The sequence below is a fragment of the Streptomyces sp. NBC_00503 genome (assembly GCF_036346895.1).
GTDB lineage: Bacteria > Actinomycetota > Actinomycetes > Streptomycetales > Streptomycetaceae > Streptomyces.
The window spans coordinates 5,891,243-6,121,928 of the sequence record NZ_CP107855.1 but is presented as its reverse complement, the minus strand read 5'-3'; the positions used below and the strand labels follow the sequence as shown (position 1 = coordinate 6,121,928).

179 protein-coding genes, 1 pseudogene and 1 riboswitch (2 of these 181 cut by a window edge) are annotated in these 230,686 nt (G+C 71.9%); of the genes and pseudogenes, 68 read left to right on the top strand and 112 right to left on the bottom strand.

The window, feature by feature from the left end; all coding sequences use genetic code 11:
- The 8 genes from lat to OG490_RS28145 form a co-directional block, all read right to left on the bottom strand.
- Nucleotides 1-286, bottom strand: partial view of an L-lysine 6-transaminase gene (lat, locus tag OG490_RS28180; RefSeq protein ID WP_330299063.1) — the beginning only. 1,100 nt of this gene lie to the left of the window's left edge; 286 of the gene's 1,386 nt are visible here — the first part of the coding sequence; it begins with the start codon at nt 284-286; the stop codon falls past the left edge of the window.
- Nucleotides 287-381: 95 nt separating this feature from the next.
- A complete protein-coding gene (locus OG490_RS28175; RefSeq protein ID WP_330299062.1) occupies nt 382-1,155 on the bottom strand; it encodes a thioesterase domain-containing protein in 774 nt (257 codons plus the stop codon).
- 58 nt (nt 1,156-1,213) lie between these two features.
- The gene (locus OG490_RS28170; RefSeq protein WP_330299061.1) at nt 1,214-4,237 is read right to left on the bottom strand and encodes an AMP-binding protein; all 3,024 of its coding nucleotides are present in this window, start codon (nt 4,235-4,237) and stop codon (nt 1,214-1,216) included.
- A gap of 10 nt (nt 4,238-4,247) precedes the next feature.
- Nucleotides 4,248-5,267 (bottom strand): TauD/TfdA family dioxygenase, encoded by a 1,020-nt coding sequence (locus tag OG490_RS28165; RefSeq protein WP_330299060.1) that lies wholly within the window; start codon nt 5,265-5,267, stop codon nt 4,248-4,250.
- Nucleotides 5,268-5,293: 26 nt separating this feature from the next.
- Nucleotides 5,294-6,685 (bottom strand): hypothetical protein, encoded by a 1,392-nt coding sequence (locus tag OG490_RS28160; RefSeq protein ID WP_330299059.1) that lies wholly within the window; start codon nt 6,683-6,685, stop codon nt 5,294-5,296.
- Between the two features lie 37 nt (nt 6,686-6,722).
- Entirely contained in the window at nt 6,723-8,045 is a 1,323-nt protein-coding gene (locus tag OG490_RS28155; protein ID WP_330299058.1) for a hypothetical protein, read from the bottom strand.
- Complete coding sequence (sbnA, locus tag OG490_RS28150) at nt 8,035-8,991, bottom strand: 2,3-diaminopropionate biosynthesis protein SbnA (protein WP_330299057.1); 957 nt, start codon at nt 8,989-8,991, stop codon at nt 8,035-8,037. Before sbnA ends, OG490_RS28155 begins: the two co-directional genes overlap by 11 nt.
- Nucleotides 8,992-9,004: 13 nt before the next feature.
- On the bottom strand, nt 9,005-10,096 hold the full coding sequence (locus tag OG490_RS28145; RefSeq protein WP_330299056.1) for an ornithine cyclodeaminase family protein: 1,092 nt from the start codon (nt 10,094-10,096) through the stop codon (nt 9,005-9,007).
- Nucleotides 10,097-10,343: 247 nt separating this feature from the next.
- Here OG490_RS28145 and OG490_RS28140 point away from each other — a divergent pair, with 247 nt between their 5' ends.
- Complete coding sequence (locus OG490_RS28140) at nt 10,344-11,051, top strand: 4'-phosphopantetheinyl transferase family protein (RefSeq protein WP_330301100.1); 708 nt, start codon at nt 10,344-10,346, stop codon at nt 11,049-11,051.
- Nucleotides 11,052-11,160: 109 nt separating this feature from the next.
- Here the strand turns inward: OG490_RS28140 and OG490_RS28135 are convergent, their stop codons facing one another.
- Together OG490_RS28135 and OG490_RS28130 are read right to left on the bottom strand one after the other, a co-directional pair.
- Nucleotides 11,161-11,307 (bottom strand): hypothetical protein, encoded by a 147-nt coding sequence (locus OG490_RS28135; RefSeq protein WP_330299055.1) that lies wholly within the window; start codon nt 11,305-11,307, stop codon nt 11,161-11,163.
- On the bottom strand, nt 11,304-11,588 hold the full coding sequence (locus OG490_RS28130) for a hypothetical protein (protein WP_330299054.1): 285 nt from the start codon (nt 11,586-11,588) through the stop codon (nt 11,304-11,306). The genes OG490_RS28135 and OG490_RS28130 overlap by 4 nt, the downstream gene beginning before the upstream one ends.
- Before the next feature lie 17 nt (nt 11,589-11,605).
- On the opposite strand from OG490_RS28130, the gene OG490_RS28125 reads away from it, so the two are divergent.
- Nucleotides 11,606-11,884 (top strand): hypothetical protein, encoded by a 279-nt coding sequence (locus tag OG490_RS28125; protein ID WP_330299053.1) that lies wholly within the window; start codon nt 11,606-11,608, stop codon nt 11,882-11,884.
- On the opposite strand, the gene OG490_RS28120 is transcribed toward OG490_RS28125, so the two are convergent.
- Nucleotides 11,866-12,225, bottom strand: a complete 360-nt coding sequence (locus OG490_RS28120) for a hypothetical protein (protein WP_330299052.1) — start codon at nt 12,223-12,225, stop codon at nt 11,866-11,868. The two genes, OG490_RS28125 and OG490_RS28120, sit on opposite strands and share 19 nt — an antisense overlap.
- Before the next feature lie 903 nt (nt 12,226-13,128).
- Here OG490_RS28120 and OG490_RS28115 point away from each other — a divergent pair.
- Complete coding sequence (locus OG490_RS28115; RefSeq protein WP_330299051.1) at nt 13,129-13,455, top strand: hypothetical protein; 327 nt, start codon at nt 13,129-13,131, stop codon at nt 13,453-13,455.
- On the top strand, nt 13,455-14,201 hold the full coding sequence (locus tag OG490_RS28110) for a nucleotidyl transferase AbiEii/AbiGii toxin family protein (RefSeq protein WP_330299050.1): 747 nt from the start codon (nt 13,455-13,457) through the stop codon (nt 14,199-14,201). Before OG490_RS28115 ends, OG490_RS28110 begins: the two co-directional genes overlap by 1 nt.
- 176 nt (nt 14,202-14,377) lie before the next feature.
- Here OG490_RS28110 and OG490_RS28105 read toward each other — a convergent pair.
- Nucleotides 14,378-15,280: pseudogene (locus tag OG490_RS28105) on the bottom strand (nitrilase-related carbon-nitrogen hydrolase).
- 220 nt (nt 15,281-15,500) lie between these two features.
- Between OG490_RS28105 and OG490_RS28100 the strand changes: the two are divergent.
- Nucleotides 15,501-15,878, top strand: a complete 378-nt coding sequence (locus tag OG490_RS28100) for a hypothetical protein (RefSeq protein WP_330299049.1) — start codon at nt 15,501-15,503, stop codon at nt 15,876-15,878.
- Between the two features lie 652 nt (nt 15,879-16,530).
- Here OG490_RS28100 and OG490_RS28095 read toward each other — a convergent pair.
- From OG490_RS28095 to OG490_RS28070, 6 genes are all read right to left on the bottom strand, one after another.
- Nucleotides 16,531-17,544 carry a hemolysin family protein gene (locus tag OG490_RS28095; protein WP_330299048.1) on the bottom strand — a complete coding sequence of 338 codons (1,014 nt, stop codon included), beginning with the start codon at nt 17,542-17,544 and terminating at the stop codon, nt 16,531-16,533.
- Nucleotides 17,541-18,881 carry a hemolysin family protein gene (locus tag OG490_RS28090; RefSeq protein WP_330299047.1) on the bottom strand — a complete coding sequence of 447 codons (1,341 nt, stop codon included), beginning with the start codon at nt 18,879-18,881 and terminating at the stop codon, nt 17,541-17,543. The genes OG490_RS28095 and OG490_RS28090 overlap by 4 nt, the downstream gene beginning before the upstream one ends.
- Before the next feature lie 328 nt (nt 18,882-19,209).
- A complete protein-coding gene (locus tag OG490_RS28085) occupies nt 19,210-19,902 on the bottom strand; it encodes a Pr6Pr family membrane protein (RefSeq protein WP_330299046.1) in 693 nt (230 codons plus the stop codon).
- 192 nt (nt 19,903-20,094) lie between these two features.
- Nucleotides 20,095-21,492: a D-alanyl-D-alanine carboxypeptidase family protein gene (locus OG490_RS28080; RefSeq protein ID WP_330299045.1), complete on the bottom strand. Its 1,398-nt coding sequence runs from the start codon at nt 21,490-21,492 to the stop codon at nt 20,095-20,097.
- A 128-nt stretch (nt 21,493-21,620) separates the two neighbouring features.
- Complete coding sequence (locus OG490_RS28075) at nt 21,621-23,093, bottom strand: peptidoglycan D,D-transpeptidase FtsI family protein (RefSeq protein ID WP_330299044.1); 1,473 nt, start codon at nt 23,091-23,093, stop codon at nt 21,621-21,623.
- Entirely contained in the window at nt 23,090-23,392 is a 303-nt protein-coding gene (locus OG490_RS28070; protein WP_330299043.1) for a hypothetical protein, read from the bottom strand. The genes OG490_RS28075 and OG490_RS28070 overlap by 4 nt, the downstream gene beginning before the upstream one ends.
- A 184-nt stretch (nt 23,393-23,576) precedes the next feature.
- Between OG490_RS28070 and OG490_RS28065 the strand changes: the two genes are divergently transcribed.
- Nucleotides 23,577-24,509 carry a LysR family transcriptional regulator gene (locus OG490_RS28065; RefSeq protein ID WP_330299042.1) on the top strand — a complete coding sequence of 311 codons (933 nt, stop codon included), beginning with the start codon at nt 23,577-23,579 and terminating at the stop codon, nt 24,507-24,509.
- Nucleotides 24,506-25,378, top strand: coding sequence for a serine hydrolase (locus OG490_RS28060; protein ID WP_443065886.1), 873 nt, complete (start codon nt 24,506-24,508; stop codon nt 25,376-25,378). The genes OG490_RS28065 and OG490_RS28060 overlap by 4 nt, the downstream gene beginning before the upstream one ends.
- Nucleotides 25,379-25,435: 57 nt before the next feature.
- Here the strand turns inward: OG490_RS28060 and OG490_RS28055 are convergent, their stop codons facing one another.
- Nucleotides 25,436-26,287, bottom strand: coding sequence for a hypothetical protein (locus OG490_RS28055; RefSeq protein WP_330301098.1), 852 nt, complete (start codon nt 26,285-26,287; stop codon nt 25,436-25,438).
- A gap of 714 nt (nt 26,288-27,001) precedes the next feature.
- Between OG490_RS28055 and OG490_RS28050 the strand changes: the two genes are divergently transcribed.
- The 3 genes from OG490_RS28050 to OG490_RS28040 are packed head-to-tail and all read left to right on the top strand — an operon-like array spanning nt 27,002 to nt 29,831.
- Nucleotides 27,002-28,060, top strand: a complete 1,059-nt coding sequence (locus OG490_RS28050) for a transglutaminase domain-containing protein (RefSeq protein ID WP_330299041.1) — start codon at nt 27,002-27,004, stop codon at nt 28,058-28,060.
- Nucleotides 28,057-28,317 carry an acyl carrier protein gene (locus OG490_RS28045; RefSeq protein WP_330299040.1) on the top strand — a complete coding sequence of 87 codons (261 nt, stop codon included), beginning with the start codon at nt 28,057-28,059 and terminating at the stop codon, nt 28,315-28,317. The genes OG490_RS28050 and OG490_RS28045 overlap by 4 nt, the downstream gene beginning before the upstream one ends.
- 2 nt (nt 28,318-28,319) lie before the next feature.
- Complete coding sequence (locus OG490_RS28040; protein ID WP_330299039.1) at nt 28,320-29,831, top strand: class I adenylate-forming enzyme family protein; 1,512 nt, start codon at nt 28,320-28,322, stop codon at nt 29,829-29,831.
- A gap of 41 nt (nt 29,832-29,872) precedes the next feature.
- On the opposite strand, the gene OG490_RS28035 is transcribed toward OG490_RS28040, so the two are convergent.
- From OG490_RS28035 to OG490_RS28020, 4 genes are all read right to left on the bottom strand, one after another.
- Nucleotides 29,873-30,715, bottom strand: coding sequence for an IS5 family transposase (locus tag OG490_RS28035; protein ID WP_330299038.1), 843 nt, complete (start codon nt 30,713-30,715; stop codon nt 29,873-29,875).
- 121 nt (nt 30,716-30,836) lie between these two features.
- The gene (locus OG490_RS28030; RefSeq protein ID WP_330299037.1) at nt 30,837-32,237 is read right to left on the bottom strand and encodes a hypothetical protein; all 1,401 of its coding nucleotides are present in this window, start codon (nt 32,235-32,237) and stop codon (nt 30,837-30,839) included.
- Between the two features lie 480 nt (nt 32,238-32,717).
- Nucleotides 32,718-34,052, bottom strand: coding sequence for a class I SAM-dependent RNA methyltransferase (locus tag OG490_RS28025; protein WP_330299036.1), 1,335 nt, complete (start codon nt 34,050-34,052; stop codon nt 32,718-32,720).
- 148 nt (nt 34,053-34,200) lie between these two features.
- A complete protein-coding gene (locus tag OG490_RS28020; protein WP_330299035.1) occupies nt 34,201-36,249 on the bottom strand; it encodes an APC family permease in 2,049 nt (682 codons plus the stop codon).
- Nucleotides 36,250-36,468: 219 nt separating this feature from the next.
- Here OG490_RS28020 and OG490_RS28015 point away from each other — a divergent pair, with 219 nt between their 5' ends.
- Both OG490_RS28015 and OG490_RS28010 read left to right on the top strand, forming a co-directional pair.
- The gene (locus OG490_RS28015; RefSeq protein ID WP_330299034.1) at nt 36,469-37,137 is read left to right on the top strand and encodes a potassium channel family protein; all 669 of its coding nucleotides are present in this window, start codon (nt 36,469-36,471) and stop codon (nt 37,135-37,137) included.
- Nucleotides 37,134-37,796: a potassium channel family protein gene (locus OG490_RS28010; RefSeq protein WP_214953432.1), complete on the top strand. Its 663-nt coding sequence runs from the start codon at nt 37,134-37,136 to the stop codon at nt 37,794-37,796. The genes OG490_RS28015 and OG490_RS28010 overlap by 4 nt, the downstream gene beginning before the upstream one ends.
- Nucleotides 37,797-37,964: 168 nt before the next feature.
- Here OG490_RS28010 and OG490_RS28005 read toward each other — a convergent pair whose 3' ends face one another.
- The 7 genes from OG490_RS28005 to OG490_RS27975 all read right to left on the bottom strand — a co-directional run bounded on the left by OG490_RS28005 (nt 37,965) and on the right by OG490_RS27975 (nt 44,624).
- On the bottom strand, nt 37,965-38,714 hold the full coding sequence (locus OG490_RS28005) for a DUF3159 domain-containing protein (protein ID WP_330299033.1): 750 nt from the start codon (nt 38,712-38,714) through the stop codon (nt 37,965-37,967).
- 2 nt (nt 38,715-38,716) lie between these two features.
- Nucleotides 38,717-39,145, bottom strand: coding sequence for an OB-fold nucleic acid binding domain-containing protein (locus OG490_RS28000; RefSeq protein WP_112451269.1), 429 nt, complete (start codon nt 39,143-39,145; stop codon nt 38,717-38,719).
- Nucleotides 39,146-39,169: 24 nt separating this feature from the next.
- Nucleotides 39,170-39,856, bottom strand: coding sequence for a response regulator (locus OG490_RS27995; RefSeq protein ID WP_330299032.1), 687 nt, complete (start codon nt 39,854-39,856; stop codon nt 39,170-39,172).
- Entirely contained in the window at nt 39,853-42,495 is a 2,643-nt protein-coding gene (locus OG490_RS27990) for a sensor histidine kinase KdpD (RefSeq protein ID WP_330299031.1), read from the bottom strand. The genes OG490_RS27995 and OG490_RS27990 overlap by 4 nt, the downstream gene beginning before the upstream one ends.
- Nucleotides 42,496-42,713: 218 nt before the next feature.
- A complete protein-coding gene (locus OG490_RS27985; protein ID WP_330299030.1) occupies nt 42,714-43,496 on the bottom strand; it encodes a DUF3710 domain-containing protein in 783 nt (260 codons plus the stop codon).
- Nucleotide 43,497: 1 nt separating this feature from the next.
- The gene (dut, locus tag OG490_RS27980; RefSeq protein WP_330299029.1) at nt 43,498-44,040 is read right to left on the bottom strand and encodes a dUTP diphosphatase; all 543 of its coding nucleotides are present in this window, start codon (nt 44,038-44,040) and stop codon (nt 43,498-43,500) included.
- Nucleotides 44,040-44,624, bottom strand: a complete 585-nt coding sequence (locus tag OG490_RS27975) for a PaaI family thioesterase (RefSeq protein ID WP_330299028.1) — start codon at nt 44,622-44,624, stop codon at nt 44,040-44,042. Before OG490_RS27975 ends, dut begins: the two co-directional genes overlap by 1 nt.
- Nucleotides 44,625-44,682: 58 nt before the next feature.
- On the opposite strand from OG490_RS27975, the gene OG490_RS27970 reads away from it, so the two are divergent.
- Nucleotides 44,683-45,180, top strand: coding sequence for a DUF3093 domain-containing protein (locus tag OG490_RS27970; RefSeq protein ID WP_330299027.1), 498 nt, complete (start codon nt 44,683-44,685; stop codon nt 45,178-45,180).
- A 59-nt stretch (nt 45,181-45,239) separates the two neighbouring features.
- Here the strand turns inward: OG490_RS27970 and OG490_RS27965 are convergent, their stop codons facing one another.
- The 4 genes from OG490_RS27965 to OG490_RS27950 all read right to left on the bottom strand — a co-directional run bounded on the left by OG490_RS27965 (nt 45,240) and on the right by OG490_RS27950 (nt 48,754).
- Complete coding sequence (locus OG490_RS27965; RefSeq protein WP_330299026.1) at nt 45,240-46,157, bottom strand: hypothetical protein; 918 nt, start codon at nt 46,155-46,157, stop codon at nt 45,240-45,242.
- Nucleotides 46,158-46,169: 12 nt separating this feature from the next.
- A complete protein-coding gene (locus OG490_RS27960; RefSeq protein WP_112451146.1) occupies nt 46,170-46,466 on the bottom strand; it encodes a DUF4193 domain-containing protein in 297 nt (98 codons plus the stop codon).
- Between the two features lie 384 nt (nt 46,467-46,850).
- On the bottom strand, nt 46,851-48,095 hold the full coding sequence (locus OG490_RS27955) for a sensor histidine kinase (protein WP_330299025.1): 1,245 nt from the start codon (nt 48,093-48,095) through the stop codon (nt 46,851-46,853).
- A 5-nt stretch (nt 48,096-48,100) separates the two neighbouring features.
- Nucleotides 48,101-48,754: a response regulator transcription factor gene (locus OG490_RS27950; protein WP_030008767.1), complete on the bottom strand. Its 654-nt coding sequence runs from the start codon at nt 48,752-48,754 to the stop codon at nt 48,101-48,103.
- 291 nt (nt 48,755-49,045) lie between these two features.
- On the opposite strand from OG490_RS27950, the gene OG490_RS27945 reads away from it, so the two are divergent.
- A complete protein-coding gene (locus OG490_RS27945; RefSeq protein WP_330299024.1) occupies nt 49,046-49,219 on the top strand; it encodes a hypothetical protein in 174 nt (57 codons plus the stop codon).
- A gap of 116 nt (nt 49,220-49,335) precedes the next feature.
- Here OG490_RS27945 and OG490_RS27940 read toward each other — a convergent pair whose 3' ends face one another.
- Both OG490_RS27940 and OG490_RS27935 read right to left on the bottom strand, forming a co-directional pair.
- Complete coding sequence (locus OG490_RS27940; RefSeq protein ID WP_443065885.1) at nt 49,336-50,139, bottom strand: inositol monophosphatase family protein; 804 nt, start codon at nt 50,137-50,139, stop codon at nt 49,336-49,338.
- 92 nt (nt 50,140-50,231) lie between these two features.
- Entirely contained in the window at nt 50,232-51,431 is a 1,200-nt protein-coding gene (locus OG490_RS27935; protein WP_330299023.1) for a ferrochelatase, read from the bottom strand.
- Between the two features lie 178 nt (nt 51,432-51,609).
- On the opposite strand from OG490_RS27935, the gene OG490_RS27930 reads away from it, so the two are divergent.
- Together OG490_RS27930 and OG490_RS27925 are read left to right on the top strand one after the other, a co-directional pair.
- Complete coding sequence (locus tag OG490_RS27930) at nt 51,610-52,872, top strand: MFS transporter (RefSeq protein WP_330299022.1); 1,263 nt, start codon at nt 51,610-51,612, stop codon at nt 52,870-52,872.
- Nucleotides 52,817-54,151 carry a D-arabinono-1,4-lactone oxidase gene (locus OG490_RS27925; protein WP_330299021.1) on the top strand — a complete coding sequence of 445 codons (1,335 nt, stop codon included), beginning with the start codon at nt 52,817-52,819 and terminating at the stop codon, nt 54,149-54,151. Before OG490_RS27930 ends, OG490_RS27925 begins: the two co-directional genes overlap by 56 nt.
- 35 nt (nt 54,152-54,186) lie before the next feature.
- On the opposite strand, the gene OG490_RS27920 is transcribed toward OG490_RS27925, so the two are convergent.
- A complete protein-coding gene (locus OG490_RS27920; protein WP_330299020.1) occupies nt 54,187-55,005 on the bottom strand; it encodes a hypothetical protein in 819 nt (272 codons plus the stop codon).
- Nucleotides 55,006-55,543: 538 nt separating this feature from the next.
- Between OG490_RS27920 and sepH the strand changes: the two genes are divergently transcribed.
- Entirely contained in the window at nt 55,544-56,545 is a 1,002-nt protein-coding gene (gene sepH, locus OG490_RS27915; RefSeq protein ID WP_330299019.1) for a septation protein SepH, read from the top strand.
- 53 nt (nt 56,546-56,598) lie between these two features.
- Here sepH and OG490_RS27910 read toward each other — a convergent pair whose 3' ends face one another.
- On the bottom strand, nt 56,599-57,456 hold the full coding sequence (locus tag OG490_RS27910; RefSeq protein WP_330299018.1) for a sulfurtransferase: 858 nt from the start codon (nt 57,454-57,456) through the stop codon (nt 56,599-56,601).
- A 186-nt stretch (nt 57,457-57,642) separates the two neighbouring features.
- Between OG490_RS27910 and OG490_RS27905 the strand changes: the two genes are divergently transcribed.
- Nucleotides 57,643-58,428: a VOC family protein gene (locus OG490_RS27905; RefSeq protein ID WP_330301096.1), complete on the top strand. Its 786-nt coding sequence runs from the start codon at nt 57,643-57,645 to the stop codon at nt 58,426-58,428.
- A gap of 57 nt (nt 58,429-58,485) precedes the next feature.
- Here OG490_RS27905 and OG490_RS27900 read toward each other — a convergent pair whose 3' ends face one another.
- Complete coding sequence (locus tag OG490_RS27900) at nt 58,486-59,532, bottom strand: M4 family metallopeptidase (RefSeq protein ID WP_330299017.1); 1,047 nt, start codon at nt 59,530-59,532, stop codon at nt 58,486-58,488.
- A 246-nt stretch (nt 59,533-59,778) separates the two neighbouring features.
- On the opposite strand from OG490_RS27900, the gene OG490_RS27895 reads away from it, so the two are divergent.
- The 10 genes from OG490_RS27895 to OG490_RS27850 all read left to right on the top strand — a co-directional run bounded on the left by OG490_RS27895 (nt 59,779) and on the right by OG490_RS27850 (nt 75,173).
- Nucleotides 59,779-60,498 (top strand): RNA polymerase sigma factor, encoded by a 720-nt coding sequence (locus tag OG490_RS27895; protein ID WP_443065884.1) that lies wholly within the window; start codon nt 59,779-59,781, stop codon nt 60,496-60,498.
- On the top strand, nt 60,495-61,187 hold the full coding sequence (locus OG490_RS27890; protein WP_330299016.1) for a hypothetical protein: 693 nt from the start codon (nt 60,495-60,497) through the stop codon (nt 61,185-61,187). Before OG490_RS27895 ends, OG490_RS27890 begins: the two co-directional genes overlap by 4 nt.
- Before the next feature lie 138 nt (nt 61,188-61,325).
- On the top strand, nt 61,326-61,889 hold the full coding sequence (locus tag OG490_RS27885; RefSeq protein ID WP_330299015.1) for a hypothetical protein: 564 nt from the start codon (nt 61,326-61,328) through the stop codon (nt 61,887-61,889).
- Nucleotides 61,890-61,975: 86 nt separating this feature from the next.
- Complete coding sequence (locus OG490_RS27880; protein ID WP_330299014.1) at nt 61,976-64,321, top strand: bifunctional polysaccharide deacetylase/glycosyltransferase family 2 protein; 2,346 nt, start codon at nt 61,976-61,978, stop codon at nt 64,319-64,321.
- A 653-nt stretch (nt 64,322-64,974) separates the two neighbouring features.
- Nucleotides 64,975-66,606 carry a M4 family metallopeptidase gene (locus tag OG490_RS27875; RefSeq protein ID WP_330299013.1) on the top strand — a complete coding sequence of 544 codons (1,632 nt, stop codon included), beginning with the start codon at nt 64,975-64,977 and terminating at the stop codon, nt 66,604-66,606.
- A 206-nt stretch (nt 66,607-66,812) separates the two neighbouring features.
- Nucleotides 66,813-68,144 carry a DUF11 domain-containing protein gene (locus tag OG490_RS27870; protein WP_330299012.1) on the top strand — a complete coding sequence of 444 codons (1,332 nt, stop codon included), beginning with the start codon at nt 66,813-66,815 and terminating at the stop codon, nt 68,142-68,144.
- Nucleotides 68,145-68,164: 20 nt separating this feature from the next.
- Complete coding sequence (locus OG490_RS27865) at nt 68,165-70,279, top strand: lectin-like domain-containing protein (RefSeq protein ID WP_330299011.1); 2,115 nt, start codon at nt 68,165-68,167, stop codon at nt 70,277-70,279.
- A 91-nt stretch (nt 70,280-70,370) separates the two neighbouring features.
- Nucleotides 70,371-72,461: a DUF11 domain-containing protein gene (locus OG490_RS27860; protein ID WP_330299010.1), complete on the top strand. Its 2,091-nt coding sequence runs from the start codon at nt 70,371-70,373 to the stop codon at nt 72,459-72,461.
- Nucleotides 72,462-72,624: 163 nt separating this feature from the next.
- Nucleotides 72,625-73,068, top strand: coding sequence for a DUF7144 family membrane protein (locus tag OG490_RS27855; protein ID WP_330299009.1), 444 nt, complete (start codon nt 72,625-72,627; stop codon nt 73,066-73,068).
- 134 nt (nt 73,069-73,202) lie between these two features.
- Nucleotides 73,203-75,173 (top strand): CASTOR/POLLUX-related putative ion channel, encoded by a 1,971-nt coding sequence (locus OG490_RS27850; protein ID WP_330299008.1) that lies wholly within the window; start codon nt 73,203-73,205, stop codon nt 75,171-75,173.
- A 32-nt stretch (nt 75,174-75,205) separates the two neighbouring features.
- On the opposite strand, the gene OG490_RS27845 is transcribed toward OG490_RS27850, so the two are convergent.
- Nucleotides 75,206-77,173, bottom strand: a complete 1,968-nt coding sequence (locus tag OG490_RS27845; RefSeq protein ID WP_330299007.1) for a flavin monoamine oxidase family protein — start codon at nt 77,171-77,173, stop codon at nt 75,206-75,208.
- A gap of 161 nt (nt 77,174-77,334) precedes the next feature.
- Nucleotides 77,335-78,048, bottom strand: coding sequence for a TetR/AcrR family transcriptional regulator (locus tag OG490_RS27840; protein WP_330299006.1), 714 nt, complete (start codon nt 78,046-78,048; stop codon nt 77,335-77,337).
- Between the two features lie 107 nt (nt 78,049-78,155).
- Between OG490_RS27840 and OG490_RS27835 the strand changes: the two genes are divergently transcribed.
- The 4 genes from OG490_RS27835 (at nt 78,156) to OG490_RS27820 (ending at nt 89,595) form a co-directional block, all read left to right on the top strand.
- A complete protein-coding gene (locus tag OG490_RS27835; protein ID WP_330299005.1) occupies nt 78,156-79,844 on the top strand; it encodes an FAD-dependent monooxygenase in 1,689 nt (562 codons plus the stop codon).
- 168 nt (nt 79,845-80,012) lie between these two features.
- Nucleotides 80,013-83,726: an AAA domain-containing protein gene (locus tag OG490_RS27830; RefSeq protein WP_330299004.1), complete on the top strand. Its 3,714-nt coding sequence runs from the start codon at nt 80,013-80,015 to the stop codon at nt 83,724-83,726.
- Nucleotides 83,723-87,031, top strand: a complete 3,309-nt coding sequence (locus OG490_RS27825) for a phospholipase D-like domain-containing protein (protein WP_330299003.1) — start codon at nt 83,723-83,725, stop codon at nt 87,029-87,031. The genes OG490_RS27830 and OG490_RS27825 overlap by 4 nt, the downstream gene beginning before the upstream one ends.
- Complete coding sequence (locus OG490_RS27820; protein WP_330299002.1) at nt 87,028-89,595, top strand: ATP-binding protein; 2,568 nt, start codon at nt 87,028-87,030, stop codon at nt 89,593-89,595. The genes OG490_RS27825 and OG490_RS27820 overlap by 4 nt, the downstream gene beginning before the upstream one ends.
- 7 nt (nt 89,596-89,602) lie before the next feature.
- On the opposite strand, the gene OG490_RS27815 is transcribed toward OG490_RS27820, so the two are convergent.
- Nucleotides 89,603-90,820, bottom strand: coding sequence for a response regulator (locus OG490_RS27815; RefSeq protein ID WP_330299001.1), 1,218 nt, complete (start codon nt 90,818-90,820; stop codon nt 89,603-89,605).
- 242 nt (nt 90,821-91,062) lie between these two features.
- Here OG490_RS27815 and OG490_RS27810 point away from each other — a divergent pair, with 242 nt between their 5' ends.
- Together OG490_RS27810 and OG490_RS27805 are read left to right on the top strand one after the other, a co-directional pair.
- Nucleotides 91,063-92,364, top strand: a complete 1,302-nt coding sequence (locus OG490_RS27810; protein ID WP_330299000.1) for a S1 RNA-binding domain-containing protein — start codon at nt 91,063-91,065, stop codon at nt 92,362-92,364.
- Nucleotides 92,365-92,471: 107 nt separating this feature from the next.
- Nucleotides 92,472-92,885, top strand: a complete 414-nt coding sequence (locus OG490_RS27805; protein ID WP_330298999.1) for a RipA family octameric membrane protein — start codon at nt 92,472-92,474, stop codon at nt 92,883-92,885.
- A 40-nt stretch (nt 92,886-92,925) separates the two neighbouring features.
- Here OG490_RS27805 and OG490_RS27800 read toward each other — a convergent pair whose 3' ends face one another.
- The 9 genes from OG490_RS27800 to OG490_RS27760 all read right to left on the bottom strand — a co-directional run bounded on the left by OG490_RS27800 (nt 92,926) and on the right by OG490_RS27760 (nt 104,991).
- A complete protein-coding gene (locus OG490_RS27800) occupies nt 92,926-93,318 on the bottom strand; it encodes an Imm50 family immunity protein (protein ID WP_330298998.1) in 393 nt (130 codons plus the stop codon).
- A 1-nt stretch (nt 93,319) separates the two neighbouring features.
- Nucleotides 93,320-93,808 (bottom strand): Imm50 family immunity protein, encoded by a 489-nt coding sequence (locus OG490_RS27795; protein WP_330298997.1) that lies wholly within the window; start codon nt 93,806-93,808, stop codon nt 93,320-93,322.
- Entirely contained in the window at nt 93,795-98,468 is a 4,674-nt protein-coding gene (locus OG490_RS27790; protein ID WP_330298996.1) for a putative T7SS-secreted protein, read from the bottom strand. Before OG490_RS27790 ends, OG490_RS27795 begins: the two co-directional genes overlap by 14 nt.
- Nucleotides 98,468-99,034: a hypothetical protein gene (locus tag OG490_RS27785; protein WP_330298995.1), complete on the bottom strand. Its 567-nt coding sequence runs from the start codon at nt 99,032-99,034 to the stop codon at nt 98,468-98,470. The genes OG490_RS27790 and OG490_RS27785 overlap by 1 nt, the downstream gene beginning before the upstream one ends.
- Nucleotides 99,034-99,435 (bottom strand): SseB family protein, encoded by a 402-nt coding sequence (locus OG490_RS27780; protein ID WP_330298994.1) that lies wholly within the window; start codon nt 99,433-99,435, stop codon nt 99,034-99,036. The genes OG490_RS27785 and OG490_RS27780 overlap by 1 nt, the downstream gene beginning before the upstream one ends.
- A gap of 93 nt (nt 99,436-99,528) precedes the next feature.
- A complete protein-coding gene (locus OG490_RS27775) occupies nt 99,529-100,179 on the bottom strand; it encodes a thymidine kinase (RefSeq protein ID WP_330298993.1) in 651 nt (216 codons plus the stop codon).
- Between the two features lie 60 nt (nt 100,180-100,239).
- Nucleotides 100,240-101,445 (bottom strand): alkaline phosphatase family protein, encoded by a 1,206-nt coding sequence (locus tag OG490_RS27770; RefSeq protein ID WP_330298992.1) that lies wholly within the window; start codon nt 101,443-101,445, stop codon nt 100,240-100,242.
- Nucleotides 101,445-102,041, bottom strand: a complete 597-nt coding sequence (locus OG490_RS27765) for a DUF5998 family protein (RefSeq protein ID WP_330298991.1) — start codon at nt 102,039-102,041, stop codon at nt 101,445-101,447. Before OG490_RS27765 ends, OG490_RS27770 begins: the two co-directional genes overlap by 1 nt.
- A 112-nt stretch (nt 102,042-102,153) precedes the next feature.
- Nucleotides 102,154-104,991, bottom strand: a complete 2,838-nt coding sequence (locus OG490_RS27760; protein ID WP_330298990.1) for a bifunctional acetate--CoA ligase family protein/GNAT family N-acetyltransferase — start codon at nt 104,989-104,991, stop codon at nt 102,154-102,156.
- A gap of 184 nt (nt 104,992-105,175) precedes the next feature.
- Here OG490_RS27760 and OG490_RS27755 point away from each other — a divergent pair, with 184 nt between their 5' ends.
- Nucleotides 105,176-105,457, top strand: a complete 282-nt coding sequence (locus OG490_RS27755; protein ID WP_330298989.1) for an HPr family phosphocarrier protein — start codon at nt 105,176-105,178, stop codon at nt 105,455-105,457.
- Between the two features lie 192 nt (nt 105,458-105,649).
- Here OG490_RS27755 and OG490_RS27750 read toward each other — a convergent pair whose 3' ends face one another.
- The 4 genes from OG490_RS27750 to OG490_RS27735 all read right to left on the bottom strand — a co-directional run bounded on the left by OG490_RS27750 (nt 105,650) and on the right by OG490_RS27735 (nt 110,418).
- Nucleotides 105,650-106,315, bottom strand: a complete 666-nt coding sequence (locus tag OG490_RS27750; RefSeq protein WP_330298988.1) for a GntR family transcriptional regulator — start codon at nt 106,313-106,315, stop codon at nt 105,650-105,652.
- Nucleotides 106,316-106,492: 177 nt separating this feature from the next.
- Nucleotides 106,493-107,284, bottom strand: coding sequence for a M23 family metallopeptidase (locus OG490_RS27745; RefSeq protein ID WP_330298987.1), 792 nt, complete (start codon nt 107,282-107,284; stop codon nt 106,493-106,495).
- Between the two features lie 12 nt (nt 107,285-107,296).
- Nucleotides 107,297-107,456: riboswitch (cyclic di-AMP (ydaO/yuaA leader) on the bottom strand.
- 206 nt (nt 107,457-107,662) lie between these two features.
- Nucleotides 107,663-109,030 carry a M16 family metallopeptidase gene (locus tag OG490_RS27740; protein ID WP_330301094.1) on the bottom strand — a complete coding sequence of 456 codons (1,368 nt, stop codon included), beginning with the start codon at nt 109,028-109,030 and terminating at the stop codon, nt 107,663-107,665.
- A 32-nt stretch (nt 109,031-109,062) separates the two neighbouring features.
- The gene (locus OG490_RS27735) at nt 109,063-110,418 is read right to left on the bottom strand and encodes a M16 family metallopeptidase (RefSeq protein WP_330298986.1); all 1,356 of its coding nucleotides are present in this window, start codon (nt 110,416-110,418) and stop codon (nt 109,063-109,065) included.
- A gap of 233 nt (nt 110,419-110,651) precedes the next feature.
- Here OG490_RS27735 and OG490_RS27730 point away from each other — a divergent pair, with 233 nt between their 5' ends.
- Nucleotides 110,652-113,108, top strand: a complete 2,457-nt coding sequence (locus tag OG490_RS27730) for a DNA gyrase/topoisomerase IV subunit A (protein WP_330298985.1) — start codon at nt 110,652-110,654, stop codon at nt 113,106-113,108.
- A 106-nt stretch (nt 113,109-113,214) separates the two neighbouring features.
- A complete protein-coding gene (locus tag OG490_RS27725) occupies nt 113,215-115,311 on the top strand; it encodes a restriction endonuclease (RefSeq protein WP_330298984.1) in 2,097 nt (698 codons plus the stop codon).
- 16 nt (nt 115,312-115,327) lie between these two features.
- On the opposite strand, the gene OG490_RS27720 is transcribed toward OG490_RS27725, so the two are convergent.
- Nucleotides 115,328-116,455, bottom strand: a complete 1,128-nt coding sequence (locus OG490_RS27720) for a CobW family GTP-binding protein (protein ID WP_330298983.1) — start codon at nt 116,453-116,455, stop codon at nt 115,328-115,330.
- Between the two features lie 43 nt (nt 116,456-116,498).
- Nucleotides 116,499-117,659: a citrate synthase gene (locus OG490_RS27715; RefSeq protein ID WP_330298982.1), complete on the bottom strand. Its 1,161-nt coding sequence runs from the start codon at nt 117,657-117,659 to the stop codon at nt 116,499-116,501.
- A gap of 70 nt (nt 117,660-117,729) precedes the next feature.
- Between OG490_RS27715 and OG490_RS27710 the strand changes: the two genes are divergently transcribed.
- The gene (locus OG490_RS27710; protein WP_330298981.1) at nt 117,730-118,998 is read left to right on the top strand and encodes a citrate synthase; all 1,269 of its coding nucleotides are present in this window, start codon (nt 117,730-117,732) and stop codon (nt 118,996-118,998) included.
- Between the two features lie 51 nt (nt 118,999-119,049).
- On the opposite strand, the gene OG490_RS27705 is transcribed toward OG490_RS27710, so the two are convergent.
- The 6 genes from OG490_RS27705 to OG490_RS27680 form a co-directional block, all read right to left on the bottom strand.
- Nucleotides 119,050-120,654, bottom strand: coding sequence for a glycoside hydrolase family 13 protein (locus OG490_RS27705; RefSeq protein ID WP_330298980.1), 1,605 nt, complete (start codon nt 120,652-120,654; stop codon nt 119,050-119,052).
- A 66-nt stretch (nt 120,655-120,720) separates the two neighbouring features.
- Nucleotides 120,721-121,596: a carbohydrate ABC transporter permease gene (locus tag OG490_RS27700; protein ID WP_330298979.1), complete on the bottom strand. Its 876-nt coding sequence runs from the start codon at nt 121,594-121,596 to the stop codon at nt 120,721-120,723.
- A gap of 14 nt (nt 121,597-121,610) precedes the next feature.
- Nucleotides 121,611-122,519: a carbohydrate ABC transporter permease gene (locus tag OG490_RS27695; protein ID WP_330298978.1), complete on the bottom strand. Its 909-nt coding sequence runs from the start codon at nt 122,517-122,519 to the stop codon at nt 121,611-121,613.
- Between the two features lie 98 nt (nt 122,520-122,617).
- Nucleotides 122,618-124,018: an ABC transporter substrate-binding protein gene (locus OG490_RS27690; RefSeq protein ID WP_330298977.1), complete on the bottom strand. Its 1,401-nt coding sequence runs from the start codon at nt 124,016-124,018 to the stop codon at nt 122,618-122,620.
- 237 nt (nt 124,019-124,255) lie between these two features.
- Entirely contained in the window at nt 124,256-125,275 is a 1,020-nt protein-coding gene (locus OG490_RS27685) for a LacI family DNA-binding transcriptional regulator (RefSeq protein ID WP_330298976.1), read from the bottom strand.
- A 44-nt stretch (nt 125,276-125,319) separates the two neighbouring features.
- Nucleotides 125,320-128,985 (bottom strand): BTAD domain-containing putative transcriptional regulator, encoded by a 3,666-nt coding sequence (locus OG490_RS27680; protein ID WP_330298975.1) that lies wholly within the window; start codon nt 128,983-128,985, stop codon nt 125,320-125,322.
- Between the two features lie 131 nt (nt 128,986-129,116).
- Between OG490_RS27680 and OG490_RS27675 the strand changes: the two genes are divergently transcribed.
- From OG490_RS27675 to OG490_RS27665, 3 genes are all read left to right on the top strand, one after another.
- Nucleotides 129,117-129,767 (top strand): hemerythrin domain-containing protein, encoded by a 651-nt coding sequence (locus OG490_RS27675; protein ID WP_330298974.1) that lies wholly within the window; start codon nt 129,117-129,119, stop codon nt 129,765-129,767.
- A 71-nt stretch (nt 129,768-129,838) separates the two neighbouring features.
- Nucleotides 129,839-130,231 (top strand): DUF4267 domain-containing protein, encoded by a 393-nt coding sequence (locus tag OG490_RS27670; RefSeq protein ID WP_330298973.1) that lies wholly within the window; start codon nt 129,839-129,841, stop codon nt 130,229-130,231.
- A gap of 102 nt (nt 130,232-130,333) precedes the next feature.
- Nucleotides 130,334-130,828 carry a cupin domain-containing protein gene (locus OG490_RS27665; protein ID WP_330298972.1) on the top strand — a complete coding sequence of 165 codons (495 nt, stop codon included), beginning with the start codon at nt 130,334-130,336 and terminating at the stop codon, nt 130,826-130,828.
- A gap of 62 nt (nt 130,829-130,890) precedes the next feature.
- Here the strand turns inward: OG490_RS27665 and OG490_RS27660 are convergent, their stop codons facing one another.
- Complete coding sequence (locus OG490_RS27660) at nt 130,891-135,183, bottom strand: discoidin domain-containing protein (RefSeq protein WP_330298971.1); 4,293 nt, start codon at nt 135,181-135,183, stop codon at nt 130,891-130,893.
- Between the two features lie 230 nt (nt 135,184-135,413).
- Between OG490_RS27660 and OG490_RS27655 the strand changes: the two genes are divergently transcribed.
- Together OG490_RS27655 and OG490_RS27650 are read left to right on the top strand one after the other, a co-directional pair.
- Nucleotides 135,414-137,015 (top strand): sensor histidine kinase, encoded by a 1,602-nt coding sequence (locus OG490_RS27655; protein ID WP_330298970.1) that lies wholly within the window; start codon nt 135,414-135,416, stop codon nt 137,013-137,015.
- Complete coding sequence (locus tag OG490_RS27650; RefSeq protein ID WP_330298969.1) at nt 137,012-137,767, top strand: DUF7342 family protein; 756 nt, start codon at nt 137,012-137,014, stop codon at nt 137,765-137,767. Before OG490_RS27655 ends, OG490_RS27650 begins: the two co-directional genes overlap by 4 nt.
- Nucleotides 137,768-137,780: 13 nt before the next feature.
- Here OG490_RS27650 and OG490_RS27645 read toward each other — a convergent pair whose 3' ends face one another.
- The 3 genes from OG490_RS27645 to OG490_RS27635 all read right to left on the bottom strand — a co-directional run bounded on the left by OG490_RS27645 (nt 137,781) and on the right by OG490_RS27635 (nt 142,192).
- A complete protein-coding gene (locus tag OG490_RS27645) occupies nt 137,781-139,373 on the bottom strand; it encodes a solute symporter family protein (protein WP_330298968.1) in 1,593 nt (530 codons plus the stop codon).
- Nucleotides 139,370-139,918 (bottom strand): DUF485 domain-containing protein, encoded by a 549-nt coding sequence (locus tag OG490_RS27640; RefSeq protein ID WP_330298967.1) that lies wholly within the window; start codon nt 139,916-139,918, stop codon nt 139,370-139,372. The genes OG490_RS27645 and OG490_RS27640 overlap by 4 nt, the downstream gene beginning before the upstream one ends.
- 153 nt (nt 139,919-140,071) lie before the next feature.
- Nucleotides 140,072-142,192, bottom strand: coding sequence for a DNA gyrase/topoisomerase IV subunit B (locus OG490_RS27635; RefSeq protein ID WP_330298966.1), 2,121 nt, complete (start codon nt 142,190-142,192; stop codon nt 140,072-140,074).
- A gap of 446 nt (nt 142,193-142,638) precedes the next feature.
- Between OG490_RS27635 and OG490_RS27630 the strand changes: the two genes are divergently transcribed.
- The gene (locus OG490_RS27630; RefSeq protein ID WP_330298965.1) at nt 142,639-142,875 is read left to right on the top strand and encodes a DUF7455 domain-containing protein; all 237 of its coding nucleotides are present in this window, start codon (nt 142,639-142,641) and stop codon (nt 142,873-142,875) included.
- A gap of 179 nt (nt 142,876-143,054) precedes the next feature.
- Here OG490_RS27630 and OG490_RS27625 read toward each other — a convergent pair whose 3' ends face one another.
- The 8 genes from OG490_RS27625 to OG490_RS27590 all read right to left on the bottom strand — a co-directional run bounded on the left by OG490_RS27625 (nt 143,055) and on the right by OG490_RS27590 (nt 155,831).
- Entirely contained in the window at nt 143,055-144,014 is a 960-nt protein-coding gene (locus OG490_RS27625; RefSeq protein ID WP_330298964.1) for a S1 family peptidase, read from the bottom strand.
- A gap of 99 nt (nt 144,015-144,113) precedes the next feature.
- Nucleotides 144,114-145,685, bottom strand: a complete 1,572-nt coding sequence (locus OG490_RS27620; protein ID WP_330298963.1) for an RNA polymerase sigma factor — start codon at nt 145,683-145,685, stop codon at nt 144,114-144,116.
- A 447-nt stretch (nt 145,686-146,132) separates the two neighbouring features.
- Nucleotides 146,133-147,074 (bottom strand): FadR/GntR family transcriptional regulator, encoded by a 942-nt coding sequence (locus tag OG490_RS27615; RefSeq protein ID WP_330298962.1) that lies wholly within the window; start codon nt 147,072-147,074, stop codon nt 146,133-146,135.
- A 151-nt stretch (nt 147,075-147,225) separates the two neighbouring features.
- Complete coding sequence (locus OG490_RS27610) at nt 147,226-149,040, bottom strand: ABC transporter ATP-binding protein (RefSeq protein WP_330298961.1); 1,815 nt, start codon at nt 149,038-149,040, stop codon at nt 147,226-147,228.
- Between the two features lie 182 nt (nt 149,041-149,222).
- A complete protein-coding gene (locus OG490_RS27605; RefSeq protein ID WP_330298960.1) occupies nt 149,223-149,978 on the bottom strand; it encodes an NUDIX hydrolase in 756 nt (251 codons plus the stop codon).
- A gap of 93 nt (nt 149,979-150,071) precedes the next feature.
- Nucleotides 150,072-152,054 carry an amylo-alpha-1,6-glucosidase gene (locus tag OG490_RS27600; protein ID WP_330298959.1) on the bottom strand — a complete coding sequence of 661 codons (1,983 nt, stop codon included), beginning with the start codon at nt 152,052-152,054 and terminating at the stop codon, nt 150,072-150,074.
- Nucleotides 152,055-152,296: 242 nt separating this feature from the next.
- Nucleotides 152,297-153,574, bottom strand: a complete 1,278-nt coding sequence (locus OG490_RS27595; protein ID WP_330298958.1) for a DUF4192 domain-containing protein — start codon at nt 153,572-153,574, stop codon at nt 152,297-152,299.
- A 97-nt stretch (nt 153,575-153,671) separates the two neighbouring features.
- Entirely contained in the window at nt 153,672-155,831 is a 2,160-nt protein-coding gene (locus OG490_RS27590) for a RecQ family ATP-dependent DNA helicase (RefSeq protein ID WP_330298957.1), read from the bottom strand.
- A gap of 429 nt (nt 155,832-156,260) precedes the next feature.
- Here OG490_RS27590 and OG490_RS27585 point away from each other — a divergent pair, with 429 nt between their 5' ends.
- Nucleotides 156,261-156,890, top strand: a complete 630-nt coding sequence (locus OG490_RS27585) for a hypothetical protein (RefSeq protein ID WP_330298956.1) — start codon at nt 156,261-156,263, stop codon at nt 156,888-156,890.
- Between the two features lie 178 nt (nt 156,891-157,068).
- Here the strand turns inward: OG490_RS27585 and OG490_RS27580 are convergent, their stop codons facing one another.
- The 3 genes from OG490_RS27580 to OG490_RS27570 all read right to left on the bottom strand — a co-directional run bounded on the left by OG490_RS27580 (nt 157,069) and on the right by OG490_RS27570 (nt 159,287).
- Complete coding sequence (locus OG490_RS27580; RefSeq protein ID WP_330298955.1) at nt 157,069-157,734, bottom strand: hypothetical protein; 666 nt, start codon at nt 157,732-157,734, stop codon at nt 157,069-157,071.
- Between the two features lie 59 nt (nt 157,735-157,793).
- Nucleotides 157,794-158,504, bottom strand: a complete 711-nt coding sequence (locus OG490_RS27575) for a ribonuclease HII (RefSeq protein WP_330298954.1) — start codon at nt 158,502-158,504, stop codon at nt 157,794-157,796.
- A 180-nt stretch (nt 158,505-158,684) separates the two neighbouring features.
- Nucleotides 158,685-159,287: a TetR/AcrR family transcriptional regulator gene (locus OG490_RS27570; protein ID WP_330298953.1), complete on the bottom strand. Its 603-nt coding sequence runs from the start codon at nt 159,285-159,287 to the stop codon at nt 158,685-158,687.
- Between the two features lie 140 nt (nt 159,288-159,427).
- Here OG490_RS27570 and OG490_RS27565 point away from each other — a divergent pair, with 140 nt between their 5' ends.
- Nucleotides 159,428-160,981, top strand: coding sequence for an MFS transporter (locus OG490_RS27565; protein WP_330298952.1), 1,554 nt, complete (start codon nt 159,428-159,430; stop codon nt 160,979-160,981).
- 78 nt (nt 160,982-161,059) lie between these two features.
- On the opposite strand, the gene OG490_RS27560 is transcribed toward OG490_RS27565, so the two are convergent.
- From OG490_RS27560 to OG490_RS27540, 5 genes are all read right to left on the bottom strand, one after another.
- Entirely contained in the window at nt 161,060-162,796 is a 1,737-nt protein-coding gene (locus OG490_RS27560) for a DUF4153 domain-containing protein (protein ID WP_330298951.1), read from the bottom strand.
- A gap of 174 nt (nt 162,797-162,970) precedes the next feature.
- Nucleotides 162,971-163,885 carry an ADP-ribosylglycohydrolase family protein gene (locus OG490_RS27555; protein WP_330298950.1) on the bottom strand — a complete coding sequence of 305 codons (915 nt, stop codon included), beginning with the start codon at nt 163,883-163,885 and terminating at the stop codon, nt 162,971-162,973.
- Between the two features lie 11 nt (nt 163,886-163,896).
- Nucleotides 163,897-164,556: a histidine phosphatase family protein gene (locus OG490_RS27550; RefSeq protein WP_330298949.1), complete on the bottom strand. Its 660-nt coding sequence runs from the start codon at nt 164,554-164,556 to the stop codon at nt 163,897-163,899.
- Between the two features lie 88 nt (nt 164,557-164,644).
- Nucleotides 164,645-165,250, bottom strand: coding sequence for a YdbC family protein (locus OG490_RS27545; RefSeq protein ID WP_330298948.1), 606 nt, complete (start codon nt 165,248-165,250; stop codon nt 164,645-164,647).
- Between the two features lie 32 nt (nt 165,251-165,282).
- On the bottom strand, nt 165,283-166,107 hold the full coding sequence (locus OG490_RS27540; RefSeq protein ID WP_330298947.1) for an arylamine N-acetyltransferase family protein: 825 nt from the start codon (nt 166,105-166,107) through the stop codon (nt 165,283-165,285).
- 78 nt (nt 166,108-166,185) lie between these two features.
- On the opposite strand from OG490_RS27540, the gene OG490_RS27535 reads away from it, so the two are divergent.
- Nucleotides 166,186-167,145 (top strand): DUF1152 domain-containing protein, encoded by a 960-nt coding sequence (locus tag OG490_RS27535; protein ID WP_330298946.1) that lies wholly within the window; start codon nt 166,186-166,188, stop codon nt 167,143-167,145.
- Nucleotides 167,146-167,170: 25 nt separating this feature from the next.
- Here OG490_RS27535 and OG490_RS27530 read toward each other — a convergent pair whose 3' ends face one another.
- Nucleotides 167,171-167,656 (bottom strand): MarR family winged helix-turn-helix transcriptional regulator, encoded by a 486-nt coding sequence (locus tag OG490_RS27530; protein WP_330298945.1) that lies wholly within the window; start codon nt 167,654-167,656, stop codon nt 167,171-167,173.
- A gap of 110 nt (nt 167,657-167,766) precedes the next feature.
- On the opposite strand from OG490_RS27530, the gene OG490_RS27525 reads away from it, so the two are divergent.
- A complete protein-coding gene (locus OG490_RS27525) occupies nt 167,767-168,219 on the top strand; it encodes a MarR family winged helix-turn-helix transcriptional regulator (protein WP_330298944.1) in 453 nt (150 codons plus the stop codon).
- Nucleotides 168,220-168,227: 8 nt separating this feature from the next.
- Here the strand turns inward: OG490_RS27525 and OG490_RS27520 are convergent, their stop codons facing one another.
- Both OG490_RS27520 and nrdR read right to left on the bottom strand, forming a co-directional pair.
- Nucleotides 168,228-171,125 (bottom strand): vitamin B12-dependent ribonucleotide reductase, encoded by a 2,898-nt coding sequence (locus tag OG490_RS27520; protein ID WP_330298943.1) that lies wholly within the window; start codon nt 171,123-171,125, stop codon nt 168,228-168,230.
- 148 nt (nt 171,126-171,273) lie between these two features.
- Complete coding sequence (gene nrdR / locus OG490_RS27515; RefSeq protein ID WP_330298942.1) at nt 171,274-171,786, bottom strand: transcriptional regulator NrdR; 513 nt, start codon at nt 171,784-171,786, stop codon at nt 171,274-171,276.
- A 488-nt stretch (nt 171,787-172,274) separates the two neighbouring features.
- On the opposite strand from nrdR, the gene lexA reads away from it, so the two are divergent.
- Nucleotides 172,275-173,066 carry a transcriptional repressor LexA gene (gene lexA / locus OG490_RS27510; protein WP_328301175.1) on the top strand — a complete coding sequence of 264 codons (792 nt, stop codon included), beginning with the start codon at nt 172,275-172,277 and terminating at the stop codon, nt 173,064-173,066.
- Nucleotides 173,067-173,214: 148 nt separating this feature from the next.
- Here the strand turns inward: lexA and OG490_RS27505 are convergent, their stop codons facing one another.
- The 5 genes from OG490_RS27505 to OG490_RS27485 all read right to left on the bottom strand — a co-directional run bounded on the left by OG490_RS27505 (nt 173,215) and on the right by OG490_RS27485 (nt 183,462).
- Nucleotides 173,215-175,185 carry an ATP-dependent DNA helicase gene (locus tag OG490_RS27505; RefSeq protein WP_330298941.1) on the bottom strand — a complete coding sequence of 657 codons (1,971 nt, stop codon included), beginning with the start codon at nt 175,183-175,185 and terminating at the stop codon, nt 173,215-173,217.
- A gap of 52 nt (nt 175,186-175,237) precedes the next feature.
- A complete protein-coding gene (locus OG490_RS27500) occupies nt 175,238-177,202 on the bottom strand; it encodes an IucA/IucC family protein (protein WP_330298940.1) in 1,965 nt (654 codons plus the stop codon).
- Nucleotides 177,203-177,324: 122 nt separating this feature from the next.
- Nucleotides 177,325-177,981: a GNAT family N-acetyltransferase gene (locus OG490_RS27495; RefSeq protein WP_330298939.1), complete on the bottom strand. Its 657-nt coding sequence runs from the start codon at nt 177,979-177,981 to the stop codon at nt 177,325-177,327.
- 31 nt (nt 177,982-178,012) lie between these two features.
- Nucleotides 178,013-179,998, bottom strand: a complete 1,986-nt coding sequence (locus tag OG490_RS27490) for an IucA/IucC family protein (protein WP_443065984.1) — start codon at nt 179,996-179,998, stop codon at nt 178,013-178,015.
- A 2,192-nt stretch (nt 179,999-182,190) separates the two neighbouring features.
- Entirely contained in the window at nt 182,191-183,462 is a 1,272-nt protein-coding gene (locus tag OG490_RS27485; RefSeq protein WP_330301092.1) for a diaminobutyrate--2-oxoglutarate transaminase family protein, read from the bottom strand.
- 522 nt (nt 183,463-183,984) lie between these two features.
- Here OG490_RS27485 and OG490_RS27480 point away from each other — a divergent pair.
- Nucleotides 183,985-185,154, top strand: a complete 1,170-nt coding sequence (locus OG490_RS27480; RefSeq protein ID WP_330298938.1) for a trypsin-like serine peptidase — start codon at nt 183,985-183,987, stop codon at nt 185,152-185,154.
- Between the two features lie 117 nt (nt 185,155-185,271).
- Here OG490_RS27480 and hflX read toward each other — a convergent pair whose 3' ends face one another.
- From hflX to miaA, 6 genes are all read right to left on the bottom strand, one after another.
- Complete coding sequence (hflX, locus tag OG490_RS27475; RefSeq protein WP_330298937.1) at nt 185,272-186,795, bottom strand: GTPase HflX; 1,524 nt, start codon at nt 186,793-186,795, stop codon at nt 185,272-185,274.
- A gap of 174 nt (nt 186,796-186,969) precedes the next feature.
- Complete coding sequence (locus OG490_RS27470) at nt 186,970-188,421, bottom strand: M1 family metallopeptidase (RefSeq protein WP_330298936.1); 1,452 nt, start codon at nt 188,419-188,421, stop codon at nt 186,970-186,972.
- A 99-nt stretch (nt 188,422-188,520) separates the two neighbouring features.
- Nucleotides 188,521-190,677 (bottom strand): RelA/SpoT family protein, encoded by a 2,157-nt coding sequence (locus tag OG490_RS27465; RefSeq protein WP_330298935.1) that lies wholly within the window; start codon nt 190,675-190,677, stop codon nt 188,521-188,523.
- Between the two features lie 140 nt (nt 190,678-190,817).
- On the bottom strand, nt 190,818-191,714 hold the full coding sequence (gene dapF / locus OG490_RS27460) for a diaminopimelate epimerase (RefSeq protein ID WP_330298934.1): 897 nt from the start codon (nt 191,712-191,714) through the stop codon (nt 190,818-190,820).
- Nucleotides 191,715-191,738: 24 nt separating this feature from the next.
- Nucleotides 191,739-192,389 (bottom strand): hypothetical protein, encoded by a 651-nt coding sequence (locus tag OG490_RS27455; RefSeq protein ID WP_443065883.1) that lies wholly within the window; start codon nt 192,387-192,389, stop codon nt 191,739-191,741.
- Nucleotides 192,390-192,515: 126 nt separating this feature from the next.
- Entirely contained in the window at nt 192,516-193,454 is a 939-nt protein-coding gene (gene miaA / locus OG490_RS27450) for a tRNA (adenosine(37)-N6)-dimethylallyltransferase MiaA (RefSeq protein ID WP_330298932.1), read from the bottom strand.
- Between the two features lie 196 nt (nt 193,455-193,650).
- Here miaA and OG490_RS27445 point away from each other — a divergent pair, with 196 nt between their 5' ends.
- Together OG490_RS27445 and OG490_RS27440 are read left to right on the top strand one after the other, a co-directional pair.
- Entirely contained in the window at nt 193,651-193,872 is a 222-nt protein-coding gene (locus OG490_RS27445) for a hypothetical protein (protein WP_330298931.1), read from the top strand.
- A gap of 23 nt (nt 193,873-193,895) precedes the next feature.
- On the top strand, nt 193,896-194,141 hold the full coding sequence (locus OG490_RS27440; protein ID WP_330298930.1) for an antitoxin: 246 nt from the start codon (nt 193,896-193,898) through the stop codon (nt 194,139-194,141).
- Nucleotides 194,142-194,229: 88 nt separating this feature from the next.
- On the opposite strand, the gene OG490_RS27435 is transcribed toward OG490_RS27440, so the two are convergent.
- Complete coding sequence (locus OG490_RS27435; protein ID WP_330298929.1) at nt 194,230-194,937, bottom strand: class III extradiol dioxygenase subunit B-like domain-containing protein; 708 nt, start codon at nt 194,935-194,937, stop codon at nt 194,230-194,232.
- Between the two features lie 203 nt (nt 194,938-195,140).
- Complete coding sequence (gene miaB / locus OG490_RS27430; protein ID WP_330298928.1) at nt 195,141-196,661, bottom strand: tRNA (N6-isopentenyl adenosine(37)-C2)-methylthiotransferase MiaB; 1,521 nt, start codon at nt 196,659-196,661, stop codon at nt 195,141-195,143.
- A 115-nt stretch (nt 196,662-196,776) separates the two neighbouring features.
- Between miaB and OG490_RS27425 the strand changes: the two genes are divergently transcribed.
- On the top strand, nt 196,777-197,772 hold the full coding sequence (locus OG490_RS27425) for a TAXI family TRAP transporter solute-binding subunit (RefSeq protein WP_330298927.1): 996 nt from the start codon (nt 196,777-196,779) through the stop codon (nt 197,770-197,772).
- A 24-nt stretch (nt 197,773-197,796) separates the two neighbouring features.
- Here the strand turns inward: OG490_RS27425 and OG490_RS27420 are convergent, their stop codons facing one another.
- The 3 genes from OG490_RS27420 to OG490_RS27410 all read right to left on the bottom strand — a co-directional run bounded on the left by OG490_RS27420 (nt 197,797) and on the right by OG490_RS27410 (nt 204,281).
- Nucleotides 197,797-198,729: an ROK family protein gene (locus tag OG490_RS27420; protein WP_330301091.1), complete on the bottom strand. Its 933-nt coding sequence runs from the start codon at nt 198,727-198,729 to the stop codon at nt 197,797-197,799.
- A 93-nt stretch (nt 198,730-198,822) separates the two neighbouring features.
- A complete protein-coding gene (locus OG490_RS27415) occupies nt 198,823-199,935 on the bottom strand; it encodes a LacI family DNA-binding transcriptional regulator (protein ID WP_330298926.1) in 1,113 nt (370 codons plus the stop codon).
- Nucleotides 199,936-199,943: 8 nt separating this feature from the next.
- Nucleotides 199,944-204,281: an NEW3 domain-containing protein gene (locus OG490_RS27410; RefSeq protein WP_330298925.1), complete on the bottom strand. Its 4,338-nt coding sequence runs from the start codon at nt 204,279-204,281 to the stop codon at nt 199,944-199,946.
- 247 nt (nt 204,282-204,528) lie between these two features.
- On the opposite strand from OG490_RS27410, the gene OG490_RS27405 reads away from it, so the two are divergent.
- Both OG490_RS27405 and OG490_RS27400 read left to right on the top strand, forming a co-directional pair.
- Complete coding sequence (locus tag OG490_RS27405) at nt 204,529-205,815, top strand: glycoside hydrolase 5 family protein (RefSeq protein ID WP_330298924.1); 1,287 nt, start codon at nt 204,529-204,531, stop codon at nt 205,813-205,815.
- Nucleotides 205,816-205,846: 31 nt separating this feature from the next.
- The gene (locus tag OG490_RS27400; protein ID WP_330298923.1) at nt 205,847-207,976 is read left to right on the top strand and encodes an endo-beta-N-acetylglucosaminidase; all 2,130 of its coding nucleotides are present in this window, start codon (nt 205,847-205,849) and stop codon (nt 207,974-207,976) included.
- A gap of 33 nt (nt 207,977-208,009) precedes the next feature.
- On the opposite strand, the gene OG490_RS27395 is transcribed toward OG490_RS27400, so the two are convergent.
- Both OG490_RS27395 and OG490_RS27390 read right to left on the bottom strand, forming a co-directional pair.
- Nucleotides 208,010-209,428: a sensor histidine kinase gene (locus tag OG490_RS27395; RefSeq protein ID WP_330298922.1), complete on the bottom strand. Its 1,419-nt coding sequence runs from the start codon at nt 209,426-209,428 to the stop codon at nt 208,010-208,012.
- Nucleotides 209,429-209,440: 12 nt separating this feature from the next.
- A complete protein-coding gene (locus OG490_RS27390) occupies nt 209,441-210,187 on the bottom strand; it encodes a response regulator transcription factor (protein ID WP_330298921.1) in 747 nt (248 codons plus the stop codon).
- A 279-nt stretch (nt 210,188-210,466) separates the two neighbouring features.
- Between OG490_RS27390 and OG490_RS27385 the strand changes: the two genes are divergently transcribed.
- From OG490_RS27385 to OG490_RS27355, 8 genes are all read left to right on the top strand, one after another.
- Nucleotides 210,467-211,252, top strand: a complete 786-nt coding sequence (locus tag OG490_RS27385; RefSeq protein ID WP_330298920.1) for an amino acid ABC transporter ATP-binding protein — start codon at nt 210,467-210,469, stop codon at nt 211,250-211,252.
- A gap of 106 nt (nt 211,253-211,358) precedes the next feature.
- Complete coding sequence (locus OG490_RS27380; protein ID WP_330298919.1) at nt 211,359-212,213, top strand: glutamate ABC transporter substrate-binding protein; 855 nt, start codon at nt 211,359-211,361, stop codon at nt 212,211-212,213.
- A gap of 155 nt (nt 212,214-212,368) precedes the next feature.
- Nucleotides 212,369-213,043 carry an amino acid ABC transporter permease gene (locus OG490_RS27375; protein ID WP_330298918.1) on the top strand — a complete coding sequence of 225 codons (675 nt, stop codon included), beginning with the start codon at nt 212,369-212,371 and terminating at the stop codon, nt 213,041-213,043.
- On the top strand, nt 213,040-213,909 hold the full coding sequence (locus OG490_RS27370; RefSeq protein WP_330298917.1) for an amino acid ABC transporter permease: 870 nt from the start codon (nt 213,040-213,042) through the stop codon (nt 213,907-213,909). The genes OG490_RS27375 and OG490_RS27370 overlap by 4 nt, the downstream gene beginning before the upstream one ends.
- A 188-nt stretch (nt 213,910-214,097) precedes the next feature.
- Nucleotides 214,098-215,696, top strand: a complete 1,599-nt coding sequence (locus tag OG490_RS27365; RefSeq protein WP_330298916.1) for an FAD-dependent oxidoreductase — start codon at nt 214,098-214,100, stop codon at nt 215,694-215,696.
- A 32-nt stretch (nt 215,697-215,728) separates the two neighbouring features.
- Nucleotides 215,729-215,815: a putative leader peptide gene (locus OG490_RS39235; RefSeq protein WP_311318651.1), complete on the top strand. Its 87-nt coding sequence runs from the start codon at nt 215,729-215,731 to the stop codon at nt 215,813-215,815.
- A gap of 67 nt (nt 215,816-215,882) precedes the next feature.
- Nucleotides 215,883-216,443 (top strand): cysteine dioxygenase, encoded by a 561-nt coding sequence (locus OG490_RS27360; RefSeq protein WP_330298915.1) that lies wholly within the window; start codon nt 215,883-215,885, stop codon nt 216,441-216,443.
- The gene (locus tag OG490_RS27355) at nt 216,434-216,826 is read left to right on the top strand and encodes a rhodanese-like domain-containing protein (RefSeq protein WP_330301090.1); all 393 of its coding nucleotides are present in this window, start codon (nt 216,434-216,436) and stop codon (nt 216,824-216,826) included. The genes OG490_RS27360 and OG490_RS27355 overlap by 10 nt, the downstream gene beginning before the upstream one ends.
- Nucleotides 216,827-216,931: 105 nt before the next feature.
- Here the strand turns inward: OG490_RS27355 and OG490_RS27350 are convergent, their stop codons facing one another.
- From OG490_RS27350 to recA, 3 genes are all read right to left on the bottom strand, one after another.
- Nucleotides 216,932-219,463 (bottom strand): ABC transporter permease, encoded by a 2,532-nt coding sequence (locus tag OG490_RS27350; RefSeq protein WP_330298914.1) that lies wholly within the window; start codon nt 219,461-219,463, stop codon nt 216,932-216,934.
- 88 nt (nt 219,464-219,551) lie between these two features.
- Nucleotides 219,552-220,208: a recombination regulator RecX gene (gene recX / locus OG490_RS27345; protein ID WP_330298913.1), complete on the bottom strand. Its 657-nt coding sequence runs from the start codon at nt 220,206-220,208 to the stop codon at nt 219,552-219,554.
- 3 nt (nt 220,209-220,211) lie between these two features.
- Nucleotides 220,212-221,324, bottom strand: coding sequence for a recombinase RecA (gene recA / locus OG490_RS27340; RefSeq protein ID WP_330298912.1), 1,113 nt, complete (start codon nt 221,322-221,324; stop codon nt 220,212-220,214).
- Between the two features lie 184 nt (nt 221,325-221,508).
- Here recA and OG490_RS27335 point away from each other — a divergent pair, with 184 nt between their 5' ends.
- Nucleotides 221,509-222,075 carry a 2'-5' RNA ligase family protein gene (locus OG490_RS27335; protein ID WP_330298911.1) on the top strand — a complete coding sequence of 189 codons (567 nt, stop codon included), beginning with the start codon at nt 221,509-221,511 and terminating at the stop codon, nt 222,073-222,075.
- 47 nt (nt 222,076-222,122) lie between these two features.
- Nucleotides 222,123-222,881, top strand: coding sequence for a Clp protease N-terminal domain-containing protein (locus OG490_RS27330; RefSeq protein ID WP_330298910.1), 759 nt, complete (start codon nt 222,123-222,125; stop codon nt 222,879-222,881).
- On the opposite strand, the gene OG490_RS27325 is transcribed toward OG490_RS27330, so the two are convergent.
- Nucleotides 222,835-223,935: an AI-2E family transporter gene (locus OG490_RS27325; protein WP_330301089.1), complete on the bottom strand. Its 1,101-nt coding sequence runs from the start codon at nt 223,933-223,935 to the stop codon at nt 222,835-222,837. The genes OG490_RS27330 and OG490_RS27325 overlap by 47 nt on opposite strands.
- A 160-nt stretch (nt 223,936-224,095) precedes the next feature.
- Nucleotides 224,096-224,290: a DUF3046 domain-containing protein gene (locus OG490_RS27320; RefSeq protein ID WP_330298909.1), complete on the bottom strand. Its 195-nt coding sequence runs from the start codon at nt 224,288-224,290 to the stop codon at nt 224,096-224,098.
- Nucleotides 224,291-224,370: 80 nt separating this feature from the next.
- Between OG490_RS27320 and OG490_RS27315 the strand changes: the two genes are divergently transcribed.
- On the top strand, nt 224,371-225,354 hold the full coding sequence (locus OG490_RS27315; protein ID WP_330298908.1) for a hypothetical protein: 984 nt from the start codon (nt 224,371-224,373) through the stop codon (nt 225,352-225,354).
- Here the strand turns inward: OG490_RS27315 and OG490_RS27310 are convergent.
- Together OG490_RS27310 and OG490_RS27305 are read right to left on the bottom strand one after the other, a co-directional pair.
- Nucleotides 225,323-225,631: an AzlD domain-containing protein gene (locus tag OG490_RS27310; RefSeq protein ID WP_330298907.1), complete on the bottom strand. Its 309-nt coding sequence runs from the start codon at nt 225,629-225,631 to the stop codon at nt 225,323-225,325. The two genes, OG490_RS27315 and OG490_RS27310, sit on opposite strands and share 32 nt — an antisense overlap.
- The gene (locus tag OG490_RS27305) at nt 225,628-226,326 is read right to left on the bottom strand and encodes an AzlC family ABC transporter permease (RefSeq protein ID WP_330298906.1); all 699 of its coding nucleotides are present in this window, start codon (nt 226,324-226,326) and stop codon (nt 225,628-225,630) included. The genes OG490_RS27310 and OG490_RS27305 overlap by 4 nt, the downstream gene beginning before the upstream one ends.
- Before the next feature lie 66 nt (nt 226,327-226,392).
- On the opposite strand from OG490_RS27305, the gene OG490_RS27300 reads away from it, so the two are divergent.
- The gene (locus OG490_RS27300) at nt 226,393-227,199 is read left to right on the top strand and encodes a DUF4037 domain-containing protein (protein WP_330298905.1); all 807 of its coding nucleotides are present in this window, start codon (nt 226,393-226,395) and stop codon (nt 227,197-227,199) included.
- Here OG490_RS27300 and OG490_RS27295 read toward each other — a convergent pair.
- Nucleotides 227,196-228,071 (bottom strand): AraC family transcriptional regulator, encoded by an 876-nt coding sequence (locus tag OG490_RS27295; protein ID WP_330301088.1) that lies wholly within the window; start codon nt 228,069-228,071, stop codon nt 227,196-227,198. The two genes, OG490_RS27300 and OG490_RS27295, sit on opposite strands and share 4 nt — an antisense overlap.
- Before the next feature lie 113 nt (nt 228,072-228,184).
- Here OG490_RS27295 and OG490_RS27290 point away from each other — a divergent pair, with 113 nt between their 5' ends.
- Nucleotides 228,185-230,686 carry the 5' portion of a DEAD/DEAH box helicase gene (locus OG490_RS27290; protein WP_330298904.1) on the top strand. 2,115 nt of this gene lie beyond the right edge of the window, so the window shows 2,502 of its 4,617 coding nt (coding positions 1-2,502); the start codon lies at nt 228,185-228,187; its stop codon lies beyond the right edge, outside the window.

Below are 230,686 nucleotides of genomic sequence, written 5' to 3'. Positions count from 1 at the left end.
CCGGCTTGTTGACGGCGACGGCTGCCAACTGCTGCATGAAGTGCTCATCGTTCACCAGCTGCGGCGGGTTGAGTCCCAGCGGACTGGAGGCGAAGAAAGTGTAAAGGTCGAGGTACGACTCACCGGTGGCCGCGTCCACCAGCCAACAGCCGTGACTTCGTTCCAGGTCGAGGGGGAAGGAGAAACCGTCGGTCAGCATGTGACGGTCCAGAGTGGCGTGCACGTCCTGCGGGCGGACGGCCGCCCTGGCGGTCGTGCCTGCCACGGGTGCGGAGAGATCCAGCATCGAGCGTTCCTTTCGAAGACCGGCTCTGGGCGAAGTGGCCGGTTGGGACGGCAGCAGTCGGAAAAGCGCGGTGATTCGGGCGGCAGCCACCTCGGCTACGGCCCGCCCGGAGGCCCACCGGGCAGTGCGCCGCGCTGCCCGGTGAACAGTTCATCGAGCAGCGCTGCGAGTCCGGCAGCGTGGTGCGGTTCGGTCATCGACTGGTGCGTGCCGGGTGTCCAGCGCGTCCGGACGGCAAGGCCGAGGAGCGCGGACCAGCCCAGGTCACCGGGTGCGGTGCCCCAGCCCTGTTCCCCTGCAGCTCGGACCAGCGTGACCGGCGCGGTGCACGGACGCAGCGGCGGACCGCAGTGCAATGTGCGCACGTGCCGGGTGTGGAGCTCCACGTACGGCCTCAGGTCGTCGGCCGTGTACGGGATCCCGCCCTCCGGCGACAGGGCACGTGCGACGGCTTCGAGCACGCGGTCGGCGCGATCGCCTTCCGTCACGCCTTCGAGCAACTCGGGGGCCACCCCGAAGAGGCCCGCATACTCCTCGACCGTGGAACGCGGCCGGGCCTTGAGGACCTCGGGCGTCGCACTGTCCAGGAGCACCACGCCCCGGACGGGTCGACCGGCCCGTTCCGCGAGCTCGGCCATCGCTACGGCCACGGCGCCCCCGAAGGACCAGCCGACCAGGGTGGCGTCGTCCGCCATGGCCGCCTCGGCCGCTTCGGCCAGGTACGCCTCGGCCAGTTCGGTCACCGTGCACCCGTCGGCCGGTCCGGACCCGCTCGCTTCGAACGCCGCGACCGGGTAGTCGGCAGCGAGGTGCGGCAGCAGCCTGCGGAAGCCGCCGATGCTGCCGCTCGACGGGTGGATGAAGAGCACGGGGCTGCCCGCTCCGTCACGGAGTCGGACCAGGCTGCCCCGTGTCCGCAGTGATGACTCACCCACGGTGCGACGCATCGATGAGCCGGGCGATGGACGTCACGGTCGGCTGCCGCACCACCTGCTGGAGCGAGAGCTCCACATGGCCCTGGGAGCGCAGCCGGTTGACGAGGCGGGCCAGCAGGAGCGAGTGCCCGCCGACGCTGAAGAAGTCGTCGTCCGGCCGCGGCCATCCCTGGTCGAGCAATTCGCGCCAGGCTCCGGCGACGATGCGCTCTTCTGCGGTGTACTCCTCGGGCACGGCCTCCTCGTGCCGCTCGGCGCGGCGGAGCAGCGCCTTCCGGTCGGTCTTCCCGTTCACCAGGACGTCGAAGGCCGGTAGCACCGTGACGGACTTCGGAATCATCGGGCGCGGCAGGTGCCTCTGGAACACCTCCAGCACCAGGTCAGCCGAGGCCGTGCCGGTGACGAACGCCCGCAGGCACGGTTCGTCGCGGTCGTCCAGCACCACTGCTGCCTCGCGCACTCCCTCGGTACCGAGCGCCACGCGCTCCACTTCACCGACGTCGATGCGCCAGCCGTTGAGCTTGATCTGGTTGTCCCGGCGTCCGGACACCCGCAGCGTGCCGTCCCCATCGAGCACACCAAGGTCGCCCGTGCGGTAGACGGGGAACACCTGGCGGGCCAGGTCGAGGTGGCTGAACGGAGAAGTTCCGGCCGTCCCGGTCCGGTACCCCCGGGCCACCCCGGGGCCGCCGATCACGACCTCGCCGCGCACACCGTACGGCAGCGGGAGGCCTTGCTCGTCAACCACCGCGATGGCCGCGCCGGCTATGGCGGTGCCCACGTGCACGGTCCGGCCCGGGTGGACGCGTCCGGCAGTGGCGGTGGCCGTGGTCTCCGTCGGCCCGTACAGGTTCCAGATCTGGGCGCCCGGGAAGAGCGCGGTGATGCGCTGAACCAAAGTGGCGTCGAGCGGTTCGCCGCCGAGGAGGAAGTGGGCGATCTCCGGAAGCACCCGAGGCGCGCCCGACTCGAAGGCGCTCAACAGGGCAGACGCGTAACTGGGTACGCAGTTCAGTGCCACCTGGCCGTCGTACGTGCGCAGTTCGTCGCGTACGGCGTCCAGATCGAGCCGGTCGGCGGCGAGGAAGGTGACGCACCCGCCGCCGTAGAGCACGCCCAGTGTCTGCTTGAGTGACGCGTCGAACACCGGGCTGGAAAGCACCGGCAGCACGGTCCGCTGCGGGAGGAACTCCTCCGCGGACCAGCGCAGGTAGTTGGCCAGGCTGCTCCTGCTGATCTCCACGAGCTTCGGTACTCCGGTGGATCCCGACGTCCGCAGCAGGTAGGCAGGGTCAGCGGGGCCTGCCGTCGGCGCCTGGCTGTCGGGTCGGGAACCGGCCGGGCCGGGCCGGCCGTCCGCAGCAGCGGCTTCGGCCGTGACATCGGCGAGCGCCAGCACTCGGCACCCCTGAGGCACCTCGAACTCCGGCGCGCCCCCGCCTGTCAGCAGCACGCCGGCCTCCGCGTGACGCATCGCGTCGGCCAGACGGGCCACCGGCTCGTGAGGTGAGAGCGGCAGGAACGCCCCGCCCAGTGCGTCCACGGCGAGGAGCGCGGCCAGCAGGTCCGGCTCGGCTTCGGCGAGGACGGCGACCACGGCGCCCGGCTCCAGGGGGCCGACAGCCTCGGCCACGGCGGCGACACGTGCGCCGAGTTCCCGGTAGCTGGCCTGATCCACTCCTCTGCGGTACGCCGGGGCATCCGGGGCGTCCCGCACGTGCTGCCGGAAGCGCTCGGCGAGCGGCTGGGCCGCCGGGCGGCGGAGCCCGCGCGCCATCCCCTCCGCCATCTGCTCCTGAACCGATGCCGGCACCAGGGCGAGCCGGGACAGCTCGACGTCCGGCCGGGCGGCGAGGTCGGTGAGGAGCCCGCTCCAGGCGTGCAGCAGGGCGGTCAGGCGCATCCGCGGAGCAGCTGCGGTGGAGTCGATCTGGAGCGCGCCGCCGCCAGGGGCCAGGCGCAGCGAGCAGGTCAGGGCGTCACCGGCCGGGTGGAACCAGGACGCCTGGTACCAGCCGTCGGGGAGGGCGGGCTCTTCGGTGGCGTCGAAGACGAGGTGGGGCCGGCCGGATCCCTGCGCGAGCGCCGGGACGCCGAGCATGGAACGGGCCTCGGCCAGGCGCTGTGCCCAGCGGTGCAGGGCCGCGGCCCCGCTGCAGTGCGAATCCGTGACTCCGGCCGCCAGCGGAAACACCTGGCCGAACGGGCCGGAGACCTCACCCAGTCCGAGGAGTTCGCGCGTGTCCGCGGCCATGCCGAAGTCGTCCGGGTCGATGCCCAGGCGGTGCACGACGACGGTCAGCGCGAAGCAGGCGACGTCGGAGACGCTGCATCCGGCGTCCGCGGCGAGCTTCTCCATCGCCTGGTACGTCTGCCGGTCGAGCACGTACCGTTCGCTGGCTCGGTCGGTTGCGGACTCGTCGGTCCCGCCGGGAACGAGGTCCGTCACGCCGGGCCTGCCGGCGTTCTCTGCGGGGCACCGGGCGGCCCAGTACTGCTCCTCCTGGGCGAGTTCGCCGCGGCGGATCATCGACCGGTGCCGCTGAGCCACTGCCAGGTAGTCTGCGCGGGCGAGTGCCTGGGCAGGGCCGCCGGCCAGCGAGGTCGCGGTGTCGGCCATCAGCAGTCCGAGCGAGGCGGCGTCGGCGAAGCCGGTCGAGCAGGTGATCTTTACCTCGGGCCCGTCCCAGCCCCCGCTGATGCGGATCCGCAGGGTGCCTCCGGACAGTTCCCAGCCGTGGCCGTCGGCGATCTGCCGTCGGGTGACGTGGTGGGAGCGCTGGAGGGGGGTGCTCGTGTTCTGCGGCCACTCGTAGCGTGCGGTCAAGACCGGGTTGCCGGCCACAGCACGGTAGAGGGAGTCACGCAGGCCGGCCACCGTGGCGCCCGGCACGCGAACGTGAAGGGCGAGCTCGCGGTCGGCCGTGGCGAGCGCTGCCTGCTGGAAGGGGCCCAGTTCGTGCAGGGGGGCCTTGGCGGTGTCGTCCTGGGCGAGGACGCCGGGGAGTTCTGTCACGGTCGACGCCTCAGTTCTTTCGCAGGGAGAGGTAGGACTCGGCGGTCTTGAGGAGAATGCGGCGCGGACCGCTGAAGGGGCGGCGGCCGTGGGCGCTCAGCATGTTGTCCACGACGAGGGTGTCGCCGACCTCCCAGTCGAACTGGACCGAGTGGCGCTCCACCACATCGTTGACGACGCTGATCGTCTCGGCGTCGATCTCGGAGCCGTCCCCCCAGAACACGTTGTTCGGCCAGAGCTGCTCGTCAGAGTCGTCCGGAGACGTGGAGAGCGCTTCACGGATACCGCTGTCCATACGGGAGATGTGGAATCCGTGCGCATAGTTGAACCACACGTCTTCGCCGGTGTACGGGTGGCTGGCGATGGCCGGCCGGTTCTCGTACGTGCGCAGCTGGTCCCCGTCGATCCACTCGACGCGTCGGCCTTCGTCCGCGCAGAGCTTCTCGACGGCCTCGCGGTCTGCGGTCTCGTAGGAGCGCTGCCAGGTGCGGTTGTAGCCGTATCCCCGGGTGTAGAGGAGCCCGCGCTCGGCGAACTGACGGCGTATGTCGTCCGGAATGTCGCGGAGGATCGCGCGGTTGTTCGCGAGCGGCGTCTGGCCCCGGTCCGAGGGCGCGATGTCGCACTGGAAGAAGAGCAGCATCGGCCAGTCGTTGGAATAGCAGAATTCGCTGTGCAGGCGAATGTCCAGTTCTTCAGGGTATTCGCTCGCCGTGTACGTGTCCTTGCTCACCCGGCTGCGGATCGCGGCACCACCCTGGTACTCCACCGCTCGGCCGCCGAAGGCGTTCACCAGTCCGTCGAAGTCGGGGCGGACAGGGGAACGGAACAGCAGGGCGCCGTGACGGTGGAGGTCTTCCCGGAGCTCCTCCCGGTGTTCCCTGATCCATGCGTTGATGTCGGTCTCCGGGGCAGCCTCGAAGACGAGGGGCAGTTGCTCCTTGTTGTAGACGGTCCTGCGGACCGGTTCCGACGTCTCCACGGGATCGCCTGCGGGTGACACCAGACCGGCGAACTTACTTGAGATCACGGTTGCTCTCCGTTGTTCTTCGATGCTCATGGGCAGACGAAGGCGGTGTTCATCACGCCTCCGCGGGGGGTGTTGACAATGGCGGTGGAGAAGTCGGGGCTCTGCCGGACGAGGATTCCGGCCCCCTTCCCTCCCATGACCAGGGGGCTGAACACGGCTGCCGTCCGGATCACGGCGGACTCCTCCGCGCCGGGCAGCCGAACCAACTGCGGCAAGGGGTCCGGTGCATGGAATTCCTGAACCACGTGGTTTCCCTCGGCGACTCCTTCGGAGACGGCCGAGTGCCATTCGGATTCGGTGGCGTCGCGCCCGGCCACGACGCCGCGCGCGCCGAACTGGTCGGCGGGCTTGAGGACGAACCGTTCGCGTTCCTTGAGCACCAGATCGAGCAAGGGCGTCCGCTCCCCCTGCCAGGACACCGCGCCGTCGGTCAGCTCGCGGGTCCACGGCACTGTTCGGCGCACGAACGCGCCGTCGCGGGCGGTGAGCAGGTCCGCGTCCTCGCTGAGCCAGGCCAGCATCTTCTTGCTGGTGTAGACGCCGCCGGCCTCGGGCGCGAGGATCAACGTGGTGTCGTGTCGGACGGCCTCCCGCATCGCGGTGACATCCACCGGGTCCTCGTGGGCGTTGACGATCGTGAACATGCGCAGGGCCACGTCGATGGGGCTGCCCTGGAAGGTCAGCCCGCGTGCGTCGTGCTCCAGCTCGTCGGGGACCGCGAACCGGCAGGGCAGTCCGTGGCGGGCGAAATCGGTGATGACGTCGTCGAAGTACTCTTCTCCGCCGAATCCCGGTCCGCGCCGGTGTCCGAGGATGGCGACCGAGGGCTTGGACCGGCTGCGCGAACGCGCGGCACGTAGGACCACTTCCCTGCGCGGCCCGAAGTTGTCCATCGACGTCAGGCCCGTTCGGCGGGCGAGCGGGGCGAAGGTCGGCTCCTTCCAGTAGAAGCCGTCGATGGCGGCCAGGTGCTCGATGCCGGCGATGGCGCTGTCGAGGTTGCACTCGACGAACCAGGGGCGGCCGCCGCTGACCACGATGTCGGGCCGGGCCATGGAGAAGGCCCAGCGGTTCCACGAGTCGCGGTGGGTGAGCACGCTGCACGGCGGTCGCCGGTACCCGAGCCGCTCCACCAGGGTCGGGAAGTCGGGGGCGCGACGTTCACCGACCTCGGCGATGAGCCGTACGAGGCGGCGGGTCGCGGCCACCATGGCACCGGCCGCCTGCTGCGTGAGCAGGACCGGTCGCAGAGGGACGGGAGCGTTCGGATGCCGGTACGTCCCTTCCGTGCTGTCCGCGTCCATGCCCATGTGTCGGTCCAGGCGCTCGGCACGCTCGTGGCTCTCCCGCCGCGAGCGGCTCGTGGCGAGAAACGTGTCGTCGAGCGTGCGCGCGACGTCTGTCGCGATCAGATCCATCCGCTCCGTCCATCTGTAGGGGTCATCGTCGGGGAGTTCAATTCGCGGGGTGCATCAGGATGTTGATGGAGGCACCGAGGCCGGCGTTGACCACCCCGCCGGCGTCGTCGGGCGCGTGGCGGACCAGACAACCGGCGGGCTTGCCGTCGAAGAGGTTGAAGCCGTATACCGGCCGGACGGACACGTCCTGGCGACGGCGCAGCGAGGTGCGGTAATGGGGCACCACGACGGAGTCGGGACGCGCGTACTCCTGGACTACGTGACCGCCCTCGGCGAGAGCCCGGTCCACGGCCCGGTCCCAGTCCTGCTGGGTGCTCTCGCACCCCATGACCACCCCGTGGCCGCCGTAGTCCGCCACCGGCTTGAGGACGAACTCGTTCCGGCGCTCCCTCAACAGGCGGGGCAGGTCGGTCTCCTCACCGTGGTAGCGAGTCGGCTCGTCTGCCACCTCTCGGGTCCAGGGCAGATGCCGGTCGAGGAACGCACGGTCTTCGCTGCTCATCCAGGGGCGTCCGCATGACATCCACGCGAGGACCGTCTTGTTCTGGAGGAGGAACGCCGATTCGGGGGCCAAGAGATGCGCTCCCCTGCGCTGCGCCTCGAGAACCGGCTCCAGGTCGATGCCCAGCCGGTCCCAGTCGAGTTGCATGAAGTGGCTGAGGACCACGGTGTGGCGCAACCCGCCGTCAGGGCCCAGCAGCTGCTCAGGTTCCACGAAGTCCGCTGCCATCCCGCGGGAGCGCAGGTAGTCCACTTCCAGGTCGAAGAACCGGCGCCCCGGATAGTCGGGGTCGCGCATGCTGCCGAGCAGTGCCACCCCCGGCGGGCCGTCGGCGGACTCCGAGCCGGCTCGGGCATAGAGCGCGTGGCGAGCCGCGAAAGGCTCGGGAGCGTCGTACAGCGGGGCGCCCTGCGGCCCGCGGAAGGCGTCGCGGTGGCACTCCGTCATCGTCTGGATGTGTGGGGGTCCGCCGATCGCACCGCCGATGTTGCACTCCAGGACGCGCAGTACGCCACCGCTGACGACGGCGTCCGTGCGCGACATACAGGCCGCCCAGTCGCGCTCCCGAGGGCTGTCCGTCAGCAGTCGGTGCCGCTCCGGGGCAGCACCGAGCCGGTTCAGCAGGTCGTACGGAGTGGTGCCGTCCTCCCAGCAGGTGCGCTCCAGCAGCCGGGTGAACCTCGACACGACGCTGTAGTGGGAGTCATGTTCCTCGGTGGACACGACGACCGGGTGCAGAGCGATGTTTTCGTCACTGGTGTAAGGAAGGCCGCGGAGCGCGTCGGAGACCCGTTCCGCCTGCTCTTCGGGCTGGAAGTCCGGGCCGGACCACGGCTGGGACGCGATGTCAGGCAACATGGCCGGTCCAGGGGGGAGTCGGGTCATCGGAGTAGACGAGATCCATGTAGCGTTCGCCGCGGTCCGGCAGGATCGTCAGAACGCGTGAGCCGGAGGGCAGTGCGGGTCCCGCAGTGCGGATCGCGCTGACCACGGCGCCCGACGAGGCGCCGGCGAGGATGCCTTCGGTCCGCAGCAGCGCACGGCACCCGGCGACGGCGTCCTCCTCGCGCACGTGGACCACGGCGTCCGGATCGAACCGGGTGGCCAGTTCCGGCCGCATGCTGGAGCCGTGCCCCGGGAGGTGGCGCGGTGCCGGAGTCCCGCCAAAGACCACCGATCCGTAGGCGTCGGCCGCTATGACCTTGAGGTCGGGCCACTGCTCGCGGAGCCTGCGGGAGACGCCTTGGAGGGTCGCGGTCGTGCTCACTGCGATGACGAGTGCGTCCAGCGGCCCGGAGACCTGCTCGATGATCTCCCGTGCCGTGTGGGCGTAGTGCGCCTGCCAGCAGAGGTCGTTCGCGTACTGGTTGACCCACACGGCACTGGGGTCCTCGACGGTGAGTTCCCGGACGCGCGCCAGCCTGGTCTCCAGGAAGCCGCCCATCCGGTCCCGCGCCGACACCATTTCGATGCGCGCGCCGAGGCTTGAAAGGATTTTCAGATTGACGGAGGAGACGTTCGGGTCCAGAACGCAGGTGACGCGGAGGTCGTAGAGCGGGGCGAGAGCAGCCAGGGCAATTCCGAAATTCCCTGATGAGCTTTCCACGATGTGGCCGCCCGGCTTCAGCGTGCCGTCACCGAGCCAGCTTTCGATGACGTGGCGGGCGGCCCGGTCCTTCATGCTGCCGAGCGGGTTGAGGTATTCGAGCTTGGCGTATACCTCGTAATGCTCTTCGCGGAACATTCGCGCCAAATGCACAACAGGAGTGTTGCCGACCGCGTCGGCAATGGATGCGTGTATCACAAGTTCCCTACTCTTACCTGGCGAGATGGGTACCGGAACCCAGTTCCCGGGCAGTCGCGACCACGCGGTGCGCGAGGGCGACGTCCTGGACCGACATTCCAAACGGGTTCACGACGGTTACGCCCTCACCGGGAAGGCCGCCGGACGGGAACTCACCGTTCAGATAGGACCCCAGCTCTCCGTCCACGGCCTTCGCATCAGGACCGGGCGGCGTGTCGCCGTGCCAGTAGAGCGAGCCTTCCCGGTACATGCGGCCCAGCAGGCGGCGGGGGTCACTGCGGACCAGGTTCCAGTCGTCGACGACGAGGCGGGACGCCTGGAGCACCACTTCGGGGAGCAGGTCGTCGAGGGACACGTGGACGACGACGGCATCGGGCCGCAACCAGGCGTGCCGGATGTACCCTTCGGTCACCGTGGTGAGGGGAATGACCACGTCGGCGCCGCGGACTGCATGTTCGGCATCGACCATGACAGTGATCTTCACGCCGTGCGCGGCGGCGACGGCACCGTGGCGCTCCGCGAAGGCGGCGGCGTACGACGGGTCCCGGTCGTAGACCTGGACGGTACGCAGAGCCGCATGCCGGGACAGCAGGAGCCGCAGGTGCGTGTCGCTCTGGGTCCCGCAGCCGATGAGCCCCAGGACCTCGACCGGGCGGGGCGCGAGCGCCTCGATCGCGGCCACGGACACGGCAGCCGTGCGGGTCGCACTGATCAGAGCGGCATCCATCATCGCGTAGGGGTGTGCGGTTTCGGGATCGAAAAGAAGCGTGACGCCGTCGGCACGCGGTATTCCCCGCGCCGTGTTCCCGAGGGACGCATTGATGATTTTCGTTCCGATGGCCCGCTCTGGACCGTCGATGAATCCGGGCATGTTGAGATTCCGGGCACTGTGGCCATCTCGAGTGGTCCAGCCCATATAGGCCTCGTCCGGCACGGTGGTGTCACCCCGGCCGTGCGCCCGCAGCGTGTCGGCCGCGACGGAAACCACATCGATCTGCTCAAGCGCCTGCGCGACCTCGGCACGGGTCAGATAGAAGAGCGTAGGGGAACTGCTGGATCCGGAATTTTCCGAATGCCTTTCCCTGCCCTCGATGTGATGTTCCATCAGCTTGCCCCCGGATTCGTCTTGCCGACCATGCGATCAGCCTCTCCGGTGGAATGCCCTGCGTCCATGGCGTTCGCTGGCCACCAACGTGCGCCGCAACAACATGAGCACCGGCGCCCTCCAGCCTCGTCCCGGGGGTGGAGGGCGCGGTTCTTGCCGGAAGGAGCAGCGATGCCCGCGTTGTTGACCAGGACGTCGATCGCGGCCTCAATGGGTCGCTGACCTGCTCGTCTACCCTCATCGGGTGATGACGTACGTGAACCACCTCGGCAGCAGCGCACCGCAGACCGTCGGGCTGTCGGCGGGCGCGAGTGCGGCGGTATGGGCTCTGGACACGACCTTGGGCGTGGTCGGCGGGTACCCGGTCGCCGAGGCTCTGCCGATGCTCGACGCCGCCGAGCGGGACTGGGCCGAGCGGCTGTCCCGGGAGGGCGACCGGCACCGCTACGTGGCCTCTCACGTGGGCCTGCGCGTACTGCTCGGCGGCTACCTCGGGATGGCCCCGGCCCAGGTGGCGTTGGTCCGCGAGAACTGCCCCCGCTGTGACGGGCCGCACGGTCGGCCCGCCGTGGTCGGCGGCGCACCGCACTTCTCCCTCTCGCACAGCGGCGACGTGGCCTACCTCGCCTTCGCCGGGGTGCCGGTCGGGGTCGACGTGGAGAGGATTCCGGGCGCGGATGCGGTGGCTGACATCCTGCCCACCCTGCACCCGGTGGAGATCGCGGAGCTGACTGCGCTTGCGGAGCCGGACCGCCGGGAGGCGATGGCCCGGGTGTGGTCCCGCAAAGAGGCCTACCTCAAGGCCACCGGTACCGGCCTGGCGCTCGGCCTCGCGGAGCCGTACGTCAGCTCCGGACACACCCCGGCCGAGATCCCCGGCTGGACCCTGACCGACCTGCCGGCCCCACCCGATTACGTGGCAGCCTTCGCCCTGCCCACCACGACCGGGCGTTGACCTCCGCTACGGGCGGCGGTTCTCCCGCCACAGCGCGGCCGGCTCCTCGCGCTCGCTGCTGGTCACCGCGTCGGCACAGCGGCCGCCGCGTGCCCGGTCCATGGTGTCGTCAAGCGTGCGGTTCCCCCCGGGCCGAGGGCGCGACCACCGTGATCAGCAGGCCTCGGCGCGATGTCCAGTTGCCGTGCAGGACCGATGGGGTCCTGTCGGGGGCGGGCAGGCGGGCGTGGAACGTGTGCCGGTCGGCGTCGATCATGACGGCCCTGTCCCCGAAGCGGAGGCGCTCGCGCGTCCGTGCGTACGACGCCTTGAACACCGACTCCTTGATGCTGAACAGCAGCCGGGAACCACCGAGCGCTTCGCCACCACGACGGCGCGGTAGCCGGTGCAGTGGGTGATGCTCCCTCCGAGGCCCGCGGGCCGTACGGGGGCTCGGCGAGGGTCGGTGAGGAGAGGTCCCGGCGGACCTGTCCACCTCGAAGGACTCGACCACCTTGGTGCCCGGCGCGTCGAGGGCGTCGCGGTTGCTCGGCGCACCGCTGACCACACCGCGTATGACGTCCACACGAGCGAGTCGCGGCACGAAGCGGGCCCGATTGGGGGTGCCCGGCAAGGGTGATGTCGACCACGAGCTCCACGGGCTCGCCGCGGTCCACCTCGAGGGTGGCGCCGAGGGACGCCGAGCCACCGCGGGAGCGCAGCGTGCGTGCAAGCCGCCGATGAGTCCGCCGTGGCACGCCCACACCCGGCCGCTGCGGATCCCGTGCATGACGGCGGCGTACGAGAAGCCGGTCGCACCGACGTGTGTCTGCCCCTACTGGCCGGGCCAGTGATCGCCGTCCTTGAGGTTGACCACGGAACCGTGCACCGGATCGCCGTTGTAGCCGTTGCGGCTCGAAGTCACTGCCCGTCCCGGAACGGCGGTGTCCGTGTACACGTTGTGGGAGTCCGAGTCGGCGGTGATCCACCACGGCCGGCCCTCGGACAGCATGCTGTCCCATACGCCCTCGACGGTCGCGGTCATCCAGTCGAAACCGCCGAAGGTGCGGTAGGCGTCGAGCGAATATCCCGGGAACGAGGCATGGGACGGCTTGTGGCTGCAGTGGCCGCGGTACCAGCCCGGTCCCGTCGGCGCCGGCAGTCCGGCAGCCTGGTGGCCCGGGGCACCTTCCATTCCGATCGCGAACCACGTCCGGACGCGGTTGAAGCGCGCCAACGCGGGCCGGCGTCGAGGTCACAGGGGGAGGTCCGTGCGGCCGTAGCGGGGTAGAACATCGAGCCCGGGAGAGCGTACCCGCGAGGAAAGACCGGCTAACGCCCCCGCGGAGCCGGCGCCCGGCCATCCACCACATGCAGAAGCCGCCTCCCCCGACTGGGCACTCAGCCTGGTCCGGGAGGCGGCCCCCATTACTGACGCCCCGTCAAGGCGAAGGCCCAGCGAGCGTTAAACGAGCGTCACGGGCGTCATTTCAGCGTCAAGACATCGCCCACAGCACACATCATGCGCACTGACAAAACCACAGGTCAGACACCTTCCCGCACCGACTCCAGGATGGCCACGCACTCCACGTGGTGGGTCATCGAAATAAGATCTAGCAAAAACAGGTCAAAGGAAACCGCAGGTCAGCGGCTCGTGAGGCGCAAATCGGACAGGCCGCTGGTGTGCGTTACGTGCAGAGTGAGCGGTATGTGCGGCGCCCTGACGCTCTTTGCCCGCCTCTTGTCGCGGCAAAGCAGGGCCCGAGCAGGCCGGGAAGCCAGTCTGGCGCGGAGGGGCACCGCGGGCCCCATGAGGAACGTCCGGAGAACCATTCCAGCCTGGCTGCGGGGCCCCGGAGCCCGCCCGCAGGCTCTCGCCGAGCTCGCGCCTTCTCTCTGCGTATGGCTGCCTGGCGCATACCGCAAGCGTGGGGGTCTCGGTCGGCGGTACTCCCAGGAATCGCCCGGGCCTGGCACGGTTAGATGCCTGGAACACGGAGGCGGGCGTGCCACGCGCCCCGCCTCGGCCGACTCCCGGAAGCGCCGCCATCGCGGGTATGCGTACCGCGGGGCCCCGGTTTCGGGCATGCTGGTGAGCATGAGCAGCAGGTACGCACAGCTTCGGCCGTATACCCTGCCGGGCTCGCTCGGGGAGCTGAGCGGGCCGGCGGACGGCGTTGTGGTTCTGCCCCGGCACCTGGACTGGGGCCCCCACTACGAGTACGACCTGGCTGACGACGCCGACGTGGTGCTGATGTACGAGCGGGTGATCCGGGAGGCTCAGACGCCCGGTGACCTGCACGCCCACCTGAATGCCGACGTGCTGCGGAGCCACTGGCGGGCCTTGTTCCTGCCCGGCCCGGCGAGAGCAGCTTGGGAAGCCCACTTTCCCGAGCTCGCCAGTGCATCGGCGGCGGCCGCGTAGTGGAAGATCTGCACCATCGGCTCATCCGCATCGGCCTGGAAGCGCTCGCCGAGGACTTCGGCTACCGGCTCGCTGGCGGGTACGCCGTCCAGGCTCATCATCTCGTCAGCCGGGTCAGTGACGACGTCGACCTGTTCACCCCGATCGAACGCGCCGAGGGAGAGCTTCCTCAGGCGATCGCTCGCCTCGTCGAGGCGTACCGCACGGCTGGGTACCTGGTGCAGGTCACCCAGCAGGCGCAGGTGTACGCGCGCCTACACGTCACCGATCCGACCTCCGGCGCCCAGTCGAAGGTGGAACTGGTCGGCGATCTGCTGCACCACCCGCCGGTCGAATCGGACCTCGGCCCGGTCCTCCACCTCGACGACCTCGCCGCCGCCAAGACCGGGGCTCTGTTCGGCCGCGCCGAGGTCCGGGACGCCATCGACGTCAACGCGCTGCTGAAGGTCGGCTACACCAGAGCTCGGCTGCTCGAACTCGCTGCACAGAACGAGGCCGAACCCAGTCTCGACGAGTACGTGTCCGCCCTCGCCCGCGTCCAGCACCACACCGACAAACAGTTCGCCGCATACGGCCTCGGTGCCCCCGCCGCAGACGCCATCCGCGAGGAGTTCGCGGCCTGGCACGGCGAGCTCACCGATCGAATCAGCGCCGACGGCGCGGCAACTCGCTCGCCGCAGGGTGAGCCACCCACGGCCTCACCGACACGGGCCGAAAGTCCACTCCCTAAGAGGTCGCACAGATAGGTGAACCGGCAGCAGTCGCAGAGGTGCCCCTGCCCATCACGTAGGCGTGACGTTCTGTGATCGCCTGGCGGGCTGCGTTGATAGTGGCCAGTTGGATCTCCCGACTGGCGGCCGGCGAGGGGGTATCTGGCCGTCAGTGGTCATGCTGTGTAGCGCGGAGGGTGGCGCGTTCTGTGTCACCCTCGCTGCGATACCGGGAGTGGTCTCAGCTCGCAGGCTTCAGGGCTGGGTTGAGGGCGAGGCGGTTGTCGGTGTGGCGGTGGCCTTCGGGGCTGAAGGGCGGCACGGTGGCGGGGAGGCAGTCGGCGATGAGCAGGGTGTCGTGGTGGCGGTCTTCGGCGGTGGCGGCGACGAGGGGTTCGCCGTTGGGGGCCCAGACGCCTGAGTTGCCCTGGTACTGCCAGGCGCAGGCGGGGACCTGTTCCCAGCCGCGGCGGTTTGGCGTAGGCGATGAACAGGCGCCAGATGCTGGCCATGGCGGGGATGATGTGGCGGGTGGCGTCCTGGTAGGGGGCCTGGCTCATGGTGCCGTCGGCCAGGCGGAAGTGCCCGTCGGCGGCGGTGGGCCCGAAGATGATCCGGGCGCCATGGGCCAGGTACTGGTACAGGGGCGGGAACTCGCACTCGTAGTAGTTGAGTACGCCCACCGCGATGCCGTTCAGGTTGGCCACGGGCGGCAGGTCCTGCCCGAGGGAGTAGTTGCGCCGCTCTGCGGCCCCGTACAGGTGGGTCTTGCGGTAGTTCGTCGCCACCAGCCTGTCGGCTGCGATCAGGCTGACTGATCGAGTCGTAGAAGTCGCTTCCGTCGCGTTCGGGATAGGGCAGGACCACAGTCAGGTTGTTCTCCTTGGCTGCCTGCCTGCCAGCCGGGCGCGCTCGACCGAGGGGCCATCGCGGTGCTTGGCCAGTTGGCGGCACTGCTCGGGGTCGATGGCGTAGCCGGTGGTGTGCTTCTCCGGGAACACCACCACCTGGCAGCCGTAGTCCGCCGCCAGCGCGGTCACCTCGACCAGGCGCTCCAGGTTCTGCTCCACCGCCTGGCGGCTGCCGACCGGGCCCTGTCCCTGGTACAGGGCCACCCTCAGCCCTCCACCGAAAGCGGGCGCCGTGCGCGAAGCGGTGGAACAGGGTCTCCCCGCGACACCGCAAGCTCTGAGCAGCCCAGCGTCAGACCCACCGAGCAACCCACCCGGAAGACTTGACGACCCCAGATCTGGGCACCGTAAGTTCTTTGTAAGATCATTTACGACCACCCGGGGGCATTGCCCCATCCCTGCGAAATGCGAGGTCAAAGCCACCATGAAGAACATCAAGCACAAAATCGGGGCCCTGATAGTCAGCGGCTCCCTGAGCATCGCAACCATCGCCCTGACCGCACCGGCCGCTCACGCCAACACCGGCGACATTCTGGTCCAGCAGTACGACGCCGCAGGCCAGCTCGTCTCAACCCAGGACTACCTGGTTGCCAACCTCCTCGCCCCAAAGACGATCCACGACCCCATCACCAACAGCGCTGTGACAGACATCAAAATAACGAACCTCACGCTGCAGCCAATTACCGCCAAGCTCGAAAGCACCAACACTTCCACCACAATCACCCCGGGGAAGGACACTTGGCTACTCAGGAACACGACCCTGCAGGACCTCATCGACCTCATCAGCCCTCCAACCCTGTAGACACCGGATACCCCCTGGGCAACAAGGATCAGTAGGGCCTGCGAGCACATCTCCCCCAAAGAGCAACCTGGCTATGTCGATGACGAGTGACGTCGAATATCACTCACCACAACAGGCACCACATCAGCGACGAAGTCGGTTACAGCCACCCTCCAATCTGACTGGCCAGAGGGTGGCTGTTCCTTGTGACGTTCGCCAGCACCTGAAAAAGATGCCTCCGGCGGCCCTCCGGGGCCCACCCTTCGGAGAGTGTGTGGTCCGGGCGGTGATCTTGCGGGAGACGACGCGGACGGGCTGGGTCATGAGCAGGAGATCCCTTGGTGAAGGGCGGTCCAGGTGACCGCCGCTCCAGCAAGAACGATTCAGCACGCCACCGGACACCAATGATCCCCATGCGGCCTGACCGGGACGAACCGGCCGAGACAAGCACGAGCCGCCCTCAGCGATCGACCCCCACCCCGATCACAGGGGGGGGTGACTTCTCTGCCGGACATCATGCGTCTCATCCACGCACCCGACGAACACACCCAGATCAGCGACCTGATGTTCGGCGGGAAGTGCCTGCTCGACGCGGTCCTGAGACTCGCGAGGTGAAAGGCTCCTGCGCCACCATCACCATCGGCCCCGGCAGGACGTGTGACGCCGTCGTCGGTCAGGCGGTCTGGCCTACGAGCTCTTCGAGGACGTCTTCCATGGTGACGAATCCGATGACCGACCCGCCGGCGTCCGTGACGGCGGCGAGGTGGGTGCCGGCGTCGCGCATGGCGTTCATCGTGTCGTCCAGCGGGGTCCCTTGGCCGACCTCGGTGACGGTGCGCAGGGCGGAGGCGGGGAAGGGTGCCGTGCGATCGGTGACGCCGAGGACGTCCTTGATGTGGAGGAAGCCCATGGTCTCGTCCCCGGGTCCTGTCACGACCAGGCGGGAGAAGCCGTGGTCGGCCGCTGTGCGCTCCAGGGCACGCGGGGTGATGCCGTAGGGGACGGTGACGAACTCCTCGCGGCGGATCATGATCTCGCCGACGGGTCGCGTGCCGAGTGCGAGTGCGTCCCGCAGGCGTTCGCCGCCTTCGGGGGCGAGGAGGCCGGCTTCGCTGGAGTCCGTGACCAGGCGGGCCAGTTCCTCGTCGGTGAAGACCGATCCGACCTCGCCCTTCGGCTCTACCTTCAGCAGTCTCAGCAGCATGTTGGCGAAGGCGTCGATGCCGAAAACGAACGGCCTCAGTGCCTGGGTGACTGCGACCAGCGGCGGGCCGAGCAGCAGCGCGGTGGGCGCCGGGGCGGCGAGCGCGATGTTCTTCGGGACCATCTCGCCGATCAGCATGTGCAGGTAGGTCGCCGCGGCGAGGGCGATGATGAACGCGATGGGGTGGATCAGCGCGCTGGGGACGCCGATGGCTTCGAAGGGGGGTTCGAGCAGGTGGGCGATGGCCGGCTCGGCGACCGCGCCGAGGACCAGGGAGGAGACGGTGATGCCGAGTTGGGCGGTGGCCATCATGGCGGAGATGTGTTCCAGGGCCCACAGGGTCTTCTTGGCCCGCCGGTTGCCCTTGCGGGCGGCCGGTTCGATCTGGCTGCGGCGGACCGAGATCAGGGCGAATTCGGCGGCGACGAAGAAGGCGTTGGTGATCAGGGTGAGGGCGCCGATCAGCAATTGGACGGTGGTCATCGGTTCCCCTCCCGGGAGTCGGCCTCGTCGGCACGAGCGGCGGGCGCCGTGACCGTGACGCGGTTGGCGCGGTGGTGGTCCGTGTCGAGGACCGTGAGTTCCCAGCCGTCGACGGTGACGGTGTCACCCTCGACGGGGATGCGTTCCAGGCGTGTGGAGATCAAGCCTGCGAGCGTCTCGTAGGGGCCTGCGGGGACGGTGAAGCCGATGTGTTCCAGCTCGTCGAGGCGGACGCGTCCGTCGACCTCCCACATCGTGCGGCCGCCTTGATCCGGCCCTTCGATGAGGTCGGGGATTTCGATCGGGTCGTGCTCGTCGCGGACCTCGCCGACGACTTCTTCGATGACGTCCTCGACGGTCGCCACGCCGGCGGTGCCGCCGTACTCGTCGATGACCACGGCCATCGTGCGGGCCTTGCGCAGCCGGACGAGCAGCGTGTCCGCGGGGAGGGAGTGCGGCACCAGGAGCGCCGAGGTCATCAGCTCGGACACCGGGGTGGCCGTGCGCCGGTCCTCGTCGAGCGCGAGGACGTCGCGGATGTGGACGGTGCCGACCACGCGGTCCAGGGAGTCGCGGTAGACGGGGAACCGGGACAGGCCGGTGGCCAGCGTCAGGTTCGCGGCATCCGCCGCGGAGGCGTGGAGTTCCAGGGCCTGGACGTCGATCCGCGAGGTCATCACGTTCTCGGCGGTCAGCTCGGCCAGGTGCAGGGTACGGACGAACAGCTCGGCCGAGTCGGCCTCGATCGCGCCGGCGCGGGCCGAGTGACGGGCCAAGGCGATGAGTTCCTCCGGCGTGCGCGCGGAGGCCAGCTCCTCGGCCGGCTCCAGGCCGAAGCGGCGTACCAGGCGGTTCGCGGTGTTGTTCAGATGCCTGATCAGCGGCCCGAAGGCGGCCGTGAAGGCGCGCTGGGGACCGGCTACGACCTTCGCGACGGCCAGCGGGCGCGCGATCGCCCAGTTCTTCGGGACGAGCTCACCCACGACCATCAGGACCACGGTGGAAAGGGCGACGCCCAGCAGGGTCGCGGTGGTGGAGACGGCCCCGGCGGGCAGTCCGACCGCTTCCAGAGGACCTCGCAGGAGTGCGGATACGGAGGGCTCCGCGAGCATGCCGATCACCAGCGCGGCCACCGTGATGCCGAGCTGGGCACCGGACAGCTGGAACGTCAGCTGCTTGGCCGCCTTCAGGGCGCTTTCGGCGCCGCGCTCACCGGCCGCGGCAGAGCGTTCGAGCTCGCCGCGCTCGACGGTGGTGAGGGAGAACTCGGCGGCGACGAACACCGCACACGCCAGCGTCAGCGCCAGAGCGAGGAGGAGCAGCAGGACTTCCGTCACCGTGCCACCCCCGCCGTCGGCTGGATACTCCACGGGCAGGACATGGCACGGCATGGACTGGGAGGTTCACCCATTGCGGGTCTTGAACTCCATTCGCTTCTCGTCGGACTTCGGACGGTCCGGTCTACTGCTTGGCTACGTACAAGTATCCGCAATGGAATCGTAAAGAGACAGTAAATTGTCCACCTGTCCGGACAGCGGGGTTCCGCCCCGTGGGGGGCCTCGGCGCCGCCGCGGGCCGGGATCGACCATACGGGGCCGCCCGGCCCTCCGGGCCGAGCCACGGCGACGTAATGGTCAGCAAAGGCCCGAGGCCGGTCCCGTCCTCTCAGTCCGCTCGCTGTGCGGGAGAGACGGCCTCCTTGGTCTGCAGTCGCTTGTCCAGCCAGGCCGCGCCCGCGGCGAGGGCGACAAACAGCAGCCCGATCCAGACCCCGTTGATGATCACCTTCAGGTAGCCCAGCGCCTCCACGTTGGCGAACGGGTAGGGGTACCAGTCCGAGGAGAGCGGGCCGCGGATGATCGTGAAGAGCATGTAGGCGAGCGGGAAGAGGACCGTCAGCTTCACGATCCTCGGCGAGGTGAGGCCGCGCGGGCCGAACGCCAGCCATCCCACGACGGCCATGATCGGCACCACGAAGTGCTTCAGCCTGTCGGCGGCCAGCGCCCAGCTGTCCAACTCGAGCAGGTCGCCGAGTGCGACGTGGAAGACGATGCCGGTGACCGAGATCGCGACCAAGCCGGCCAGCCTGAAGACCCGGAACACCGTCGAGGGCCTGTTCGGGTTGATGGCGAGCAGCAAGCAGGTGACGCCCACGATCAGGTTCGACTGGACGGTGAAGAAGGCGAAGTCGTTCAGAGCACGCCCCAGGGGGCTGCCCCCGAATTTTTCATACGACTCACCGGTCGCGGCCACCACGGGCATGTGGTTCTGCCACGACAGCACCACCCCAATGATCACGCCGACGGCGACGCACGCCGCAGTCGCGGCAAACCAGGCACGGGCCCACTTCTTATCCATGATCGAACACGATCCCCTCCACGCCAGTACCACGGTTGGTACGCCCGACGGATTTCGCAGGCTGCGGCAACCGCCGATGATCCCTGACAAAAGCCCCGAATCCAAACACCTGTCCGTGCCGGCCGGCCACACGCGACGTGCCGCACCGAAAGCATCGCGGGCGTCGGACTGAGACTGCTTACGGCCGGGATGTCATCCCAGGCGCGTCAGCTTCGACATGAAGGACGGTTCGGGAAGGTCTTCCTGGAGAGCGACCGGGATCCCCATGGAGTCGGGCCCACTGCCCGCCGTGAGCGTGCCCACCTCGGTGCCGGCCTTGGCCCTGTGTGGAACGGTCCTGCCGCCGCCGGTGATCCGCAGCTCCGACTCCTGCCCCGGTACCCCGATGACTTCGAGGTCCTCGGTGGCGACGAGTGGGGTCAGGCCGCCAAGTCCGTCGTCGAGATGGCCGACGACCTGCCCCTTCCTGACGGCGACCGCGGATGTCAGCGCGTCGCGGACCGCCTCGATGACCTTCTTGCTGTTGTCCTTGACCAGGACGAGGCTGTTGGCGCCGTTGCGGTCCGGGCCCTCGACGCGCTGGTCCAGCATCGTGCCGAGGACCAACAACGTCTTGTCGCCAACGGTCTTGTACGCCGCCCACATCAGCGCGCCGCCTGCCGCCGTATTGGATCCGGTCTTGATGCCCTTGATGCTCAGATCGGCGAGCAGGAGATTGTCGTTGTTGTTGTAGATCGGCTCGGGCAGGCCGTCGATGGCGGCGTTCGGCATCGCGACGATCGGCCGGAAGGCGTCGAACTTCATCACCGCCTCGGCCAGCTTGAGCTGGTCGACGGCGGTGCTCACCGTCTTCGCGTCCAGACCGCTGGGATCGGTGTACGTGGTGTCCTTCATGCCGAGCGCCTTGGCGGCGTCGTTCATCTTCCGCACGAACCCGGTCTCGTCGGTGCTCCCAGCATCCCAGCGGGCAAGCAGCCGGGCGATGTTGTTGCCCGACGGGATCATCAGCATCTTGAGCATGTCCTGCTGGCTGAACTTCATGCCGGCCGTCAGGCCTTCGACACGCGACTCGTCCTCGGACATGCCGTCCTTCACGGCCTTGGCGTCGACCTCGATCATCGGCCCCGGCTCGTCCTTCTTGAGCGGATGCTCTTGGAGGAGCACGTACGCCGTCATCACCTTGGCGACACTCGCGATCGGCACAGGCTTCTGCTCTCCGAACGTGCCGAGGTTGCCTACGCCCTGCACATGGACGGCACCCTGGCCCTTCTCGGGCCACGGGATGCCGAACTGCCCGCCGAAGGTGTAGGAGGACATGGCAGCGCCGAGTTTGAGGGCCGGTGACGGCAGCGGCCGGACCGTCTGCACGGTGAGGAAGACCAGGAGCAGGAGGACAGGCGTCCAGATCTTGAACCGGCGCGCGCCGGGACGGGACGGGGACTCGGGCGTCTCGCCACTCTCATCGGCCGGGGCTTCGCCTCCAGGGCGCGGCGGCTGCTCAGCCGGGGCGTCGACAGGCTCGCTTTCGCTGCTGTCCTGCTGAGGATCGCCCTCCCGGGAGGGCGTGGGGCGGGGATCATGTTCGCTCACCGATGCCTCCTCCTCCGAAGGCCGCTTCTGTTCCGTTTCATCGGGGGACCCGACCGTCATTGATATCTCCTCCATTGCCGCAATGCCGTCGGCGCACGGCCGCCCCAGCGGCTGTACGCGCACGAGGTCTACTTCTTGAGCACCGCTTCCATGACCGCCTTCGCGATGGGAGCTCCCAGGCGGCCGCCCGCGATGTCGGAGCGGGAGATGTCCATGTCAGCCGGGTCGATGAAGACCGCCACGGCCACCGGGGAGGTGCCGTCGCTCTGTTTGGCGTAGGACACGAACCAGGCGTACGGACGCTCGTCGCGGACGTCGGTACCGTGCTGGGCGGTGCCGGGCTTGCCGCCGACCACGACACCGTCGATCTTCACCTTGCTGCCCGTACCGTCGCTCACCGTGTACTCCATCATTTCCTGCACCTTCCTCGCGGTGCCGGGCGAGACGGCCTGGTTCAGCTCCTCTGGCCGGGTCCTCTCGATCAACGACAGGTCGGGGCCGCGCAGTTCGTCCACCATGTACGGCTTCATCACCTTGCCGTCGTTGGCGAGCCCGGCGGTGACCATGGCCATCTGCAGCGGCGTGGTGGTCACGCTGCCCTGGCCCATACCGGTCAGGGCGGTCTGCGGCTTGTCCAGCTCGGCCGGATAGCCACTCGCGGCCGTGCGTACCGGGGTGAACTGCTCCTTGTTGAAGCCGAACTTCTCCGCCGTCTCGCGCATCCTGTCCTTGCCGGTCCGGTGCGCGGCGTCCAGGAAGATGTTGTTGCACGACCACTGCATGCCGGTCTTCATCGAGACCTTGTCGCACTGGGAGTTGGGGACCACATTGCCGATCTCCGTCGAGCTGAGCGGAAGCCGGTACGGAGCCGGGACGCCCGAGGGGGCATTGATGTCGGCGAGCACACCGTGTTCGAGAGCGGCCGCCGCCGTGAGGATCTTGAAGGTCGAGCCGGGCGGATAGCTTTCGCGGATCGCCCGGTTGCTCAGCGGCTTCGCCTCGTCCTGGTCCAGCCTCGTGAATTCCTCACCCTCCTCGCGCGAGTTGCCGGCGAAGACGGAGGGGTCGTAGGACGGCGTGCTGGCCATCGCGAGGATCTTGCCGGTGCCCGGGTCGAGGGCGACCACCGCGCCCTTGGCACCGAGGTCCGTCAGCCCCTTGTAGGCGGCCTGCTGCGCCTTCGGATCGATCGTGGTGATGACATCGCCGCCGCGCGCCTTCTTTCCGGTCAGCCTGTCTACAGGCCCCGTGGCGAGCCTGACGTCCTTGCCGCTGAGCACGTCCTTGTGCACACCTTCCAGGAAGGTCGCGCCCTGAGCCTGCGAGAAATAGCCGGTGATCGGCGCGTACATCGGGCCGTCCTTGAAGACCCGCTTGTACTTGAGGTCCGAGCCGGGGGTCTCCTCGGAGCCGGTGATGGCTTCACCGCCGACGATGATGTCGCCGCGCGGCTGGGCGAATGCCTCGATCAGAACCCGCCGGTTGTGCGGGTCCTCGGCCAGGGACTCACCCCGGACGGCCTGCACCCACGTCACCCGCACGAGCAGGGCCATCACCAACAACCCGCAGAAGACCGCCACATGCCCCAATGTCCTGTTCATCGCCCCCGTCCTCCGGAAGTGGTCGTGCCGGTGTCTCCGGTGCGGGCGGTCCGGGCGGCGAAGAAGTCGAGAAGGGTGTCGGTGGCGTCCAGGGAAGTGCTGGTGCGGCCGAAGCGCGCGGGCACGGTGACGGACGAGCCGGGCCGGTGCAGCAGGTGCGTCCGGGTTGCGCCGTCCACCAGCAGCTGCTCCTGGGTGTCGGCAGCGGCAGTCGGCTGGCCGCCTCGGCGGAAGCTGCCGACCGGAGTCGGCGAGGAGGGCGCGTCAGCGGCCCTGGTGCAGCCGGCGCTGAGGGCCAAGCCGGGTGCCAGAGCTCCGGAGGAAGGGGGCACGCGGCGTCGGCGAAGCAGGGAGGAGTGCAAGGGCATGCCATGACAAGAGCAGCCCAATCGGCCGTATGTCCAATTTTCATATCGACGTCCGATTGATTCATTTAAGATATCATTGCTGCTTGTGGACCTGATCCGGCACTTGGAGTGCTTTGTGACTGTTGCGGAAGAGTCACACTTCGGCCGTGCCGCAACGCGCCTGGGCATCGCCCAGCCACCCCTGTCCCAGCGCATCCAGCGCCTGGAGCGCGAGCTGGGCGTGCGCCTCTTCGAGCGCACCAGCCGCCACGTGACCATCACCAAGGCCGGAACGCTGCTGCTGGACGAGGCCCGCGAGCTGATCGCCCGCTCCGAGGCGCTGAAGGCCACCGCCCTGCGCATCCGCAAGGGCGAGAGCGGGCTGCTGCGCGCGGCGCTGCCGCCCGATATCGCGGGCGAAACCGTCGCCGCGATCCTGGCGGACTTCCAGCGCCTCCACCCTGGTGTGACGCTGGAACTGCACGAGCTGTCCACCGCCCAGCAACTCGACCAGTTGGCCTCGCACGACCTGGACGTCGGGCTGGTCCATCACCCCTGCGACGTCTCCGGCCTCGAACTGGGCCCGGTCCTGCGCCGCGAGCTGGGTGTGCTGCTGCGGCGCGACGCACCGGCGGCCACGCTCGCGGAGGTCCCGCTCGCCGCCCTCACCGGGTACGACCTGATCCTCTTCCACCGCAGCGGTGCTCCCGCGCTGCACGACGACGTGCTGACCACCTGCGCCCGCAACGGCTACACCCCCGCCACCGTGCGGCACGGCCAGGGCGCCAGCTTCATCCGCGGCCTGATCCTCTCGACGAACGCCGTCGCCTTCAGCCCGAGGGACGCCCACCCCGCGCACACCGCCGACCAGGACCCGGACATCACCTGGCGTCCCCTCGCGGGCCTCGCCCTGACCTGGCGCCACTCCGTCGCCTGGCCCCAAGGACGCAGCGACGCGGCCGTCAGCGCCTTCGCCGAAGCGGCCACACGCGCTCTGCGCGGCACCGCTGCCGCGAGCGCCGAGCCGCCCCCTCTCCATCTACGCCCGGCAGCGGAGTTCTGGCTGTGACCAACACCCTCACTCGCATCCGCGAGGCATTCGCCGAAGCCGGCGTCACCGGCCGGCTGCACGCCCTCGACATCGACTCGGGTGCGGAGATCGACATCGGCGGCGACCACCCGGTCGTCAGCGCCAGCGTGCACAAACTCTGCCTGCTCCTCGCTCTCTACGAACACGCCGCGGCGGGACGCCTGGACCTCACCGAGCAGGTCGAATGCCCTCCGGCCAACCGCATCGCCGGCCCCACCGGCCTCTCCGCCATGCTCGACCCCGTCCGCATGTCCCTGCGCGACGCCGCCTATCTGATGATGGCGGTCAGCGACAACACCGCCGCCGACCTCCTCCTGGAGCGGATCGGCCTGGACGCCGTCAACGACACCACGGCCCGCCTCGGCATGGCTCGCACGCACGCGACCCAGACCTTCCGACAGCTCCTCGACACCATCAGGGAAGACGCGGGCCCCGGTGGCGCGCAGGCCCTCGCCGACCCCCACGTCATCGCGCGCCTCAGAGCCCTCGACCCGGGCCGCACCAACCACAGCACCCCGCGCGACATGACCCGCCTGCTCAGCGCCGTCTGGCGCGACGAAGCCTGCGCCCCCGAACACGGCGCCGCGATCCGCCGTCTCCTCGGCCTGCAGGTTTGGCCCCACCGCATGGCCTCCGGATTCCCCTTCGACGACGTCCACGTCGCCGGCAAGACCGGCAGCCTGCCTACCGTACGCAACGAGGTCGGCGTCATCGAGTACCCCGACGGTGGCCGCTACGCCGTCGCCGTCTTCACCCGCGCGGCCAACACCGCGGCCACCCTCCCCCGAGCCGACGCCGTCATCGGCACCACTGCCCGCCTCGCCGTCGACAGCCTGCGCGCCCCGTAGCCCAAGTTCGACTCCGTACGCCCCGCCGTCCCGAAACCGCGCTGCCCCGCCTGGGGGTCATGTTGGCCGAGATCGGCGAACGGTGTGCGGAGGACCGCGCTCCGCGCAGTGGGTGTTCACCCGGGCAGGGTCCAGGTCCAGTTCGGCGCAGTAGGCCAGTACTTGGGCGGCGAAGGGTTCGTTGCCGGCGACGGTGTCGATGTCGGCGAGGGCCAGGCCGGCCCGGTCCAGGGCGGTACGGGTGGCGGTGACGGGGGCGGGGCCTTCGGTTTCGCGGGTGGCGGCGGAGACCCCGGTGGCCAGGATCCTGGCGAGGGGGGTGTGGCCGCGGGCGCGGGCGTAGGTGTCGGACATGACCACGAGAGCGGCGGCGCCGTCGGAGAGCGGGGCGCTGTTGTCGACGGTGACGCGTCCGTCGGGTCGGAAGCGGGGCGGCAGTTGGGCCAGGGTGGCGGTGGTGACTCCGGTGCGGGGGCGGTCGTCGAGGGTGGCGGTGGCGCCGTCCGGGGCCTTGACGGGGACGAGGTCGCCCAGGGGGAAGCCCTCGGCCAGGGCCTGCTGGGTGAGCCGGTGGGAGCGGGCCGCGTAGGCGTCCATTTCGGCGCGGGTGATGTCGTACACATCGGCGACGTTCTCGGCGGCCAGCCCGACGGGGGTGTACGGGTCGGGCAGCGCGTGCTGCTCACGCGGGTCGGACCAGGGGGCGGCTCCGGCGGCCGATCGCGTGAGGGTGCGTTCCCTGGCCTCGTCGAAGGCCGGGTTCTCGGTGCCGGGCCAGGCGTCAGAGCTGCCGTGGGCGAGGCGGGACTGCGACTCCACCCTGGCGGCGATCACGACGTCCGCGTCGCCGCAGCGGACGGCCTGCGCCGCCATGCGAACAGCCTGGAGCGAGGAGGTGCAGAACCGCACGTGGATCACTTGAGGCGGCGCTAACGGGTTCCGCCGCCGGGGAGCTGCGGAAGGTAGGCGCAGGGTGACGCCATGTCATCGCCGCCATCCCGGACCTGGTCTACGATCCGCGGCATTGACGTGGCATCACCCTGTTCCAAGCCCGGCAGGAGTGCAGCGCCCCACTGTCAGCGGCATCCCGCCCGCCTCGACCCGGCCGCCGACACCGAGGAGGTGGACGGCGCGGCGCGGCCTGCTGACGGCCGGCAGAACGCACCGCCGCCCACCACAAGGCCCTGGAAGGGACCGGGTGGTGCAGCCCTGCTAGTTTCTCGACGTGATCTCCCTGCGCCCACAGGTCGCCGGCCCAGTGGCCGCCCCTGGTGGACCGGGGGCCGTTCGGCGCCGGACGCAATGCGCCGACCGGCCCGGCTGTCCCTGGCCTCCCGTCAGGTGGTCGGGAGTGGGGGCCTGTAGGGCGGTTGTACCCTGATCGTCGCCGTGATCGTTCCGGACCATGGGCGGCCGGCCCGGGCCTGGCAGTAGGGGTGGCCACCGTGGGGCGGGGCTGGTACTTCCCTGCGCCCCCTAGGGAGTTGGGACGGGTGGCAGGTGGCCGGCGACGGCCCTGGGGACCGACTCGTCGCAGCCCCTCTTGTCCGGCCTGACCGGCTGGCACCCGTGCTCTCACCCGCCGGTGTGGCGGTCTTCCCCTCCACAGTCGATTGGATCTTGATGAATCGTTTCAGCACGGTGGCAGACGGCGCGCCCGCGCCGCAGGCCGCCCGGTCACGGGCGGGTGGCCCGGTCGCGTTCGAGTTGCTCCTGCCGGCCATGGACCGCTTCCTTCCCGCCCCGGCGTGGTCGGCCCGCTACGACACCGACGCGCACGCGGCGGCCGACTGGCTGTGCACGGACCCCGCCTTCCTGCTGCGACTCGGCCAGGAGCACGGGCTGCCGTACCTGGACGACCCGGTACGCGGCCCGCTGTTCGAGCGGGCCGACCTGGCGAACCTGGCGCTGATGTCGGGCAGCGAGCGCACCACCCTGGAACGCGCACTGCGTTTCCAGCTGGGTTTCAGCGCCGGGCCGGCATCGGGATGGCTGGAGCCACGGGAATGGCTGGTGACCGTGGGACTCGGCGAGGCCGAGGGGGGCCGGTACCGGCTGCGGGTGCCGGACTGGGACGCGCCCGGCGTCACCGCACTGGACGGCACCGGGCCGGACACCCTAGTACGGGGTACGGAGTTCACCGACCGCGGCTACCAGGTCGCGGTGCGGATCACCGGTGCGGCGGACCAGGTCCGCGACGAGCGGGCCCGCACCGTCCACGCGGAGATGATGGCCGACCTGCACGCGCGCCGGGTCGTCTACCAGCGGGTCACCGAGCCACTGCGCATCGAGCACCAGCGGGCGTGGGATGCGGGGATGACCGACTGCATCGTGGTCAGCCGCGTCTTCACCGACCGGCTGCGGGCTCTCGGCCTGCGTGCTCGGGCACGGCGGGGGTGGCTGCTGGGAGTGGTGGGCAGTGAGCACGCCTGGTGCGAGGTGTTCGACGAAGGCCGCTGGAAGTCGGTCGACATCGGGTTCTCGTTCATCCCCCGGCGCTTCCCCGGCGGGCAGGACCTGCCCGAGACGCGGGAGTTCGCCGCCGCCTGCTTCGGCAGCCGCCTCAACCGCCTGCTGCCGTGCACCGGCCCGGACGCGGACGCTCTCCTGCACGACACCCTCGACAGTCGGCCGATGGCGATGTTCGGCCCCATCAGCGCAACCCAATGGAAGGCACCATGAACCCCACCACCGAAGACCTCGCCCTGGCCCGTGACCTGCTGCGCGGCTGCCTGCGCCCGGCGTCGATGGCCGACCTGATCGGCGACAGCGACAACCTCGCGGACGCGGGCGTGGACTCCCTGGCCACGATCGAGCTGATCACCCGCTGCGAGGACGCCCTCGGCCGGGACCTGACCGACGACGAATCCACCACCCTGGACTCCATCACCGCGATAGCACGCCTGCTCTCCGCGAACCCCGGCGGGCAGGGGAACTGACGATGTGGCTCCAGCAGCTCCTCCACCGGCGGCAGCACGAAACCCCCGACGGCGTCGCGCTGCGCGACAGCCGACGCGACGTCACCTGGCAGCGCCTGCACCGCGACGCCCACGCCCTCGCCCACGCCGTCAGCGCACACGCCCAGGCCCAGGACCGGGTCGCAGTGCTCAGCGCGAACCGGGTCGAAGTCCTGGAAGCCGTCTTCGGGTGCGCGCTCGGCGGCACTGTCGCGGTACCCCTGAACCCCGCCCTGACCGACCGGGAACTGACCGGCATCCTGGAGACGATCCAACCCGGCTGCGCGGTCGCCGACACCGCCGGCCTTGAGCGGCTGGCCCGCCTGCGGCCCGGCCTGCCGATCCTTCACGCCGACCAGATCGCCGACCTCCCCGACGGCCCGGTGTCCGCCCGCGCGGGTGCGGTCACCGACCCGCTGATGATCCTGCACACCTCCGCCACCACCGGCTTCCCCAAGGGCGTCGTCACCGACCACCGGTACTACCAGCTCCAGGCCGCCTCTTGGCAGGACGCGGTGGGATCAGGGCCCGACTCCACCTACCTGCACACCAGCCCGCTGTGCCACGGCAGCATCACCATCGCCCTGGACTACCTCGCCGCCGGCGCGACCGTCTGCATCCTCGAACAGTTCACCCCGCCCAAGTTCCTTAAGGCCGTCCAGCGGTGGCAGGTCCGGGACACCTTTCTGGTGCCGACCATGATCCGTCTGGTCCTGGAATCGAGGCAGCTCGCCACCGCCGACCTGACCTCCCTCACGCTGGTGGCCCACGGCGGAGCGCCCTGCCCGCCCGAACTCGCCGACCGGGCCGCCACCGCCTTCCAGACGGACATGCGCACCATCTTCGGGATCACCGAGGGCGGCGGCCCCGTCCTGACCCTCGCCCCCACCGACACACCCGGCCCGCCGCCCCTGCCCGGAGCGACCTGCGCCGGCCGGCCCATGCCCGGGGTCAACTCCCGCATCATCCACAGCACCGACGGGACTGTGATCACCCAGCCCCACGAGGTCGGCACCCTCCACCTGAGCAGCCACGGACTGATGCGCGGCTACTGGAACAACCCCCAGGCCACCGCCCAGACCCTCACCGACGGCTGGCTCAACACCGGCGACCTCGCCTGCCACGACGACGCCGGCCACCTGTGGATCGTCAGCCGCCGCACCGACCTCATTCTGCGCGGCGGACAGAACGTCTACCCCGCAGAGATCGAACACGTCCTACGCGGCATCGACTGGGTCACCGAAGCCGTCGTCGTCCCCGCCCCCGACCCCACTGCCGGCCAGACCCCCATCGCGTTCGTCCAACCCGCCCGCCCCGACGACTTCGACGAACACCAGCTCATCACCCACTGCGTCACCCAACTCGCCGGGTACAAGCGCCCCACCCACTTCATCGCCCTGGACGAACTCCCCCGCAACACCATCGGAAAGCTCCTGCGCCGCCCCCTCCAGGAACAAGCCGAAGCCCTCACTGTCGCCCAGGGCACGGAATCCTGACCCCCACCTACGTAGACAGGGACCGGGCGGCGACCCTGTGCTCATGGGCGGCGGCTCGGGCGTTCGTCCCAGCGGTGGGTCGTCCAGGCCCGACGGATCAGGCTGCGCACGGTGCTGATGGTGTCGGCAAGGTCGAAGAAGGCATGGACGACTGTGGCTCGGCGCTCGTAGCAGTGGGCGAGGCGGTGGAAGGCGTTCTGCCAGGCGTGGGTCCGCTCCACATGCCACCTGCGGCTCGCCTGGATCGGCGCCTTCTCGCCCTTGTGAGCGATGCTGCCGTGCAGGCCGCGTTCGGCCAGCAGCGTTCGGGTCTTGTCGGAGTCATAGCCGGCGTCCAGGTGCACGGTGATGTCGTCGGGCAGTGGCCCCAAGTCGTCCAGGCGGTCCAGGGTCGGGGCGAGCAGCGGGGAGTCGTGACGGTTCGCTCCGGTCAGCACCCGGCCCAGCGGGATTCCGTAGCCATCCGTCATGCCCGAGCGTTTCAGGCCCTGCTTGCCGCGATCGACCGGCGAACGTCCCGCGACCTCGCCGCCACCAGGGGCCTTGGTGATGGAACCGTCAACGGCGATCTGGTCGAGGACGAGCCCGACGATCCGGTCGTAGGCATCCAGCGCGATCTGTTTGAACTTGGCGAAGATGCCCAGCCTGGTCCATTCGTCTCGACGGTTGCGGATCGTGGTGGCCGAGCAGGTCGTGTCGGCGATGGCTTGGTAGGAGCAGCCGAACCGCAAGAGCTGCAGCATCTTGTCGAAGATGATCCGGTCGCTGATGCGCGGCCGGTGGCAGCCCAGCGGATGGGTCGCCGCGTAGGTCGGCCGCTCGGGCAGCAGCGCGGCGAACTGGCTCCAGAGAGGTTCGGTCAGCCATGACGGCAGTACTGGCATAGGTATCCCCCGGTGATCACAGAGCGTCGCAACTCCATGATCGACAAGGTCTGTGCCGGTACTGCTACTGGGGTACCGTCGCCACGCCTATCTGCGCGACCTCTAAGCGGCGCCTATTTGATCACCTGCCCCAGGAGCGGTCCTGCTCTTCCGAGCCACGCGGACTCCAGCCCCTCAGGTACGGCTTCATCTCCTCCGCCTCGGGATCGCGGGGCGCCGGCATCCCGGGCAGCTCCCGCAGCGGATCCAGGGACCCTACGTAGGCTCTTGCCCACTCCAGCCACTGCTGGGTGGAGACAAATTCCGGGTCTGCCGACTCGTCTGACACGGCGAGGCGGTCCTCCAGAGCATCGCAATACTGGCTCAGCTTCCTCGCTCGATGCCAGTCCTGCGCCTGCTCACGCAGGACAGTGGCGAGTTGGGCCTGGATCGCCTGCTTCCGCGCCGAGTCCATCGCCGCCTGCCACCGGATCTGCCGGTCCTCCTCGGCCTGCTTCTCGTCGATCCGGCGTTGGGCGTCCTCCCGTGAGCGGACCTCCACCTCGCGCAGAACCGCACCAAGGACGTCCTCCAGTCTCCACCGCTTCCGGTCTGCCCACTTGCCCCGGCGCCCCGATCGGCTGTACGGAAGCTCGACCATCAGACTCTGCGCCCGCTCCGGGTCCTCGGACAACGGGAATTCCTGCTTGATGGTCACCGTGTACGTGAAGTCGCCGACGACCAGGTCCAGCTCGCCCTCGCGCCGGGAGGGACGCGAGGGGATGTGCGCGCCGTCGTACCCATAGGCCCGGCTGCGGTAGTTCTCGTCCATCGGGTGCTCGCGCACCGCGTAGCCACGTTTCACCGCTTCCGCGCACAGCCCCTGGAACAGGCGCAGAGCCCTACTCCGGAGAGGCGCGGACACGGCGAGCCGGCACTGGTCTTCCTTGAGAGCACCTACCACTGGATGAAGGGAGCGCAATTGGGCGGGCACAGAGATGGGCGGAACACTCTCAGGCCTCTGGCTCTTCGCGTTGTGATGCGGCCCGTCTTCGAGGGAGATCTGAAGGTCTCGGTTCCACAGGCGAAGCCTCTCGATGCGCTTCCCCGGCGGCGTGAGGTCGTGCCGCTTCGCGTAGTCGACGGCCCGCAGGTATTCGGCTTCCGTCGCCTCGTCGGGCTCTGGAATGACCACCCGCCGTTCAGCCACGAGCCGTTCGATCAGCTCGGCCGCCTTGGCCCGCCGGGCCCGGGCGGCCACTGCCCGTTCCGAGTACGGCACGGGCCTCCTTTTGGCGCCTGACTGGGGCGCGCCGGCATACCGCGGATCCTCCGGATGGTGACCGTGCTCCAGATAGAACTCACCTGCCTCGGTGACTTTGGCCCGCACCGCCCCACTACGGCGACCGATCGTCAGCAGCCCTCGGTCGCGCAGCGCATACGCGGAGAGCCGTTCAGCCGATGCCAAGCCCAACTCCACGCCGGCATCCAGCCGCCTCAAGAGCTCTCGCTGTCGGTCGTTCAACGGGGACCAGCGGCGCATGCGCCCACCTCACGCTCTCAGCCGGCAGAGACTTCGGCTCTACCGGCCATCGACGGGCATCGCGCCGAGAACCGGCGAAATGACCCCGCCTCGACCGGCATCGGCTACACGTTCTGCCCACGGAAGTGGGGACGGCGGCCAGGACGGCAAAAGTCGGGCTGAGGAGTCTGGCCCCTACCGCCGACACGAGTAGCGGCTAGCCAGAATTGCTACAGAACGTAACCGGCAGGAGCTCTCGCGCATCGCACCGGCAAGGCCGGCATTCGCCACCACGGCACACAGAAAGCCGCCTCCCCGGCCGGGCACACAGCCCGGCCCAGAAGACGGCTTCCACTGCTGACGTGACGTCAGTAAATGCTGACGCCCCATCAGGGAATGGCTTCCATGAGCGTCAAATGAGCGTCACGAGCGTCAAACCAGCGTCAAGATATCGCCCGTAACGCCCACAACGCACATAATGCACATCGACAAACCCGCAGGTCAGGAGCTCTTAGCGACCGGTTCAAGGATCGCCACGCACTCCACGTGGTGGGTCATCGGGAAGAGGTCGAAGGCGCGCAGGGTGCGGGGCTTGTAGCCCGCCTCCTTGAAGTAGCCGAGGTCGCGGGCCAGGGCTGCCGGGTCGCAGGCGACGTAGGCGATGCGGCGGGGGGTGAGGGCGGCCACCTGGCGGACCGTCTGCTTGCCGGCGCCCGCGCGGGGCGGGTCCAGGACGACCAGGTCGCACTCGGTGATGCCGGTCTTGGGGAGGATCTGCTCGACCTTGCCCTGCTCGATGCGGACGCGGGGGAAGTCGGTCAGGTTGTGCCGGGCGTCCTCGACCGCGCGCTTCGTGGACTCGATGCCCAGGACGGCGCCGGTGTCGCCGAGGCGTTCGGCGAGGGCGCCGGCGAAGATGCCGACGCCGCAGTAGAGGTCGAGGGCCATCTCGCCCTTGCGCGGCATCAGGCCCTGCATGACGGCCTTGATCAGGGTGTCGGCGGCCTGGGGGTGGACCTGCCAGAAGCCGCCCATGCCGACGCGGTACGTACGGCCGTCCGCGCGCTCGCGGACGAAGGGGCGGCCGTGGACGCGGTGGACTCCGCCGTCCTTCTCCTCCACTCGGAGGACGGAGACCGGCTTGTCGAGCTCGACCAGGGGCAGGCGGCCGCCGGGGCGGGGGGTGAGGACGACCTGGCGGTCGCCCGAGCCGGAGGCGGCGATGGCCTCGACGGTGGCCATCTGGGGCCAGTCCTGCTGCTCGATGCCGAGCTCGCTGACGCCCGGGGCCGCGATCATGCAGTGGTCGATCAGTTCGATGTCGTGGGAGCGGTGCTTGCGCAGGCCCGCGTTGCCGTCCTCGTCGATCGCGAACTGGACGCGGGTGCGCCACTGCGGGACCTGGCCGGCGGGCACCTTGTCGCCCTCGGCGGGCATGACGGTGCCGTCCCAGCCGGCCTGCTCCGGGGTGAGCCCGGCGAGGCGCAGCAGCTGCTCGGCGATGACCTCGCCCTTGAGCCGGCGCTGGGCGCCCGGCTTGGCGTGCTGCCAGTCGCAGCCGCCGCACTTGCCGGGGCCGGCGTACGGGCACGGGGCCGGGGTGCGGTCCTTGGAGGGGTCCAGGACGGTGATGGCGTCGGCGCGCAGGAAGCGGGAGTCGGCGTCGCCCTCCGTCACGCGCGCGATGACCTTCTCGCCGGGCAGGGTGTGCCGGACGAACAGGACGCGGCCCTCGGCGGTGCGGGCGATGCAGTGGCCTCCGTGCGCGACGGGGCCGACCTCGACCTCGTACTCCTCCCCGACCAATGACTGCTTCTCGTTCTGCTCGGTCGTCATGGTGGGGAGGCTCCAAGGATGGATCAAGGATGGATGAGGATGGATGTGGATCAGACTAAAGGGAACGGCCGGACGACCGACCCACCAGTTTACGTGGATCTCGTCCGGCCGTTCACCACCCGTTGCGGGAGGTGCCGAGTGCCGCGCGCTACTTCGCCGCCGGATCCTTGGGGCGCGGGCTGTCGACCGGGCCGCGGCGCACCGCACCCGGGGCGTTCCACTCCGCCCGCTTCTTCGCCCGCTTCTTGGCGAGCTCCGAGGACTCCAGCTGGTAGGGCACCGAGGTGACCATGACGCCGGGGGTGAAGAGCAGCCGGCCCTTGAGCCGCAGGGCGCTCTGGTTGTGCAGGAGGTGCTCGTACCAGCGCCCGACGACGTACTCGGGGATGTACACGCTGACGGCGTCGCGCGGGTTCTCGCTGCGCAGGCCCTTCACGTACTCCACGACCGGGCGGGTGATCTCCCGGTACGGGGAGTCGAGGATCTTCAGCGGGACGTTGATCCCGCGCCGCTCCCACTCCTCGCGCAGGGCCTTGGTCTCCGCCGGGTCGACGCTGATGCTGAGCGCCTCCAGGGCGTCCGAGCGGGTCAGCTTGGCGAAGGCCAGGGCGCGCAGGGTGGGCTTGTGGACCTTGGAGACCAGGACGATGGAGTGGACCCGCGAGGGGCGGATGCTGTCGTCGGAGGGCCCCTCGGCGGCAGCGATCTCGGCGGAGACCCGGTCGTAGTGCTTCCGGATCGCGGTCATCGTCGCGTAGAAGATCACCATGCCGAGCAGAGCGACCCAGGCGCCGTGGGTGAACTTGGTCGCCAGGACCACGACCAGCACCAGGCCGGTGAAGAACGCGCCGAAGGCGTTGATCGCGCGGGAGCGGAACATCTTGCGGCGGGCCGCCGGGTCCGTCTCGCTGCGCAGGTGGCGGTTCCAGTGCCGGACCATGCCCGTCTGGCTCAGGGTGAAGGAGACGAAGACGCCGACGATGTAGAGCTGGATCAGCTTGGTCGAGTCGGCGCCGTAGATCCAGACCAGCAGGATCGCGGCGCCGGCCAGCAGCACGATGCCGTTGGAGAAGGCGAGCCGGTCGCCGCGGGTGTGCAGCTGCCGGGGCAGGTACCGGTCCTGGGCGAGGATCGAGCCGAGCAGCGGGAAGCCGTTGTACGCGGTGTTCGCGGCCAGGAACAGCACGAGCGCGGTGGCGGCGGCGAGCACGATGAACATGAAGCTGCCGTTGCCGAAGACGGCCTCGGCGACCTGGGAGATCACCGGGTTCTGGACGTAGCCCGAGCCGACCTCGGCGCCGTTGTGGAGCAGGTCGGTGGCGGGCTTCTCGGCCATCCGCACGTTGGTGGCCATGGCCAGCGCGATGATGCCGCAGAACATCGTCACGGCCAGGCCGCCCATCAGGGCCAGGGTGGTGGCGGCGTTCTTGCTCTTGGGCTTGCGGAAGGCGGGTACGCCGTTGCTGATCGCCTCGACGCCGGTCAGGGCGGCGCAGCCGGAGGAGAAGGCCCGCAGCAGCAGGAAGACCAGGGCGAACCCGGCCAGTCCCTGGTGCTCGGCCTTGATCTCGAAATCGGCGGTGGGGGCCTTCATGGTCTCGCCGAGGGCCAGGCCGCGCCAGGCTCCCCACGCGATCATGACGAATACGCCGACGACGAAGACATAGGTCGGAATGGCGAAGAGCCGCCCGGATTCCTTCATGCCGCGCAGATTCAACAGCGTGAGGATCAAGATCATCCCGATCGCGCACAGCACTTTGTGCTCGACGACGAAGGGGATGGCGGAACCGAGGTTTTCGACACCGGAGGCGATCGATACGGCGACGGTCAGGACGTAGTCGACGAGCAGGGCGCTCGCGACGGTGAGACCGGCCTTGGGGCCGAGGTTGGTGTTGGCGACCTCGTAGTCACCGCCGCCGCTCGGGTAGGCGTGGACGTTCTGGCGGTAGGAGGCCACCACCGTGAACATCAGCACGACCACCGCGACGGCGATCCAGGGGCTGAAGTGGTACGCCGACACGCCCGCGACCGACAGGACCAGCAGGACCTCGCCAGGGGCGTACGCCACTGAGGAGAGCGGGTCTGAGGCGAAGACGGGAAGGGCGATCCGCTTGGGGAGGAGCGTTTCTCCGAGGCGGTCGCTGCGTAGCGCCCTGCCGATCAGGATCCGTTTGGGCACGTCGGTCAGTTTGGACACGCAGAGGATCGTAAGCGTTCGAAATCAGACTGACGAACCCCCCACCCCTATCCGCCACGAAGTCCCCCCACATCCAGGGCAAAGAGACGCAGCGTCCAGCGCAAACGGTCACACTGGTGACCGCCCGTGTGTAGCTTGGGCCATGGTCTGAGACCCTGTTAAGCCAGAGCAGCAAAGAGGCTGGAAACCAGCGAGCCGCTGACAGCCGGAAGGACGGCCGTGCACATCGTCATTATGGGCTGCGGAAGAGTGGGCTCCGCCCTCGCGCAGACCCTGGAACAGCAGGGGCATACGGTCGCGGTCATCGACCAGGACCCCACCGCATTCCGCCGGCTGGGGGCTTCCTTCGGCGGCCGCCGCGTCACCGGAGTCGGCTTCGACCAGGACACCCTGCGCGAGGCCGGCATCGAGGAGGCGGGCGCCTTCGCCGCGGTCAGCAGCGGTGACAATTCCAACATCATCGCCGCGCGCGTGGCCCGGGAGATGTTCGGCGTCGAGAACGTCGCCGCCCGCATCTACGACCCCAAGCGCGCCGAGGTCTACCAGCGGCTGGGCATCCCCACCGTCGCCACCGTGCGGTGGACCGCGGACCAGATGCTCCGGCGGCTGCTGCCGTCCGGCGCGGAGCCGCTGTGGCGCGACCCGAGCGGCGGTGTCCAGCTCGCCGAGGTGCACACCTCCACCGCCTGGATCGGCCACAAGGTCAGCCAGCTGCAGGAGGAGACCGGCGTCCGCGTGGCCTTCCTCACCCGACTGGGCGAGGCCATGCTGCCGACGTCGGCGACGGTCCTGCAGGAGGGCGACCTCGTCCACGTGATGATGCGCACGGACGAGATCGACAAGGTGGAGGCTTCCTTCGCCGAGGGACCTGAGGAGACGCACGCATGAGGGTCGCGATCGCCGGAGCGGGCGCGGTGGGCCGCTCCATCGCGGGTGAGCTGCTGGAGAACGGCCACGAGGTGCTCCTCGTCGACAAGGCCCCGACCGCCATCTCGGTGGAGCGGGTGCCGCAGGCCGAGTGGCTGCTGGCCGACGCCTGCGAGATCACCTCGCTGGACGAGGCCGCGCTGCAGCGCTGCAACGTGGTCATCGCCGCCACGGGTGACGACAAGGTCAACCTGGTCGTCTCGCTGCTGGCCAAGACCGAGTACGGGGTTCCCCGGGTCGTGGCCCGCGTGAACAACCCGAAGAACGAGTGGCTCTTCAACGAGTCCTGGGGCGTCGACGTCGCCGTCTCCACGCCGCGCCTGATGTCGGCGCTGGTCGAGGAGGCCGTCAGCGTCGGCGACCTGGTCCGGCTGCTGCGCTTCAGCCACGGCGACGCCAACCTGGTCGAGCTGACCCTGCCCGCCGACTCCCAGGTCGCCGGCAAGCAGATCAGCGAGATCACCTGGCCCGAGGACACCTCGCTGGTCACGATCATCCGCGGCAACCGCGTCCTGACCCCGCACGGCGAGGAGACCCTCGAGCCGGGCGACGAGCTCCTCTTCGTGGCCGCCCAGGCCCGCGAGGAGCAGCTGGAGGACCTCCTCCAGGCAGCGGACTGACCTGCGGTCCCGCTGAACGGCCGAAGGGGCGGCTGACCATCACGGTCAGCCGCCCCTTCGCGTGTCCCCAGGGCCTACGGGGCTGCGCGCAGGAGCCGGGCCGCGGCCGAGCGTCCTGGGGCTCCGCCCCAGACCCCGCGCCTCAAACGCCGGCGGGGCTGGATTGGGTCAGGCCTGACCCTTGGCGGCGGCCTTCGCGGCCTTGGCTGCCTTCTCCGCCTCTTCCTCCGCCTCCCACTCCGCGATCACGTCGATCGGCGGCGGCGCCTTCGCCAGGAAGGCCCACGTGAAGTACACGGCCAGCACCATCGGCGGCAGCTTCAGCGCGATCAGCACCCAGCCCAGCTGCGTCGCGTCGCCCCACCAGTACAGCGGGAAGAGGATGGCGTACTTCGCGAGGAAGATGAGCCCCCAGGCCAGGCTGGCCTTGGTGTACGCCTTCTTGCGCCCGGGGTTGCGGGTGCGCCAGGAGAGGTTCTCCTTGAAGACCGGCCCCAGGATCACCCCCAGCAGCGGGAAGCCCACCAGCGCGGAGAGCGTGAAGGCCACGCCCAGTCCGGCGCCGTAGATCATGCCGGGCAGGTAGAAGCCCTTCGCGCTGCCCGTGAACAGGGCGAAGGCCACGCCGACGCCCACGCCGAAGACCCCGCTGAAGGCGTGCTTCACCGTGTCCTTGCGCAGCAGCCGCACGATCACCAGCAGGACCGCGACGGCGCCCGCCGCGATGGCGGAGCTCTTCACGTCCTTGTTGATCGTGTAGATCATGACGAAGAGCAGCCCGGGGAGCATCGTCTCCACGGTGCCCCGGATTCCTCCGAAGGCATCGAAGAGCGCCGCCTGGGTCACGGCCTTCTGGTCGGCGGACGGGTCCGCGGACGGATCCACCTCGGGGGTGGCCGGTTTGTCGAATGACGTCACCGTCAGTGCTCCTGTCCGAGCGGTCGGAGTTCGTACTTCGGGTTGAAGAGCACCCGACGGCCGTGGCTCATCGAGATCCGCCCGGAGGCGATCATGCGACGGCCGGGTTCGATTCCCACGATCGAGCGACGCCCGAGCCATACGACGTCCAGCGCGGCCGAGCCGTCGAAGAGCTCGGCCTCCAGCGCGGGGACGCCCGCGCGCGGCCTCAGGGTGACGGTCCGCAGGGTCCCGGTCACCTTGACTATCTGGCGGTCGTGGCAGTCGCAGATCCGCGTGCACCCCGCGGCTTCTGCGTCCTCCTGCAGCTCCGCCGAATGCAGCTCCTCCTGCGAGGTGGACAGCCGCTCTATCATCCGGCGGAACCGGCCCGCCGGCCTGGCGGGTTTCGCCGGCTTGGCGGGCTTCTCGGGACGCGGTTCAGCACTCATACAGGAAGCGTACCGGCGCGGCCACTACCTCTCGAAGCGGTATCCCATGCCCGGTTCGGTGATGAAGTGGATCGGGTGCGAGGGGTCCGCCTCCAGCTTGCGCCGCAGCTGCGCCATGTAGACCCGCAGGTAGTTGGTCTCGGTCCCGTACGAGGGCCCCCAGACCTCCTGGAGCAGCTGCTTCTGGCTGACCAGCTTGCCGCCGTTGCGGACCAGGACCTCCAGCAGGTGCCACTCGGTGGGCGTCAGCCGCACGTCCCGCCCTTCGCGCACCGCCTTCTTCGCCGCGAGGTCCACCGTGAAGTGCTCCGTCTCCACGATCACCTCGTCCTCGCCGGACCCGGCGGAGGGTTCCGCCCTGCGGACCGCGGCGCGCAGCCTGGCCAGCAGCTCGTCCATGCCGAAGGGCTTGGTGACGTAGTCGTCGGCGCCCGCGTCCAGGGCCTCGACCTTCTCGTCGGAGGTGTGCCGGGCGGAGAGGACCAGGATCGGGACGCGGGTCCAGCCGCGCAGCCCCTTGATCACCTCGACCCCGTCCATGTCGGGCAGGCCCAGGTCGAGGACGACCACGTCGGGGTGGCGGGCGGCCGCCAGTTCCAGGGCGCTCGCCCCGTCGGCGGCCGCGTCGACCTCGTACTTGCGCGCCTTCAAGTTGATCACGAGGGCTCGGACGATCTGGGGTTCGTCGTCCACCACGAGCACCCGGGTCATTGGGGTCCTGCCTTCTGTCGTATCGAATCAAGATCAAAATCTACGGGGCCGGGCGGGCGGTCCGCCTCCGGTCCCCCGGGCCCTTGCGGCGCGCTGCGCCCCTCGCCGTCCACGCTCACGTGGATCTGCGGCCGCCCGCCGGCCGCCGCCTTCAGGGTGAGCACCATGGTCAGCCCGCCGCCGGGGGTGTCCTCGGCGGCCAGGGTGCCGTCCATGGCCTCGGCGAAGCCGCGGGCGACCGCCAGGCCCAGCCCGACCCCGGCTCCGCGCGGGGCGTCCCCGTACCGCTGGAAGGGGGCGAAGATCCGGTCCTTGGCCTCCTCGGGCACGCCCGGCCCGCGGTCGACGACCCGTACCTCGACCCGGTCGCCCAGGAAACTGGCCGCCACCAGCACCTGCTCACCCGCCGGGCTGTACTTGACCGCGTTCTCGACGACGTTGGCCACGGTCCGCTCCAGCAGCCCGGGGTCCACCGCCACCATCGGCAGGGTCTCCGGGATGTCCAGCAGGACGCTGTCCTCGGGTACGCCGCCCAGCGCCATCGGGACCACCTCGTCGAGGTCGATCTCGCGGATCAGCGGGGTGACGGTGCCGGTCTGGAGCCTCGACATGTCCAGGAGGTTCCCGACGAGGTGGTCGAGGCGGTCGGCGCCCTCCTCGATGCCCTGGAGGAGCTCCGCCCGGTCCTCCTCGGACCATTCCACGTCGTCGGAGCGCAGGGAGCTGACGGAGGCCTTGATGGAGGCCAGCGGGGTACGCAGGTCATGGCTGACGGCGGCGAGCAGCGCGGTCCGGATCCGGTTGCCCTCGGCCATCCGGCGGGCCTCCTCGGCCTCCCCGACCAGGCGCTGGCGGTCGAGTACGACGGCGGCCTGGGCGGCGAAGGCGCCGAGCACCCGGCGGTCCTCGGCGGGCAGCACCCGGCCGGACAGGGCCAGCGCCATGTGGTCGCCGATCGGCATGTCGACATCGGCGTCCTCGGGCCGGGTGACCGGGCTCGGGCCGACGCTGCCGGCCGGCTTCCAGGGTTCGACGTCGCTCTCGCGCTCCAGCAGGGCCACCGACTCCATGGCGAAGGTCTCGCGCACCCGCTCCAGCAGTGCGTCCAGGGTGGTCTCGCCGCGCAGCACGCTGCCCGCCAGGAAGGAGAGGATCTCGGACTCGGCGCGCAGCCGGGCGGCCTGGTGGGTGCGGCGGGCCGCCGCGTCGACGACGGAGGCCACGGAGCCGGCCACGCCGAAGAAGACCGCGATGGCGACGATGTTCTTGGGGTCCGAGATGGTGAAGCGGTGGATGGGCGGGGCGAAGTAGTAGTTCAGCAGCAGGGAGCCCAGGGCGGCCGAGGCCAGCGCCGGGTAGAGCCCGCCGAGCAGTGCGGAGGCCACGGTCAGGGCCAGGAAGAGCAGCATCTCGTTGGCGAGACCGGGGTCGCTGTCGATGTGCGTGAGCAGGGCCGCGAGCAGCAGCGGCAGCACCACCCCGGCCACCCAGCCGGCCACGATCCTGGGCCGTCCGAGCCGGGCCGCCGAGCGGACCACGGGCAGGCCGCGGCCCTTGGCGACCTCCTCGTGGGTGACGATGTGCACGTCGAGGTCGGGCCCTGAGTCGCGGGCCACGGTGGCGCCGACGCCGGCGCCGAAGATGTACTGCCAGGGGCGGCGCCGGCTGGAGCCGAGCACGATCTGGGTGGCGTTGACCCCGCGGGCGAATTCGAGGAGGGCGTCGGGGACGTTGTCGCCGATCACATGGTGAAACGTTCCTCCGAGGTCCTCGACCAGCGTCCGCTGGACCGCGAGCTCCTTGGGCGAGGCCGCGGTCAGCCCGTCGCTGCGCGCGATGTAGACGGCCAGGATCTCGCTGCCGGAGCCCTTGGCCGCCACCCGGGAGGCGCGCCGGATCAGGGTCCGGCCCTCGGGTCCGCCGGTCAGGCCGACCACGATCCGCTCGCGCGCCTGCCAGGTGGAGCGGATGTTGTGCTCGCCCCGGTACTGCTGGAGGTACTCGTCGGCCCGGTCGGCGACCCAGAGCAGCGCGAGTTCGCGCAGGGCGGTCAGATTGCCGGGCCGGAAGTAGTTGGACAGGGCCGCGTCGACCTTGTCGGACTTGTAGATGTTGCCGTGGGCCATGCGGCGGCGCAGGGCCTGCGGAGACATGTCGACCAGCTCGATCTGGTCGGCCCGGCGCACCACCTCGTCCGGGACGGTCTCGCGCTGGCGCACCCCCGTGATCGACTCGACCACGTCGCCCAGGGACTCCAGGTGCTGGATGTTCACGGTCGTGACCACGTCGATCCCGGCCCGCAGCAGCTCCTCCACGTCCTGCCACCGCTTGGCATTGCGCGAACCGGGCACATTGGTGTGCGCCAGCTCGTCCACCAGGGCCAGGGCCGGCCTGCGCGCGAGGACCGCGTCCACGTCCATCTCGGTGAAGGCGGCGCCCCGGTAGGACAGCTCCTTGCGCTCGACCTGTTCCAGGCCGTGCAGCATCACTTCCGTGCGCGGCCGCCCGTGGTGCTCGACGAAGCCGACGACGCAGTCGGAGCCGCGCTCCACCCGGCGGTGGCCCTCGGAGAGCATGGCGTACGTCTTGCCCACACCGGGTGCCGAGCCGAGATAGATCCTTAGCTTGCCGCGTCCCATGCGCTCATTCTCCGGGACGTTCGCCCCGATCACGCGCCGATCAGGGCGTACCGCCGGATCCCTGACGGATCCCTGACACCGTTGTCGGCGGGACGCGCCGGAGCCCGGCAGCGCGCCCCGGACACGGACCCGACCCCGGACGCGACCGTGGGCCGTACCCCCGAAGGAGTACGGCCCACGGCCGGAAACAGTCGCCCGCACACGGCGGGCCGAGGAGATCAGCGAACCTCGGTGATCTCCGGGCCGCGCTCCAGCTGGCCCATGCCACCGCCGAAGCGGGAGCCTTCCTGCTCCTCGGTCTGCACACCGTCCGGCACCATCTGCGCGTCGTTCGGCAGCTTCAGGACGATCGGGTCGCGCGGGGCCATCGGGCCCTCACCGCGCACCACGACGGTGTCCAGGAAGATCCGCTCCAGCACACCCGCCGACTCGGGACGCACCGCGCCCTGGCCGGAGATGACACCGCGCAGGAACCAGCGCGGGCCGTCCACACCGACGAAGCGGACCAGCTGGGCGCCGGTCTGCCCGTCCGGCAGCGGTACGGGCACCTGCGCGCGCAGCTCCCAGCCCAGCGGACCCTCGACCTCGTCGATGATGCCGCCCTGCTTGGTGATGCCCTCGGCGATCTCCTCGCGGACCTCGCCCCAGATGCCTTCCTTGCGCGGCGCGGCGAAGGCCTGCAGCTGTACGGCACTGTCGCCGAGCACCACGGTCGCGGCGACGATCGCGTCACCGGCGACCTCGACGCGCAGCTCCATGCCCTCGACACCCGGTACGAGGATGCCGCCGAGGTCGACGCGTCCGTCCTCGGGGTTGCCGGGCACTTCCGATACGTCCCACGGTCCGTCGGGGCGCGGAGCCGGCGGCAGGTTCAGCCGGCGCGGCGCTGCCGCGTCGGTCTCCTGCTCACCGTCCTGCTCATCGGCGCCGACGCCGTCGACGACCTGCTCGGCCGCGCCGCCGTCCTTGACGGAGTCGTTCTTCTTGCGACGTCCGAACACGTCACTGTCCTTCCCGGTCGGATACGACCGAAGCGTAGCCATTCCCACCCTGCTGACCAGCACCGGATCCGGCCACGGCCGCATGACCTCCGGTGGAGCCGAAACCCCCCTCGGCCCGCACCGAGTCCGGAAGATCCGCCACCTCGTGGAAGCGCACCTTCTCGACCCGCTGGACAACCAGCTGGGCAATGCGGTCGAAACGCTCGAACCTGACGCTCTCGCGCGGGTCGAGATTGACCACGATCACCTTGATCTCCCCACGGTACCCGGCATCCACCGTCCCCGGGGCATTCACGAGCGCGAGCCCGCAGCGGGCGGCCAGGCCCGAGCGCGGGTGCACGAACGCCGCGTAGCCGTCGGGCAGCGCGATGGAGACCCCGGTCGGCAGTACGGCCCGCTCGCCCGGCTCCAGTTCGGCGGCCTCGGTGGTGACCAGATCGCAGCCGGCGTCGCCGGGGTGCCCGTAGGCGGGGATCGGGACCTGCGGGTCCACGCGCCGGATCAGCACGTCGACGCTTTCACGGGGAGTGTTGTTCTCAGACATCAGGGGTTCACCTCGAAGGCGCGTGCGCGCCTGACCTGGTCCGGGTCGGCCATCGCCGCCCGGATCTCCTCGGGCCGTCCGTTGTCGGTGAAGTGGTCGACCTTCACCTCGATGAAGAGGGCCTCGGCGCGCAGCGCGACGGGTCCCTGCGGACCGCCTATTCGGCCGACGGCGCGGGAGTAGATCTTCCGGCCGGCGACGGCGGTGACCTCGGCCTCGAGGTACAGCACGGTGCCCACCGGTACGGGCCGGACGAAGTCCGTCTCCAGCCGGCCGGTGACGGCGATGACGCGCAGCAGCCAGTTCAGGGAGCCCAGGGTCTCGTCGAGCGCGGTGGCGAGGACGCCGCCGTGGGCGAGTCCGGGCGCGCCCTGGTGGGCGGGCTTGACGGTGAACTCGGCGCTGACGCGCACGCCCTCGCCGGCGCGGGCCGCCAGATGGAGCCCGTGGGGCTGTCCGTCGCCGCAGCCGAAGCAGTGCTCGTAGTGGGCACCGAGGAGCTCGCCGGGCGGCGGGGCATCGGGGTGCCGCACCGGCTCTGCGGCATCGGCCGGGGGCGTCAACGCTGTGTTTCGTCCACTCACAGCCGCAGACCTTACCCGCGCGGCTGTCCACCGGTCGCCTCGTGGGAGGCTTGGCCCCATGCAGCTCTCCCCCGCGCACCACGACGAACGCCTGACCGCCCCCCGCTCCTGGTGGGCCATCGCCGTACTCACCGGTATCGCGTGCGGTCTGATGCTGCTGCCGCTGGGCACCATGCCGCTGCTGGCCGGACTGGTCGGGGGCACCGCGCTGACGGGGCTGCTGGTGAGCTCGTACGGATCCCAGCGGGTGCGCGTGGTGGGCGGCGCGCTGGCGGTCGGGGAGGCCCGGATCCCGGTGACGGCCCTGGGCGACCCGGAGGTCCTGGAGCCCGAGGAGGCCCGCGCCTGGCGGACGTACAAGGCCGACATGCGGGCCTTCATGCTGATGCGCAGCTACGTGCGCACGGCGGTCCGCGTCGAGGTCACCGATCCCGCGGACCCGACCCCGTACGTCTACGTCTCCACCCGCGAGCCCCAGGCCCTGGTGGCGGCCATCCGTGCGGCGCAGGAGAAGGCCGCCAAGGACAAGGCGGCGCAGGACACGGCGAAGGCCTGATCCCCACGGCCTGACCCCGGCCGCTGCGCCGGGCTCCGGTGGGGCCCCGGCGGCGGCGCTCAGCCGCGCGGGTCGAAGGGGCGGCCCTCGATGGCGGCCCTGGCTGCCTCGGGAAGGGCCTCGGTGGGCCGCTCAAGGCGCGGGAGTTGCGGCAAGGCGTCCCACGGCACGGCGCGGGCCCGCAGGTCCGCACGGACCTTCTCGGCGAGTTTGCGGGTGTCCCGGCGGTTCATGACCGCTCCGACGGCGGCGCCGACCATGAACGGCATCAGGTTCGGCAGGTTGCGGAACATCCGCTTGGTGATCTGCTGGCGCAGTTCGCGCTTCATCTGACCGCCCAGCGCCGCGTTCAGCGTGGTCGGCTTGGTCAGGTCGATGCCGCGCTCCTCGGTCCACGACACGAGGTAGGCGAAGCTGCGCTCCTTGAGGTTGCCGGGCGGGCGCAGGCCGTAGACCTCGTGGAGTTCGGCGATGAGCTTGAGCTCGATCGCGGCGACTCCGGTGACCTCGGCGGCCAGCTCGGCCGGCATGGCGGGCGGCACCGGCAGCATGGCTGCCGCACCGATCCCGGCACCGACGGTGGACGTCGCGTTGGCGGCGCCCGCGATCAGCTTGTCGGCGAGCTGTTCGGGCCCGAGGCCCGGGAACTGCGCGCGCAGGGTCGCGAGGTCCCGAACCGGAACGCGCGGTGCGTTCTCGATGACTCGGTCGGTGAGGTAAAGGGCGGCGGCCCTGGCACTTTCGCCGCCCTTGCGCACACCGTTCTTGACGGCTTGCAGCCGACGGACCCCGATGCGGGACCGGGACCCCTCGTCGGCCTCGGAGGCCGACGGCACCGCCTCGGCGGTGTCGGGGAGCACGGCGGGTACGCCGGGGGCTCCAGGGCCCGTTTCCAGGCCCTTGGTTGCCTCCTGCGTCTCCGCCGGATCACCAGACTTTCGGAAGCGCCGCTTCCGAAATGGTGTCGAGCCAGTCACGGCCGAAGCCTCTCAGTCGCATTCGCGACAGATCGGCTGACCGTTCTTCTCGCGTGCCAGCTGGCTGCGGTGGTGCACCAGGAAGCAGCTCGTGCAGGTGAACTCGTCGGCCTGCTTGGGCAGGACCCGGACGGCGAGTTCCTCGTTGGAGAGGTCCGCGCCGGGCAGGTCGAGGCCTTCCGCATTGTCGATTTCGTCCAGGTCGACGTTCGAGGACGACTTCTCGTTGCGACGAGCCTTCAGCTCTTCGATGCTGTCGTTGTCTACGTCGTCGTCGGTCTTGCGCGGGGTGTCGTAGTCCGTTGCCATAGTTCGCTCTCCCCCTCTGGGATTTAGCGGGTGTCTCAGCGCACGTAACGCGCGAGAGGCCGGACTTGTGCCCGACCCGAGGCGGAGATTTTGCCTCACATCAAGGTCTGTTACTCAATCGACACCCAGCCGCACATCAGAAGGAGCGATTGGCTGGGATGACGACCGGGACCGTACACGGTCCGGGGGCCGTCTTGCACAAACGCCACCCCATGTATTTCCCGCCGTTAGGGGGGCCGGAAACCCGGACTTCCCGGGCTTTTAGGCCCCCCCAAGGTCACTGAATGCTTATGGTCCGACACTCGACACTGTGATCGATCGCACAGAAGTCACTGTCTTCACATCCCAAGCATTCAGCCAACAGCGAACACGGGGTGGCCGGGGTCACAAGGGTAGAGTGACGCGCATCACGAGGCCACCGCCCTCGCGCGGGATCGCCTGGATCCTGCCGCCGTGTGCGCGCGCCACGGAGCGCGCGATGGAGAGGCCGAGCCCGACACCCTTGTCGCTGCCCGTGCGCTCGGTACGCAGCCGTCTGAAGGGCTCGAAGAGGTTGTCCACCTCGTACGCGGGAACCACGGGACCCGTGTTCGATACCAACAGGACCGCCTGACCGTGCACGGCCTCGGTGGTGACCTCCACCCAGCCGCCTTCCGGGATGTTGTACCGGACGGCGTTCTGCACCAGGTTGAGCGCGATCCGCTCCAGCAGCACACCGTTGCCCTGTACGACGGCCAGCGCGCGCTCGCCGCGGATCTCCACGCCCTTGGCGTGGGCCTCCCCGCGCGCCTGGTCGATGGCGCGCGAGGCCACCTCCGCCAGGTCCACGGGCTTGCGCTCGATGATCTGGTTGTCGCTGCGGGCCAGCAGCAGCAGGCCCTCGACCAGCTGCTCGCTGCGCTCGTTGGTGGCGAGCAGGGTCTTGCCCAGCTGCTGGAGCTCCACCGGGGCCCCCGGGTCGGAGAGGTGCACCTCCAGCAGCGTCCGGTTGATGGCCAGCGGGGTCCGCAGCTCGTGCGAGGCGTTGGCCACGAACCTCTGCTGGGCCGTGAAGGCCCGCTCGAGGCGGTCGAGCATCTCGTCGAAGGTGTCGGCGAGCTCCTTGAGCTCGTCGTCCGGCCCGTCCAGCTCGATCCGCCGGGTCAGGTCGGAGCCGACCACCCGGCGGGCGGTCCGGGTGATCTTGCCCAGCGGCGAGAGCACCCGTCCGGCCATCGCGTAGCCGAAGGCGAAGGCGATGATGCTCAGGCCCATGAGGGCCATCAGCGACCGGCTCAGCAGATCGTCCAAGGCGTGCTTGCGCTGGTCCAGGACGCACTGGGCGATCGCGCCGTTGAACTGGTCGTGCGTCTGGCCCGAGGCGCCCACGCCCGGGCAGTTGCTGGTGACCTGGATGTCGGAGCCGCCCACGATCTTGAACGGGAGCGCGTTGCCCTCGCGCAGCGCCTGGGCCGCCAGGAGGTAGATGATCGACAGCAGCAGGATGCCGGCGATCAGGAACATCCCGCCGTACAGCAGCGTCAGACGTATCCGGATCGTCGGCCGCAGCCAAGGGAAAGGACCCTCGGGCTGGCCGGGGTCCCAGTTCGGTTTCGGTGGCGCCGCCGGTGGCGCCGGGGTCGCTGCCACCCGCGTCAGATCCGGTAGCCGGAACCGGGGACGGTCACGATGACCGGGGGCTCCCCGAGCTTGCGCCGCAGGGTCATCACCGTCACGCGCACCACGTTGGTGAACGGGTCGGTGTTCTCGTCCCACGCCTTCTCCAGGAGCTGCTCGGCGGACACGACGGTGCCCTCGCTGCGCATGAGGACCTCCAGCACCGCGAACTCCTTCGGCGCCAGCTGTACCTCCTTGCCCTCGCGGAAGACCTCGCGCCGGTTCGGGTCCAGCTTGATCCCGGCGCGCTCCAGTACGGGAGGCAGGGCGACCGTGGTGCGGCGCCCGAGGGCTCGTACCCGCGCGGTCAGCTCCGTGAACGCGAAGGGCTTGGGCAGGTAGTCGTCCGCCCCGAGCTCCAGGCCCTCGACCCGGTCGCTCACGTCGCCGGACGCCGTCAGCATGAGCACCCGGGTGGGCATGCCGAGCTCGACGATCTTCCGGCAGACGTCGTCACCGTGCACGAGCGGGAGGTCCCGGTCGAGCACGACCACGTCGTAGTCGTTCACTCCGACGCGCTCCAGGGCGGCGGCGCCGTCGTACACGACGTCCACGGCCATGGCCTCCCGACGCAGTCCGGTGGCAACCGCATCGGCGAGCAGCTGCTCGTCCTCGACGACGAGTACGCGCACGTCGTTTCCTTCCTCAGTGCCCTTCAGGGCAGGCGTGTGGTGCGTCGTCCATCCTGCCCGTTTCGGCCGTAAACCGGCTGTAAGACGCCCGTGGGGCTCACCCGGAGTGCGCCCGCGCCCCGCCCGGCACCCGCCCGGGACCCCCGCACAAGGGACGGAACCGAGGATTCCCTCGCCTCACGAGGTTTCTGGGGCCAGGGCGGTGGGGAGGACGATTTCACACCCCGAAAACTCCCTGATGGCGGACTGCCACGTGCCGCCGCCGACCCATGAAGAGGGGGCGCACCCACCATGGACGCATTCACCGCAGGTCTCCTGCAGCGCATCAGGAGCACGCAGACCGACCTCAGGCAGGCCCGCGAGGCGGGCGACGACTTCCTCGCGGAAGTGGAACAGGCGGAGCTGGAAGACCTTCAGCGCCTCGCCGCCGAGCACGGCGTTCCGGTCTCCGTCCCCGCCTGCTGACAGCGCCGGCCGGGACACCCGGCCGGCCGGCAACAGCACGTCCCGAACCCCGGCAGCCGCCACCCGGCAGCCGGGGTTCCCTCTTGCCGTCCGGCCGGTCGTGCCCGCCGCCCGGCCTAGTCGTGCCAGGCCCCGGCCTCGTCCAGCAGCGGCTGCAGCGAGGCGAACACCGCCGGCGTGGCCGCCAGCGCGAGCTCGCCCGAGGCCGGCTCTCCGGGCCGTCCGCCGGTCAGCGCGCCGGCCTCCCGTGCGATCAGCTCGCCCGCCGCCAGGTCCCAGGGGTTGAGCCCGCGCTCCCAGTACCCGTCCAGCCGCCCGGCGGCCACGTCGCACAGGTCCACCGCCGCCGACCCGCCGCGCCGGATGTCGCGGACCACGGGAATGATCCGCTGCGCGACGTCGGCCTGGTGCGCCCTGCGGGTCTGGACGTACGCGAACCCGGTGCCGATCAGCGCCTGGTCCAGCGGGGCGGCCGCGCGGCAGGCCAGCCGGAGCTCGCCGAGCCAGGCGCCGCGCCCCAGCACCGCGTGGTACGTCTCCCCGCGCATCGGCGCGGCCACGACCCCGGCCACGGTCTGCCCGAGGTACTCGGCCGCGATGGACACGCCCCAGGTCGGCAGCCCGTAGAGGTAGTTCACGGTGCCGTCCAGCGGGTCGATGACCCACCGCACCCCGCTGGTCCCCGCCGTGTCGGAGCCCTCCTCGCCCAGCAGCCCGTCCTCGGGCCGCCGCTCGGCGAGGATCCCGGTGATCAGCTTCTCCGCGGCGATGTCCATCTCGGTCACCACGTCGATGGGGCTGGACTTGGTCGCCGCGACCCCCAGATCGGCCGGCCGGCCGTCCCGCAGCAACTCGCCCGCCCGCCGGGCGGCCTCCAGGCCCACGGCCAGCAGCTCGGTCTTCAGCTCTTCGGAGATCACAGCCGGATCCACTCCCTGTTGCGTGCGTGTGGTGCTTGTCGGTTCCCGTGGTGCGTCGGTCTCCGTGGTGCGTCCTGCCCGCCCGTGCGCCGCTACGCGTACGGGCTGTCCACCCCCGCGGCCGCCGGCCGCGGGGCCCGGGCCGGGCAGCAGCCCACGGCGCACAGGTCCTGGCCCGCTCCGAGCAGCCCGAGCGCGCAACGCTCCACGACCTCGCCGCGTTCCGTCGCGGCCCGCTCCAGCACGAGGTCCCGTACCGCCGCCGCGAACCGCGGGTCGGAGCCGACGGTCGCCGAGCGGGCGATGGGCAGCCCGAGCTCGGCGGCCTTGGCCGTGGCCTCCGTGTCGAGGTCGTACAGGACCTCCATGTGGTCCGAGACGAAGCCGATCGGCACCATGACGACCGCCGGGGTGCCCGCCTCGTGCAGGGCCTCCAGGTGGTCGCAGATGTCCGGCTCCAGCCACGGGATGTGCGGGGCGCCGCTGCGCGACTGGTAGACGAGCTCCCAGGGCAGTTCGGTGCCGGTCTCGGCCCGGACCGCGTCGGCGACGACCTTCGCGACGTCCAGGTGCTGCGCGACGTAGGCCCCGCCCTCGCCGTCGGCCGTGTGCGCCTCCACCGGGCCGGAGGTGTCCGCGGCCGCGTTCGGGATGGAGTGCGTGGTGAAGGCCAGCCGGGCGCCGGAGCGGACCTCGGCGGGCAGCGACTCCAGCGCCGCGAGCACCCCGTCGATCATGGGCTGCACGAAGCCGGGGTGGTTGAAGTAGTGCCGCAGCTTGTCGACCTTGGGCAGGTCGGCCTCGGCCACGCCCTCTCCGACGAGCAGGGCGAGCGCGTCCGCGAGGTTCTCGCGGTACTGCCGGCAGCCCGAGTACGAGGCGTACGCGCTGGTCGCCAGGACCGCGATGCGGCGGCGGCCGTCGGCGGCCATCTCGCGCATCACGTCGTCGAGGTACGGGGCCCAGTTGCGGTTGCCCCAGTAGACCGGCAGGTCCAGTCCGTGCTCGGCGAAGTCCTTGCGCAGCGCGTCCAGCAGCTCGCGGTTCTGCCCGTTGATGGGGCTGACCCCGCCGAAGCCGAAGTAGTGCTGTCCGACCTCCTTGAGCCGCTCGCGCGGGATGCCGCGCCCGCGCGTGACGTTCTCCAGGAACGGCACGACGTCGTCGGGTCCCTCGGGGCCGCCGAAGGAGAGCAGCAGCAGGGCGTCGTAGGGCGCGGCGGGGCCTTCGGCCGTGCCTGCGCCGGCGGCGGAGGCGGGAGCGGAGGCGGAGGCGCGGAGCTGGTCAGACATGTCTCGAATCCTGCCACCCGTCCCAGCCGGGCGGGAAACAGGCCCGGCGCCCAAGCCCGCCCCCGCACAGGTAAGGTCACCCTTACTTCCTGTACCGCCTGTCCCTTTTTCCCCATGCGGGCGCCTTGTGTGCGGTCGTAACCTGTATGGGCCAATGACGTCCCTCACGGAGGGCACCTTGCCCAGTCCCTACCGCGCGATATTCGCGGCCCCCGGAAGCCGGTCGTTCAGTGCGGCCGGCCTCATAGGCCGGATGCCGCTGTCGATGGTCGGCGTCGGCATCCTCACGATGATTTCCCAGCTCACCGGCCGCTACTCGCTGGCCGGGGCGCTCACCGCCACCCTCGCCCTCTCCGCGGCCGCCATCGGCCCCCAGGTCTCCCGCCTCGTCGACCAGTACGGCCAGCGGCGGGTCCTGCGCCCGGCGAGCCTGCTGGCGGCCGTGGCCGTCGCCGGCCTGCTACTGTGCGCGGCCAACAACGCCCCCGACTGGACCCTGTTCGTCTTCTCCGCCCTCGCGGGCTGCGTGCCCAGCGTGGGCTCGATGATCCGCGCCCGGTGGACGGCCATCTACCGGGACTCCCCGCGCGAACTGCACACGGCGTACTCCCTGGAGTCCGTCCTCGACGAGGTCTGCTTCATCTTCGGCCCGATCCTCGCCATCGGGCTGTCCACCACCTGGTTCCCCGAGGCCGGCCCGCTGGTCGCCGGGGTCTTCCTGCTGGTGGGCGTCTGGTGGCTGACCGCACAGCGCGCCACCGAGCCCGTCCCGCACCCGCGCGGCGCCGACACCGACAGGACCTCCGCCCTGCGCTCCCCCGGGCTCCAGGTGCTCATGGCCACCTTCGTGGCCACGGGAGCCATCTTCGGCTCCATCGACGTCGTCACCCTGGCCTTCGCCGAGGAGCGGGGCCACAAGGCCGCCGCCAGCTTCATCCTCGCCGTCTGGGCGGTCGGCTCCTGCCTCGCGGGCATCGTCTTCGGCCTGCTGCACCTCAAGGGCAAGGCGGAACGCAGGTGGGTGCTGGGCATCTGTGCGATGGCCGTGAGTATGATCCCCCTCCTACTGGCCGGGAACCTTCCGTTTCTGGCCGTGGCGCTCTTCGTCTCGGGCCTCGCCATCGCTCCCACGATGATCACCACGATGGCCCTGATCGAGGCGCACGTACCACGCGCGAAGCTGACCGAGGGCATGACCTGGATCAGCACCGGCCTCGCGGTCGGAGTCGCGCTCGGCTCCTCCGTGGCCGGCTGGGTCATCGACGCCGCCGGCGCGAAGACCGGGTACGTCGTCTCGATCTCGGCGGGGGCCGCCGCGGCGGCGGTGGCGTTCGCGGGTTATCGCCGGCTGACGAGGTCGGCGCAAGGGGAGGAGCCTTCCAACGATGGCTACGACGGGGACAGCAGGGACGAGCGGGACACGGACCGCCGCGTGGCATAACTGGGCGGGCAACGTCACCGCCACGCCCAGGCGCGTGGTGACCCCCGCTTCGGTGGGCGAACTCCAGGAGGCGGTCCGCCGGGCCGCCGAGGAGGGGCTGAAGGTGAAGGCGGTCGGCACCGGCCACTCCTTCACCGCGGCCGCCGCGACCGACGGCGTACTGATACGCCCGCAGGCGCTGGCCGGGATCCAGGTCATCGACCGGATCGCCGGCACCGTCACCGTGGCGGCGGGCACGGTCCTCAAGGACCTCAACCTGGCCCTCGCCAAGGAAGGCCTGTCGCTCACGAACATGGGCGACATCATGGAGCAGACGGTCTCCGGGGCCACCAGCACCGGCACGCACGGCACCGGCCGCGACTCGGCCTCCATCGCCGCCCAGATCCGCGGCCTGGAGCTGGTCACCGCCGACGGCACGCTGCTGAGCTGCTCGGAGAAGGAGAATCCGGAGGTCTTCGCGGCGGCCCGGCTCGGCATCGGGGCGCTCGGCGTCGTCACCGCGATCACCTTCGCCGTGGAGCCGCTCTTCTTCCTGACCGCCCGTGAGGAGCCGATGGGCTTCGACCGGGTGACCGCCGAGTTCGACCAGCACCACGCGGAGAACGAGCACTTCGAGTTCTACTGGTTCCCGCACACCGGCAACTGCAACACCAAGCGGAACAACCGCAGCCAGGGCCCGGCCGCCCCGCCCGGAGCGGTCGGCGCCTGGGTCGAGGACGAGCTGCTGTCCAACGGCCTCTTCCAGGCCGTGAACTCGCTGGGCCGCGCCGTCCCGGCGACCATCCCCTCCATCGCCCGGATCGCGAGCCGCGCCCTGTCCGCGCGGACCTACACGGACATCCCGTACAAGGTGTTCACCAGCCCGCGCCGGGTGCGGTTCGTGGAAATGGAGTACGCCCTCCCCCGCGAGCGGGTCGTCGAGGCGCTACGGGAGCTCAAGGCCATGGTCGACCGCTCCGACCTGCGGATCAGCTTCCCGGTGGAGGTGCGGACGGCTCCGGCGGACGACATCACCCTGTCGACGGCCTCGGGCCGCGAGAGCGCGTACATCGCGGTGCACATGTACAAGGGGACCCCGTACCAGGCCTACTTCACCGCCGCCGAGCGGATCTTCACGGAGCACGGCGGGCGGCCGCACTGGGGCAAGGTGCACACGCGGGACGCGGAATACTTCGCGCAGGTCTACCCGCGCTTCGGGGAGTTCACCGCGCTCCGGGACCGGCTGGACCCTGAGCGGGTCTTCGGCAACGACTACCTGCGGCGCGTCCTGGGGGCCTGAGCCGGGAGCCCGGAGCCCGCACCCCTCCGCCCGCCTCAGGGCGTCGGCGACTCCCGGCCGGAGCCGCTGCCCACGCCCCCGTCCGGGGTCGCCCCGCCGGAGCTCGGCGTGGGGGTCGGGGTGGGCGTGGGCGTCGGAGTCGGCGTCGGGTCGGGCTTCGGCGGGCTGGGGCTCGGCGACGGGTCCGCGGAGTGCGAGGGGCTGGGGTCCGGGCTCGGGCTCCCGCCGCCCTGCGAACGCGAAGGACTCGGGGAGTTCCCGGTCTCCGGGGTCTTCGCGCCCTTCTCGCCGGGCTCGCCCTTGGGCGGGGCGGGGCTGTCGCCGCCCGCCTTCTGGGTGCCGCCGGAGAAGACGGTCCCGCCCCCCTTGCTCACGGAGGTGTCGGCGATCGCCTCGTAGGTCCCGATCCCGCCGAGTGCGATGGCGAACGCCAGGCCGGAGGCCACCGCCGTCCGCTTCCAGCCCCGTACGCGGGTGCCGTGGACGGTGGCCTCGCCGAACTCCTCGTCTGGCAGCGCCTCGGCGGGGACGGAGCGCAGCATCATCGTTCCGTCGGGTGCCCGCTCCCCGCCCGGCGCCTCCACCGGTACCTGACGGGCCTTCGGGCGGGCGGTCTCGCGCAGCTGGTCGCCGGTGCGCCGGAAGAAGTGCTGGATGACGGGGCCGCCTGCGGTGGCGACCACGCTCACCACACCGGCGCCGAGGATGGTTCCGTAGACGCCCATCTGCGAGGCCAGCAGGGCCGCGGCGACCGTGGCCAGGGAGGAACCCGCGACCTGAGCGGCGCTCAGGTCGAGCTTCTTCTTCTCCTTCTCCCGCTCCGGCTCGACGTCCAGCACCGTTTTCTGACCCATCGCCATCCCCTGCGTGTCCGACCTCTCGCGCTTCACCGCTTTCTCCCGTTACTGACCCCTGAGCGAAACGGATAGTTCCACTTCTGGGGATTCTGTGAAGCAGGACACCCGAAAACGAACGCGCCCGCAGGTCCGCCCCGATGTGGACCCGTCAGAGGGCAGCCCAACTCCCGCCGTCCGAGACAAGTTCGGCGGCGCGGCGGTCCACCCAGGTGGCCCGAATGGAGTACTGTGGCGAGCCCTGGGGCCGTCCTTCCTTACGGATGTCCGGACCCGGGAGAGGGGGCCGGCTGATGGAAAAACGGCACTCGAGACCGGCGATGCCGCGGTATTGCACGGGATCCTGCTGCGCACAGTAATCGTTCGGTCACTGTGCGTGCCCAACAGGTAACCGTGCCATAACAGCGATCAAGGGCGCATGCCCGACACGCCGGTTTAACTCGGCAAGGTAGTGGCAGGCTGCACCCGGGCAGGCCACACTCGACTAGCGGAAGCAGCGACGCACGTGACGTCGGCAGGCACCACCCGGGAGGTCCCCATGCCCGAACTGCGTGTCGTGGCCGTCTCAAATGACGGCACACGACTGGTGCTCAAGGCTGCGGACAGCACGGAGTACACGCTTGCGATCGACGAGCGTCTCCGGGCTGCCGTGCGTAACGACCGTGCGCGCCTGAACCAAATCGAGATCGAGGTGGAGAGCCACCTCCGCCCCCGCGACATCCAGGCCCGGATACGGGCCGGTGCCTCCGCGGAGGAGGTCGCTCAGCTCGCGGGCATCCCCGTCGACCGGGTACGCCGCTTCGAGGGCCCCGTGCTCGCGGAGCGCGCCTTCATGGCCGAGCGGGCCCGCAAGACCCCCGTGCGCCGCCCCGGCGAGAACACCGGACCCCAGCTCGGCGAGGCCGTGCAGGAGCGGCTGACGCTGCGCGGCGCCGAGAAGGAATCCGTCCAGTGGGACTCCTGGCGCCGTGACGACGGCACCTGGGAGGTCCTCCTGGTGTACCGGGTCGCCAGCGAACCGCACTCGGCCAGTTGGACGTACGACCCGCCGCGCCGGCTGGTCGTGGCCGTGGACGACGAGGCCCGCTCCCTGATCGGCGAGTCGGACGACCTGCCCGCGACGCCGGAGCCGAGCTTCCCGTTCGTGCCGCGCATCGCACGGCTGCCCCGGGACCGGCCGCTGGACCGTGCGCTCGACCGCCAGCTGGAGCGCCCGCTCGCCCCGCCGCCCCCGGAGCCGGAGGAGGAGCGGGACACCCTGACGGCCCTGCTGGAGTCGGTACCGAGCTTCCGCGGCGACATGGTGGTCCCGGAGCCGGTGCAGGAACCGGAGTCCGAGGAGCCGCCTGCGGCCTCGGCCGGCGCGGGCACCGCGTACGCGGACGTCCTGATGCCGCGCACCGTGGCGGGCCACCGGGACCGCCTCACCGGAACGACCGACCGTCAGGCCGAAGCCGACGGCGTCCGGCCGGGCCGCCGCGCGGCGGTCCCGAGCTGGGACGAGATCGTCTTCGGTACCCGGCGCAAGAAGCAGGAGTAGCCCCGGGCCGCCTCCGTCCGCGTACGGAGGCGGTCCGGGTTCGCTCGGCCCGCTCAGCCCGGCAGGCTGCCGACCGCCACCGGCCGCGCCGGGTCGGCGGACCAGTGCGACCAGCTGCCCGCGTACAGCGCCGCCGGGATGCCCGCCGCCGCGAGGGCGAGGACCTCGTGGGCTCCGGAGACCCCCGAGCCGCAGTACACGCCGACCTGCGCCCCGGCGGCGTCCGCGCCCAGCTCCGCGAAGCGCGCCCGCAGCGCGTCCGCCGTCAGGAACAGCCCGTCCGGACCCACGTTCTCCGTGGTCGGCGCCGACACCGCTCCCGGGATGTGCCCGCCGACCGGGTCGATCGGTTCGACCTCTCCGCGGTAGCGCTCCCCCGCCCGCGCGTCCAGCAGGAGCCCGGTGCGGGCCAGTGCGGCCGCCCCGTCCGCGTCCAGCAGTCCGATCGCACCCGGATTTGGCTTGAAATCACCCCGTTCCACAGGAGTGACCTCCGTCAACAGCGAACCGCCCCCGGCGGTCCACGCGGCCAGTCCCCCGTCCAGCACCCGCACCCGCGCGTGACCCGTCCAGCGCAACAGCCACCACGCCCGCGCCGCCGCCCAGCCCTGTCCGCCGTCGTACACGACCACCGGCGTGTCCGCCGAGACCCCGGCCCGCCGCATCACCGCGCCGAACTCCTCCGGATCCGGCAGCGGGTGCCGTCCGCCCTCCCCCGCCGGGCCTGCGAGTTCCGCGTCGAGGTCGACGTAGACGGCGCCCGGCAGGTGCCCCGCCTCGTAGGCGGGCCGCTGGTTCGGGCCGCCGAGCTGCCAGCGGACGTCCAGGAGGACCGGCGGGCGGGGGCCGGACAGTTCGGCCTTCAGGGCTGCGGCCGAGAGCACGGGCGAGGGAGAAGCGTTCGCAGTCATGCGGGCCATTTTGCTCCCCTGCCGCGCACCTTGCGTAACAAGCCGGACATCGACGGGCCGCATCGATCCGGTCATCTGTCCAGGCTCGCTCGAGACCCGGCCGGGTCGGGGCGCGCCGAGCCGCCCGGAGTGGAAGCATCTGCTGCGGGAAGCCTCATGCGCATGACGACGGAGGAGACGGCCGAGATGACCGAGGCACTGGAAACGATGCGGCGCACGCCGGGCGCACCGTGCTGGGCGAACCTGATGGTCCACAGCCTCGGCACCACCGAGGAGTTCTACGCCGACCTGTTCGGCTGGGAGTACGCGCCCGGCCCCGAGCAGCTGGGTCCGGGCGTCCATGCCCTGCTCGACGGCCGCGAGGTGGCCGGCATCGGCAAGCTGCCGCCGGACCGCCACCTCCCGGTGGCCTGGACCACGTACCTGGCCACGGACGACGCCGATGCGACGGCCGAGTCGATCCGCTCCTGCGGCGGCACCGTCGCGGTGGGACCGCTGGACGGCGGGTTCGTGGGACGGGTGGCGATCTGTTCCGACCCGCTCGGCGCGATCTTCGGACTCTGGCAGGCCGCGCCCCACCTGGGCATCCGGCCGCGAGGCATCCCGGGCACCCCGGTGTGGAGCGAGCTGGTCACCCAGGACACCTCCACGGTCGGCAAGTTCTACGAGCACGTCTTCGGCCACGAGGCCCGTGCGCACGCCGACTCCTCCGAGGACTTCGACTACCTCACCCTCCTGCTCCAGGGCAGGCCGGTGGCCGCCGTGCACGGGGTCGGCCGGTCCCTGCCCCACGACCGGGGCCCGCACTGGATGACGTACTTCGAGGTGGAGGACCCCGACGCGGCCGCGGCCAAGGTCCTGCGCCTCGGCGGCCGCGTCGTCCAGCCGCCCCGCGAGGGCCTCAGCGGCAGACTGGCCACGGTCGCGGACCCCGAGGGAGCCGTCTTCACGGTCGTCCGCAGCAGGAGCTGACCCCGCCGCCGTAGGGCCGTCGTGCGCGGCGCGGAGCCCGCGCCGCGCACCACGCTCCTACTGGATTCCCGGGATCTGGCGGGCCTTGAACGCCTGGCGCACCGCGTCCGCGGCGGCCTGGCCGTACATCCGCTGGGCGGTGGCGACCGTCGTCAGCGCCGCGTCCTGGAAGCTGGTGTCGGGCGCGAAGCCGAACTGCGCGTTGACGATGATGCGGTCGGCCGTCCTCGCGCCCAGGGCGCCACGGATGTCGAAGAGGGCGCGGGACCAGATCTCGCCGTCGGCGTGCACCTCGCCCGTGCGGTCCGCGTAGACCTTGTTCCCGTCGACGCGCCGCAGGCAGTGCGGGGCGGAGCTGTACTCGACCGAATCCCAGTCGCCGACGCATGCCAGATCCGTCTTGCGCGGCCACCCGTAGGCCTCGTCGGCGTGGGAGCCGACCTCGACGGCCAGGTAGTCGCCGAAGGCCTCGCCTATCGCGCCGGCCTCCGGGGAGGAACCGAAGCCGGGGACCTGGGCGTTGTGCACCGCGTGCCCGTACTCGTGGACGATGACCTCGGCGTCCTCGGCGTCGTCGACCCCGCCCTTGCCGAAGCGGATCTCCGTCTTCTTGTCGCTGAAGAAGGAGTTGTCGGCACCCCACTGGTTGATGCGGACGGGCTGGGCTTGGTCGTTGGCCCCGGGCAGTTCGCTTCCGAAGCCCAGGCCCTGCAGGTACTCCTGCGCCTCGTTGACCCAGAAATAGGCCATGACCTGCTCGAACCGGTCGTCGGCGCGGGTGAAGGTGCCCGCGTCGGCCACCTTCGCCGAGGCGCCCGTGTCCGATCTGACGTAGGCCCACTTCCCCGACAGTCCGCCGCTGCCGTCCAGGTTGCGCAGGGCGGCCATGGCGTAGGCGGAGGCCGGCACGGCGGCCGCGGAGTCCTTGGCGTCGGTCAGCGTCTGATCGCCCGACGACTGCACCGGGTTGACCATGAAGACCCGGGCCAGGGGTGAAGCTCCGGGCGCGGCCGGGGCCGAGGCCGTGGCCGGAACGGCCGGTGCGAGCAGGGCCACGGTGATGGTGGCCGCGGCGACCAGGCCGCGGGGTGTGCGGCGATCCATAGACATCCTCCGGGTTGGGATGTGGTGCGCGGGGCGGGATGCCCGCGCGACGCGGCGTGATCATTGCGCACCACCACCCGCCTTAGCCAGGGCTCGTACGCACCCGGTTCGCTTTCCGGGCCGCGGCGTCCGCTCGGGGACCGGGCGGGGCCGGCCTCGGGAACGGGCCGGTCCGGCCGTGGGCCAGGGTCGGCCGCGGGCCGGGCTGGCCGTGGGTCCCGGCGGGGCGTGGCGCATCATGACCCGGTGCAGAATGCGGAGCGGTTCGGCGAGGCCGAGGACGAGGCGGGGAAGCCGGGAGTGCCCATCGGGCGCGACCCCGCGGAGATGTCCGAGCAGGTGAACGCTGCCCGGAACGGCGACGAGGCCGCCTTCGGGGCGCTGTTCCGTGCCGTGCAGCCCGGCCTGCTGCGGTACCTGAGGGTGCTGGTCGGCGCGGACGCGGAGGACGTGGCCTCGGAGGCGTGGCTGCAGATCGCCCGGGACCTGGGTTCGTTCCAGGGGGACTTCGACGGGTTCCGCGGCTGGGCGGCGACGATCGGCCGGAACCGGGCGATGGACCTGTTGCGGGCCCAACGCCGTCGCCCGGTCAGTGGAGTGCCGGTGGAGGACTTGCTCGCCGACCGGCCGGCGGCCGACGACACCGAGGGCGCGGCGCTGGCCACCGTCGACACGGCGGCGGCACTGGCCCTCATAGCCTCCCTGCCCCGCGACCAGGCCGAAGCCGTGCTGCTCAGAGTGGTGATGGACCTGGACGCGGCGACCGCCGCGCGGGTGCTGGGCAAGCGGGCCGGCGCCGTACGGATGGCCTCCCACCGCGGCCTGCGCAAGCTCGCCGAACGGCTCGAAGGGCGGCGGCGACCTGCGGGAACGCCCGCGGCGGCGGACCCGCGGGAGTCCGTGGAAAAAACTTCCGCCCCGGGAGTGACACCGACGACGCCACCAACGCTGAAGGGCATGAGATGAGCACCAACCGTCCCCGCCGGATCGACCAGAGCACCGCCGAGCAGCTGCTCGGCCGGGGCTCGGCCGCGTCGGCGGGCGGCCACGACGCCCTCGTAGGACTGCTCGGCGCCGCCGCCGCTCCCGCCGCGGAAGCCGAGCTGGCCGGCGAACAGGCGGCGCTGGCCGCGTTCCGGGCCGCTCAGCTCGCACCCGATCCCGTTCCCGCACCCCGTCCCCGGAGGCGGCCGATGCCGACGCCGACCCTGGCGAAGCTCCTGAGCGCGAAGGTCACGGCCGTCGCCGCCGCCATCGCGCTCGGCGGCGTCGCCGTCGCGGCCGGTACCGGACACCTGCCCACCTCCCTGGGCGGCGATCCCGCCCGCAGCGAGCCCGGTGCCGCGGCGAGTTCCGCACCCGCCACACCCGCCGCGGTTCCGCCCGCCGCCACCCGCAGGCCGGGCGCGCCGGTGCCCGCGACCCCGGCGGAGCCGGGCAGCCCGAGCCCCGGGGCGACGGCCCCGCCCGGCCGGTCCGGCGGCCACCCGACGCCGGGCACCCAGGAGCCGGGCAACCGGCCCGCCACACCGGGGACGGCCCGGACGCACGCTCCGGAGACGGACCGGACGCACACGCCGAACGGGCCCGGCGACCACCCGAGCGGCCCTCCGGACGACCGGCCCACCGCCCCGACCGCGCGCCCGAAGGGGTAGCCCCGCCCGGGTCCGCCGAACGCCGACCTCCGACCCACGACCCACGACCCACGACCCACGACCTCCGATCGTGAGGTCGCCCCGCCCGGGTCCACGACCGCCCGGCACCTGATCCCGCTACCCGTAGAGGCCCCACCGATGCAAGGACGACTTGGCACCTCGGCCGAGGACACCATGCCGCTCCCCCGCGTCACGCAGGGCCGCCCGGACCCGGCGGACGCCCCGCCGCGGCACGATCCCGAGCCCGGCCCCGTCTTCGTCGACGCGTCGGGGCGCAGGCAGCGAAGGGTGCGACGGGCGGGGCGCCTGCTGGTCGTACCCGCCGCCGCCTACGTCGTCCTGCTCATCAGCACCCTGCTGGGCGGCCCCACCGTACGCTCGCCGCTCCTCCCCGCCGCCCCGGCGCCGCACACCCCCGCGCCCGGAGCCTCGTCGGCTCCGAAGGGCGCACCCGGTGCCTCCGGTGGGAGCGCGGCGGGTTCGAGCCCCACCCCGTCCGCCGCACGCGGGGCCACCCCCTCCAAGGCGCCCCCGGCCGCCGGTCGGACGCCCGCACCGGGCCCGACCGGGGCACCCGGTACCACCCCGGCGCCCGGGACCGCTGCCGGGAAGGGTGCCGCGCCGACGGCGGCGAACACCGCGCACGGCCGCCCCACTTCCGCCCCCGGCCAGGGCGGCGGCAAGCCCACCTCGCACCCGTAGGGGGTGTCTGATGGATCTCCGCGGCGTCGCGGAGATCCATCAGACACCCCCTAAGCCACCGGAACGCAGCAGTCAGGAACTCCCCGTTGTCCAAGAACCGTCGCCGCCGGGCACCGTCCCGCGGCCGGCACAGCACCGTGCGCGACGTTCCGTTGCGCACGCACTGGCTTCTGCTCACCACGCTCGTGCTCACCCTCTCGGCCGCGCTGCTGCTCCAGGGCTACACCCGGCACATGTTCGACTCCACCGCCGACGGCGCTCCCCGGGAACAGGGTCCGGCCTCCTCCGTGCCCGCGCGGATAGCCGCCGGCGGCCCGGTGATCGAAGCGGCGGGGGGCCGCACCGCCGGGCCGGCCGCCCACACGATCGCGCTGACCTTCGACGACGGCCCCGATCCGGTCTGGACTCCGAAGATCCTCGACGTCCTGCGCCGCAACGGTGTCCGCGCCACCTTCTTCACCGTCGGCACCCGGGTCGCCGAGAACCCCGCGCTCGCCCGCCGGATCGTCGAGGAGGGCCACCAGATAGGACTCCACGGCTTCACCCACACCGACCTGGGCAGCGCCTCCCCCTGGCGGCGCTCCCTGGAGCTGCGGGAGACGCAGCTCACCGTCGCAGGCGCCACCGGCGTCACCACGCCCCTGCTGCGGCCCCCGTACTCCTCCGGCAACGACGCCCTCACCGACGCCGACTGGGCCGCCGTCGTACAGGCCGGGCAGGAGGGTTACCTCACCGTCCTGACGACCCTGGACAGCGAGGACTGGCAGCGGCCCGGCGTCGAGCGGATCATCGCCAACGCCACCCCCGAGGGCACCGGCGGGCAGATCCTGCTGATGCACGACTCGGGCGGCGACCGCTCGCAGACCGTCGCCGCACTGGAACAGCTGCTGCCCCGGCTCAAGGCCGCCGGGTTCGCGTTCTCCCCGGTCGGCGAGGCGGTGGCACTCCCCACGGCGGTCCAGCCCGCGGGCACCGCGGAGCACTTGCAGGGCCTCGCCCTGATCACCGCGCTGCGGACCAGCGACTGGATCCTGGGAGCCGTCTCCTGGCTGCTGTGGGCAGCGGGTGCGATCAGCCTGCTGCGCGCGGTCGCCGTGTTCGTCGCCGCCCGGCGCCACGTGCGGATGCGCCGCAGACCGTGGGGGGATCCGGTGACCGAACCCGTCAGCGTCATCGTCCCCGCGTACAACGAGAGCGCCGGGATCGAGGCGGCCGTCCGCTCCCTCCTCGCGTCCGACCATCCGGTCGAGGTGATCGTCGTCGACGACGGCTCCACCGACGGCACCGCCGACCTCGTCGAAGCCCTCCAGCTGCCCGGTGTCCGGGTCATCCGGCAGCAGAACGCGGGGAAGCCCGCCGCGCTCAACACCGGCATCGCCGCCGCCTCCTGCCAGCTCCTCGTCATGGTCGACGGCGACACGGTCTTCGAACCGGATGCCGTCCGCATGATCGTCCAGCCCTTCGCCCACCGCCGCGTCGGTGCGGTCTCCGGCAACGCCAAGGTCGTCAACCGGGGCGGCCTGCTGGGGCGCTGGCAGCACATCGAGTACGTCGTCGGGTTCAACCTCGACCGCCGGCTGTTCGACCTCGCCGAGTGCATGCCGACCGTCCCCGGCGCCGTCGGCGCCTTCCGCCGCGAGGCGCTGCTGCGCGTCGGCGGTGTCAGCGACACCACCCTCGCCGAGGACACCGACCTCACCATGGCCCTGTGCCGCGACGGCTGGCGCGTCGTCTACGAGGAGCGCGCCAAGGCCTGGACGGAGGCGCCCGCCTCGCTGGGCGCCCTGTGGAAGCAGCGCTACCGCTGGTGCTACGGGACCCTGCAGGCCATGTGGAAGCACCGCGGCGCGCTCGCCCAGCGCGGGCAGGCGGGCAAGCTCGGCAGGCGCGGGCTGGTCTACCTGCTCATGTTCCAGGTCCTGTTGCCGCTGCTGGCCCCCGTCGTGGACGTCTTCGCGCTCTACGGCCTGATCTTCCTGGATCCGCTGCGCATCCTCGCCCTGTGGAGCGCGTTCCTGCTCCTCCAGGCGCTGATGGGCCTCTACGCCTTCCGCCTGGACGGGGAACGGCCCGGCCCGCTCTGGAGCCTGCCCCTCCAGCAGTTCGTCTACCGCCAGCTCATGTACCTCGTGGTCATCCAGTCGGTCTTCACCGCGATCGCGGGATCCCGTCTGCGCTGGCAGCGGATGGAGCGCTACGGGAGCCTCCGGGTCCCGGTGCGCGCGACCGGGTCCGAGGCCTTGCCCCGCGCACCCGAACCCTCGGGTCTGGAACTCGCCGAGAGCTGGACCGAGGAAGCCCAGCGTGCCGCGGCACTCGCGCCGGAGGTCGGCTACTACTCGGATCTCGCATGGGCATCCCGCACCCATGAGAACGAGCGGATTCAGAATCCACCCGTCCACGGAGCACCCGGGGAATCCCACTGGAGTTGAGCGCCGGGTAAATCAGTGAGCCGTGCGCGGCAGAAGGCGCACGGCTTTGGCCGCGCACCCCAATTCGGATCGGAGGCCCGTCGGCGAAGGGCTGGAAATCCGATCCCACAAGCCTCCACGGCACACGAGCCGTGGAGGCTTCGCCGTGAACGGCCCCCATCCGCAGGGCCCTTCACCTGCGCACTACAGACTCCTGGGCCTTCGGGCAACCATCCGGAGTGGCGCATTCCCGCCACCACGGATCCGGGCCCACCGAAGGCGCACATACCGGCAACACGCGCGCAACATTCCACGGCCATGCGGAGTTGGTACCGAATTCCCCGAATCGCGCCTGCCCGTACACCCGGTAACGCCGCTTTCGCCGGCCGGTTCACCCGGATTGCCCGTATCTCCTGACGCCAACTCACATGAACCCGCACTGTCCGGCTTGGCGAGAGCGCGCCAATTCCATGACAGACCTGTTCATCCGATCCCGTCGATTGTCATGCTTCCGACAGCCTCGTGGGCACCGCCGGTCCATCCCCTCCGGCAACTGTCTCTCGACCCCACGGGGTAGCACGTCAGCACCCGTTCCGCCCCCTCAGGCACCTACCCCGGTGCCTCGGAACCAGGTGCGGCCGCGAACACGCGGTTGGATCCGGAAGGAAACCTACGTGAAGCGAAAGCTCGCAATCGGAGCCGCTCTCTCCGCCTCGGCCCTGCTGGCCGGCGCCATCCAGGCCGGCGCAGGCCTGGCCCAGGCCGCGCCCGTCCCCGTACCGGCCCAGGAGCACGCGGCCCTGATCGCCCAGGCCGGCAGCGACGCCCCCGCCACGGCGCGCGCCCTGGGACTGGGCGGCACGGAGGCCCTGGTCGCCAAGGACGTCGTGAGCGACGCGAACGGCAACCGCCACGTGCGCTACGAGCGCACCTACAACGGCCTCCCCGTACTCGGCGGCGACCTGATAGTCCACCAGGACTCCCTGGGCGCCGTGAAGTCGGTGGACAAGGCGGCGGCGGGCATCGCCCCCGCCTCGCTCTCCCCGAAGCTCTCGGCGGGTCAGGCCGCCGCCAGGGCGACCGGCGCCGTGAAGTCCACCATCGGCATCGCCAAGGACTCCGACGAGCCGGCCCTCACCTCGGTCGACAAGACCGGGGCCGCCCGCCTCGTCGTCTGGGCCGCGTCCGGCAGCCCGCGCCTCGCGTACGAGACCCTCGTCGAGGGCATGCGCGCCGACGGCACCCCCAGCAGCCAGCGCGTGGTCACCGACGCCTCGAGCGGCGAGGTCCTCTCCTCCCACGAGGGGGTCCAGACCGCCAACGCGACGGGCACCGGCAAGGGCGTGTTCGTCGGCTCCGTGCCGCTGACCACCAACTTCACCGGTTCCACCTACCAGCTGAAGGACGCGACCCGCGGCGGCCAGTCCACCTCGAACCTCGCGAACAAGACCAGCGGGAGCGGCACCCTCTACACCGACGCCGACAACGCGTGGGGCGACGGCACCGTCTCCAACGGCCAGTCCGCGGCCGTCGACGCCCAGTACGGCGCGGCGGTGACCTGGGACTTCTACAAGAACACCTTCAGCCGCAACGGCATCCGCAACGACGGAGTCGGCGCCGCCAGCCGCGTCCACTACGGCCGCAACTACGTGAACGCGTTCTGGAGCGACTCCTGCTTCTGCATGACGTACGGCGACGGCGCGAGCAACACCCACCCGCTGACCGAACTGGACGTCTCCGGCCACGAGATGAGCCACGGCGTCACGGCGAACACCGCCGGCCTGAACTACTCGGGCGAGTCCGGCGGCCTGAACGAGGCCACCTCGGACATCTTCGGAACGGCCGTGGAGTTCTACGCCAACCTGTCCTCGGACAAGGGCGACTACCTCATCGGTGAGCTGATCAACCTCAACGGCAACGGCACGCCGCTGCGCTACATGGACAAGCCCTCCAAGGACGGCAGCTCGGCCGACTACTGGTCCTCCGGCGTCGGCAACCTCAACGTCCACTACTCCTCGGGCGTCGCCAACCACTTCTTCTACCTGCTGTCCGAGGGCAGCGGCGCCAAGACCATCAACGGCGTCTCCTACAACAGCCCCACCTACACCGGCACCGCCGTCACCGGGATCGGCCGCGACAAGGCCCTCCAGGTCTGGTACCGGGCCCTCACGGTCTACATGACCTCCACCACCGACTACCAGGGCGCCCGCGTGGCCACCCTGAAGGCGGCCGGTGACCTGTACGGCACGACCTCCGCCGAGTACCAGGCCGTCGCCTCGGCCTGGTCCGGGGTCAACGTGAACTGACCCGGCACCGAAGCTGCGAGTACGTTCCCGTCCGCGCGGGCTCCGCGCGGACGGGAACGTACGGCTGACGGACTGAATTCGATCACCCATTAGCCATAAATGATCAAATCGGGCACACCCCTTCTGTCTATTCGTGTGAATAGATGACCGCACTGGTCCTCTATGGGCGAGTCGACTTCCCCGAAGGGCACCCGATGCGACGTGTCTTGAGAAGCCGCGCCGGCGCCCCGCACCGGCGCCGCCGCACGGTGACCGCGTTCTGCGCGGTCGCGACGGGCTGCTTCCTCTCCACGGCGCCCTCCGCGGCCTCGGCCCCGGCGGACCCCGGTACCGCCGGATCCGAGCCGCCCGGAACGCGCGCCGCCCCGCAGGCGCCGGAGAGCGCCGACCTCTCGGTGTCGGGCGCCCTGCGCCCGGTGGCGACCAGCGCCCGGGACACCCGGGAACAGCCCGGATCGGCCGCGCGGGAGACATTCGACTACGTCGTGACGGTGACCAACCGGGGACCGTCCGCCGCCCGCCAGGTGCGCGTCACCGACCGCCTGCCGCGGTCCCTGGAATTCGTCTCCTCCCGCGACGGCTGCACCGCCGACGGCCGGACGGTGGTGTGCGGGCCGCTGGCCGGCCTGGCGGTGGGCGCCTCGCACGCATGGGTGCTGACCGTTCGGCTCTCGGCCGACTACAGCGGAGACGGCGGCGACATCGTCAACGAGGCGGTGGTCGACGCGGCGACCTCGGACCCGGACCCCCGGAACAACACCTCGTCCCTGACCGGCCTGAAGATTCCGCCCAGCGTGCGCACGGCCGATCTGTCGCTGCGCAAGACGGCGCTGCTCGCGAAGGGACGGGAGCACGTCAGACCGGGCGAGAAGTTCACCTACCTGATCACGGTGCGCAACGAGGGCCCGGCGACCGCGCGGCAGCTCCAGGTCACCGACCGGCTGCCGGCCTCGCTGGTCCTGCTCTCCTCGCCCGATGACTGCGCGGTCCCCAAGGGCGGTGACCGGCTGGTGGTGTGCCCGCCGCTGGACCGGCTGGCGGCGGGCGCGAAGGCGGAGTTCCGGATCACGGTCCGTGCGGCCGCCGAGGACCGGGCGGCCCAGCCGCCGGCGAGCATGTGCACGCCCATCGAGAACGTCGCCCGCGTCACCTCGGCGAGTTTCGACCCGGACCTCTCGGACAACGCCAACGACCCCGGTACGACGGGGCCCAAGGGCGGCCGCCTGTGCCTGGTGTCCGAAGGAGGGGGCGGGGACCAGCACGGCGGGCACGACGACCAGCACGACGGGCACGATGACCAGCACGACGGCCGGGAGGACGGCCACCAGGGCCACCACGGCCGCGACGACCAGCACGACGGTCGGCAGGACGGCAGGCAGGACGGCCGTGAGCCGCACGAAGACCGGGAGCAGCACGGCGGCCGCGGCGACCTGGCCGACTCCGGCACCGAGGTCCCGGCCTGGCTGCTGTGGACCTCGGCCGCGCTGGTGGCCGGCGGAGCTGCGCTGCGGACGGCCTTCCGGGTGCGCCGCCCGTGACCGACGAAGGACGTTCCGGTATGACGAGACCCCTGAGCCTCTGGTGGCGCAGAGCGGCCGCTTCCTTGCTGTGCACGACCGCGCTGGTCCTGCCGGCAACGCTCTCCCCACCCGCGACGGCGGCCCCGGCCGCCGGGGCCGAAGGCCTCCGGCCCCGCGCACTCGCCTTCCCCGTCAACGAGACCTTCGCCAGCTCCACCAACCTGGGCGCCACCAGCGGCAACGCGAGCTATCCGGACGGCGGCGGCTGGCTGCGGCTCACCTCCGCGAGTTCCGCCCAGGCCGGTACCTGGAAGCTGAAGGACTCCTTCCCGTCCAGCCTCGGCATCATCGCCGAGTTCCGCTACGCCACCTACGGGGGAACCGCCTTCGAGGGCAAGCGGGGTGACGGTCTGTCGTTCTACCTGGCCGACGGCTCCGCGTCCGACGGGGTCGGCCCCTCCGGAGGCGCACTCGGCTACGCCTGCACGGGCGCGGCCGACCTCTGCGCCGTCTCGGGCGTACCGGGCGCGTACCTGGGCATCGGGCTGGACGAGTTCGGCAACTTCTCCTCCAGCTCGGTCGGCAACGGCGGTCCGGGCCCCCAGTCCAACAAAATCGTGGTGCGCGGCGGAGGCAACGGCAGGGCGGGGTACCGCTTCGCCACGTCCGCCGACGGACCGGGCAAGACCGTGGAGACGGGCAGCCGCGACAAGGAGCGCACGGTACGCGTGTCCCTGCTGCCCAGCGGTACGAAAATGCTGCTGTCGGTGTGGTCCGACAGCGGCCCCGGCACGGCCATGACCCAGTTGGTCACCGACTTCGACGTCACGGGCATCACCGGCCAGCCCAAGCTTCCGACCACCCTCAAGGTGGGATTCTCCGGGAGCACCGGCGGCGCGACGAACATCCACGAGATCGACGACCTCCGGATCAACGTGCCGGCCGACCTGACCATCGCGAAGACGGGCTCCCCCGCGAGCGTTCCGGCCGGCGGCGGACCGGTGACCTACACCCTGACCGTCTCCAACAGCCAGGCCAACGACGTCTCCGGCGCCGTCGTGCGCGACACCGTGCCCGGTCTGACCAACGTGACCTGGACCTGCCGCGCCGGCACCGGCGGAACCTGCGCGAAGGCCACCGGCAGCGGGAACGTCCTGGACACGACGGCCGACTTCGAGCGGGGCGGCTCCGTCACCTACACGGTCACCGGCACGGCCCCTGCGCAGCCCGTCACCCTGTCCAACACGGCCACCGTGACCGCCCCGGCGGACCGTACGGACACCAATCCGAAGGACAACAGCTCGACCGCCCCCGACACGGTGGTGACGGCGAGCGCCGACGTGGCCGCGGAGAAGCAGGGGGTCGGGGCCGGGCCGGTGGCTCCGGGCCAGGAGTTCGAGTACAAGATCACCGCACGCAACCTGGGCCCCTCCCACACGTCCTCCGTCCGGATGTCCGACACGCTCCCCGGGCCGCTGCGGTTCGTCTCCTCCGCCGACGGGTGCACGGCCTCGGGACAGGTGCTGTCCTGCCCGGTCCGCGATCAGCTGAACGCCGGGACGAGCACCTCGTGGACGGTGCGCGTGCGGCTGGACCCGGCCTACCAGGGGGACGGCTCGGACCTCGGGAACGTCGCGACGCTCCAGCACGCCGTCGCCGATCCGCAGTCCTCGAACAACACCAGCGCGGCCGCGGCTCCACCGGGCGGAGTGACGGCCGCCCAGGCCGACCTCTCGCTCACCAAGACCGCCGAGAGCCGCTCCCCCGTCGCGCCCGGCGAGACCTTCACCTACACGGTGACGGTGCGCAGCGCCGGTCCGTCCGTGGCCCGGAAGGTCACGGTCACCGACCCGCTGCCCGCCGCGCTCGCGTTCGTCTCTTCGCCCGGGGGCTGCACCGCCGTCGGCCGGGACGTCACCTGCGCCGCCGCGGCGGCGCTGGACCCGGGCGGGGTCCGGTCGTGGACCTTCACCGTGCGCCTCGACCCGGCGTACACCGGTGACGGGACGGCCCTGCGGAACACCGCGACCGCCCGAGCGGACACCGCCGATCCGAACCCGCTCGACAACAGCGGCTCCGACGGCGTGCCCGGCGGGCGCGTCCGCCCGCCGAGCGCCGACATCGAGCTCTCCAAGCGGGCGATCGCGGGCTGACAGGACGCTTCCCCCGCCGCCTCCGCTTCCCCCCGAACTCCCGTACAGCTCTCTGTACGGTCCTCTCCGCACGAAACGGAAACGATGCGCGATGACGACGACACCAGGCCGGCGGCCTGCGGTGCGGGCCCTGGCTCCGCTGCTCTGCGCCGCGGCCCTGTGGGCCGGACCGGCCCCCGTGGCCGCCGCCCTGCCCGGCGGAGGGCATACGGTCGAGGTGACGGCACAGCGTGCCAAGGCACCCGGTGACCTGATCACGTACACGCTGACCGCGAAGAACAAGGGCCCCTCGGTGGCCCGGAAGGTCACCGCGACGGACAAGCTCCCCACCGGGATCTCCTTCGTGGGCTCCTCCGACGGCTGCACCGCCATCGGCCAGACCGTCACCTGTGGGCCCGAACCGCAGCTGGCCGCCGGGGAGACCAAGAGCTGGAGCTTCCAGGCCCGGCTGAGCCCCTCGTACCAGGGGGACGGTTCCGACCTCGGCAACACCGCCACCGGAACGTCGGACGCCACCGATCCCGACCCCGCCAACAACAAGCCCGATCCGGTGCTGCCCCCGGGGCCGTTCGATCCCGTCTCGGACCTGGCCACCGTCAAGACCCCGCTGGGCGCGGGGCCGACGGTCCCTGGCCAGGAGTACGAGTACGAGGTCCGCACCACCAACAAGGGACCTTCCGACGCGCGCAACGTCGTAGTGACCGACGCCCTGCCCGACGGGCTGACCTTCGTCTCCTCCGCCGACCCGTGCGCGGTGTCAGGACGGACGGTCACCTGCGGTCCGCTGGCCCGGCTCGTCCCCGGCGCCGAGGTGGTGTGGACGTTCAAGGTGAAGCTGGACCCGGCGTACGCCAGTGACGGCAGCGACCTGCGCAACACCGCGACCTCGGCCTCCGCGTCCAAGGATCCGGAGCCCGCCGACAACACCTCGCACGCCGTGCTGCCGCCGGGCGGGGTCACCGAGCCGCAGGCCGACGTCTGGACGACGAAGCGGCCCGCCACCGACACCCCGATCGCCCCCGGGCAGACCTTCGAGTACGTGGTCACCGCGCACAACGACGGCCCGTCCCGCGCCGTGAACACCACGATCACCGACAAGCTCCCCGCGCAGCTCGCCTTCGTCTCCTCCCCCGACAGCTGCTCGGCCACGGACGGCACGGTCAGCTGCGGTCCGGTGGCCGTACTGGAGCCCTCGGCGTCCCGGACCTGGCGGTTCACCGTCCGCCTCGACAGCAACTACACCGGCAACGGATCCGACATCCGCAACACGGCGACCGCCGCCTCGCGGACCAAGGACCCCAAGCCGGAGAACAACACGAGCAGCCCGGCGGGCCTGCCCGGCAGCACCGTCAACAAGCCGACCGCGGACCTGTCGGTGACCAAGGAGGCCGTCGGCACCAAGCCGCCGGTGCCGGGCGAGAGCTTCGACTACCGGATCCGGGTCACCAACAACGGCCCGTCGGCCGACGCCTTCAACGTCAAGCTCACCGACGCCCTTCCCGAGGGCCTCTCCTACGTGGCCTCCTCCCCGGCCGGATGCACCGTCGCCGGACACCTGGTGTCGTGCAAGCGCACCGCCCCGCTCAAGGTCGGCGAGACGATCGAGTACCTGCTCACCGTCAAGGTGGATCCCGCGTACGGCGGCGACGGCAGCGACCTGAAGAACACCGCCCAGGTGACCGCCGACAACATCGACCCGGAGAGCGGGAACGACAAGAGCACCGCGACCGTGCCCGGCGGGCACGTCCCGGATCCCGCCGCGGACCTCGCCATCACCAAGAAGCCCGTCCAGACCGCCCCCGTGGCCCCGGGCGAGACCTTCGACTACGCCCTGACCGTCACCAACAACGGCCCCTCCCAGGCCGAGCAGATCACGGTCTCCGACACCCTGCCGACCGCGCTGAGCTTCGTATCCGGCGACGCCACCTGCACCTCGGGGCGGACCGTCACCTGCGGCCCGCTGCCGCGCCTGGCACCGGGAGCCTCGATGACCTGGGTGATCAAGGTGAAGCTGGACCCGGAGTACACCGGCAACGGCTCCGACATCCGCAACACCGCCACCGTCGACTCCCTGACCAACGACCCCAAGCCGGCGAACAACACGAGCGCGGCCGCCGGCCCGCCCGGCGGCACGGTCAAGGACCCGACGGCCGACCTGGAGGTCGGCAAGACGACCCCCTGATCCCGCGACCCCCTCGGAAGGCCGGCAGGGCACCCAGCCCTGCCGGCCTTCCGGCGTCCGCGTTCACTCGAACGGCGGCGCTCGAATGTCCGGGCGCGCCCCCGCCACGGACTCTGGGCGGGACGCCGGACCCCCGGCACCCCGTCCGACGAAGGAGCTTCCCGTGGCACAGACAACACCTTCCGGCGGGGCCCCCGCCGGGCAGCGCGCCGCCGGCGGTGAGAACCCGTGGGCGGCCAGCGGCACCCTGTTCGCCGGAGTCCTGATGCTCGTGGAGGGCGTCCTCGGCATCCTGAAGGGGATCGTCGGCATCGCGAAGGACGACGTCTACGCGAGCGTGGGCGACTACACCTTCAAGTTCGACGTCACCGCGTGGGGCTGGATCCACCTCATCGTCGGCATCGTGCTGGCGATCGTCGGCGTGGGCATCCTCAAGGGCATGGCCTGGGCCAGGGGCGCGGGCGTGGCCATCGCCGGGCTGGACATCGTCCTCAACTTCCTGTGGCTTCCCTACACCCCGCTGTGGGCCCTCATCTCGATCGCCATCGGCGTCTTCATCATCTGGGCCCTGTGCACGGACACGGGCAACGCCCGCGTCCGTACCTGACACCCGCGTTCATACCTCTGAGTGAGACCGCTGGGGTTCGAGGGGGACATGAGCAGGGATCTGCCTAGGGTGACTGGCGGGAGTGGCGGGCAGCCGCTCCGACCGGTGCGTCGACCTCAGGTACGGGAGCTCGTGTGGCGCAGCAGGACACGACGTCGCTCAGGCTCCGTCTCCGGTACCGCTTCGACCATCTGGTCTCGGGGGGCACGACCGCGCTCATCGGCTGGCTGGCCCTGGCCTGCCTCGTCGTGGTCGTGCCGGCGAGCATCGTGCTCGTCTGGTCCGACCGCGCCGCCCCGGCCACGCTCGCCGGCCGCCTCACCGCCGTGTGGGTCAGCGTCGGCCAGACGCTGAAGATCGGGGGTGCGGTCGGCTCCCCGCTCTACGTGCTGGCCTCCGTATCGCTCGCGCTCGTGGCCCTGCTCTTCGTGTCGACCCTGGTCAGTCTGATCACCACGGGCATCAACCGGCGCATCATGTCGCTGCGCCGCGGTCACTCCACCGTGCTGGAGAGCGGGCACACCGTCGTACTGGGCTGGTCGGACCAGGTCTTTCCCGTGATCGGGGAGCTGGTGGCCGCCAACGCGAACCAGCGTCGCTCCGCCGTCGCCCTGCTCGCCCCGCAGGACAAGGTGTGGATGGAGGAGGAGATCTCCGCCCGCACCGGCTCCAGCGGCAGAACGCGGATCATCTGCCGCAGCGGGAGCACCACCGACCCCGCCGAGTTGTGCCGGGTGAGCCCGCACACCGCGAAGGCGGTGCTGGTGCTGCCGCCGACCGGGGACACCGGGGACGCCCACGTGGTGAAGACCCTGCTCGCCCTCGACGCGGCCGTCCCCATCCCCGTCCCCGGGTCCGCGGACCGGGCGGCGGTGGTGGTCGCCGCCGTCCGCGACTCCCGCAACCACGTGACGGCCCGGCTGGCCGCCGGTCCCGCGGGACACGTCCTGTGCGTCGACGACATCATCGCCCGGCTCCTCGTCCAGACGACCCGGCAGCCCGGCCTCTCCCTCGTCTACTCGGAGTTGCTGGACTTCGCGGGCGACGAGTTCTATCCGGTCGCCGCCGGGGACCTCGCGGGGCGTGCGTTCGGCGAGGCCCTGCTGGCGTTCGCCACGTCCTCGGCGGTCGGCCTGCTGCACGCCGACGGGAACGTCACCCTCAACCCGGATCCGGCGACGCCGATCGGCCCGGCCGACCGGATCATCGTCATCTCCCGGGACGACGACACGGCCGTACGGGCGGACGTGGCCTCCCATGTGCAGCAGGACGCGATCGTGACGGCCGGGCCCGGAAGCGACCGCGCCGAGCGTCTCCTCCTGCTCGGCTGGAACCGCCGCGCCCCGCTCGTCATCGAGCAGCTCGACCAGTACGTGAGCCCGGGCACCACCCTGGACGTCGTGGCCCTAGGCGAGTACGCGGCCACGCGCGGCGCCCGCTCCGTCACCGCCGCCCGGTCCCGCCTCGAAGTCACCTTCCACGAGGGCGACATCACCGACCCGCTCACCCTGGCCAAGCTGGACGTGCCCTCGTACGACGGCGTGATCGTGATCGGCGAGACGGAGCCCGGCACCCCGGAGGCGCCCGGGGCCCCGGACGCACCGGCGGCCGCCCTCGCTCCGGTGACGGATCCGCAGGCGCGGGCGGACGACAGGACACTGGTCGCGCTGCTGCACCTGCGGGCCATCGGGGAAGCCGCCGGGCGGGAACTCGCGCTCACCACCGAGATGTCCGACGACGGCAACCGGCTCCTCGCGCCGGCCCGGGACGGCGCCGACTTCATCGTGAGCGGCAGGCTGATCAGCCTTCTGATGACCCAGATCTCGGAGAGCCCGTACCTCGCCCAGGTCTTCGAGGAGTTGTTCAAGGCGGAGGGCCACGAGTTCCACCTCAAGCCGGCCTCGGACTACGTCCGGGCCGGCTCCGAGGTCACCTTCGCCACCGCCGTCGAGTCGGCGCGGCGGCGCGGGGAGTGCGCGGTCGGCTACCGGCTGCGGGCGCTCGGCGCCACCGGCCCCGACTACGGGGTGCGGATCAACCCCGACAAGCGCCTGCGGGTCAGGTTCTCCCGGGAGGACTGGCTGATCGTGCTCGCCGGGAGCTGAGAGCCGGGAACTGACGGCGCCGCCGGGGGCCGCTACGCCGTGTGCACTTCCAGGGCGCTGCGCACCGCGGATTCCAGCGCTCCCTCGATCCACGCGGGCTTGATGGAGGTGTGGCATCCGGCGAAGTGCAGGCTGCCCTCGGCCTTGCGGACGTGGGAGAAGAGCTCGGTGTGCTGGCCTGGCAGCAGCACGGAGGCCTCACCGTAGGCGTACGGGTCGCGCATCCAGGACTGGGTGCGGCCGACGCCGGTGTAGAACACCTCGATGCGCTGCCCGAACACCTCCTGGACCCCGGCGAGGGCACGCGGGTAGCGCTCCTCGTCGTCCAGGGAGTCCCACTTCAGGGCGTCGTCGGACCAGCTGTAGGAGGCGAGGAGGACTCCCCCGGCGCTGCCTTCGACGGGGTAGGAGGGCTGGAACATGAAGCGGTTGGGGTTGTCGGTGGCCGAGCCTCCGCCGATGACGTGGGCCGCCTCGGGCTGGTCGCGGGTGACCACCCGGCTGGCGGCGTAGTGGGACCGCTGGCCCTCGGAGACGTGGCCCTCGGGGACGGAGGGGTGGGCGCCCAGCAGGGCTCCGTCGGCCGGGGTCCGCCCGGTCTGGTACTTCCGGTACAGGCCGGGCTGTACGGCCTCCAGCTCGCGCTTCCAGTCGGCCTCGTCGAACTCCCACCAGCGGCGGCTGAATTCGAGCAGCACCTTGGTGGCGGCGTCGTAGTGCAGCTCGGTGACCGCACGCCGCTTGCCGTACGAGAGCGCGGGGGCGATGGGGATGTGGCGCAGCCCGGAGAAGGGGACCGTGATGATGGCGGTGTCGGCGGTGAAGGTCTCGCGGCGTACGGGACTGCCGCCCTTGCCCTCGGAGACGGTTTCGACGGTGACCTTGCCCTCCCCGTGGGTGATGCGGGTCGCGCGGCGGTCGAGCCGTACCAGGTCCTTGACGCGTGCGTACATCGCGTCGGCCAGGGTGGCGGTGCCGCCGGGCAGTTCGTAGAAGGCGGTGTCGGGGCTGATCAGCGAGGCGCCGATGAAACTGTGCACGAAGGCGAGGTGCAGGCGGGAGGTGAGGTTCTCGACGGTTCCGATCAGGTCGATGGTCCGCTCGTCGAGCTTGGCCTCCTCCGTCAGGAAGCGGTACATCGACATGTGCCCGTAGCGCTGGATGACGCGTGCCCAGCCCTCGACGAGGTCCTTGTCCTTCTTGCCCTCGATTTCCTTGCGCACGGGGGCGAAGGCGTCCCGGACGATCTGCGAGGAGGGGACGGACTCGTACTCCTTCGGAACTCCGAAGGAACGGTTGAGCGCCTGCGGGGCGTTCGTGTAGTCGGCGCGGCGGACGCGGATGCCGTTGACGTAGATCCAGGTCCGGTAGGCGGGGCGGCCGGCCGCGTCCACGTCGACCAGGTGGAAGCGCCGGCGCTTGAGGCCGAGGCCGTCCATCAGCCCGGTGACCAGCGGGTGGCTGTCGGGGATGCGCATCGCGCCGGCCTCGGCGTACTGCTTCGGGTCGGCGAAGGGCTGGGCGGCGTTCTCGTGGCCGCCGGTGCGGAAGGTCTTGATCCGGCCGCCGACCCGGTTGGCGTTGGCCTCGATGACGGTGACCTGGTGGCCGGCCTGGCGCAGCAGGTGGGCCGCGGTGAGACCGGCCGGACCGGCTCCGACGACGAGCACCTTCTTGCCGGGGCGGCGCGAGCGGGGCAGGCCGTTCTTCAGGAGGATGTCGGCGTAGCGCGGCACGAGCGGCTGGTCCTGCTCGTCCCGTACGAGGACGGCCCGGGCGATCGCCAGGCAGGCGCCCCAGTCCGCGACCGCCGCGCCGGGGACGGCCTGCGAGGTCTCGGCGGAGGTGACGGCGAGCGCCAGCCCGCCGGCTCCGGCGACGGCGGCCGCGCCGGCGATGACGGTACGGCGGGAGGGCCGGCGGGAAGGCGCCGGTACGGGCTCGCCGGGGGTTCCGGAAGCCTCAGGGTTTCCGGCGTTGGCATCGGGATCCGTGATCATGAGCCAACTCTTGCCGCCCGCCCGGCCCCGGACCGCCAGAATCAGCCCGCGCGGGCAAGTACCACCCGGACGTGCGTCGAGCGTCGTCCCGTGCTGACGAACTGGGTTTCGCACGGCCCCTCATGATCACGCCCCGCAGGCCCCGCGCATCGCGGCGTCGGCTATCGGGAAGCGGTCACTTGCGTGGCGATCCCGGCGAGCAGGCAGTCGAGTCCGAACTCGAACTGGCGGTCGGCGTCCAGGTCTTCCGCCTCGATCACCGAGCGGGAGAAGTGCGGGTACACACCGCTTTTGACGATGTCGCGCACGTACGGGCCGACACTCCGCCGCCACTGCTCCTCGGTCAGGCCGGTCCGACGCTGCGCGTCCTGTTCGGCGAGCTGGTCCGACACCGCGCCGAGAACGTAGTGGTGCAGCGAGCGGATGAGCGTGATGGCGAGAGAGGCGTCGGAGGTCAGCGATCCGGCGGCGGCCAGTGCGAAGTCCACCCGGCGCAGGGAGTTCGGCCCGAGTGCCAGGCGGGACATCAGCGCGCTGCCGAGCCAGGGGTGCCGCAGCAGGTCGGCGCGCATCAGGTGGGCGACGCCGCCCAGGTCGGCGCGCCAGTCGCCGGTCGGCGGCTGCGCCGGGTGCTCGCCGCGGACCGCGTCGACCATGAGGTCCAGGAGCTCGTCCCGGCCGGCGACATGGCGGTAGAGCGATGTCGTCCCGGAGCCGAGGTCCGTGGCGAGTCGACGCATGGACAGGGCCTCCAGGCCGTCGGCATCGGCGATGCCGACGGCCACCGAGACGATCCGGTCGATGCTGAGGCTCTGGCGGCGTGGGGCACGCGGCTCCCGTGCCCAGACCAGTGCGGGGGGCGGTTCCTCGGACATCGCGACAACTCCTCGAATCATTTCGGTGGGCACATCGTACTCGCGCGGGTACAGTGTTCCCAGATATGGGAACAGTGTTCCCACTTTCGAGCCGAGGAGGAATCGTCATGCACGATGCCCGTGTACAGGTCCTGGTCGCCGGCGCCGGCACGGTCGGCCTGACCGCCGCGCTGTTCCTGGCGCGCCACGGGGTCGACGTTCTGGCAGTGGAACGTCAGCCCGGACTCTCGGAACACCCCAGGGCCACCGGTGTCGGCCCGCGCACCCTGGAGATACTGCGCGAGGCGGGCCTGGCCGAGGCGATCGACGAAGTGGCCGTCGACATGGCCAAGGGCAGCCTGGGCAAGATCAAGGGCGAGACCCTCGCAAGTGCCGACGCACTCACCCGTCCCGCCCCGCCGGCCCGCCGGGCCCCCGTGCCGGGCCCGCGGCCGACGGTCGAGCCGCCACAGGAGGTCGGCCCCGGCAGGATCCGCGGCACCTGCCCGCAGAACCGGCTGGACGCGGTGCTGCTGCCTGCCGCCCGCCGGCACGGCGCCACCGTGCTGTACGGAACCGAGCTGGTCTCGTTCAGCCAGGACGACGAAGGCGTCACGGCGATCCTCGACGGCCCGGACGGCAGGCGATCGGTGCGAGCGGACTACCTGGTCGCCGCGGACGGCGTACAGAGCCCGGTCCGGGCCGCACTCGCAATTCCCACCACGGGCCCCGGCCCGCTCGGCGGGCCGAAGGTGAACATCCTGTTCCGCGCCGATCTCACCAGCCTGACCAGGGGACACTCCTTCGTCGCCTGCGAGATCACCCGCCCGGACTTCCACGGCATGCTGATGACGATCGACGGCGATCGGGAGTGGGTCCTCCACTTCGGCTACGACCCGGACGCCGGGGAGTCGGCGCGGGACTTCACTCCCGAGCGCTGCCGCGACCTGGTCCACTCGGCCCTCGGCAGCCGGGCCCCGGAGGTGGAGATCGTCTCCGTCCTGCCGTGGCGGATCCGTGCGTTGGTCGCTTCCCGCTTCTCGGACGGACGGGTGTTCCTCGCCGGTGACGCCGCACACGCCGTACCGCCTCTGGGTGCCTTCGGCATGAACACCGGGATCGCCGACGCCCACAACCTGGCATGGAAGTTGGCGCTGGTTCTGCGCGGTCGGGCCGCGCCGGACCTTCTGGACACCTACGATGCCGAGCGGCGCCCGGTCGGAGCGCTCGCCGTCGAGCAGGCCCGGCTCCGGCTGGCCGACCCCCGCCTGCACTGGGACGCGAGCCCGGCCCTGGCCGCCGAGCGAGCCCGGGCGGGTGTCGTCAACTCGCCGGTCGTGCACCTGGGTTGCCGGTACGACTCGACGGCGGTCATCGCCCCTGTCACCGACCTGCCGTCACACGAGGACATCACCCTCGATCTGGACGGCGCACCGGGCTCGAGGGTGCCGCATCTGTGGGTGACCCGGGACGGCGCCAGGATCTCGACGCTGGACCTCGTGCGGTCGCGCTTCACGGTGCTCGCCGGACCGCGTGGCGCCGCGTGGATCCAGGCGGCCACCGGGGTTGCCGACCGGCTGGGACTGGAGCTGGGCGCCGAACTGATCACGACGGACCCGGACGCCGGCCCGGACACCGTCCTGGACCCCGGGGGCAGGTGGCCCGCCGCAGCCGGAATCACCCCTGGCGGCGCACTCCTGGTCCGCCCCGACGGTTTCGTCGCCTGGCGGGCCGCCGACCTGCCGGACTCGGGCCGGGACCTGGAGCGGGTGCTGATCCGTCTGCTCGGCCTGAAGACCGACGTCAGGCGTGGTTGACCGGGAGGACGTCCGGGGAGAGGGCGCCCGCGTGGGCCGCGGCGGAAGTCAGGCGCCACGGACCCGCACGCTGCCCGCGCGATTACCTCACCGGCCGACCCGTGTTCCCCCATACTTGCTGACGCGGAGACTGCCGGCCATGAGGGGGACGAGGCTGTGGCGTTCGGGGTGGATCAGGTCGTCGGGTTGATCCAGTACTTCTGCTGCAACTCGGCGACGGCCCGCTGCGGACCCTACGAACTGGTGGACCCAGACGCGGAACTCACCTGCCGGGAGCTCCTGCCGGGGCACCTGTACACCACGCGGGATCTGTTCGACGCGGAGACGGACCGGCAGGTCGACGTCTCCGTGCACATGGGCCTGACCGAGTTGGGCGGTCTGCTGTGGGACCAGCAGGTGCGGGCGCTGACCCGACTCTCGGGGCTGGAGCACCCGTGTCTGCCCGTGCTGCTCGGCGGCGGCTATCTGGACGCCGGCACGGCGAAGGAGGCAGGGCTCGGGAGCGAGGCGGCGTTCATCGCCACCGTGGGGGCCGACAACCAGCTGTCGCGCGCGGACGGCGAGGTGCTGCGCAAGGACCCGGCGGGGTCGCTGCGACAGTTCGGGCTGCTGGCGGACGCGCTGTCGATCGTGCACGACCTGGGCCTGACCCACCGCCGGCTCTCCCCGGCCGCGCTGGACGTGGTCATCGGCGCCGACGGCGAACTGCGCCTGCGGCTGGCCCGGTTCGAGCTGAGTTCGTTCGTGGCCGGGCTGCTCAGCGGTTCGTCCCCGGACTCCGCGGCGGCCGGGCAGCTGCGAGAGCTGATGCTGGGCGAGGGGCCCGAGCCGCTGCCCTATCTGGCTCCGGAGCGCCTCGCCTACTTCCTGCCCCGGCCCGGCGAGCCGGACAACGTCGTGGAGAGCGTCAAGGGCGACGTCTACGGGCTGGCGGCGGTGGCCTGGGAGTGGTTCGTCGAACCGCTGCCGGCCGATCTGGTGCCTCTGCGGGTGCCGCGCGAGCCCGAGGAGATCCTGGCCGAGCGCGACCGGCTGGAGCGCCTGGGCGAGCACATGCGCGAGCGCCTACGGCATGCGCGGCTCCCGTCGGCGCTGCGCGACCTGCTGCGGAGGATGCTCGACCCGCAGCCGACGAACCGGCCCACCGCCGACGAGGTCGCGAGCGATCTGAACGAGCACCACGAGGCCAACCTCATCGAGTTCGGCGGTGCGGTCAACAGCCTGCCGCACCTGCTGGCCTTCATGCCCGAGCGGGGCGAGGAGACCCTGGGCAAGTGGAACTGGCTGGAGCACCCGGCGGACAGCGAGGCCGGCGTGCGGGAGACGGCCGAACTCCTGCGCACCGACCTGCGGCGCGGGGAGGTGCTCCACTCCCCGGACGGCGCCGACCCTTATGTCAACGGCGGCTCCACGGAGAGCAAGCGGGAGGCCACCGTGGTGCTCGCCGGCGCGCGCGCCCTGTGGTTCTGCCAGCTCTTCCGGCCGCAGCAGGGCCTGAGCCTGGGGCCGGCGATCCCCCAGGTGCTGGTCGTCAAGTACGTGGCCAGGCTCGACGCCTACGGGGTGCGGAACAAGCTGGACGATCTTCGGGCGTCCTCGCTCAAGCGGCCCGTGCCGGAGGTCAAGGCACTGAGCTACCGTACGCCCACTGCACGGCTCAACGCCCTGTGCCGGGACCGGCCGAGCTGGAAGGATTTCCTCGACGCCATCCGGCCCGCCGCCGGCAAGTCCACCGCGCAGCTCGACTACGAGCGCGCCATCAACTGGCTGCTGGAGTTCCAGGGAGTGGAACTCCGCGCCCGCCGCTACCCGTACGAGAAGGTGGCCGACACTCCGGAACACAGCACGCTGGTGCGCTGGGACCAGGAGCGCGACCAGGAGCGGATCCACAGCCACGCCCTGCTCACGAAGTACGCCCGCAACCCCGAACTACGCCCGCCCTTCGGGGACTTCTTCGGCCGACTGGAGAGCGAGGAGGGTGGCAGCAGCGACGTCGAGGTGTACGCGGGTGACCACGACCGCAAAGGGCCCCAGGCGCGCAGCGTGCAGGCACAGGTGGTGCGGGTCGAGGGCGGCGACCGGATCGTGCTGCAGGCCAAGCCGGGGCAGGGGAAGATCCCGCCGCAGGGCTGGATCCGCCCGGCCGACGACGTCGGCTCGGAGTCGGTGCTGCGCCGGCAGGCGGACGCGCGCTGGGAGCTGTTCGCCCTCAAGCCGCTGATCAACCAGCTCCAGAGGCCGTTCTCCCTGCCCACCCTGCCGCAGCGCTGGGAGCACGCGGGCAAGGGGCTGCTCAAGGGCGGCCGCCGGGCGGTGAAGGACATCCTGGTGCACCAGCCGTTCTTCGCCCTGCAGGGGCCGCCCGGGACGGGCAAGACGACGGTCACCGCGCGCGCCCTGGCCGCCTATCTGGAGCAGGAGCCCACCCACCGCATCCTGGTCTCCGCGCAGTCCAACTTCACCCTGGACAATCTCGCCGCGCGCATCCTCAAGGACATCGGCGCACGGGACGACGACGGGCCGAAGGACGGGGACCCGGACGTCCCCATCGCGCTGCGGGTGGTGTCCCAGCGCGGCAACCCGGACGAGGCGGTGCGCCCGTGGCTCCGCAGCGAGCTGGTGCTGCGCCGGGCCCGCCAGATGCGCCAGGGCATCGGTGACCTGCTGAAGGGCGGGGTGGACCCGGCGGTGCGGCCGGTACTGGAGCGGTGGCGCGACATGCTGGACCCCGCCGCCAAGGAGCCGGTCCTCCCGGAGCTGGCGGACCGGCTCCAGCGCGGCGCGAACATCGTCTTCGCCACCTGCGCCACCGCCACCCCGCGCAACCTCGGGACCGCCGGCGGCGCGTCGTCCTTCGACTGGGTCATCGTGGAGGAGGCGGCCAAGGCCTGGCCGACCGAACTGGCCATCCCTCTGGTGCGGGGGACCCGCTGGACGCTCATCGGCGATCACTTCCAGCTGCCGGCGCACCGGCGCGACGAGGTGGTGCGGTTCCTGGACTCGTGCGTCAACGACCCCAGTACCGCCATCGCCGCCGCGGGGGCGGACCGCGAGTCGTACCTGAAGGCGTTCGATCTGTTCGGCAGCCTCTTCCCCGAGGAGAACCCGGCCGGGGATCCGGCCAGGGTCCCGGACGGCGACGAGGACTCGGGCCGCGCCTGGCGGGAGCGGCCCACGGCCCGGCTCTCCACCCAGTTCCGGATGCGCGAGCCCATCGCGCAGGTCGTCAGCCGGGTCTTCTATCCGCGGGCGCCGCGCCCCGGAGAGCGCCCGCCCGACGACGGCATGCCGCTGGGCGGCCTGGCCACCCACCACCCGGAGACGCCCTCGCCGCTGGAGGCACCGGGTCGGCTGCGCGGGCACTCCCTGGTCTGGCTGGACACTGCCGGTCTGCCGCAGTGCCAGGAGCAGCCGTACTGGAAGAACGAGGGGGAGGCCGACATCGTGCACCGCCTGGTGTCGGCCATGCGCCCCGCCCCGGTCCCCGGCCGCGACGGATTCAGCAACGAGCCGCTCGCCGTGCTCACCCCGTACCGCCAGCAGGCGGAGGTGCTGCACCGCTACGGGGATCTGACGCGGTTCGTACAGACCGTGCACGCCTTCCAGGGCCGGGAGGCGGACATCGTGGTGGTCTCGCTCGTCCGCAACAAGCGCCGCGGCGCGGGCAGCGCGGCCGAGAGCTTCGGCCACCTGAGCCGCCGGGACCTGATCAACGTGCTGTTCTCGCGGGCCCGCCAACTCCTGGTCGTCGTCGGTGAGTACGCGCACTACACGGGCTTCGAGAACGGCGGCGACACCTTCTGGCAGACCGTCTGCCAGGCGGTGGACCATTACGGCGTGGTGATGAAGGCCGCCGATGTCGTGCATCTGGAGGGGCGTTGAGCGGATTCGCGGTCGTCTGGGTGCCATGCGAGACGGTGGAGCTGCAGGTCCGGCTGGGTTACGGCGCCGCCCTGTCGCCGATGGAGCTGGTGATGCTCGACGCGGTACGGGCCGGGCTCAACGACATCGGGCAGCTGACCGGGCACCTGCAGCTCGGCCGCCGGCTCGTCCACGATCTGGTCTACGACCTGTATCGGGCGGGGCTGCTGACGGCGGACCGCTCGCTGAAACGGGTGGTCGTGCCGCCGGAAGTCGCCGACCGGCTGGACCGCGGCCTGGCGCTGCCCGGGGCGGAGTACGTGCGGGAGAAGCGGGAGCTGATGATCGACCGGGTCACGGGTCGGGTCCTGCCCGCACGCGGTCCGCTGTCCGCACCCGATCCGCGGCTCGCCCTGCCGGTCGGTGACGACCCCGTGGGCCTGGAGCAGGTGTCGCAGTCCGCGGTGCTGCGGGCGCTCACCGATTCGCTGAAGTCCGACGAGTCACGGACGCCGACCGACAGGGCCCATCGACCGGTGGACCCGGGGCGCCGGCGCCGGGTGCTGTCCTACCGGCTGCCACCGCCCGGCCTGCAGCGGCCCAGGACCCGCCGCTGGATCGAGCTGAAGGTGGAGCCGCGCTGGGACGAGGCGATCCAGCAGCTGACGATGACCGTGGTGGACGACCGGGTGCCGGCCGAGCTCCGGGAGAGCGCCTCGGAACGGCTCACCCGACTCGCCGCGGAGAGCCCGGGCGGCAAGCCGTTCAGCGAGCTGCGCAGCCTCGCGGTGGGCGCGCTGAGCGAACCGCCTTCTGCTGCAGGGGCGTTGGCCCGCCTGGCGGACCGGGTCGAGACCGCCCGCGGCGTTCCGGCCGGGCAGCGGCGCACCTGGCACTTGGAACTGGCCGACGACGCCGCCCAGTTGGAGGGTCTGTTACGGGAGCGGACCGACCGGGAGATGCGGGTCCGCCCGGTGACGGCCGACGAGCACGAACGGCTGGTCGGACAGCTGATCACGCAGGCCACCAGTCAGCTGGTGATCTGCAGCCCCCGGATCCAGTACCAGACCCTGCGCCTGCACCTCCCGGCGCTCGAGGACGCCGTCCGGCGCGGCGTACGGCTCGTCCTGCTGTGGGGCGCCGCCGACCGGGACCGGGACGAGGAGTTCGACGAGCGGACCCGCAACGCCCTGGAGGACCTCCAGCGGCTCGGCGGGAAAACGGGCGCGACGCAGGTCGTGCTGCCGGTGACCAGCACCCGTACGCACGCCAAGCTGATGGTGGTGGACCACTCGGCGGCCCTGGTCACCAGCGCCGCCCCGATGTCGGGGTCAGCGGGGCGATCCGACGTCGGGCTGCTGCTGGAACAGCCCGGCACCGACGGCCCGGTGCTCTCGGAGCTGCTCGACTGGGTGCGGGCCTCGGTGCCTTCGTACGAGCACAGCCGGCTGGTCCGGGTACGGGCGGCGGACTTCCGGCCGGCCGGGGCGCCGGATCCGGAACTGGAGCCGGATCCGGACGCGCCGCCGCGTCCCGCGGTGGAGGCGCCCGCGGAGGACCCGAGCGTCGAGGCGTCGGCGCTGGAACTGTGGGTCAGCGGTTGGACGGAGTACCTCCGGCGGGCCGAGGCCCACCTCGCGGCCCGCCGCCTGCCGGCCGCCCGTCTGGTGACGGACGCCACGCACCGCACCCTGTTCCGGGCCGCCGTGACCCGCGCCCGGCGCAGGCTGGTGATCGCCTCCGACGGCCTGGCCGCCGAAGTCGTCGACACCGGGCTCCTGGGCGCCCTGCGCGCCCGGCTGGAGGAGGGCGTGGCGGTGACCCTGGTCCTGCCGGACGCCACCTACCCGGTGGGCGACCGGCACCAGTACGGCGAGGCCCGGCAACGGTTGCAGGGCCTGCTCGCCGACTTCCCCGGCCGGCTGCGCCTGGTGGAAGGCGGCAATCGCGCGGCGGTTCTGGTCTGGGACGACGAGGCCGTCGTCGGCGGCTTCAACTACCTGGCCTTCGACGGGCGTTACGGACGCCACCGGCTGGCCTCGGAGCTCAGTGTCCGGACCAGCGGGGCCGCCGCGGCGGATGCGGTGGCCAGGGCGGCGGGCGCCTTCGAGGAGCCTTCGCAGACCGGTTCGCCCGTCCCGGAACCCGCCCCGGCGCACCCGCCGACCGGCGCCGCCCACGCACAGGCCCAGCGGCTGCTCCACGCCTACGCGGAGCAGGGCACCGTCGATCCGCGACTGGTGGCCCAGGAGCTGAGCGCCGCGGAGCACCCCTGGCAGGTGCTGGACCTGCTCGGCGGCACGGGGCCCGAGGACCTGGTCGCGGTGGTCGCCGCCCGCTGCCTGGCCGGCCACGGGGGCACGGACCGGGGAGCCTCCGCTCAGGACGAGCGGGCCGGGCACTGGCAGAGGTGGCTGGTGCGGCACTGCTGGAACAGCGGGCGGGCCGTGGAGGCCGCCGTGCTCCGCCTCGCGCTGCCCGAAGCCGGCTTCCGACCCCGGGCCCGCATCGCGGTACTGGGCGCCGCCCGCGCCGCACACCACGTCGGCGCCCTGGCGGCGGTCCTCGAGGAGCTCGTCGTCGATGACAGCCTCGACGCGCCGGAGCGGGTGGCGACCACCCTCGGAGCGTGCGCCCTGGTGCTGCTCGAGGGGAACCCGTTCGGCCGCGAGGCCCTGGAGCTGGTCCGGCCGCAGCTCGACCCGCCCTGGCAGGGCCTCGTGGACCAGGTCGAGGCCTATTGGCACGCCGCGTACGTGCCGATGCCGTTGGAACTGATCCGGGCGAGCCTCGACGGATCCCAGCGGGAACACGAACACGCCGGACTCTGGGAGGAGTTGAACCAGCGGCTCATCCACGCCCGGGCCATGACCTTCGCGAGCCCGGTCAGCACCCGCACCCACCACGCCCTGTTCAACACCCCGTCAGGGGCCTTCGCGGAGCTGGGCCGGATCGCCGGCACCCGCGGCGACGGGGAGCTGCGGGAGTGGCGCCAGGGGCCCGGGGCCGTCCCGGCCGATCAGATGGTGCTGATAGCCGGCCGGGGGGCCTCGCAGCACGGGACCCTGATGTTCGGCGGCCATCTCAAGCGCTACCTGCAGCGGTTGAACCCGGTCGTGGCCGCGGTGGACGACCTCCTCCAGTCGGCAGGGGAGGCGACCACGACGGGCGCCGCCCCGCAAGGTGCCGAGGAGCTGAGCTCCTGGCTGGCCGGGCACTGGGAGGAACTGACCGACGCGACGGCAGGGATCCGGGAGCCGGAGGGCGTACTGGCCCGTCAATTCCTCGGCGACCTGGAGCTGCTCGCCCGCTGGAGGGCCACATGACCGTCCCCGCAGACCCCACCGCCGTCGCGGACGAGGCGGGTCCGCTGCTCGACACCGTCCTGCAGGACTGGACGGGCCGCTGCCGCCACCCCGGTCTCGCCGTCGCCCTCTCCGACGGCCAGCCGCTCGGCCTCGACCAGACGGCCGCACTGGTGTTGCGCGGCCTGGCAGAGCCGATGACCGAGGCGGAAGGACTGCACCGCCTGGTCGACGACGGCGAGTTCACCGCCGTCGCCGAACTCATGGACATGTCGGGCCGATCCGACGGCTCGGCCGGCGCCGCCCTGCCACGGGAGGTACTCGCAAGCCTCGACACCCGGCTCGACGCCGTCCAGCAGGAGTCCCTCACCACCGTGCGGTCCCGGGTGACCCTGCTGCAGCGGCGGGCCTCGCGCAGCTCGACCGCTCTCCCGGCGGACCTCGCGCAGCGGGCCGAGGAGGCCGCTCTGCGCCGACGCGCCGAGGCGACGGCCCTGCTCGACGAGACCGAGGCCGCCGTACATCGCGCAGAACAGCGGCGGCAGCAGGAACTGCGGGCGGAACTCGGCGCCGCCGAGCTGTCGGAGGCCCATGCCGCGGCCGTCCTGGCCTGCCTGGAGGCGAACGAGTTCGAGGCGGGCCGTCGGCTGCTGACGGCCGAGGGCATCGACATGCACGGCAGCAGTCCCGCCTGGGTCCCCCGACCGCCGCGCTGGGACCCCGCGCTCGGCCGCACCCTCCAGGAAATCCTGAGCCACTACCCGCCCGACTCCGTACCACCGCGTCACGACTACCTGACCCGCTACGTCCGCTTGGACAAGTCTGACGTCCCCCTGCTGCAGTCACTGCGCAGACTCGCCTCGGCACGCCATGAGACGTCCGTCGCCGACTTCACCTCATGTCTGAGCGCGATGCTCGGCGAGGACGTGCGCAAACCCGTGACCTTCCGGGACGCGGGCTTCCACACCCTGCTGACCGGGCTGGCGGACGCCCGGCTGCCGGACCTGCCGATCACCGACCCGGGCGGGGTCGATCTCTGGGTGTCCCCCGCCGACGCCCCGCCCCCGGCGGAACTGACGGGTCCGCTGGTCTGGTTCGTGCCCACGGCCGGCCCGGCCCCGGCGACGCCGCCCGGCGTCGCGGCGATGACGGCCGTGGAGCTCCTGCGCGTCCTCGCCCCACCGCCGGCCGGCCTGCTGTCCACGCCCGCCCACCGGAGGATCAACCTGCTGCGTCTCCTAGTCCCCCGGCTGGGACCCCGCGGCCTCGCCTTCCCCGCCGCCGGCATCGCCCTCAACGGCGGCACCCCGCGCGAGGCGCTGGCCTGGCTCCTCGACCTCCACGCCGTGATCCCCGATGCGGCGGTCGTCCACGCCCTGGACTACGAGTCCGAGGGCCAGCCCGTGGCCCTGCGGATGCTCCTGGAGGAAGTCCTGCCTCCGCGGTCGGCCGACGGCCGGCTGAACCACACCGACCTGGCCCGGGTGCGCACCCCCGAGTTCCGGGCCCGGGTGCGTTCCGCGGTGGCCGACGGGCTCCCCGCCGAGGAACGTGCCGCGCTGGGGCTGGCATACGCCCTGCACCGCGAGGAACCGTTCCGGGGCAGCGACATCCTGTCGGACCTCCCGCTGGCCGGCCTGCCCGACGACTTCCCACGCCGCTCCGGCCAGCTATTCGACGCGGAGGAGGTCCTGGACCGGCTGTGCAGGCACGGGCTCCTGCGGCAGAAGACGCACCACGACGGCACGAGCGGCTACCGAACTCTGCGGGCAGGCCTCGGCGCCCTGCTCACCGACGGCGCGGCCGAACAGGCCGGTGCGGCCGTGGAAACCCTGCTCCAGAACCTGGAGCAGGCCAGGGCCTTCAGCCGGGCGGCGCACACCGAGAAGGCGGTACGGCATCACGCGCACCAGGCCGACAACGACCTGGCCGTCATCTTGGAGAACCTGAACGTCGTCGGCGCGAGGCTCGAAGGCGAGGACGCTGCCCGCCTGAACCAGGTCATGCAGATGTTGCCCCGGCTGGGCGGCGAGCAGATCCGCACCTCGGTCTCCGGATACCAGGCGCCGCCGGCCCTGCACGACCTTGGTGAGCTCCTGCGCGCGGTGACCCGGGACGTCGAGTTCAACGAGGGCGTACGGATCACCTTCCGTACCGAGCTGCCGGACGGGCCACCCGACGAGGCACCGGTGCTGGCCGTACGCACCGGTCTGCAGACCGCCTTCGAGAACCTGATCCGCAATGCGGCCCAGGCGGTGCGCTCACTGCGGGCGGACCCCTCTGCGGAAACGCTCCGCAGCGGCCCCGACATCGTGGTCCGGCTCGGGCAGCCCGAGACGGAGCCGCAGGGATGGTTCCAGGTGGACATCGAGGACGCGGGGCCGGGGCTCACCGAGGAGGAGCGTACGTTCCTTCGCACCGGCGAGCACCTGTCCCGGCACGGTACCGGCGGCACCGGGCTGGCGGCCGCGCGGGGACTGGTGCGGGACGCCGGCGGCCGCGTCGACATCCTGGACCGCTCCGACCTCGGCGGCGCCCACCTGCGGGTCCGGCTGCCCGCGGCGGGCGACGACCCTGCCCGCTGACGGCGCCTCAGCCCTCGTACGACCGGCAGAAGCCCTGTACCTCGCGCTCCGCCTCCTCCACCGTCCCGTCCCTCAGGATCCGGCGGACGCGGTCCGCGTCCTCGCGGCACCGCTGCAGATCCGGGTTGCGGCGGCTGCCCCCGGTGCTCAGGAGCTGGTCGTCGGCGCGCAGGGCCGCCCATTCCAACCAGGTCTCGGCGCGCCGTCTGCGGTCTCGCGCATTCGGGGACACCAAGATCTCAGCGGCCTGCCTGATGCCCGCGAAGTCGACCTTGGGCGTGCCCTTGTGAACGATGCCGACGAGGCGGTAGCGGGCGCGCTGGATCCGGGTGTGCTCGACCAGGTCACCCGGCGGCGGCGCCATGGTCATCAGCGAAGCCGGCACCTCGGTATGACGGGCCAGCCACTCCACCACCTCCAGACCCCCCTGGTCGTCGAGCTCCGGGGTGAGATGCAGGTCGACCAGCGCCCCGGTCAGCCGCTTCACCTCGGCATCCCGCTCGCGCTGCATCCTGCGCCACTCGTCCAGGGACCGGACGGTGAGACAGGAGAAGCCGAAGCCCTCCAGAGCATCCACGATCAGCTCGGCCATCTGGTCGTCCACCACCAGGATGCGCCGCGGCTCTGGGGCCCTCAATCGCTCGCGGACCAGGTCGCACGCACGGTCACCGGGGAAGAGGGCGAGGAAGCCGGCCAGCCCGTCGAGCTGCCGCAGGATCGCCGGGTCCGCCTCGACGAGCACGTCCAGGAGCCGGTCGCGGCAGGCGAACACCTCGTTCCAGCAGTCGGGGTCCACCTGCGGGTGGCAGACGCGGGGGTCGCCGTGCCACAGGTCGATGAGGGCGGCGAGTTCGGCCACCCCCGGCGGCCCCGACAGCTCGCGCAACTTGCGTACGTCCGCGATGAATTCGACGGCATCGACCCGAACGGCATCTGCATCGAGCCGATACGGGCCCCCTTTGACCCGCTTGGGCACCGGCAGCCTTCTCCGGAGGCTGCTGAAGTGCTGGGCCAGCGCCTGCTCCGAGGCGATGGCCGGCTTCCCGGCGCCGTCTCGCACCGAGGCCAGCAGGTCCTGCTCCCGCACGCCGCGCCGTAGCTTCAGCGCCAGCACCACCAGAACCGCACCGGCGCGCCCGCCGGGCGGTTCCACCTGACCGTCACCACACCGGACGGCAAGGTCCCCGAGCACCCGGATGCGACACTGCTCCCCCATGTCTGTCATGGGTCGATTGTGCAGTGGCGGCCGCACGCGTGCGAGCCGTACGCCAAGGTCCGGCGCCGAGACCCGTGGTCCGGGTGCCGTCGTCAAGGTCCTGTTGTTGAGGTCCCGTTGAGGCCGAGCCCGCTGCCGGCCGCCGGGTGCCCCGAAAAACTCAACGGGAGTACGGGCGGGAGGACCGGTCACGCCGGAGAGCCTCATATCAACGGGGCGCACCAGGCGCCTCCGCCCGGAAGGCAACCACCGTGCACGACATCCGACTCACCCGCGACGAACAGACCGTTCCCGGCAGCGGGCTCGTCATCGCCCCCTTCGGCAAGAAGAACCTCCGCAACGACGACGAGTTCGACTTCGACTGGCTCTACCAGGACGTCGTCAGCTCCGTCATCGCGGAGACCGGCATGACGCCGGTCCGCGCCGACAGCGTCTACGGCCCGGCCAACGTGCTGGACGTCGTGTGGCGCGCCATCCAGCAGGCCGAGGTCTGCATCGTGGACTTCTCCTGCCGAACGCCCAACGTGGCCATGGAGTACATGGCCGCCAAGCTCATCGGCAAGCGCATGATCTACCTCGCGCAGCACCCGGACGACATCCCCAGCGACGTCCGCGGTCTGCGCCACATCCCGTACACGCCGCTGTACGCGGACATGGCGCGGATGCGGACGGAGCTGCGGCAGCAGCTCGAGGCGGTGCGCCTCGAGCCCGCCCAGGAGATGGCGCTGATCCCGCTGGTAACCGGCGGGGTCACCCCGGCGCGTGCCCAGGTCGTCAGCGTCTCCCCCGACTTCGCGGTGGTACGGGCGGCCGACGGCGCCCTCGGCGTGCTGAGCGGCGAGGACGTCGACTGGTCGCGGATCATCACCGACATGACCCGGCATTGCACCGTGGGCGACTGGCTCGACGGCGCGTTCGAGATGCTCCCGGCGGGCGGCACCAAATACACACTGCTGAGCGGGCAGCAGAATCCCTGGCACAGGCTGGAGGCCACCCACCCGGTGGGCCACACCTTCACCGGGACGGTACACAGCGTGCGGCAGGCCGGTGTCTTCGTCCGGGTCTCCGGGCCCGTCAACGGGCTGGTGCCGCACAGTTCCCTGCCCTCCGGGACGGAGTTGGTGCCGGGCAACCAGGTGGAGGTCACAGTGATGTCGGTGGACAGCCGACGGCGGCGGGTCACCCTGGCCCTCGCCCAGGGCCGCCGGCCGGGCGGAACAACGCGGACCGGGCCGGTCGCAGCCGTGCCCTCCATGGGCGTGGTGCTGCACGAACGGCTGGAGGGCGAGGTGGTCAAGATCGCGCCGGAGGGCCAGGGCGGCTACGTGCTGCTGCGGGTATCCGGCCGTGAACGCCCGGCGTTCCTGCACTGCTCCGCGATGAGCCGGCAGCTGCGGCACGACCTCAACCATGACGCGATCGAACTCGGCGAGATCCTCGACGTCGAGGTGACCAGCATCAACGTCCACCAGGACAAGGTCTGCGTACGGGACGTCGAGCCGGAGGAAACCGCGCAGGCTCAGGAGACCGGGGACATCACCGAGGCCGCGTGACCGCCCCTCGGTCCGGGGCGCCGTCACGACCCGGCGCCCCGGATCCTCCCGGGACCACAGCCTCTGAAGTCCACTCCGAAGTTCACTGCGACGACAGGAGAAACACCATGTCCTCCGACGAGACCCTGCTCGACCTGTACAAGCTGGCGGTCGAGATGGCCGATCGCACCTCCGTGCGGCGCGGCCAGGCCAACGCGTACTTCCTGGCCGTGCAGACCGCCCTGGCGACGGTGGCCGCCGCACTCCCGGCCACGGCGCTCGCGGCAGTCGCCGTACTCTCCGTCTCGCTGCTGCTGTCCACCAGCTGGTGGCTGCAACTGCGTTCCTACCGCGACCTGAACCGGGCGAAGTTCCGGACCGTCCTGGCACTGGAGACACGGCTCCCGTCGGCCCTCTACACCGACGAACAGGCGGCTTTGCCTCCGAGGTTCCTGGAACTGGGGCGTACCGAGCGGCTGGTGCCCTGGGCCTTCGCAGCCCTGAACGTCACCGTCTTCCTCGTCCACATCACCCGAGGCTGACGCTCCGGAGGTCCCCGTGGCCCGGCCAGTCGTCCCGCCGCTACAGGCTGCCCTGGAGCTCGACTCGGATGTGCGTGACCCGGGAAGCGGCGGCGGAGAAGGAGATCTCCCGCCTGTCACCAGCCACTGCCACGTCAAGGCAGTCCGATGCGCCCCTGCCGATCCGGACGCGGCGCTCTGCCTCCGCAACGATGCCTGCCATGCGAAGGTTGGTCACGTCGGTGAACTCCACGAAGAAGCGCAGGGTGTTGTACGGCTTGCCCGACCACTCCGGCTTCGGATGCGACGGTAGCTGCGAGGTTTCGAAGCCGAAGGTCACCGATGTTTCCCGCTCATCGACGTGGACGTAGAAGAATCCACAGGTGTTCAAGTCGGGTACCTGCACCGTGCCGTACAGCGCCCGTAGTTCCGGCCATTCGTTTGAAGCAGTCATCTCACACACGCTCGTAGAAGGTGTTCACATATGTCGGGGGAACCGTCGGGTAGAGCCTGCGCTCCAGCGCACGGCTGAAGTGGTGGGGACCGCTGTCTCCGCCGTCCGCGTCCCGTGTGAAGACACTGAATCTTCCTGCGAGGACCGACGCGTTCGCCGTGAACGACACGGCGACGCCGGGCGCCACCACCTGCACCGCCAGCCGGTGTTCCGGCAGCGCGCACAGTGCCACATCCGCCGTAACAGGCGGCTGCCACCCTTCCATCAGGAAGTCCTGCACCATCAGGAACTGGATTTGGCACTGCATCGTGTCGCCCGGTCCACCGTCCCAGCGGTCGGGGAACCTCGGCAGGTCGAGCCGCAGGGTGACGGTGGGGTCCCAGCCGTCCAGGTGCACCGACCGAAGCCGGACTCCCGCCAGGTCGGGCACTCCGTCGTAGTACGTCGTGAACGCGTCCTTCGCATTCACCAGGAAGTCATTCCAAGTCATAGTAATAATGCTCCTCTACGCCAGGGATCTGCCCGTTCCGAGTGTTGTCGCCTGGCCGCATGTGCACGTGGGGCGGCTGGTATCCGGGTTCACCCGGCTTCTGGTGGCCGAACCAGTGGTCCTGGTAGACGACGATGTCGCCGTTGGGCAGTTCGTACCACTCCTCGGTGTAGTGGATCGGCTGGTGGTCCGGCCCCATGAGCTGCTTTGCACCCTGCCACTCAGCAGTCCTCCCCGGCACCCACTCGTCCACGAGCCACGGTTCCAGACCCTCGGGCACTCCCGCGTCGCGAAGCGCCTGCGCCTTTGCACCGTCCCTGTTCCGTCCCACCTTCGGCGGGCATTCCGGGGCCAGCCCCAGCGCGTCGGTCCACGTCAGCGGGTTCGTGACATACGTCGACGCGTTGGGCGCCGGGCCGAGGCCGAGGGGATCGATCGACAGGTAGCGGGCAGTCTGCGGGTCGTAGTAGCGGAAGCAGTTGTAATGCATCCCCGATTCCGGGTCAAAGTACTGCCCGGGGAAGCGGAGCGGGGTGTAAGCCTGCGCCTTGACGTTCCAGGTCGTCGTCCCCCAAACGGTGCTGCGTGTGCACCAGGCGATCTCGCCCGCCTCGTCGACGAGTTCCTGCGGGGTGCCGATCAGGTCGGTGACGATCGCGAAGAATCGGCTGTCGATCTCCCGTCCGTCGGCCGCGGTCAGCCGTTCCGTCTGAGCCAGCGGCTGGAGGCCGTCGTGGTCCCACGTGAGGGTGACCCCATACGGCTGTTCCGGGCCCGTCGTCGTCTGCTCGCAGAGGGTCATGCCGTCCCACACGAAGGCGACCTCTTCTGCCACGGTGACCCCGTCCGCCGCCATCCGCCGCTTGGTGCTGCGCCGACCGATCGCGTCGTAGGTGTACCTCCACAGCGTCCCGTCCGGGGTCGTGACCGCGGTGAGCCTGTCTTGCGCGTCCCACTGGTAGCGCCAGGTGTCCGGCTTGCGGGAGAGCCGGGTGCACTGGCGGAGGATGACCCGCCCCGTGGCGTCGTACTCGTACCGGACCCGGCCCGCACCGGTGAGCCGAGTACCCTCGTAGCTTCGCGGCCCGGTGGCCTCAGAACCACCCGGCCAATCAGCGGGCCACTCGGCCATCGTCTGGTTGCCGACGGCATCGTAGGCGTAGCGCTCTGTCCATTCCGCGGCATTGACCCCGGTGATTCGACCCACGGAATCGACTTCGTAGGTCCGGGCCCCCGCAAGGTGGTCCTCCACTCCCAGCAGGTGGCCGTCGGCTCGATAGGAGTAGCCCCGGCGCTGCAGGACTCGGCCATCGGCACGGGTCACACGCTGGTCCACCAGACGTCCCAGGTCGTCCCGCACAAGATCGAGCACGGCGGTGTCACCGATGCGGCGTGCCCTCTCACGGCCGAGCACATCCCGCTCGAAGTCGATGCGGCGGCCCGAGGTGGTCAGCCCGGTCCGGTGGCCGGCAGGGTCGTACGTCCATTCGGCAGTCGCCCCGGACGGGGTGGTCCGGGACACGATGCGGCTGAGCTCGTCATACGTGCGGGTCAAGGTCTGCCCGTCGACGGACTCCTCGTGGATGCGGCCGAACCGGTCGCGAAGGTAAGTCATACGCCGCCCCCCGCCGGTCACCGCGGCGAGTCGGTCCGAGTGGTCGTACTCGTACCGGGTTACCTCGCCGTCCGCGTCCTTCAGGATCCGGTTGTCCAGGACGTCGTATTCCAGGCGGACCGTCTGACCGGCCGCGTTGACCCGGCTGACCAGCCGGCCCGCGGCGTCGTGGACATAGCGCAGGGCTCGGCCTTCGAAGTCGGTCTCCGACTCCGGCATCCCCGCCGCGTCGTAGGTGTACCGCCAGCGGAGCCCCTGCGGGTTGACGACCTCGGTCAGTCGCAACCCGCTGTCGTACGCGAACGTGTAGCGCACGCCGTCCGGGGTGGTGCGCGCCGTCACCATGTCGAAGTCGCCGTACTCGTGGACGGTCATGCCGCCGAGCTGGTCCTTGTGGGTGATGCAGTTGCCCTCGCCGTCGTACGTCCACTCCTGCACCGAGCCGTCGGGCTCGACGCGGCACGCGAGCCGGCCCTCGGCCGTCCACTTCAGTGTGGTGGCGTTCCCGAGCGCGTCCGTGATCCGCACGGCCCGCCCGAAGAAGTCCCGCTCGTACCGGGTGACCGCTCCGACCGGGTCGGTGATCTCGACCGGCAGGCCGGCCCGGTCGCAGCGGATCCGCGTGATGCCGCCGAGCGCTCCGGTTACCGACTCAAGGCCTCCGGAGGGGTCATAGGTGTATTGCGTGGTGCCGCCGACCGGGCCGGTACGGGCGGTGCGGTTGCCGCGCTCGTCGTACGTGAACCGCCAGGCGGTTCGGTCGGCCTTCGTCTGGAGCACGGGCCGGCCCGCCTGGTCGTACTCGGTGGTCAGCTCCCGACCGTCGGGGCGGACGACGGAGACCAGCCGCCCCTCTTCGTCCCGGCCGAAGTGAGTGATGCGGCCCAGCGGGTCGGTGCGCAAGGCCAGTCGGCCGCGGGCGTCGTACGAGGAGCGGGTCACGGCGCCGAGCGCGCCGACCGACTCCACCACCCGGTATGAGGCGTCCACCAGGTAGCGGCGCACCTCGCCGGTGGGCGTGGAGGTCGTGGTGGTGCGCAGGCCCGTCGACGGGTCCGACGGGCCGTAGGCGATCTCGAGGGTGAGGTGGCCCGCGGCCCCGCCCTGCGCGACACAGCGGTCCTCGTCGTCGTACGTGTACGAGTAGCGGCGGTCGTTGGTGTCGGTCCAGGAGGTGATGCGGCCGCGCTCGTCGTAGGCGAGGCGCAGTGGCAGGCCCGAGGAGTTGGTGATCTCGGTGAGGTTCCCGTCGGTGTAGCCGTACGCGAGGACACGCGGGCCGCCGGTCAGGTGGAGGGCCGTGACGCGGCCTTCGGCGGTCTCGAAGCGGAGGTGGTAGCCGCCGCTGTGGGCGATGCCCAGCGGGGTGCCGTCGGCGTCGTACTCGAAGGTGATCGTGTTTCCGTTGCGGTCCTCGATGCGGTTGATGACCGCATGTCCGTAACCGTTGCCGTCGTAACCGTCGCCGTCGTAACCGTCGCCGTGGCCCTCGGCGCCGGCGGAAACGGTGAAGAGCCGGGTGAGGCCGAGGGCCGGGTCGGTGACGGCGTAATCACCCTCCGGGGTGCGGTCCAGCGACCATCGGGGACCGCTGGTCGCGAACACCGGGATGCCGGGGGCGGGATGTGGGTACGGAACGACCAGACCGTCGGCAGTGACCAGGACGACGCCCTCGGGGTCTATCTCCAGGTGTTCGTCGACGGTCGAGGAGCAGCTCCGGCCGAACCAGCGGCCGGCCGTGTACCCGGACTCGGCGCGGCGGGTGAAGATCAGGGGCAGGGTCCCCGGCAGGACGATGTCGGTCTGGGGCAGGAACATCCGGCCGGTCGCCAGGTCCACCGGGTCGGTACCGTCGCACCGCTTCTCGCAGTCAGGCTTCTCCCGCTGGTGCGGGCCGTCCTTGTCCAGGCCCGTCCGGCCCGGTCCCTTCAGGTCGTCGGCGTGCTTGGCGGCGGAGCCGATCTTCTTCAGGGAGCCCAGGCCCTTGGATCCGACCGCCTCCGGGATCATCTTCCCGACGCCCTCAAAGGGGTCCTTCATGAACTCGTCGAGCATCTGCTTGCCCGCGCCCATCGGGTCGTTGACCATGGTGACCAGGCCCGCCGCCGTCGAATTCAGGTTGGTCACGTACTCGGCCGGGTGCGTCAGGTTGTACGGATCCGTCGGATTGAGCGCGCGGGCGAAGTTCACCAGGCCCGCTGTGCCCTTGAGGACACCACCCGCCAAGTGGGTCTTGGCGAGGTCCATGTAGTCCATGCCGTCGCCGAGCTGCTTGGCGTACGAGGGCTTCGGCGGGGCCGCGTCGCGCGCCGCGCGGACCGCCGTACGGGCCGTCTCCGCCACGTCGTTGCGCTGCTTGCGGGCCGTGTCGAGCTTGTCCTGCGCGGCCGTGGCCAGCGCGGTGCCCGGGTCGGTGAAGTCCTCGGACGGGCGGGGCGGGAGTGTGTCCTTGTTCGCCTTCAGCGCGTCGTTGTAGGTCTTGACCAGCTTGTTGTGGGCGTTGCGGGCGTCGGTGGAGACCTTCTTCGCGTTGTTGTACTCCTCCAACGCCTCCTTCGCCTGGCCCTGCGCCCACTCCACCGTCTCCGCGAAACGACCCATCGCCTCGGAGGCCTTCCCGAAGGCGTCAGCCGCCTTGAACCAGCGCGGCGGCTCCTTCGCCACCGCCTCCCGGAACGAGTCCGCCGCCTTGCCCTTCAGCCCCTCCGGCTCCCCCATCGCCTTGAGGCCGTTGCCGACCTTGTCGAAGGAGGTCTTGAAATCGTTCAGGTGGGAGACCTGTGCGCGGATCTTGGAGACGCTGCCGTAGACCAGCTTGTTCGGGTCCTCGGTCTGGCCCAGCTCCATCTCGGATACATCGGCGCCGAGTTGGTTGGCCGCCGAGCGGCTCTTGTCGCGGATCCAGTCACCCGCGTCGTCCAAGCCGACGTCCTCGGCGAGATCGGCCGTCTTGTCGCCGGCCCACTCGATCGCGTCGCCGACCTTCTCCGCGCCCTTCTCGACGCCGTCCTCGATGACGTCCGGAACGAAATCCCGCCAGCCCATCAGTGACCGCCCCCGTCACGCTTGGCCTGCTCCAGCAAGTCCTTCAACGAGCCGATCTTCCCGCTGGACTGCAGTTTGTCCCCGGTGTCCGACCAGGTCTGCTTGATGGCCTCGTTGCTCTTCTCGAAGGACTCCTGGCTGTAGTCGGGCTTGTAGACGTCCGCGGAGAAGATGTCGCCCCACTTCTTCTGCTCGATCTCGTCCTCGGACGCGTGCGGATTGCCGTACGCCGCGTTCGCGACCACCTTGAACGAACCCTGGAGGTACTGCTCCTCCTCCCACACCGTGCCCGCCGCGATCCCCAACGACTGGGCCAGGGTGCTCGCGTTCTGCACGAGGCTGCGAACGCCCCACTCCCAGCGCTCGCAGAAATCCTCGAAATCGGTCGCCAGACCCGCGTGCCCGGCCTCCATCCCCGTCATGGAGAGGTCGCTGAAACCGGCTCCCATCGAGGCCCCGGCCGCGTCCGCGCCGGATTCGCGCAACTCCCCGATCGCCGACCGCAGACCGTCCTGGATGTTCTTGACGGCCGCCGGTGAAACCTCGAGATCCCCGTCCCCGGCCATCAGACGGCCTCCCCGGAGACCAGGTCCACGGCGTTCGCATCAGGGACGATCCCCGCGACCGGCGGGAAGAACATCGACCCGTCCACATCAGCGACATTCACCGCCACGCCCGCCGGACCCTGCGCCATCGGGACCACGGCATCGACCAGACGGGCACCAAGGATCGAGAGGAACTCCCACTCCCGATCGGACTCCCTGCGCGCCTCCGCGAAACGCGCCAGCGCCTCCTCGTCTGTGAACGCGTAGATCCAGCGAATGCCACCCGACACCGCCGACATCAGACCACCATCGGGGCCGTCCGCGAGCGGAACCAGCAGGGCGGCACGGCGGAACTCGCCTACCAGACGGGCAGGATCACCCTGCCCGTCCCGTATCGCGGCGATTTCTCCGGTCAGTTCCACGAGCTGTGCCACCTCCAGCGCCGGTCAGCGTCTTAGGGAACAACGCTGCCGGGGGCACCACCGGTTCCCTTCAGAGGCCCTGAGAAGACCCGATCAGGCGTGGTTGACCGGGAGGACGTCCGGGGAGAGCGCGCCCGCGTGGGCCGCGGCGCTCGTCATCCGCTTGCGGTGGTGGCGGCGGCACAGGACCTCGTAGCCGATCTCCTCCGCCGGGCGGTTGACGTCTCCGACCACCACTTGGGCGCCCTCGACGACCATCTCGCCGCCCACCGTACGGGCGTTGTGCGTGGCGCGGGCTCCGCACCAGCACAGGGCCTCGACCTGGAGCTGCTCCAGGCGGTCGGCCAGCTCGATCAGCCGCTGGGAGCCCGGGAAGAGCTTGGTACGGAAGTCGGTGGTGATGCCGAAGGCGAAGACGTCCAGGCCGAGGTCGTCCACGATGCGTGCGAGCTGGTCGATCTGCTCGGGGGCCAGGAACTGGGCCTCGTCCACGATCACGTAGTCCGCCTTGCCGCCCTTCGAGAGCTGCGCGACCAGGTACGCGTACAGGTCCATGCCCTCCGGCGCCTCGACCGCCTCCGTCACCAGCCCCAGGCGCGAGGACAGCTTGCCCTCGCCCGCGCGGTCGTCGCGGGTGAAGATCACGCCCTGCAGGCCCCGCGCGTCGCGGTTGTGGGCGATCTGGAGCGCCAGTGTGCTCTTTCCGCAGTCCATCGTTCCGGAGAAGAACACCAGCTCGGGCATGGGGAGCAGGACCTTTCGGGTCGGGGTTGGGGACGGCGGAGGGGGAAGGGCGGGGAGCCGTCAGGAGCGGATTTCGAGCAGCGGGACGAGCTGCTCGGCCGGGGTCATGGAGCCGTGCATTCCGGTGAGGGCCGATTCGTTGGGCTCGTTGCGGGAGGCGGTGATCGCCACGTCGGCCTGGGCAGCGGCGACGACGTCGCCGATGCGGCCGAGGACGCGCTCGTCGCACTCTCCCGGCGTCCCGAACCAGCCCAGTTCCAGGGCTTCCTCGCGGCTCGCGATCCAGAACCGGTCGCCGAGCACCTCGCGCCACACGGTCAGGACGTCGGCCTCGGCGCCCGGTACGGCGTACACGTGCCGGGCCCGGCCCTCGCCGCCCAGCAGGGCCACGCCCGCGCCGAGTTCCCAGTCGTCGTCGTAGTCGATGCGGGAGTCCTCGTCGAAGGGGACGTCCACCATGCCGTGGTCGGCGGTCACGTACAGCGCCGTGCGGGGCGGAAGTTGCTCGGCGAGGCGCTGGACGAGCCGGTCGACGTACATCAGCTGGCCGCGCCAGGCGTCGGAGTCGACTCCGTGCCGGTGGCCGGCCCCGTCGAGTTCGCTGTAGTACGTGTACACGAGCGAGCGGTCGCCGGCCGCGAGGCGCTCGGCCGCCAGGTCCATGCGCTCCTCGCCGGTCATCCGGCCGAGGAAGGTGCCGCCGCTCAGCGCGATCTTGGTGAGCGGGGTGCTCTGGAAGGCCGGCGCGGACACCTGTGCGGTGGCCACCCCGGCGGCGTCCGCCTGCTGGAAGACCGTCGGGTACGGCTGCCACGGCTTGGGCGAGGTCCACGGCTGCCAGCGGAGCTGGTTCATCAGTTCGCCGGTGGCCGGATTGCGCACGGCGTAGCCGGGCAGGCCGTGCCGGGACGGCGTCAGGCCGGTGCCGACGGAGGCGAGCGAGGTGGCGGTGGTCGCCGGGAAGCCCGCGGTGATCGGCCGGCCGGTGCCGCCGCGCGAGCTGCCGAGGAGGGAGGTGAGGTACGGGGCCCACTCCGGGTGGGCCTTGATCTGCTCCCAGCCCATGCCGTCGACCAGGAACACGCAGTTCCGGTCGGCCGGGGTCAGCTCGGCGATCGAGGGCTCGAAGCCCGGTACGCCCTGGCCCGCGACCAGGGTGGGCAGCAGGTCGGCGAGGGAGCCGGAGCCGTACTCCGGGACGGGGGCGCCGGCCAGGTCCAGCAGTTCCGGCTCGTCCGCCCAGTTCTGCGCCGCGGCGTACGCCATCAGCGGGCGGGGTTGGACGTGGCCGCCGTGGCCTCGGAGAGCGCCTGCGCGAAGAGCAGGGTCTGGCGCACCGCCTCGGGGCCGTCGCCCGCCTCGCTGACACGCAGGCTGAGGTCGTCGGCGGTGGAGTTGCCGGTGTACCCGTGGTCGGCGTCGCAGTTCTGGTCCCCGCAGGCGGCGGGCTCCAGGTCGATGCGCGAGACCGCGCCCCAGCCGATGGTCAGGACGACCTCGCGGGGCAGGGTGCCGGGGGTGTAGGACTCGGGGTTGGCCACGACCCTGCTGAGGACCACGGAGGAGATGGTGGCCAGCTTGACCGACTCGGTGGAGGTGGTCGCGTACGGCGAGGGGGAACCGGCGTCGGCGGCCTGCTCGTCGGTGTGGCTCACGATGAACCGGTTGCCGGTCAGGACCAGCACGGTGACGTGCCGGCGCACCTCGTTGGAGTCGAAGGTCGTCTCCTGGTGGACCAGGTACGAGGAGATCGGCTCGCCGCCCACCGCGGCCTCCACGGCCTCGGCCACGAGGGCCGGGTAGTAGCCGCTGCGCTCGATCGCCGTGCGCAGCCCCTGGGTCGTCGTACCGGATTTCGCCATGAGGTCCATCCTAAGGCCCGTTCGGGGCACCCCGGCCGCTCCGGACCGAGCCGGTCCGGAGCCCGGTGGCCGGGCGGGGTCCGGAGCTCAGTAGCTGGGCAGGGTCCGGAGCTCAGTAGCTGGGCAGGGTCCGCGGCCCGAGGTCGCCGCGGGCGGGCGGGTGGGCGACGCGGACGGCGGCGCTGAGGACGCAGAGCCCGTCGGTGGCGACGACCACGGGCTCCAGGTCCACCCCGACCACCTCGGGGTGGTCGTCGACGAGGCGGGAGACCCGCAGGAGCAGCTCCTCCAGGGCCGGGGTGTCCACGGGGTCGCTCCCGCGCCAGCCGAAGAGGAGCGGGGCGGCGCGGATGGAGCGGATCAGGCCCGCCGCGTCCCGGTCGGTGGCGGGGACCAGCCGGTGGGCGGTGTCGCCCAGCAGTTCGGAGGCGACGCCGGCGAGCCCGAAGGAGAGGACGGCTCCGGCGGCCGGGTCGATGACGGAGCGGATGACGGTGTCCACGCCCCGGGGAACCATGGCCTGGACCACGGGGAGCAGCTCCTGCGGCTTGCCCAGCATGTCGGTGAGCTCCCCGTAGGCCCGGCGCAGGTCGGCCTCGGTGGTGAGGTCGAGGCGTACGCCGCCGAGGTCGGCGCGATGGCGCAGGTGGGGGGCGGTGGTCTTGAGCGCCACGGGGTAGCCGAGGACCTGGGCGGCGCGGACGGCGGAGTCCGCGCTGGGTGCGGGGAGCGTGGGCGGCACCCGGATCCCGTAGCGGGCGAGCAGCTCGCGGGCGTCGGGGTCCGGGAGCCCCAGCACCTGCGTGTCCCCCACCTGCTCCAGCAGCCGGGAGAGCTGCCCCGCGGCCCCGCTCTGGTCGATGTCCTCGTAATCGGGCACCTGCCCGGCCTCGGCGGTGGCCCGCCGCCACTGCCCGTAGCGCACGGCCTCGGCGAGGGCCTTCACGGCCCGCTCGGCGGCGGGGTAGCTGGGGATCCGGATCCCGTCGCCGGCGGGCGCCTGCGGGTCGGCCGGCGCAGCACCCGGCTCCGCCGGGGCGGGGGGCGCGGGCTCCTGGGCGGCGCCCCGGTAGGGGGAGAGGGCGGGGTGGGGGAAGGTTCCCGCGGGGGCGGTGGCCGCCGAGAGGGCTTCGGCCAGGGCGCCCAGTTCCACGTGGACCACCGCCACCGGCTTGCCGGGGTGCTCCGCGACGGCCGCCCGCAGGGCCTCGGCGAGGTCGTCGGCCAGGGTGTGCTCGCTCACCCAGGGGATCGCGGTGACGACGACGGCGTCGTTGTCCGGCGAGGCCAGCGCCGCGGCGACCGAGGCGCGGAAGTCCTCCGGCGAGGCGGCGGTGGTCAGGTCCAGCGGCGCCAGCGGCCGCAGTCCCTCCGTCAGGCAGGCGTCGTAGGTGAGTACCCCGAGCGACTCGGAGTTCCCGAGGATCGCCACCCGCGGCCCGGCCGGTACGGGCTGCGAGGCCAGCAGCAGGCCGGCGTCCACCAGCTCGGTGACCGTGTCGACGCGGATCACCCCGGCCTGCCGCAGCAGCTCCGAGACGGTCGACTCGGGCAGCCGGGTGCCGGGGACCACGTGTCCGGCGGGGGTGTGGCGCCCGCCCAGGGCGACGACCACCGGCTTGACGGCGGCGGTGCGCCGGGCGAGGCGGGTGAACTTCCTCGGGTTGCCGAGGGTCTCCAGGTACATCAGTGCGACGTCGGTCGCCTCGTCGTCGTACCAGTACTGGAGGATGTCGTTGCCCGAGACGTCCGCCCGGTTCCCGGCGGAGACGAAGGAGGACAGCCCCTCCCCGCGCCGCAGCAGCCCCGAGAGCAGCGCGATGCCGATCGCCCCGGACTGGGTGAACAGGCCGACCCGTCCCCGCGCGGGGGCCGGGGCCGGGGCCAGCGAGGCGTTCAGCCCCACCTCCGGCGCGGTGTTGATCACCCCGAAGGCGTTCGGCCCGATGAGCCGCATCCCGTACGAGCGCACCTGCCGCACCAGTTCGCGCTGGCGGGCGAGGCCTTCGGTCCCGCTCTCGCCGTATCCGGCGGACAGCACCACCAGCCCCTGCACTCCGTGTTCACCGCAGGCCGCCACCGCTTCGGGGACCCGCTCGGCGGGGACGGCGATCACCGCGAGGTCCACCGGGGCTCCGATGTCGGCGACCGTGCGGTAGGCCCGTACGCCGTCCAGCAGGCCGCTGGCGATGCCGGGGGCGCAGGCCTCGTTGACGGCGTAGAGGTGGCCGTGGAAGCCGCTGTCCCGCAGGTTGCGCAGGGCGGCCGCGCCCACTCCCCCGCCGGAGCGGCTGACTCCGATCACCGCCACGGATCCGGGGGCGAGCAGCCGCTGCACGGACCGGGCCTCGGCGCGCTGTTCGCGGGCGCGCTGCACGGCGAGGGACTCGGCGGTGGGTTCGAGGTCGAGGGTGAGGTGGACGGAGCCGTCCTCGAAGCTGCGCTTCTGCTGGTAGCCGACGTCTGTGAACACCTTGATCATCTTGGTGTTGGCGGGCAGCACCTCGGCGGCGAAGCGGCGGATGCCGCGCTCGCGCGCGACCGCGCCGATGTGTTCGAGCAGCGCCGAGGCGACTCCGCGGCCCTGGTGGGCGTCCTGGACGAGGAAGGCCACCTCGGCCTCGTCGGAGGGTCCGGTGGCCGGGCGGCCGTCGGAGCCGATGCGGTCGAAGCGGACGGTGCCGATGAACTCTCCGCCGATCGTCGCGGCGAGGCCGACCCGGTCCACGAAGTCGTGGTGCGTGAAGCGGTGCACGTCGCGGTCGGAGAGCCGGGGGTAGGGGGCGAAGAACCGGTAGTACTTGGACTCGTCCGAGACCTGCTCGTAGAAGCTGACCAGCCGGCCCGCGTCGTCGGTGGTGATGGGCCGGATCCGGGCGGTTCCGCCGTCGCGCAGGACGACGTCGGCTTCCCAGTGGTCCGGATACGAGGGGTCCGACTCGGTGGTCATGGGGCCACCTTAAGGCTCGAACGGTTCGATTGGCCTGGGCGCGGCGCATCGGGCAAGCTGACCCGAATCAGTGCAAGCTGGGGTAGGTCGAACGGCGGGATTTTCGGGCCGAAGGTCGGTCCGACCATTCCGGACGTCGTGAGAGACTGGTCTAGACAACCGTAAGAACCTGAAGGGCATCACCATGGCAGAGCGCCGCGTCAACGTCGGCTGGGCCGAGGGCCTGCACGCTCGTCCCGCCTCGATCTTCGTCCGTGCGACGACCGCTTCCGGCGTCCCGGTGACCATCGCGAAGGCCGGCGGCGACCCCGTCAACGCCGCCTCCATGCTGGCGGTCCTGGGCCTGGGCGCCCAGGGCGGCGAGGAGATCGTCCTGTCGTCCGAGGCCGAGGGCGCCGAGGTCGCGCTGGACCGCCTCGCGAAGCTGGTCGCCGAGGGTCTCGAGGAGCTCCCCGAGACCGTCTGACCCTTCGGGTTCGACTCGCAAGACGTGCACGGCGAAGCCGTTGCCCCCGACCACCGTCGGGGGCAACGGCTTCGCTGCATTTCAGCCGGCCGGAAATGCGCACGGCACACCCGGACGCGAATTCACGCGAATTGCGCGGGCCGCGATATCCTCGGCACCGTACGGATATCAGACCTTTGTATACGACGTTTGTTAATGCCGGCCGCTTGCCATGTTTACGGCAGGTTGCAAAGTCCTCACCCTGATCCGGTACGCCCCGGCCGCGCGGTCCACGTGCGCCGCGGTCAGCATCCGGGCCCGCTCGGCGTCGCCCCGGGCCACCGCGTCCACGATCGCGCCGTGCTCCGCCCAGGACTCCACGGGCCGCGCCGGGGACTCCACCACGTACATCCAGGCCAGCTTGTGGCGCATCTGGGTGAGCAGCGTGATCAGCCCCGGACTCCCGGACGCCTGGGCGAGCGTCTCGTGGAACCAGCCGCCCAAGGAGCGCAGATCCTCCCCCTGCCCCCTCCTGGCCCTCTCCTGCCCCAGCCTGACCAGCCCCCGCAACACCTTGAGGTGGGCCTCGCCGCGGCGCCGGGCGGCCCGCGCGGCTGCGAGGGGCTCCAGCAGCAGCCGCAGCTCCAGGAGGTCGGCCGCCTCCTGCTCGGTCGGCTCGGCCACGCAGGCGCCCGCGTGCCGGCGGGTGGTCACGAACCCCTCGGACTCCAGCGTGCGCAGTGCCTCGCGCACCGGGACGCGCGAGACTCCGTACCGGCGGGCCAGCACCTCCTCGGTCAGCCGGCCACCGGGCTCGAACACCCCGGAGACGATGTCGTCGCGGATTGCTGTGCATACCGTGTGCGCGGGAATACGCAAGACCGGACCTCCGCCTTTTTCGTATGGCTGTGCGCCCTGCGACTCTATTGCAACACACGATAATTTCCGAGAGCGGCCGGAAATACGAAACATTCACACAACGCGAAGGCCCCGGCTCGGATAGAGCCGGGGCCTTCGGGAAGACGCGTGACGCGGCGGGGCGTCGTGCGGTCTGCGTCAGACGTTGACGCCGTGGGAGCGCAGGTACGCGACCGGGTCGATGTCCGTGCCGTACTCGGCGCCGGTACGGGCCTCGAAGTGCAGGTGCGGGCCGCTGGAGTTGCCGGTGGAGCCCGACAGGCCGATCTGCTGGCCCGCGGCCACCTGCTGGCCGACGGAGACGCTCAGCGAGGTCATGTGGCCGTACTGGGTGTAGGTGCCGTCGGCGTGCTTGATGACGACGTTGTTGCCGTACGCGCCGCCCCAGCCCGCCTCGACCACGGTGCCCAGGCCGACCGCGTGCACCTCGGTGCCGGAGGCGGCGTGGAAGTCGATGCCGGTGTGGCTGCCGGAGGACCACATGCCGCCGCCCGCGTGCCACTGGGTGCTGACGTAGGAGTCCGTGATCGGGGCCACGAAGGTGTTGAGGCGCTTGCGCTCCTCGTCGCGGGCGGCGCGCTCGGCGGCCTCGCGCTCGGCCTTGGCGCGGGCTTCGGCCTTCGCCTTGGCCTCGGCGGCCCGCTGCTTCGCGTCGGCCTCGGCCTGCGCCTTGGCGGCGGCGGCCTCGGCGGCCCGCTGCTGGGAGTGGGCCTGGGCCTGGATCTCGCCGGCGAGTTCGTCGGCCACCACGATGGTGTTGAGGCCGGTGTCCTCGACGGAGGGGGCCTTGTCCGCGGCGAACGCCGGGCCGGCCAGGGAGCCGACGACACCGGTGGTGACGACGGCGGCTATACCGGCGTAGCCGGCGGTCTTGCGGCTCAGACGGCTGGAACCACGGTGCTTGCCGGCGGCACGACTGCCAAAGGCCATGAAGGGGTTGATCCTTTCCTTCCCTCTCGCCTACCGGGTTAGCTGACGGGTTCGGAGCAGGAAGGTCTCCTACGGGCCACCTCTCACGAGGCGGTCCGATTCACCCCAGGGACACATGTGGGTCCCCGGCTCCCCAGGCTCGCGCCTGACGGGGACTCGGCGATCGCTGTCCGGTGCCGCGGGCGCGGCGGTTACAACTGACGGACAGCACGGCCGACGCTAGGCGGATCATCAGTCAATCGCCAAACAGACACGCCTTTTTGTTGCGTACGCCACACCGCATACAAGCAACCACACGACTAAATGGACAAAAGGGGCCCCTGCGGAAATACCGCCTGAGCCCCTCCGATGGCCGACGAACGGCCGCACCTCGTCCGGTCAGTTGGTGACCACGGTCACTTCGCCGATCCCCAGGGCCCGTACGGGCTCCTCGATCTGCGAGGCGTCGCCCACCAGCACCGTGACCAGGCGGTCCACCGGGAAGGCGTTGACGACCGCCGAAGTGGCCTCCACCGTCCCCGTCTCGGCGAGCCGCGCGTACAACTGCGCCTGGTAGTCGTCCGGCAGCTCCTGCTCGACCTGGTCGGCGAGGGTGCCCGCGACCGAGGCGGCCGTCTCGAACTTCAGCGGGGCCACGCCCACCAAGTTCTGCACCGCCACGTCCCGTTCGGCGTCGGTCAGGCCGCCCTCTGCGAGGGTGCGCAGCACCTTCCAGAGGTCGTCCAGGGCCGGGCCGGTGTTCGGGGTGTCCACCGAGCCGCTGATGGCGAGCATCGAGGCGCCCTTGCCGTCGGCGGTGGAACGCAGCACCTGGCCGAAGGCGCGCACGCCGTAGGTGTACCCCTTCTCCTCGCGCAGCACCTTGTCCAGGCGCGAAGTGAGGGTGCCGCCCAGGCAGTACGTGCCGAGCACCTGGGGCGCCCAGACCCGGTCGTGCCGGTCCGCTCCGATACGGCCGATCAGCAGCTGCGTCTGGACGGCTCCGGGCCGGTCCACGATGACCACGCGGCCGCGGTCGTCGGCGGTGATCGGCGCGACCGGGCGGGGCTCGGTGGTGTCACCGGTCCACGTGCCCAGGGTGTCGGCCAGGACGGCGTCCAGGTCGATGCCGGTCAGGTCGCCGACGATCACCGCGGTGGCGGTCGCGGGGCGTACGTGGGCCTCGTAGAAGGCACGTACGGCCGCGGAGTCGATCCGCGCGACCGTCTCCTCGGTGCCCTGGCGCGGGCGGGAGATCCGCAGGGACTGCGGGAACAGCTCCTTGGAGAGCTGCTTGGCGGCACGGCGCTGCGGGTTGGCCGACTCGTGCGGGATCTCGTCGAGCCGGTTGCGCACCAGGCGGTCGACCTCGGCGTCGCTGAAGGCCGGCGCGCGCAGCGCCTCGGCGACCAGCCCCAGCGCCTTGTGCAGGCGGGAGGCCGGAACCTCCAGGGAGACCCGCAGGCCCGGGTGGTCGGCGTGCGCGTCGAGGGTGGCTCCGCAGCGCTCCAGCTCGGCCGCGAACTCCTCGGCCGAATGCTTGTCGGTGCCCTCGGACAGGGCGCGGGCCATGATGGTGGCCACGCCGTCCAGGCCCTCGGGCTCCGCGTCGAGCGGGGCCGCGAGGTTGATCTCGACCGCGACGACCTGCTGGCCCGGCCGGTGGCAGCGCAGCAGGGTCAGGCCGTTGGCCAGGACCCCGCGGTCGGGGGCCGGGAAGGCCCACGGCTGCGGCTCGCCGGCCTGGGGGCGCGGGTGGAAGGTCATCGTGACGGCTGCGGTGTCGGCTGCGGTGTCGCTCACTGCTCCGCCCCTTCGTTCTCGTCGCTGTTCTCGTCGGCGTCCTCGGCGTCGTCCACCGCGATCGGCTCGTACACGAGCACCGCGCGGTTGTCCGGGCGCAGTCGGGCGGCGGCCACGGCCTGGACCTCCTCGGCGGTGATGTCGAGGACCCGCTGGACGGCGGTCAGCGCCAGCTGCGGGTCGCCGAACAGCACCGCGAAGCGGCACAGTTCGTCCGCGCGGCCGGACACCGTGCTCAGCCGGTCCAGCCATTCGCGCTCCAGCTGGGCCTGAGCGCGCTCCATCTCCTCGGCCGTCGGGCCCTCGGCGGCGAACCGCGCGAGCTCCTCGTCCACGGCCGCCTCGATGGCGGGCACCTCCACCCCGCTGGAGGTCTTGACGTCCAGCCAGCCGAGGGAGGGCGCGCCGGCCAGGCGCAGCATCCCGAAGCCGGCCGCGACGGCGGTCTGGTCGCGGCGGACCAGACGGTTGTGCAGCCGGGAGGAGTCCCCGCTGCCGAGGACGGTCAGCGCCACGTCGGCGGCGTCGCACTCGCGGGTGCCGTCGTGCGGGAGGCGGTAGGCGGCCATCAGCGCACGGGCCGGAACCTCTTCGACGATCTCCTCGCGCAGCTGCTCGCCCATGATGTCGGGGAGCGAGCCGTCGCGCGGCGGCTGCTTGCCGTCGTGGGCGGGGATGGTGCCGAAGTACTTCTCGACCCAGGCGAGCGTCTGCTCGGGGTCGATGTCGCCGACGACCGACAGCACCGCGTTGTTGGGCGCGTAGTACGTACGGAAGAAGGTGCGCGCGTCCTCCAGGGACGCGGCGTCCAGGTCGGCCATCGAGCCGATCGGCGTGTGGTGGTACGGGTGGCCCTCCGGGTAGGCCAGAGCGGTCAGCCGCTCGAAGGCCGTACCGTACGGGACGTTGTCGTAGCGCTGGCGGCGCTCGTTCTTGACGACATCGCGCTGGTTCTCCATGGACTCGTCGTCCAGGGCGGCCAGCAGCGAGCCCATCCGGTCCGCCTCCAGCCACAGCGCGAGCTCCAGCTGGTGGGTCGGCATCGTCTCGAAGTAGTTGGTGCGCTCGAAGCTGGTGGTGCCGTTGAGGGAGCCGCCGGCTCCCTGGACCAGTTCGAAGTGGTCGTTGCCGGACACGTTCTGCGAGCCCTGGAACATCAGGTGCTCGAAGAGGTGAGCAAGGCCGGTACGCCCCTTGACTTCGTGGCGCGAGCCGACGTCGTACCAGAGGCAGACCGCGGCGACCGGGGTCAGGTGGTCCTCGGACAGCACCACGCGCAGGCCGTTGGCCAGCCTGTGCTCGGTCGCTGTGAGGCCGCCGGAGCCGGCCTGGGCTGTGGCCGTGTGACCCATGGGCATGTGGTCCCTTCGATCGCGATGCAGAGATTCCTGTCAGACCTGCCACTGTATGCAAGCGTGTCGGCGACCGGAGAAGTTCCCGGCCCAGTCCTGGGTCGGAGTCGGCGTTGTCGGTGCCTCGGGCCACAATGGTCCGCGTCACCCCTGTCCGAAACCCGGCCAGGCCCACCCGCACACCCCGTGAGAGCTCAGCTCATCCCGATTCTTGGTTAAGGAGCCGCGCAGCGATGGCCCGCCGCAGCACGAAGACCCCGCCGCCGGAGGATTTCGAGGAGAAGATCCTCGACATCGACGTCGTCGACGAAATGCAGGGCTCCTTCCTCGAGTACGCGTACTCGGTGATCTACTCCCGAGCCCTGCCCGACGCACGCGACGGCATGAAGCCGGTGCACCGGCGCATCGTCTACCAGATGAACGAGATGGGCCTGCGCCCCGACCGCGGCTACGTCAAGTGCGCGCGCGTCGTCGGCGAGGTCATGGGCAAGCTCCACCCGCACGGAGACGCGTCGATCTACGACGCCCTCGTGCGCATGGCGCAGCCCTTCTCCATGCGTCTCCCGCTGGTCGACGGCCACGGCAACTTCGGCTCGCTCGGCAACGACGACCCGCCGGCCGCGATGCGGTACACCGAGTCCAAGATGGCCGACGCCGCCTCGCTGATGACGGACGGGATCGACGAGAACACCGTCGACTTCGCCGCGAACTACGACGGCCAGGAGCGCGAACCGGTCGTACTCCCGGCGGCGTACCCGAACCTGCTGGTCAACGGCGCGTCCGGGATCGCGGTCGGCATGGCCACCAACATGGCTCCGCACAACCTGGGCGAGGTCATCGCGGCCGCCCGCCACCTGATCCGCTACCCGGAGGCGGACCTGGAAGCGCTCATGCGCTTCGTACCGGGTCCCGACCTGCCCACCGGCGGCCGGATCGTGGGCCTCGCGGGCATCAAGGACGCCTACGAGAGCGGCCGCGGCACCTTCAAGATCCGCTCGACGGTGACCCTGGAGGACGTGACCCCGCGCCGCAAGGGCCTGGTCGTCACCGAACTGCCCTTCACGGTCGGCCCCGAGAAGGTCATCGCGAAGATCAAGGACCTGGTCGGCTCGAAGAAGCTCCAGGGCATCGCGGACGTCAAGGACCTCACCGACCGCTCGCACGGCCTGCGCCTGGTCATCGAGATCAAGAACGGCTTCCACCCGGAAGCCGTGCTGGAGCAGCTGTACAAGCTGACGCCGATGGAGGAGTCCTTCGGCATCAACAACGTCGCGCTGGTCGACGGACAGCCGTTGACGCTGGGCCTCAAGGAGCTCCTCGAGGTCTACCTCGACCACCGCTTCGAGGTCGTGCGGCGCCGCAGCGAGTTCCGCCGGGGCAAGCGGCGCGACCGCCTGCACCTGGTCGAGGGCCTGCTGGTGGCCCTGCTCGACATCGACGAGGTCATCCGGATCATCCGGGACAGCGACAACTCCGCCCAGGCCAAGGAGCGCCTGATGGAGCGCTTCTCCCTGAGCGAGATCCAGACCCAGTACATCCTGGACACCCCGCTGCGCCGGCTCACCCGCTTCGACCGGATCGAGCTGGAGTCCGAGCGCGACCGGCTGACCGGCGAGATCGACGAGCTGACCGGGATCCTGGACTCCGACAACGAGCTGCGCAAGCTGGTCTCCTCGGAACTGGCCGCGGTGTCGAAGAAGTTCGGCACGGAGCGCCGTACGGTGCTGCTGGAATCCGCCGGAACCCCGGTCGCGGCGGTGCCGCTGGAGGTCGAGGACACCCCCTGCCGGGTGCTGCTCTCCTCCACCGGCCTGCTGGCCCGCACCGCGAACGCCGATCCGCTTCCCGAGGAGGAGGGCGGCGCCCGCGCCAAGCACGACCTGATCGTCTCGCAGGTCGCCGCCACCACCCGGGCCGACATCGGCGCGGTCACCTCGTACGGGCGTCTCCTGCGGCTCTCGGTGATCGACCTGCCGCAGCTGCCGGACACCCACGCCGCGCCGAACCTGGCGGGCGGCGCCCCGGTCTCGGAGTTCCTCTCCGGGCTCGAGGCCGACGAGAAGGTCGTCTGCCTGACCTCGCTGGACGAATCGGGGCAGGGCCTGGCGCTCGGCACCGAACAGGGCGTGGTCAAGCGGGTCGTGCCGGACTACCCGGCCAACAAGGACGAGCTGGAGGTCATCACCCTCAAGGACGGTGACCGGATCGTCGGAGCGGTCGAGCTGCGCACCGGCGAGGAGGACCTCGTCTTCATCACCGACGACGCCCAGCTGCTGCGCTACCCGGCGAGCCAGGTGCGCCCGCAGGGCCGCCCGGCGGGCGGTATGGCGGGCATCAAGCTCGCCGACAACGCCAAGGTGATCCACTTCTCGGCCGTCGACCCGGCGCGCGACGCCGTGGTGTTCACGGTGGCCGGCTCGCACGGGACGCTGGACGACTCGCTGCTGTCCGTGAAGCTGACCCCGTTCGACCAGTACCCGCGCAAGGGCCGGGCCACCGGCGGCGTCCGCTGCCAGCGGTTCCTCAAGGGCGAGGACCTGCTGGTCCTGGCCTGGGCGGGCGGCTCTCCGGCCCGCGCGGCGACGGCCAACGGCAGCCCGGCCGCGCTGCCCGCCGTCGATCCGCGACGCGACGGCTCCGGCACCTCGCTGCCGGTCGCGGTCGCGGCACTGGCGGGGGCCGCGCTGTAGGGAGTTCCAGGTCATTCGGGGGGTACGTCCGGGGGACGTACCCCCCGAATGGCGACTAGTGTTTTCCCTCTTGGCACTGTCGGTGGGGCGGGGAGACACAGAACTGATGAGTCGTCGGTCGGACGGATCGATCAGGGACTGGGCCGAAGCCCAGCGCCGGACCCAGCAGATGCAGCTGGTCCGGCAACGCGAGGCGGAACACCCCCAGCGGCCCTACGAAGGCGGTGGGGTCCGGGGGCAACGGCAGCAGCAGGCAGCCGACCGGCAGCACCGCGACGCCGAGGCGCAGCGGCGTTCCGCGCAGCTCGACGCCGAGGTCGAGGCCCTACAGGTCCTGCTGGTCACCGGATGCAGGGCACCGGCGTTCCGAACGGCGGCCATGGTCCGGTCGGAACAGCTGGAACCGTTCGCCCCGGGAAGCCTGGCGCAGCCGGTGGCGCTCCCGCGCATCGATCAGTTCCAGCAGCAGAGCAGCGGCTGGACCCTCGGCTCCGGCCAGCGGGCGCAAGCGGAGCGGGATGCGCACGCGCGGTACACGGCCGCCTGGCAGGCCGCGCAGGCGGCCGAGACGCAGCGGCAGCACCAACTGGCTTCGTACCGGCAGCAGTACGACACCTGGGCGGCGGAGCAGCTCACCGGGATCCGGGCGCACAACAGCGGACTCGCCGAGCTGGCCGCCGCACTGCGCGCCGGCGACCCCGAGGCGGTGGTGGAGTACTTCTCGGCCGCCCTGTACGTCTCGACGGCCTGGCCCGAGGCGCTGCCGAGGCAGGTGGCGGCCGCCTACGACCCGGGGGCGCGCCAGCTCGTGCTGGACTGGGAGCTGCCCGGGTACGCGGTGGTGCCGGAGGCCAGGTCGGTCCAGTACCTGCCGAGCACGGGCCAGTACCGGGTGAAGCCCCGCCCGGCGACGGAGCGGCGGGCGCTGTACCGGGACCTGCTGGCGCAGTGCGTGCTCCTGGTGCTGCGCGAGCTGTACGCGGCCGACGAGTTCGGGGTGCTGGACTCGGTCCTGGTGAACGGCTTCGTGGACCGCCCCGATCCCGTGACGGGACAGGAGGCGCAGTTCGTCCTCGCCACGGTGACCGCGGCACGCACCACGTTCGAGGGACTGCGGCTGGAACAGGTCAGCGCGGTGGACTGCCTCGTGGAGGGCTTGCGCGGGCAGCTCTCGGCGAAGCCCGACCAACTGACCACGGTGCGTCCAGGGCGTCGCCCCGGCGAGGTCGGCACGGTCGTCGGCCACGGCGGGCACGCGGACGACGAGGAGGAGCCGGACCTCTTCGCGATGGACCCCATCGCCTTCGAGAACCTGGTGGCCGAGCTCTTCCGGGCGATGGGCATGGAGGCGGTGACCACGCAGCGCTCGGGCGACGGCGGCGTGGACGTCGAAGCGCTGGACCCGGCCCCGATCCGGGGCGGGCGGATCGTGGTGCAGGTCAAGCGCTACCGCAACACGGTCCCGCCGACGGCCGTACGGGACCTGTACGGCACGGTCCAGGACCGGGGGGCGAACAAGGGGGTGCTCGTCACCACGGCGACCTTCGGGCCCGGGTCGTACACCTTCGCCAACGGCAAGCCCCTGGAGTTGGTTCCCGGGGCCGAACTCGTGGAGCTGCTGCACCGGCACGGACTGCGCGGACGCCTCGGCGGGGGCGCGCCCGACGCGGCCCCTGCCCCGGTGCCGGCCCGGCCGACGGCGCAAGAGGCGCCACCCGCCGATCACAACGTGCTCGGCATGTCCTGGACCGGCGCGGTCGCGCTCGACGTGTGCGCGCTGGTCTGCGAGGGCGGCCGGGTGCTGAGCGAGGAGCACTTCGTGTTCTTCAACAACCCCCGCACCCCTGACGGTTCGGTACGGACACACGCGCACGCGGCGCCCGACAAGGCCGCCTTGCTGGTGGCCTTCGACTCCCTGCCGCACCCCGCCGACCGGCTGGTCCTCGTGGCGGCGATCGACCCTGAGGTCGATCCGGACGCCGACCTCGCGGGCTTCACGGACGCCCGGATCCGGCTGCTGGACACCACCGGCGAGGAGTTGGGCCGGCTGGAGGTCTCCGACGGCCGCGCCGGTGAAACCGCCCTGGTCCTCGGTTCCTTCCGGCGCCGCCCGAGTGGCGACTGGGACTTCGTCCTCGGCGGCAAGGGCTACCCGGGCGGCCTGGAACCCCTGCTCGGCGACTTCGGCATCGAGGTCGTCTGAGCGGAGGCGGCCGGTCTCAGAAGTCCTCGGGGTCGGCGTCCGGCTCCGGCCCGGCTTCCTGCTCCGGCCCGGGCTCCTGCTCCGGCGCCGCCGGGCGGTCCACGTAGCGCAGGACGCCCCACATGGATTCCGGGCGGCCGTGCTGCGGCTGCGCCTCCCGGCACGCCTCCAGTTCGCGGAGCAGGTCCGGGCCGTCCGTGCCCGAGCCGATCAGGACGAGCTGCGTCAGGCGCGGCTCGCCCCGGCCCCAGGGGTGCGGGGAGAAGCGGAGGAACCGGCCGACCGCGTGGATCTCGTAGCGCTCCTGGTGGCCGGGGACGCCGAAGTAGACGAAGCCCTTGATCCGGTAGAGCCCGGCCGGGCGGCGGTCGAGGAACTCGATGAACCGGCGCGGGTCGAGGGCCTGCTCGGAGACGAACTCCGTGCTCTCGTAGGCGGCGTGAACGTGGTCCGCGTGACCAGCGGCGGCGCCGTCGTGGTCGCCGTCGTGGTCGTGCGCCTGGGCCAGCAGGTCCTCGAAGGACAGCTGCCCCCGGGTCTGCTCCCACGGCCGCCGGTCGAAGAGCAGCTCCGGGTCGATCCGCCCGTGGTCCGCGCCGACGACCGGGATGCCCGGCGCGCACAGTCCGCCGAGCGCCTCCTCGATCCGGGCCCGTTCGCCCGAGTCCACCCGGTCGGTCTTGTTGAGCACCACCAGGTCCGCGACGGACAGGTGCCGGTCGGTCTCCGGATGCCTGACGCGGGTCGCGTCGAACTCCGCCGCGTCCACGACCTGCACCATGCCGCCGTAGCGGACGGCCGGATTCTCGTTGGCGACGAGCATCCGGACCATCTCCTGGGGCTCCGCCAGCCCGCTCGCCTCGATGACGATCACGTCGATGCGGTGGACCGGGTCGGCGAGCTTCTCCAGGTAGGCGTCCAGCTCGCTGCCGTCCACCGCACAGCACAGGCAGCCGCCGCCGAGGGAGACCATCGAGTCGCCGAGCTGGCCGGCCACCGACATCGCGTCCACCTCGATGGAGCCGAAGTCGTTGACGACGACCCCGATCCGGGTGCCTCCCCGGTGGGTCAGGAGGTGGTTGAGGACGGTCGTCTTGCCGGATCCGAGGAATCCGGCGAGGACGACGACGGGGATGCTGTTCACCCGGTCGATCGTAGCCAGTGCCGCGTCGGGCGGCGTTCGCCCGTCAGCCGAGGGCGGGGACCGGCTCGGGCGGGGTCGGGCCGGTGTAGCGGGCCGCCGGGCGGATGATCTTCGAGTCGGTGGCCTGTTCGAGGATGTTCGCGCTCCAGCCGACCACCCTGGCCGCGCAGAAGGTCGGGGTGAACATCTCGCGCGGCAGCCCGCACAGCTCCATGACCACGCCCGCGTAGAACTCCACGTTGGTGTGCAGCTCGCGCCCCGGCTTCAGCTCGGCGAGGATCTCCTCCACGTGCCGCTCGACCTCCACGGCGAAGTCCACGAGCGGGCCGCCGAACCCGCGGGCGATCTCGCGCAGCATGCGCGAGCGCGGGTCCTCGGTGCGGTACACGGGGTGTCCGAAGCCCATGATCCGGTCGCCCGCGAGCACCCGCTCGCGGATCCAGGGGTCGATCCGGTCCGCCGTGCCGATGGCGTCGAGCGTGTCCAGGGCCCGGCTGGGGGCGCCGCCGTGCAGGGGGCCGGAGAGTGCGCCGATCGCCCCGGTCAGGCAGGCCGCGACATCGGCTCCGGTGGAGGCGATCACCCGGGCGGTGAAGGTGGACGCGTTGAACCCGTGGTCGATCGTGGAGATCAGGTACTGCTCGACCGCGCGGGCCTCGACCGGGCCGGGCTCCCGCCCGCTCAGCATGTAGAGGTAGTTGGCGGCGTACGGGAGGTCCTCGCGCGGCTCCACCGGCTCCAGCCCCTGCCCGAGCCGGTGCAGCGCGGTGAGCAGGGTCGGTACGGCGGCGCAGGCGGCCAGCGCGTCGGCGGCCCGGCGCTCGGGGTCGAGGTCGTAGACCGGGCGGAAGCCGGCCGAGGCGCCGAGCAGGGAGAGCGCGGTGCGCAGGCCGGCGAGCGGGCCGGACAGGGCGGTGGCGCGGGCCAGCGCGGGCAGGGCGTCGCGCACCTCGGCGGGAAGCCGGCGCAGCGGGGCGATCTCGGCGGCGAAGGCGGCGCGTTCGGCGGCGTCGGCGGGCAGCGCGCCGCGGAACATCAGGTGCCACACGTCCTCGAAGGTGCGGCTCCCGGCGAGCTCGACGGCCGAGTACTGGCGGTAGTGGTAGAAGCCCTCACGGCCTCGGACGTCACCGAGCAGGGTGTCGGTGACCACGACTCCCGCAAGTCCGCGGGGTGCTTCGAAGGGTGCGACGGTGGTGTTCATGGATCGACCATCGATGATGGACTCAATCACTGTCAATATTGATTGAATCAATCTATGTAGGGTGTGTGTCATGAACGAGGAGTCCGGTGCCGAGCCCGGTGACGAGTCCGCCGGGCGGAGGGTCAGCACCCAGGAGGCGGCCCGGCTGCTGGGCGTGAAGCCCGCCACCGTCTACGCGTACGTCAGCCGGGGCCTGCTCACCAGCCGCCGCGACCCGGTCGGGCGCGGCAGCAGCTTCGACGCCCGGGAGGTGGAGGCGCTGGCCCGGCGCAGCCGGCGCGAGGCCGCGGTACCGGCGGGCTCCGCCGGGGAGCTCTCCGTACGCACCTCGCTCACCCTCATCGAGCCGGACCGGTACTACTTCCGCGGCGTGGACGCCGTGGAGCTGGCCTCCCGGTACCGCTACGAGGAGGTCGCCGAGTGGCTGTGGACGGGGACCCTGGTGCGCGGGGCCCGGTTCACCGCTCCCCCGGAAGCCCTCGCCGCGGCCCGCCGGTCGGTGGCCGCGCTGCCGGAGCACAGCGGCCCGCTCGACCGGCTGCGGGTGGCCGTCGCCGCCGCGGCGGTCGCGGACCCGCTGCGCTTCGACCTGTCCGAGGCGGCCGTACTGGGCTCCGCGCGCACCCTGATCCCCACGCTGGTCGGCGCCCTGCCCGAGGTCGGCCCGTCCCAGTGGCCCGGGGACGGACGCCTGGCCCGGCAGCTGTGGCCCCGGCTCTCGCACCTGGACCCGGATCCGGACGCGCTGGCCGTGCTGGACCTGGCCCTGGCGCTGCTCACCGACCACGATCTGGCCGCGTCGACCCTGGCCGTACGGGTGGCGGCCTCGGCCCGCGCGCATCCGTACGCGGCGGTTTCGGCCGGGCTCGGCGCGCTGGAGGGCCCCCTGCACGGCGCGGCCGGGCGGCTCGCCCACCGGATGCTGGTGGAGGTGCTGGAGCGGGGCGGCGCGGCGCCGGTGGTGGCCGAGTACCTGCGCGCGGGGCGCCGGGTGCCGGGGCTCGGACACCGGCTGTACCGGGGCGAGGACCCGCGGGCGACGGCGCTGTTCGCGCGGCTGGAGGGGCTGGCCCAGGCAGGTCCGGCACTGGGCGCGGCGCGCGAGGTGGCCGGGGTGATGGCCCGGCACGGCGGCGGGCTGTACCCGAACGTGGACCTGGCGCTGGCCGTGCTGACGGTGTCGTGCGCGATGGCCGCGGAGGCCGGGGAGACGGTGTTCGCGGTGGCCCGCACGGCCGGCTGGATCGCGCACGCGCTGGAGGAGTACCAGGAGCGCCCGCTGCGGATGCGGCCGAGCGGCCAGTACCAAGGACCCCGCCCGCCACGGCCGATGCCGTGACGGGCGCGGACCGGACGGCCCAGCGGTGGTTCCGGCGGTCTGGCGGCGGCGTCAGGTCCGCAGCCAGACCGCCGTGTCCTGCGCGAGCAGCCCGCCGTCCAGGGCGGAACTGCTCAGCAGGAGTTCGGTGTGGGCCGGCAGCGGGACCGGCTCCGGCGACAGGTTGGCCACGCAGACCAGCCCGTCGGGGCGGCAGAAGGCCAGCACCCCGGGCGGCGCGTGCAGCCACTCCAGCGATCCGCCGCCGAAGCCGCGGGCGGCGCGGCGCAACCACAGGGCCGTCCGGTAGAGGGTGAGCATCGAGTCGGGGTCGCCGTCCTGGCGGTCCGCGGCGTACGCCGTCCAGTGCGCGGGCTGGGGCAGCCAGGGGTCGTTCCACGGCTCGGCGGTCCAGGGCAGCGGAACCCGGCACCCGTCGCGGCCCGGGTCGGTGCCTCCGGAGCGGAAGTGCATCGGGTCCTGGATGCGGTCGAGCGGGATGTCGGCCTCCGGCAGGCCCAGTTCCTCGCCCTGGTAGAGGTACACCGCGCCGGGCAGCGCGAGCGAGAGCAGTGCGGCGGCGCGGGCCCGCCGGGTGCCCAGCTCCAGGTCGGTGGGGGTCCCGAAGGCTTTGGCAGCGAAGCCGAACCCGGTCTCGGCGCGCCCGTAGCGGGTGACCGTACGGGTCACGTCGTGGTTGCACAGCACCCAGGTGGCCGGGGCGCCGACGGGGGCGTGTTCGGCGAGGGTCTCCTCGATGGAGGTGCGCAGCCTTCCGGCGTCCCAGGGGCAGCTGAGGAAGGAGAAGTTGAAGGCGGTGTGCAGCTCGTCGGGGCGCAGGTAGCGGGCGAACCTCTCGGAGTCCGGCAGCCAGACCTCGCCGACGAAGACGGCCCCGTACTCGTCGGCGATGGCGCGCCACGAGCGGTAGATGGTGTGCAGGTCGTCGCGGTCGATGTAGGGGTGGACCTCGCCGGGCCAGGGTTCGGGCGAGCGGCCCGCCAGGTCGGGCAGGGCGGGGTCCTTGGCGAGCAGGGCTGCGGAGTCGATCCGTACGCCGGACACTCCGCGCTCGAACCAGAACCGCAGGACTTCCTCGTGTTCCCGTCGGACGGCGGGGTGGTCCCAGTTCAGGTCGGGCTGCTCGGGGGTGAACAGGTGCAGGTACCACTCCCCGTCCGGTACCCGCGTCCAGGTGGCGGCGCCGTTGAACTGCGAGGGCCAGTCGCCGGGCGGCAGTTCCCCGTGCGCGCCGCGGCCGGGGCGGAAGTGGAAGAGCTCGCGTTCGGGGCTGCCGGGGCCGGCGGCGAGGGCGGCCCTGAACCAGGCGTGCTGGTCGGACACGTGGTTCGGGACGATGTCGACAATGGTGCGGATGCCCAGCTCACGGGCTTCGGCAATGAGCTTCTCGGCCTCGGCGAGGGTACCGAAGGCGGGGTCGATGGAGCGGTAGTCGGCGACGTCGTAGCCGCCGTCGGCCAGCGGGGAGAGGTACCAGGGGGTGAACCAGAGGGCGTCCACTCCCAGTTCGGCGAGGTAGGGGAGGCGGGCCCGGACGCCCACGAGGTCACCGGTGCCGTCCCCGTCGCCGTCGGCGAAGCTGCGTACGTACACCTGGTAGATGGCGGCCGAGCGCCACCAGTCGGCGGCGTTTTCGGGCAGGGGAAAGTCAGCCACGGAGGGGTCCTTTCACGGCGGTCCTTTAGACAGGTGGCGGCCGGGCGCGGCGGCGGAGCGGGGTTCTCACCCCTTGAGGGAGCCTGCCGTCAGGCCGCTCATGATGTTGCGCTGGAAGATCAGGAAGATGATGAGCGTGGGTGCGGAGGCCATCGCGAGTGCTGCGACGAGATGGTTCTCCGGGACTCCCCTGGACAGTGAGTAGATGCCGACGTTGAGCGTCTGCAGGGCCGGGTCGGAGAGGGTGAGCATGGGCCAGAGGAAGTCTTTCCAGACTCCGACGATCGCGAAGATCGACACGACTCCGAGGATGGGCCGGGACATCGGCAGGACCACGGAGCGCAGGGTGCGCAGGGCGGAGGCTCCGTCGATGGCGGCGGCATCGAGGATCTCGCCGGGAATGGAGTCGAAGAATCGCTTCAGCAGGAAGATGTTGAACGCGTTGGTGACGGAGGGGAGCCAGATCACCCAGGGCGTGTTCAGCAGGTTCCGCTGGATGAGCGGCATGTCCAGGACCGTGAGGTACTGCGGCACGACGAGCACGGTGGCCGGGATCATCAAGGTGGCCAGCATCATCGCGAGGACGGCCTTGCCGAAGACCGGCCGGAGCTTGGACAGCGAGTAGGCCGCGGAGACGTCGAGGACGAGCTGGAAGGCCAGGGCGCCGAAGGCGTAGTAGAGGGTGTTGAACAGCAGCTTGGCGAGGTCCATGACCTTCCATGCCGCCGAGTAGTTCTCGGTGTGCAGGGAGTCCGGCACCAGGGTCGGCGGCACCTGGGTGAACTCCCGGGTGCTCTTGAGCCCGTTGGCGACCATCCAGTAGAGGGGCCCGAGGAAGACGACGGTGAAGCCGACGACGACCAGGGCGAGGACGGACCAATAGGCGATCTTGCCTCGGGTGCGGCCGAGTTGGGCCGGCGATATCAGCGTGCGCTCTGCCATGTCAGGTGCTCCCGTCAGTTCTCGTTGTCGCGGCTCAGCCGGACGTACACGGCGGAGAAGCCGGCGAGCAGGACGAGCAGGCACAGGCCCAGGGCCGCGGCGCCGCCGTACTGGTTGAAGCTGAAGGCGTACTGGTAGATGAGGATGACGACGGTGGTGGTCGAGCCCTCGGGGCCGGCGCCGCCGGTCAGCATGAACGGTTCCACGAAGACCTGCATCGTCGCGATGATCTGCATCAGCAGCATCAGCGACAGGATGAGCTTGGTCTGCGGGATGGTGACGTGCCAGATCTTGCGCAGTACGCCGGCCCCGTCGAGCTCGGCGGCCTCGTACAGCTCGCCGGGGATTCCCTGGAGGGCCGCCAGGTAGATCAGGGTCGCGCCGCCCATGTTCATCCACGTGGAAGCGATGACGACGGACAGCATCGCGGTGTCGGTGGACTGCAGCCAGTCCTGCGCAGGCAGGTGCAGGAATTCCAGGACCCTGTTGAAGATGCCGTAACCGGGGTCGTAGAAGTACTTGAAGAGCAGGATCGAGGCCACCGGCGGCATCATCACCGGGAGGTAGACCAGCAGCCGCAAATAGCCCTGTGCGTGGCGGAATTCGTTGAGCACGATCGAGACCACGAACGGGACGACGAAGCCGAGGACCAGCGCGAGTCCGGTGAACAGGAGCGTGTTGCGCCAGGCCTGCCAGAAGGCCGGGTCGTTGAAGACGTAGCGGAAGTTGTCCCAACCGACCCAGCGGACGGATCCGCCCTCGGTCTTCTGGAAGGCCAGCAGGAACTCCCGGACCATGGGGTACCAGGAGAAGAAGGAGAAGCAGAGGACGGCGCCGATCAGAAAGCCGTGGGCCGTGATGTTCCGCTTGAACGCCCGGACGAATTCCTCGCGGGAGGTACCGGGCAGGGTGGGAGCCGACATCGCCGCTCGCTCCTAGGTGGGTCGTCGCCGTCGAAACGCAAGTACGGGCGGGCGGGTCCGGGCCGGGGAGGCCGCCCGGACCTCCCCCGGCCGGGCCGCTACTGGTTGGCCAGCACCTGGTTGACCGCCTTCTCGGCTTCCGCGAGGAGCTGCGCCGAGTCCGCGTCCTTGTTCGTCAGGACACCCGACATCACCTTGTCGAGGACCTTGTAGACCTCCTGGGCCTTCTTCGGCTCGGCCTTGCCGGCGATCGGGTTGTCCAGGAAGGTCTTGAAGTTGACCACCGGCATGGTGGCGCTGGCGGCCTTGAGCTCGTCGTCCTTGGCCTTGCTGGCCCCGGTGAAGAACGCGGGCTGCGGAAGGCCGACCGGCAGGCCGTCGGTCTTGGAGCGGTCGTACTGGAACTGGCCCTTGCCGACGGTGAGGAACTTGAAGTTCAGCCAGGCGATCGCGGCCTTGACCTTGTCGGGCGAGCTGCCCTTCTTGACCATGTAGCCGTTGCCGCCGGCCAGCGTGGCGGCGCCGCCGGGGAGCGGGCCCATACCGAAGTTCTCGTACTTGGCGCCGAGCTGCTGGACCATGTACGTGATGTCGTCGGGCGCGGCCAGGAACATGCCGAGCTTGTCCGAGGCCATCTGCTTCTGCAGGTCACCCCACTTGAGCAGCTGGGTCTTGCCCATGCTGTCGTCGTCCCAGCGCATGGCGTGCAGGTTGTCGGCGATCTGCTTGCCCGTGGGGTTGTTGAAGGCCGCCTTGCCGTCGGCGCCGACGATGTCGCCGCCCATTCCGTACATGGCCGCCGTGTAGTGCCAGCCGCCCGTGTTCTCGACGCTGTAGTCGCCGTAGCCGGCGGTGCCGTTGCCGAGGGCCGCGATCTTCTTGGCGGCCGCGCGGACCTCGTCCCAGGTGCGCGGGGGCTGGTCGGGGTTGAGGCCCGCCTGCTGGAAGAGCTTGCGGTTGATCAGCAGGCCCATCGTGTAGTTGCTGGTGGGCAGGCCGTAGACCTTGCCGTCACGCTTGAGGACGCTCGCGACGTTCTTGTCGATGTCGTCCAGGCCGGGCACCGACTTGGAGGTCGCGTAGGCCGAGATGTCCTCGGCGCCGTCGTTGTCCAGCACCTGCTGGAGGTCGGTGAAGTAGGCGTAGAACACGTCCGGCTGGGACTTGGCCTTGAGCATCGCGGTGAAGCGCGGGGGCTCCAGGCACTGGCCGGGGGTGGAGCGGCCCTCGATCGTGACGTTCGGGTAGGTCTTGTTGAACTCCGCCACGTCCTCCTTCCACTCCTTGAGCTCGGCCGCCTTCGCCGCGGGCGGCATGCAGTCGATGGAGATGGTGACCTTGGTCTTCGGGTCGAGCGGGGCGGAGGCGTCGCTGGAACCGCCGGACGGCTGGTTCTTGTCGGCGTCACCGCTGCTGCTCGTACCGCAGGCCGCGAGGGCCGTGACGGCGAGCGCCGAGACAAGGGCGGCCGCGGTGTTGCGGCGGATGTTGGTTCTCATCGGTGGTCCCCTTCGAGCATCAAGCAGGAGGCTGGGGGCGAGTGTGGGGGCGAGCGCGGCACACTCAACCACCACCCACAGATGAACGCAATATCTCGCGCAGATTTCGCAAGAGATTGGCAGCGAGACGCCGGACAGGTCGGGCAGAGAACGCAAAACAGGGCTCCGAAACGTCATCAAGACGTTGCGGAGCCCTGTGCTCAAGCGGCGGGGTGAGGGGTGGAGCCGGCCGGAGCCCTACGCGGGACGGCGGCGCGGAACCTGTCCCGTGGAGCCGCGCACCACCAGTTCGGGCTCGAAGAGCAGCTCGCCCGGCTGCACGGCGGCGCCCTGGATCTGCGCGGTGAGCAGTTCCACGGCGGCCCGGCCCATGGCCTCGATCGGCTGCCGGACGGTGGTCAGCGGGGGCTCGGTGCAGTTCATGAACGCCGAGTCGTCGTACCCGACGACGGAGACCTCGCCGGGGACGTCCAGCCCCCGGCGGCGGGCCGCCCGGATGGCCCCGAGGGCCAGCGGGTCGCTCGCGCAGATGATGCCGGTCACCCCGCGGTCCAGCAGCCGGGAGGTGGCCGCATGGCCCCCCTCCAGCGAGAACAGCGCCCTCTCCACGTGCTCGGCGGGCAGCTCGGTACCGGCCGCGGCGGCGACCGCCTGGGCGGCCACGAGCTTGCGCAGGGAGGGGATGTGGTCGGGCGGGCCCAGCACCAGGCCGATGCGTTCGTGGCCCAGGGAGGCCAAGTGGCGCCAGGCCTGTTCGACCGCGACGGCGTCGTCGCAGGACACGCACGGGAAGCCGAGGTCCTCTATCGAGGCGTTGATGAGCACCACCGGGACCTTGCGGTCGTGCAGCAGCCGGTAGTGCTCGTGCGGGGCGTCGGCCTGCGCGAAGAGCCCGCCGGCGAAGACCACGCCGGAGACCTGCTGCTGGAGCAGGAGCTCGACGTAGTCGGCTTCGGAGACCCCGCCGGTGGTCTGCGTGCAGAGCACCGGGGTCAGCCCCTGCTGGGCCAGCGCACCGCCGATGACCTCGGCGAACGCCGGGAAGATGGGGTTCTGGAGCTCGGGCAGGACCAGGCCGACCAGCCGGGCGCGCTCGCCGCGCAGCTGGGTGGGGCGCTCGTAGCCGAGGACGTCCAGGGCGGTGAGCACGGACTGGCGGGTCGCGTCCGAGACGCCCGGCTTGCCGTTGAGCACCCGGCTGACCGTTGCCTCGCTGACCCCCACCTTCTTCGCCACTTGAGCAAGTCGTCGCGTCATGAGCGCAAGAGTAGCGCAAACAATGCAAGTTCCTTGCAGTTGGATTACAGCCAGTTTGGCCCATCGGAATCCGGCGTGGAACCCCCTGGGCCCCACCCGCGCGAATCAGCCACGGCCGCTGTCGGCGGCGCCGGAGCACGGCGGCCCCAGGGGCTGTTCCAGCGGGCCGCGATCGACTCCGAGCGCGCGAAGTGGGAGGCGGCCCCGGACTCGTCTCCCAACAGGACGGCGAGCTCGCCGAGGGTGTACGCCACCGGCCGCATCGCCACGGTGAACCCGGACGACGGCGGCGGGGCGTCCGCGTAGGGCAGCAGGGCCTCGTAGAGCTCCCGCGCGCCCTGTTTCTCGCCGAGGGCCACCAGGGTCATCGCGCGGAAGGTCCCGAGGACCTTGAAGAGGTAGTTCGCGGGGAGCGGCCCCGCCTCGGCCAGGACCTCCCGGGCCTGTGCCGCCTCCCCCGCCTCGGCGAGCGCGACGGCCAGCAGGTCGGCGGCCAAGGGGCCGAAGCCCTCGTGCACCTGCCGGGCCCAGGCCACGGACCGCCCCATCAGTCCCCGGCTCGCCAGGAGCGTGGCCGTGGCGATCGCCAGATGCCCGGCGGCATGGGGTGATCCCTGCCGGGACATGGCGGCGGCCGCCTCCGCGTACATGCGCTCGGCGTCCTCGGTACGGCCCCCGATGTGCGCGAGGGTGGCGCGTACGCCCTCGCCGACCACCGCCGGTCCGGGCATCCGGTAGGTCCGCGCGAACTCCGTGTACTCCCCCACCAGTCGGCGCACGGCCGCCACGTCCCCCGTGGCGGCGGCGGCCGTGGAGCGGATGAAGAGCCCGTACCACCGGTGCGCGGGAAGGTCGTGCGCGGTGCCCAGATCCTCCAGTTCGCGCCCCAGCGTGGCCCGCTCGGGCCATTCCAGATCGGCGTCGAGCTCACGCACGAGCGCCGCGAGCGCGGCCGCCCGGAGCGCGGGCCGGGCGAGCCCCTCGGCCAGCTCCACGGCCTCGCGGGCCGCCGCGCGCACGGCCGGCAGCCGGGCGTCGGAGAGCTCGGTGGCGTAGGCGATCAGCAGTCGGCACCGGACGGCCGGTTCGTGGTCCGGCCGCGCCAGCAGGCGTTCGAGCAGCGCCACCACCGGCCGGTCGACCGTTCCGTAGGGCCGTGTCTGCCACGGCGTCGGCTCGGTCCAGGCCGTGAAGGCGCGGATCAGCAGGTCTTCGCGGTTCGCGCCGACGGCGTGGTCGATGGCCCTGCGCCGGGTTCCGCGCGCGGCCACGACCGCCCCGGCGCGCACCTGCGCCCGTACCAGCCGGCCCAGCAGGTCGGCCCGTTCGGCATTCCGGTCCGTGGTCCGGCCGGTGCTCCCGCCGCCCGCCTCGCCGCCGCCGTCCCCGTCGCCCCGCTCGTCCGCGCCGCTGCCGCGGTCCGCCGGGATCCGCTCGAAGCTCTCCAGCGCCTCGGACAGCAGCGCCGCGGCCGCCTCGTGCGCGTAGCGGGCTTCGGCCAGTTCGGCGGCCCGCAGGCAGTACCGCACCGCCCGCACCGCCGTGGCCGAGGAGGCGGCCCGGACGAAGTGGTGGGCCAGCGCGGAGACCTCGTCCGGCCCGAGCCGCTCCAGCACGGCCCCGATCCGGGCGTGCATCCGGGTGGCGCGCAGCCGGCTGAGGTCGGCGAGCAGGGTGTCGCGGACGAGGGCGTGCGCGAACCGGATCCGGCCCGGCCCGGGTTCGACGAGCAGTCCGGTGAGCAGGCCTGCCTCCAGTGCGCCCAGGACCCCGTCCTCGTCGGTGTCGGCGGCCCCGACCAGGACCTCGACTTCCGACTCCCGCCCTGCGACGGCGGCCAGCCGCAGCACCGCGACCACCGGGTCCGGGAGCCGGCCGAGCCGTCGGCGCAGTACGTCGCGGACCCCTTCGGGTACGTCGGACAGTGCGACCAGGGCGCCTTCGCCGGCCAGCAGCCGGGCGCTCTCCCGGACGTAGAACGGGTTGCCCCCGGTGCGTTCGGTGAGCGCGGCCACCGTCTCGGGGGCCACGCCCGGCCCGGCCGCGGCCCGGACGACCTCGGCCACCGCGGCTTCGTCCAGACCGTGCAGCGCGATCCGGGCCGGGGAGCTGCGGGCCAGCACGGCAAGGGTGTCGGCGAGCCGGTCGCCCACCTCGTCGGGCCGGTAGGCGCCCACCACCAGGACGGGCGTCCCCGCCGGCAGCTCAGCGACGCCCGTGAGCAGGGCGAGCGTCTCGGCGTCCGCCCCGTGCAGATCGTCCAGCACGACGGCGACGGGCCGTTGCCCGGCCGCCGACCCGAGCCACTCCCACACGGCCCGGTGGAGCCGGAACCGCCCCGCCGCGACGTCCTCCCGCGGCAGGCCCGCGCCACCCACCGGGCCGGAACCATCCGGGCCGGAACCCGCCGGTCCACCACCGGCCGGTCCGCCGCCCGTCGCGCCGCCGCCCAGCAGGGGTGTCAGGGCGGCCGCCGCCCCGGGTCCGGGCGGGATCGCGGCCGCCACGGTGCGCAGGGCCTCGGCCCAGGCCCAGGCGGGCGGGGCTCCCTCGGCCTCGCCGGCCCGGCCGAGCGCGACGAGCCAGCCCTCCCGGCGCAGGCGCTCGCCCAGCCGGTGCAACAGCGCGGACTTGCCCAGGCCCGCTTCGCCCGTGACCAGCGCGACGGCGGGGCCTGCGGCCAACGCCCGGCCGGAGGCCTCGGCGAGCAGCGCCAGTTCCGCCGCACGGCCCACGAACAGCCCGGCCCCGCCTTCGGGTTCCGCGCCCGGTGCCCGCTCGGCCGCCCGCACAGCCGGTACGACTACCCCTGTCCCCGCCGCGTCCGGTGTCGCCGACGGCCCGGCCGTGGCCTCGCGCAGCAGCCGATCGTCCTGGGCCAGGACCGCCTGCTCCAGTTCCACCAGGGCCGCCCCGGGATCCAGTCCGACCTCGTCGGCCAGCACGGTCCGGGCCCGCCGCAGGGCGGCCAGCGCGTCGGCCTGGCGCCCCGCTGCCCACAACGCCAGTGCGTGCAGCCGCCAGGCCTCCTCCCGCAACGGCTCCTCCCGCGTGAGCAGCGCGGCATCGGCCACCACCCGCGCGGGGTCGCGGCCGCGCAGCCCGGCGACGATGTCCAGTTCGCGGGCGGCCAGCCGGAGTTCGTCCAGCCGCAGGATCTCGGTGTGGGACCACGGCTCGTCGGCGCTCTCGGCGTACGCCGGCCCCTGCCACAGCCCCAGCGCCTCCCGGAGCAAGGCCCTGGCCGCGGCGGGATCGGCGGCGCGGACGGTGGCGATGTCCGGACCGGCGGCGCGGACGGTGGCCGGACCGGGGCCAGGGGCGGTGGCCGGACCTGCGGTTCCGCCGCCCGCCAGCAGCTCGCGGGCCTCCCCCAGCAGCTGTTCGAAGCGCCAGGCGTCCACCGCGTCCCCGGGCAGCCGCAGCGCGTAGCCCGGGGGCGTGCTCACGAGCAGCCGGGCGGCGGTGCGCGGGGCCCGGCCCGGTTCGAGGAGCCTGCGCAGGTTGGACACGTACGCCTGGAGCGAGGCCACCGCCCGGGCGGGCGCCGCCCCCTGCCAGAGCTCCTCGATCATCCGGTCGACCGAGACGACCCGGCCCCGCGCCGAGACCAGCAGGGCGAGGACCGAACGCTGCCGGTGACCGCCGAGCGGGACGGGCTCGCCGTCGCGCTCGGCGGCGAAGGACCCGAGGACGCGTATGTACACCATGTGCCGCCCAGCTTAATCCGGATCGCCCAACATCCCTTCGACAGAAGGGAATTCAATCGACCGGACCGACCGGCGCGCTGCTCCAAGTCCCTTCCAAGAACCCTCCATGAGCCCGCGGCCAGTCTCTTCCCATGAACACGGAGACGAAGAACGCGGCGCCGGGGGCGGGCGAGCTGGTGGCCGTCCACCGCGGTCTGCGGCGCGAAGCGCGTCTGCTGGTCACCCTGGTCGCCGCGACGGCCCCCGGGGACACCGTCCGGGCCCGGTTGCTGTCGAACCACTTCGGCGACTACCGGCGCTCCCTGCTCGACTGCCTGGACGCGCAGGCCGCGTACCTGCGGCCGCCGCTCCTGGCCCGGCTCGACCTCGATGCCGACCTCGTGCTGCGCAGTGCGCAACGGGAGGACCGGGTGGCCGCGACCCTCGCGGCGGCCGGGTCGGCACTGCCCGGCTGGGAGGCCGGGGCGGGCGAGGACGCGCGTGACGGGCTCACCGCGTTGCTGGCCGAGCACCGCGCCGTGCTCCTGGAGCACCTGGCCGAGGAGGCACGGGCGCTGCTTCCGCTCGCCGCCCGGCACCTGTCCCCGTACGAGTGGGACGCGCTGGCCCGGCACCTCGCGGTGAGCCCCGGCCCGGCTCTGGAGGACGCGGACCGGGCCGAGCGCCGGGCACTGCTGGCCCGTCTCCCGCTGCCGGCCCGACTGCACTGGTACGCCATCGGCCGGGCCCGGTACGCCCGCAGGATGCGGGCCGTCCGCCGGACTCCGCGCCCGGCCCCCTGAACCTCGCACCAACCGTCACACCCACACCACAGGCCACGCACCACACCTCACGCCGCACCAGGAGACACGTCATGAAGCTCAGGCACTTCACCACCACCCTGGCGGCCCTCGGCGCCGTGTTCATCATCTACGTCGGCTTCAGCTACCTGATCGCCCCGCAGGCCACCGCCGCCGGCTTCGGCGTCCCGACCTGGCCCCGGCACGAGGGCACGGCCTTCCTCGCCGTCAAGGGCGTACGGGACATCGCGCCGGGCCTGGTCATCCTGGCGCTCCTGCTGACCGGGCACCGGCGGGCCCTGGGCTGGGCCATGGCGGCGATCGCCTTCGTGCCGATGGGAGACGCGGTGATCGTGCTGACCAGCGGAGGGTCCGTCGCCACCGCCCTCGGGGTCCACGCCTCGACGGCCGCGGCCGTCGTGCTGACCGCCGTCCTGCTGCTCCGCGAACGTCCCGCCAGCGCCTGAACACGCCGGCCCGGCAGCACCCGGCCCAAGACCCCGACCCGATACCCCTCACCCGACACCCATCACCCCTCACCCGACACCCATCACCCGGGAGAAGACCCGATGTCCCTCATCGTCCCGACCTTCGACGACTCCGTGATCGTGCGCTCCGCCGACGCCCAGACCATCGGGGGCGGCCCGACCACCATCCGCCTCCTCGCCGACAGCAGTTCCACCGGCGGCGCCCTGTCCACGCAGCGCGTGACCCTGCTCGACGGCGCGAACGGCGCCGCGCCCCACCACCACTCCCGGTCCGCCGAGTTGTTCTACCTCCTCGACGGCACCGCCCAGCTCCTCTCGGGGGACCAGGTGGTGACCGCCGGGCGCGGCGACCTGGTGGTCGTCCCTCCCGGGCTCGACCACGCCTTCGCCGCCGCGCCGGGGGAAAACGCCGACATCCTCATCGTCATCACGCCCGGCGTCGAGAGGTTCGAGTACTTCCGCCACTTGGAGCGCATCGCCTACGGCAAGGTGCCGCCCGAGTCCCTGCTGGACGTGCAGGAGCTCTACGACACCTACTTCACTGCCAGCGAGCCCTGGACCGCGGCCCGCGCATGAAGCGGCGGGGCGCCCCCGAGGGGTGCCCCGCCGCTCCGCTGTTCCACTGCTCCGCTACCCGCCTACGGCAGCTGGTTGATCTTGAACGTCGAGGTCGTGTTGCGCACGTCCACGGCGTTGTCGTTCATCTTCAGGTTCTGGATGGTGACCTCACCCACCGCCGGACCCTGGCCCGCCTCGGGCATCTCGTTCGCCCAGAGGCCGAACCCGGACTTCGCGTCGAAGGCGTCGCCGCTCTTCTTGGCCCCGGTGATGGTGATGTCCTTCAGGATGGTGTCCTTGATGGGATTGACCGGCTGGCCGCCGACGTACTGCGTCTGGAACATGATTCCGCTGTACGTCGGGTCGATGATGTCGACGTTGTTGACCCGGATTCCCTGGAACACCTTGGAAGCGGAGAAGATCCAGATTCCGGGGAAGGTCTGCGAACCCCAGAAGTGGCCTCCGGACCGGACGATCGAGATGTTCTCGAAGGTCGTCGGGTCGGTCCCGAATCCGTTCATCGGATACCCGAAGTCCAGTGAGCTGATGGTGATGCCCGAGTAGACGAGGGTGTCGGCGATGTAGACGTTGCGGAAGGTGTTGTTGAAGCCGCCGTAGACGGCGACACCGGCCGCGCGCCAGGTCAGGATCGTGGTCAGGTTCTCGTAGACGTTGTTCTTCATGTCCGCGCCGCCCGCGTCGATCGCGGAGAAGAGCGCGAAGCTGTCGTCACCCGTGGAGCGCGCCTCGTTGTTGGAGACGAGGTTGTCCGTGCTGCCGTTGGTCATGTTGATGCCGTCGGCGAAGGTGTCGCGGATCCGCGAGTTCTTGATGGTGATCCGGTCGGTGTTGGCGCCCCAGTACAGGCACACCGTGTGCTCGTTCCAGACGTTGTCGATGGTCATGTCGGTGACGTTGGAGAAGTCGAAGACCTTGCCGGGACCGTCGATGCGCGAGGTGTAGTTGCCGAAGTAGGCGAAGCCGGAGAAGGAGGATCCCTTCGCGGTGCCCTCCGCGCGCCAGCCGTTGTCGGTGTTGTCCTGCGAGGCCGGGGCGTGGAAACGGGTGAACCACGGTCCGGCGCCGACGACCTGCACGGCCTTGCCGTACACCTGGAACTTGCTCGCCGTCTCGTAGTCGCCCGGCGGCAGGTAGACGCCCACGAGCTTGCCCGTGGTGTCCATGCGGACCTTGTCCAGGGCGTTCTGCACGTCCTGGTGGGTGAATCCGGCGGGAACGGTGTACGTCGCCGGGTCGGGGTTGGGGACGGCGGTGGCCTGCTCCAGGCTCACGAAGTCGATGGCGTAGGTGGTGGTGTTGGCCGCGTCCTTCTGGAGGCGGATCTTGCTGCCCGCCGGGACGGTCTCGCCGAGGAGGATGTTCGCCTCGTCGTAGATGTGCCGCGGGGCGCCCGCGGTCGGGGAGTTGCCCGGACCGGCCTCGGCCCCGTAGAGCCAGGAGTACTTCGAGGTCAGCGGCAGGGCCTTCTTCAGGACGCCGTTGACGTAGACGTCGATGGTGGAGTCGATGCCGCCGCCGCCCGGGGCGTCCGGGATGGAGAAGCGGGTGACCAGGGTGTTGGTGGCTGCCCGGGTGGTGAATTCGACGTACTCGCCGGTCGCGTCCAGGCTGACGGCCTTGCGGCCCGAGGCCTCGCCGGCGATGTCGCCGATGGTGCGGTTGGGGCCGACGACACTGGCGCCGCCGCCGACCACGCCGTCCTCCGCCTCGTAGGTGTCGAAGGGCATGTTCGCCCCGCGGCCGACGAAGAAGGGCTTGGTGGAAGTGTTGTTGCCGCGCTTGACGGGCAGTTCGTTGGCGTCGTCGGCGAGGACCACCTTGACGGTGTACTTGCCGTTGGCCGCGGTCCAGTTGCCGAGCGCGATCGGGGCCGAGGAGGCACCGGCCGCGAGCGCGCCGCTGAAGGAGCCTGTGAGCGTACGGACGGTGGCGCCGGCGGCGTCCTGCAGGGTGAGGGTGACGTTGTGGGTGCCCGCGGTGGCGGCCACGGTGCCCTGGTTCTGGACGGTGACGGAGAAGCCCACCGACTGACCGGCGGAGGGGGCGCCCGGCGACCAGTTGACGGCCGAGGCCACCAGGTCCGAGCTGTCGACCGGCTTGACCACCAGCGGGGAGCCGGTGAATGAGTTGTTGGTGTCGTTCTGCTCGACGACCGTGTTCGCCTCGTCGACGATCGCGCTCAGCGGATACGAACCGGCGTCGCGCGGGCCGATCCCGGCGGTGACGGTGGCCGTGGCGCCGGCGGCCAGCGCGGGCACGTTGGCGGTGGCGATCTTCGAGCCGCCGAGCTGGAAGGAGACGGCGGTCGCGCCGGCCGGGGCCGGTCCGGTGTTCTTGACGGTGGCGGACAGGGTGACGGAGTCCGACTCGACGGGGGCCGCCGGGGTGGCGCTCAGCGCGGTGATCTGGAGGTCCGGGTTGGGCGCCGGGACGCCGATGACCTGGAACTCCGCGATCTGGCCGTTGGAGGCGCCGGTGTTGGAGGTGAAGCGCAGCTGCACGTCCGCGACCCGGGCGGTCACCGGGATGGTGACGGTGTTGGATCCGGCGGCCGGGTTGAAGACGTAGTCCTTGGCGGCGACCAGGCTGCTGACGCCCGAGGCGCTCTGCTCGCGGCCGAGGACCTGGATGTTCTGGGTGCGCGTGCCCCAGCTGCTGTCCGGGTTGAGCTTGAGGACCAGGCGGTCCACGTCGGCGTTGGCGCCGAGCTTGACCGTCAGGGTGCTCGGGTAGGCGCCGGCCGCACCCTCCCAGTAGGTGGAGGTGCTGTTGTCGACGGCGTTCTCCGCGACGAAGGTGTTGATCACGGAGGAGCCCTCGACGGGCTTGCCGACGGCCAGGTTGGAACCGCCACCGCCGCCACTGCCGTTGCGGGTCACGGAGTTGCTGTCGCCGGAGCGGTTGCCCGCCGCGTCCTTGGCCCGGACGAAGTAGCTCACGGTGGCGGTGGCCGGCTGGGTGTCGGTGTACGTGGTGAGGTTGCCCGCGACCGTGGTGAGCAGCGTGTTGTTGGCGAAGACCTCGTAGCCGGTGACGCCGACGTTGTCGGTGGAGGCCTGCCAGGCCAGCTTGATCTGGCCGGAGGCCGGCTCGGTGAAGGCCAGGGATCCCGGGGCGGTCGGGGCCTGGGTGTCACCGGTGTCCCCGGCGCGGGTGACGCTGTTGCTGTTCGCCGACTGGTTGCCGGCCGCGTCCTTGGCGCGGACGTAGTACGTCACGCTCGCGGAGGCCGGCTGGGTGTCGGTGTAGCTGGTGACGTCGCCGGCGACGCTGGTGCGCAGCTGGTTGTTGGCGTAGACGTCGTAGCCGGTGACACCGGTGTTGTCGGTGGCGGCGTTCCAGGTGAGCTTGATCTGGCCGGTGGCGGGCTCAGTGCAGGCGAGCTGGGCCGGTGCGGTCGGCGCCTGGGTGTCACCGGTGGTGGGGCCGTAGATCTCCAGCTCGGAGAGCTGTCCGCCGGGCTGTACGGAGTTGAGCGATATCCATACGCGCACGTAGCGGGTGGTGGCGGCGTCGAAGGTGACGGTCACGGCGTTGCCACCGGCGGCGTTGAAGTCGTACGCCTTCGACGCGGTCAGGTCGGTGTAGTCCGTGCCGTTGGCGCTGCCCTGGATCTTGAGCGTCTGGCTGCGGGCGCCCCAGTTCTCGGGCAGTTTCAGGACCACCCGGTCCACGCGGACGGAGGAGCCGAGGTCGGCCTGGAGCCACTGGGGCATGGCGTTGTTGACGCTCTCCCAGTAGCTGGCCGTGTTCCCGTCGTTGGCGTTGCCGGGGACGTAGACCTGGGTGCTGCTGCTCGCGGTGAGCGTCTTGCCGAGCGCCAGGTTGGTGCCGGATTCGCCGGGGGCGTGGACTTCGAGCTCGGAGAGCTGGGCGGCCTGCCAGCCGGTGTTGGCCGTGATGTCGATCCGGACGTACCGGGTCTGGGTGGCGGGGAAGCCGATGGTGACCACGTTCCCGCTGCCCTGGCCGAAGGTGTACGTGGCCGAGCCGACCAGGGTGCTGTAGCTGGTGCCGTCGGCGCTGCCCTGGACGGACAGGGTCTGGTTGCGGCTCTCCCAGGCGGCGGGGAGCTTGAGCACCACCTGGTCCACCCGGGTGGTGGCTCCGAGGTCGGTCTGCACCCACTGCGGGAACGTGCTGCCGGCGCTCTCCCAGTACGTGGACTGGTTGCCGTCGGTGACGTTGGCGGCGGCGTAGCCGCCGTTGGTGCTGCTCGCCGTGGCGGGGCGACCCGCCGAGATGCTCGGTCCGCCGGCGGCCACGGCGGTGAGAGCGGGCCAGCCCAGCATCAACAGGGCTGTGCTGATCAAGGCGGCCAGGGTCCGCCATCTCCAGTTGTGCCTTCTCATATGTCCTCGTCCCTCGACATGAACTTTCTGAACCATGGGAGATAGGAATTTGCGGCGTTCGGTGCGAGAGTTGCAGAGCTTTGCCGAGTCGTCTACCGCTCTGACCGCACTTTTATGTCGTCATCGCTTGCGCAAGCTGGGCGCAAATAACGCAAGCCATTTGCGTGCATGAGGGAAATTCCGCTTACGCCCGAACCGCCCTACCGTTCCTACTCATGCGGTTCCTCCACATGAGCGCTCGGCGCCTCGGGCTGCCCAGACGGGCCGTCTCCCAGATCCTCCTGACCCAGCTGGCCATCGCCGCCGGGGTCCTCGCCCTGGCCACCGGCCTCTTCCTGGCCCCGCTGAGCGCGCAGCTCGACGACCAGGCCATGCGCCGCGCACTGGCCATCGCCCAGAGCGCGGCGGCCGACCCTTCGCTCGCCGCCGACCTCCTCGACTCGGAGCCCTCACCGGACGGCCCCGTCCAGGCCTCGGCCGAACGGATCCGCAGCGCCACCGGCGCCGAGTACGTGGTCGTCATCGACCTGAACGGGATCCGCCGCTCGCACCCGAGCCCCGACCGGATCGGGCATCCCGTCTCCACCGACCCCGGCGACGCCCTGGCGGGCCGCGAGGTCATGGAGATCGACGAGGGCACCCTGGGCCGCTCCGCGCGCGGCAAGGTGCCGCTGCTCGCCGCCGACGGCGAGATCGTCGGAGCCGTCTCCGTCGGCATCGACTACTCAGGGGTCCGCGACCGCTTTCTCGGCGCCATCCCGGGGCTGCTCGCGTACGCGGGCGGCGCCCTGGCGGCAGGTGCGCTCGCCGCCTACCTGCTCTCCCGCCGGATCCAGCGGCAGACCCGCGACCTGGCCTTCTCCGATATCGCGGGCCTGCTCGCCGAGCGCGAGGCCATGCTGCACTCCATCCGCGAAGGGGTGATCGCCCTCGACCGGGACGGCCGGGTCCGGCTCGTCAACGACGAGGCCGCACGGCTGCTGGGCCTCGCCCCCGACTCCGCCGGAGCCGTCGCGGGACGCGCGCTGGACGAGGTACTCGGCGCGGGCCGCACCACCGACGTCCTCGCCGGCCGGGTCACCGGCCGCGACCTGGTCACCGTCCAGGGCCCCCGGGTGCTCGTCGCCAACCGGATGCCCACCGAGGACGGCGGAGCCGTGGCCACCCTGCGCGACCGCACGGAGCTGGAGAACCTCGGCCGCGAGCTGGACTCCACCAAGGGGCTGATCGACGCCCTGCGCGCGCAGGACCACGAGCACGCCAACCGCCTCCACACCCTCCTCGGGCTGCTGGAACTGGGCCTGCACGAGGAAGCCGTGGAGTTCGTGACGGAGGTCGTCGGCGTGCACCGCAGCACGGCCGAGGAGGTCACCGAGAAGGTCCACGACCCGCTGCTGGCCGCCCTGCTGGTCGGCAAGGCCACCGTCGCGGCCGAACGCGGCGTCCCCCTGCGCCTGGCCGACTCCGCCCTGCTGCCCGACCGCCTCGTCGACCCGGGAGGGCTGGTCACCATCGTCGGCAACCTGGTCGACAACGCCCTCGACGCGGCGGTGGGCTCACCGGCGCCACTGGTCGAGGTCGACATCCGTGCGGAGGGCCGCACGGCCGTCCTGCGGGTCCGCGACAGCGGCCCCGGCGTCCCGGTGGCGCGCCGCGAGGAGATCTTCACCGAAGGCTGGTCGACGAAGCAGCCCCGGGCCCACCGTGAGCGCGGGCTCGGTCTCGCGCTGGTGCGGCGCCTGGCGGAGCGGCAGGGCGGCACGGTCCGGGCCGGCGAGACAGCGGACGGAGGGGCGGAATTCTCCGTCGTACTCCCGGAGGCCCTGCGATGAACGGGTCCGCGGTGAACGGACCCGCCGACAGTCCGAGCGGGGTGTCGGGCGACATCTCCGTATTGGTCGTCGACGACGACATGCGGGTTGCCCGGATCAACGCGGCGTACGTGGCCAAGGTTCCCGGCTTCCGCGTGTCGGCCCAGGCCCACTCGGCGGCCGAGGCGCTCGCGTTCCTCGACACCCACCCCGTGGACCTGATCCTGCTGGACCACTACCTCCCCGACGAGAACGGCCTCGACCTGGTCCGGCGGCTGCGCGAACGCGGCCACCACGCCGACGTGATCATGGTGACGGCCGCCCGCGACCTGGCCACCGTCCAGGCCGCGATGCGCCTCGGCGCCCTCCAGTACCTGGTCAAACCGTTCACGTTCGCGGGCCTGCGCACCCGGCTGGAGGCCTACGGAGCCCTGCGCCGCACCCTGGACACGGGCGGCGAGGCCGAACAGGCCGAGGTCGACCGGATCTTCGGCGCCCTCGCCGCGGCCGGCGCCGACGCCCCGAACGACCTCCCCAAGGGGCACTCCCCCACCACCGCCGACACGGTCCGCCGGATCCTGCTCACCGCCGAAGGCCCGCTCTCCACCCAGCAGATCGCCGACCGGGCGGGCATCAGCCGCCAGACCGCCCAGCGCTACCTCAAACTCCTCGACCGCACGGGCCGCGTCACCCTGGCCCTGCGCTACGGCGAAACCGGCCGCCCGGAACACCGCTACGCCTGGCGCCCCGCCGACCCCGGCGGGGCGCACTGACCGGGCCGGGACCTCACACCGCTCCGGCTCCCGTCAGCGACCTGACCTCCGTCTCCGCGTGAAGCCGCTCGTCCGCCTCCTCCGCGGAGGTCACCGTGCCCAGCCAGCCCGCCAGGAAGCCCAGCGGGATGGAGACGATGCCCGGATTCTGGAGCGGGAAGTACTGGAAGTCGACGCCAGGGAACAGGGATTCCGGACTGCCGGAGACCACGGGCGAGAGCACCACCAGCAGCACCGCCGGGACGAGGCCCCCGTACACCGACCAGACGGCGCCCCGCGTGGTGAAGCCGCGCCAGAACAGCGAGTACAGCAGCACCGGCAGGTTCGCCGAGGCCGCCACCGCGAAGGCCAGTCCCACCAGGAACGCCACGTTCAGGTCCTGCGCCAGCAGCCCCAGCGCGATCGCCATCGCCCCGATCCCGACGGCCGCCGCCCTGGCCACCGCCACCTCGCTGCGCTGGCGGGCGTGGCGGCGCTTGAGCGAGGCGTACAGGTCGTGCGCGACCGAGGCCGACGAGGCCAGGGTGATCCCCGCGACCACCGCCAGGATGGTGGCGAAGGCGATGGCCGCCACGAACGCGAACAGCACCGCGCCCCCGGTGGACTCGGCACCGCCCCCGAGGAAGGCCGCGAGCAGCGGAACCGCCGTGTTCCCCGAAGCGTTGGAGGCTTTGACCTGCTCCGGCCCGAGCAGCGCCGCCGCCCCGAAGCCCAGCACGATCGTCATCAAGTAGAAGCCGCCGATCAGCGCGATCGCCCACACCACCGACCGGCGTGCCGCCCGTGCCGTGGGCACGGTGTAGAAGCGCGACAGGATGTGCGGCAGCCCCGCCGTGCCGAGCACCAGAGCGAGGCCCAGGCTCATGAAGTCGACGCGGGCCGTCCAGTCCCCGCCGTACTTCAGCCCCGGCCCCAGGAACCGGGCACCGTGCCCGCTGCGGTCGGCGGCGGTGCTGAGCAGCTGGTCGAAGTTCCCGTGGAAGCGCAGCAGCACCATCACCGTCAGGGTGATCGCCCCGCCCATGAGCAGTACGGCCTTGACGATCTGGATCCAGGTGGTGGCCCGCATGCCGCCGAAGGACACGTAGATCACCATGAGCGCGCCGACCCCGATCACGGTCAGCGTCCGTGCGGCCCGGCCCGAATCGGAGAGCAGCAGGCCCACCAGGCTGCCCGCGCCGACCATCTGGGCGACGAGGTACAGCACCGAGACCACGACCGACGAGGTCCCGGCGGCGATCCGTACCGGCCGCTCGCTCATCCGCGCGGCGACCACGTCGGCGAGGGTGAAGCGGCCGCAGTTGCGGACGAGTTCGGCGACGAGGAACAGCACGACCAGCCAGGCGACGAGGAAGCCCACGGAGTACATCAGGCCGTCGTAGCCGAAGAGCGCGATCAGGCCGGAGATGCCGAGGAAGGAGGCGGCGGACATGTAGTCGCCCGCGATGGCGAAACCGTTCTCCAGAGGGGAGAAGAGCCGTCCGCCCGCGTAGAACTCCTCCGCGGATCCGTGCCGGTTGCGGCTGACCCACGTGGTGATGCCGAGGGTGACGGCGATGAAGACGCTGAACAGGATCAGCGCCAGTGCCTGGTGCTCGCTGGTCACCGGCCCGCCCCCCGGGTCCGGTCGCGCTCCTTGGCGTCCGCCCGGCGCACCTGCTCCTGCTCGAAGACCGTCCAGCGCAGGTCCAGGGCCGCGCGGTCGCGCCGCAGCCGGGCGTGCCGGGCGTAGGCCCAGGTGAGCAGGAAGGTGCTGAGGAACTGGCCGAGGCCCGCCAGCAGGGCCACGTTCACGGAGCCGACCACGGGCCGGGCCATCATGCCGGGTGCCGTGGTGGCCGCGATCACGTAGGCGACGTACCAGAGGAAGAAGCCGGCGGTCGCGGGGACGACGAACCTCCGGTAGCGGCCGCGCACCTCCTGGAAGGCGGCGCTGCGCTGCACTTCGAGGTAGATGTCGGACGCGCCGGGCGTGTGCGGTGCGGCGGCGGCGAACCGCGGCGGTGACGTTTCCGCACCGCCACCCGCTTCGCCGCCCGCACCCTCGCCCACCCCGGCACCCGCGCCCTCGCCCCACCCGACGGCCAGTGCGTCGTACCAGGGGTCGTCCAGCCGGATCGTTCCGGCATCACGACCTTCGTGCTTGTCCACCGAACTCTCCTTGTCCGCTGCCGCATTGGCCGCGTGCCCACAAGGATGTGCGGGAGGGAAGGTTTCCGGACTGGTGTCCCGGTGGTCTTCACTCCATCAGGTGATGGAGTGAAGACCATCGGTGTGCCAGTGCTCCGGTGGTGCCCGCTGCGGTCAGGCGTCGATCCGCGAGCGGTCCAGGGTGGCGGCGGAGCTGGTGATGAACTCCTTGCGCGGGGCCACCTCATTGCCCATGAGCAGGTCGAAGACCGACTCGGCCGAGTCCAGGTCGCCGATGTTGATCCGCCGCAGGGTGCGGAAGCGGGGATCCATCGTGGTCTCCGCCAGCTGGTCCGCGTCCATCTCACCGAGGCCCTTGTAGCGCTGGATCGAGTCCTTGATCCGGATGTTCTTGCGCTGGTACTCCAGCAGGGTCTGGCGCAGCTCGTTGTCCGAGTACGTGTAGACGTACTTGTCCTGGCCCTTCTTCGGCTGGACGAGCTCGATCCGGTGCAGCGGGGGCACCGCGGCGAAGACCCGGCCCGCCTCCACCATCGGGCGCATGTAGCGCTGGAAGAGCGTGAGCAGCAGGCAGCGGATGTGCGCGCCGTCCACGTCGGCGTCCACGAGCAGGACGATCTTCCCGTACCGGGCGGCGTCGATGTCGAAGGTCCGGCCCGAGCCGGCTCCTATGACCTGGATGATCGCCCCGCACTCGGCGTTCTTGAGCATGTCCGAGACGGACGACTTCTGGACGTTGAGGATCTTGCCGCGGATGGGCAGCAGGGCCTGGAACTCAGAATTCCGCGCCAGCTTGGCGGTGCCGAGCGCGGAGTCGCCCTCGACGATGAAGAGCTCGCTGCGCTCCACGTCGTCGCTGCGGCAGTCGGCCAGCTTGGCGGGGAGCGAGGAGGACTCCAGCGCCGTCTTGCGACGCTGCGCCTCCTTGTGCTGACGGGCGGCGATCCGGGTCCGGGCGGCCGCGACGATCTTCTCCATCACGGCGCGGGCCTGCTGCTTGTCGTCGCGCTTGGTGGAGGTCAGGAAGGCCTTGAGCTCCTTGGCGACCACGGCGGCGACGATCCGGGTGGCCGCCGAGGTGCCGAGCACCTCCTTGGTCTGGCCCTCGAACTGCGGCTCGGCGAGGCGGACGGTGACCACCGCCGTCATGCCCTCCAGCGCGTCGTCCTTGACCACGTCGTCCTCGGCGACGCGCAGGAGCTTCGCGGAGCGCAGCACCTCGTTCACGGTCTTGGTGACCGAGCGCTCGAAGCCGGAGATGTGGGTGCCGCCCTTGGGGGTGGCGATGATGTTCACGAACGACTTGACGTTCGTCTCGTACCCCGTGCCCCAGCGCAGCGCGATGTCCACGCCGAGCTCGCGGGTGACCTCGGTGGGGGTCATGTGGCCCCGCTCGTCGAGGACCGGGACGGTCTCCTTGAAGGTTCCCGTGCCGGTCAGGCGCTGCACGTCGCAGGCCGCCTTGTCCTGGGCGAGGTACTCGCAGAACTCGCTGATGCCCCCGTCGAAGCGGAAGGTCTCCTCGGTCTTGCCGGCCCCTTCGAGGGCGCGCTCGTCGCGCACCACGATGGTCAGGCCCGGGACGAGGAAGGCGGTCTGGCGGGCGCGCTGGTAGAGCGTGTCCAGCGTGAGCTTGGCGTCCTTGAGGAAGATCTGCCGGTCGGCCCAGTACCGGATGCGGGTGCCGGTCCTGCCCTTGGTGACCCGCTTGCCCTTGCGCAGCCCGTTGTCGGGGTCGAAGGGGCTGTCCGGGCCCTGCTCGGTGAACATGCCCGGGACGCCGCGCCGGAAGCTGATGGCGTGCGTGGCGCCGTTGCGGTCGACCTCGACGTCGAGGCGGGCGGAGAGGGCGTTGACGACGGACGCGCCGACGCCGTGCAGGCCGCCGGAGGCCGCGTACGACCCGCCGCCGAACTTGCCGCCGGCGTGCAGCTTGGTCATGACGACCTCGACGCCGGAGAGGCCGGTCTTGGGCTCGATGTCCACGGGGATGCCGCGGCCGTTGTCCCGGACCTCCACGGAGGAGTCCTCGTGGAGGATCACCTCGATGTGGTCGCAGTACCCGCCCAGGGCCTCATCGACGGAATTGTCGATGATCTCCCACAGGCAGTGCATGAGGCCACGGCTGTCGGTGGACCCGATATACATGCCGGGGCGCTTGCGGACGGCCTCCAGTCCTTCGAGGACGAGCAGGTGCCGCGCGGTGTAGTTGGAGCCGTCCCGGTCTGCTCCGGTCAGCAGTGCGCTGGAAGGCACGGACGTGTCGGCGGTCACGCAGTTCGCTCCTCGCTGAATTTCTTTTCTGGCCCGGTCGGGCGCAGTGGTGGCTCGGCTGCCGCTGGAAGGGTACCGAGGCCTGGTAGAGCCGATGCAACGCCACCCCAGCCTCTTCGTCAGCCTAGTGCAGATCCGCACGAGTGTTCGATCCCTCGTGGGAGTGAAGCAAACATCACGTTCCCTTCCACGCATGAACCATTTAGTGTTCGGGCACGTCCTCATGAACAACCGGCACTCAGCCGGAGAGGGCAGAACTGCGACAAGCGAACGACCTGACAACGCGAAACCGTAAAGCAACGCAATACGGCTCCTTCGCCGCCAACCGGCAACGGCCGGCCAGCTTCGGAAGGAAGTTTCGAGGAAAAGCCGCGAGCGGGAACGTTTTCGGCCTGGTTGGATGTTGACCCTGGTACGACAGCTCGTCGAGCTAGAGAAGAGGCGACGTGACTACTGTTCTGACACCCGCGACCCCGCTGACGGCCGCTGACCGATGCGACCGTTGTGGCGCCCAGGCATATCTGCGCGTCGTCCTGCTGAGCGGCGGTGAACTGCTCTTCTGCGCCCACCACGGGCGCAAGTTCGAGCCGGAACTCAAGAAGATCGCCGCGGAAATACAGGATGAGACCGAGCGGCTCACGTCCGCTCCGGCGGCGAATGCAGCCGACCCCGAGGACCGCTGACACAAGGCCTATACCTCGCATCCGACGAGCCAGGACCGGCCAGACCGGTCGACGGGCGGGACCTCTGAGACCCAGGGGTACCGCCCGTCCTCATGCCCGGGACCGGGTGCCGCTCCCGGACCCGGATCCACGGCGGGACCGGACCCGGCGCCAGGCCGGGCCCGACATCGGGGCCGCGCTCAGCGCTTGGGCGCCGGCCGGTCCCCCGCCAGAAGGCCCCTCCCGGGGCCCTGGGCGGGCCGTACGCCCGTTCCCAGCCCTCCGTGGGCATCTGGACGGGTCCGCTCGCGCCGGCCCGTCTGCGAGCCGGTGGGGAAGTCGGCCACGAACCCCATCAGCGGAGCGATCCGCGTGTACACCCCGGGGCTGTCCGCCCGGGCGCAGCCGCGCCCCCAGGACACCAGCCCGATGAGCCGCCCCTGGGCCACCAGCGGGCCGCCGCTGTCCCCCTGGCAGGCGTCCTTGCCGCCCTCACGGTCCCCCGCGCACAGCATGGAGTCGGCCCGGTACTGCCCGTCGGCATCCCCCGGGTACGCCCGCCCGCAGACCTCGTCCGCCAGCACCGTCACCCGGGCGGCCCGCAGCGCGTAGGCGTAGTCACCGAATCCGCTCGTGTCGCCCCAGCCGTACACGGCCGCCTCGGTCCCCGCGGCGTACGCTGGATGCCCCGGGTCCGCCATCGGCAGCACGTGCTGCGCCGGCACGGCTTCGCCCAGCTCCAGTACGGCCAGGTCGCCCGCGTTGCTACCGGGGTCGTAGCCGGGGTTCACCCGGGCGGAACGCACTGCGATCTCCCGGCCGTCGTCCGCACGCAGCTCCGTACGCCCGGTGATCACCCGGAAGTCCGGGACCGACTCGACCGGGCCGCCCAGCACCTGGCGCCCCAGGCAGTGCGCCGCGGTCAGTACCTTGGTCGGGGCCACCAGGACGCCCCCGCAGAACTGCCCGCCCCGCGTACCCCCGAACCGGTCACGGCTCGCGAGGGCCACGACCCACGGGGCATCGGCCACCTTCACCGGCTTTCCGCCGATCACCACGCTGTCCGCCGCTGCTCGCGGCGCCTGGCTCAGCGGGGCCGCCGCCGCTCCCGCGACCAAGGTCAGCGCTCCCGCCAGGACACGGGCAAAGGGACGACGCATGAGGCCTCCTGACTCCGAGTGTGCATGACTCCACCCAGAGTGGGACGCCCGGTGGCCGTGCGCACCCGCGCGGCCACCGGAGAAGGTCCTCGGCGGGGCTCAGTCCAGGTAGTCGCGCAGCACCTGGGACCGGGAGGGGTGACGGAGCTTCGACATGGTCTTCGACTCGATCTGGCGGATGCGCTCACGGGTGACCCCGTAGACCTTGCCGATCTCGTCGAGCGTCTTGGGCTGGCCGTCCGTGAGGCCGAAGCGCATCGAAACCACGCCGGCCTCCCGCTCGCTCAGCGTGTCCAGCACCGAGTGCAGCTGTTCCTGCAGAAGCGTGAAGCTCACGGCGTCGGCCGGGACGACCGCCTCGGAGTCCTCGATGAGGTCGCCGAACTCGCTGTCGCCGTCCTCACCCAGCGGGGTGTGGAGGGAGATCGGCTCGCGGCCGTACTTCTGGACCTCGATGACCTTCTCGGGGGTCATGTCGAGTTCCTTGGCCAGCTCCTCCGGGGTGGGCTCGCGGCCCAGGTCCTGGAGCATCTGGCGCTGGACGCGGGCCAGCTTGTTGATGACCTCGACCATGTGCACCGGGATGCGGATGGTGCGGGCCTGGTCGGCCATGGCGCGGGTGATCGCCTGGCGGATCCACCAGGTGGCGTACGTGGAGAACTTGTAGCCCTTGGTGTAGTCGAACTTCTCGACCGCACGGATCAGGCCCAGGTTGCCCTCCTGGATCAGGTCCAGGAAGAGCATGCCGCGGCCGGTGTAGCGCTTGGCCAGCGAGACCACGAGGCGGAGGTTGGCCTCCAGCAGGTGGTTCTTGGCGCGGCGGCCGTCCTCGGCGATGATCTCCAGCTCGCGCTTGAGCTTGGGCGCCAGCTTGTCGGAGTTGGCCAGCTTGTCCTCGGCGAAGAGACCCGCCTCGATGCGCTTGGCGAGCTCGACCTCCTGCTCGGCGTTGAGAAGGGGGACCTTGCCGATCTGCTTGAGGTAGTCCTTGACGGGGTCGGCGGTGGCGCCGGCCACGGCCACCTGCTGCGCGGGGGCGTCGTCCTCGTCGTCCGAGATGACGAAGCCCTTGCTCTCGCCGCCGTCCTCTTCCTCCTCGGACTCGGCCTTGGCCGCTCCCGCTTCCGTGGCCTCGTCGTCGCCGGCCTCGTCGGCGTCCTTCTTGGCGGCGGTCTTCTTCGCCGCCGTCTTCTTCGCGGCGGTCTTCTTGGCGGGCGCGGCCTTCTTGGCCGCAGCCGTCTTCTTCGCCGCCGTCTTCTTCACGGCGGGTTCGGTCGCTGTCTCCTGCGCGAGGGCGTCGGCGGTCTCCGGGGCCGCCACCTCGCTCTCCGGGGCCGTCGCAGCGACGGCCGGCGCGGCCGCCGTCTTCGCCGCGACCGTCTTGGTGGCCGTCCGCTTGGCGGGTGTCTTCGCTGCGACGCTCTTGCGGGTGGTGCGCTTGGGCGACTCCGCGGCACTGACCATCAGCGTCACACCCTCTTCCTCGAGGATCTGGTTGAGGCTGCGCAGAACATTCTTCCACTGGGTCGCAGGAATCTGGTCAGCCTCGAAGGCCCGACGCACGTCATCGCCGGCGATCTGCCCCTCGGCCTTGCCCCGCTCGATGAGCGCCATCACAGACTCGGAATCGGCGATCTCCGGCGGGAGCGTACGGGATGTGCTGGCCGACACGAACAACCTCTCGGAACGATGGAAACGGCTTCCGACCCCGGGCCTGGTGGTGCTGGACCGGAGCCGACGACCACCGACTGGGGATGGGCCGGCGGCGCGGGCAGGGGCCGGGGAGCTGTACAGCACCCCCAAGGGCTGCTGTCTTCCCTCCGTCGGCCATCACCTCTTAGGTCATCGCGTGACCTCGCGGAGCGTTACGCCCAATCTTCGTGGCCCGAGTCACACCCCGTTTGATGCCATGCCGGTCATACGGTCATAAATGTGGGTCCGGTGTGTCCGAACACGCCCCGTTTCGGGGGCCGGAGGACTGCTCGGGAGCGGCGCCGCCGGGCTCCGGGCCGCCGGGCCCCGACGCCGAAGCCGCCGGGCCCTCCCCCGGGGCCCGGCGACACGTCGGCAGCTCGCCCGTCATCCCCACACCCCCGCACACCCGAGCCCGTGGGCCCGTCAGTGCTCGCGCGGGGCGGGGACCACTCGCTCGACCTCCGGATGCACCGTCAGAAGCTGGCGCATCGCGTTCTCCGCGCCGATCGCGTCGCCGGCGGCGATGGCCTCGACCATCCGCGCGTGGTGCGCGACGCAGGTCTCGCTGGGGCGGTCGCAGGCGGTGACGGGACTGCCGGACACCTGGAGGGCGGAGGAGACGATGCCGGAGAGGTGCTCCAGCATGCGGTTGCCCGCGACCTGGATGAGAAGCGCGTGGAACTCGTTGTCCGCACGCGCGAAGGTGATCGAGTCGCCCTGGCCGAGGGCGTGGCCCATGATCTCGACCATGTCGACGAGGCGCTGCTGGATGTCCTGACGGCCGTGACCGGCGGCGAGGCGGGCCGCGAGCGGTTCGATGGTCCAGCGGAGCTCACCCAGCTCGCGGCGCTGGTCGTCGCGCTGCGGGCCGAAGGCGCGCCACTCGATGATGTCGGGGTCGAGCAGGTTCCAGTCGGCGACCGGACGGACCCGGGTGCCGACGTTCGGGCGGGCGCTGACGAGGCCCTTGGCCTCCAGGACCCGCAGCGATTCGCGGACGACCGTACGGGAGACCTCAAAACGCTGGCCGATCTCCTCGGGGACCAGCGGGCGGTCGGCGCCGAGGTCTCCGGAAACGATCATCTGGCCGAGCTGCTGGACGAGTTGGCCGTGGAGTCCGCGGCCGCGGCTGCCTGCCGCGCGCCGGCCGACCCGGCTCAACTCGATGTCGGATCCGTCCCAGTGGGGCACTCCGACGCGGTCGGTCCCGGAGGCCTCCGCGAAGGGGTAGCGGTCGAGTTCGCCCGAGCCGGCGAGGCCGGAGTCGGCGAGGCGGGCGGCGGTCATCATGGTGTGCGCAAGGGTACTCACGAATCCTTTGTCGGCCTCGTCTCCACCGCCCTTGAGGTCTTTGGTGAAAAGCACACGAAAGGGTGATCGGTGCCACCTACGCAATTGACGACTTATCGTAAAGAACCGGGCTTTTTACGGGGAGTTGCGGTCCGCCACCCTCGATGTGGACCGCAACGGTCCCGTTGGGGTGCCGTCCCGCATCGGAACGGTCACCAACGATCCCTCACAACCGAACGCGGCCGCGCAGTCCTGTGAACCCATAGGCGCACAACAGGACCATCAGCGACAACACCAGCGCGGTGCCGACCGGTTGGGCCATCACCCGCAGCGCCCCGAGAACCAGGCGGTCCGCCTCCGGCGGCCACTGCGCCCAGGCCAGGGCCCGCAACCGCTGCGCGAGGCCGCTCACCGGATACGCGGACGGACCGTCCAGCGCCTTGCGCACCAGCGGTACGACCATCACCGGTACGGCGAGCACCGCGGCCAGACCGGCCGAGGCCGACCGGAAGGCTCCGGAGGCCAGCACCCCCGACCAGGCGCAGCCGATGAGCAGGCCCGCCCAACTCGCGGCCGGGGAAACCCACTCCACGGGCGTACGCAGCGGGCCGCTGCCGAAGACCAGCGTCAGGGCGGCGGCGTCGGCGCTCACCGCGAGGATCCCGAGCAGGAGCGCGAGGACCGCGCTGACCCCGAGCTTCGCGGTGAGCAGCCCGAGCCGGCGGGGGACGGTGCCCCGGTCGGCGGCGAGCGCGGGGTAGCGGTACTCCTCGCCGAAGGCGAGGGCTCCGAGCAGTCCGGCGCCGAGAGCTGCGGGAGGCAGCGGCAGCAGCTCCGGCCAGGCGGCGAGCAGCCGGTTCTGCGCGGTGTGGCCGACCCGGGCGAGCACCAGCGCCGTGAGGACGGACACGGCGACGACGAAGGCGGCGGTGAGGACGGGGGTGGCGGTGCCGAAGACCCGGTGCAGCTCGTAGCGCAGGGGCCGCAGCGGGCCGCCGAGCCTGCGCACGACCGAGGCGGGCCCGCTGGAGCGGGCGTGGTGCCGGCGCCCGTCGCCGTCCGAGCCCGCACCCGCCTCGCCGGGCCCGGCCGGTGCCCCGTCGGCGCCCGTGGCCGGGGCTCCGGATGCGGCATCGGCGCGGGCTCGGGCGCGCGGCAGCGACGGGGCTCCCGCATCGCCGGTCTCGTCGGCGAGTTGGTGGACGAGCACCCCGTGGCGGAAGGCCGCCTCGCCGATCTCGGCGCAGTTGCTTCCGTACACGGACAGGCGGCTGCCGCTCTCCTCGACGATCTCCACCGTGCGCTGGGTCGCCCGCGCCTCCCGGCCCAGTACGTCGGCCAGCCGGGCGGCGTGCGGGGTGCGCACGGCGACCCGCGGCCGCAGCCGGGTCCGGGCGAACTCCGCCGCGTCCTGGTCGGCGACGAGCCGGCCCGCCTCGATGCTGACGACCCGGTCGGCGCTGCGGGCGGCCTCCTTCGCGTCCTCGGTGGTGAAGAGCACGGCTCCGCCGAGGGAGGCGTGCCCGCGCAGCAGACCGTGCAGCCAGCTCCGTTCGCGGGGCGAGAGCCCGGCGGCGGGCTCGTCGAGGACCAGCGTGCAGGGGTCGGCGAGCAACGCGCAGGCCAGGGCGACCCGGCGCTCCATGCCGAGCGAGAGCGAACCGAGCCGCTGATCGCGCAGGCCCGCGACACCGACGACCTCCAGCATGGTGTCGGCCCGGGAGGCCGGCACGCCGGCGGCGGCGCACAGCATGCGCAGCTGGCTCCGGACGGTGCGCGAGGGGTTGCCCGGAAGGTCGCCGAGGAGCACGCCGACCTCGCGGCCCGGATGCGGGATCCGGTGCAGGGGGCGCCCGCGGAAGTAGGTCACTCCGCGGCCGGGTTCGAGTTCGAGCATGAGCCGCAGCGCGGTGGTCTTGCCCGATCCTGGGCCGCCGAGGAGCGCGGTCACGCTCCCGGGGCGGGCCTCGAAGGTGAGGTCGTCCACGAGGGGCGGGAGGTCTCGACGGGGGTTGCTGGTCAGTCCGATGGCCTGGAGCATCGCTTCTCTCGCGGGGGGTGAGACCGCTCTGCGGCAGCGTGAGTACCGCCAACAAGATAACGCGATATGTCCGATATTCAGTGGATCTGACACGGGCCTTCGCTCGTGTCGGACCAGGCGCTGATGCGGGTGCCGATGTCGATGCGGGCGCTGGGCCCGGCGCCGGTGCCGGTGCCTGCGGGTCAGACTTCCGGGCGCAGCATCGGCGGGTTGAGCAGGGTGGCCCCGCCCGCCCTGAACAGCTGTGCGGGCCGACCGCCCTGACGGGTCGTCGTCCCCCCGGCGGGCACCAGGAACCCGGGGGTGCCGGTGACCTTGCGGTGGAAGTTGCGGGGGTCGAGGGCCACGCCCCAGACCGCCTCGTAGACCCGGCGCAGCTCCCCGACGGTGAACTCGGGCGGGCAGAAGGCGGTGGCCAGGGAGGAGTACTCGATCTTCGAGCGGGCCCGCTCGACCCCGTCGGCGAGGATCCGCTCGTGGTCGAAGGCGAGTCCGCCGCCGGTCTGGCCCTCGGTGGCGACCAGTTCCTCCACGGGGGCCCAGCGCGCACTGTTGGCGTCGCCTCCGGCCCGGGGCGCGGGGAGGTCCGGAGCCAGCACCAGGTGCGCCACGCTGACCACCCGCATGCGCGGATCGCGCTTCGGATCGCCGTAGGTCGCCAGCTGTTCGAGATGGGCCCCGTTGCCCACGCCCGGAGTGGCCCCGGCAGCCGGGTCCTGGGTGCACAGACCGGTTTCCTCGGACAGTTCACGGGCCGCGGCCGCCGCCAGGTCCTCGTCTCCCCGCACGAAGCCGCCGGGCAGCGCCCAGCGTCCCTGGAAGGGCTGCTCGCCCCGCCGGACCACCAGCGCGCAGAGCGCGTGGCGCCGCACGGTGAGCACGACCAGGTCGACGGTGACGGCGAAGGGCGGAAAGGCCGACGGGTCGTAGGGCGACATGCCGCGATCATAGTCGTCTGCCTGACGATAAACAGAGCTTTGGTGATCCTCGGATCACGGAACCGGAAGCCGCGCGGTGCGGCCGGACCGGACTCAGCCGCCCAGTTGCAGCGCATCGGCGGCCTCCTCGACCATTCCGAGGCCGAGGCGGCTGATCCGCACGGCGAAGGGTTCCCCGGAAACCCGGAGACCGGAGAGGCGGAGCTCGCCGAGCGGGGCTCCGGGGAGCGGGTTGAGGGCGACCGTGCCTGCGGGGGCGTCCGGCCGGATCCCGGCCAGTGCAGTCAGCACGTGGATCCCGGCGGCCGCCGGGACCGCCGCCGGGCGGCAGGCCGCCGGATGCGGAAGCGGAGCGCTGCCCGCGGTGCGCTGCTCGGCCGCGTACATCTCCGGGAGGCGGTACCCGAAGCTCTCCGCCGCGTCCAGCAGGCCCCTGAGCAGTGCGGTGGCCTCCTTCTCGCAGCCGGCCTGGGCCAGTCCGGCCACCGCGACGGCGCTCTCGTACGGCCGTACCGCGCCCGATCGGTAGCCGAACGGGTTGTGGCCCGGCTCGCGGACCGCCATGCTCCGCAGCCCCCACCCGGAGTCCATGGCTGGGGCTCCGAGCAGCCGCGCCAGCTGCTCGGTACGGACCCGGTCGAGCAGTCCCGGCGCGAGCCGGCCGCCTCCGAGCAGCCCGGTGTCGAGCAGGTGGGCGGCGGCCCCCGTCAGCCGGGGCAGCGGCCGCCCGTCGGGATGCAGGGCCGCCGCGGGCCGTCCCCCGTCGGGGCCGCCGACCCAGAACCCGGCTGCGAACCGCTCCCGCAGGGCGGCCGCCCACTCCCGCCACTCCGCGGCTCCGGGCCGCCCGCACCCGTCGAGCAGATCGGCGCCGAGCAGCGCGGCCCGATGGGCGTGGGCCTGGGTTTCACAGCGGCGCGGTCCCGGGTCGGGATCGGCCAGGAACCCGTCCTCCCCCAGGGCCCCCCGCAGCCAGTCCAGGCACCGCTCGGCGGCGGGGAGGAGCTGGGCCACCTCCGCCTCGGGCATCCCCCAGCGCCTGGCTTCGGCCAGCACCACGGGGAAGGCGAGCGTCGCCTCGGTCCCGGTGCAGCCGGGGGGCAGCTGCGGCCCGGCTCCGCGCAGGGGGCCCGGGATCTTCCCGGCGTCGCCACCGCGGCCCCCGGTCTGGGTCCGGGCCAGGACGCGCAGGGTCGCTCCGGCCAGTCCGGTGCCGAGCGGGAGGGCCATGCGGGCCGCCCACAGGGATTCCGCCGGGGCCAGTCCGAGCCGCCACGGCACCCCGGCCGCCGCATAGGCGTCGGCGGGATCCCGCGGATCCCTGAGCAGGAGCGCACCGAGGTCCTCGATCCCGGTGCGCAGCCAGGCCTCGGCCCTGGGGTCGTCGCCCTCCGCACGGGCGTCGGACAGCGGATTCGCCACCTGCCCGGCGGTGGCCCGCGCCGCGCGGTCCCGGGTGGTCCGCAGCTCGATGGTGCGCGATTCGCCGGGGCCCAGTTCGAGCTGCCAGCGCAGCAGCCCGACGGAGGCGAGCGCGTCGTCCGGAGCCGGCTCGGCCGCCGTGACGGCCTGGGCTTCCCCGCTGGTCCAGCGCAGCCCGGCGGCGTGCACCCCGGCGGGCAGTTCCGGCCCGGCCCGACCGGCGGCCACCTCGGCCAGCTCCGCCAAATCGGTGCCGAGGGAGACCTCCACGGGGATCCGCAGCGGCCGGGTGGTGAAACTGCGCAGGGTGATCCGCTCGGTGCCGTCGGCGTGCCGGATCCGCTCCACACCGACATCGGGGTCGGGCCCGGCCTCGGCTCCGGTGCGGACGGTCGCGGTGAAGGCGGCCCGGTCCGCGCCGAGGCTTCGCCCCTGTACCGCGACCGGATCCCGGCCGTCGATCCGCAGCACGCAACGGGACAGCAGCCTGCGGCCGGAGCGGTAGATCCCGTCGATCCCCTGCCCGGTGAGCTGGCCGTGCTCGGGCGAGATGACCAGGCAGGGCGCGGCGACACAGATGACGGCACCGTGCACGGGCGGCAGGTCGGGCCTGCGGGACGGTGGTACGCGGGCCGGGGGTACGGGGTGGGGCATGCGACGCCTTGTCTGCGCTCCGGGTGGATCGGCTGGGCGGCGGCGCGGCCGGGCCCCCACCACCCCCCAGGGCAACGCCCCCACCCCCGCCCGGGTCACGGGCCCCGGCGGTGGCTGCGCCCATCGGAGACCCGGCCGTGGCCCGAGCCGCCGGCGCAGGACCGAACACACCGCTCCCGGAATCAGCCGCCACCGGGGCGGCACGGGCGGCAGAGCGCGCCGCAGCCCCCGGGCCCGGGCCCTCACTGCTCTCCCCCGACCGTGCGGCCGGATTCGCGGCGAGCGGGCCGACTGCGGCGGCCGGGGGGCCTGGTGACACCCCGTCGGCCCCCGGCCGCCTGACGGCCCCTGCGGGGCTCCCGGCGGCGCCGCTCCTGCCTGAGGCACTCCCGCAGCCCCTCCGGGTCGATCCCTTCGTTGCAGGCGTGGTGCAGCAGCTGCGCGAAGCGGTACTCGCCGTCCGCCCGCAGCGCCAGCCCCAGCGCGATCCTCGCGGTCGGCTCGTCCCCGGTGGACCAGGAGACCCAGCCCGCCAGGGTCAGCGGGGCCGCCGCGTGCTCCCCGTAGGCCCCGACGCAGCGCCGGGCCAGGGCCCGCCACAGCCGCAGGGCGGGGGCGGCCTCCTCGTCCTCCATCCACTCGGCGGCGACATCTCGGATCTCCCGGTCCTGGAGGCCGAGGATCAGCGAGGCGGCCTCGTCGTGGCCGAGCAGCGCGTCGTCCCGGTCGTCGGCGCAGGGGCCGGCTTCGGCCGGCGGGGCGAGGGTCATGCGCTGCATCAGGGCGCGGGCGAGGACCACGGTCTCGGCGCCCACCTCCTCCCGGGTGGCCCCGTCGAGGATCTTCGGCACCAGGGCGGCGGCCGCCCGGTCAAGGGCCCGCTCCATCTCCTCGGCGACCGTCCCGCGCAGCGGTGTCAGGCGCCGCTCGATCTCCTTGAGGGAGCCCCGGACCTGCAGCCCCGCGAAGGTGGCCGCGGCGGCCATCACGGAGGTGCCGGGCGGGGCGGGCACGCTGCCCTCGGCGGGGCAACAGCGCTCGTCGGGGCAGCAGTAGGACCAGTACCGCCCGGCGGAGAGGCACAGCGCCTCCAGGACGGGTACGTCCAGGGCTCCGCAGGCCAGCCGGATCCGCTGGGCGAGCGGGCGCAGCCGTGTCATCACGCGCTGCCCGCTCTCGTCCCCGCGCGGGTCCTGGCAGAGGAAGACGACGATGCCGTCGGGCTTGGCACCGCGCCGGGTGCTGCCGCCGACCAGGCATTCGGCGGCCTGCCGGGCCGTGTCCTCCCATTCCGCGGAGGACTCAGGGATGCCGACCCGGAGCCTGCCGCCGAAGCGTCCGCCCTCTCCGTGGACGGCGACCATCACGAGGGAGTCGGTCGGGTGGAAGCCGAGCATGTAGGGCAGCGCGTCGGCCAGTTCGGCCGGGCTGCGCAGGGTGATCGGGGCGACGTCGGTGGTTCCGGACGGGCTGGTCGCAGACCGGCCGGACGGGCTGTGTGCTTCGTGGCTGTTCGTCATGGACCGAAGGTCCCGTGTCCGGCCGAATCCGGAAACCCCTGTGGATAACCCCGGACCGGCCCGCGTCAGCGGCTGCGGCGAGGTCGACCGGCCTGCCTCAGCCGCCTGCGGCCAGCACCAGCGGAAGCACCCGTTCGGCGCCCGCCCGGCGGAGCAGGCGGGCGGCGACCGCCATGGTCCAGCCGGATTCGGTGCAGTCGTCCACGAGCAGGACGGGGCCGGGCGAGCCCGCCAGGGCGGCGGCCAGCTCCTCGGGGACGGCGAAGGTCCCGGAGAGCGTGCGCAGGCGCTGGGCGGAGTTGCTGCGGCGGGCCGGGTGCGCGCCCTCCGGCCCGGTGTACGTCAGCGTGCCCAGGAACGGGAGGCGGCCGATGGTCGCGATGCCCTGGGCCAGGGATCCGACCAGCTGCGGGCGGGTCAGCGAGGGGACGGCGACGATTCCCACGGGCCGCGGGGAGGCGTCCGGGACGTTCGGTGCCCAGCCGCCCGGGGAGCGCGCCCAGTCGGCGATGACCGCCACCGCGGCCTGCAGGACTTCCTCGGGGACCGGACCGTCGGGTGCGCCGTCGGCCAGCAGCGGGCGCAACCGGTTGCCCCAGCCGATGTCGGAGAGCCGGCCCAGGGCGCGCCCGGTGGAGCACTGTTCCTTGAGCGGGATGCGGCCCTTGAGGTCGATGCCGAGCGCGGACATCCCCGTCGGCCACATGCGGCGCGGTTCGATCTCCACCCCCGGACGGTCCAGTTCCTTCGCCGCGCCCGTCAGCGTCTCCGCCGAGACGGAGGCATCGGCCCAGGTGCCCGCGCAGTTGTCGCAGCGACCGCACGCCGTCGCGCCCTCGTCGTCCAGCTGGAGGCGCAGGAACTCCATCCGGCACGCGGAGGTGCTCACGTAGTCGCGCATGGCCTGCTGTTCGGCGGCCCGCTGGCGGGCCACCCAGGCGTACCGCTCCGAGTCGTACGCCCATTCCCGGCCCGTGGAGGTCCAGCCGCCCTTCACCCGCTTGACCGCCCCGTCCACGTCGAGGACCTTGAGCATCGTCTCCAGCCGGGTGCGCCGCAGGTCCACCGCGGCCTCCAGGGACGGAACCGACAGGGGCCGTCCGGCATCGGCGAGGGCCGCCAGGGTCTGGCGGACCTGGGCCTCGGGCGGGAAGGCGGTATCGGCGAAGTAGCGCCAGATCGCCTCGTCCTCCTGGCCCGGGAGCAGCAGGACGTCGGCGTGCTCGACGCCGCGGCCGGCTCGGCCGACCTGCTGGTAGTAGGCGATCGGCGAGGACGGCGAGCCGAGGTGGATCACGAAGCCCAGGTCGGGCTTGTCGAAGCCCATGCCGAGCGCTGAAGTCGCCACCAGCGCCTTGACCCGGTTCTCCTGCAGGTCGACCTCGGCCTGCAGGCGGTCGGCGTTCTCGGTCTTCCCGGTGTACGAGGCCACCTTGAAGCCGCGCTGGCGCAGGAACGCGGCGGCCTCCTCGGCCGCGGCCACCGTCAGCGTGTAGATGATCCCGGAGCCCTGCAGCCCGTCCAGGTGCTCGGCGAGCCAGCCCAGGCGGTGCGCCGCGTCGGGCAGCCGGACCACGCCCAGCCGCAGGCTCTCCCGCTCCAGGGTGCCGCGCAGCACCAGCGCCTCACCGGCTCCGGTGCCCAGCTGCTCGGCCACGTCGGCCGTGACCCGCGCGTTCGCGGTCGCCGTGGTGGCCAGCACCGGCACACCGGGGGCGAGCTCGGCGAGCATCGCGCGCAGCCGGCGGTAGTCGGGGCGGAAGTCGTGGCCCCAGTCGGAGATGCAGTGCGCCTCGTCGACGACGAGCAGGCCCGTCGTGGCCGCGAGCTTGGGCAGCACCTGCTCGCGGAAGTCCACGGAATTGAGGCGCTCCGGGCTGACGAGGAGGACGTCGGTCTCGCCGCGCTCGACCTCCCCGTAGATCGTGTCCCACTCCTCCGGGTTGGCGGAGTTGATGGTGCGCGCCTGGATGCCGGCCCGGGCCGCCGCCTCGACCTGGTTGCGCATCAGCGCGAGCAGCGGCGAGATGATCACGGTGGGGCCGGCGCCGCGCCGGCGCAGCAGGGCGGTGGCGACAAAGTACACCGCCGACTTGCCCCAGCCCGTGCGCTGCACCACCAGGGCCCGCCGGCGCTCCTCGACCAACGCCGACACCGCCTGCCACTGGTCCTCCCGCAGCCGCGCCGAACCCCCGGGGTCGCCGACGAGCTCGGCGAGGATGGTGTCGGCTTCGGTGCGGAGCTCCAGGGTGTCCATGCCCCCATGCAACCCGATGGCTATGACAATCGGCCAGCTCACGCACCGTAATCACCGGCGTGGACACGATTCGGTGGTCTTTCGGCCGCCGGGGAACTCCCGTCGGCTTTCGGACGATGTCGCACGGCCTCCACCGGCCCCCGGCCGCGCCTGCGGAACCCGCAGCGAAACTGACGGGCAACGAGGTGTTTCCGCTGGTGCCGGCGGTTCGGCCGGTGCCGAATGAGTCATCGACGGCGTGGCGGGGCAAGGATATGAACGGCATACCGGCGAATTCCGGTCGGCGGCGTCAATTGCTCGTTGCCGCATGCTCACGGGCCACGCGAGAATTGCACTGCTCCCGTTCGGCTCGACGGCACTGTTTTGGGTCGCGCCGGCGCCCGTACCCCAGCCGTGCCCGTTCGCGGGCGTGTACCCGAAGGGAGGACCGTGACCTTCGGATTCGCCCCGCCCTCGACCACGTCCCTGTCAACGGCCACCGGCGGCGCCAGCCGGCACGGCAGGCTGCTGGAACCGTCCGAGTGGACCTCGTCCGGCGTCCCCCTGCTGCGCAATCCGCGCGAGGTCGTCAGCGGGCTGCACTCGCGGCACAGCCCGGCGCCGTCCACCGCGGTGATCGCCGTGCTCGGACCCGAGGAGCGGCTCGTCGCGAGCGCCTCCTTCGTCCCGCGCTCGGCCTCGGCCGACGGCTGGGAGTACCGCAACGCCCTGCTCGCCGGCCTGCGCCGGATCATCCCGCACGACCTGCGGCGGCGGACCCCCGTACGGACGGCGGTGCTGCTGTACTGCCGCGACGGCGACGAGCGGTGGACCGAGGAGGACGGGGCCTGGATGTGGGGGCTGCGCGACGCCTGCACCCTGCACGGGCTGCGCTGCGGCGCGTACATCACGCTGACCCGCGGCGGCTGGCAGGTCCTCGGCGAAGGCCGTGGCGGCCGCAGACCCAGCTCGGACTCCCGGCCCGAACGGCTCGGCCGGGCGACGGCCGAGTTCGCCCCGATCGCCCTGCACACCGGGGGCGGAGCGCCCGAGGCCCTGCGCCGCGCCGCCGCGCGCTGAGCCCCGCACAAACGGGGCTGAGCCCCGCGCCGACCGGGCTGGGCCCCGCGCGAACGAACCCCGGGAACGCCCAACGGCCGTACACCCGGGAGCGGGCGTACGGCTGGTCAGGCCTCGGACTTCGGCAGGGCCGGCTGTTCGCCCGCCCCGCCCCTCGACCGTGCCGGGGTACGGAGCGTCAGACGCCCGCACCCAGCACGGAGTTGATCTGCTGCGGCTCGCCGCAGCAGATCAGGAGCGCACCGGCTCGCGCGAGCGCGACCGGCAGGGCTGCGGCGACGGCCTCGACCGGTCCGCCGTTGGCCGCGAGGACCACGACGGGACGGCCGGCGGCACGCTGTACCTGCGCCGCGTCCGCGTAGAAGACGTCGTCCCCGGCGTCGTGCAGGGCCCAGTACGCGGCCTCGCCGAAGGACAGCTCGTGCGCGGCCCACGGGTGCGGGTCGCCGGTGGTGAGCACCAGGATGTCGCCGGGCGCGCGCCCGGTGTCGAGCAGCAGGTCCACGGCCTCCTCGGCCGCGTCCAGCGCACCCTCGGCGGATGCCGGGATCAGCTGGACCTGCGGCACCGCCGCGGAGACGGACGGGGTGGTGGGGGTCGCGGGAACGGGTCCGGGGGCGGCCTGCGCCACCCGCTGAGCGGGCGGTACGGGCCCGGGGGCACTGCCCGCGCGGCCGGCCGCTGCGGGAGAGGGACCGGGGCGTCCGGGCCGGGGAACGGCTGCGGGACGCGGACCAGGTACGGGGCGGGGGGTCTGCGCGGTGCGGCTCGCGGCCGGCGTGACGCGGGGACCCTGGGCACTCTCGTGAATCTGAGGCTCCTCGGGGGCGGGGGTGAGAGGCATGAGTTGATATCTATCAAACACCGGTACGAAACGTACCCGTGGGTGGCACGTACGTGCGATCAAAAATCGAAGCCGAGTTGGCCTCCGTTTTCCAGTTCCATCGATTCCTCGCTGCGGCGCACCTTCTTGAGGTGGCGCCAGCGGGGCAGCGCGTCCAGGTAGGACCACGAAAGCCGGTGGTACTCGGTGGGGCCCTGCTCCTCCAGCGCCGCCCGGTGCACGGGCGAGGGGTATCCGGCATTGGCGGCGAAAGCGAAGTTCTCGATTCCGCCGCCCTGTTCACCGATTTCGGCCATCATCCGGTCGCGCCGGACCTTGGCGATCACCGAGGCGGCCGCGACGGCGACACAGGACTGGTCGCCCTTGATCACCGTCCGGACCTGCCAGGGCGAACCGAGGTAGTCGTGTTTGCCGTCGAGAATCACCGCGTCCGGCCGCACGGGCAGCGCCTCCAGCGCGCGCACCGCGGCGAGGCGCAGGGCGGCGGTCATCCCGAGCTCGTCGATCTCCTCCGGGGAGGAGTGACCCAGGGCATAGGCGGTGACCCAGTCCTCCAGGACGCCTACGAGCGCGTCGCGTCGCTTGGGGGTGAGCAGCTTGGAGTCGGTGAGTCCCGCGGGCGGCCGGCGCAGACCGGTGATCGCCGCGCACACGGTGACCGGACCGGCCCAGGCCCCTCGTCCGACTTCGTCGACCCCGGCTATGACCTTGGCGCCGGTGGTGGCACGGAGGGAGCGTTCGACGGTGTGTGTGGGTGCTTCATACGGCATGGCGCCAGCAAGGTTACGCCGCCTCGCGCCGCCTGCACACCCCGACCCCCGCCAGGTCCGCGCCAGACCTCCGCCGGGCCTCCCGCCGACCCCCTGCCGGACCCCTCCAGGTCTCCCCCGGACCCCCTCCCGGCCACCTTGGCGGCCTGCACCGGCCACCCGGACCGCGCCCGTGCCCGCTCAGGCCCGGAGCAGCGGCAGCATGACCTCGTCGATCATCTCGGCGATCTCCACGTCCATCCATTCGCTCCCGCACACCTTCGCGCGGTACATCATCATCGCCGGAATCACCTCGACGAGGAGGGGGCCGCCCGCGTCCGCCCGGACGTCGCCGCGGTCGATCCCGCGCTGCACCAGCTCGGCGATCAGGCGGTGCGCCGGGTCGTGCAAGCCGGACAGGATCAGGCCCCGGAACCGCTCCGCATGGCCGTGGTCGCACTCGTGAAGCACCGCTCTCAGTGCCCGCCCGGCTCGCGAGTTCATGACGTCGCGCATCCGCACGCAGAGCGCGTAGAGGTCCTCGCGGATCGACCCCAGGTCCCGGATCTGGACGAGCGGCGGCAGCCGCGTCCACAGCGCGTCGGCCACCAGGTCCGCCTTCGAGGGCCACCGCCGGTACAGCGCCGCCTTGCCGGTCTGCGCACCGGCGGCCACGCCCTCCATGGTGAGGGCGTTCCAGCCACTGGTACTCAGCTGTTCCAACACGGCGTCGAGAATCGCCCGTTCGAGCTCGGGCCCGCGCCTGCGCCCCGAAGGCGCCGCTGACCAGCGCGTACCCATCACTGCCCTACCTCCACCCGGAACTCACGTCCGTCGCACGCATTTTCAGCCTTAGTGAACGCTTGCGTTCCCTAAGGCCGACTCCCTACGGTGGACGAGCTGTGAACGCATACGTTCACTATTTCACTTTGGGGGGATCCACAGTGACAACTCCTCAGCTCTCCAAACCCCGGATACCGGGCGCGGCCCGCCGGGAGGGGCGCCCAGGAGTGGCGCTCGCCGTCATCGCCGCCTGCCAGCTCATGGTCGTCCTCGACGCGACGATCGTGAACATCGCGCTCCCGCACATCCAGACCGACCTCGCGATCTCGACCACCGACCTCTCGTGGGTGATCAGCGCCTACACGCTCGCCTTCGGCGGACTGCTGCTGCTCGGCGGCCGCGCGGGCGACATCCTGGGCCGGCGCCGCGTCTTCATGACCGGCATCCTGCTCTTCACCCTGGCCTCCCTGCTCGGCGGTTTCGCCCAGGAACCCTGGCAGTTGCTCGCGGCCCGCGCCCTCCAGGGCGTCGGCGGCGCCATCGCCTCCCCGACCTCGCTCGCCCTGATCACCACCACCTTCGCCGAGGGACCCGAACGCAACCGCGCCTTCGGCGTGTTCGCGGCCGTCTCCGCGGGCGGCGGCGCCATCGGCCTGCTGGCCGGCGGGATGCTCACCGAATGGCTCGACTGGCGCTGGGTCTTCTTCGTCAACGTGCCGATCGGCATCCTGATCGCGGTCCTCGCCCCGCTCTACATCAGCGAGTCCGAGCGTCACCCCGGCCGGTTCGACATCGCCGGAGCGCTCGCTTCCACCGGAGGCATGACCGCACTCGTCTACGGGTTCATCCGCGCGTCCCAGGACGGTTGGCGCGACGGCGTGGCCCTCGGCTCCTTCGCGGCCGCCGTCGCCCTGCTCGTGGGCTTCGTCCTCATCGAGTCCCGGGCCGCCGATCCGATCATCCCGCTGCGCATGTTCGCCGAGCGCAATCGCACCGGCACCTACGTGATCATGCTGAGCCTCGCCGCGGCGATGTTCGGAATGTTCTTCTTCATCGTCCAGTTCGTGCAGAACGTGCTGGGCTTCTCCCCGATCCAGTCCGGCATCGGCTTCCTGCCCGTCACGGTCGCCATCGTCACCGCCGCCGGAACCTCCCAGCGCCTGCTCCCGCGCTTCGGCCCCAAACCGTTCATGATCACCGGCTCCGCGCTCACCGGTACCGGCCTGGCGTGGCTGACCTTCATCGAGCCCGACAGCTCGTACCTCTCCGGAGTGCTGGGGCCGATGCTGCTCTTCGGCTTCGGCATGGGCCTCAACTTCGTCACCCTCACCCTCACCGCCGTCTCCGGAGTGGCCCCGCACGAGGCGGGCGCGGCCTCCGGGCTGCTCAACGCCAGCCAGCAGGTGGGCGGCTCGCTGGGGCTGTCCATCCTGGTCACCGTCTTCGGCACGGCCAGCCGCAACGAGGGCGACAAGCAGTTCCCGTCCTTCCTCGCGCAGGCCGACCCGGATCAGGTGGCGGCCGTCAAGCAGACCGGGCGACTGCCCGACCCCTGGGGGGACATCGTCCTCACCCACGGGATCGCCACCGCCTTCATCGCGGCCGTGGCCATGGCAGCGGTCGCGCTCGTCACCGCCCTGCTGGTGATCCGCGTGCGCAAGAGCGACCTCGAGGCGCTGAACGGAGCCGCCGCCCAGGCCGGTCCGGCCGCCTGAGCACGCAGTCCCGTACGAAGGGCCCGGCGCGGGAGGAATTCCGCGCCGGGCCCGTCCACGAGTCCCGCGGGCCCCGCCCTATCCGAAGGTGCGCAGGCGCCAGCACTCCTCGTACGAGACCTTCACCGGGCGCTCGCGCAGGATCTGCCGGGCCCTGCGCTCCCCCAGGCTCATCGCGTACCAGGGCACGTCGTCGCCCGCCCGCACCAGGTCCTGGTTGATCCCGCGCAGGGCGCAGGAGCGCTGCGGCTCGGGCAGCCGGTCCAGGGCAGGCACCGCGTCGGCCGACAGGGACTGGAAGTAGGCCAGGTCGATCTTGTGGACCCGCTCGTAGCGGTTGACGTTGCCCTCGGCGATCAGCCCGTCCGGGGACACCAGCCCGAAGGCCAGTACGGCGGCCACGGCGCTCCCCGCCACCGCGCGCGGCAGCCACCGCGCGCCGAACACCCCGGCGGCCATGAGTAGTACCACGACCAGCCCGAGCCACAGCTCCACGCCCGCGACCGAGACGCGCAGCCGGGTCAGCCCGTACGCGTCCACGTAGAGGTTCATGCGGTGCAGCGCGGAAGCCACCACGACCAGGGTCAGGGCGCACAGCGTGCCGAGCACGGAGCGCACCAGCCGCCGGTCGCCGGCACCGTCGCGCGGGGCCCAGCGCAGGGCGAGCGCGATGACGGCGAGGGTGAGCAGGGTGGCCCACAGCAGCTGCCAGAAGCCCTGGCGGGCGTACTCGGAGTAGCTGAGGCCGGTGGCGTCCAGGACCTTGCGGTAGCCGCCGAACAGCACGGTCAGCTGAACGGCGTTGAATCCGGCGAAGAGCAGGTTCAGCACGACGAGCGGCAGCGCCCACTCCACCCGCGAGCGCGCCTTCCCCGGGGCCACCACGATCCGGTCCCAGCGGGCGGGCGCCGCGGCGGTCCGCGCGGCGGCGATCGCGAGGACGGCGCCCAGCAGGAAGAGCAGGAAGCGGGCCGCCCCGTCCCCGCCGCTGACGTCGGGGACCAACCCGCTGAGCACATCCGCGAAGGCGGCGTCGGCCGAAGCGAACAGCGTGCCGAAGAGGACGAGCAGGACCACCGCCACCAGCGTCGCCTTCAGCAGCGGCAGCACGCGGTCCTTCCTGACCCCGTCGCCGCGCGAGCGCATCCCGGTCCAGGCCCAGCGCACCCCGAGGACGGCCGAGTCGACGAAGCCGAGCGGGCTGAGCAGGATGCCGGGCCAACTGCGGCTGCCGTGCAGGGCCAGCGCACCCGTCAGGAGGGCGGCGAACAGGGCCGTCGCGGTCGGCCAGCCGGAGTCCCGCAGGGCGGGCACGGCCAGGAGCGCGATGCAGCCCAGCGCCCACACCGTGGTCCACGGCCGGACGGTACGCCCGGCCCTGCGGGCCGCCGCGTACGCGGCGACGAGGGCCGGCACCACCGCGATGAGCAGGCCGGGACCCAGCCCGTCACCGAGCAGCAGGGCGGCGGCGACGCCCGAGGCGAGGACGGCGCCGAGCACGGGGCCCGATACGGGGGCCACGGCGCCGGGCCGCGCGGCCTCGGCCCAGGCGAGCGTTGCGAGGGACCAGCCACCGGCCCTGGCCCGGCGCTGACGCGTCAGGCGCGTCTGGTAGGTCCGCCACGCCTTGGGATCCCAACCGGGCGGCGCAGGGGGCATCCCTGTCGGCGTGGGCGGAGCGGATCCTACGCCGGCCCCCACTCCCGTCCCGGCAGGAGCACCGGCGGCTCCGCCCCCGGCCACGGCGTCCGCGGCCTTCGCCGTGCTCGCGGCCTGCGCCGCGCCGTCGTTCGCTCCGTCTGCGTTCTCTGGCATCGGGTTCCCCTCCCCTGTCTGCCGCCCCCGTGAATGCGGGGGTGGCGGAGCGGACAGAGTAGGCCGGTGGCAGCCAGTTTTGAACAGGTTTAAAAGCGGCCTGTGGCAGGACCGTGACAAACGGACGGGGCGCAGTTCCGCCCGGACCGCCGCCGCCGCGCCGCCGCCTCGCTGCTACCGGGCCGTCTCCGGCAGCCAGGCCGGCAGTGCCTCGGTCCGCGCCAGCCAGGCCGCCGGCAGCACCTCGTCCCCGCGTGCGCCGAGCACCCCGCCGACGATCGCGCAGGTCGTGTCGACGTCACCGCCCACCTGCGCGGTGGTCCAGAAGGCCCGCTCGTAGTCTTCGAGCCCCCGCGCCGCCGACCACAGGGCGAACGGCACGGTGTCGTGGGCGCTGGTGCGCCGCCCGCAGCCCAGTACGGCCGCGACGGTGGTCGCGTCGTTGTAGTCCAGCATGTCGCGCGCCCGCCGCAGCCCGGCTCCCACGGCGCTGCGCGGAACCAGCGCGATCACGCCGTCCAGCAGGTCGGCGGCCTTGGGCGGTCCGGCAGGGGCGGCCGCGAGCGCGGCCGCGGCGGCCACGGCCATCGCTCCGCACACGCCTTCGCGGTGCTGGTGGGTCGTGTAGGCGGAGATCTCCGCCTGGTGGGTGGCCTGCTCGGGGTCGTCGGCGTACCAGGCGCCCAGCGGGGCTACCCGCATGGCCGCACCGTTGCCCCACGAGCCCTGCCCGTTGAACAGTTCGGCGGCGAGCGTGCGCCAGTCCGCGCCCTCGCGGACCAGGCGCAGCATCCGGTTGACGGCGGGGCCGTAGCCGCGGTCGAAGTCGTGGTGGTGGGCGAAGGAGGAGGCCAGAGCGTCCTGGTCCACCCGGCCGTGCTCGGCGAGCACGGCCACCACCGAGCAGGCCATCTCGGTGTCGTCGGTCCACTGCCAGGGGTCGCTGCCGACGGGCAGCTCGCGCCGCTTGAGCAGCGGGTAGTTGACGGGGACGAAGTACTGGGAGCCCAGGGCGTCCCCCATGGCCAGCCCACGGAGGCTGGCCATGGCGCGCGCGTAGCGCCTTTCGGAAGAGGAGTCAGAGGTCATCGCGCGTCACTCTAGCCGTCCAGGTCATAAGGCTCGGGTGTGGTCCACCGCTCAAACGGGCGGTCCATCCGGTACCGGCCGTCGGGGCCGAGCAGAAGGACCCGGTATTCGCCGTTCCCCGGGTTGGAGAGGGCCTCGAACTCGGCCACGGACCAGTGGAACCACCGCATGCAAAACAGTCTCATCGTCAGCCCGTGGGTCACGAGCAGCACGTTCTCCGGATGGTCCGGGGCCTCGAAGCTGCGGTAGAGGCTCTCCAGGAAGGAGCCGACGCGGTCGTACACGTCGGCGCCCGACTCCCCCTGCGCGAAGCGGTAGAAGAAGTGTCCGTAGGCGTCGCGATACGCCTTCTGCAGCCGTACGTCGTCCCGGTCCTGCCAGTTGCCCCAGTCCTGCTCGCGCAGTCTCGGCTCCTCGCGCATCCGGACCCGCGCCGGGTCCAGGCGCAACTCCCGGAAGGTCTGCAGGGTCCGGCGGTAGGGGGAGACGTACGCGCTGATGGACTCGTCCTCGAAGAGCTCACGCAGCCGCACGCCCGCGTCGGCGGCCTGCTCGCGCCCGGCGCGGGTCAGCCTCAGGGCGTGGTCGGGCTCCCGCTCGTACACCGAGTCATCGGCATTGCCTTCCGATTCCCCGTGCCGGACAAGGACGATGCGCCGTGGTCGAACCATCCCACGACCCTATTCGGCCACCGGCGGGCATGCCGACCGGGCACGCCGGTCGGCCGGGCCGCAGTCGTACGGCCAGCTCTTCGTACGGTCATACCGTCCAGGAGGGTTCCAGGTCGACGACGTCACCGGTGAGGGCCTCCACGTCGGCCTGGATCTGGGCGCGCAGTGACAGCCGCTCGACCCGCTCCTGCCGGTACTTGCCGTGTTCGGCCGCCGCCTGCCACATCGACAGGACGAGGAACTCCCGGCCGGGCGCCTCGCCGAAGAGGCCCCGGATCATGCCGGGCGAGCCCGCCATCGCCGGATTCCACACCTTCTCCTGCATGAGGGCGAAGTGGTCCACCCGGCCCTCGCGCACCCGGGTATGGGCGACCCGGACCACGTCGGCGTCGGTGAACCGCGGCTCGAAGCCGGTCTTCACATCGAAGCGGTGGTCGAAGAGCGTGACCCGCGCATCGGTGAAGGTGCCGCTCTGCGAGGCCGCCAGCCGGTCGTGCGACCGGGCCATGAAGGAATCGTAGAAGGAGCGGCTCTCCCAGAACGCGAAGACATGCGCCACCCCCTGCCGGCCTCGGCTCCAGCCGCCGCCCTGTCCCCGGAACCCCGGTTCGCCGGGCAGCCCAGCCCATTTGCGCTGCCCGCGCTCGAACCCGCGTCGGTCCGTCACCGTGCAGCGAATCCACTTGACCAGCACTGCGCCATCGTACGGGCCCGGCGGGGCCCGGGTCAGTCCCCGGCGCGGTAGATCCGCAGGAGTTCCGCCGCGTCCCGATCGGGCAGGCGAAGCCCGAACTCCCGGTCGAGCAGGGCGAGCAGCCCGTCGGCCTCCACTTCCCGGCGCTCCACCCGCCCGTCGGGAAGCAGTCGCGAGAGCACCCTCCCTACGAGCGCCAGCCGGGCCCGGTCGCCCGGGTACTGGACGATGACCTGGCCGACGAAGGAGGAGCGGGGGTGCGAGGAGCTGTAGTGGTTGAGCACCACATAGTCCACGGGGTGGTAGGGCTGCGGAGAGAAGGCGTACAGGTCGCGCCAGGCTCCCTCGCGCAGTGCGCAGAGCACGAGGACCCCGCCCGCCTCCTCCCGGACGCGGAACACCCACTCCCCCTGGTGCGCCTCGACTCCGGGGCGCGCCAGGGACACGGGCTCGCGCGGGCCCTGCCAGCCGAACCCGGCGTCGCAGAGCCAGGGCTCCCCTTCCACGGTGACGACGAGGACGGCGTGCGTCACTGCGAGGAGGGTGTCCCCGCGGGTGCGGTTGCGGGCACCGCGCCCGGAGACCTCGAAGCCGATCCGCTCCAGGGCAGCGGCCAGCAGGAGGTTCTGCTCGTAGCAGTAGCCGCCGCGGCGCTCGTGCACGAGCTTGTCTTCGACCGCCTTGACGTCCAGCGCGACGGATCGGCCGAACAGTACGTCCAGACTCTCGAAGGTGATCGCACCGGTGTGGGCCCGGTGTACTTCCTTCAACGTCGCCAGATCCGCCCGGAGTTCCCCGCCCTCCCATCCGATCCTCGCCAGATAGGCATCCAGGTCCAACTGGTCACCGTTCCACATGGCGCTCCCCCGCTCCCTCGCTCGCCGTACCGTGACATCCCGGGGCGCCTGGTCGATGGGCCCCGCACAATGATGGTCATGACCGCCCTGCACTCCAACCCGCTCTTCGCCCGCCTGGCTTCGGCCGAGCGGATCCTCGTCGCCGGCGCCGGCGGCGGCTTCGACATCTACTCCGGCCTCCCCATCGCCCTCTCCCTCATGCACCAGGGCAAGGAGGTCCACCTCGCGAACCTCTCCTTCAGCTCGCTCGGAGGCCTCCCGGTCGAGGACTGGGCGGCCCCGGACCTCGCGGCCGTCACCCCCGACTCCTCGCCCCACCAGACCTATTTCCCCGAGCGGACCCTGGCCCAGTGGCTGACGCTGCACGGCTACCCGTCCACGGTGTACGCCTTCCCCCAGGTCGGCGTACAGCCGCTGCGCGCCGCCTACCGGGCACTGATCGACCTGCACCGCATCGACGCGGTGGTCCTGGTCGACGGCGGCACCGACATCCTGATGCGGGGTGACGAAGCCGGTCTCGGCACGCCCGAGGAGGACCTGACCAGCGTGGCGGCGCTGGCCGCGCTGGACGACGTACCCGAACGCCTCGTCGTCTGCGTCGGCTTCGGCGTGGACGCGTACCACGGGGTGAGCCACGCGCTGGTGCTGGAGAACATCGCGGCGCTGGAGCGGGACGGGGCGTACCTCGGGGCGTTCTCGATCCCCCGCGCCACCCGCGAGGGCGCGCTCTATCTCGATGCCGTGGCCCACGCCCAGGAGCACACCCCGGACCATCCGAGCATCGTGAACGGCTCGGTCGCCGCGGCAGTCCGCGGCGCCTTCGGAGACGTCCGGTTCACCAGCCGCACCCGGGACAGCGAGCTCTTCGTGAACCCGCTGATGTCCCTGTGCTTCGCCTTCGAACTGACCGGCCTGGCCGCGCGCTGCCTCTACCTCGACCGGATCGAGAACACCCACCTCATGCGCCAGGTGAGCTCCGCGATCTCGGACTTCCGAGAAGAAACGATCACTCGCCCGGCACGCACCATCCCGCACTGAGGCGCGAGTCAGGAGTGCCGGCCGGTCAGCGGCCTACCGGGCCCCGATCCCGCAATCCAGAGATCGTGTCGACGTACTTGACCATGAGCCTGGCCAGGTCCAGCCGGTCGAGCTCGGACCAGTCGGCCGTCACGTACTCGAACGCGGCGCGCTGGTGCGCCCGGAAGCGGTCCAGCAGGTCCACGCCCTGCGCACTCAGACACAGGATGGTGCGCCGGCCGTCCCGCTGGGAGGCCGCCCGGACGAGGTAGCCGCTGGAGATGCAGTCGGAGACCATCCGGCTGGCCACGGACGGATCCACGCCGAGCCTCTCGGCGACCGCCCCCACCGTCACCTCGCCGTCCGGCGCCTTCACACCCTCTTCGACGATGTTGAGCACGAGCGTGCGCGTCATGTCCTTCGGCGACAGCGGATTCTCCACCTCGGCCAGTACCGACCGGCGGAGCCTGCCGAAGGCCGGACCGACGGCGTCCAGCAGCGCGGCGGCCTCGGCCGGTCCATAAGCACTCACGGATCCACTCGCCGGTCCACTCACGGGTCCGCTTTCAGGCGTAGTCATGACCACCACCTTACCGAATCACATGTTGACCCGAAACTATATGCATGCAAGCATGCATATCCATGAAGCCCATCGGATACTGGCTGAACCGCACCGACCTGGCCCTCACCCGCTCCATGGACGCCCTCCTCGCCGACGCCGGCCTCACGCGGCTCGGCTGGCAGGTGCTCAACGCGGTCGAAGGCGGCCCGACGGCGCCCGCCGACGTACACGCCCTGCTCGCCGCCAACGCCGATACCCAGACCCTGACCGGCGTCATCGACTCCCTCACCGCCGACGACTGGCTCAGCGAGGAGCCCCCCGGCCCCGTGTCCCTCACCCCCGCCGGCCGCACCCGCTTCGCCGCCGCGGCCACCCGCGTCGCCGCCTTCCGCGAGCGGTCGACGGAGGGAATCACCCCCGAGGAGTACCGCACCGCGGTCTGCGTACTCGAGCGCATCGCCCTCAACGCGGAAGCGGGGACCGGCATGATGCCGGTCCCCGCTTCGTCAGCTATTCAGCCGTTGCGGCCCTGAGGCCTCGGTCAGCTGCAACCGCTGGTCGAGCCGCAGCCCTCGCAGATGTAGCAGGAGCCGGCGCGCTGCATCTTCGTACCGCAGGAGAAGCAGAGCGGGGCGTCGGCGGAGACGCCGAGCTGCATCTCGACCAGTTCGGCGTTGGAGTGCGCCGTCTTGGGGGCCGGAACCGGGGCGACCGCGGCCACGACCGGCTTCGGAGCCACCGCGGGAACCGCCGCGAGCGGGGCCGACTGGGTCAGGGACTCCGTGTCGAGCTGCTCGTCGAGGGGCTCGTAGGACCCGGTGTCCAGGTGACGCTGACGCTCCTCGGCGGAGTGGATGCCGAGGGCCGAGCGGGTCTCGAAGGGCAGGAAGTCGAGCGCAACGCGGCGGAAGATGTAGTCGACGATCGACTGCGCCATCCGCACGTCCGGGTCGTCCGTCATACCGGCCGGCTCGAAGCGCATGTTCGTGAACTTCGCGACGTACGTCTCCAGCGGGACGCCGTACTGCAGACCGACCGAGACGGCGATCGAGAAGGCGTCCATCATGCCCGCGAGGGTGGAACCCTGCTTGGACATCTTCAGGAAGACCTCGCCGAGACCGTCGTCCGGGTAGGAGTTCGCGGTCATGTAGCCCTCGGCGCCACCGACCGTGAAGGAGGTGGTGATCCCCGGGCGGCCCTTCGGGAGGCGCTTGCGGACCGGGCGGTACTCGATGACCTTCTCGACCGCCGTGCGGATCGTGTCCTCGGCCTTGGCCGTGACCTCGACCTTCTCCTCTTCCTTCTTCTTCGCGGAGAGGGGCTGGCCGACCTTGCAGTTGTCGCGGTAGATCGCGAGCGCCTTGACGCCCAGCTTCCACGCCTCGAAGTAGATCTCCTCGATCTCCTCGACGGTGGCCGTCTCCGGCATGTTGACCGTCTTGGAGATCGCGCCGGAGATCCAGGGCTGGATCGCGGCCATCATGCGGACGTGGCCCATCGCGGAGATGGAACGCTCACCCATCGCGCAGTCGAAGACCGAGTAGTGCTCGGCCTTCAGGCCCGGGGCGTCGACGACCACGCCGTGCTCGGCGATGTGGGCGACGATCGCCTCGATCTGCTCTTCCTGGTATCCCATGCGGCGCAGGGCCTGCGGGACGGTGCCGTTGACGATCTGCATCGAGCCGCCGCCGACGAGCTTCTTGAACTTGACCAGGGCCAGGTCCGGCTCGACGCCCGTCGTGTCACAGGACATCGCGAGACCGATGGTGCCGGTCGGCGCGAGGACGGAGGCCTGCGAGTTGCGGAAGCCGTTCTTCTCGCCGAGACGGACGACGTCCTGCCAGGCCTCGGTGGCCGCGGCCCAGATGACCTTGTCCAGGTCCTCGGTGCGCGGGGCGACGGCGTTGGCGTCGGCGTGCTGCTTCATGACGCGCTTGTGCGACTCGGCGTTGCGGGCGTAGCCGTCGTACGGGCCGACGATCGCGGCCAGCTCGGCGGAACGCTTGTACGCGGTACCGGTCATCAGCGAGGTGATCGAGGCGGCGAGGGTGCGGCCGCCGTCCGAGTCGTACGCGTGGCCGGTGGCCATCAGCAGGGCGCCGAGGTTGGCGTAGCCGATGCCCAGCTGGCGGAAGGCGCGGGTGTTCTCGCCGATCTTCTGCGTCGGGAAGTCCGCGAAGCAGATGGAGATGTCCATCGCGGTGATGACGAGCTCGACGACCTTGGAGAAGCGCTCGGCGTCGAAGGACTGGTTGCCCTTGCCGTCGTCGTTCAGGAACTTCATCAGGTTCAGCGAGGCGAGGTTGCAGGACGTGTTGTCCAGGTGCATGTACTCGCTGCAGGGGTTGGACGCGGTGATGCGGCCGGACTCGGGGCAGGTGTGCCAGTTGTTGATCACACCGTCGTACTGGATGCCCGGGTCGGCACAGGCCCACGCGGCCTCGGCGAGCTTGCGGAAGAGCGACTTGGCGTCGACCGTCTCGATGACCTCGCCGGTCATGCGGGCACGCAGGCCGAACTCGGTGCCGTTCTCGACGGCCGTCATGAACTCGTCGTTCACGCGGACGGAGTTGTTGGCGTTCTGGTACTGGACGGACGTGATGTCGTCGCCGCCCAGGTCCATGTCGAAGCCCGCGTCGCGCAGGGCGCGGATCTTCTCCTCTTCCTTCACCTTGGTCGCGATGAAGTCCTCGACGTCCGGGTGGTCCACGTCCAGGACGACCATCTTGGCCGCACGGCGGGTGGCGCCGCCCGACTTGATGGTTCCGGCGGACGCGTCGGCGCCGCGCATGAACGAGACCGGGCCGGAGGCGTTGCCGCCGGAGGAGAGGAGCTCCTTGGAGGAGCGGATGCGGGAGAGGTTCAGGCCGGCGCCGGAGCCGCCCTTGAAGATCATTCCCTCTTCCTTGTACCAGTCGAGGATCGACTCCATGGAGTCGTCGACGGCCAGGATGAAGCAGGCGGAGACCTGCTGCGGCTGGGGCGTGCCGACGTTGAACCACACCGGCGAGTTGAAGCTGAAGATCTGGTGCAGGAGCGCGTACGTCAGCTCGTGCTCGAAGATCTCCGCGTCGGCGGGCGACGTGAAGTAGTCGAAGTCCTCGCCGGCCTTGGTGTACGTCTTCACGATCCGGTCGATGAGCTGCCTCAGACCGGTCTCGCGCTGCGGGGTGCCGACAGCACCACGGAAGTACTTGCTGGTGACGATGTTGACCGCGTTCACCGACCAGAAGTCGGGGAACTCGACGCCGCGCTGCTCGAAGTTGACCGAGCCGTCGCGCCAGTTGGTCATGACGACGTCACGGCGCTCCCAGCTCACCTCGTCGTACGGGTGCACGCCCGGCGTGGTGTGGATGCGCTCGATACGCAGGCCGCTCTTGGCAGTCTTGGTCCCCTTGGCGCGGGAACCTCGTGCCGAGCTGCTCGCCGTCTCTGTCATGCCGCTTCCTCCCATATGCGGGCAAAAACGCCCTAAAGTGCCATCGATATTCCGCGGCACGGTGCTGTGTGTATGTCTGTGGAGCTACGTATCTGCAATGCCATCGCCGGACCGAGCGGACGGCCGCGCTGCGGGCGCGGCCACCGGATCAGTCGGCGGCGGAGGCGGGCACGGGGACCGAAGCGGTCCCACCGGGCTCGCACTCCTCGGGGTGGGACCGCGGCACGCGGAGTTCCGCGATGGCGGTCTCGAAGTCTTCGAGTGTGTCGAACGCCTTGTAAACGGACGCGAACCGGAGGTAAGCGACCAGGTCCAGTTCCTGCAACGGGCCGAGTATGGCCAGACCCACGTCGTGGGTGGTCAGCTCGGCGCTCCCGGTGGCGCGCAGCGCCTCTTCGACCCGCTGGCCGAGTTTGGCGAGGGCGTCCTCGGTGACCGGTCGCCCCTGGCACGCCTTGCGCACGCCGGAGATGACCTTGGTACGGCTGAAGGGTTCGGTCACCCCGCTGCGCTTGATCACCATCAGTGAGGCCGTCTCCACCGTCGTGAAGCGACGGGAGCAGTCGGGGCACTGGCGGCGCCGGCGGATCGACGTGCCGTCGTCGGTGGTCCGACTGTCGACGACACGGCTGTCGGGGTGCCTGCAGAAGGGGCAGTGCATGGTTCCCTCACCCTCCTCTTGGCACGACTGAATCACCTCGTGAGACCCCTGAACGGCAGAGTCGAAGCTCTGTCGGGGGGCTCATGAAGCAGCCACAAGCATATGCGATGCCGGGGGCCTCGGCAGACCGAGGACCACAACCTCTGGGTGGCAGCGCTCATCCAACCACTAGATCTTGGGTTGTGGTGGATTTACGTCGCTCCGCGTGTCGCGGCGCCCGATGGCCTGATCCGAGGCCTCGCGGTGCCACACTGGGCCCAGACCCGACCGGTGGCGACCCGACCCGGAAGGGTACCGTAAGCAGTGACTCCGGAGCCGAACCTCCGTTCGGTCCAGACGGCCCGCCGATCGCCTCCGGTCGTCCATACACCCCCCGATGTGAACACGGTGTGTGATCTGCGATTTTTCACTCGAACGTGTGTTTGGCGCAACCTTTCGAAAGCAACTACCGTTGTCCAGCTAGGGAGAACATTTCGAGAGGGGCCGACGTGACCACCACCGCAGACAGTGCCACCATCACTGCCCAGAACCGCTCCCAGAGCCGACTTGAGCCGGTGCATGCCATGAACGACGCAAGCCTGAACCCGGAGGCGGAGCCCGCACGCCCCGCACGCTCGCTGCCAGGGCGACCTCCAGGCATCCGCGCCGACAGCTCCGGGCTCACGGACCGGCAGCGGAGGGTCATCGAGGTCATCCGCGACTCGGTGCAGCGGCGGGGCTACCCGCCGTCGATGCGGGAGATCGGCCAGGCCGTCGGCCTGTCCAGCACGTCGTCGGTCGCACACCAGCTCATGGCCCTGGAGCGCAAGGGTTTCCTGCGCCGTGACCCGCACCGCCCCCGGGCGTACGAGGTACGCGGCTCCGACCAGCCCAGCTCGCAGCCCACGGACACCACCGGCAAGCCCGCGGCCTCGTACGTCCCGCTGGTCGGCCGGATCGCGGCGGGTGGCCCGATCCTCGCCGAGGAGTCGGTGGAGGACGTGTTCCCGCTCCCGCGCCAGCTGGTGGGCGACGGTGAACTGTTCTGCCTCAAGGTCGTCGGAGACTCGATGATCGAGGCCGCGATCTGTGACGGCGACTGGGTCACGGTCCGCCGTCAGCCCGTCGCGGAGAACGGCGACATCGTCGCCGCCATGCTGGACGGCGAGGCCACGGTCAAGCGGTTCAAGCGCGAGGACGGCCACGTCTGGCTGCTCCCGCACAACGCGGCCTACCAGCCGATCCCCGGCGACGAGGCCACCATCCTCGGCAAGGTCGTCGCCGTACTGCGCAGGGTCTGAAGCCCCGCGCCCTCATCCAGCCCTGGGACCCACTGCGCCGGTCCCAGGGCTGTTCTGTACTTTGCGGCTGAACCGCCGCCGCTCTCGCGGATGTGCTTGCTCGCCGCTTGGGTTGCTCAATTGATGGTTGCCGCTCGTGCTCCCATAACTACTTCCCGTCGGCCTGCGCGGCAGCGTCGATGGCCGCCAGTGAGCGGCGGACCTGGTTGCGGTCCGTGGTGTACCAGAAGTCCGGCAGCGTGGCCCGCAGGAAGCTCCCGTACCGTGCCGTCGCCAGCCGCGGGTCCAGCACCGCGACGACGCCCTTGTCCCCGGTGGCCCGTACGAGACGGCCCGCGCCCTGGGCCATCAGGAGCGCCGCGTGCGTTGCCGCCACGGCCATGAAGCCGTTGCCGCCGCGCTCCTCGACCGACTTCTGCCGGGCGCTCATCAGCGGGTCGTCGGGGCGCGGGAACGGGATCCTGTCCATGACCACCAGCTGACAGCTGGGCCCGGGGACGTCCACGCCCTGCCACAGGGACAGCGTGCCGAAGAGACAGGTCTTCGGATCGGCTGCGAAGTTCTTGATCAGCTCGCCCAGGGTCTCCTCGCCCTGGAGCAGGATCGGGTTCTCGAGCCGGCCGCGCAGTTCCTCGGCGGCTGCCTTCGCGCCGCGCATGGAGGAGAACAGGCCGAGGGTGCGGCCGCCGGCCGCCTCGATCAGCTCGGCGAGCTCGTCCATCATGTCGCCGCGGGTGCCCTCGCGGCCGGGGGTGGCCAGGTGCTTGGCGACGTAGAGGATGCCCTGCTTGGGGTAATCGAACGGCGAGCCGACGTCCAGGCCCTTCCACTGGGGTACGTCGTCCCCCTCGACGCCCTCCGGGGAGAGTCCGAGGGAGGCCGCGACCCCGTTGAAATCGCCGCCGAGCTTGAGGGTGGCCGAGGTCAGGACCACCGAGCGCTCCGTGAACAGCTTCTCGCGCAGCAGGCCGGACACCGACAGCGGGGCCACCCGGACCGTGGCACCGAAGCGGTCGTGGCGCTCGTACCAGACGACGTCGTACTCGGACCCGTTCATGATCCGCTCGGCCACGCCGTGCACGGTCTCCACCGCGGCGAGGGCCTGCTTGCGGACCGCGTCCTCGTCGTGGACGGACTTGTCGCGGGTGTTGCCGATCGCCGAGATCACGTTGCGCGAGGCGTCGCGCAGGGCCATCAGCGCATAGCCGAGATCCTCGGGGATCTCCTCCAGCCGGCCGGGGAGGGCCAGCTCCATGACGCGCTCGAAGGTCTCCGAGGCCGTCTGCAGGGAGTCCGCGGTCTTCTCGTCGACCAGCTTCGCCGCCCGCTTCACGGCACGGTTCACCTGGCCGGGGGTGAGCTCGCCGGTGGCGACGCCGGTCACCCGGGAGACCAGCTCGTGGGCCTCGTCGACGATCAGCACCTCGTGCGGGGGGAGCACCGGGGCGCCCTCGATGGCGTCGATGGCCAGGAGCGCGTGATTGGTGACGACCACGTCGGCGAGCTTGGCCCGCTCGCGAGCGGCCTCCGCGAAGCACTCGGCTCCGTACGCGCACTTCGTCGCGCCCAGGCATTCGCGGGAGGAGACGGAGATCTGCGACCAGGCCTTGTCCGAGACGCCCGGGGTCAGGTCGTCGCGGTCGCCGGTCTCGGTCTCGTCCGCCCAGTCGCGCAGGCGCAGCAGGTCCTGGCCCAGCTTGCTGGTCGGGGTGGCCGCCTCGAACTGGTCGAAGAGGCCGTCCTCCTCGTCCTGCGGGGCGCCCTCGTGCAGGCGGTGCAGGCACAGGTAGTTGGAGCGGCCCTTGAGCATGGCGAACTGCGGGCGGCGGCGGAGCTGCGGATGCAGCGCCTCCACCGTCCGGGGCAGGTCGCGCTCGACGAGCTGGCGCTGGAGCGCCAGCGTCGCCGTGGCCACGACCACGCGCTCGCCGTGCGCGAGGGCCGGCACCAGGTAGCCCAAGGACTTTCCGGTGCCGGTACCGGCCTGGATGAGGCGGTGGGAGGTGTCGTCGATCGCTTCGGCGACGGCTTCGGCCATGGCCACCTGGCCGGGGCGCTCCGTGCCGCCGACGGCGGAGACGGCGGCGTGCAGCAGGTCGGGGAGGGAGGGCTTCGTCATAGCACTGCCAACCCTACGGGGCGCCACCGACAGTGACCGCACCGGCGAGGACTCACGGCCGGTACAAGGGGTTCGCCACGGTGCCGTACTGGACGGCGTGCGGGCGGTCGGGGCGATCGCGGTAACCGTCCTCGTAGAGCCGGTTCCGGTTGAGGCAGAGCCGCCCGATGCGTTCGCCGAGGAGGTCGAAGAGCTCGTAGCGCTCCTTGAGCTCCGGGAAGCGGGCCTGGTGGCGCAGGATCTCCGCCCGTACGAGGGACCAGAACTCCTCCTCCGGGACGTCCAGCCGGTCCTCGCAGAGAGCGGAGAGGTAGCGGAAGACTCCGACGAAGAGCCCGGAGTGGATGAACTGGGGCAGGAAGTCGGCGGGCTCGCGGAGCAGTACCGCGCGGACCTCTTCGGGCATGGCGGCGAGCTCGGGCAGGGGTTCGTCGCTGATGTTGACGTCGTCCACGAAGTCCTTGACCGCGAGCCGGACCGGGACGTCGTGCTCGTCGAAGATCACAACGGCGTTCTCGCCGTGCGGGGAGAAGACGGTGCCGTAGCGGTAGAGGAAGTGGAGCAGCGGGGGCAGCAGGGCGGCGAAGAGGTGCTGGAGCCAGACAGCGGGGGCCAGGCCGGAGCGGGCGACGAGCTCGGCCGTGAAGGACCGGCCGCGGGGGTCCGTGTGCAGGAGCGAGGCGAGGGTACGGGCCCGCTCGCCGGGGGCCAGGTGGCCGGTCAGCGGCTCGCGCCAGATCGCGCCGAGGAGCTCCTTGTACTGGTACGGGACCTCGGGGAGCTCGTCGTAGACGGGGTGGCGCACGGTGACGGAGGCGACCTCACCGAGCAGGATCACTCGGCATTCGTCCCGGAGGAAGGGGTCGCCGTCGCGGAGCGAGTGGATCCAGGCGGTGACGGCGGGCGCGGCCAGGGCCAGGTCGGAGGGCAAGCCGCGCCAGACCATGGTGTTGAAGACGGAGAGCGGCAGTTTGACGCTGTGGCGCTCGGGGCGGGTGAGGTTGAGGAAGGTGCGGATCGACTGCTGGGGAAGGCGGAGGTCGGGGTCGGCGGGGAGCGGTACCAGGGTGCCGGCGGCGAGGGCGGGGGCGAAGAGGGGAAGGAGGACCTCGTCCCACTGCCAGGGATGGACGGGGAGGTAGAAGTAGCCGAGCGGGTCGAGGCCGCGGTCGCGCAGGGCCCGGTCGAAGACGGCGCGGGTCACGGGGTCCAGCTCGGTGGAGTAGAGGCGTGCGGGATCCTCCAGGCCCGCGGTGCCCCGGTACTGGGCGAGCGAGGTGTGGGCCGCGAGCCAGGGCAGGCGCTGGGGCTTGCGGGCCTCGGGAGCCCAGGCGGCGGTGTCGGAGGCGGACAGCCCGATGCGGCCCTTGTTGAGGACGAGCCAGGGATGGCCGGTCTGGTGGCCTTCGAGGGTGGCGTAGTCGAGGTCGGCGAGGACGTCGGCCGTGAGCGCGCCGTGGTCGATGCGGGCGTCGGCTGCGAGGGTGGCGCTGAGCTCGCGGACCAGGTGGCCGAGGGTGGCGCCGTCGAGGTTGAGGAGGGTGCGGGATCGGATGAGGAAGGCGTACGGGTCCGCGAAGGCGGTGGTCTGGCCGCCGGGGGCGGTGGGCCGGTCGCCGGGGGTGGTCGGGCTCCCTGGGGTGGTGGGAGTACTGGGGGTGGTGGGAGTTCCGGATGGGGCCGGGGGCTCGGTTGAGGTGCGTGGCGGGGTGAGGGTGATCGTGTCGGGGGCGACGTGCCAGCTGCCGTACACGCGGCGGCGGGCGCGGAAGCCGAGGCTGCTGCCGTCGTCGAGGGTCAGGGTCCAGGCGTCGCCGGAGGCCGCCGGAGCAGGGACCGGCCTGATGATCTCCTCGTACGCGAACTCCCCGAGCATCTTGGCGAGGAGGCGGCGGGCGGCGAAGTCCCAGGTCGGGAGGTTCAGTTCGGGTGGGGTGCACGGATGTTGGGGGGACGGGGGCACGGCATCCGAGAAGTGCGGGCCGGCGGAGTCGGGGGCTGCTGAGAAATTCGGCACGGGACTCCTCGGAGATCGGGAACTTTGCTGCGCGACGCAGAGTTTTCGAAGTGAGAGGTGCGGAGGACGACGAAGGACGGGGCGAGCGGGCCAGAGGGATCCGGGACGTGCGGGGGCGGCACTCAGAGGAGATTGCGCAGCGCCCGCTCGCGGATCATCAGGGCCGCACGCTTGCCGGGCAGTTCGATCTCCGCGGAACAGCGGAAGCCGGAGCTCAGGAAGGCTGATACGGAGGGGGTGTTGCGGATGTCCGGTTCGGCGATGACGCGCATGGAGCGAGGGCGGTTGTCGAGCACCAGGTCTGCCACGGCGCGCAGGAGCGCGGCGCCCAGACCCCTGCCACGATTCGTGCCGTCTCCGATGAGCAGGTGGATACCCGTGTCGTGGGGGCGCGCCGGGTAGTACGCGGAGAGCGGGTCGAGGTCGGCCCGGTAGATCTCCCAGTAGCTCATCGGCGTGCCGTCGAGGAGGCCGAGGCACGGGATGCTGCGGCTGTCCCCGTCCAGCTGTGCCCGCATGTGGGCTGCGGTGACGGCGGCGGGGCCGGCGAGTTCCCAGTAGGCGGCCACCTCCGGGTCGTTCATCCAGCGGGTGAGCAGCTCCAGGTCACGGCCGAGGCGGACGGGTTCGAGACGGAAGAGTCCGGCCCACGTGGTGACACCGCCCCAGCTCGCCGGGGAGTCGAGCAGGTCCGCTTCGGCGAGCAGCGGCAGCAGCTCGGCGGTCAGAGGCGGCTCGGTGGTGTGGGGTGCATCGGTGTGGAAATCGGTGGAGGGCATCGGGGCTCTTCTCCGTGTCGGTGGTGACGCGTCAATCGTGAAGGGGGTTGGCGATGGTGACGTAGACGGATTGGGTGTCGACGGGGCCGACGAGCTCGTCGAGGCCGCCCAGGCGGGTGAGCAGGTTCGCCTTGCAGCGCAGGGTGGGTGAGTCGAGCAGCCGCGCGGGGAGTGGGCCGAGGTCCAGGGCCTTGCCGAGGAACCTGCGGAAGGCGGCGAGCAGGACGCGCTCGTCGGCGAGCCGCTGGGATCCGAAGGCTCCGATGAGACCGAGCACGTTGTTGATGCCGAGGTAGTAGGCGAAGCGTTCGTCGGTGACGGCGTCGGAGACGAAGGTGTCGCTGGCGGCGCCGATACCGGGGAGCCGGTGCTCCAGTTCCGTGCGGCGGGAGGCGCGGAAGTAGTAGCCCTGGTTGTCGCGGTAGCGGCCGCCGACAGGCCAGCCGGCCGGGTCGAGGAGGACCAGCGTGTTCTGCTGGTGCGCTTCGAGGGCGATGCCGGCGAGCGAGTCGAAGGCGAGGACCGGCAGGACGACGTGGTCGAGGTAGCGCAGGAACCACTCGGCGGAGACGGCGGAGGTCGTCCGCCCGGTGGTGGCGGCGAGACGCGAGACCGTCTCGGCGAGCCGGGAGCTCATGGTGGTCCGCCCGGGCCACGGGCGCAGTGCGGTGAGTGCGGCGACGCAGAGGGCGTCGTCGCCCGAGCGGAAGGGGTTGTGACGCAGCAGGACGTCGAGGCCGGGGACGGGGGTGCCGTCCGGGGCGTTCACGGCCACCCAGGCGGGGTCGCGGACGACGTCGAAGCCGGGGTGGGCCGCCTGCCACCGCTCCGCGAGCCCGGTGCGCAGCAGCCGGTGGACTTCGACGCCGCGGCGGAGTTCCTTGCGGAGGTTCTCCCGACGGGAGTTGGTGATGCGCAGGCCCAGGGAGAGCTTGAGCATCGCGGGGGCACCGGGCCGGTGGACGGTGCGGATGGAGGAGGTGGGGTACCAGGGCTCGCCGTACGGGCCCAGGTCGTACAGGAGTCCCGCGTCGCGGAGGGCGGTGACCGCGGGGCGCTGGAGCAGGTCCTGCGCCTGCCAGGGATGCAGGGGAAGGGGGGTGGTGTCCTCGGGCACGGGAAGACCGGGCGCGAGGCGGCCCAGCAGCTGGGCGGCGGAGACCGGGCGGCCGCGTTCGGTCCAGGCGGAGTCGGTGGCGAGCGCTGTGGGCGCGACCGCCACCCAGTGGAGGGGGAAGGAGCCGTGGAGTTCGGGTGAGTAGGCGCGCACCTCGGCTTCGGAGAGGCCTTCGCGGCTCTTCGAGGTCGGGTGCAACGGGTGGCCGAGAAGGAGGGATTGTTCGGCGGTGAGGAACAGGTCCTCGGCGACGGAAGCGGGGGCGGCCGGCCGTCGGCGGCGATCGGCGATGAACTCGGCGGTCCGGTGCACCGAGTCGGCGACCCGGCCGACGAGGTCCGCACCGCTGGGGGCGGCGTCACCGGAAGGGGTGTTGGCGGAAGCGGTGCCGCCTCGGACGGCACGGCCCTCGCGGGAGATGAGGGCGGCGAGGGTGACGGCGTCCACGGCGGGGGCGTCGACGGGGGCACCTTCGAGCAGGGCCGGGCCGAAACGGTGCCAGCCGGCGGCCGACCAGTATCGGACGGCGACGAGCAGGGCGGCGCCGGATGCGGGCAGGGGGACGCGCAGCACGGGCCCGGTGGGCTGCGCGAGCCCGGTCTCGCGGACCCAGCACCGCAGCAGGTTCTCCACCGAGGCGGCCTCGGCGGCGACCAGGGGGTCGGGGTGGTCCAGCGGGTCGGCCGCTCCCGTGCGGGGGCTGACGGTGCCGTCCTTCTGCCGGGGGACGGTGGCGCCGACTTCCCCGCCGAGCCGCGGCTCGGCGGCCGCCCAGGGCATACCCGGGCCCGGCATGGCGGGCAAGGCACCGACCGGGCCGGTCGAAGCGTTGCCTGGCCCGGCGGCGGCTGCAGGGGGTGCGGCAGCCGGTTCCTGGGGCTGCCCCGCCGATTCGGCCATGCCGGAGTCCGCCGGGGGCTGCGTGTGGCGTGCCTCGTCCGGCGTGCCGTCGGCGGTCATGGCGAAGGCCGCGGAGGCTGAGACCGGGGGGATCCCTGTCCAGGCACCACCGGACGTGGCCACTGGCGCGGGACGCGCCGGTGGTGCCCCGCCGGACACGGCCGGGGACAGCCCGGCCTGATTCCCCGGAGCGAGGGGCACAGCCGGGTCGGCGAAGCCGGGGGTCGGTGCGCCGGAGGCGGCCGGGGACGGTCCGGCCACGGCTCCGGCGACAGCCGCCGAGGCGGCCTGAGCCCCCACGGGGCCGGTCAGCGTCAACGCACCGACGGGGCCCGGCACATCCAGGTCGGCGGTGGGGGTGGGGGTGGGGGCGAGCACCGGAGGGCGGTCCGGCACCACGCCGAGAGCACCCGGCGAGGCGGGCGGCTCAGACAGGAGCCGAGCCGGACGGGCCGAAGGCCATCCGGTCACACCGTCGGCTGCTGGTTCCGGGTTCCTGCCGTCCGAGGCGGTGGGTGGCGTGACCCACGGATTCCGAGACGGCGGCTCGTCGGACCCGGAGGCCGCCGCGCTCGGAGTCGGCAGGCCCTCTGCGGAGGTGCTTGGGGGCGCCCCGTCCACAACCCCCGTTGGGACTGCCGAATGCGGAAGCTCCGGAATGCCGGGACCGGCCGGGGCCGGGGCCCAAAACTGGGCACCGCTGCCGGGACCCGCCGGGGCCGGGGGGCGCACCGGCGAGGGCCAGGTCGGGGCTGGCGGGGAGGCTGCGGCCGTGCTGTCGGCTGGGCTCGCCGGGCTCATGGGGGTGGCCCGGGTAGGCGGGACCGGGGCCGCTGGGAGGAGCGGAGGGATGCTCCCGCTGGTCAGGGGGGAGGTGGGAGGTTCGGTCGGCGGTGGGAGGGGGGACTTGGTCGGGGCTGCGGTGGACAGGGGCGGGGATCCGGCGGGCATCGGCGACGGCCACGCGGAGGCGGTCCCGGGGGCAGAGGGCACGTCGGGGGTCGGTGCGGTGGCTGCGGGCGGTAGGGAGTCGGTGCCCGTGGCCAGTGGGATGTCCAGAACGGCCGAAGCCGGAGACGGCGCCGATCCGGGGTGTGGGACGGCCGCAGACGCCTTGGACTCGTTCCCTCCGGGTTGCATGGCGCCCCGGGCGGGAGCGCCCGATGGCAGGGGGCCGGCCGGGATGACCCAAGCCAGCGCGGGCTCGGTCCTCGTGGAGGGTGCGCTCCTGTGGGCGGGGGTCGGATGCACTGGCGGCGGCGGTAGAAGTCTTCTGGTGGCAGTCGGAGGCAGTGTCCCCGGCGTGGACGGGAGCGAAGAGCCTGCCGGGACGGTCTCGGAAGGTCCGGCGGCAGTTCCGGAAGGGGACCCGGACCGCGGGCCCTGCGGTGCTCGCATCGGCAGAGTCGCGGCGGGCAGAACCGGGGACAGCCCGGCAGCGGACGCGAAGCCCAGCGCGGGCGCAGCCTCAACGACCGGCGGCTGCCCGGCGACGACCACGTCCGGGAGCTCAGGAGCGGGCAACAGCCCAGCAGCGGACCCAGAGCCCTGCACGGGGGCGGATGCGGCCGGGGGCTCGGAGTAGGAGGACAGCCCAGCAGTGGCCCCGGCCCCCTGCACAGGGGCGACCACGGCCGGGGGCTGCGGGGCAGGGGACAGCCCGGCAGTGGAGGCGAGACCCGGCGTGGCAGCGACCACGGCCGGGGGCTCCGGAACGGGCAACAGCCCGGCGGCGGCTACGGCCGGGGGCTCCAGAGCAGGGAACAGCTCGACATTGGACCCGGAACCCCGCGCAGGGGCAGCCACGGCCGGGGGCTCCGGAGCGGGCAACGGCCCGACAGCAGCCCCGGAGCCCTGCACGGGGGCCACCGCGGCCGGAGGCTGCGGGTCTGGAGACAGCCCCGCAGCGGAGGCAAGGCCCTGCCCGGCGGCGGACGCGAAGCCCTGCACAGGCGCAGCCACGGCCGGAGGCTCCGAAGCCGGGGACAGCCTCCCAGCGGAGGCAAAACCCTGGCCGGCAGCGGACCCGGAACCCCGCGCAGGCGCAGCCACGGCCGGGGGCTCCGGGGCCGGGAACATCCCCGCAGCGGACGCGAGGCCCTGCGCCTGAGCGGCGACGGCCGGGGGTTGCGGGGCGTGGGGTGGGGGTGGGGGGTCCAGGGGGTGGTGGTTCGGGTGGGGCATGGGGGTCCTTAGCGGCGGAGGGCGGCGGGGATGGCGTCGGCGAGGCGGTCGAGGACGGCCGCGGCCTGTTCGTCGGTCAGGGTCAGGGGAGGGAGGAGGCGGACGACGCTGGAGTGGCGGCCGCCGAGTTCGACGATCAGGCCGCGGTCCAGGCATGCCTGGCGGACGGCCACGGCGAGGGAGGGCGCGGCCTCCCCGGTGTCGGGGTCGATCAGTTCGACGCCGATCATGAGGCCGCGGCCCCGTACGTCTCCCACGCAGGAGTGGGCCGGGATCAGCCCGCGCAAGGAGGTCAGCATGCGCGCGCCCAGCAGGTCCGCCCGTGCCGCGAGTTCGTTCTCCCGGACGTAGGCCAGCGTCGCGGTGCCCGCGGCCATGGCCAGCTGGTTGCCGCGGAAGGTGCCGGCGTGGGCTCCGGGGGCCCACTGGTCCAGCTCCGACCGGTACACGATCACCGCGAGCGGCAGGCTGCCGCCGATGGCCTTGGACAGCACCATCACGTCGGGGACCACCCCCGCGTGGTCGACTCCCCAGAAGGCCCCGGTCCGCCCGACTCCCGTCTGGACCTCGTCGGCGATCAGCGGGATCCCGCGGGCCGCCGTGATCTCCCGCATCCTCCTCAGCCAGGCGTCCGGGGCGGGGTGGACCCCGCCTTCGCCCTGCACCGGTTCGACGATCATTCCGGCGGGCGCGGCCACCCCGCTCTTGGGGTCGTCCAGGAGGCTCTGCGTCCAACGGGCCGAGAGTTCCGCTCCCTGGGGCCCGCCGATCCCGAAGGGGCAGCGGTAGTCCTGCGGGTACGGCAGCCGGGTCACCCGTACGTCCGCCGCACCGCCCGATACCTCCAGTGCTCCTGCCGTCATGCCGTGGTAGGCCCCGGTGAAGGCGAGGAGTCCCGACCGGCCGGTGGCGGTCCGGACGAGTTTGAGGGCGGCTTCCACGGCGTCGGTCCCGGCCGGTCCGCAGAACTGGATGCGGGCGTCGGCCGCCAGGCCCGCGGGGAGGTTGGTGAACAGCTCGGTGGTGAAGGCGTCCTTGACCGGCGTCGCGAGGTCCAGGACGTGCAACGGGGCCCCGGAGTCCAGGACTCCGCGGATGGCTTCGAGCACCACCGGATGGTTGTGGCCGAGGGCCAGGGTGCCGGCGCCGGAGAGGCAGTCGAGGTAGCGCCGGCCGTCGGCGCCCTCGATGGTCAACCCCCTTGCCCGCACGGGGACGATGGGCAGGGAGCGCGCGTACGTCCGCGCCGCGGACTCCCGTTGTGCCTGCCGCCGCAGGATGCCCTCCCCCTGTGCGGTGCGAGCTCCGGGCGCCGTCCTGCCTCCCGGCGCCCTCGAACTCCCCTGCGCCGCGGCCCCCGGTACCCGGTTCGCCTGCGGCGGGACGAGTGCCTCGGCCGCGGCCTGCTCGCTCGTCAAAGCCACGAGTGTCGCTCCTCCCGCACGGTTGCTCTTCCGGAGTGCGCCTCGAACACCAACGCTGCTCCCCCATCCCCCGTACGTACCAACGACGGTGGCGGCGGCGGATCACGGGTGGACCCAAGATCCTTGCCCCGCCCCGGGTCCCGCCCCGCCCAAGATCCTTGCCCCGCCCCGGGTCCCGCCCCGCCCAAGATCCTTGCCCCGCCCCGGGTCCCGCCCCGCCCAAGATCCTTGCCCCGCCCGGGAAACGGTCCCGGTTGCCCGGGAGACGGGCCCGGTTGCACGGAACCGTCGCCCCGGGCTGTGCCGTCTCCCCCGGCAGCGGCATAGTGGGGGGCTGCGATCCAGGCACCATCCCGAACCACCAGGGGGACTCACGACATGCGACCGATCCGACCGGTCACCGCGCTGCTCTGCTCGGCCGCGCTCGCGCTGACCGCTGCGGCCTGCGGACCCGGCGACGGTGAGACCGACGCCAAGCCGACCGTGGCCGCGAGCCTTCCCACGAGCCTCGACGGGGTCAAGATCCCGGACTCGCTCAAGGACAAGCTCAAGGAGCACGGCATCGACCTGGAGAAGTGGAAGGGGGGTGCGTGGAAGAACTGGAAGAAGGAGGACTGGCTCCGCGAGGCGGGCGACTACGTCAACCCGGTCATCGAGGGCCTGTGGGACTCGGACCGTATGCGTGACGCCGGCAAGACCCCGCAGCCTCCGGCCGTGGACCCGGACGCGGGCAAGGACCAGGGCGTGACCGATCCGGTCCCGGCCCCGGTGGCGGCGAAGGCCGCGGCCGCGCCCTACCACCAGAGCGTCCCCGCCTCCGGCAAGGTCTTCTTCGACAGCCCCGAGGGCTCGATGGTCTGCTCGGCGACCGTGGTCAAGGATCCGGCGCACCCCGGCAAGTCCAACATGGTCTGGACGGCCGGCCACTGCGTGCACGCGGGCAAGGCCGGCGGCTGGTACCGCAACATCGCCTTCGTCCCCTCGTACAACAACGCCGGCAAGCCCGCGGCCGCGCTCAAGGGCGCTCCCCGCGACGAGGTGGCCCCGTACGGCGTGTGGTGGAGCGACTGGGCGCAGACCTCCGACCAGTGGATCGCGAGCGGCGGTCCGACCGGCGGCGCGGGTGCCCCGTACGACTTCGCGGTGCTGCACGTGACCCCGGAGAAGGGTGGCGGCAAGTCCCTGGAGGAGACGGTCGGTACGGCGCTCCCGGTGGAGTTCAACGCCCCGGCCGTGCCCAAGGTCGCGAACATGACGGCCACGGGTTACCCGGCGGCGGCTCCGTTCGACGGCCAGAAGGCCTTCCAGTGCACCGACAAGCCGGGCCGGCTCTCGCTGAACGCGACCGACCCGTCGATGTACCGGATCGGCTGCACGATGACCGGTGGTTCCTCGGGCGGCGGCTGGGTCGCGGCGGGCGCCGACGGCAAGCCGGCGCTGGTGTCCAACACCTCCATCGGCCCCGCCAAGGCGGGCTGGCTGGCCGGACCCCGGCTGGGCCCGGAGGCGAAGGGCATCTTCGACGCGGTGAGCGGCAAGTTCAAGTAGCACGCCCGGCAGATCGCTGATGCCGGATCACGGATGACACACGACTGAGGGCCCCCCGCGCGTGCGGGGGGCCCTCAGTCGTGTGTCCTACGAGGCTGCGTCAGGCCCGAGGTCTCGTCAGTGCTTCGCGAGCACGTACGGAGCGAACTCCGCGGCGAGTTCCGCGTGCACCCGTGCCTTGAGCAGGGTGCCCTCCTCGATGTGCTCCTCGGAGATCACCTCGCCCTCGGCGTGCGCCCGGGCGACCAGCCCGCCGCGCGTGTAGGGCACGACGGCCTCGACCTCGATCGCCGGCCGGGGCAGCTCGGCGTCGATGAGCGCGAGGAGTTCCTCGATGCCCTGGCCCGTGCGTGCCGAGACGGCGATGGAACGCTTCTCGATCCGCAGCAGTCGCTGGAGCACCAGCGGGTCGGCCGCGTCGGCCTTGTTGATCACCACGATCTCGGGCACCTTGACGGCGCCGACCTCGCGGATGACCTCGCGGACCGCCGCCAGCTGCTCCTCCGGTGCCGGGTGCGAGCCGTCCACGATGTGCAGGATGAGGTCGGAGTCGCCGACCTCCTCCATCGTGGAGCGGAACGCCTCGACGAGGTGGTGGGGCAGGTGCCGGACGAAGCCGACCGTGTCGGCGAGGGTGTACACCCGGCCGGACGGGGTCTCGGCCCGGCGCACGGTCGGGTCGAGGGTGGCGAACAGTGCGTTCTCCACCAGGACGCCCGCGCCCGTGAGGCGGTTGAGCAGCGAGGACTTGCCGGCGTTGGTGTATCCGGCGATGGCGACCGAGGGCACCTTGTTGCGGCGGCGTTCCTGCCGCTTGATGTCGCGGCCGGTCTTCATCTCCGCGATCTCCCGGCGCATCTTCGCCATCTTCTCGCGGATCCGACGCCGGTCGGTCTCGATCTTGGTCTCACCGGGGCCGCGGGTGGCCATGCCGCCACCGCCGCCGCCACCCATCTGCCGGGACAGCGAGGCACCCCAGCCGCGCAGGCGCGGCAGCATGTACTGCATCTGCGCGAGCGCGACCTGGGCCTTGCCCTCACGGGACTTGGCGTGCTGGGCGAAGATGTCGAGGATGAGGGCGGTCCGGTCGACCACCTTCACCTTGACCACGTCTTCGAGGGCGATGAGCTGGCCGGGGCTGAGCTCGCCGTCGCAGACGACGGTGTCGGCGCCGCTCTCCATGACGATGTCGCGCAGCTCGCGCGCCTTGCCGGAACCGATGAAGGTGGCCGGGTCGGGCTTGTCGCGGCGCTGGATCACGCCGTCGAGCACGAGTGCGCCCGCCGTCTCGGCGAGTGCGGCCAGCTCCGCGAGGGAGTTGTCCGCGTCCTGCACCGTGCCGGAGGTCCACACGCCGACGAGTACGACCCGCTCCAGGCGGAGCTGGCGGTACTCGACCTCGGTGACGTCTTCGAGTTCGGTGGAGAGGCCGGCCACGCGGCGCAGGGCCGCGCGCTCGGAGCGCTCGTACTGCGCGCCGTCCCGGTCTCCGTCGACCTCGTGGCTCCAGGCGACGTCCTCTTCCATCAGGGCGTCGGCCCGAAGGCTCTCGGTGAAGCTCTGCGGTTCGGAGGCCGGCGCGCCCTGCGCGTCGTCCTGTGCGTCCCGCGCGTCCTGGGAAGGGGAAGAAGAGGAGGTCATTGGATCCTTACGTCGATTGCGAATGCGTCCGCGACAGCAGAAGCGGAGCCAAGGCCAAAGCTACTCCCGCGCGTGACATAACACTGTCATGTCCAACGTGTGACACCACCCGGAGATTCCCCGGAGGCTCCCAGCCGCGGCCCCGTCGATGGTGGCATGCCCCTTCCGCACCCGTCACACGCTTTTCGGGCCGCCCCACTCCGGGTGACCCGGCATCGCCGGGGTGGTCTTCCCGTACAGCCACGGCTCCAGGAACGGCCCGAGGTCCCGTCCGGCCTCCTGCGAGGCCAGCCGTACGAAGTCCCCCGTGCCCGCGACCGCGTCCCGGTGCTCGCCCACCCAGCGCCGCTCCACCCGGTCGAAGGCCTCGGCCCCGATCTCCTGCCGCAGGGCGTACAGGATCAGCGCGGCCCCGTCGTAGACCGCCGGCCGGAACAGCCCGATCTTCTCCCCCGGGGCGGCCGGCTTCGGCGCGGCCGGGGGCCCGCCGGCCGCGCGCCACTGGTCGGAGCGCTGGTAGGCCTCGCGCATCCGCCGCTCCAGGGAGTACTTGCCGAGGCCGTCCGCGTACAGGGCCTCGTACCAGGTGGCGTGGCCCTCGTTGAGCCACAGGTCCGACCAGGTGCGCGGGCTCACGCTGTCGCCGAACCACTGGTGCGCCAGCTCGTGGACCATGACGGACTCCACGTACCACTCGGGGTATCCGCCGCCGCCCGTGAAGAGTCCGCTCTCGAAGAGCGACAGGGTCTGCGTCTCCAGCTCGAAGCCGGTCCTGGCCTTCGCGATCAGCACCCCGTAGTTCTCGAAGGGGTAGCGGCCGACCCGCGCCTCCATCCACTCGATGTGCCCGGCGGTCTTCTTCAGCCACGGCTCCAGCCGCTCCCGGTCCGCCGCCGGGACCACGTCGCGCAGCGGCAGCCCGTGCGGACCGGTGCCGTGCACGACGGCCGAGGTGCCGAGCGAGACCTGGGCGAGCTCGGTGGCCATGGGGTGCAGCGTGCGGTACGTCCACGTGGTCGCGGAACCGGCGCGAAGGGCCGCCGGGAGCGCGCCCGGCACCCCGTTGGCCACGGCCGTGGTCCCGGCCGGCGCGGTGATCCGGAAGGTGAAGTACGCCTTGTCGGCGGGGTGGTCGTTGCAGGGGAAGACCCGGTGGGCGGCGTCGGCCTGGTTGGCCATCGCCAGCCCGTCGTCGGTGACCACCCAGCCGCCGTCGCCGCGCCCGCGCGGGTCGCTGGTGTGCCGGATGGTGACGTGCAGGGGCGCGCCCCGCTCCACGGGCCGGGCGGGGGTCAGCACGAGGTCCTCGCCGACGCTCGCGAAGGTCGCCGGTTCCCCGTTGACCTCGGCGGAGGCGACCTTTCCGTGGGTGAAGTCCAGGTTGACGGTTTCGAGCCGCTCCAGGGTGCGGGCGTCGATGACGGTGACCGCGTCGAGCGGGGTGCGGTTGTCCTTGTACGCGAAGGACAGGTCGTACGAGAGCACGTCGTACCCGGGGTTCCCGAGCTCCGGGAACAGCGGGTCGCCGATGCCCAGGGCCTTGGGCACGGGCACCACGGCGGCGACGAGGGTGAGGGAGGCCGCGGCCAGCAGGGCGGCGCGCAGGCGCGGGGAGGTGAGCTGCATCCCCCATCGCATACCAGCGCCCGCCACGCCCCCGCGAACGACGCGCGACGGCTCCACCCGAAAGGGGTCGGGCGGGCTAGCGATCTCCCCCTCGGCCGCTCACGCCCGGCTGACGTCGTAGACGCCCGGCACGTCCCGCATCGCCCGCATCAGCGCCTGGAGCCCCGTGGCATCGGGCAGTTGCAGGGTGTAGGTGTGCCGGACCCGTTGTTCGACCGGGGGTTCGACCGTCGCGGACACCACTTCCACCCCCTCGCGGGCGATGGCCTCGGTCAGATCGGCCAACAGGTGCGGGCGGCCGAACGATTCGGCTACCAGCGTGACCCGGCAGTCGGCGGTCGCCCTCCAGTGCACGGCGACGGGGGTGCGCCCCACCGCGCGCATCTGGGCCACCGTCGCGCAGTGGACCCGGTGCACGGTGACGGCCCCGCCGCGTACGACGAACCCCGCGACCACGTCCGGCGGCACCGGCGTGCAGCACCCCGCGAGCCGCACGGTGGCGTCCGGCAGGTCGGCGACGGCGTTGCCCCCGCCTCCGCGGGCCCCGATCACCGACAGCGGCGCCCGGGGCGCGGCCGCGGCGGGCCCGGCCCCGTCGGGGTGGGACTCCAGCCAGCTGCTGACGGCGATCCTGGCGGCCGGTGTCTTGGCGTGGTCCAGCCAGTCCGCGGCGGGCCCGGAGGTGGCGTCGTGCGCGAGGAGCAGCTGGACGGTGTCCCCGTCCGAGAGCCGGGAGGACAGGGAGGTCAGGCGCCCGTTGACCCGGGCGCCGATACAGCCGTGGGCCGCCTCGCCGTGCTGCGCGTAGGCGGCGTCGATACAGCTGGCGCCGGCGGGCAGGCCCAGGGTTCCACCGTCGGCCCGGAACACGGTGATCTCCCGGTCCTGTGCCAGTTCGGAGCGCAGGACGTCCCAGAAGGTGTCGGGGTCGGGCGCCGACTGCTGCCAGTCGAGCAGGCGCGACAGCCAGCCGGGCCGGGTCGGGTCCACCCGCTCCTCGTCGATGTCGGCGGCCTTGGCGGCCCCGGCCGCCTCGGTGGCCTCGCCGGGCGGCTGCGGGGCCGCCGTCGGGCTCGTGGCCGCAGGTGGGGCGGGGGCCGCGGTGGCCGTGTACGGATTGCCGAGCGCCACCACCCCCGCCTCCGCGACCCGGTGCATCTGCCGGGTCCGGACGATCACCTCGGCGACGTATCCCTCGGGCGTGGCGAAGGCGGTGTGCAGGGACTGGTAGAGGTTGAACTTCGGGGTGGCGATGAAGTCCTTGAACTCGGAGACGACCGGGGTGAAGCAGGTGTGCAGCTCGCCCAGGACCGCGTAGCAGTCGGCGTTCTCCCCCACGAGGACCAGCAGGCGGCCGAAGTCGGAGCCGCGCAGTTCCCCGCGTTTGAGGGCGATCCGGTGTACGGAGACGAAGTGCCGGGGGCGTACCACCACCTCGGCGGCGATGCCCGCCTCGCGCAGGACCACGCGGACGGATTCGGCGATGGCGGGCAGCGGGTCGCGGTCCCCGGCGTGGGCCGCGATGAGGGAGCGCGTGTACTCGTACTCCTCGGGGTGCAGGATCGCGAAGACGAGGTCTTCCAGCTCGGTCTTCAGGGCCTGGACGCCGAGGCGTTCGGCGAGCGGGATCAGTACGTCCCGGGTGACCTTGGCGATGCGGGCCTGTTTTTCGGGGCGCATCACGCCGAGGGTGCGCATGTTGTGCAGCCGGTCGGCCAGTTTGATGGACATCACGCGGACGTCGTTGCCGGTGGCGACGAGCATCTTGCGGAAGGTCTCGGGCTCGGCGGCGGCCCCGTAGTCGATCTTCTCGACCTTGGTGACCCCGTCGACGATGAAGCAGACCTCTTCGCCGAACTCCTCGCGGACCTGATCGAGGGTCACGTCGGTGTCCTCCACTGTGTCGTGGAGGAGAGAGGCCGTCAGGGTGGTGGTTTCGGCGCCGAGTTCGGCCAGGATGAGCGTCACGGCGAGCGGATGTGTGATGTACGGCTCACCGCTTTTGCGCATCTGGCCGCGGTGCGAGGTCTCGGCGAGCAGATAGGCGCGGCGCAGGACGGACAGGTCCGCGTCGGGGTGGTGGGCGCGGTGCGCCTCGGCGACGTGGCCGATGGCGTCCGGCAGCCGGTCCCGCGACGCGGGACCGAGCAGTGCGGCGCGTCCGAGTCGTCGCAGGTCAAGCCTGGTCCGGCCCCGTCTGCGAAGTTCAGGGCGCGCTTCGGAACGTGCTTCGGGGTTCGTGGCCTCTGCACTCATGGGAACCTCCGGCGGCTTCGACCGGCGGTGGTGGGCATGGGGTGCGCCCGCAGGGCCGGTGCCTGATGCTACCGACCCCACCACGTGGCGCAGTCCACCTCTCGCTCAGCGTGAAACGGATCACCCATTAGAGGGAAGCTTCAGGCGAAAGCCGTTTCGGTGAGCCAGGCCGGATCGAACTCGCCCTCGGCCACGATGACGGCCGGTCCGGCCATCTCGATCCGGCCGTCGGGGTGCTCGGTGATGACCAGCGTGCCGCCGGGCAGATCGACGGTGTACGTGACGGGCGTGCCGGTGACGGCGGGGTCCGCGCCGTCGCGGCGGATGGCGGCCACGGCCACCGCGCAGGCGCCGGTACCGCAGGAGCGGGTCTCGCCGGAGCCGCGCTCGTGGACGCGCATGGCGACGTGCCGGGGGCCGCGGTCGACGACGAACTCGACATTGACACCCGTCGGATAGGCGGACGCCGGGCTGTACGGGGGCGGGTCCAGCAGCTTCCCGGCATCGTCCAGGCTGTCAACGAAGGCCACCGCGTGCGGGTTCCCCATGTTGACGTTGAGCGCGGGCCAGGAGCGCTCGCCCACGGAGACGGTGACCTCTCCCTCGGGGAGTTCGGCGCGGCCCATGGAGACGGTCACGTCGCCGGTCTTGTCGAGGTGCACCCGCTTGACCCCGCCCCGGGTGGCGACGGCCAGGTCGCCGGGGACCACGTGTCCGGCGTGCTGGAGGTAGCGGGCGAAGACACGGACGCCGTTGCCGCACATCTCGGCGATGGAGCCGTCGCTGTTGCGGTAGTCCATGAACCACTCGGCCTCGCCGGCCATGTGCGCGGCCTCGGGGTGCGCGGCGGAGCGCACCACGTGCAGTACGCCGTCCGCGCCGATCCCGGCGCGCCGGTCGCACAGCCGCGCCACGGCGGACGCCGGCAGCTCGATGGCGTTGTCCGGGTCCGGGACGATCACGAAGTCGTTCTCGGTGCCGTGGCCCTTGAGGAACGGCAGGGAGGAGAGCGGGGAGGCGGGGCTGGTCTGCGTCACCCGCCCATCGTACCGAGCCCCCGGCTACCGCAGCCGGGCCACCCGGTACACCGCCAGCGCTACGACGGCCAGCGCGACCAGCGCGTACAGCACGGCCACCCGCCAGTCGGGGCGCCGCCCGGAGCCGCGGGCCGGGAGCCCCGGCAGGGCGTAGCCCACGCGGCGCGCGGCCATCATGCCCCAGCCGCCGGCGCAGCTCATGAGGAGGAATCCGAGCATGGCGACGACCGCTCCGCCGTCGCCGAACTCGAAGGCGAGGGGGAAGGCGAACATCAGGGATCCGGCCGCGGCCAGGATGGCGATGGGGGCGATCTGCCACAGTCGGAGCCGCCGCTGCGGGCGCAGTTCCACCTCGAACTCGGGCGCCGCGGCGGCCTCCGCCTCGGCGGTGTCCGGCGCGTCCGGGCCGTCGGGGGTCAACCGCGCGGGCCCCGCGGGCAGTCCGAGCCCGTCGGCCGCGACGAGCCCGTCGGCCACGGCGAGTCCGTCGGCCACGGCGAGCGCGTCGACTGCCGCGAGCTCTTCGGGCTCCGGGAGCTCGTCGGCATCGCCGAACCCCTCCGCCCGTGCGAGCGCGTCGGCCTCGGCCTCGGCGAGCGCGCCGTGAAGCATCGGGTCCGGTTCCCGTCGGGTGTCGTCCCGACCGGTGTCGCGAGGGCCGGCCTCCATCGCCACGCGCCCTCCCCACTCGGACTTCGTACGCTGCCGTTCACCGCCGGTGACGGCACCGCCGGAAGTTTGATGATGGCACGCCAGCGGGCCCCGGACAGGCGGCCGGGGCTTCCCGATGCCATCACGTGATCAGGCTGTGACCGCTCGTTCGACCAACGACTGCGCGAGTCCGGCCAGTTCCCGACGGTCCGATGCGGCCCCGCTGAGCCAGTGCACCCTCGGGTCGCGGCGGAACCAGGAGTCCTGCCTGCGGGCGAACCGCTTGGTCGCCCGCACCGTCTCCGCGCGCGCCTCGTCCTCGGTGCAGGCGCCGGCGAGCGCGGACAGCACCTGCTGGTAGCCCAGGGCCCTGGAGGCGGTGATTCCGTCGCGCAGCCCGGCGGCCTCCAGCGTGCGGACCTCGTCCACCAGCCCGGCTTCCCACATCCGGTCCACGCGCAGCGCGATCCGCTCGTCGAGCTCGGGCCGGGCCACGTCCACGCCGATCTGGACCGTGTCGTAGACGGACTCGTGGCCGGGGAGGTTCGCGGTGAAGGGCCGTCCGGTGATCTCGATGACCTCCAGCGCGCGCACGATGCGGCGGCCGTTGCTGGGCAGGATCGCCTGCGCGGCGGCCGGGTCGGCGGCGGCGAGCCGGGCGTGCAGGGCGCCGGGGCCGCGCAGGGTGACCTCGGCCTCCAGCCGGGCCCGGACCTCGGGGTCGGTGCCGGGGAACTCCATGGCGTCGAGCGCGCCGCGCACGTACAGGCCGGAGCCGCCGACGAGGACGGGGGTGCGGCCCTGGGCGAGCAGTTTGTCGATCTCGGCGCGGGCCAGGCGCTGGTACTCGGCGACGCTCGCCGTCTCGGTGACGTCCCAGATGTCCAGGAGGTGGTGCGGTACTCCGCCGCGCTCCTCCGTCGTCAGTTTGGCGGTGCCGATGTCCATCCCCCGATACAGCTGCATCGAGTCGGCGTTGACGACTTCGCCGTCGAAATGACGGGCCAGTGCGACGCCCAGGTCGGACTTTCCGGCCGCGGTGGGTCCTACGACGGCGATGACCCGCGGGGCGGGGGCTGCTTTCCTCACTGCCCCAGTCTCGCAGCCCGCCGTCAAGAGTCCGCTATGTACCCGATCGAGCTACGTGACGCGGCCCGGTCGGGGTCGTTGCCTTGGCGGGGTTCCGGCCCGGCGCGCGCCTGTCGTACGCCCGGCCCGCGACCGGCGCAGGCCGGTCCGTCCACGGCGGAACTTCACTCACACGAGTAACGTTATAGGAGTAGACATGGGCATTTTGGACCGGCTTCTCGGCCGCAAGAGCCAGGCAGTGACCGAAGAGGTCGCTGCCGAGGATCTGACGGCGGAGTCCGCTACGGCCGATGAGGCCGTGACCGAGCCGGCTGCGGCCGAGGGGACCGAGACGGTGGAAGCCGTCGAGATCCCCAAGCAGCAGTCGGCGGAGGTCGCCGCGGACAGCGAGGCCGCCGGCGAGGGTGCCCGTACGTAGCGATCGCCAACGGAAGGTGACCCATGGGCCTGCTGGACGATTTGAAGGCCAAGCTCGCGCCCGCGAAGGACAAGGTCGGCGACCTCGCGCAGCAGCACGAGGGAAAGATCACCCAGAATCTGGAGAAGATGGCCAAGGCCGTGGACTCCAAGACCAAGGGCAAGTACAGCGGCCAGATCTCTAGCGGCACGGACAAGGCGAAGGACGCCCTGGGCAAGATCGCGCACAAGGACCACCCCGGCGGGCCGACACCGCCGGCGGCTTCCTGACGCGGTTCCGGAAAGGGGCGCGGCACCACCGGGCGTGGTGTCGTGCCCCTTCGTCATGTTCCGGGCCGCTGCCGGACGGACCCGCTCCCTAGGACCAGGCGGCGACGAAGTATCCGACCCCGTAGGGCGCGTCCTCGTACAGCAGCCGCCCTTCGAGACCGGCGCCCTCGGCGGCGCCCGCGAGCACCTGCCAGGGGGCCCGTCCGGCGGCCTGGAGCTCGGTGGCGAGCCCGGCGTCCATCGCGGTGAGGGCGGCCACGTCGGCGGCGCCGAGCGCGCGGGCGGCCTCGGCGTCGAAGGCGGCGGCGCGCTCGTCGAGGTAGCCGGGGGCCTTGAGGGTGCGGCAGGCGCTGCCGTCACCCATCACGAGCAGCGCGACCCGGGCGTCCCGCGCGGCGAGCTCCCGGCCGGCCGCCAGGCACTGCGCGGTGTCCAGGGGGCCTGCGACCCCGAACCCCTCCACGGGCGCGGCGCCCCAGCCCGCGCGGCCGAGCAGCCAGGCGCCGACGGCGAGCGGCACGGGCAGCAGGCGGGGGCCTTCCTCGCCCTCGCCCAGCTGTACGTCGCTCCCGACCCCGAACCCGCGGAAGCTGCCGCGGGAGCCCTGGGGGTAGGAGCCGTGGTGGTCCGGGTCAGCGGCTCCGACGACCACGAGCAGATCGGGCCGGGAGGCGGCGAGCACCGACAGCGCGTCCGAACACGCGGTACGGGCATCGCCGAGTTCGGCGGCGGCCCCCGCGGCGAGCTCGGGCACGAGCAGTGGCGGGGCGGGGCAGACGGCGGCGGCTACGAGCATGATCCGCAGCGTAGCCGCAGCCGGCCGGGCGGCGGGTGCCTCTCGGCAGGGTGGGATGTGGCTGCGACACGAGCCCCCGCGCCAGACGGCATGGGCAGCGCCCCCGCCCGGCCGCCGCCGGACGGAGTCCGGCGCAGCGGCGCGAAGCCCGGGAAGCGCGCCAGCGCTGAGCGGTGCGAGGGACGCGTTGGGAAGGAGACGCGTCAGGAAGGAACCGAACAGCCCGAGGCGGCCACCGGCAGCGGTGCCGGGACGCCCAGGGTCGGGATGCCGAGCAGGACGCCCTTGGGCTCGGCCGGAGCGGCGTTGCGCTTCTCCCAGGCGTCGCCCGCGCGGGTACGGCGTACCGACTGGGTCGGGCCTTCGGCCAGCAGGTGGTGCGGGGCCGCGTAGGTGATCTCCACGGTCACCACGTCACCGGGTCGGACCTCCTGGTCCGGCTTGGTGAAGTGCACGAGGCGGTTGTCGGGGGCGCGCCCGGACAGCCGGTGCGTGGCGCCGTCCTTGCGGCCCTCGCCCTCGGCGACCATGACCTCCAGCGTGCGGCCGACCTGCTTCTTGTTCTCGTCCCAGGAGATCTCCTCCTGGAGGGCGACCAGGCGCATGTACCGCTCCTGGACGACTTCCTTGGGGATCTGCCCCTCCATGTCCGCGGCCGGGGTGCCGGGGCGCTTGGAGTACTGGAAGGTGAAGGCGTTGGCGAAGCGGGCCTCGCGCACGGCGTGCATCGTCTGCTGGAAGTCCTCCTCGGTCTCGCCGGGGAAGCCCACGATGATGTCGGTGGAGATCGCCGCGTGCGGGATGGAGGCGCGGACCTTCTCGATGATGCCGAGGAAGCGATCCTGGCGGTACGAGCGGCGCATCGCCTTCAGGATCGTGTCGGATCCGGACTGCATGGGCATGTGCAGCTGCGGCATGACGTTGGGGGTCTCGGCCATGGCCGCGATCACGTCGTCCGTGAAGTCGCGCGGGTGCGGGGAGGTGAAGCGGACCCGCTCCAGGCCCTCGATGGCGCCGCAGGCGCGCAGCAGCTTGGAGAAGGCCTCGCGGTCGCCCAGGTCGGAGCCGTAGGCGTTGACGTTCTGGCCGAGCAGGGTGATCTCGCTGACGCCCTCGGCGACCAGTGCCTCGACCTCGGCGAGGATGTCGCCGGGACGGCGGTCCTCCTCCTTGCCGCGCAGGGCCGGAACGATGCAGAAGGTGCAGGTGTTGTTGCAGCCGACGGAGATCGAGACCCAGGCGGCGTACGCGGACTCGCGCCGGGTCGGGAGCGTGGAGGGGAAGGCCTCCAGCGATTCGGCGATCTCGACCTGTGCCTCTTCCTGGATGCGGGCGCGCTCCAGGAGGACGGGCAGTTTGCCGATGTTGTGCGTGCCGAAGACCACGTCGACCCAGGGGGCGCGGGACACGATCGTGTCGCGGTCCTTCTGCGCGAGGCAGCCGCCGACGGCGATCTGCATGCCGGGGCGCTTGGTCTTCATGGGGGCGAGCCGGCCGAGGTTGCCGTAGAGCTTGTTGTCGGCGTTCTCGCGGACGGCGCAGGTGTTGAACACCACGACGTCGGCGTCTCCGTCCGACCCCTCGGGCGCCCGGACGTACCCGGCGTCCTCCAGCAGACCGGACAGCCGCTCGGAGTCGTGCACGTTCATCTGGCACCCGTAGGTGCGCACCTCGTAGCTCTTGGGAACGTCCACACCCGGGCTCCGGTCACTGCTGCTGGTCATGCATCAAGGGTAAGGGTCTTCCCGGCGGCGCTCGGCCGGGGATCCGGAGGGCGCCGGGGGCGGTCGGGGGTGGTCGGCCGTGACAGGACGGCGGGGCGGTGGCAGGATCGCGGCCATGCCTCTCGTACCGCCCCGGATCAGCAGGCGCCGTGCCCTGCGGGCCCTGGTGGCCGTACTGGCCGTGCTCGGCGCCCTCGTCTGGTGGCTGCGGCCCTTCGGGGCGCCGGAGCTGGAGGGGGACCTGACCTTCAGTACGGGCGTCCAGAAGGGGGTCTACCACCGCTACGGCGAGCTCCTGGAGCAGGAGCTCGCCACGAGCATGCCCGGGGTCCGCGTCCGCCTGCGGACCAGCGAGGGCTCGCAGCAGAACCTGCAGCGGGTGGCCGCCGGGGAGGCGGACTTCACGGTGGCCACGGCCGACGCGGTGTCCAAGTACCGCCTCGACGGGAAGGCCGGCGCCGACCGGCTGCGGGGCCTCGCCCGCCTCTACGACGACTATGTGCAGCTGGTGGTGCCCGCCGGCTCGCCCGTGCAGTCCGCCAAGGACCTGCGGGGCAAGCGGGTCGCGGTGGGCCAGGACGGCTCGGGGGTCAGGCTGATCTCCGAGCGGATGCTCACGGCGGCGAAGCTGGACCCGGTCCGTGACATCACCCCGGTGCCCATCGGCATCGACACGATGCCGGCGGAGCTGCAGGCGGGCCGGATCGACGCGTTCTTCTGGTCCGGGGGGCTGCCGACCACCGCCGTGCGCGAGCTGTCGGAGCGCTTCGACATCCGGCTCGTGCAGCTGGGCGACCTGGTGGAGGCGCTCCAGGCCAGCGGCACCCCGGCGCGCTACTACCGGGCGGCGGTGATGCCGCAGGACGCCTACGCGCGGGCCCGCAACACCTCGGCCGTGGCCACGGTGGCGGTGCCGAACCTGCTGGTGACCCGGGACGACATGGGCGCCGAGCTGACGGAGCAGTTCACCCGCACCGTGATCGCGAGCCGGGACAAGATCGGGCGCGAGGTGCACGCGGCGCAGCTGGTGGACCTGCGGACGGCGATCTACACCGATCCGCTGGAGCTGCACGTGGGCGCCGCCCGGTACTACCGCTCGGTCAAGCCGTAGCGGGACCCGAAGAGCTCGCGGGGCTCACGCCGAGGGCAGCAGCATCGTGGCCGCCGCGGCCGCGCCGATCAGGCCCGCGTGCGTGCCCAGGGCCGCCGGGACGACCTGCAGCTCCTGGACGAACGACAGGGTCGCGTACGAGGCCAGGTGCGTGCGGATCGGCCCGAAGAGGGTGTCTCCCGAGGCGGCGACGCCGCCTCCGATGACGGCGATGTCGGTCTCCACGAGGGTGGCGGTGGCCGCGATGGCCGCGGCCAGCGCCCGGCCGGCGCGGTCGAAGGCGGCCAGGGCGACCGGGTCGCCCGCCTGTGCCGCCGAGGCCACGCCCGCCGCGGTGGGGTCCCCGGCCGGGACCCAGCCCTGGGCGAGGGCCCAGCGTGCGATGGCGGTGCCGGAGGCGATGGATTCCACGCAGCCGACGCCCCCGCACGCGCAGGGCTCCCCGTCGAAGGCAACACTGATGTGGCCGATGTGGCCCGCGTTGCCGGTGGGGCCGGGGTGGAGCCGGTTGTTCAGGACGAGTCCGCCGCCGACGCCGGTGGAGACCACCATGCAGAGCGCGTTGGCGTGCCCCCTGGCCGCGCCGAGCCAGTGCTCGGCGGCGGTCATCGCCACCCCGTCACCGGCCAGCACGGTCGGGATCCGTGCCCCGTGCTCCGCGAGCCGCGCTTCGACCCGGGCCTGGACCGGGAACTCCCGCCAGGCTCCGATGTTCACCGGGCTGACCGTGCCGCGCGCGGAATCCACCGGGCCCGCGCTGCCGATCCCGCAGCGCACCGCCGAGGACCACAGCGGGCCGGCCGCGAGCTCCGCGACCACCTCGGCGACGGCCGCGAAGACGGCGTCCCCGTCCGGGCCGCCCGGGGTGGGACGGCGGGTGGTGGCCGTCATCGTGCCGTCGGGGTGCACCAGCGCGCCGGCGATCTTCGTACCGCCGATGTCGATCGCGACCGTCAGGCCGGGGTCGCCCGGCACACCGGCGCGGGGGGCGGGAAAGGCGGAGGTGGGAGTGGGAGTGGTCACGGGGTCGCTCCAGGAAGGGGTCGAAATTCAGTATGCGGCCGGCGGCGGAGCCGTACTCTCGCGGGGCTCCAGCCGGGGCCGCTCGCTCTCGCGGGACCTCGGCGGGCTCCCCGCCAGGACGGCGAGGAGTTCCTCGGCGGCGAGCCGTCCGAAGCCCGCGGTGTCCCGGACGAGGGCGGTGAGCCGCGGGTGGGTGACCCGGCAGAGCGCGGAGTCGTCCCAGGCCACGATGGAGAGCCGGCCCGGCACGGGGATGCCCAGCTCGGCGGCGACGGCGGCGCCGGCCACAGCCATCACGTCGTTGTCGTAGACGATCGCGGTAGGCGGCTGCGGCTCGGCGAGGATCCGCCGGGTGGCCGCCGCGCCCTCGGCGTCGGAGTAGTCGGTGGGCACCGAGCGCACCTGGCCGGGGCCGAGCCCCAGCCGCTCGGCCTCGGCGTGCAGCGAGCGGATGCGGCGCTCGGTGTGGGCGAGTCCGGGCAGTCCGGCGACGTGCGCGATCCGGCGGTGGCCGAGCCCGTACAGGTGGTCCAGCACCTCGGCCATGGCGCCCGCGTCGTCCGCGAGGACGGCGGACAGGGTGGGCGGGGCGAGCGGGGCGGGCGGGGCGGAGCACGGCCCCGTCTCCCCGGGCCGGCCGCTCTCCCCGGGCCGGCCGCTCTCCCCCGGCGGGCCGGTCTCCCCCACCGTCACCGCGGGCAGGCCGAGCTGCGCCAAGAGGGCCGGGCGCGGGTCGTCGGTCCGCGGGTCCACCACCACGACCCCGTCGACACGCCGCTCCGCCCACCACCGGCGGTACACCGCGCATTCGGCGTCGAGGTCCTCGACGACCTGGAAGAGCAGGGCGATGCGGCCGGCGGCCAGGACCTCCTGGATGCCGGAGACCAGCTGGAGGAAGAAGGATTCGACGCCGAGGGTGTGCGCGGGCCGGGCGAGGACCAGTCCGACGGCGCCGGAGTGTTCGCCGGACAGGGCGCGGGCCGCGCTGTTGGGCTGCCAGCCGAGTTCCTCGGCGACCCGGCGGATCCGGGCGCGGGTGTCCTTGGAGACTCCCGGCCGGTCGTTGAGCGCGAAGGAGACCGCGCTCTCCGACACCCCGGCCTGGCGGGCGATGTCCTTGATGGTGGGTCTGCGGGCCATGGCCTGTCTCATCCCTCGCTGACGTGGACGGCAATGGCCGGACCGTACGCGATCCTGCCCTGGCAGACCGCCTTGGCCACCACCCAGTACTCCCCCGGAGGGGTGCCGAGCGGCGGCCGCACCTCGAAGACGGCCTCGGCCCATCCGTCCGCCGGTACCTCGACCGGCTGCACGGCGGGGGCGGTCAGCTGCCAGCTGCCGTACGGGGAGACGGCGTGGGCCTGCCCCCGCAGGGCGGAGCGGATGCCGGTGGACCCGATGCGCACCCGTACGGAGGTACGTGCGCCGGGGGCGACGGTGACGGCGGGTTCCGGCGCGTCCACCCACAGCCCGGCGGGGCCTTCGGGGGCTCCGGGGACGGTGACGGTCAGCACGTCCTCGAATTCGCCCGCCGGGGTGTCGGCGAGGATCCGGACCAGGTGTTCGCCGGGTTCGGCGTCCGCCGGGGGCTCCACGGTCAGCGGCAGCGACACGTGCCCGCCGGGCTCCAGCTCGGTCCGCCGCCGGGTCCAGGAGGTCTGCCAGCCCTCCGGGGCCCGGACCTCCAGGGCCACCGGGCCGCCCGCTCCGGCCCCGTGGGCGGCGAGGGTGACGGTCGCGCCGGAGGGAATCCCGTCACAGGTCACCGTGTACGGGGCGTCGCCGAGCGGAGCGGTCCCCGTGTTGTGCAGCCAGTAGCGGCTGAAGACCGGCTGGTGCGCTTCGCGTTCGCCCTCGCGCAGCGGCATGCCCGATTCCGTGAGCAGCAGCAGCGTGGTCGTCGCCGCGCCCTGGATCCGGCCCTCGAAGAAACCGAGCGGGCGGTCCAGCAGATCGGCCTCGGCGGCCGGATCCGTCGGCCACAGCGTCTCGGCCGTCACCGGGCGGCCGTGCGTCTCGCGCAGCCTGACGGCGAGTTCCGCGGAGCCCTCGGCCCGTTTGACCGTCTCGATCAGCACCCGGTCGGCCGGCTCCACGCCGAGCAGCGAGCGCGCGGGCGGCCGGGGGCCTTCGCCGGGTTCGGCCGTGACGGCGGTCAGCGGCTTGTTGAACTCCCTGCCCCTGCGCACCAGGTCCACCGACCGCCAGTCCCCGGAGCCCGCGACCAGCGCGTGCTCGAAGACATGGGTCCAGTGCTGGAGCTGGAAGGAAGTGCCGTCCGGGGCGGTGCGCCGCGGGGGATCCATCCACGCGCCGCTCGGGCGGCCGGTGCAGGACCGCATCAGGGTGCTGTGCAGCCGCCCGGCGGTGTCGACGGCGAAGCTGGGCGTCCCGCGGACCAGGACCCCGACCGTGCGGTCCGCGTACGCCTCCGTGTCCGCGTACGCCTCCCCGTGCGGGTACGTCGCCTCGTGCGGGTACGTCGCCCCGTGCGGGTACGTCGCCCCGTGCGGGTACGTCGCCTCGTGCGCGCGGCCTTCGCCGGCCGGAGGCCCCGCTTCGGCGGCCGCAGCCTCCGCCTCGATGCGGCCCGACTCTGCGACGGCCCGGGCGAGGTCCGCCGCCGGGCCGGTCAGGACCAGCACCGGCAGGTCCCGGATCCCGGTCAGGTCGCAGCCCGGGGTCCAGAGCGGGCGGAGCCCGGCGCGGGCCGGGACCCAGACCCGCGCGTGTTCCCGTACCGCCTTCGCGTACGCGGGATCCGCCGACTCCAGCAGCGCCGCCGTGAAGGCGTTCTCGCCGGGGCCGCCGAGTGCGATGCGGAAGTCGGGCAGGCTGCTGTCCACCGCCAGGTCCCCCCAGCGCGGCCCGCCGGGCCGGGTCGGGGTCGCGGTGACCCCGTGGCGGCCCAGGGCGGTGACCAGCTCCCGCAGGCCCTGCGCGGTGCCCGAGTCCGGGAGGACGATCTCGGCCGCGCCCAGTGCCCGTCCGCCCGGACCGGTCATCGGAGCCGACAGCGCGAACCAGTTCAGGCAGGGGCTGTCCAGGGTCCACGGGGCCCGCGTGTGATCGGCTCCGGCATCCGCCTCGGGAAAGGCGAACCCGCGCCCCACCACGGCGGCGGCCGTCTCGGCGACCGGCAGTGCGCCGGGCACGTCGGCCGGGATCCGCAGCCGCAGCAGCTGGTCGCGGCCTTCGAACGCGTGGACCGTCGTGGTGAGTTCCGCCCGGTCCAGGCCGTCCCACAGGGTGGTGGTCCGGGTCCAGCGGACGGGCCCGGTCCGCCCGCTGGCCACGAGGCGCGACCCCAGCGGCCCTCGCTCAGCCCGGCAGGACTCGGCGGGCGCGGCGCCCGACCCGGTGCCCGGCCCCTTGGGCAGCAGGTGCCAGGGGCCCTCTTCGAAGTAGGGGTGCTTGTCGTACTCCTCCTGCACGACCAGCTCGTCCACCTCCCCGGCGGTGAGCAGCTCCTGCCCGGTGCGCCGGTCCAGCAGCCGGGCGAGGCCGCCGCCGCGCGCGGGGTCGGCCTCGGCGCGCAGGAAGTCGTTCTGGACGGCGTGTCCCGGCGCGGGCTCCCAGCCGCCCGATACGGGCACCGGCGAGGCGGCCAGCCACCAGGTGCGGTGGCCGAGCGAGGGCACGTCGGCGGCGAGGAAGGCCAGTTCGGCGACCCCGTCCGCGACGGCCTCGAGGTGGACGGACGCGCCGCGGCCGGCGTCGTCGAGGAGGGTGACCCGGTCGGCGGCGGCGTCCGCGAGGCCCAGTACCGCGAGCTCGACGCGGGTGCGGACCAGGTCGGTGCGGGTCCAGGACACCGGGTTGTGCACGGTGACGGCGAGCGGGCCGGGGCCCCGGGTGTCGGCCTGGGCGGTCAGCGCGCGCAGCGCCTCCTCCCGTACCCCGGCGGCCAGGTCGTGGGCCTCGCGCCAGGTGGGGAGCAGGTCGAGGTAGACCTGGTCGGAGAAGGTCCCGGTGACGGCGTCGTGGTGGGCGGCGTGCAGCAGGTGGCGCCAGGCCTTGGACAGGGTCTGCGCCGGGTAGTCGGTCAGTCCTTCGGCGCAGGCGAGGGCGGCGAAGGTCTCGGCCTGTTCGAGGAGGTTCTCGGCGGCCCGGTGGGCCTGTTTCACATCGCTGTAGGTGACGTCCTTGCCGGTGTAGACGGGGCCCATCTCCCGGGTGACCGGCAGCGGCTGCTCGCCGCGCTCCGCGAACTCGGCGCGGACGGCGTCGAAGTGGGCGCGCGGGCCGCTGTGTTCCATGCGGGGCCAGCAGTAGCGGCGGTTCCAGGCGTGCTGCACGTCCAGGCCCCAGCGGTGCGGCCAGGAGAAGTCGGTGCCCATCGGGATCAGCACGTTCTTCGTGGCGGCGGCGGTGCGCAGCAGCTCGTACAGGTCCAGCAGCTGCTCGGCGGCGGCCTCGGCGTCGGGGGCCCGGTGGGAGAACCAGCCGGCCGAGTAGTGCGCGGGCAGGTAGTGCAGGAGCAGGCCCTGTCCGCCGCTGTCGCCGGGCGCGATCCACTCGTACTCGGCGGGCAGTTGCATGGCGGCGGGCGGGCGCAGTGCGTCGCCCCAGGTGTCCATCATCGGGCCCCATTGGTGGTGGGGGCCGCGGGCCAGGACGGCCGAGTCGAGGCCGGCGCCGGCCATCAGGGCGGGGAAGGACGGGTCGTGGCCGAAGACGTCGAGCTGCCAGGCGGTGCGCGGGTCGGCGCCGAGGGTGCCGCGGTGCAGGGCGAGGCCGTGGACGGCGCTGCGGATGGTGGTCTCGGCGGAGGTGAGGTTGGTGGAGGGCTCGTTGTAGGTGCCGCCGACGAGTTCGACGCGGCCTTCGGCGATCAGCGCGCGCAGCTCGTCGCGCTCGGCGGGGTGGGTGTCCCAGTAGGGCTTGAGGTAGTCGACCTCGGAGAGCACGAAGCGGTACGCCGGGTCCTCGCGCGCCTGCTGGAGGTGGAGCGGGACGAGGGTGAAGGCGGGAACTCCGGTGTACTCCCAGCCGCGTTCGGCCTCGCCGGGCTTCGGAGGCGCGTCCCACAGGGAGGTGTAGGCGGCCTGAGTGTTCCACCACATGGGGTCGTAGTGGAAGTGCGGGACGAGGCGGACGGTCCAGCCGGGCTCGGCGACGACGAGGCCGAAGGCGCGCTCGGCGAGCGGGCGGCCGTCGGGGGTGGTGACGCGGACGGTGGCGGGCAGGACGGTCCCGGGGGCGGCGGCGCCGGTGCGGACGGCGACCTCGACGGTGGACTCGGGGACCTCGGCCCGCTCCCCGAGCGCGGCGCGGGCGTCCGTGCCCGCGTAGGCCTCGGCGGTGTCGGCGCGCACGATGCGCGGGTGCGCGGTGGTGATTTCGGCCCCGTGCACGGACACGTGCAGCGGCCCGGCCGGGCGGGCCCTGCGGATGCGCACCCGGATGACCTGCGACGGGGTTTGTGGCGGGCCGGTGAAGAGTGCCGGTGTGGTGACCGACGTGACCGTAATTCCGCTGTCCATTTCCGCACACTTCCTTGTGTGACAACACCGCTCAACAACGACTAAACCGCATTAGTGCGCTTAGCTTCCAGCGACTTGAACCGGCCTGTCAACTGGACTGAAGCGCATAAGTACCACGGTCCCTGGGGTGAGGACTTTCATCCCGCCAAGTCGGGACGTTCGGAGATAACGGTCCTGTTGACTTATCCGGTCCGGGGACGGCAGGTTATGGGCATCCGGTGAATTCCCCTGAACTCCAGGACCATTCATGCACGACGGCCCCGCCGCCTCCCCCGCCCCGCGAACCCTCCGCTTCGGCGCCAACTACACGCCGACGCGCGGCTGGTTCCACCACTGGCTCGACTTCGACCTCGACGAGGTCAAGGCCGACCTCGACTCCATCGCGGGCCTCGGCCTGGACCACGTACGGGTCTTCCCGCTGTGGCCGGTGTTCCAGCCGAACCGGACGCTGATCCGGCCGCGCGCCGTGGAGCAGCTCGTCTCGCTCGCCGACGCGGCCGCCGAGCGCGGGCTCGACGTGAATGTCGACGGGCTCCAAGGACACCTGTCGAGCTTCGACTTCCTGCCGGCGTGGACCGGGACCTGGCACCGGCGCAACATCTTCAGCGATCCGCAGGTCGTCGCCGGGCAGGAGGAGTACCTGCGCACGCTGGCCGCCGCCCTCGCGGACCGGCCGAACTTCCTCGGCATGACGGTCGGCAACGAGATCAACCAGTTCTCCGACGACCCGCACCCCTCCCCCGACCGGATCACTCGGGAGCAGGCCGGGCGGTGGCTGGAGCGGATGCTCGCCGCCTGCGAGGAGGGCGCGCCCGGCCGCATGCACCTGCACGCCGAGTACGACGCCGCCTGGTACCAGGACGGGCACCCCTTCACCGTGGCCCAGGCGGCCCGCCTCGGCGGTGCGACCGCCGTGCACTCCTGGGTGTTCAACGGCACCGCCCAGCGCCACGGCCGCACCGGGACGGCCACCGAGCACCACGCCGCGTACCTGATCGAGCTCTCCAAGGCCTGGGCGCTGGATCCGCACCGGCCGGTCTGGCTCCAGGAGGTGGGCGCGCCCGCGCCGTTGATCGGGCCCGAGCACGCGGCCTCCTTCACCGAGGCGACCGTGGTGGGTGCACTGGACTGCCCTGACCTGTGGGGCGTGACCTGGTGGTGCTCGCACGACGTGTCCCGGGAGCTCGCGGACTTCCCGGATCTGGAGTACGGGCTCGGCCTGCTCACCAACGACCGCCGGGCCAAGCCCGCCGGGGAGGTCATCGCCCGGATCACCGAGGAGTGGCGGGGCCGCGCCCACCGCCCGGCGGTGCGCTCCACCGCGCTCGCCGTGGACGTGGGCGGCGCCGAGGCAGCGCCCCACCGCTCGGTGTGCGCCCCGGGCGGCTCCTTCTTCGAGGCCTGGGCCGAGCTCACGGCGCAGGGGGTGCGCCCGGCGGTGGTCCTGGCCGAACGCGCCGGGGACGCCGACCACTTGGCCTCCCGCGGCATCACCGAAGTACTGCACGTCTGCGAAGTCCCCACCCGGGCCTGACCGGCCCCTACGCCCTCCGGAGGATCCCCTCATGTCCGAGACCGACAACGGCGTCGACCCTCGTCCCGCGATACGGCCGACCCGGCGCGGGCTGCTGTTCGCCGGAGCCGGGGTGGGCGCCGGCGCCCTGCTGTACGGAGCCGCGGCCCCGGCGGCAGCGGCCCCCGGAGCAGCAACCGTGGCCCCCGTCGGCCCCGCCGACCTGGCTCCGTACGCCTCGTACTGGTTCCCCGACTCGCTCCCCCAGGGCTCCCCCGGCCCCGGGATCACTTGGCGCTCCCTGCTGCGGTGGAGCCCCGGGTCCGACCCCGATCTGGCCCACAACACCGCGACCGTGCCGCTGGCTCCCCGCTTCACCCCGGTGGCGCCGAACTCCACGGCCCGCGCCGGCCAGGCCCGGATCGCCTCGCTCGTCTCCTTCGGGAACACCGCCGGGAATCCCGCACAGGGTTCCCCGACCGCCGACTACTACGCCCTCACCCACTGGGCGTACATCGACGAGCTGGTCTTCTGGGGCGGTTCCTCGGGCGAGGGCATCGTCCTCGCCCCGAACGCGCCGGTCGTCGACGCCGCGCACCGCAACGGCGTCCGCGTGATGGGCAACGTGTTCCTGCCGCCCGTGCCCTACGGCGGCGACCTCCAGTGGACCCGGGACCTGGTCCAGCGGGACTCCCTCGGCCGCTTCCCGGTGGCGGAGAAGCTGGTGGAGGTGGCGCGGACCTACGGGTTCGACGGCTGGTTCGTCAACGCCGAGACCGAGGGGGGCGACAGCGAACTAGCCGCCCGGACCCGCCAGTTCCTGCGCGCCCTGCGGGCCGCGGGCGAGCCGCACGGTCTGCGCACCACCTGGTACGACGCCATGAACTCCACCGGCGCGGTCGGCTGGCAGGGCGCGCTCAACGGGCTCAACCAGGAGTTCTTCGAGGACCGCCGGGGCACGGTCGCCGACACGATGTTCGTGGACTTCCGCTGGACCCCGGCGAAGCTGGCCGCCTCCGGCGCCCTCGCGGACCGGCTGGGGCGCAGCCGCCACGAGCTGTGGGCGGCCGTGGACACGGAGTCCAACGGCTGGAACTCGGCGGTGGACTGGGACGCGATCGTCCCGCGCGAGCGCGACCACGTCGTCTCCTACGGGTTCTACCGGCCCGAGTGGACCCGAAACCACCTCACCGACCGCTCCCCGGGCGCCTTCCACCGCGCCGACGACCGGTTCTGGACCGGCGAGTCCCTGGACCCGGCCCGCCCCGCGGCCGACTCCGCCTGGCGGGCGCCCGCCACCGCCGTCGCCGACCGGTCCACCGTCACCGCGCTGCCCTTCGCCTGCTCCTTCAACACCGGCCACGGGGAACGCTGGTACGAGGAGGGCAGGCCCGTCTGCGACACCCCGTGGAACCACCTCGGCCTCCAGGACCGGCTGCCGGGCCGGCGCTGGGTCGTGGACACCGCCGGAACCCGCCCCGAGGTCACCCTCGACTTCGCGGCCGCCTGGCGCGGCGGCTCCAGCCTCCTCGTCGCGGGCGCCCTCACCGCTCCGGCCGCCGTCGGGCTGCACTCCACCCGGCTGCCGCTGACCCGCTCCACCGTGGTCGAGCTGGTGCACTCCACCGAGTCGGGTCCGGTGTCGGTCGAGCTCGGGGTCGCCACGCGCGAGCCGGCCGCTCCGGGGCAGGAGGTCCCGTACACCTGGCTGAAAGCGGAAACCCCGGGTACCGGGCAGGGCTGGCGCACCACCCGGGTCGGGCTGTCGGAGCTGGCGGGCCAGACCGCGCACGGTCTGGCCGTACGGATCACGGGACGCGGAAGGAAGCCGGTGCGCTGGCGGCTCGGCGCCCTGACGGTACGCGATGGCGCCCCGGGCCCCCGCCCGGCGACCCCGGGGACCCCGGCCGTGTCCGCCGCGGCCCAGCAGTCCGGCAGGGCGGCCCTGCGACTGTCCTGGCAGCGCTCGCCCGGCCCCGTCCGCCACTACGAGGTGTCCCGCGTCCTCGCGGACGGCACCCGCCGCTTCCTCGGCGGCACCTGCGGCACGGCCCTGTACCTCCCGGCCGTCGAACGGGCCGGCCGGGAGAAGGCGGCCGTCTTCGAGATCCGGGCCGTGGACGAGCCGTACGCCGTCTCCGCCCCCGCCCGTACCTCCCTCACCTGGGCCGGAGCCCTCTGACGCACGATGCCCGAGCAGTGGTGACCTCGACGTTCACCCGTCCGTGGCGGCGGGGTCGGTGCGGGGGACCGACACCGTCACCCGCAGCCCGTGCGGCGGGTTCGTCCCGTAGGAGAGGGATCCGCCGCCCGCGGCGAGCAGGGTGCGGGAGATGGACAGGCCCAGCCCGGAGCCCTTGACGTTCTGGTGGAGGCCGCTGCGCCAGAACCGGTCGCCGATCCGGAGCAGCTCCTCCTGGTTGAGTCCGGGCCCCCGGTCGGCGACCACGACGAGCACCCGGCTGCCCTCGACGGAGAGGCCCACCTCCACGGCCTCGCCCGCCGGGGTGAACTTGAGGGCGTTGTCGATCACGGCGTCGAGCGCGCTGGAGAGCGCGATCGGATCGGCCCAGCCGGTGGCGGCGGCCCGACCCGTCCCGGTGAGCCGGACCCCCTTCTCCTCGGCGTACGGCCGCCAGGCGGTGACCCGTTCGGCGGCCAGCCCCGCGATGTCGATCAGGCTGATCTCGGCGGTGGCGTGCTCGGCCAGCGCCAGGTCCAGCAGGTCGTCGAGGACCTGGGTCAGGCGCTTGCCCTCGGTGCGCACGGAGGCGATCTCCTCGTTCCCGTCGGGCAGTTCCAGGGCGAGCAGCTCGATGCGCAGCAGCAGTGCGGCGAGGGGGTTGCGCAGCTGGTGGGAGGCGTCCGCGACGAAGGCGCGCTGCTGCTCCAGGACCTCTTCCACGTTGTCGGCCATCTCGTTGAACGAGCGGGCCAGGCGTCGCAGTTCCGGGGGGCCGCCGCCGGCCGCGACGCGGGAGTTCATCCGCCCGATGGCGATGCCGTGGGCGGCGGCGTCCAGGGTCCGCACCGGCTTGAGCACCCAGCTGGTCAGCCGCAGGGCGGCGCCGAAGGCGACGAGCATGGCGGCGGCGAGCCCGCCGACGATCAGCAGCCAGCCCCGCAGGATCTTGGCCCGCATCTGGTCGGTGGGGGATTCGGTGGCGACGACGGCCACCACGTCCCCGTCGAGGACCACCGGGGAGACGACGAGGAGTTTGCCGTGGGTCTGCCAGGGCCACACCTGGCCGGGGTCGTGGCTGCGCCGTCCGGCGAGGGCGTCCTCGAAGGCCTTGCGGCCCTCGCCCGACTCGGGGAGCCGCCACCAGCCGGGGGCCCGGACCATGGCGTTGTCGTCCCGGTAGAAGATGCCGACGCTGATGCCGTACAGCTCCTGGTAGCGGGCGAGTTCGAGCTGGAGGATGTCGCGGCGCTCGTCGGCTCCGCTGGATTTCGAGCCCTCGGCGTCGATGACGAACTGGGCGAGCGCGGCGAAGCGGGCGCTGTCGTCGATCCGGTCGACGACCACCCGCTGCTGCTGTCCGGCGGCCAGGGACACCGCGAGCGGGAAGCCGAGGGCGAGGAGCACGCCCGCCATGAGGACGACGAGCAGCGGGAGCAGACGGGCGCGCACGGCTGATCCCCGCTAGAGGGCGGGCGGGACGGGCGGCGCGGCGGGGGCGGGCGGAGCCGGGGGTACCGGCGGCGCCACGAGCCGGTATCCGACGCCGCGGACGGTCTCGATGAGGGCCGGCATGCGCAGCTTGGACCGCAGCGAGGCCACGTGCACCTCGAGGGTCCGGCCCGTCCCCTCCCAGCTGGTGCGCCAGACCTCGCTGATGATCTGCTCCCGCCGGAAGACCACCCCCGGCCGCTGCGCGAGCAGGGCCAGCAGGTCGAACTCCTTGCGGGTGAGCGGCACGTCGGTGTCGTTGACGCCGACCCTGCGGGTGGACATCTCGATGGAGACGGGCCCGAGCCGTACGGTGCCGGGCGTTCCCGCCCCGCCCGCGGGCTCCTCGGAGACCCCGGTGCGCCGGGCGACGGCGTGGATGCGGGCGAGGAGTTCGCCGGTGTCGTAGGGCTTGGTCACGTAGTCGTCGGCGCCCATGTTGAGGCCGTGGATCCGGGAGCGCACGTCGGCCCGCGCGGTCACCATGATGACGGGCGTGGTGGTGCGCTTTCGGATCTTGCCGCAGACCTCGTAGCCGTCCTGGTCGGGCAGTCCGAGGTCCAGGAGGACCACGCCGAAGGGCGGCGCACCGGCCGGGAGCAGGGCCTGGAGGGCCTCCTCGCCGCTGCGGGCGTGGGTCACCTGGAATCCGTGCCGGGCCAGGATCGCGGACAGGGCGGCGGCGACGTGGTCGTCGTCCTCGACGAGCAGCAGTCTCATACCGTCCCTTTCCGATCTTCCCGTATCCGTAGTCCGGCATCCGTTTTCCGGACACCCTGCATCCACGCCGATGGAGACTCTCACGTCAAGGTGGTTCAGGTCGCGGGCGGCTTCCGTTACGGACCCGGTACGGCTCCGGGTGCCCGACGACGCGGCCGCGTACGGAGCGTATCGGTGCGAGGCCGGATCGTTATGCTCAATTCTCCCTCAGATGTACTGACGCTGTGCGCGCCACCTCACTACTGTCCTCCCAACCGAGGAGGACGGAGCAAGAAGCCGATGAGCGGAGTATCAGTGACCAAGGACGTGCAGGACGCGGCCGGTGCCGCGGACGACCTGGTCGTGCTGAGCAACGTAAACAAGCACTTCGGCGCGCTGCACGTGCTTCAGGATGTCGATCTGAGCATTGCCCGCGGCGAGGTCGTCGTGGTGATCGGGCCTTCTGGATCGGGCAAGTCGACGCTGTGCCGCACCATCAACCGCCTGGAGACGATCGATTCGGGCTCCATCACGGTCGACGGGAAGCAACTTCCCTCCGAGGGCCGCGAGCTGGCCAGGCTGCGCGCCGACGTCGGCATGGTCTTCCAGTCCTTCAACCTCTTCGCCCACAAGACGGTTCTGCAGAACGTCATGCTGGGCCAGTTGAAGGTCCGCAAGACGGACCAGGCCGCGGCGCTGGAGAAGGCGAAGTCGCTGCTCGACCGGGTCGGCGTCGGCTCGCAGGCGGACAAGTACCCGGCCCAGCTCTCGGGCGGTCAGCAGCAGCGCGTGGCGATCGCCCGCGCACTGGCGATGGACCCGAAGGTCATGCTGTTCGACGAGCCGACCTCGGCCCTCGACCCGGAGATGATCAACGAGGTGCTGGAGGTCATGCAGCAGCTCGCCCGGGAGGGGATGACGATGGTGGTCGTCACGCACGAGATGGGCTTCGCCCGCTCCGCCGCCAATCGGGTCGTCTTCATGGCCGACGGAAAGATCGTCGAAGAGGCCACGCCCGAACAGTTCTTCAGCAATCCGCGCAGTGACCGCGCCAAGGACTTCCTGTCGAAGATCCTGCACCACTGAGCCTCGCGTCTGGTAGTGATCCGGTGACGGATCGTCGTCCGAACCCGGCTTACGTCCGTCCCACGTCTCACGTCTGTCTCACGTCTCACTTCGAGGGAAGTCCACGATGAAGCTCTCCAAGGTCGGCGCCACCGCCGCCATTGCCGTCGCTCTCGCCCTGACCGCGACCGCCTGTGGCGGAAGCAGCGACAAGGCCGCCAGTGACGGCGGCGCGACCGGCGGTGCCAAGAAGGACAAGATCGTCATCGGCATCAAGTTCGACCAGCCGGGTGTGGGCCTCAAGACCCCCGACGGCAAGTTCACGGGTCTCGACGTGGACGTGGCGACCTACGTGGCCAAGGAGCTCGGCTACGAGCCCGACCAGATCGAGTTCAAGCAGGCCGTCAGCGCCGAGCGCGAGAACCTGCTCTCCAACGGCGACGTGAAGCTGGTCGTCGCGAGCTACTCCATCAACGACGCGCGCAAGCAGAAGGTCGACTTCGCCGGCCCGTACTTCCTCGCGCACCAGGACCTGCTGGTCCGCGCCGACGACACCTCGATCACCAAGCCCGAGGACCTCAACAAGAAGAAGCTCTGCTCCGTCACCGGCTCCACCTCGGCGCAGAACGTCAAGAAGAAGCTGGCCCCCGAGGCCGACCTGCAGGAGCTCGGCGGCTACTCCGAGTGCCTGACGGGCCTGGAGAACAAGGCCGTTGACGCCCTGACCACGGACAACGTGATCCTGGCCGGCTACGCCGCGCAGGACAAGAACAAGGGCAAGTTCAAGCTGGTCGGGCTGAGCCTGAGCAACGAGAACTACGGGATCGGCCTGAAGAAGGGCGACAAGGACCTGCAGACCAAGGTCAACGCCGCCCTCCAGAAGATGGAAGCGGACGGCGCCTGGCAGGCGGCCGTGACCAAGAACCTGGGCCCGTCCGGCTTCAAGAACGAGCCGGCTCCGGCGATCACCGAAGGCAAGTGATCCGGGGGCCGGTCCGACCGACCGGCCCACCGGCTGATCCACCGGCCAGATTCACCGGCCCGATTCATCGATGAGGTACGTCGCCGCCCGCCTGCCGTGGGCGGCGCCGTACCGCACCGGCCAACCTGGCCATCCTGGGGAGAGCGCAGGCCATCGTGTTCGATTTTCTTGATTCCGGGCAGTACGACCTGCTCGGAGCCTTCTGGGTGACGGTTCAGCTCACCCTCTACTCGGGTGCCGGAGCCCTGGTGTGGGGCACTGCCCTCGCCGGGATGCGGGTCGGCCCTGTCCCGCTGCTGCGGGGCTTCGGCACCACGTACGTCAACGTGGTCCGCAACATCCCGCTGACCCTGATCCTGATCGGCTGCTCGCTGGGTCTCGGCTCGACGCTCACCATCACGCTCGGCGGCGGCACCTTCAAGGAGATCGGCTTCCGGATGGCGGTGCTCGGGCTCGCCGCCTACACCGGCACCTTCGTGTGCGAAGCCCTGCGATCGGGCATCAACACGGTCCCGGTCGGCCAGGCCGAGGCGGCCCGCGCGCTGGGCCTGAGCTTCTTCCAGGTACTCACCCTGATCGTGCTCCCCCAGGCCTTCCGGGCGGTCGTCGCACCGCTCGCCAACGTCCTGATCGCCCTCACCAAGAACACCACGGTGGCAGCGGCGATCGGCGTGGCCGAGGCGGCCCTGCTGATGAAGGAGATGAACGAGAACGAGGCCAACGCGCTCTTCGCCATCTTCGGGATCTTCGCTCTGGGCTTCGTCCTTCTGACCCTGCCCACCGGCCTGTTCCTCGGCTGGGTGGCAAAGCGAGTGGCGGTGAAGCGATGACCTCCGTGCTGTACGACGCCCCGGGCCCCAAGGCCAAGGCGCGCAACTGGATCTACACCGGCGTCTTCGTCGTCCTGTGCGCAGCGGCCCTGTGGTGGGTGCTGTCCAAGATGGCGGACAAGAACCAGCTCGACGCCGACAAGTGGAGCATCTTCTTCACCGACGGCCGGGTCTGGACCACGTTCCTGCTGCCCGGCCTCGGAGAGACCCTGCGGGCCGGCGCCCTCGCCATGGTGATCGCCCTGCCGCTGGGCGCACTGCTCGGCATCGGCCGGCTCTCCGACCACGCGTGGGTACGTGCCGCCGTGGGCGTCTGGGTGGAGTTCTTCCGGGCCATCCCCGTGCTGATGCTGATGTTCTTCGGCAACGCCCTGTACCGGATCTACACCGACATCGGCACCGACGTCCGGCCGCTCTACGCGGTGGTCACCGGCCTGGTCCTGTACAACTCCGCGGTCATCGGCGAGATCGTCCGCTCCGGGGTCCAGTCCCTGCCGGGCGGGCAGACCGACGCCGCGAAGGCGATCGGCATGCGCAAGAGCCAGGTGATGGGCTACGTACTGCTCCCGCAGGCCGTCACCGCGATGCTGCCCGCGCTGGTCAGCCAGCTCGTGGTCATCCTCAAGGACACCGCGATCGGTGGCGCGCTGCTGGGCCTGGCCGAGCTGCTGTCGATGAACCGGCAGATCGCGGCGAACTACAGCAACGTCATCGCGTCGCTCGTCGTGATCGCCCTGCTGTACGTCGCGGTGAACTTCGCCCTCACCAGCCTCGCCTCCTGGCTCGAGAAGACGCTGCGGCGGTCGAAGCGGACCACCGACGCGATCGTCCCGAACACCGGGCTCGACGCGGGCTCGGCGGTCTGACCGACCCCCCGACGGACTGTCGGCACCCGGCCTGACAGACGGTCAGTACACTGGCGGGACACGTGTGGTGCGGCGGAACTCATCCGCCGCACCACTCGGCATTGTCCGGACCGGCGTCACTTGACGCAGGCACCTCCAGTGGGTTGCATACGTTCTGTGATCACATACCGGACACCGGGAGCCACATCATGGACCCGGTGATCGTCGTCGGCGCGGGGCCCGTCGGGCTGTCCATGGCCCTCGCCCTGGCCGGCCAGGGCGTGCCCTGCGTCGTGCTCGACGAGGGACCCGGCAAGGAAGAGCCACGCCCCGCCCGCACCGTCGCCCTGCACGCCGACACCGCCGCCATGGTGCACCGGCTGGGCTGTACGACCCTGCGCGACGAGGGCGCCTACTTCGCCGCCTGGCGCACCATGCGGCGCGGCCGGGACTCCCAGCGGATCACCTTCGAGGACGGACCGGCCCCGATCCACCTGCCGCAGCACGCCCTGACCCGCGGGCTGCGCGACGCCGCCACCGCGCACCCCCTGGTCCAGCTGGTCACCGAGAGCCGGATCGACGCCCTGGAGCAGGACGGCCACGGGGTCACCGCGCACACCCGCGGCGCCGAGACCACCTGGTGGCGCGGCAGCTTCCTGATCGGCTGCGACGGGGCCCGCTCCACCGTGCGCAAACTGCTCGGCATCCGCTTCCCCGGCCGCACCGCCGTCGAACGCCACGCCGTGGCCGCGCTGCGCACCGAACTGCCCTGGCCCGGCGAGGCCCTGCTGCACCGCGGACTGCCCGGCGGAGCCGGCGAGGTCACCGCCCGGCCGCTGCCCGACGGCGTGTACCGGCTGGACTGGCTGCTGCCCCCGCAGGGGGACCTCGTCACCCCCGACGCCCTCGTGACCCTCATCCGCGACACCCTCGCGGTGTGGTGCGGGGGCACGGCACCCCCGTACGACCTCCTCGACACCGGCGTCCACACCCTGCACCACCGGCTCGCCCGGCGCTGGCGCGACGGCCGCGCCTTCCTCGCCGGGGACGCGGCGCACCTGCTCGGCGCGCTCGGCACCCAAGGCGTCGAAGAGGGGCTGCGGGACGCCGAGAACCTCGCCTGGAAACTGGCCCTCGCCTGGCACCAGGGAGCATCCGAAGAACTCCTCGACAGCTACGAGGCCGAGCGCCGCAGGGCCGTGGCCGCCCGGCTGCGCGCCGCCGACCAGGCCATGCCCGTACTGCGCTCCGGGGGCGGACTGCGCACCCTGCTGCCCGGAGCCTCGCGCGCCGCCGAATCCCTCCTCACCGACGGCCACCTGGGGCGGGGCCCGCTGGGCGCGGAGCCCGTGTACGCCCCGGCCGTGGCCGTGCGCGAGGTGCCGACGGCCACCGAGCCGGGCGGACCCGTGGAGAACATCCCGGTGACCGCCCCCGACGGCGCCACGGTGCCGCTGCGCGACCGGCTCGGCCGGGGCAGGCTGCTGGTCGTCCTCGTCGCGCCCGGCACCGGCGTCTGGGACCGGCGCCACTGGCTGGGCGCCGGGCTGATGCCCCGCCTCGCGGCGGCGGTCGCGGCGCTCCCGGTCCGGACGGAGCTGCTGGTCGCCGACGGGTACCCGGGGGCCGCGGCGCACACCGTGCTCCTCGTCCGACCCGACGGACATCTCGCCGCGACCTTCGCCGGGGTCCGCCCGGCGGAGCTGTACGAGGCCGCGGACGCCGTCCGCCACGGCGCGCCCGAGTCCGCCCCCACCCCTTCGCCCGCCCCCGCTGTGACGCCCGCCGTCACACCAGTGATCGATTGACCCTCCGGCCCACTCGTGCTTCACTCACGGACATGACCGGCAACGACGTACGCCTGTGGCGGAGGGTCCATATGGACCTGCTCCGCTACGCGGGCTGCGTGTGTCGCCCTTCCTGCTGATTCGCCTTCCTCCGCGCGCCCGCCGAGTGCCGCGCGCCTTCGCGAACCCCCAGGACGGTCACCCTCCATGTCTGCACCCGCGTACACCCCTGCGTCCACGCACGCCCCCGCGTCCACGCACGCTCCGGCTCCAGCCGCCGTCACGGCCGCGGACCTCCTCGCCTTCACCCTGCGCATCGCCTCCGACCCCGAGCTGATCGCCTCCCTCCCCCTCGACCCCGAGGGCCGGACCTGGATCCGACTCGACGGACCGGGCGGCAGCGAGGCCTGGCTGATCGGCTGGCCCCCGGGCACCGGCACCGGCTGGCACGACCACGCCGAGTCGCGGGGCGCGTTCACCACCGCCCGCGGGCGCCTCACCGAGAACTCCCTGGCGGTCCGCATCCCTTCGGAGGGCTGGCAGTCCCTCTCCCTGGCTCCGGACGTGGACCGCACCCGCAGCCTGGGTGCGGGCACCGGGCGGGCCTTCGGCGAGCACCACGTCCACGAGGTGCTGAACGAGTCCGGAACCGAGCACGCGATCTCGGTCCACGCGTACTACCCGCCGCTCCCCCTGATCCGCCGCTACAGCCGCACCGGCCCGGTGCTCACGCTGGAGCAGGTCGAGCGTCCGGCGGACTGGCAGTGAGCGGCATCGACGCCCTCGTGGACCGGCTGCGCACCACGTACACCCGCGTGGACCCGGCCGAGGCGCACGCCGAGTCCCTGACCGGGGCGCTCCTGGTCGACATCCGCTACCAGGCCCTGCGCGAACGGGACGGGCTGATCCCCGGCGCGCTGGTGATCGAGCGCAACGAACTGGAATGGCGTCTGGACCCCGAGGGCTCCCACCGTCTCCCCCAGGCCACGGACCACGGGGTCCGCATCGTCGTGATCTGCAACGAGGGCTACGCCTCCACCCTCGCGGCGGCCTCCCTCCACGCGCTGGAGCTCCACAACGCGACGGACCTGACGGGGGGCTTCCAGGCATGGCGCGCGGCGGGCCTGCCGGTGACACCGCCTTCTTCTTGAGGCCTTGAGGCGTTGAGGCGTTGAGGCCTTGAGCCGCGCCGACGACGGGCGTGCCGAAAGGGCCGGTGGGGCTGGATCCAGCCCCACCGGCCCTTTCGCGACGGCCTAGCCCTTCGCCGCCGCCACGTCCACCGGCCGGACCCGCAGGGCCAGCCGGCCCGGGAGCGAGGTCGCGCACAGGGCCAGCAGGCCCGCCCCGGCGACCACCACCCCGTACGCCAGCGGAAGCACCACCGGCGCGGCCACCCCCGTCATGCCCACGCTGAACGCGGTCAGCACCGCCAGCGCGATCCCCGAACCCAGCGCCGCCCCCATCAGGAGCACCGCCAGGGCCTCCACCCGCAGCATCCCCCGTACCTGCCGCCGGGTGGCACCCGTCAGGCGGAGCATCGCGAACTCCCGCAGCCGCTCCCCCGTGGACATCGCCAGCGTGTTCGCCACCGCGATCGCGGTGAAGGCCAGGACCAGGCCCATCGCCAGCAGGTTGATCTCCGCCCCCGCGGCCTGCCGCTCGGCCCGCGCCCCGTCCGCGTCGGCCGCCGACAGCACCGCCACGCCCGGGTACTCCCGTACGGCCGAGGCCAGCGCGTCCCTCCCGGCGGTCCCCGCCACCAGCACGGACGAAGCCAGCGGATCGTCCACGTGCGCGGCCACCAGAGCGTGCGGCAGCGTCACGTCGCCGAAGCCCAGTCCCCGCCCGTACACCGCGGCGACGGTGAGGGTGACCGGCGTTCCGTCGCCCAGGGTCAGCGCCAACGGGCTCCCCGGCTCCAGCCCCAGCTGGTCCGCGGCCAGTTCGCTGACCGCGACGCTCCCGTCCCCGAAGCCCGTCAGGCTTCCGCCGCTCACGCCCGGGTCCCAGGTCCGGTCCAGGCCGGCCGGGGTCACGCCCTGCGCCGCGTACTTCGTCAGCCCCACCCGTACCGACGTGTTCACGATCTCGGTGACCGCCGAGACCCCGGGGGTCCCCCGGAGCCGCTCGGCCGCGCCATGGGAGACCCCCGGACCCCGCCCGGCGAGCACCCACTCGGCCCGCACCCCGTCACGGGCCTGAGCCCGCGCCGCGTCGCCGAGGGTCGGGGTGACGAAGAGCACGGTGCAGGCCATCCCGATCAGCAGCGTGAGCGGGGTGACGGCGGAGGCCATCCGGGTGGCGTTGCCCCGCAGGTTCGCGGTGGCCAGGTGCCCTCCCGGACCGGCCGCGCGCAGCGGTCCGGCGAGCAGCGCGGCCGCGCCCCTGACGATGAACGGGCCCAGCAGCGACACCGCTCCGGCGAGGACCACGACGGCGAGGAAGGTGACCGGTGTGGACGCCGGCTCGGTGCGCAGCGTGCTCAGCACTGCGACCAGGACCGCTCCGGCGGCCAGCAGCAGCACCCCGGCCACGGTCCGCGCCCACGGCCGGCGCCGCTCGACCGCGGCCTCGGCGAGCGCCTCGGCGGGACGGATCCGGGCGATGCGCCGCGCGGTGATCCGGGCCGCGGCCCAGGCGCCGAGCAGGCTCGCACCGACGGCGGCGATCATCGGGAAGATCCCGGCGGTGCGCTCCAGGGTGACGGGCACCACCCCGCTGTCCACGAACCGGCCGTGCAGCCAGGCGGCGAGCGGCAGCCCGGCGAGCGCTCCGGCCACCCCGGCGGCCAGGCCGACGAGCAGCGCCTCGCGGCCGATCATGCGGCGCAGCTGGCGGGGCGTGGCGGCGATGGCGCGGAGCAGGGCGAGCTCGCGGTGGCGCTGCTGGATCGACAGGGCGAAGGTTCCGGTGACCACGAGGATCGCCACGAGGAGGGAGGTGCCGCCCATCGCGCCTCCCATGGAGACCAGCTTGATGCGGGCGCCGGCCGCGTCGAGGAACTCCACGGGGCCCCGCTCGTCGCCCGAGGCGACCTGCGCGGTGGTGCCGTGGAGCGCCTGGCGGACCCGGTCCGCGAGTGCTCCGGCATCGACCCCGGGCTCGGGGCGCACCCCGATGGCGCTGACCTGCCCGTCGCGGGCGGCGAGCCGCTGCGCTTCGGCGTCGCTGAAGAACAGCGCGCTCTGGTGCGCGAGGCTCCCGCCGGCCGTGGCGGCGATCCCGCTGACCTTGTACGTCCTGGGCTCACCGGTGGACTGCACGGTGAGGTCCGAGCCGGGCTTCAGGGCCGCGCGGGCGGCGAGTTCGCGATCGACGACCACCTCGGCGCCGCCCTGGGGGGCCCGGCCCTGGGCGAGCGTGAAGGGGGTGAGCGCGGCCGAGGTCCAGGCGTGCCCGTACGAGGGCTTCGTGTCCGCGCCCTTGACCAGCGCGGCGGCCCGGAAGGTGAGCTCGGGGACGGCCTGCGCCACGCCGGGCACCGCGCGGACGGTGTCCACGGTGGCGGCCGGCAGCCAGGCCCGCTCGGCGACGGGCTTGGCCTTGTTCTTCGTCTTGTTCTTGCCCTTCTTCTCCTTGACCGTCGTCCGGTGGACGTTCTGGTCGGCGGAGACGACGACCGGGGCGCCCGCGTAGCGCTCGGTGGCGATCTTTCCGCGGAGTCCCGTCTCCAGGAGGGTGCCGCAGGCGGTGACGAGGGCCGCCGCGCACAACAGGGCGACGAAGGCTCCGAGGAATCCGGCTTTGCGGTCCCTGACGGTCTGGAGTGCGTAGCGCAGCATCATGCGGACAACTCTGCTGCCGGGGCGGTCTCCTGACATTGGAGCACCCCGGCGTCCGCCTCCTGGGGCCAACCCCCCGCTTCCGGCGGGATCAGCCCCCCGAGTACCCCGGGTACCCCAGGTCCTCGCCGTCGAGGTCCTCGGTGCCCTCCGCCTCCAGGGCGCGGCGGACCACCCGCAGGGCCATGCCCTCCGGGTATCCCTTGCGGGCGAGCATCCCGGCGAGCCGCCGGAGCCGCTTGTCGCGCTCCAGGCCCCGGGTGGAGCGGAGCTTGCGCTCCACGAGCTCCCGGGCGGTCTCCTCCTCCTGGTCGGAGTCCAGCTGTTCCAGGGCCTCCTGTACGAGGGTGGGGTCCACCCCCTTGGTCCGCAGCTCCTGGGCGAGCGCCCGGCGGGCCAGGCCCCGGCCGCGGTGCCGGGATTCGACCCAGGCACCGGCGAAGGCGGCGTCGTCGATCAGGCCCACCTCCTCGAACCGGGAGAGGACCTGCTCCGACACCTCCTCGGGGATGTCCCGCTTGGCCAGGGCATCCGCGAGCTGCCGCCGGGTGCGCGGCATCCCGGTGAGCAGACGCAGACAGATCGCCCGCGCCTGCTCCTCGGGGCTCTGGGGCGGCAGCTCCTGGCGGTCTTCCCTGGCGCCGTCCGGGCGGCGGCCACCCCGGCCGCCGCCTTCGCGGCGGCCTTGCCGACCGCCCGCGCGGCGGCCTTCAGGGCCGTCCGCGCCGCCCTTTTCCTGCTCCCACACGGGTCAGCTCTTGGCGACGGCGGCCTTGGCCGTCGTCTTCGCCTTCGAGGCGGGAGCGGGCACGGCCGGGGTCTCGGCGGCGGCGTCCGCGCCGGCCTCGGCGGTGGCGTCAGCGACCTTTCGGACACCGACGCCCAGCTTCTCCTTGATCTTCCGCTCGATCTCGTTGGCGAGGTCGGGGTTGTCCTTGAGGAAGTTGCGGGCGTTCTCCTTGCCCTGGCCGAGCTGGTCGCCCTCGTACGTGTACCAGGCGCCGGCCTTGCGCACGAAGCCGTGCTCCACGCCCATGTCGATCAGGCCGCCTTCGCGGCTGATGCCCTGGCCGTAGAGGATGTCGAACTCGGCCTGCTTGAAGGGCGGCGCGACCTTGTTCTTCACGACCTTGACGCGGGTGCGGTTGCCGACCGCTTCCGTGCCGTCCTTCAGGGTCTCGATGCGTCGGATGTCGAGGCGCACGGAGGCGTAGAACTTCAGCGCGCGGCCACCGGTGGTGGTCTCCGGCGAGCCGAACATCACACCGATCTTCTCGCGGAGCTGGTTGATGAAGATCGCGGTGGTCTTGGACTGGCTGAGCGCACCGGTGATCTTCCGGAGGGCCTGGCTCATCAGACGGGCCTGGAGACCCACGTGCGAGTCGCCCATCTCACCCTCGATTTCCGCGCGCGGCACGAGCGCCGCGACGGAGTCGATGACGATCAGGTCGATCGCACCGGAGCGGACCAGCATGTCCACGATCTCCAGCGCCTGCTCGCCGGTGTCCGGCTGGGACAGGATGAGGTTGTCGGTGTCCACACCGAGGGCCTTGGCGTACTCGGGGTCGAGCGCGTGCTCGGCGTCCACGAAGGCGACGGTGCCGCCGGCCTTCTGTGCGTTGGCCACGGCGTGGAGGGTCAGGGTCGTCTTACCGGAGGACTCCGGTCCGTACACCTCGACCACACGGCCGCGGGGCAGCCCGCCGACGCCGAGCGCGATGTCCAGCGCGGTCGAGCCGGTGGAGATGACCTCGATGGGTTCGTTCGGCTTGTCGCCGAGCCGCATCACGGCACCCTTGCCGAATTGCCGTTCAATCTGTGCGAGCGCGGCGTCGAGAGCCTTCTCGCGGTCGTTGCCTGCCATGGGTTCCACCCGATTTGCTTGAGTCGATCGCTTCACGCCATTGACGCTAACGCCTGCCACTGACAACGCGGTCCGCCGTCCGTTTTGACTGTGGACAACCCATGAGAATGTGTGTTCGATTTCCCTGTCAAGCGCGCCACGCCGAACCCGCCCGCCCCACCCCCGGCTGGCATGATCCAGTGCCATGGCAGACACGAACGACAGCACCTTCCGGGCAGGCCAGACGGCGCTCATCGTGCGGATACCCGAGGCGGAGCCCGTGGTCGGCGAGTGGCGGGACCGGCTCGACCACTCCGCCCGGGCCGGGGTCCCGGCGCACGTCAGCGTCCTCTACCCGTTCCTCGACGAGAGCCGCATCACCCCCTCCACCCTCGCCGCGCTGGCCGCGCTCCTGCACCCCCTGCGCGCCTTCGACCTCCGCTTCGAGCGGACCGGCCGCTTCCCGGGGGTCCTCTACCTCGCCCCCGAGCCCGGCGACCCGCTGAAGCACCTCACCCTGGCGGTCGCCGGGCGCTGGCCTGAGGCGCCGCCCTACGGCGGCCGGTATCCCGGGGTGGTCCCGCACCTCACCGTGGCCCAGCGGGCCCAGGAGGCGACCCTGGACGCCGTCGAAACCGACCTGCGCGACCGGCTCCCCTTCACCGCCCGCGTCCGCTCGGTGGACCTGGTGGCCTTCGACGGCACGGCCTGGCGCGAGCACACCTCGTTCGCACTGCGGGAGCCTCAGGACGAACGGGAGCCGGAGAAGTGACAACCAACGGTTGACAGTCATTCGACTGTCAACCTAGGGTTGCACTTATGACGAACCCTTCGGTGGAACCCGTTCGCATGACCAATCCGGTACGCCTCGACGAGCTGATCGAGGCCATCAAGAAGGTCCACACCGACACCCTGGAGCAGCTCAGCGGCGCCGTCGTCGCCGCCGAGGCGCTCGGGGAGGTCGCGGACCACCTCATCGGCCACTTCGTCGACCAGGCCCGCCGCTCCGGCGCCTCCTGGACCGACATCGGCCGCAGCATGGGCGTCACCCGCCAGGCCGCCCAGAAGCGCTTCGTTCCCAAGCCCGACAAGGCCGGGGAGGGCAACGACCTCGACGCCTCGCAGGGCTTCGCCCGTTTCACCCCGCGCGCCCGCAACGTGGTCGTCACCTCCCAGAACGAGGCCCGCTCGGCCTCCAGCAGCGAGATCGGCACCGCGCACCTGGTCCTCGGCCTGCTCGCCGATCCCGAGTCCCTCGCCGCGCTCGCCCTGCGGGCGCAGGGGATCGCCCCGGAGGACGTCCGCGCCGCCGCGACCGCCGCCCTGCCGGCCGCCGCCGCGGAGATGCCCGCGCTCGTCCCCTTCGACTCCGCCGCCAAGAAGGCCCTCGAACTCACCTTCCGCGAGGCCCTGCGCCTGGGCCACGCCTACGTGGGCACCGAGCACATCCTGCTCGCCCTCCTCGAACTCGAGGACGGCGAGGGCCTGCTCACCTCCCTCGGCATCGACAAGGCCGCCACCGAGGCGAGCGTCACCGAAGCCCTGGAATCCGTACTCGGCGCCACCGGGGAGAAGTAGCACCCCCCACGGGACCGTCCCCGTCCTCGGCCACCGCGTACCGCTTCACGTACGCGCCCAGGAAGGCCTGCATCGTGGCGACGGCCGGGATCGCGATGAGCGCCCCGACCGCGCCCAGCAGGGCGGTGCCGGCGATGACCGATCCGAAGGCCACCGCCGGATGGATGTCCACGGTCTTCGCGGTCAGCTTCGGCTGGAGGACGTAGTTCTCGAACTGCTGGTAGACCACCACGAATCCGAGCACGTACAGCGCGTACCAGGGGCTGACCGAGAAGGCCAGCAGCATCGGCAGCGCGCCCGCCAGGTAGGTGCCGATGGTGGGGATGAACTGCGAGACCAGCCCCACCCACACCGCGAGCGCGGGCGCGTACGGCACGTCGAGCACCACGAAGCAGATGTAGTGCGCGATCCCGGAGACCAGCGCCATCAGTCCGCGCGAGTAGAGGTAGCCGCCCGTCTTGGTGACGGCGATCTCCCAGGCCCGCAGCACCTCCGACTGCTTCGCCGGCGGCAGTACGGAGCACAGTGCGCGCCGCAGCCGTGGCCCGTCCGCGGCGAAGTAGAAGGAGAACAGGCCGATCGTCAGCAGCTTGAAGAGCCCGCCGAGCACGGTGGCGGACACGTCGAGCACGCCGCTGGCACTGTTCTGCACGTACTTCTGGAGCCAGTCGGAGTGCAGCAGGCTGTCCTGGATGTCGAGCCGGGACAGATCCGTGTGGAAGGTGTCGTTGATCGAGCCGATCACCGAGTCCAGATAGCCCGGGAACCCTTCCACCAGGTCGACGATCTGCCCGGCGAGCATCGAGCCGAGCAGGACGACGAATCCGGCGGCCGCCACGAACACCCCGAGGAACACCAGGAAGGTGGCGAGCCCGCGGCGCATGCCGCGGGCCGCCATCCTGGCCACGGCGGGTTCGATGGCGAGCGCGAGGAAGAACGCGATCAGGATGTTGACGAGCAGCCCGATCAGCTGGTGGAAGGCCCAGCTGCCGAGCTGGAAGCAGGCCACGAGGGCCAGTACGAGGACCACCGCGCGCGGCAGCCAGCGCGGCATCCGGGTCCCGTCGGGGACCGGGGCGACCGGTGGCACCTCGGGTGGTGCGCCGTCGTCGGCGGGAACCTGCTCGGCGTGCCGGTCGGTAGTCGTCTCATCTGTCGCTGCCACGCCGCCAAGTCTGTCCCACCCGGCCCCCGTACGGGGAACCGCGCGCCCCTCAGCGCAGCGAGGCCGGCACGTCCATCGCCGAACACACCGCGCGCCACACGTCCTTGGCCTCCCACCCGGCGTCCAGCGCCTCGTGGACCGTGCGGCCCCCGAGTTCCCCCATCACGTGGTCGCGCGCGAAGGACTCCGCGTAGCCCGCGCCGAAGTGCTCGGCCATCCGTTCCCAGAAAATCGTCAACCGCATGCCCCCAGTATCCCGCCCCGGAGAGTGCACCGGCCGCGTTCGGGCCCCCCGGGCGCAGCACCCGCCCCTAGGTTTCTCGCATGCCTGGAGACGAAGCTTTGGCCCCGGCGGCGGCGAGCGCCACGACCCCGCCGTCCCCGCTGGCCCGCGCCGAGCGGTTCATCTGGCTCACCGCCCGGGTCCTGGAGCAGCGGCGGTACGCGTTCCACTTCCTCGGCGGGGAAGCCGACCCGGTGGACGCCGCCCTCGGCGCGTACCTCGGTGGCGACGGCGGCTACGGCCACGCCCTCGATCCGGATCTGCGCGGCCCGCTCAGCCATCCCCTGCACACCGCCCACGCCCTGCGCGTCCTGGACGGCCTGGGGCGCTGCTCCGGCCAGCGCATCGAGCGGCTCTGCGCCCACCTGACCCGCCTCTCCACCCCGGATGGGGCGCTTCCGGTGACCGCCCCGCAGCCCGGGGGCTACCCGGCGGCCCCGTACCACCCGCTGCACGACGATCCGCCGGGCGACCTGCTGACCACCGGCCCCGTGGTCGGGCTGCTGCACCGCAACCGGATCTGGCACGCGTGGCTGTTCCGGGCCACGGACTTCTGCTGGGACCGGGTGGAGCACCTGCGCCGCTCGCACCCGTACGAGATCCAGAGCGCGGTGGCCTTCCTGGACGGAGTCCCCGACCGGGCGCGGGCCGCGGCGGCCGCGGACCGGCTGGGGCGCCTCGTGCGCGAGCAGCGGCTCGTCGTACTGGATCCCGCGGACCGCGACGCGTACCCCCCGGTGCCCGGCTACGCCCCGGGCGAGCACCTCCACCCGTACGACTTCGCCCGCCGCCCCGACTCGCTGGCCCGCGGCTGGTTCACGGACGCGGAGCTGCGCCGCTCGCTGCGCTTCCTGGCCGGCTCGCAGCAGCCGGACGGCGGCTGGCCGGTGCACCGCAGGGCCTGGGCGCCGGGCAGCTCGCTGGAGCGGCGGCCGATCGCCACCCTGGAGGCACTGCTGACGCTGCGCGCCTACGGGGTCCTCCCGCAGGGAATCAGCCTCCCAGGGCCCGCAGACCCGCGGTGACCACCACGGCCGCCGCGACCACGACGAGGAACGGGGCCCGCAGCAGCAGCGCGATCCCGGCGGCCGCGAGCCCGGCGGCGCGGGCGTCGAGGACGAGCTCGTGCCCGGTGGCGAAGGTCTGCTGCGCGGTGAGCGCGGCGAGCAGGGCGACCGGAAGCAGTGCGGACAGTTGGCGCACGGCCGGCCGCTCCAGGGCCCCGGCGGGGACGAGCAGTCCGGCGAGCTTGACGGCGTAGCAGCCGACGGCGGTGAGGCCGATGGCGATCCAGACGTTCACGAGCGGCGTCCCTTCAGCCAGAGGATCACGGGGGCGGACAGCGCGGCGACGAGCACGGGCACCCCGGCGGGCAGGACCGGCAGCAGTCCGAGCCCGAGGACGAGGGCGAGCGCGGCGACGGCACGCTCGGTGGAGCTCTTCAGCATGGGCGCGAGCAGCGCGAGGAACACGGCGGGTCCGGCCGCGTCCAGCCCCCAGGCCCTGGTGTCCCCGATGGCTTCGGCGCCGAGCGCACCCAGCAGGGTGGTGAGGTTCCACAGGACGTAGAGGCTGAGTCCGGTGACGGTGAAACCGAGCCGGGCCGTCCTGCGGTCGGGCTGGGCGAGGGCCACCGCGGTGGTCTCGTCGATCACCCAGTGCGCGGCGAAGGGCCGGATCCCCTTGGGGAGCGCGAGCAGCTGGGACAGCCGCAGCCCGTAGAAGGCGTTGCGGGTCCCCAGGAAGAAGGCCCCGGCGGCGGCGGTGAACGGGTTCCCGCCCGCGGCCAGCGCCCCGACCAGTGCGAACTGCGAGGCTCCGGTGAAGACGAGCAGGCTGAGCACGCACGCCTGGAGGGTGCTGACCCCGGACCCGGCGGCCGTCACCCCGAAGGCGAACCCGGACAGCCCGACCGCCACCCCGACGCCGAGCGCGTCGCGGACGACGGCGGCGCGCGGCTTGGCCGCGGCCCCGGCGGGGACTTCTCTTATCACCATCTGATGTTCTCCCACGCCCCGAAACTACGGAGCGGACGGCACCGCGGTCTTGTACGTTCTTGCACCATGCATGAAATGATCAAGGAGATGGCCGGGCGACTGGCCGCGGTACCCGGTGTCGGCGGAGTCATGCTCGGCGGCAGCCGGGCCCGCGGCGAGCACCGGCCGGAATCGGACTGGGACCTCGGCGTCTACTACCGCGGCGACGCCCTCGATCTCGGCGCGCTGCGCGCACTGGCCGGGCCCGACGTGGAGGTGTCCGGGCCGGGCGGCTGGGGCCCCTGGGTCAACGGCGGCGCTTGGCTGAAGGTCGACGGCGTGGCGGTGGACTGGATCCTGCGGGACCTGGACCGGGTCGAGCGGGTCTGGGAGGACTGCCGCGAGGGCCGCTACGAGGTGGGCGTGCAGCCGGGGCATCCGCTCGGCTTCTGGTCCCCCTGCTACCCCGGCGAGGTGGCCCTCGGCCAGGTCCTGGCCGACCCCTCCGGCGAGCTGACCGCGCTGCGCGCCCGTACTTCGGTCTATCCGGAGCCCCTGCGGGAGGCGCTGATCGCCGGGGCCTGGGAGGCGGAGTTCCTCGCCGCGGGCGCGGCGAAGGGCGCGGCCCGCGCGGACGGGCTGTACGTCTCGCTGTGCCTGTCCCGGGCGTTCGGGATCCTCGCCCAGGCCCTGTTCGCGGCCGACCGCCGCTGGTGCCTGAACGAGAAGGGCGCGCTGGCGGCCGCGGAGCTCCTGCCGTCGGCTCCGCCGAACTTCGGCGACCGCGTCCGCGCCCTGCTGGGTGCGCAGGGTGCCACCGCCGAAGCCCTTTCGGCAACGGTGGAAGGGGCCCGCGCCCTGATCGAGGAGACCCGCGCGGCGCTGTCGGCCTAGGGACCCAGGGCCCTACCGGCGGCCCGGCCCCGCCGGTAGGCGCCCGGCGGGACCCCCACGATGCGGGTGAAGTGCCGGTTCAAGTGGGGTTGGTCGGTGAACCCGACGGTCACGGCCGCCTCCGCCGGCGGGGTTCCGGCGTCGAGGAGGCTGCGCGCCCGCCGGACCCGGGCGTCCGTGAGCCAGGTGTGCGGAGGCATGCCGTACCGGTCCCGGAAGGCCCGCAGCAGGGCGAACGGGCTGGTGCCCAGCTCCGCCGCGAGCTGCTCCAGCGAAGGCGGCTCGCCCATCCGCTCCTCGAGCACGGCCCGGGCCCGCTCCGCGTCGGCCGCGCCCGCTCGGCGTACCGCACGGGCCGGCAGCGGCCCTGCGTGCCGGGTCAGCATCCGGGCCACCGCGCCGCGCAGCAGGGTGTCGGCGGCCAGGGCGTTGCCGGCCTCGGCGGCCCGGTGGACCTCGGTGATGACCCGGGAGGCCTGCGGGTCGGTGACCATGTCGGCGGTGAAACCGGGGGTTCCGCGCAGGGTGCCGATCTCGGCGGCGACCTCGGCGATCAGCGCCCGGGAGGGGTAGAGGGTGGCGTAGGCCCAGCCCTCGGGGACCCCGGCGCGGGCGGTGTGCGCGACCTCGGGGTTGATGAGGACCACGCTGCCGGGGCCGGCGCGGACGGTTCCTCCGGGCAGCCCGATCTCCTCGATGCCGCCGGTGACGGCCGCGATGACGTAGCCGTCGTGGGCGTGGCGCGGGAAGGTGTGGCGTACGTAGTGGGCGCGCAGCAGGTCCAGGCCGGGCAACTGCGCGTACTGCCAGTGCCGTGCCCATTCCCGGCCGCCCTCGGCCGCGCCGCCCTCGGCCGTGGCACCGTCGGCCATGGCGTCCTCGGCGGCTCCGGTCCCCGTACCCATCCCCCCATTCTGCGCCCCGCCCCGGATCGGCGTTTCCACAGCTCCGGCCGGTTGTCAGTGGCCGGGTGCACGATGGGGGCATGTCCGGTACCGCGCTCGACTCGTTCTCCCCCGCGACCCGCTCCTGGTTCACGGGGGCCTTCGCCTCGCCCACCTCCGCACAGGAGGGCGCCTGGCGGGCGATCGCGCAGGGCTCGGACGTACTGGTGGTGGCCCCCACCGGATCCGGCAAGACCCTGGCCGCCTTCCTCGCCGCCCTGGACCAGCTCGCGTCGACCCCGCCCCCGGCCGACCCGAAGAAGCGCTGCCGGGTGCTGTACGTATCGCCGCTCAAGGCCCTGGCGGTGGACGTGGAGCGCAATCTGCGCAGCCCGCTCACCGGAATCCGGCAGGAGTCCGCGCGCCTGGGGCTGCCCGAGCCGGAGATCCGGGTCGGGATCCGCTCCGGCGACACCCCGCCCGCCGAGCGGCGGGCCCTGTCCACCCGGCCGCCGGACATCCTGATCACCACGCCCGAATCGCTGTTCCTGATGCTGACCTCGGCGGCCCGCGAGGCGCTGACCGGGATCGAGACGGTGATCCTGGACGAGGTGCACGCCGTCGCCGGGACCAAGCGCGGAGCCCATCTCGCCCTGTCGCTGGAGCGGTTGGACGAGCTGCTGCCGCGCCCGGCCCGCCGGATCGGCCTGTCGGCGACGGTCCGGCCGGTGGACGAGGTGGCCCGCTACCTCGCGCCGCGCGGCAAGGTGGAGATCGTCCAGCCGCCCTCGACCAAGGAGTTCGACCTTTCGGTGGTCGTCCCCGTCGAGGACATGGGCGAGTTGGGCGGCTCCCCCGCAACCGAGGGCAAGGAGGGCGGCGACAAGCCCTCCATCTGGCCGCACGTGGAGGAGCGGATCGCCGATCTGGTCCAGGCCCACCGCTCCACGATCGTGTTCGCCAACTCCCGCCGCCTCGCCGAGCGCCTGTGCAACCGGCTCAACGAGATCGCGTACGAGCGCGCGATGGGCAGCCCCCTGCCCGAGGGCTCGCCCCCGGCCGAGATCATGGCCCAGTCGGGCGCCGCCCACGGCGCGCCGCCGCTGCTGGCCCGCGCCCACCACGGTTCGGTCTCCAAGGAGCAGCGGGCCCTGGTGGAGGAGGACCTGAAGGCGGGCCGGCTCCCCGCCGTCGTCGCCACCTCCAGCCTGGAGCTCGGCATCGACATGGGCGCGGTGGACCTCGTCATCCAGGTGGAGTCCCCGCCGTCGGTGGCCTCCGGGCTCCAGCGGGTCGGCCGGGCCGGGCACCAGGTGGGCGCGGTCTCCACCGGGGTGGTCTTCCCCAAGTACCGGGGGGACCTGGTCCAGGCCGCCGTGGTCACCGAGCGGATGCGCACCGGCTCGATCGAATCCCTGCGCGTGCCCTCCAATCCGCTGGACGTCCTCGCCCAGCAGCTCGTCGCGATGACCGCGATGGACACCTGGCAGCTGGACGACCTGCTCGCCCTGGTGCGGCGGGCGGCGCCCTTCGCGGCGCTGCCCGATTCGGCGTTCACGGCGGTCCTGGACATGCTGGCCGGCCGCTATCCGTCGGACGCGTTCGCGGAGCTCAGACCCCGGGTGGTGTGGGACCGCGTGGCCGGTACGGTCACCGGCCGGCCCGGTGCCCAGCGGCTCGCGGTCACCTCCGGCGGGACCATCCCGGACCGCGGCCTCTTCGGCGTCTTCCTGGCCGGGTCCGACCCGAAGAAGGGCGGCGGCCGGGTCGGCGAGCTCGATGAGGAGATGGTCTACGAATCCCGCGTCGGCGACGTCTTCACCCTGGGCACCACCTCCTGGCGGATCGTGGACATCACCCGCGACCGCGTCCTGGTCACCCCCGCCCCCGGGGTCCCGGGCCGGCTCCCGTTCTGGAAGGGCGACCAGCTGGGCCGGCCGCTCGAACTGGGCCGCGCGGTCGGCGCGTTCCTGCGCGAGCTCGGCGGGCTCACCACCGAGGACGCGCGCCTGCGCCTGCTGGCGGCGGGCCTGGACGCCTGGGCCTCGGAGAACGTCCTGTCCTACCTCGCCGAACAGCGCGAGGCCTGCGGCCACGTACCGGACGACCGCACGATCGTGGTCGAGCGGTTCCGCGACGAGCTCGGCGACTGGCGGGTCGTCGTCCACTCCCCCTTCGGCGCCCAGGTGCACGCCCCGTGGGCGCTGGCCCTCGGCGCCCGCCTCTCCGAGCGGTACGGGATGGACGCGCAGGTGATGCACGCCGACGACGGCATCGTGCTCCGCCTCCCGGACGCCGACCTGCTCAGCATGGACCTGCTCGACCACGACCCCGCGAACCCGGGGTTCCCCGGCGGGGCCGGACCCGGCCTCGGATCCTTCGAGTTCGACGACGAGAAGGCCCCGCTGGGCGCGGCGGACGTGACCTTCGACCACGGGGACGTCCAGCAGATCGTCACCGACCAGGTCGGCGGCTCCGCGCTGTTCGCCTCCCGCTTCCGCGAGTGCGCGGCGCGCGCCCTGCTCCTGCCGCGCCGCAATCCCGGCAAGCGCACCCCCCTGTGGCAGCAGCGCCAGCGCGCCTCGCAGCTCCTCCAGGTGGCT

Excerpts from the sequence above, each read along its gene's own strand:
- OG490_RS27415 (WP_330298926.1), bottom strand. The coding sequence starts at position 199,935 with ATGGCCCGCAGACCCACCATCAAGGACATCGCCCGCCAGGCCGGGGTG.
- OG490_RS27470 (WP_330298936.1), bottom strand. The coding sequence starts at position 188,421 with ATGCAGCTCACCTCCCCGCGCCTGCGCGCCGCCCTGCTGGCCGCGGCC.
- OG490_RS27775 (WP_330298993.1), bottom strand. The coding sequence starts at position 100,179 with ATGCCCGAGCTGGTGTTCTTCTCCGGAACGATGGACTGCGGAAAGAGC.
- OG490_RS27320 (WP_330298909.1), bottom strand. The coding sequence starts at position 224,290 with ATGCGGTTGACGATTTTCTGGGAACGGATGGCCGAGCACTTCGGCGCG.
- OG490_RS27595 (WP_330298958.1), bottom strand. The coding sequence starts at position 153,574 with ATGACGAACAGCCACGAAGCACACAGCCCGTCCGGCCGGTCTGCGACC.
- OG490_RS27715 (WP_330298982.1), bottom strand. The coding sequence starts at position 117,659 with ATGAACACCACCGTCGCACCCTTCGAAGCACCCCGCGGACTTGCGGGA.
- OG490_RS27580 (WP_330298955.1), bottom strand. The coding sequence starts at position 157,734 with ATGCCTCTCACCCCCGCCCCCGAGGAGCCTCAGATTCACGAGAGTGCC.
- OG490_RS27745 (WP_330298987.1), bottom strand. The coding sequence starts at position 107,284 with ATGGCCTTTGGCAGTCGTGCCGCCGGCAAGCACCGTGGTTCCAGCCGT.
- OG490_RS27840 (WP_330299006.1), bottom strand. The coding sequence starts at position 78,048 with ATGTCCGAGGAACCGCCCCCCGCACTGGTCTGGGCACGGGAGCCGCGT.
- OG490_RS27535 (WP_330298946.1), top strand. The coding sequence starts at position 166,186 with ATGACCGCCCTGCACTCCAACCCGCTCTTCGCCCGCCTGGCTTCGGCC.
- OG490_RS27680 (WP_330298975.1), bottom strand. The coding sequence starts at position 128,985 with ATGGTGTACATACGCGTCCTCGGGTCCTTCGCCGCCGAGCGCGACGGC.
- OG490_RS27970 (WP_330299027.1), top strand. The coding sequence starts at position 44,683 with ATGCAGCTCTCCCCCGCGCACCACGACGAACGCCTGACCGCCCCCCGC.
- OG490_RS27790 (WP_330298996.1), bottom strand. The coding sequence starts at position 98,468 with ATGGGCTGGCGGGATTTCGTTCCGGACGTCATCGAGGACGGCGTCGAG.
- OG490_RS27480 (WP_330298938.1), top strand. The coding sequence starts at position 183,985 with ATGCGACCGATCCGACCGGTCACCGCGCTGCTCTGCTCGGCCGCGCTC.
- OG490_RS28095 (WP_330299048.1), bottom strand. The coding sequence starts at position 17,544 with ATGACCACCGTCCAATTGCTGATCGGCGCCCTCACCCTGATCACCAAC.
- OG490_RS27735 (WP_330298986.1), bottom strand. The coding sequence starts at position 110,418 with ATGGGTCACACGGCCACAGCCCAGGCCGGCTCCGGCGGCCTCACAGCG.
- OG490_RS27505 (WP_330298941.1), bottom strand. The coding sequence starts at position 175,185 with ATGACGAAGCCCTCCCTCCCCGACCTGCTGCACGCCGCCGTCTCCGCC.
- OG490_RS27555 (WP_330298950.1), bottom strand. The coding sequence starts at position 163,885 with ATGACCTCTGACTCCTCTTCCGAAAGGCGCTACGCGCGCGCCATGGCC.
- OG490_RS27575 (WP_330298954.1), bottom strand. The coding sequence starts at position 158,504 with ATGCCGTATGAAGCACCCACACACACCGTCGAACGCTCCCTCCGTGCC.
- OG490_RS27625 (WP_330298964.1), bottom strand. The coding sequence starts at position 144,014 with ATGCGTCGTCCCTTTGCCCGTGTCCTGGCGGGAGCGCTGACCTTGGTC.
- OG490_RS39235 (WP_311318651.1), top strand. The coding sequence starts at position 215,729 with ATGACCGGCAACGACGTACGCCTGTGGCGGAGGGTCCATATGGACCTG.
- OG490_RS27405 (WP_330298924.1), top strand. The coding sequence starts at position 204,529 with ATGCACGACGGCCCCGCCGCCTCCCCCGCCCCGCGAACCCTCCGCTTC.
- OG490_RS27295 (WP_330301088.1), bottom strand. The coding sequence starts at position 228,071 with ATGGCCGACGGTGCCACGGCCGAGGGCGGCGCGGCCGAGGGCGGCCGG.
- OG490_RS27335 (WP_330298911.1), top strand. The coding sequence starts at position 221,509 with ATGGCAGACACGAACGACAGCACCTTCCGGGCAGGCCAGACGGCGCTC.
- OG490_RS27765 (WP_330298991.1), bottom strand. The coding sequence starts at position 102,041 with ATGGCGAAATCCGGTACGACGACCCAGGGGCTGCGCACGGCGATCGAG.
- OG490_RS28155 (WP_330299058.1), bottom strand. The coding sequence starts at position 8,045 with ATGTTGCCTGACATCGCGTCCCAGCCGTGGTCCGGCCCGGACTTCCAG.
- OG490_RS27380 (WP_330298919.1), top strand. The coding sequence starts at position 211,359 with ATGAAGCTCTCCAAGGTCGGCGCCACCGCCGCCATTGCCGTCGCTCTC.
- OG490_RS27835 (WP_330299005.1), top strand. The coding sequence starts at position 78,156 with ATGCACGATGCCCGTGTACAGGTCCTGGTCGCCGGCGCCGGCACGGTC.
- OG490_RS27740 (WP_330301094.1), bottom strand. The coding sequence starts at position 109,030 with ATGACCTTCCACCCGCGCCCCCAGGCCGGCGAGCCGCAGCCGTGGGCC.
- OG490_RS27610 (WP_330298961.1), bottom strand. The coding sequence starts at position 149,040 with ATGCTCCAGGCCATCGGACTGACCAGCAACCCCCGTCGAGACCTCCCG.
- OG490_RS27525 (WP_330298944.1), top strand. The coding sequence starts at position 167,767 with ATGAAGCCCATCGGATACTGGCTGAACCGCACCGACCTGGCCCTCACC.
- dut (WP_330299029.1), bottom strand. The coding sequence starts at position 44,040 with ATGTCTGAGAACAACACTCCCCGTGAAAGCGTCGACGTGCTGATCCGG.
- OG490_RS27700 (WP_330298979.1), bottom strand. The coding sequence starts at position 121,596 with ATGGCAGAGCGCACGCTGATATCGCCGGCCCAACTCGGCCGCACCCGA.
- OG490_RS27795 (WP_330298997.1), bottom strand. The coding sequence starts at position 93,808 with ATGACTTGGAATGACTTCCTGGTGAATGCGAAGGACGCGTTCACGACG.
- OG490_RS27490 (WP_443065984.1), bottom strand. The coding sequence starts at position 179,998 with ATGGCCGAATCGGCGGGGCAGCCCCAGGAACCGGCTGCCGCACCCCCT.
- OG490_RS27990 (WP_330299031.1), bottom strand. The coding sequence starts at position 42,495 with ATGGGACGCGGCAAGCTAAGGATCTATCTCGGCTCGGCACCCGGTGTG.
- OG490_RS27920 (WP_330299020.1), bottom strand. The coding sequence starts at position 55,005 with ATGGGTCAGAAAACGGTGCTGGACGTCGAGCCGGAGCGGGAGAAGGAG.
- OG490_RS28010 (WP_214953432.1), top strand. The coding sequence starts at position 37,134 with ATGAGGGTCGCGATCGCCGGAGCGGGCGCGGTGGGCCGCTCCATCGCG.
- OG490_RS28025 (WP_330299036.1), bottom strand. The coding sequence starts at position 34,052 with ATGACGACCGAGCAGAACGAGAAGCAGTCATTGGTCGGGGAGGAGTAC.
- OG490_RS27690 (WP_330298977.1), bottom strand. The coding sequence starts at position 124,018 with ATGAGAACCAACATCCGCCGCAACACCGCGGCCGCCCTTGTCTCGGCG.
- OG490_RS27665 (WP_330298972.1), top strand. The coding sequence starts at position 130,334 with ATGTCCCTCATCGTCCCGACCTTCGACGACTCCGTGATCGTGCGCTCC.
- OG490_RS27760 (WP_330298990.1), bottom strand. The coding sequence starts at position 104,991 with ATGACCACCGAGTCGGACCCCTCGTATCCGGACCACTGGGAAGCCGAC.
- OG490_RS27725 (WP_330298984.1), top strand. The coding sequence starts at position 113,215 with ATGAGTCGTCGGTCGGACGGATCGATCAGGGACTGGGCCGAAGCCCAG.
- OG490_RS28115 (WP_330299051.1), top strand. The coding sequence starts at position 13,129 with ATGAGCAGCAGGTACGCACAGCTTCGGCCGTATACCCTGCCGGGCTCG.
- OG490_RS27360 (WP_330298915.1), top strand. The coding sequence starts at position 215,883 with ATGTCTGCACCCGCGTACACCCCTGCGTCCACGCACGCCCCCGCGTCC.
- nrdR (WP_330298942.1), bottom strand. The coding sequence starts at position 171,786 with ATGCACTGCCCCTTCTGCAGGCACCCCGACAGCCGTGTCGTCGACAGT.
- OG490_RS28100 (WP_330299049.1), top strand. The coding sequence starts at position 15,501 with ATGAAGAACATCAAGCACAAAATCGGGGCCCTGATAGTCAGCGGCTCC.
- recA (WP_330298912.1), bottom strand. The coding sequence starts at position 221,324 with ATGGCAGGCAACGACCGCGAGAAGGCTCTCGACGCCGCGCTCGCACAG.
- OG490_RS27655 (WP_330298970.1), top strand. The coding sequence starts at position 135,414 with ATGAGCGCTCGGCGCCTCGGGCTGCCCAGACGGGCCGTCTCCCAGATC.
- OG490_RS27815 (WP_330299001.1), bottom strand. The coding sequence starts at position 90,820 with ATGACAGACATGGGGGAGCAGTGTCGCATCCGGGTGCTCGGGGACCTT.
- OG490_RS27910 (WP_330299018.1), bottom strand. The coding sequence starts at position 57,456 with ATGACTGCGAACGCTTCTCCCTCGCCCGTGCTCTCGGCCGCAGCCCTG.
- OG490_RS28085 (WP_330299046.1), bottom strand. The coding sequence starts at position 19,902 with ATGGATAAGAAGTGGGCCCGTGCCTGGTTTGCCGCGACTGCGGCGTGC.
- OG490_RS27495 (WP_330298939.1), bottom strand. The coding sequence starts at position 177,981 with ATGCCCTCCACCGATTTCCACACCGATGCACCCCACACCACCGAGCCG.
- OG490_RS27695 (WP_330298978.1), bottom strand. The coding sequence starts at position 122,519 with ATGTCGGCTCCCACCCTGCCCGGTACCTCCCGCGAGGAATTCGTCCGG.
- sepH (WP_330299019.1), top strand. The coding sequence starts at position 55,544 with ATGCCCGAACTGCGTGTCGTGGCCGTCTCAAATGACGGCACACGACTG.
- OG490_RS28035 (WP_330299038.1), bottom strand. The coding sequence starts at position 30,715 with ATGCCAGTACTGCCGTCATGGCTGACCGAACCTCTCTGGAGCCAGTTC.
- OG490_RS27465 (WP_330298935.1), bottom strand. The coding sequence starts at position 190,677 with ATGAGTGCAGAGGCCACGAACCCCGAAGCACGTTCCGAAGCGCGCCCT.
- OG490_RS27670 (WP_330298973.1), top strand. The coding sequence starts at position 129,839 with ATGAAGCTCAGGCACTTCACCACCACCCTGGCGGCCCTCGGCGCCGTG.
- OG490_RS28075 (WP_330299044.1), bottom strand. The coding sequence starts at position 23,093 with ATGAACAGGACATTGGGGCATGTGGCGGTCTTCTGCGGGTTGTTGGTG.
- OG490_RS27860 (WP_330299010.1), top strand. The coding sequence starts at position 70,371 with ATGACGACGACACCAGGCCGGCGGCCTGCGGTGCGGGCCCTGGCTCCG.
- OG490_RS27925 (WP_330299021.1), top strand. The coding sequence starts at position 52,817 with ATGGCTACGACGGGGACAGCAGGGACGAGCGGGACACGGACCGCCGCG.
- OG490_RS27945 (WP_330299024.1), top strand. The coding sequence starts at position 49,046 with ATGGACGCATTCACCGCAGGTCTCCTGCAGCGCATCAGGAGCACGCAG.
- OG490_RS27550 (WP_330298949.1), bottom strand. The coding sequence starts at position 164,556 with ATGGTTCGACCACGGCGCATCGTCCTTGTCCGGCACGGGGAATCGGAA.
- OG490_RS27305 (WP_330298906.1), bottom strand. The coding sequence starts at position 226,326 with ATGGTGATAAGAGAAGTCCCCGCCGGGGCCGCGGCCAAGCCGCGCGCC.
- OG490_RS28135 (WP_330299055.1), bottom strand. The coding sequence starts at position 11,307 with ATGATCGACGCCGACCGGCACACGTTCCACGCCCGCCTGCCCGCCCCC.
- OG490_RS27770 (WP_330298992.1), bottom strand. The coding sequence starts at position 101,445 with ATGGCGTACGCCGCGGCGCAGAACTGGGCGGACGAGCCGGAACTGCTG.
- OG490_RS27935 (WP_330299023.1), bottom strand. The coding sequence starts at position 51,431 with ATGTCTGACCAGCTCCGCGCCTCCGCCTCCGCTCCCGCCTCCGCCGCC.
- OG490_RS28120 (WP_330299052.1), bottom strand. The coding sequence starts at position 12,225 with ATGGAAGGTGCCCCGGGCCACCAGGCTGCCGGACTGCCGGCGCCGACG.
- OG490_RS27675 (WP_330298974.1), top strand. The coding sequence starts at position 129,117 with ATGAACACGGAGACGAAGAACGCGGCGCCGGGGGCGGGCGAGCTGGTG.
- OG490_RS27785 (WP_330298995.1), bottom strand. The coding sequence starts at position 99,034 with ATGGCCGGGGACGGGGATCTCGAGGTTTCACCGGCGGCCGTCAAGAAC.
- OG490_RS27325 (WP_330301089.1), bottom strand. The coding sequence starts at position 223,935 with ATGCCGCGCTGGCTGCCGCGCGCGGTGGTCCTCGTACTGGCCCTCGTG.
- OG490_RS28000 (WP_112451269.1), bottom strand. The coding sequence starts at position 39,145 with ATGAGTGCTGAACCGCGTCCCGAGAAGCCCGCCAAGCCGGCGAAACCC.
- OG490_RS27440 (WP_330298930.1), top strand. The coding sequence starts at position 193,896 with ATGGGCCTGCTGGACGATTTGAAGGCCAAGCTCGCGCCCGCGAAGGAC.
- OG490_RS27710 (WP_330298981.1), top strand. The coding sequence starts at position 117,730 with ATGAACGAGGAGTCCGGTGCCGAGCCCGGTGACGAGTCCGCCGGGCGG.
- OG490_RS27605 (WP_330298960.1), bottom strand. The coding sequence starts at position 149,978 with ATGTCGCCCTACGACCCGTCGGCCTTTCCGCCCTTCGCCGTCACCGTC.
- OG490_RS27885 (WP_330299015.1), top strand. The coding sequence starts at position 61,326 with ATGCAAGGACGACTTGGCACCTCGGCCGAGGACACCATGCCGCTCCCC.
- OG490_RS27755 (WP_330298989.1), top strand. The coding sequence starts at position 105,176 with ATGGCAGAGCGCCGCGTCAACGTCGGCTGGGCCGAGGGCCTGCACGCT.
- OG490_RS27600 (WP_330298959.1), bottom strand. The coding sequence starts at position 152,054 with ATGCCCCACCCCGTACCCCCGGCCCGCGTACCACCGTCCCGCAGGCCC.
- OG490_RS27820 (WP_330299002.1), top strand. The coding sequence starts at position 87,028 with ATGACCGTCCCCGCAGACCCCACCGCCGTCGCGGACGAGGCGGGTCCG.
- OG490_RS27300 (WP_330298905.1), top strand. The coding sequence starts at position 226,393 with ATGCATGAAATGATCAAGGAGATGGCCGGGCGACTGGCCGCGGTACCC.
- OG490_RS27350 (WP_330298914.1), bottom strand. The coding sequence starts at position 219,463 with ATGATGCTGCGCTACGCACTCCAGACCGTCAGGGACCGCAAAGCCGGA.
- OG490_RS27330 (WP_330298910.1), top strand. The coding sequence starts at position 222,123 with ATGACGAACCCTTCGGTGGAACCCGTTCGCATGACCAATCCGGTACGC.
- OG490_RS27660 (WP_330298971.1), bottom strand. The coding sequence starts at position 135,183 with ATGAGAAGGCACAACTGGAGATGGCGGACCCTGGCCGCCTTGATCAGC.
- OG490_RS27865 (WP_330299011.1), top strand. The coding sequence starts at position 68,165 with ATGACGAGACCCCTGAGCCTCTGGTGGCGCAGAGCGGCCGCTTCCTTG.
- OG490_RS27315 (WP_330298908.1), top strand. The coding sequence starts at position 224,371 with ATGCCTGGAGACGAAGCTTTGGCCCCGGCGGCGGCGAGCGCCACGACC.
- OG490_RS27390 (WP_330298921.1), bottom strand. The coding sequence starts at position 210,187 with ATGAGACTGCTGCTCGTCGAGGACGACGACCACGTCGCCGCCGCCCTG.
- OG490_RS27995 (WP_330299032.1), bottom strand. The coding sequence starts at position 39,856 with ATGACCCGGGTGCTCGTGGTGGACGACGAACCCCAGATCGTCCGAGCC.
- OG490_RS28050 (WP_330299041.1), top strand. The coding sequence starts at position 27,002 with ATGAATCGTTTCAGCACGGTGGCAGACGGCGCGCCCGCGCCGCAGGCC.
- OG490_RS28030 (WP_330299037.1), bottom strand. The coding sequence starts at position 32,237 with ATGCGCCGCTGGTCCCCGTTGAACGACCGACAGCGAGAGCTCTTGAGG.
- OG490_RS27905 (WP_330301096.1), top strand. The coding sequence starts at position 57,643 with ATGACCGAGGCACTGGAAACGATGCGGCGCACGCCGGGCGCACCGTGC.
- OG490_RS28125 (WP_330299053.1), top strand. The coding sequence starts at position 11,606 with ATGACGTCCACACGAGCGAGTCGCGGCACGAAGCGGGCCCGATTGGGG.
- OG490_RS27900 (WP_330299017.1), bottom strand. The coding sequence starts at position 59,532 with ATGGATCGCCGCACACCCCGCGGCCTGGTCGCCGCGGCCACCATCACC.
- OG490_RS28145 (WP_330299056.1), bottom strand. The coding sequence starts at position 10,096 with ATGGAACATCACATCGAGGGCAGGGAAAGGCATTCGGAAAATTCCGGA.
- hflX (WP_330298937.1), bottom strand. The coding sequence starts at position 186,795 with ATGACCTCCTCTTCTTCCCCTTCCCAGGACGCGCGGGACGCACAGGAC.
- OG490_RS27685 (WP_330298976.1), bottom strand. The coding sequence starts at position 125,275 with ATGACGCGACGACTTGCTCAAGTGGCGAAGAAGGTGGGGGTCAGCGAG.
- OG490_RS27890 (WP_330299016.1), top strand. The coding sequence starts at position 60,495 with ATGAGCACCAACCGTCCCCGCCGGATCGACCAGAGCACCGCCGAGCAG.
- OG490_RS27435 (WP_330298929.1), bottom strand. The coding sequence starts at position 194,937 with ATGCTCGTAGCCGCCGCCGTCTGCCCCGCCCCGCCACTGCTCGTGCCC.
- OG490_RS28160 (WP_330299059.1), bottom strand. The coding sequence starts at position 6,685 with ATGGATCTGATCGCGACAGACGTCGCGCGCACGCTCGACGACACGTTT.
- OG490_RS27805 (WP_330298999.1), top strand. The coding sequence starts at position 92,472 with ATGTCCTCCGACGAGACCCTGCTCGACCTGTACAAGCTGGCGGTCGAG.
- OG490_RS27845 (WP_330299007.1), bottom strand. The coding sequence starts at position 77,173 with ATGATCACGGATCCCGATGCCAACGCCGGAAACCCTGAGGCTTCCGGA.
- OG490_RS27370 (WP_330298917.1), top strand. The coding sequence starts at position 213,040 with ATGACCTCCGTGCTGTACGACGCCCCGGGCCCCAAGGCCAAGGCGCGC.
- OG490_RS27425 (WP_330298927.1), top strand. The coding sequence starts at position 196,777 with ATGCCTCTCGTACCGCCCCGGATCAGCAGGCGCCGTGCCCTGCGGGCC.
- OG490_RS27540 (WP_330298947.1), bottom strand. The coding sequence starts at position 166,107 with ATGTGGAACGGTGACCAGTTGGACCTGGATGCCTATCTGGCGAGGATC.
- OG490_RS27410 (WP_330298925.1), bottom strand. The coding sequence starts at position 204,281 with ATGGACAGCGGAATTACGGTCACGTCGGTCACCACACCGGCACTCTTC.
- OG490_RS27800 (WP_330298998.1), bottom strand. The coding sequence starts at position 93,318 with ATGACTGCTTCAAACGAATGGCCGGAACTACGGGCGCTGTACGGCACG.
- OG490_RS28045 (WP_330299040.1), top strand. The coding sequence starts at position 28,057 with ATGAACCCCACCACCGAAGACCTCGCCCTGGCCCGTGACCTGCTGCGC.
- OG490_RS27560 (WP_330298951.1), bottom strand. The coding sequence starts at position 162,796 with ATGCCAGAGAACGCAGACGGAGCGAACGACGGCGCGGCGCAGGCCGCG.
- miaB (WP_330298928.1), bottom strand. The coding sequence starts at position 196,661 with ATGACCAGCAGCAGTGACCGGAGCCCGGGTGTGGACGTTCCCAAGAGC.
- OG490_RS28140 (WP_330301100.1), top strand. The coding sequence starts at position 10,344 with ATGACGTACGTGAACCACCTCGGCAGCAGCGCACCGCAGACCGTCGGG.
- OG490_RS27590 (WP_330298957.1), bottom strand. The coding sequence starts at position 155,831 with ATGGACACCCTGGAGCTCCGCACCGAAGCCGACACCATCCTCGCCGAG.
- OG490_RS28040 (WP_330299039.1), top strand. The coding sequence starts at position 28,320 with ATGTGGCTCCAGCAGCTCCTCCACCGGCGGCAGCACGAAACCCCCGAC.
- OG490_RS27730 (WP_330298985.1), top strand. The coding sequence starts at position 110,652 with ATGGCCCGCCGCAGCACGAAGACCCCGCCGCCGGAGGATTTCGAGGAG.
- OG490_RS27400 (WP_330298923.1), top strand. The coding sequence starts at position 205,847 with ATGTCCGAGACCGACAACGGCGTCGACCCTCGTCCCGCGATACGGCCG.
- OG490_RS27445 (WP_330298931.1), top strand. The coding sequence starts at position 193,651 with ATGGGCATTTTGGACCGGCTTCTCGGCCGCAAGAGCCAGGCAGTGACC.
- OG490_RS27520 (WP_330298943.1), bottom strand. The coding sequence starts at position 171,125 with ATGACAGAGACGGCGAGCAGCTCGGCACGAGGTTCCCGCGCCAAGGGG.
- OG490_RS27385 (WP_330298920.1), top strand. The coding sequence starts at position 210,467 with ATGAGCGGAGTATCAGTGACCAAGGACGTGCAGGACGCGGCCGGTGCC.
- OG490_RS27365 (WP_330298916.1), top strand. The coding sequence starts at position 214,098 with ATGGACCCGGTGATCGTCGTCGGCGCGGGGCCCGTCGGGCTGTCCATG.
- OG490_RS27650 (WP_330298969.1), top strand. The coding sequence starts at position 137,012 with ATGAACGGGTCCGCGGTGAACGGACCCGCCGACAGTCCGAGCGGGGTG.
- OG490_RS27960 (WP_112451146.1), bottom strand. The coding sequence starts at position 46,466 with ATGGCAACGGACTACGACACCCCGCGCAAGACCGACGACGACGTAGAC.